The sequence below is a fragment of the Microbacterium sp. EF45047 genome, assembly GCF_028472845.1.
Lineage (GTDB): Bacteria > Actinomycetota > Actinomycetes > Actinomycetales > Microbacteriaceae > Microbacterium > Microbacterium neungamense.
Map to the genome: position 1 here is coordinate 1,809,349 of NZ_CP069429.1, position 225,233 is coordinate 2,034,581.

The window sequence follows — 225,233 nt, forward strand, 5'->3', positions numbered from 1 at the left end:
TCTGCCCGTTGCCCTGCACGCCCGCGATGGCCAGGACCTCCCCGCCGCGCACCTCGAAGGAGACGTCGTCGACGAGCACGGTGCCCGCCTGGTCGGTGACGGTGAGGCCCTCCACGACGAGGGACTCGTCGCGCAGCCGCGGGGGCTCCTTGTGCACGGTCAGCTCCACCGCGCGGCCGACCATCAGCGAGGCCAGCTCCGCGTTGGACGCCGTCGGCGAGGCCTCGCCGACGACCTTGCCCAGGCGCACGACGGTGATCCGGTCGGCGACCTCGCGGACCTCGCGCAGCTTGTGGGTGATGAACACGATCGAGGCGCCCTGTTCCTTGAGCTGCCGCATCGTCGCCATCAGCTCGTCGGTCTCCTGCGGGGTGAGCACGGCGGTCGGCTCGTCGAAGACCAGCACCTCCGCGTCGCGCGAGAGCGCCTTGATGATCTCCACCCGCTGCTGCACCCCCACCGGGAGGTCCTCGACGACGGCATCCGGGTCCACGTCGAAGCCGAAGCGCTCCGAGATCTCGCGCACCCGGGTCCGCGCCGCGGCGATGTCGAGGCGGCCGCCGAAGGTGGTCTGCTCGTGACCGAGCATGACGTTCTCGGCGACGGTGAAGACGGGGATGAGCATGAAGTGCTGGTGCACCATGCCGATGCCGGCGGCCATCGCGTCCCCGGGGCCGGTGAAGTGCTGCACGACGCCGTCGAGGAGGATCTCCCCCTCGTCGGCCTGATAGAGCCCGTAGAGGACGTTCATCAGCGTCGACTTCCCCGCGCCGTTCTCCCCGAGCAGGCAGTGGATCTCGCCCGGCTCGACGGTGAGATCGATGTGGTCGTTGGCCGTCAGCGCGCCGAACCTCTTCGTTATGCCGCGCAGTTCAAGCTTCATGTGGTCGATCCTATTCAGACGGATGCCGGCGCCTTTCGGGCGCCCCGGCGGAAACGAACCGAGGAGGCCGACATGAGCCGGCCTCCTCGGTGTCACGGGGTCGTCACTCGGCGAGGTACGAGGTGACGGTGACCTCGCCGTCGATGATCGCCTGCTTGAGCGCCTCGACCTCCTCCATCAGGGCCGGGTCGACCTTGTCCTCGAAGTTGTGCAGCGGCGCGATGCCGACGCCCTCGTTCTCCAGGGTGCCGATGTAGGCCTCCGGGTCGAACTCGTCCTTGCCGCTGGAGAGGACCGCCTGGTAGGTGGACAGGTCCATCGCCTTCAGCACCGACGTCAGCACGATGTCCTCCGTGCTGGGGTCGGTGACGAACAGGTCGGCGTCCGCGCCGATCAGGGCGATGTCCTTGCCGGACTCCTTGATCGCCTGCTGAGCGGACTGGTAGATCGGCCCGCCGACGGGGAGGATCACGTCGACGCCCTGGTCGAGGATGTTGACCGCGACCTGCTTGGCGTCCTGGTTGGCCTCGAAGCCGCCGGTGAACGAGCCGGTCGTGCCGTCCCAGCCGACGACCTGGACGTTCGCGCCCTTCTCCTTGTTGTAGTGGTCGACGCCCTGCTTGAAGCCGTCCATGAAGATGGTCACGGTCGGGAACTCGCGGCCGCCGAACGTGCCGACCTTGCCGGTCTTGGAGTAGCCCGCGGACAGGTAGCCCGCCAGGAACGCCGCCTGCGCGGTGTCGTAGAGCAGCGGCTTGACGTTCTCGGCGTCCTTCTCACCGTCGAAGTCGTTGTCGGCGGCGTCGTCGACGAGGATGAAGTCGACATCGGGGTTCGCCGAGGCCGCCTCGACCGTGGCCGCCGAGAGCGCGAAGCCCACCGAGACGATGGCGTCGCAGCCCTCGTCCACCAGATTGGTGATGTTCGGACCGTACTCGGTCTCGGCGTTGGACTGGACGTCCTTGAGCTCGACGCCGAGCTCCTCGGCCGCCTTCGACGCGCCCTCGAAGGAGAGCTGGTTGAACGACTTGTCGTCGAAGCCGCCCTCGTCGGACACGATGCACGGCAGGAAGTCGGGTGCGGCCTCGCCGCCGCCGTCGCCGCCGGACTCGGTCGGAGCCTGGCCGCAGCCGGTGAGCGAGAGGATGACGCCGGCGGCGATCGTCGCCCCCAGCAGCTTCTTGGTGGAAGAGATGGGCACTGTTGCCTCCCCTGAGACGGATGCCGCGGATGTCGCGGATCGCTCAAAGTTACCCAGTGTTTCAGCGCGCTCGCATCCTCTCCCGGAGTGTGCTGGCGAAAGGTTACAAACCTGCAATGCTGCCCGCGCGCTCCGGTTGGAGCGCGCCGACTAGAGGACGTCTCCGCGGCCGGTGAGCTTGAGCGATTCGACCACGCCCTTGACCCGCTGCGCGTGCTGCACGGTGGTCACCAGCAGAGCATCCTCGGTGTCGACGACGACGATGTCCTGCACGCCGACGAGGCTGATCACCCGGGAGGTCTGGCTCACGAGGATGCCGCTCGCGGCATCCGTCAGCACCCGCGCCTTGGGCCCGAGCACGGCGAGGTCGTTCTTGCGGCCGTGCGTGATGAGCTTCGTCAGGGACGCGAAGTCGCCGACGTCGTCCCAGTCGAAGTGGCCCGGGATGACGGCGAGCCGGCCCCGCTCGGCGGCAGGTTCGGCGACCGCGTAGTCGATCGCGATCTTCTTCAGCTTGGGCCACACCCGGTCGACGACGGGGCCGCGGCGGTCGCGGTCGTCCCACGCCTCGGCGAGCTCGAGGAGACCGGCGTGCAGCTCCGGCTCGGTCGCGGCGAGCTCGTCGAGCAGCACGCTCGCCTTCGCGATGAACATGCCCGCGTTCCACAGGTAGCTGCGGTCGGCGATGTACTCCTGCGCGGTCTCCAGGTCGGGCTTCTCCACGAAGCGCTCCACGAGCGCCGCCTCGGGGGCGCCCGGGACGACGATCTCGCCGGCCTTCTTGATGTAGCCGAACCCGACCGACGGCTCGGTGGGCGGGATGCCGATGGTGACGATGTAGCCCTCGCGGGCGACCTGGACCGCCTGCTGCACCGCCCATTCGAACACCTGCGTGCCGCGGATGACGTGGTCGGCGCTGAAGGACCCGATGATGACGTCCGGCTCGCGCCGGTGCAGGATCGCCGCGGCGAGCCCGATGGCGGCGGCCGACTCGCGCGGCTCGGACTCCAGGAACACGTTGCGATCCGGGATGCCGGGCAGCTCGGCCTCCACCGCGGCGCGGTGGGCGCGCCCGGTGACGACGGCGATGCGGTCGTGGCCGGCCAGCGGCTCGAGCCGGTCCCAGGTGTCCCGCAGCAGCGAGTGCCCCGATCCGGTCAGATCGTGCAGGAACTTCGGGGCGTCCGCGCGCGAGAGCGGCCACAGCCTGCTCCCGATGCCGCCCGCGGGGATGACGGCGTAGAAGTCCTCGATGATCGGCATGCCCCCAGGCTACCCAACCCGCTCCCCGTGCCCGCGGCGAGGGCGCGGTCCGCCCGACCTCACCTTCCTGCCCTTCCTGCCACATTGTGTCCCGTGGCGAGGGTGCCGGCCCCGCGCGCCCATCCGGCGCGCCACATTGTGTCCCGTGGCGAGGGTTCCAGCCTGCTCGACTGTCGGAACGCGCCACATTGTGTCTCCCAGATGCGCGGCGGGGTGAGAATCCACAGAACGGGGCCCGGGGCGGGTTATCCCCACAGCCCGGGATCTCCGGTCCGTACGGTGGGCAACCGGCGCGATGCTCGGGACATGACGAAGAGAAGGGCACTGCCAGAGGCGCTCGGTCCCGCATTCTCCGTGTCGGATGCCCGAGCGTTGGGCGTTCCTGCTGCGCGGCTGCGCGCGAAGGACCTCCGCCGGCGATTCCGGGGGACGCGCGAAAGGTCGGATGCCGAAGAGGCCATCGAATCCGACGATCGCCCCTTCGCGCGCGACCGAGCGCAGCGCCGACGCGTCGAGCGGATGGCGCGCAGCTTTCAGCCCATCATGTCCCCGCATGCGTTCGTCGCGGGACTCTCCGCGGCGGCGATCTATGAGCTGCCGGTCGAGCACGACGACGAACTGCACGTCTGCGTGTTCGCACCGCACCGCGCGCCGCGGCGGCCAGGAATCAAGGCACGCAAGGTCAACCCCGAGCTGGCGAGCATCCGGAATGTGCGCGGACTTCGCGTCGCCAGTCCAGCCTCGACCTGGGCGATGCTTGCACGGGAGCTGACGGTTCGCCAGCTCGTCGTGCTGGGGGATGCGATCGTAAGGATCCCTCGGGACGAGTTCGGCGAGCCGCATCCGGAGCTGGCTCTCGCCACCGTCGAGCAGCTGAGGGCCGCGGCGGGCGCCGGGCCACGGGCCGGCGTCTCGAGGCTGCGCGCGGCACTGGAGGCGATTCGGGTGGGCAGTGCCTCACCGCTGGAGACGGAGTACCGGCTGGATGCCGTGGCCGGTGGGCTCCCGGAGGCGGCGCTGGATGTCGAGATCCGTGATGGGGACGGCCGCCTGGTCGGAGTGTCCGAGGTCGTGTACCCGGAGTACGGGGTCGTCGTCGAGGTCGAAGGCGACCACCACCGCACGTCGCGCACCCAGTGGGTTCGCGACATCGACAAGTACACCGCATACGCGGCACTGGGGTATGAGGTGGTCAGGGTGACCTCGTCGCACATCCGCGGCGAGCATCCGCGTGCTGTCGCAATGGTCCGGGCAGCGCTGCAACGACACGGTTGGACCGCGTGCCCCTGACCTGCAGCGCGCCGTTCCGCGTCCCCGCGACCGCCCGACGCGACACAATGTGTCACCACAATCAACTCCGGAAGTGCCCGACCCGCCCGCAGCGACACTTCCTCCCCTCTCCTGACGGCTCCGGCGGCCCGAACCGCAACAAGTGACACATTGTGGCCGAAAGTGCGGGATGGATGCAGGACGACCTACACGGCGTGACACATTGCGGCCAGAAGGGGAGGCCGAAGGGGAGGGCTGGGGCTGGCTAAGGGTCGCCTTCGTCGCTCCCAGCGGTCTGACCGGAATAGGATGGCAGGGATCGGGCATGCCCCGGTGCATGCGCCCGATATCGCATCGATCAGGGAGGACGAACGTGTCCACGAGCACTCGCTTGACACCGTCGATTTCGGAAACCACCTCGAAGACGCCGCGCGGAACCCTCTATCGGGGCCGTGAAGGCATGTGGTCATGGGTGCTTCACCGCATCACCGGAGTCGCGATCTTCTTCTTCCTCCTGGTGCATGTGCTCGACACCGCGCTGATCCGCGTCTCCCCCGAGGCGTACAACGCCGTGATCGGCACCTACAAGAACCCGGTCATGGCGCTCGGCGAGGTGGTGCTGGTCGCCGGCATCGTGTTCCACGCGATGAACGGCCTGCGCATCATCCTCGTGGACTTCTGGTCGAAGGGTGCGCGCTACCAGCGCCAGCTGTTCTGGATCGTCCTCGGCGTGTGGGCCGTGCTGATGGCCGGCTTCGTGCCGCGTCACCTGGCGCTCGCCTTCGCCGGCATGGGAGGTGCCCACTGATGACCGCTCAGACCGCCGTCGCCCCGCCCGCCGTCCCCGCGGCTTCAACCTCGAGAAGTTGGGCTGGGTCTTCATGCGCGCCTCCGGCGTGCTGCTGGTCGTGCTGATCTTCGGCCACCTGTTCGTGAACCTCATGGTCGGCGAGGGCATCCACGCCCTGGACTTCGCCTTCATCGCCGGCAAGTTCGCCACCCCGTTCTGGCAGTGGTGGGACGTGCTGATGCTGTGGCTCGCGCTCATCCACGGCGGCAACGGCATGCGCACGATCGTGAACGACTACGTCACGCACGAGGGCGCCCGCAAGGCGCTGGTGGCGGCGATCGGTCTCGCGGTGGCCCTGCTGATCGTCCTCGGCACGCTCGTGGTGTTCACGTTCGACCCGTGCGCGGGAGTGTTCGGCACGTTCGAGAACCCGGACAGCGCGCTGTTCGAGGTGTGCCAGGCCGCGGCCAACTGAGTGGATTGACAGGAACAGAGAAGAAGTGACTACCCAGACCCAGGAGTCCGTCGTCCGCGACGGCGTGCACTACCACCAGTTCGACGTCGTCATCGTGGGGGCCGGCGGTGCCGGGATGCGCGCCGCCATCGAAGCGGGTCCCGGCGCGAAGACCGCCGTGATCACGAAGCTCTACCCGACCCGGTCGCACACCGGCGCGGCGCAGGGCGGCATGGCCGCGGCGCTCGCGAACGTCGAGGAGGACAGCTGGGAGTGGCACACCTTCGACACCGTCAAGGGCGGTGACTACCTGGTCGACCAGGACGCGGCGGAGATCCTCGCCAAGGAGGCCATCGACGCGGTCATCGACCTGGAGAACATGGGCCTGCCGTTCAACCGCACGCCCGAGGGCAAGATCGACCAGCGCCGCTTCGGCGGTCACACCGCCGAGCACGGCAAGACCCCGGTCCGCCGCGCCTGCTACGCCGCCGACCGCACCGGTCACATGATCCTGCAGACGCTGTTCCAGAACTGCGTCAAGCTCGGCATCAACTTCTTCAACGAGTTCTACGCGCTCGACCTGATCACTGTGAAGGATGCCGACGGCACCACCCGCGTGGCGGGCGTGGTCGCCTACGAGCTGGCCACCGGCGACCTCCATGTGTTCCAGGCCAAGGCGGTCATCTTCGCCACCGGCGGCTTCGGCAAGATCTTCAAGACCACCTCGAACGCGCACACCCTCACCGGCGACGGCGTCGGCATCGTCTGGCGCAAGGGCCTGCCGCTGGAGGACCTCGAGTTCTTCCAGTTCCACCCCACCGGTCTCGCCGGCCTCGGCATCCTGCTCACCGAGGGCGCGCGCGGTGAGGGCGCGATCCTGCGCAACGCCTCCGGCGAGCGGTTCATGGAGCGCTACGCCCCCACCATCAAGGACCTCGCACCGCGCGACATCGTCGCGCGCTGCATGGTGCAGGAGGTCGCGGAGGGCCGCGGCGCCGGCCCGCACAAGGACTACGTGCTGCTGGACTGCACCCACCTGGGCGCCGAGGTGCTCGAGACCAAGCTCCCCGACATCACCGAGTTCGCGCGCACCTATCTGGGCGTCGACCCGGTCGTCGAGCCGGTGCCGGTGATGCCGACCGCCCACTACGCGATGGGCGGCATCCCGACCAACAACGACGCCGAGGTGCTCGCCGACAACGACACCGTGGTGCCCGGCCTGTACGCCGCGGGCGAGTGCGCCTGCGTGTCGGTGCACGGCGCGAACCGCCTGGGCACGAACTCGCTGCTGGACATCAACGTGTTCGGCAAGCGCGCCGGCCGCAACGCCGTCGAGTACGCCCGCACCGCCGACTTCGTGCCGCTGCCGGAGGACCCGGCGAAGGACGTCCGCGAGATGCTCGAGGGGCTGCGGAACAACCCGGGCACCGAGCGCATCGCGGTGCTGCGCAAGAAGCTGCAGGAGGAGATGGACCGCGGCGCCCAGGTGTTCCGCACCGAGGAGTCCCTCACCCACGTCCTCGGCGTCATCCAGGAGCTGCGCGAGCGCTACCGCAACGTGCACGTCGACGACAAGGGCCACCGCTACAACACCGACCTGCTCGAAGCGATCGAGCTCGGCTTCCTGCTCGACATCGCCGAGGTCGTCGTCTACGCCGCCCGCAACCGCAAGGAGAGCCGCGGCGGCCACATGCGCGACGACTTCCCCCAGCGCGACGACGAGACCTACATGAAGCACACGATGGCCTACCTCGTCGGCGACCCGCACTCGTCGCATCCGGAGGACCACATCAAGCTGGACTGGAAGCCGATCGTCATCACGAACTACCAGCCGATGGAGAGGAAGTACTGACCATGTCGAACGCCGTCGCAGAGGCACCCGCCGACGCCGCGTCGGACAGCGGAGTGCAGTCGTTCCTGGTGACCTTCATCATCCGCCGGTTCGACCCGGAGGTGGACTCCGAGCCGCGCTGGGTGGACTACGACGTCGAGCTGTACTCGACCGACCGCGTGCTCGACGCGCTGCACAAGATCAAGTGGGAGGTCGACGGCTCGCTCACCTTCCGCCGCTCCTGCGCGCACGGCATCTGCGGCTCCGACGCGATGCGGATCAACGGCCGCAACCGGCTGGCGTGCAAGACGCTGATCAAGGATCTCGACATCTCCAAGCCGATCTACGTCGAGGCGATCAAGGGCCTGCCGCTGGAGAAGGACCTCGTCGTCGACATGGAGCCGTTCTTCGCGGCCTACCGCGACGTCAAGCCGTTCCTCATCGCGAACACCGAGCCCGAGAAGGGCAAGGAGCGCGTGCAGTCGATCGCTGACCGCGCGATCTTCGACGACACCACGAAGTGCATCCTGTGCGCGGCGTGCACCTCCTCCTGCCCGGTGTTCTGGACCGACGGCCAGTACTTCGGTCCGGCCGCGATCGTGAACGCGCACCGCTTCATCTTCGACTCCCGCGACGACGCCGGCGACGTGCGCCTGGACATCCTCAACGACAAGGAGGGCGTGTGGCGCTGCCGCACGACCTTCAACTGCACCGAGGCGTGCCCTCGCGGCATCGAGGTGACCAAGGCGATCGCCGAGGTCAAGCAGGCCGTGCTCAAGGGCGGTCGCTGACCTCCGCTCCCCCGCGTCGAACGGCGCTCTGCTCCTCCGGGGGCAGGGCGCCGTTCCCGTTCCGGCGACGCTGCCCGAGCGGACGGCGGCGCCCAGGCCGGGCGCACGGCGGTGTCTGAGGCTCCCCGTAGGCTGGGAGCATGCCTCATCTGCGTGTCGCCTCCATCAACGTGAACGGGATCCGGGCCGCCGTCCGCAACGGCATGAACGCGTGGCTGGACGCCGCCGACGTCGACGTCCTCACCGTGCAGGAGGTCCGCGGGCAGGACGAGCACCTCGAGGCCGCGTTCCCCGGCTGGTCCGTCGTGCACGACGAGTCCAGTGCGAAGGGACGCGCCGGTGTCGCCATCGTCAGCCGCAGGCCCGCGCTGGCCACCCGCACCGACTTCGGCGACGAGGACTTCGACTCCCGCGGGCGGTGGATCGAGGGGGACTTCCTGCTGGGCGACCGGCCGCTGACGATCGTGAGCGCCTACGTGCACACCGGCGAGGCGGACACTCCCCGCCAGGAGGAGAAGTGGCGCTTCCTCGACGCCATGACCGAACGGATGCGGGAACTGGGCGCCCCCGACGGCGCGCTCGCCCTCGTCACCGGCGACCTCAACGTGGGTCACCGGGATCTGGACATCAAGAACTGGCGCGGCAACCGCACCAAGGCCGGCTTCCTGCCCCGCGAGCGCGCGTACTTCGACCGGCTGCTCGGTCCCACCGGCGAGGAGGTCGTCTGCGTGGACGGCACGGTGGGCACCGGCATGGGGTGGGTGGACATCGGCCGCCGGCACCACGGCGAGATCGACGGCCCGTACACCTGGTGGTCGATGCGCGGCAAGGCGTTCGACAACGACAGCGGCTGGCGGATCGACTACCATCTGGCCACGCCGGCATTGGCCGAGCGTGCGACCGGGTACGCGATCGCCCGCGCGGCGACCTACGCCGAACGCTGGAGCGATCACGCCCCGGTCATCGTCGACTACGCCTACTGATCCCGGCGCCGCGCCCGGCACGGGTCCGTGCCCGACCCGTGCCCGACCCGTGTCCGGCCCCGCCCGGGCCCGCCGCGCCTCCTCAGCGCGCCAGCACCGTCTCGGACAGCACCCGGGAGAGCTTCTCGGGGTTGCGCACGTAGTACAGCCCGGAGACCCCGTCCGGCCCGATGCGCAGCGCGAGCGCGCCGTCCAGCTCGCCGTCCGCGTACAGCAGCAGGGCCGGCGTGCCGTTGATGGTCGTCTCCTCCGCCGACAGCGACAGGGCGTGCTTGGCGACGCCACCCGCCAGCAGGCGGACGATCCGATCGGCGCCGACGATCGGCCGCAACGCGGCGCGCTTGAGGCCGCCGCCGTCGGCGATCAGTTGCGGTGGGCGACGAACACCGCGGTGGCACGGTCGACGGCCGTCATCGCGCCGCGCTCTCCCGCACCGCGGCGGCCGGTTCCCCGGTCCCTGTCGAACGCGCCGCGAGCTTCGCCGCCCGGCTCCGGTCGCGGGCCGGCGACCGGTGCGATCCCGGCTTCCTGGCCTCCTTCGAGATCTGCTTGATCGGGCTGGCGCACGCCTCCTCCTTCAACATGGCGCCCACGCGGCCGCTGGCGAACACCGGCGTCGCGGTGTCGTCCAGGCGGGACAGCTGGAACACGGCATCCGCCCGTCCCAGGCTGATGCACATCGCGCCGATCGCGCGGTCCCACTCGGCCGGTTCGCGGCCTGCGATGCGGCTGAGCACCGTGTCTGCCGCGTGCGAGCCGAGCGGGAGCGCCGCCTGGCAGCTCATCCGCATCGGCAGGCCCGAGGGCGCCGCCGCGTCGCCGGTCGCCACGATCCGCTCGTCGTCCACACTCGTCAGTGTCTCATCCGTGAGCAGCCGGCCCTCGGCATCCGTGCGCAGCCCGCTGCGCCGCGCGAGCCCGCCCGCGGCGAAACCGACCGTCCACACGGTCGCCGCGCTGGGCAGCTCGCGTCCGTCGTCCAGCACGACGCGGTGCGGATGCACGGCGGCCGCCCCGGCGCCCTCGATGATCGCGACGCCGAGCTCGGTGAGACGACGCGCCACGCGGCGGCGGGCACGCGGATGCAGGTACGGGCCGAGCTGCGCCCCGCAGACGAGGGTGAGGGCCCGCCCGCGCTCGGCCAGCTCCGCGGCGACCTCGATGCCGAGCGGGCCTGCCCCCACGACGACCACGGGGGCGGTGTCCGGGGTGCCCGCGAGCACCGCGCGCAGCCGCTCGGCCTCCTCCAGCGTGGAGAGCGTCAGGGCGTGGTCCGCGGCGCCCGGGACGTGCGCGGTGTCGGTCGCGCTGCCGACGGCGTAGACGAGGTAGTCGTAGCCCAGCGTCGAGCCGTCCTCGAGGGAGAGCGTCCGTCGGGGTGCGTCGATCGCGGTGACCGTGCCGACGACCAGCCGCACGCGCGGGGCGAGCAGGTCCGAGAAGTCGGCGACCGCGGCGTGCGATCCGGCGACCAGCTGGTGCAGCCGGACCCGCTCCACGAACTGCGGGCGTGCGTTCACCAGCGTGACGCGGACCCGCGGGTCCTGCGTGAGCCGGTTCGCTGCGATCGTGCCGGCGTATCCGCCGCCGAGCACGACGACCTCGATGCTGCTGTTGTTCTGCATGGCGATGACCTCCTGTCGAGAGCCTGTGCACATGAGACGCCGCCCGGCGCCGATCTGTGACAGCCAGGGGCAGAATCGGCGACAGCCAGGGGCAGAATCGGCGACAGCCCGGGGAGGAACGGTGACAGCCCGGGGAGGATCGACAGCCGGAGGCGCCCTCGGCCGGCACGACCGCGGACGGGGCGGCTCCGCGGCCCCCATAGGATTGATGTCGTGACGAGATCCCGCCTCTATTCCGGAATGCAGCCCTCCGCCGACTCCCTCCAGGCCGGCAACTACATCGGGGCGCTCCTGCAGTGGCGGGATCTGCAGAACTCGTACGACGCCTTCTTCTCCGTGGTCGACCTGCATGCGCTCACCGTGCCGCAGGACCCGGCCGAGCTGCGGGAGAAGACCCGGCGCACCGCCGCGCAGTACATCGCCGCGGGCATCGAGCCGTCGCGGTCGACGTTGTACGTGCAGTCGCACGTACGCGCGCACGCCGAGCTGGCCTGGATCCTCAGCACGATCACCGGCTTCGGCGAGGCCGGTCGGATGACGCAGTTCAAGGACAAGTCCAGCCGCTACGGCGCGGAGGCGACCTCGGTGGGCCTGTTCACCTACCCGGTGCTGATGGCCGCCGACATCCTGCTCTACCAGGCCGACGTCGTGCCGGTCGGCGACGACCAGAAGCAGCACGTGGAGCTCACCCGCGACCTCGCGGAGCGGTTCAACGCCCGCTTCGGCGAGACGTTCACGGTGCCGATGCCGGTGATCCAGCAGGAGACAGCGCGCATCTACGACCTGCAGAACCCGACGTCGAAGATGTCCAAGTCCGCCGAGAGCGACGCCGGTGTGCTGTGGCTGCTCGACGAGCCGGCGAAGACCGCGAAGAAGATCATGCGCGCGGTCACCGACAACGAGGGCTCGGTGCGCTACGACCGCGAGAACAAGCCGGGGGTGTCGAACCTGCTCACGATCTACGCGGCGCTGACCGGCCGTCAGGTCGGGTCGATCGAGGACGAGTATGCCGGACGCGGCTACGGCGATTTCAAGAAGGGGCTCGCCGAGGTGGTGGTGAACGAGTTCGGCCCGGTGCGCGAGCGCGTTCTCGAGCTGCTCGACGATCCCGCCGAGCTCGACCGCATCCTCGCGGTGAACGCGGCGAAGGCGGATGCGGTCGCGGATGCCACGCTCGCGGAGGTCTACGACCGGGTCGGCCTGCTGCGCCGGGTCTGAGGGCCGGCGCCTAGGATGGTGGCGTGACCGATCCCGTCCCGCCCGTCCCGGGGCCGCCGCCGTCCGCGGTGCCGCCGGTTCCGGCGTACCAGGCCCCGCCCGGCGCGTACCGGGTGCCGGTGGGCGGGTACCCGGCTCCTGCGGGCTCGTACACGGTGCCGGACGCCGCGCCGCGCGCCTCCGCGACCATGGGGATCCTCGCTCTCGTCCTCGCCCTGCTGGCCGCGATCGGAGCCCCGCTCCTCGGCGGGGTGATGGGCTTCCAGATCGGGCGGATCCTGCCGGATGTCTTCGCGACGGGTGCGGCGAGCGGGATCACCAGCCCCGCTCTGCTCTCCCCCGCCCGCGATCAGGTGCTCTGGGCCGAGATCGCCTTCTGGGCGGGCACCGTGCTCGGCACCGCGGCGTTCGTGCTCGGCATCGTCGCGACGGTGAAGCGGCGGGGCCGCGGTCAGGGTATCGCCGCCATCGTCCTCGCCGCGCTCGGGCCGGTGCTGTTCGGCGTCACCGTGAGCGTGCTGATCGGGTTCGGGGCCGCCGCCGGCGCGGCGGCGACGCTCGGCGCGGCCTGAGCACGCGCCGACGCGGCCCGGCCGGCGTCAGTGGCGGGCCCGGTCGGCGGCGGGAGTGGTGTCAGCGGGAGTGGTGTCAGCGGGAGTGGTGCTTCTGCTGCGCGGCCAGCAGCCCGTCCTCGACGAGCTGCTCCACGGCATCCGCGACGTCTGACAGGAAGATCGGGAGCGTCTTGCGCTCCTCCGCGCCGAACGGCGCCAGCACCCAGTCGGCCGGGTCCTGCCTGCCGGGCGGCCGGCCGATCCCGGCGCGCACGCGCAGGAACTCCGGCGTCGCCAGCGCGCGTGCCACGTCGCGTACGCCGTTGTGCCCGCCGTGTCCGCCGCCGATCTTCATCCGGATGCTGTCGTAGGGGATGTCCAGCTCGTCGTGCACCACGACGACCCGCTCCGCGGGCACCGAATAGAAGCGGGCGAGAGCGGCCACCGGCGTGCCGGAGACGTTCATGAAGCTGTTGGGCTTGGCGAGCACCAGCCGTGCTGCGCCGGGGCGCAGGCGGGTCTCCACGACGCGCGCCCCGGCCTTGTGCTCGCGGAAGCGCTCACCGCGACGCCGGGCGAGCTCGTCGAGCACCATCTGCCCGATGTTGTGCCGCGTCGCCTCATAACGGGGGCCGGGGTTGCCGAGGCCCACGATCAGCCACGTGTCGTCCATCACGGTTCCCTTCGGTCGGCGGGCGAGCGGATGCCCGGCGCCGGGCCGGGAGACGGAGGAGGGGACGCGATGCGCTCGCGCCCCCTCCCCCCGCACGGGTGGTCAGCGGATCACTCCGCGGCGGACTCCTCGGCGGCCTCAGCGGCCTCGGCGCCCTCGGCGGCCTCCTCGTTCTCCTCGGCGACGGTGGCAGCCGGCACCGAGATCGCCACGACGAGGGTCTCGGGGTCGGCGACCAGGGTCACGCCCTTGGGGAGCTTCACGTCGGCGGCGGTGATGTGGGTGCCCTCCTCGAGCCCCTCGACATCGACCTCGACGTGCTCCGGGATGTGGGTCGCCTCCGCCTCGACAGCGAGGGTCGCGGCGTCCAGGTTGGCGATGGTGCCCGGGAAGGGCTCGCCCACGACGACGACCGGCAGGTCGACGGCGACCTTCTCGCCCTTCTTGACCACCAGCAGGTCGATGTGCTCGATGATCTGGTGCACCGGGTCCTTCTGCACGTCCTTGACCAGGGCGAGCTCGTTCCGGCCCTCGATGTCGAGGTCGAGCAGCGCGTTCGCGCGGCGGATGATGAGCGAGACCTGGTGGCCGGGCAGGGCGACGTGCACCGGCTCGGTGCCGTGGCCGTAGATGACGGCGGGGATCTTGCCGGCGGCGCGGAGGCGGCGGGCGAAGCCCTTGCCGAACTCGGTGCGCAGTTCGGCGTGGACCTTGGTGTCTTCGGACATGAGGGGTTCTCCTTCGGGACGTGCGGCGGGCCGCACGGTGGTCATGGGGTCTCGGCGCCTCGGACGCGGACACGAGGAGGCGAAGCCGTCACGCTCGAATTGACCAGGAGGCTCACATCGCCGCGTCGATAACGGATGAGCGCACACGGACGCCATCCCTCGCCGAGGAACGTCTCCATGCTACCCGAAGAGCCGATAGGCTGTTTCCCATGTTCGACGGCGCCTTCCTCTCCCACGTGGTCCTCTGGCTGATCGGCGCGATCACCGTCTGCGGCACGATCGGCGCCGCCGCGGCCATGTTCAGCATGGGCCGCTCCGGCTACCGCAAGGACTGAGCGACTCAGCGCTGGTCGAACGCGAGCAGCACCTTGCTGGACCGGGACGGGTCGGCCGCGACCTCGAACGCCTCAAGCGCCTGATCCACGCCGAGCTCCTGCGTGACGATCCCGCTCACGTCGAGCGATCCGTCGGCGAGAGCGGCGATGACGTCGGCGAACTCGGCGCCGAAGCGGAACGAGCCGAGCAGGGTCAGTTCGCGCGTGATCGCCATCGCCATCGGCACCGGCACGTCGCCCGCGCGCTGCAGGCCGAGCAGCACCACGGTCCCGCCGCGGACCGCCGCGGAGACCGCCGAGGCGAGCCCGGGCACGGTCCCGCTGGACTCCACGACGACATCCGCGTGCAGCGCCGCGATCGCCTCCGCGTCACGCGCATCCAGTGTCTCGGCTCCCCGCGATGACGCGATCTCGAGCGGCAGCGGATGCAGGTCGGTCGCGGTGATCCGTGCCGCGCCAGCGCGCCGGGCGACCGCGACGACCAGTTGGCCGATGGGGCCGGCGCCGATCACCGCGACGTGCTTGCCGCGCACGTCCCCGGCCCGCGCCAGGCCGTGCCAGGCCACCGCCGCGGGCTCGGCCAGCGCCGCGGTGCGCAGGTCCAGGCCGTCGGGCAGTGCGTAGAGCATCCGCGCCGGCAGCGCGACCCGGCGGGCGAACGCGCCCTGGGTATGCGGCAGGTGCATCGCCGAGCCGAGGTAGGTCGATGCCGGCGCCAGGTTGGGGCGGTCCTCCGGCCACGGCGTGACCCCGTCGCCGCGGGCGGTGAGCGGATGCACGGCGACGGGTGTCCCCGCGTCGGGGCCCGTGCCGTCGGCGGCCGGGCTCACCACGACGCCGGATGCCTCGTGGCCGAGGATCATCGGCTCGCGCAGGATCGAGGCCCCGGCCGCACCGCGCATCCAGTAGTGCAGGTCGGACCCGCAGACGCCGCCGTAGGCGATCTCGACGATCGCCTCGTCCGGGGCGGGGCGCGGCTCGCCGACGTCCTCGATGCGCAGGTCGTTGGCCGCGTACGCGACGACTCCGGGGTTGTCCATTTCTTTCGTCTCCTTCGGGAGGCTCGGCATCCGGCGGGCGCCCGGTCAGCGGGTCGGCGTGCTGAGCACCATACCCGCCACGCGGACGGTCATGCGCGCTCCGGGCCGGACCGGTGCCTGCGCGTACGGGGCGCCGGTCATCACGACGTCGCCGGGACCGAGCGGTGACCACCGCGTCACGTACGCCAGGCACTCGCGGATCGGCACCAGCAGGTCGCGGGAGCCGGTGGCGATGGGCTCGGCGCCGTCGACCGACAGCTCCAGAGGGACGTCGTCGATGCCGGCCTCCGTGTCGATCCAAGGGCCGAGCGGTGTGTATCCCGCGCCGGACTTCGATTCGAAGTTGCGGGGATCCCACTCTCCGCGCTCGGGGCTGGAGAGGTCGTTGACGGCGGTGACGCCCAGCACGTAGTCGTGGGCAGTGCCGGCGGTCAGCCCGTCGGTGTCCCGTCCGATGACGACCGCGATCTCGCCCTCCGCGACCGTGGTGCCCGCGTCCCGCCGAAGACGCACCGGCGCGCCGTCGGCGACGACCGTGCGCGGGCTCTTCAGCCACGCCTGTACGGGCGAGTCGTGACCCGGGCCGTTCTGCGCGATGCCGATGAGCACGCGCGGATCGCACGGCGCGAGCACGGCGCCGGTGATCGCCTCGCCGGCATCCCGCGGCACCCGGCCCGCGGCGAACGCGGTGTACGGGTCCTCGATGGGCTGGAGTCGCTCCCCGTCCAGACGCGCGTGACGGATGCCGGCGGTGGTGCGGACGCGGACGATCCTCATCAGACGACCGCCGTCATTCCGCCGTCGACGAAGATCGTCTGCCCGTTGACGAAGTCGCTCGCCGCGCTGGCGAGGAACACCGCCGCACCGACGAGGTCGCGGGTGTCGCCCCAGCGCCCGGCGGGCGTGCGGCCGCGTACCCAGGCGGAGAACTGCTCGTCCTCGACCAGCGGCTGGGTGAGCGCGGTGGCGAAGTAGCCGGGCGCGATGACGTTGGCCTGGATGCCGTGTGGCGCGAGATCCGCGCACAGCCCCTTCGTGAACATCACGATCGCGCCCTTGGTCGCCGAATAGGCCGAGATCGACGGGCGGGCGAGCTGCGACTGGACCGAGCCGATCTGGATGATCTTCCCCGCGCCACGCGGGATCATGCCGCGCGCGACACGGCGCGACAGGAGGAACACCGCCGACAGGTTCGTCGCCACGAGCTCCTCCCAGTCCTGATCGGCGAACTCGGCGATCGGCGCGCGGCGCTGGATCCCGGCGTTGTTGATGAGGATGTCGATGCCGCCGTACTCCTCCTCGATCGCCGTGATGCCACGATCGACGGCGGCGGCATCGGTCACATCGAAGGCCGCACCGCGCGCGGGCCGGCCGGTCGCCGCGGTGATGTCCGCGGCGACGCCGGCCGCGGTCGCGGCGTCCCGGCCGTGCACGACGACCGTCGCCCCGGCGGCGGACAGGCCCTCCGCCAGCACCCGCCCGATTCCCCGGGTGGACCCGGTGACGAGGGCGGTGCGGCCGGTGAGGTCGAACAGGGCGAGACCGGCGGGGAGGCTCATGCGCGCACCGACCGGATCGTGACGGTGGTGGCCGAGACGCCCTCGCCGTGCTCGTCGCGGGACACCTTGACGGCGTCGTCCACGCGGGTGAGGTCGCGGCGCAGCGTCTCGGGCACGAGGAACGTGGACGCGGTGGTGATCAGCGCGAGGATCGTCATGTAGATGGCCAGCAGCAGCCAGTTGTGGTCGCTGACGGCGATCAGGTAGGCGCCGAGGACACCGGCCATACCGCCGGCGAGCACGGCGGAGATCTCACGGGCCATGGCCACGCCGAGGTAGCGGTGCCGGTTGCCGAAGAGCGGCAACATCGCGCACTGCGCGCCGAGCATGGTGTTCACGGCCACGCCGATACCGATCGCGATCACGGCGATCGCGACGGCGTGGTTGCCCAGCGACATCAGCCACCAGGCCGGGAACGTGTACACGAGCATGAAGACGGCGCCGAAGCGGTAGACGGTGCGCCGTCCGAAGCGGTCGGACAGGTGCCCGGCGATCGGCACGGAGAAGATGCCGATCAGCGACCCGAGGGTCACGCCCCAGGTGAGCAGACCCTTGTCGGCGTTCTCGCCGGCCACGGCGACGAAGAACGCCAGGCCCAGGGTCGAGAACATGTAGGAGCCGCCGTTCTCCGCCATCCGCATGGCTCAGCGGATCCTCGCCGCACGCGGTGAGCTGACGGTGCACGCGCGACGCCCGCAGCCCGAGCTGATCGAGGCCGGAGCGGCGTGGGCGCAGACCCCACGTGAACTCGCCGGCCGCGTCGACGTGCTGCTCAGCATGCTGCCCGACCTTCCGCAGCTCGAGAGTCTGTTGCACGGCGACGACGGCCTGCTCGCCGGCGCCGGAGACCTGCTCATCCTGGTCGGCTCCACGTCCTCGGCGCCGGAGGTAAGGGCCCTTGACCAGCGGCTCCGAGCCCTCACCGACGACAGGGTGCGCCTCGTCGACTGCCCGGTCTCCGGCGGCGAGGACGGCGCGGAATCCGGCGCGCTGTCGATCATGCTCGGCGGAGACGACGAAGACGTCGCGGTGGCGGCCGGGGTGCTCGCCCCCTGCGGCACCGCGGTGCATCTCGGGCCCCTGGGCGCCGGCGAGGTGGCGAAGGCCTGCAACCAGCTCGTGGTGTCCGCCACCATCCTCGCCCTCGGTGAGGCGACCGTACTGGCGGAGCGCTCGGGTCTCGACCTGGACAGGATGTGGGGGCTGCTTTCCGGCGGGTACGCCGGATCCCGCTTGCTCGACAGCAGGCGCGAGAAGCTCGTGGCAGGCGACGACTCCCCCAGCGGCGTCGCCCGCTACATGGTGAAGGATCTGCGTTTCGCGGCGGACATCGCAGCGTCCACCGGCACGTCGGCGGTCATGCTGCCCGCGCTGCGCGCAGCATTCGACGATCTCGTCGCAGCCGGCCTCGGTGATCGCGACATCGCCGTCACCCGACGGTACGTCGCCGAGCGGTCGCAGGCCGGAGACGACACGGAGCGCTCCTGACCCTGACCTCAGCCGATACCCTGAAACCACCCGTCATCCACGATCGAGGAGCCATCTGTGCCCGAAGCCGCAGCCAACATCGGAGTCGTCGGACTCGCCGTCATGGGGTCGAACCTCGCCCGGAACCTCGCCAGCCGCGAGGGAAACACCGTGGCGATCTTCAATCGCAGCCGCGAGAAGACGGATGCGGTGATCGCCGAACACCCCGAGGCGGGTTTCATCCCGGCGTACTCCTACGAGGAGTTCGCCGCGAGCCTGCAGAAGCCGCGCACCGCGATCATCATGGTGAAGGCCGGCGCGGGCACGGATGCCGTGATCAACGAGCTGGTCAAGGTGTTCGAGCCGGGCGACATCATCGTCGACGGCGGCAACGCGTACTTCCCCGACACGATCCGCCGTGAGAAGGCGGTCCGCGAGACCGGCATCAACTTCGTCGGCGCCGGGATCTCCGGCGGCGAGGAGGGCGCCCTGCTCGGCCCGTCGATCATGCCGGGCGGCTCGGACGAGTCCTGGGTCACCCTCGGGCCGATCCTGAAGTCGATCGCCGCGGTGGCCGAGGGCGAGCCGTGTATCACCCACGTCGGGCACGACGGTGCCGGACACTTCGTGAAGATGGTGCACAACGGCATCGAGTACGCCGACATGCAGCTCATCGCCGAGGCGTACGATCTGATCCGCCGCGGCACCGGCAAGACGCCGGCCGAGATCGCCGACATCTTCGCCGAGTGGAACAAGGGCGAGCTGGAGTCGTACCTCATCGAGATCACCGCCGAGGTGCTGCGGCAGGTGGACGCGGAGACCGGCAAGCCGCTGGTGGACGTGATCCTGGACCAGGCCGGGGCGAAGGGCACGGGCGCATGGACGGTGCAGACCGCCCTCTCGCTCGGCGTGCCGGTATCGGGCATCGCCGAGGCCACGTTCGCCCGCTCGCTCTCCAGCCACCCCGAGCAGCGCGAGGCCGCCGCGTCGCTGCCGGGACCGGACGCCCCGTTCACGGTGGACGACCACGACGCCTTCATCGAGGACGTGCGCCTGGCGCTGTACGCCTCGAAGATCGTCGCGTACTCGCAGGGCTTCGACGAGATCCGCGCCGGCGCCGCCGAGTACGGCTGGAACATCGACCTCGGCGCGATCGCGAAGATCTGGCGCGGCGGCTGCATCATCCGCGCTCAGTTCCTCAACCGCATCGCGGACGCCTACGCGGAGAACCCGGAGCTGCCGGTGCTGATGACCGCCCCGTACTTCGCCGAGGCGCTCACCCGCGGTCAGGCCGCATGGCGGCGCGTGGTGGTCGCCGCGGCCACCGCCGGCACCCCCGCCCCCGCGTTCTCGTCCTCGCTGTCCTACTACGACGGCATCCGCGCCGACCGCCTGCCCGCGGCCCTCGTCCAGGGGCAGCGCGACTTCTTCGGCGCGCACACCTACCGCCGCATCGACAAGCCGGGCACCTTCCACACGCTCTGGTCCGGCGACCGCAGCGAGGTCGAGGCCGTGGACACCCACTGACCTCCGCGGAACACGGGGCCCGGATGCCGCTCGGCATCCGGGCCCCGTCGTTCGTTCGGGGTCGTGATCACGCCGGAATGTTGTGGTTGCGGCGGAACACGTTCTGCGGGTCCCACCGCGCCTTCGTCTCCCGCAGCCGCCGGTACGCCGCCTCGGTGAACATCCCCGGGACCGCATCCGGCCGCTCCGAGGGCGCGAAGTTGCCGTACTCGGCGAGCCTGCCGGCGGCGATGGCGTCCGCGTCGGCGAGGATCGCGGTGCGGGTCGCCTCATCGAGCATGCCCGGCACGTCGAAGCCGGCCGCCATCGCGAACCAGGTAGCCTCGCGCGCGGGGAACGGCGAGTCCTCCTGCGCGACGTCGCCGAACGCGCCGCCGAGGGATCGGAGGAAGATCACCGACGCCGGGTAGGTTGCGCGGAAGGCGACCAGCCGGTCGATGAGCGCGTCGTCCAGCTCACGGAACAGCCCGTTGCCGCCGAGGAAGCCCGGCGGGGCGGCATCCGGGTCGGGCGGCTGCGGCGCCTCCATCAGGATCTCCCGGTAGGCGGGCGTCGAGACGTCCCCGACGACACCGTCGAGGGAGGTCACCGGCGCGAGCACGCTCTCCAGGGCGCCGGGATCGGCATCCGCCCACACCGCGGCCAGGCGCGCGCCGGCGGGAGCGCTCGGGTCCATCGCCGGCACGTCCATGAAGGTGACGGTCAACTCGCGCGGGGCATCGCGAAGCACGTCGCGCAGGGCGCGCAGCACGGCGCCGCGGTCGGCCTCGTCCCCGATCAGGTACTCGCCGAAAGCGATCCCCGGCAGCCGGTGCGCCCGGAAGTCGAAGCGGGTGACGATGCCGAAGTTGCCACCGCCGCCGCGCAGCGCCCAGAACAGGTCCGGGTTCTCGTCCGCCGAGGCCTCGACGACGTCCCCGGCGGCGGTGACCACCTGGGCGCCCACGAGCTGGTCGGACGCGAGCCCCCAGGCGCGCACCATCCAGCCGATGCCGCCGCCCAGGGTGAGCCCGCCGACGCCGACGGAGCGGGTGTCGCCGGAGCTGATGGCGAGGCCGTGACCGGCGAGCGCATCGGCGACGGCGCCCCACGTCGCGCCGCCGCCGACGCGCACCAGGGTGTCCTCGACCTGCACGGCATCCATCGCGGACAGATCGATCCGCATGCCCTCGGCCGGGAGATGCGACCAGGGGCCATGGCCCCCGGCGATCACGGTGACGGGCTGCGAGCCCGCCCGCCGCACGAGCGCGGCGATGTCTGCTGCGGTTCGTGGCCGCAGTGTCTGCGTAGCATCCATGGCGCCAACCTAATCGGGGGGTCGGACATCGCGATACCCCCTCGGATATTCACAGACTTCGCATAGGCTTCTCGTAGGAAGTCCTCCTGCGCGCCGCCCACAATGGACGCATGAGCAACGACCACCCGGAACTGCGCCGTCCCGACGGCTCCCCGCTGCGGATCCTTGCCGTCGACGACGAGCCGATGCTGACCGACCTGCTCGCGATGGCCCTGCGGATGGAGGGCTGGGAGGTGCGCACGGCGGCCTCCGGCCTGGAGGCCCTGCAGATCGCCCGCGAGTTCGAGCCGGACGCGCTGGTGCTGGACGTGATGATGCCGGACCTGGACGGCATGAGCGTGCTGCGCCGGCTGCGCGAGTCCGGCAACCTCGTGCCCGTCGTCTTCCTCACCGCGAAGGACGCCGTGGCCGACCGCATCGCCGGGCTCACCGCCGGCGGCGACGACTACGTCACCAAGCCGTTCAGCCTGGAGGAGGTCATCGCCCGGCTGCGCGCCGTGATCCGCCGGGCCGGGCAGGTGCGCGCCGACGACGAGCAGGCGATCCTGCGGGTGGGCGATCTCAGCCTGAACGAGGACAGCCACGAGGTGATCCGCGGCGAGGACGAGATCGAGCTGACGGCGACCGAGTTCGAGCTGCTGCGCTACCTGATGCGCAACGAGCGGCGCGTGCTGTCCAAGGCCCAGATCCTGGACCGGGTGTGGAGCTACGACTTCGGCGGGAAGTCGTCGGTCGTGGAGCTGTACATCTCCTACCTCCGCAAGAAGATCGACGCCGGCCGCACCCCGCTGCTGCACACCGTGCGCGGCGTCGGCTACATGATCAAGGCTCCGCAGGCCTGACGTGCTCCATCGCCCCCTGACCCTGCAGTCGCGGCTGATGGCCGCGGTGATCGGCTTCGTGTCGCTGATCCTCGTCATCGTCGCCGTCATCACCAGCGCCACGCTGGGCACCACGCTCGAGTCGCGACTGGAGGAGCAGCTGCGCGACACCGCCGTCACCACGACCGGACTGGTCGCGCAGCGGGCGACCTTCGCATCGATCGCGCGCGAGGAGCTGACGATCGACTACGTGCTGGAGGGCCGGCAGCTGCAGGGCGGTCCGGACCTGCTGCTGGCCATCGCGCCCCCCGGCGGGCGCCCGAGCGGGGCGATCCTGACGCCGGACGACCAGCGCACGCTGAGCCAGTCCGACCTGTTCGCGCTCACCTCCGCCGTGAAGGACGCCGGCACCGCCACCGTCTCCCTCGAGCACGCGGGCTCGTTCCGGGTGCTGGTGACCAAGACCCAGGGCGGCACGCTGGTGATGACCGGGCTCTCCCGCGCGGAGATCCAGAACACGATGACCTCGCTGTTCACGGTGATCGCGCTGGCCACGCTGGGCGGGCTCATCCTGCTCGCGCTGACCACCGCGCTCACGATCAGCGTCAGCCTGCGCCCGCTGCGCGCGGCCGCCGCGACGGCGACCCGGGTGTCCACCCAGCCGCTGGACCGCGGCGAGGTGTCCATCACGGAGCGGGTGCCGGATGCCGAGGCGGATCCGCGCACCGAGATCGGGCGGGTGGGTGCGGCGCTGAACACGCTGCTCGATCACGTGGACGCGTCGCTGGCGGCACGGCAGCGCAACGAGGAGCGGATGCGGCGCTTCGTGGCGGATGCCAGTCACGAGCTGCGCACGCCGCTGGCATCCATCCGCGGGTACTCGGAGCTGTCGCTGCGGACCCTTCGACAGGCTCAGGGTCGACAGGCTCAGGCTCCGCAGGCTCAGGATCCGCAGGCTCAGGATCCGCAGGCTCAGGATCCGCAGGCTCAGGGTCCGCAGACCCGGGGTGCGGATACGGGCGGTGCGGATGCCGTGGAGAGCACGACATCGGCGCTGGAGCGGATCCAGGCGCAGTCGATCCGGATGACGCGGCTGGTGGAGGATCTGCTGCTGCTGGCCCGGCTGGACGAGGGCCGGGAGCTCGTGCACGGCACGGTCGATCTCACCCGGCTCGCCGTCGAGGGGCTGACGGATGCGCGCCCCACCGCGCCCGACCACGTCTGGCAGCTGGACGTGCCGGAGGAGCCGGTGCTCGTCACCGGCGACGCCGGCCGGCTGCACCAGGTGATCGCGAACCTGCTCGCCAACGCGCGCACGCACACCCCGGCCGGCACCACGATCACCCTCCGCGTCCACGCCGGACCGGATGCCGCCGAGCTGCGCGTGCACGACGACGGCCCTGGCATCGATCCGGGGGTGCGCGACGAACTGTTCTCCCGCTTCGCCCGCGGCGACGTGTCCCGCGCCCGGCAGACCGGCGGAACCGGTCTCGGGCTCGCGATCGCGAAGGCGATCGTGGAGGGGCACGGCGGCACGATCGCGGTGGAGAGCTCCCCCGGCGACACCACGTTCATCGTGCGGCTGCCGCTCGCGGCATCCGTCGAGGCATCCGGTCAGTAGCCGGCGAAGGCGTCCGTCGTCAGCGACCGCGCCTTCTGCAGGGCGGGGGCGAGGTCGGCGATGAGCCGCGGCGGGCCGGAGATGAAGGCGTGCCGCGACGCCAGATCCGGGACGACCCGCTCGAGTCCGGCGGCGTCCAGCCGCACGCCCTGCGCCCACGTCCAGTGCGGCGGGAGGTCCGCCGGCTCGTCGCGGGTGAACACGATCACGCGCGCCCCGGTCTGCTCCAGCTCGTCGCGGAAGGCGAGCTCAGCGGCCTCCGAGGCGACGTACACCAGCACCATGTCGCGCTGCCGGCCGGTCGCCTGCAGCTGCCGCAGCTGCGAGACGAAGGGCGTCACGCCGATCCCCGCCGCCACCATGAGCACCGGGGCGTCCCCGCGCGGCAGCACGAAGTCCCCCCAGGTGCCGGTGACGGCGAGCACGGCGCCCGGCTGCGCGGCCGCGAGCGCACGCTTGTAGCTGGACGGATGCTTGCGGTCGCCCTCCTTGTACGCGATGCGCAGGGTCGGCAGGTCGGCCGGCGCGGAGACGATGCTGAACTCGCGGCGCGTGCCGCGCACGTCCGGATGCCGGTGCGGGACGTCGAGCTCGAGATACTGCCCCGGCACGAACCGCAGCCGGCTGCGCGTCCGGAACGTCAGCTCCTGCGCGGTGGGGGTGACGAACCGCCGGCTCTCCAGCACCAGGCGCACCGAGCCCCGCAGCGCGAACGCGAAGGCGAGCAGGTTGCCGATGAGCAGGGCGCGCTCCTGACCGAGCGTGAACAGCCCGGCGACGGAGAGCGGCCAGCCGGCGAGGACCCCGACGAGGGCGGCGACGCAGAACTGCTGCCAGCGGCGCGGCGGCAGGGTGAGCGGCTCGGAGAGCATGAAGGCCCCGAGGTACAGCAGGGGCGACTGCGTCAGCGCGAAGAGCACGGCATCCGTCGCGGCGAACGACAGCTCGGCGGCCTGCGCCTGCACCGCCTGCCGCAGCACGGTGACGGCGACGGCGACCACGAGGAACACCAGCATGAGGCGCACCTTCTCGGTGCGCCACAGCACGGCCAGCCCGAGCAGCGCGACCGGAACGGCCATCGCGGGCGTGCCGACCCACCACGAGGAGAACGTGCCCAGCCAACCCGCGCCGAGCCCGCCGGCGATCGTGACCACGGCGGCGCCGAAGGCGGCCGGATTGAGGATGTGCCGGCCGCGCCACGCGATCAGGTACTTCGACAGGCTCGCGAGGGCTCCCGCGATCGCGAGGCCGACGAGGCCGCCCGGGCTGATCGAGGGCTGCAGCACGAACAGCAGGATGAGGGCGGTGACCAGCGACGACTCGATGCGCCAGGGCAGGTGCAGCAGCCGCTGCGCGGCGGCGTCGACCGCCGATGTCGCGGCGGCGAGCACCGCGAAGGAGACCAGCAGCTCCAGCGGGGAGGGGCCGACGAGACCGGCGAGCGAGAGCAGCACGGCGACGGCGGCGAGGGCGATCAGGGCGAACAGCACCAGCCGGTACATCGAGATGGCGCCAAGGACGGCCAGCACGCGCTGGCGGAGCGCGGTGAATGACGTGAGCACGGTTCTACTCTTCCTCATCTGCGGGGCGTTTCGCCCCGTCGCTGCGGTCCCTGAGCCTGCCGGAGGGCGCTCACCGACCGGGACCTGTCAGCGTGAAGAGCTCGCCCGGGAATCCGTGCGAGCGCTCGGCGCGGCCGTCGGTGCTCATCCGCACCCAGTGCACGCCCCAGCGGTCGGCGAGCCGCGGTCCGCCGTCGAAGAAGAGCGCCGTCGCCGCGGCATCCGCATGCATGGCGTCCGCGGCGAGCGCCCACGTCGCCACCCACGTCCGCACCGGCGCCCCGGTGCGGGCGTCGAGCACATGGTGCAGACCGGCGCCCCACGAGCGGCGGTTCGTCGCCGACGCGCACAGCGCGGCGTCGGCGACCTCCACGACCCCGATCGCGCGGGAGGGGTGGTACGGGTGCTCGAGCCCGACGCGGATGCCGCCGCCGCGCACAGCCAGGTCGCCGCTCGCGTCCACCACGAGACGTCCCGGCACGTCGTGCAGGACGGCGGCGACGAGGTCGACGAGGCGGCCCTTGCCGAGCGCGCCGACATCGATCGTCGCCGGTGCGCGCAGGGTCAGGACGGATGCCGTGCACTCCAGCATCCGCTCCCAGTCCGCCGGCGCCGGGACGGGCGCGCCGGGCCGCAGCGTCAGCGCGGCGTCGTAGCCGGCCGCCTCCAGGCTGCCACCGACCAGCGGGTTCACCGCTCCCCCGGTCGCGGCCGAGAGCTCCCGGTACACCGCGAGCATGTCGGCGGCATCCGCCGGCGCCGGGGCGCTGCCGCCGCGCGCGCCGAGCCGGCGCACGACGGAGTCGTCGCGGAAGCGGGACCACTCCGCGTCGAACCGGTCCACGACCGCGCGGACGCGCTCGCGCTGCCGCTCGGTGAGCGCGGTCGCGGACTCGATCTCCCAGCGTGTGCCGATCGCGTCGAAGCGCCAGACGCTCGCGGCGCCGCGGCTCACTCGGCCGCCTGCTCCTTGATCTTCTCCACCGCCTGATTGAACCCGCCGCTGGTGAGCGACGAGCCGGCGACGCGATCGACCTGCAGCTCGTCGACAGGGCGCCCCTCCACCTCGGCGGTGATGCCGTCGATGAACTGGCCCTGGAAGCGCTCCGTCTCCGGCGCCTGCGGGTCGCCGGTCATCTCGACGTCCGTGACGACGCCGTCCTTCAGGGTCAGGGTGACGGTGACCGTCTCCACGGTCTCCGGCGTCTGGTACGAGCCCTCGGCCGTGTACGTGCCGTCGGCGTAGCCCGCCGACCCCGCGGTGTCCGCGCCGGAGTCGGCGGGGGCCTCGGCGTCGGCGGCGCCGGAGCATCCGGCCAGGAGCAGGGCGCCGGCCAGGCCGGCGAGAGCGGTACCGGTGCGGGCCGCGGAGTGCGTCATGGCTCCAGCATCCGTGATCCGGCTATGAGCGCGCTCTACGCGTCGCCGCCGAACATGCTCGTCACCGAGCCGTCCTCGAACACCTGGCGGATCGCGGTGGCCAGCAGCGGCGCGATCGGCAGGATCGTCAGGGTGTCCCAGCGGCGCGACTCGGTGAGCGGGATGGTGTCGGTGACGACGACGTGGTCGATCGCCTCGTCCTGCAGGCGCTCGGATGCCGGGTCGCTGAAGATCGCGTGCGTGGCCGCCACGATCACCTTGCGGGCGCCGTTCGCCTTCAGCGCCTGGGCGGCCTTGACGATGGTGCCGCCGGTGTCGATCATGTCGTCCACGAGCAGGCAGGTGCGACCCTCCACGGTGCCGACGATCTCGTGCACGGTGACCTGGTTGGCCACCTTCGGGTCGCGGCGCTTGTGGATGATCGCCAGCGGCGCCCCGAGGCTGTCCGACCAGGTGTCGGCGACGCGCACGCGGCCCATGTCCGGGGAGACGATAGTGAGGGTCTCCCGGTCCTCGTCCGACAGCGACGTCTCGAAGTGCTCGAGCAGCACCGGCTTGGCGAACAGGTGGTCGACGGGTCCGTCGAAGAACCCCTGGATCTGCGCGGCGTGCAGGTCGACGCTCATCACCCGGTCGGCGCCGGCGGTCTTGAGCAGGTCGGCGACCAGGCGCGCGCTGATCGGCTCCCTGCCGCGGCCCTTCTTGTCCTGACGGGAGTACGGGTAGTACGGGGCGACGACGGTGATCCGCTTGGCCGAGGCGCGCTTGGCGGCGTCGAGCATGATCAGCGTCTCCATCAGCCACTCGTTCACCGGCTCGCCGAACGACTGCACGATGAACAGGTCGCAGCCGCGGATGGAGACCTCGAACCGGGCGTAGATCTCACCGGAGGCGAAGGTGCGGTGCTCGACGGGGGCGATCTCGGTGCCGAGCGCCTGGGCGACCGCCTTCGTCAGCTCCGGATGCGAACGCCCGCCGGCGACGACGAGACGCTTCTTCGTCTTGGCGATCAGGCCCGGCGCGATGCCGTTGTCCCGATCCAGTTCGGTGGTCTTCTTCTTGCGCCCCATCGGACCCGCCTATTCCGCCGATCGTTCCCGGGCCGCGGCATCCGCCGCACCCGTGCCTGCTCTGTTCTTCTCGACCCACCCCTCGATGTTGCGCTGGGGGGCCACGCTCATGGCCAGGGCTCCGGCGGGGACGTCCTTGCGGACGACGGCTCCAGCACCGGTCTTCGCACCAGCACCCAGCCTAACGGGAGCGACGAGCACCGTGTGCGAGCCGGTGTGCACCTCGTCGCCGATCTCGGTGCGGTGCTTGCGGACGTCGTCGTAGTTCGCGGTGATGGTGCTCGCGCCGAGGTTGACCCCGCGGCCGATGGTGGCGTCGCCGACGTAGGACAGGTGCGGCACCTTGCTGCCCTCGCCGATCTGCGCGTTCTTCGTCTCCACGTAGGCGCCGATCTTGCCGCCCGCGCCGAGGACGGTGCCGGGGCGGAGGTAGGAGAACGGCCCGACCGTGGCCCCCGCGCCGATGACCGCCAGCTGCGCGTCGGTGCGCCGGACGACGGCGTCCTCGCCGACCTCGCAGTCCACGAGGGTGGTGTCCGGGCCGATCGTGGCTCCCTCGGCGATGACGGTGGCGCGCAGGATGTGCGTGTTGGGGAGGACGGTCACGTCCGGCGCGAGCTTCGCGTCGTCGTCGATCCAAGTGGTCGCGGGGTCGACGATGGTGACCCCCTCGCGCTGCCAGCGGCGCACGATCCGGTCGTTGAGCACCCGGCCGGCCTCGGCCAGCTGCACGCGATCGTTCACGCCGAAGGTGCTGGCGACGTCGTCGGCGACCTGGGCGGCCACGGTCTCGGAGGCGGCGCGCAGCAGGCCGATCACGTCGGTCAGGTACAGCTCGCCCTGCGCGTTGTCGCGGTCGATGCGGGTGAGGTGGCTGCGCAGCGGCGCGGCGCGGAACACGTACACCCCGGCGTTGATCTCGGTGATCGCGGCCTCGTCGGGGGTGGCGTCCTTCTGCTCCACGATGCGCTCGACGACGCCGTCCGCGTTGCGGATCACGCGGCCGTAGCCGGTGGGGTCGTCCAGGTGGGCGCTCAGCAGCGTGGCCGCGGCGGCGGCCTCGCGATGCGCGGACACCAGCGCCTCAAGGGTGCGGGTCTCCAGCAGCGGCACGTCGCCGGAGAGCACGAGCACGTCGCCATCGAAGTCGCCGGGCAGCGCGTCGATGGCCACCTGGACGGCGCGTCCGGTGCCGGGGATGTCGTCCTGGTCGACGACCACGGCATCCGGGTACTGCTCGGCGAGCACGGCGACGACCTGGTCCCGCTCGTGCCGGACCACGACCTCGATGTGGTCGGCGCCGAGCGAGCGCGCCGTGGTGAGGACGTGCCCGACCAGCGGGCGTCCGCCGATCTCGTGCAGCACCTTGGGGCGCCGGGACTTCATCCGGGTGCCCTGGCCGGCGGCCAGGACGATGATGGCGAGGTTGTTCTGCGTCATGCTCCGCCGCCAGGACTCGAACCTGGACCTCACAGCTCCAAAGGCTGTCGTGCTGCCACTACACCACGGCGGACCGCGGCCGCCGCGCTCGTCCCCGCGGGTCGGTGCGTCGGGCCGCCTGACAAGTCTGCCATGCCGCGCCGGGCTGTCCGCTCCGGATCCTGGCCGTCAGCGGACCGCGGGCAGCGAGGGCGCGAGCCGCCGGAGCCGGTGGTAGGTGGGCAGCAGCGCGTCGTAGAGCTCGTCGAACACCGGCAGCAGTGAGGAGTACACCGCGGACTCCGCCGGACGCGGCCGCACCGTGCGCTCCACGGGCTGCAGCCGCGCGGCGACGTCGATCGACTCGATCAGCCCCAGCGCCTGCATCCCGAGCAGGGCGGCGCCGAAGCCGGAGCCCTCCTGCCCCTCCAGCAGCCCGATCGGCGCCCCGAAGGCGTCGGCCAGGGTCTGCTGCCAGAGCGGATGCCGCATCACCCCGCCGGTGGCTCGGATCTCCCCGATCTCCAGCCCGGCCGCGCGCATGGACTGCAGCACGAGGGCGAGCTGCAGCGCCACCCCCTCCACCGCCGCGCGGACCATGTGGTCCCTGGTGTGCGCGCGGGTGAGCCCGATGTAGGCGCCGCTGGCGATGCTGCTCCAGTGCGGCGCCCGCTCGCTGAGCAGGTAGGGCAGCAGGAGCAGTCCGCCCGACCCGGCCGGGATCCGCCCCGCCCGGTCGAGCATCTCCGCGGTGTCAAGGCCGGGCTCGGCGATCTCGTTGCGCGCCCACTCCAACGTCACTCCGCCGTTGTTGATGGCGCCGCCGATCACCCAGCGGTCCTCGGTGAGGGCGTAGCAGAACACGCCGCCGCGCGGGTCCACGGCCGGCCGGTCGACGGCCACCCGCAACGCGCCGCTGGTGCCGATCGAGCAGGCGGCCACCCCGGGCTGCACGGCGCCCACGCCGAGGTTCGCGAGCGGTCCGTCGCCGGCGCCGACGACCACGCGGGTGGACAGCGGCAGGCCGGTCGCGGCGGCGCCCTCCTCGGTGAGACCGTCGAGCACCGTGGTCGTCGACACCAGTTCGGGCAGCTGCTCCGCGCGGATGCCGGCCAGCGACAGGGCCTCCTCGTCCCACTCCAGCCGATGGATGTCCATCAGCCCGGAGCAGGAGGCGAGGGAGTGGTCGATCACCAGCGCGCCGCACATCCGCAACAGCACCCAGTCCTTCACGCTGGCCCAGATCGCCGACTCCTGACGGATGCGCGGCTCCTGCTCGCGGAACCAGATCAGCTTCGTCAGCGGCGACATCGGATGCACCGGGGTGCCGGTGCGGCGGTGCAGGGCGAGGCCGTGGGCGGACGCCCGCAGCCGCTCGGCCTGCACCGCCGCCCGGGTGTCCGCCCAGGTGATCACCGGCGTGAGCGGCATCAGCTCGGTGTCCAGCGCCATCAGGCTGTGCATGGCCGAGGAGAAGGCGAGCCCGGCGATCCGGGCCGCCCCCACCTCGGCGACGACCTCGCGCACCGCCTGGTACACCGCGCCGAGGATGCGCTGCGGATCCTGCACCGCGTGCCCCGGGTACGGCTCCTCCAGCGGGTAGCCGTGCGAGGCGGTCGCGAGCTGCTCCCCGGCGACCGAGAAGGCGACGGCCTTGGTGGCCGTGGTGCCCATGTCGATGCCGATGACGACGTCGCGTGCGGCGTCCATGTCAGAAGATCGCGTAGACGACGAGGACCATGGCGAAGCCGACGACGGACTCGATCGCCTGCTGGACGGTCCACGTCTTCAGCGTCGTCTTCACGTCCATGCCCATCAGGCGGCCGACCAGCCAGAAGCCGGAGTCGTTGACGTGGCTGGCGAAGACCGAGCCGGCGGCGGCGGCGAGGGTGATCGCGGCGACGTCGATGACGCCGAAGTCCCCCGCGGCGACGGCCGGCGCGAGCAGGCCCGCTGTGGTCACCAGGGCGACGGTCGCGGAGCCCTGCGCCACGCGCAGGGCGACGGCGATGAGGTAGGCGGCGAAGATGACCGGCATCCCGACATCCCCCAGCGTCGACGACAGCGCGTCGCCGATGCCGGAGGCGCGCAGCACGCCGCCGAACATGCCGCCGGCGCCGGTGATGAGGATGACGGATGCCACGGTGCCGAGCGTGCCCTCGACGAGCTTCTCCAGGGCGCTGCCGTTCTCGCCGCGGAACTTGCCGAGGACGAGCAGGGCGACCAGCGCGGTGATCAGCAGCGCCACCGGGGAGGTGCCGATCAGCATCAGCGCCTGCACCCAGGTGGCCTCGCGGTCGACGACCCTGATGCTGCCGAGGGAGTTCAGTCCGGTGTTGAGGAAGATCAGCAGCAGCGGCAGCAGCAGGATGGCCACGACGGTGCCGGCCTTGGGCGGGTTGGCGGGCTGGTCGTCGTCCTTCGCGCCGAACAGCTCCGGCACGATCATCGGGTAGCGCGAGTTGACGAAGCGGCCCCACAGGTAGCCGGAGAGGTACCAGGCCGGGAACGCGATCACGAGGCCGATCAGCATGACGACGCCGAGGTTGGCGCCGAAGAGCTCGGTGGCGGCCACCGGGCCGGGGTGCGGGGGCAGGAAGACGTGCATGACCGAGAAGGCCGCGGCGCCGCTCATCCCGTACAGCAGCAGGTTCGGGCCGCCGATCCGACGGGCGACGGCGAAGATGATCGGCAGCATCACGATCAGGCCGGCGTCGAAGAAGATCGGGAAGCCGAGGATGAGCGAGGTGACGCCGAGGGCGAAGGCGGCGCGCTTCTCGCCGAAGATGGACACCATCCTCTCCGCGATCACGCGGGCGCCGCCTGAGGACTCGATGAGGCGGCCGATGATGGCGCCGAGCCCGATCAGCAGGGCGACGGATCCGAGCGTGCTGCCGAATCCGGCGACGAGCACCTCATTGACCAGCACGCCCATGGGCAGTCCGGTGGCGATCGCCGTGAGCAGCGAGACCACGATGAGCACCAGGAACGCGTGCAGGCGCACCTTGATGACGAGGAACAGGATGAGGGCGACGGCGACAGCCGCGATGGCCAGCAGCGGGCCGGTCCCGAGAACGGGCGTCCAGTCTTCCATGACGTTCACTTTCTCCGTTGAAAAGGAAGGGGAGCGGTGAGACCGCAAAGGTACTACGAATAGATGGATAAGATAGTACCTATTCGTGGACGAGGGAGCAAGCGATGGCGGCGGATCTGCACGGCGACGTCCTGGACGACCTGGGCGCGCGCATCGCGAACGGCGATCTGCGGCCCGGCCACGTCCTCACCCTCGCGCAGCTGGAGCAGGAGTACTCCGCCTCGCGGACCGTCGTGCGCGAGGCGGTGCGGGTGCTGGAGAGCATCCGCATGCTGGCCTCCCGCCGCCGTGTGGGCATCACCGTGCTCCCCCGCGACCAGTGGCACGAGCTGGACCCGATGCTGATCCAGTGGCAGCTGCGCGGCCGGCACCGCCAGGAGCAGCTGGAGTCGCTCATGGAGCTGCGGGTCGCCGTCGAGCCGATGGCCGCGCGCCTGGCCGCCCGCCGGGCGACGCCGCAGCAGCGCGCCGAGCTGCGCCGGCTCGCCGAGGAGATGGGCGAGCTCGGCCGCCGGGGGCTCGCCGCGGACGACGCCTACCTGCAGGCCGACATCGCCTTCCACGAGCTGCTGCTCACCGCATCCGGCAACCCGCTGCTGGCGACGCTCCGGGTTCCGGTGCGGGAGGTGCTCGCCGGACGCACCCGCCTGGGCCTGCATCCGCCGGTGCCCGCGCCGGGGACCCTCGAGGACCACCTCCGGCTGGCGCTGGACATCGCGGCCGGGGATGCGGATGCCGCCGAGCGGCAGTCCCGCTCGCACCTGCTCGGGGTGCTCGGCGAGCTGGCGCCGCCTCCTGCGCCGCCGGTGGGATGATGGTCTGATGAGCGGAACGGAGACGGCGGGCGACGAGGTCGACCGCATCGTCGCCGCCTGGGGACGCCAGCGCCCCGACCTCGACTTCTCGCCGCTCGAGGTGCTCTCCCGCGTGGACCGGCTCTCCCGGCATCTCGACCGGGCCCGGAAGGACGTCTTCCGCCGCAGCGACCTCGAGCCCTGGGAGTGGGACGTGCTGTCGGCGCTGCGCCGCGCCGGCGCGCCGTTCCAGCTCTCCCCCAAGCAGCTGCTGCAGCAGACCCTGGTCTCCAGCGGCACCATGACCAACCGCATCGACCGGCTCGTCGGGCGGCGGCTGGTGCGCCGCGAGGCCGACCCGGACGACGGGCGCAGCGTGCTGGTCACCCTCACCGACGACGGCCGGATCCGCGTGGACGCCGCGATCACCCGCCTGGTGGATGCCGAGGCGGAGCTGCTGCGCGCACTCCCCCGCGCCGACCGCGAGCGCCTGGCAGGGCTGCTGCGCAATCTCAGCCTGGGCTTCGACGCCTGATGGGCATGCCCTCACCCCTGCCCGTCCGCGACGGCGTTGGCGCCACCCGGCTGCACCTGCCGATGTCGGGTCCGTGGCCGACGATCGGGGCGTACATGGCGGAGCGCTTCTTCCACCTGGATCCCGAACGGCTGCTGCGGCGGTTCGACCGCGGGGAGATCGTCGCGCGCGACGGCACGGCGCTGACCCGCGAGACGCCGCTCGGCGCGCACGAGTTCGTCTGGTACTACCGCGAGCCGCCGGTGGAGCGGGAGATCCCGTTCGAGGTCGAGGTGCTGCACGCCGACCGCGATCTCGTCGTCGCCGACAAGCCGCACTTCCTGCCGACCACGCCCGGCGGCAAGTTCCTGCAGAACTCGGCGCTGGTGCGGCTGCGCAACCGCCTCGGAAATCCGGACCTCACGCCCATCCACCGCCTGGACCGCGCCACGGCGGGACTGCTGATGTTCTCGGCGCGCCCGGAGACGCGCGGCGCGTATCAGCTGCTGTTCGAGCGCCGCGAGGTGGAGAAGGTGTACGAGGCGGTGTCCGCGCTCCCCACCGGATGGGATCCGGGCTCCCCCGCCCTGGACGGGCGGCCGTTTCCGATCGTGTACCGCAACCACATCGAGAAGCTGCGCGGCAACGTGTGCGTGCGGGTCGACCCGGAGCGGGAGCCGAACGCGGAGACGCTGATCGAGTTGATCGGCTTCGACGACCGGGTGCTGCACACCCGGCTGCGCCCGCACTCCGGCCGGATGCACCAGCTGCGCGTGCACCTGGCCGCCCTCGGCGCCGGCATCCGCAACGACGGGTTCTACCCGGAGCTGCTCCCGGAGACGCCCGACGACTTCACCCGGCCGCTGCAGCTGCTGGCCCGGGAGCTGCGCTTCACCGATCCGCTCAGCGGCGAGCCGCGCGCCTTCCGCTCCGAACGCACCCTCCAGGACGCTCCTCCTCCCGGTCGTTGAGCGAGCACCGCCGACGGCGCGGAGCCCTAACGCCGCATGATCGCCCGCGCCAGCCGGGTGCCGAGCGACTGCACCAGGTGCACGAACACCACGATGAGGATGATCGCCGCCCACATCACGACCGGCTCGAAGCGGCGGAATCCGTAGATCTGCGCGAACGCGCCGAGCCCGCCGCCGCCGATCATGCCCGCCATCGCCGTCATGTCGATCAGGGCGACGACGATGAACGTGTACCCCAGCACGAGCGGACCCAGCGACTCCGGGATCGCGACGGTGAACAGGATCCGCCACGGCCCCGCCCCCATCGCGCGGGCCGCCTCGATGACGCCCGGGGAGACCGAGACGAGGTGCTGCTCGACGATCCGCCCGATCGCGAAGGACGCGGCCACCCCGATCGCAAAGGCGCCCGCGTTGATGCCGATGCCGGTGCCGATCACGGCGCGAGTGACCGGCTGCAGCACGGCGAGGAAGATCACGAACGGAATCGGCCGGAAGAAGTTCACCAGCATCCCGATCACCGCGTTGAGCACCCGGTTCGGCATGATCCCGCCCGGCCGGGTGACGTACAGCCCGATGCCGATGATCGTGCCGAGCACGCCGCTGAGCAGCAGCGCGTACACCGTCATGTAGAGGGTCTCGACCGCGGCCGCCCAGAACTCGGGCCACAGCTCGTTGAGGCGTTCCATCAGCGGCCCCCCTCCGTCTCGACGGCATCCGCGATCTCGGTGACCTCGGCGTGCGTCCGGATCGTGTCCAGAGCCGCGTCGATCGCGGCATCCGCACCCCGGATCGCGAGCGTCAGGTGCCCGAAGGCGCGGCCGCGGATGTCGTTGATCCCGCCGTAGACGAGCTCGAACTCGAGACCGGCCTGTGCGAGGTCGAGGAACACCTGCCCCTGCGACGAGTCGCCGTCGCGGAACGAGAAGGTCACCAGGCGGCCGCGGTGCCGCTCGCGCAGCGCCGCCGTCTCCGCGGGCGAGGGGATGCCCTTGATCACCGTGCCGACGAATCGCTGCGAGGCGGGGTTCTGCGGGTTGGAGAACACCTCGAAGACGTCGCCCTGCTCGATCACCCGTCCGCGCTCCATCACCGCCACCTTCGTCGCGATGGTCTGGATGACGTCCATCTCGTGCGTGATCACCACGATCGTGACGCCCTGCTCCTCGTTCACGCGCTTGAGCAGCGCCAGCACCTCGTGCGTGGTCTGCGGGTCGAGCGCGCTGGTCGCCTCGTCGGCGAGCAGGATCGCGGGGCGGGTGGCGAGGGCGCGGGCGATGCCGACGCGCTGCTTCTGACCGCCGGAGAGCTGCTCGGGGTACGCCCTGGCCTTGTCGGCGAGGCCGACGAACTGCAGCAGCTCTGCCACCCGCGCGTCGATGTCTGCGCGGGACCACCCGGCGAGCTTGAGCGGGTAGGCGATGTTGGCGTGCACGCTCTTCGACGAGAACAGGTTGAACTGCTGGAAGATCATGCCGATGCCGCCGCGGACGGAGCGCAGCTCGCGCTCGGGCAGCCGGGTGATGTCGACGCCGTCGACGAGGATCGAGCCGCTCGTGGCGGGCTCGAGCGCGTTGATGAGCCGCACCAGGGTGGACTTGCCGGCCCCGGAGTACCCGATGATGCCGAACACGTCGCCCGGCTCGATGTCGAGGCTCACCCCGTCGACGGCCGTGATCGGCTCGCCGTGGCGGTCGGCGGGCGGGTACGTCTTCGTGACGTCGGTGAGACTCACGATGGCCATGGCGACTCCGGATGCTGGACGGCGGAACGGGCGGCGCGAAGATCCGCGCCGCCCGATTCTCTCATTGCGGACGCGTTCAGCCCTCGTGGGCCTTCGTGTCCTCCTCCACCTTCTTCAGCGACTCCTCCAGGTCGGCGACCGGCGTCTTCACCAGCACCGCCGTGTCACCGGATGCCTCGGCGAGGCCCTTCTGCACCTCGGGGTCGTTCTGGAAGATCTCGACGAGCTTGAGGTAGGTCTCGTTGTCCTTGTCCTCGGCGCGCGCGGCGAAGATGTTGATGTACGGGAGGGCGTTCGGGTCCTCCGGGTCGTCCTGCGCGATCGCGTCGTCGAAGCTCAGGCCGGCCTGGGCGACGAAGTCGTTGTTGATGATCGCGGCCGCGGCATCCGGAAGCGAGTTCGGGATGAGCGCCGCCTCGAGCGCGGTGACCTCGACCTTCGAGGCCTCCTTGTCGATGTCGGCGAGATCGGAGAAGATCGTGCCGCCGCTTTTGAGCTCGATCAGCCCGGCGGACTGCAGCACGAGCAGGGCGCGCGCCTGGTTGGAGGCGTCGTCCGGGACCAGGACGGTCTCGCCCTCCTTGATGTCCTTCACGTCGTCGTACTTCTGCGAGTACAGCCCGAGCGGGTAGATCGCGGTCGAGCCGATCGGCACCAGGTCCTCGCCGGAGGCGACGTTGAACCCGGCCAGGTACACGATGTGCTGGAACTGGTTGAGATCCAGCTCGCCCTCGACCAGGGCGGGGTTGGGCTGCTCGTAGGAGGCGAAGTCGACCAGCTCGACGGTGATGCCCTCCTCCTCGGCGGCCTCGACGAAGGCTGGCCACTGCGGATCGCTCTTGCCCACGACGCCGATCTTCACGACCGGGTTCTCCTCGGATCCGGAGCCCTCGGACGCCGGCGACGAGGCGCAGCCGGCGAGGGCGACGACGAGCGGCACCGCGGCGAGCGCGGCGACGGCGGACGTTGTGCGACGGGACATGCGTGGTTCCTCTCTTGGGGGACTCCGTCATGTTAGGCGGTGAACGGGCGCGGCCGGGAATCCCCTCGTCACAGAACGTCATCCGCCGCCGGTAACGTGAGCAGCGTGACTCTCGCGCAGACGACGGATGCCCTGACGGTCGAGCAGCTGCATGCCCGCGGCGGACTGAAATGGTCGGATCCGGAGGTGCCGATCGGCGCCTGGGTGGCCGAGATGGACTTCGGCGTGGCGCCGCCGGTCTCCGAGGCGCTGCACCGGGCCGTGGACGACGGCGCCTTCGGCTACGCACCGCCGCGGATGTGGGAGGAGCTGAAGGCGGTCACCGCCGACCGGCTGCGCGCGCGGGATGTGGATCGGGCACGGCACCGCGAACCTCGGCGTCGTCGCGAACACCGCCGCGTACCGCGACGGGCAGCCCTGGCTCGACGAGGTGGTGGCGTATCTGCAGGGCAACCGCGACGAGCTGGTGCGGCTGGTGGCCGAGCATCTGCCCGGCGTGACCGTCACCGTGCCGGAGGGCACCTACGTCGGCTGGCTGGACTTCACCGACACCGGCGTGGACGAGCCGGCCGCGTTCTTCCGCCGTCACGCCGGCGTCGGCCTCACCGACGGGGTCGCCTGCGGGGCGGCCGGCGCCGGGTGCGCGCGGTTCATCTTCGCGATGCCCCGGCCGGTGCTGCGCGAGGCGATCGCGCGGATGGGCGCCGCGATGCGTGCGCACGCGGCGGCCGGCGCCGCTGCGGTCAGCCGCTGAGCCGCCGTCAGCCCTGCCGCCCCTTGAACCGGGGGTTCAGCTTGTTGATCACGTACACCCGCCCGCGGCGGCGCACGACCTGAGCGCCGGGCTGGTTCTTCAGGGACTTGATCGAGGCTCGGACCTTCATGCCGCACTCCTTATTGAGAATGGTTATCATTGTTCGGTCAGGACATCGGCTTCATCGGCCTCGACCTCGACGCGCCGGCGCTGCTCGCCGCCCTCGACGGGGCCGCGCTCGACGATGCCGAGCTCGCGGCGGGACCGCGCGAGTGGTGCACCTATCCCGACCCGTTCCCGGCCTGGCACGTCGTGCCGGACCGAGCCGACTGATCCTGTCACCGCGCTCGGCGGCCGAGAGTCCATCCGGCGCGTCGCAGGTGCCCGTGATCGGGCTGACGGGGCCGCTGGGCGCTGGAAAGACGACCCTGCTCAACCGAGCTTCTCGGTGAGCTCGAACCAGCGCAGCTCGAGCTCCTCGACCTCGTCCTGCTGCGCCTGGATCGCCTTCATCTTCTCGCCGAGCCCCGCGTAGTCGGACTGGTCGTGGTCGGCGAGCGCGTGCTTGGCCCGGTCGATCTGGTCGTTCAGCTTCTGCATCCGCCGCTCCAGCGCGGCGAGCTCCTTTTCGGCCGCGCGTCGGGCGGCGCCCTCCAGTCCGGGGCGCGGCTGCGAATCGGCGCTCGTGATCTGGTCGCCGCGCTGCTCTCCCGAGGAGCGCACCTCCAGAGCCCGCAGACGCAGGTACTCGTCCACCCCACCCGGGAGGTGCCGCAGCCGCCCCACCCCGTCGGGGCCGGGGAGGATCGCGTACTGCTGGTCGGTGACGCGTTCCAGGAAGTAGCGGTCGTGGGACACCACGATCAGCGTGCCCGGCCAGGAGTCGAGCAGATCCTCGATCGCGGCGAGCATGTCGGTGTCCATGTCGTTCGTCGGCTCGTCCAGGATGAGCACGTTCGGCTGGTCGAGCAGCACCAGCAGCAGCTGCATCCGGCGCTGCTGCCCGCCGGAGAGGTCCTTCACCGGCGTGGACAGCTGCGCCGAGGAGAACCCGAGGCGCTCGAGGAGCTGGCCCGGGGTGAGCTCCTGCGCCTTCGAGCCGGCGCCGAAGGTGTAGGAGGTGCGCAGGCGGCCGACGACCGTGCGCACCGGCTCGTCCCACACCTCCTCCAGCTCGTCCAGGCGCTGCGTGAGCGTGCGCACCTGGACGGTCTTGCCGCGCTTGACCCGTCCGCTGGTGGGCTGCACGGTGCCGGTGACGAGGCCGAGCAGCGTCGACTTCCCGGCGCCGTTCACGCCGAGGATGCCGGTGCGCTCCCCCGGTGCGATCCGCCACTCGACGTCGCGCAGGACCTCCCGGTCCCCGTAGGCCACCCCGGCGTCGAGCAGATCGACGACGTCCTTGCCGAGTCGGGCGACCGCGAGCGACTGCAGCGACACGCTGTCGCGCACCGGCGGCACGTCGGCGATCAGCGCGTTCGCCGCGTCGATGCGGAACTTGGGCTTGCTGGTGCGGGCGGGCGCCCCGCGGCGCAGCCACGCGAGCTCCTTGCGGGCCAGGTTCTGCCGCTTCGCCTCGGTCGCCGCCGCCATCCGGTCGCGTTCGACACGCTGCAGGATGTAGGCCGCGTAGCCGCCTTCGAACGGCTCCACGATCCGGTCGTGCACCTCCCAGGTCGCCGTGCATACCTCGTCGAGGAACCAGCGGTCATGGGTGACGACCAGCAGCGCGCCCGCGTTACGCGCCCAGCGGGTCTTCAGATGCTCGGCCAGCCAGGTGATCGCCTCGACGTCGAGGTGGTTCGTCGGCTCGTCCAGGGCGATCACGTCCCAGTCGCCGGCCAGCAGCGCGGCGAGCGCCACGCGGCGACGCTGACCGCCGCTGAGCGCCGCCACCGGGGCATCCCAGTCCAGGTCGGAGAGGAGACCGGAGATGACGTCGCGCACGCGCGCGTCGCCGGCCCACTCGTGCTCCGGTGTGTCGCCGACGACGGCCGCGCCGACGGTGAGCTCATCGTGCAGGGTGTCCGCCTGGTCGAGAACGCCGATGGTCGTCCCACCGCGGACCGTGACGCGCCCGGCATCCGGCTCGAGACGTCCGGCCAGCATCGCGAGCAGGCTCGACTTGCCGTCGCCGTTGCGGCCGACGATGCCGATCCGGTCGCCCTCCTCGACGCCGACGGTCACGGAGTCGAAGACGACGCGGGTGGGGAACTCGAGGTGGAGCCCCTCGGCTCCCAGAAGATGTGCCATGTCCCCTCAAGGCTAGGCGACGGGAGGATGTGCGAAGGGCCCGCTCCCGCCCGGTCGGAGCGGAGGCGGGCCCTTCGCGCTGGGATCAGTCCTCGTGCGGGTCGCGTGCTCGTCCTCGTCGCGGACATGGTGATGGCTCACCTGTTCGTCATCCCGCTGCCGGCCGGGATCGGCACGGCGATCGTGGGCGTGCCCTACTTCATCTGGCTCATCATCCGCACCCGACGGAGGACGACGACATGACCCCGACCCGCCTGGAGGCCGTCGGCCTCTCCCTCGCCTACGACGGCCGCAGCGTGGTCGCGGATCTCGATCTCGCGATCCCGGCGGGCGACGTCACCGCGATCATCGGGCCGAACGGATGCGGCAAGTCCACGCTGCTGCGCGGGCTCGCCCGCCTGCTCCCGGCACGGGGCGGCGAGGTGCTCCTCGACGGTGCGCCGCTCGCCGGGTTCGGCCGCCGGGATCTGGCCCGCCGGGTGTCGCTGCTCCCCCAGGCGCCCAGCGCCCCGGGCGGGCTCACCGTGCTGGAGCTGGTGGCCCGCGGGCGGCATCCGCACCAGAACTGGTACGGGCGGTTCACGCCGCAGGACGAGCGCATCGTGCGGGAGGCGCTGGCCGCCACCGGCCTCGACGGGCAGGAGGACCGGCTGGTCGACGAGCTCTCCGGCGGTCAGCGCCAGCGCGCCTGGATCTCGATGACGCTCGCGCAGCAGACCGACACCATGCTGCTCGACGAGCCGACCACATACCTGGATGTGGCCCACCAGCTGGAGGTGCTCGAGCTGGTGCGCCGGCTGAACCGCGGTCACGGGCACACCGTGGTGATGGTGCTGCACGACATCTCCCTCGCCGCGCGGTACGCGGACCGGATCGTGGCAATGCGCGACGGCCGCGTGGTGCACGCCGGGCCCCCGTCCGAGGTCGTCACCCCTGCGATCCTGCACGAGGTGTTCGGCATCCGCGCCGCGCTCGTCGACGACCCCGACGGCGGAACGCCGCACGTGCTGCCGCTGGGACTGCCCGCTCAGGCCACGCCGGCGGCGGATGCCCGTGCCGCGGCATCGGTGACCTCGTCCAGCGAGATCACCTCGTAACCCGCCGGTGCGCTGATCGTGCCGCCGTCCGCGCACGAGGTCCGCCGCGGCTCCTGCACCACCCGCCGCAGCGACACCAGGAACTCGCGGTCACCGACGGCGAGCCGCACGCGGCTCTCGGCGTCCGTGCCCGCCTGCGCGGACACGCACCGCACGGCGTGGAGGCGGGTCTCGCCGAGCAGGTGCCGGACGGCGTAGTCGGCGGCCTGCTGCTCCCCCGGGATGCCGCACGCGCCGCGCCAGCGCTCCAGCAGCACCCTGCCGCCGTCGAGGGCGGGAACCAGGCGGTCGACATCCTCCGCCGTGAGCCCGCCGTGGTATCCGCCGCCGGGCAGGGTGACCGTGTTCGCCGCGAACCGGTCGCCGCCGACGTGGGTGGTCTCCCAGACCCGGCCGGGCAGCCGCGCGTCCAGGGCGACCGCGACCGGGCGGCCGAGGCGGGCGCAGCACACGTCCCGCCGTCCGTGCGTGCACACCAGCACGAGCGGCTCGTCAGGGTCGACGGGGGCGCCGAACCCGGGCGGGCGGCCGGCGGCCAGCGCGTCGAGGTCGAGAGCGCAGAGCTCCTCGAGCTCCCGCACGCGGCGCTGCTCGGCCCAGCATCCGTCCGCGCCCCGCCCCGCGACCACCACGGTGCGCAGGTCCGGCCGGCGGTCGCGGACCCGGCGGATCAGCTGCAGGCGCACCCCGCGGTCCTCGGCGCGCTCCAGCACACCCCGCACGGCCGGCGGGAGGTCGTCCGGCAGGCCGCGGATCGGCCACGGGCCCGGATGCTCGACGAGCAGCCAGTTCGCGATCAGTGCCGGCGCCGACGCCCAGATCGCCTCCGCGCGCGCGGCGCGGATCGAGGCGCACCAGTCGGCGCGCTCGGCGGGACCCTCTTCCATCCCTGCCAGGGTACGGCAGGCACCAGGGTACGGCAGGCACCAGGGTACGGCAGGCACCAGGGTACGGCAGGCACCGGGGTACGGCAGGCACCGGGGTACGGCAGGCACCGGGCCCCCGCGGACGCGGACGGGCCGCCCCGGAGCATCCGGAGCGGCCCGTGTGCGCGATCAGGCGCGATCAGGCGATGTGCGCGATCACTGGTAGGACTCGACGATCTCGAGCAGGCTCGGCACGTTCTTGTACGCCTCGGCGGCGTTCTCCTTCGTGACGATCACCGGCTCGAGCAGGTACGCCGGGACGACCTTGACGCCGTTGTCGTACTGCTCGGTGTCGTTGACGTCGACCTCCTCGCCCTTCTGCAGCTGGCCGACCATCTTGATGGTCTGCTCCACCAGCAGCTGGGTGTCCTTGTTGATGGTGGAGTACTGGACGCCCTCCATGATCGACTTCACCGACTCGACCTCGGAGTCCTGACCGGTGACGACCGGCACCTTCTTGCCCGCCTGCTGCGCCGCGGTGATGATGGCGCGCGCGAGGGTGTCGTTGGGCGAGAGGACGCCGTCCAGCTCGGCGGAGCCGTAGGCGGAGGTGAGGATCGAGTCCATCCGGCGCTGGGCGTTCTCCGCCTTCCAGCCCTCGGTCGCGGTCTGCGCGATCTCGGTCTGGCCCGACAGCACCTTCAGCGTGCCGTCGTCGATCTTCGGCTGCAGCACGTCCATCGCGCCGTTGAAGAAGACCGCCGAGTTGGCGTCGTCCGGCGAACCGGAGAACAGCTCGATGTTGTACGGCGCCTCGTGACCGGCGCGCTCGGCGAGGCCGTCGAGGAGCGCCTGGCCCTGCAGTTGGCCGACCTTGAAGTTGTCGAAGGCGACGTAGTAGTCCACCGCCTCGGTGTTCTCGATCAGCCGGTCGTACGCGATGACGTACGCGCCGGCGTCCCTGGCGGCCTGCACCTGCGTGGACAGCTGCTTGCCGTCCTTCGCGCCGATGACGATGACCTTGGCACCGCCGGTGACCATGGCCTGGATCTGGTTCTGCTGCTCGGCGACCGTGTTCGAGGCGGGCGCGTACTGGACGTTCGCCTTGAAGCCGGCATCCGCCAGGCCCTCCTCGAAGAGCTTGCCGGCGAGCACCCAGTTCTCGCTGGTCTTGTCGGGCAGGGCGACGCCGATGGTGGCGCCCTCCTCGAAGCCGGCCGGCTCCTCGCCGGACCCGCCGGCGGGCGCGCCGCCGCGCTCCGAGGAGCATCCGGTGAGGGTGAGGGCTGCCGCTGCGACAAGCGCTGTCGCCGTGACGATCATCTTCTTCATGCGATCTCTTTCTCTGGTGTCAGACGGATGCTCCGCGCGAGCGCTGTGCGCCGGCATCCGCTACTTGCCGCGCGCCTTGTCGACGGCGGGGGTCTCGAAGGGCTGGTTGGCCTTGAGCTTCTCGTCGGGCGAGAACAGCTCCGCGCCGGGGCCCTGCGGGCGGCGCATCCGCCGCGTGAGGAATCCGATGAGCGAGGGGCGGCCCTGCTGCTTGTTCCAGACGTCGACGCCGACCGCGAACAGCAGCACCAGGCCCTTGATCATCGAGACGACGTCGGCGCCGGCGCCCAGGAGCGCGAGGCCGTTGTTGAGGAACGCCATCACCAGGCCGCCGATGATCGACCCGATCACGGTGCCGATGCCGCCGGAGACCGCGGCGCCGCCGATGAAGACCGAGGCGATCGCGTCCAGCTCCCAGCCGTTGCCGTCCTGCGGGCCGGAGGCCGTGGCGCGGGCGACGTAGATCATGCCGGCGAGCGAGGCGAGCACGGACATGTTCATCATCACGAAGAAGTCGACCCAGCGGTCCTTGACACCCGACAGCCGGGCCGCCTGCCGGTTGCCGCCGACCGCGTAGATGTGCCGGCCGAACACGGTGTTGTTGGTGATGAACGAGTAGAGGATCACCAGCACGAGCAGGATCACGCCGGAGACCGGGAAGCTGGTGCCCGGGCGGCCGGTCGCGAACAGCCAGCCGGCGACGAGGATGACGATCGACAGGATCACGACCTTGGTCGCGCTCACCCAGACCGGGGCCCGCTCCGACCCCATCTTCTTCTGCGCGCGGCGGGTGCGCACCTCCCAGAACACGATCCAGGCGACGCCGAGCAGGGCGAGGATCATGGTCGGCACGTTGAAGTTCAGCGGCAGCGCCACCTCGGGCAGGTAGCCGGCGCCGATGTACTGGAACTCCCTCGGCACCGGCACCGTGGTGGACTGACCCACCCACTGGTTGGCGCCGCGGAAGAAGAGCATGCCGGCCAGGGTCACGATGAACGCCGGGACGCCGACGTACGCGACCCAGAAGCCCTGCCACGCCCCGACGAGGACGCCGACGCCGAGCCCGAGCAGGATCGCGAGCGGCCAGGGCAGGTTCCACTCGGCCATCGCCTTGGCGACCACGATGCCGGTGAAGGCGGCCACCGAGCCCACCGACAGGTCGATGTGGCCCATGATGATCACCATCACCATGCCGATCGCCAGGATCAGGATGTACGAGTACTGGTTGACGACGTTGATCAGGTTGCCGGACGACAGTGTCAGGCCCTGTCCCTTGATCACGAACGTCAGGATCTGGAAGACCAGCAGGATCACGATGAGGCTGCCGAGGATGCCGAACTGGCGCAGCTTCGACTGCCCGCCGCCGAACATCTTCTTGATGTCACCGAAGTGGAAGCCGCGCTTCGCGGTGGAGAGATCAGTGGTCACGTCGACTCGCTTTCGCTCGCTCGGTACGTCGCATGGCGGTTCATGCTTTCTGGGTGGCGGAGGTCATGCTGCGCATGAGGTCTTCCGGGGTGGCCTGGTCGGAGGGGATGCAGTCGGTGACCCGACCTTCGAAGACGGTGTAGATGCGGTCGGTGATGCCGAGCAGCTCCGGCAGCTCGCTGGAGATGACGATGACGCCCTTCCCCTGCGAGGCGAGCTCGTTGATGATCGAGTAGATCTCGTACTTGGCGCCGACGTCGATGCCGCGGGTGGGCTCGTCCAGGATGAGCAGGTCCGGGTCGGTGAACATCCACTTCGCCAGGACCACCTTCTGCTGGTTCCCGCCGGACAGCTTCGCCACGCCCTCCTCCACGGACGGCGTCTTGATGCGCAGCGCCTTGCGGTAGCGCTCGGCGACCGCGAACTCCTGACGGTCGTCGACGACGCCGCGGGTGGCGATCTTGGACAGCTTCGCCGCGACGACGGACCGCTTGATCGAGTCGAGCAGGTTCAGGCCGAGCACCTTGCGGTCCTCGCTGACGTAGGCGAGGCCGTGCTTGATGGCGCTGGCGACGTCGGGCAGCTCGATCTCCTGGCCGTCCTTGATGATCGTGCCGGAGCGGAAGATGCCGTAGGAGCGGCCGAAGATGCTCATGGCGAACTCGGTGCGCCCCGCGCCCATCAGGCCGGCGATGCCGACCACCTCGCCCCGGCGCACCTCGATGCCGGAGCCCTTGACGACCATGCGCTCGGACACCGTGGGGTGCTGCACCCACCAGTCCTTCACCTCGAAGAAGACCTCGCCGATCTCGGGCGTGCGGTCCGGGTAGCGGCTCTCCAGCGAGCGGCCGACCATGCCGCGGATGATGCGGTCCTCGTTGATCTCGCCGCGTGAGATGTCCAGGGTCTCGATGGTGCGGCCGTCGCGGATGATCGTGATCTCGTCCGCGATCTGCTCGATCTCGTTGAGCTTGTGGCTGATGATGATCGACGTGATGCCCTTGGCCTTCAGGCCCAGGATCAGGTCGAGCAGGTGCTGCGAGTCGTTCTCGTTCAGAGCCGCGGTCGGCTCGTCGAGGATGAGCAGCTTGACGTCCTTGTTCAGCGCCTTGGCGATCTCGATCAGCTGCTGCTTGCCGACGCCGAGGTGCTTGATGGCGATGTCGGGGTCCTCGTCCAGCCCGACGCGGGCGAGCAGCTCGACCGTGCGCTGCCGCTGCGCGGCCCAGTCGATGCGCCCGCCGCGGCGGATCTCGTTGCCGAGGAAGATGTTCTCGGTGACCGAGAGCTCGGGGATGAGCGCGAGCTCCTGGTGGATGATGACGATCCCGGCGGCCTCGCTGGCGGCGATGTCCTTGAAGCGCTGCTCCTCCCCGTACAGGAGGATGTCGCCGGTGTACGTGCCGTAGGGGTACACGCCCGAGAGCACCTTCATCAGGGTGGACTTGCCGGCGCCGTTCTCGCCGCAGATGGCGTGGACCTCACCGGGGTGGACGGTGATGGAGACGTCGGAGAGGGCCTTCACGCCCGGGAACTCCTTGGTGATGCTGCGCATCTCCAGGATGGGCCCCGACACGGTCGGCACGGTTGCTGTGGCGCTCACGGATCTTCCTCGATACAGACGGCACGGTGTCCTGCTCGCCGATGTGACCGTTCACATCGACTCACCACATGGTGCCCTGCCGAGGTCGGTCGTGTCAAGAGCCGTTCCGCGGTCGTTTCGCTACCGTGACACGACGGACTCGCGCTCGCGCAGCTCGGGGACGAGCGCGGCGAAGGCCGGCGGCTCCTCCCCGCGGATGCACGCGAGCAGGATACGGACCGCGCGCCGCCCCAGTTCCGGGAAGTCCTGGTGCACGGTCGTCAGGGTGGGCGCCACGTGCGCGGCCACCGGGATGTCGTCGAACCCGGCGACGCTGACCTGCTCGGGCACGCGGATGCCGGCGTCGCGGAAGCCGTGCATGAGCCCGATCGCCATCAGGTCGTTCGCGGCGAAGACGGCGGTGAAGTCGGGTCTGCGGGCCAGCTCTCCGGCGGCGAAGTAGCCGAAGTCCGCCGTCCAGTCGCCGCGGATCGGCGGGAAGGTCGGCAGGTCCGCATCCCGCAGCGCGTCCAGGTACCCGCGCATCCGGGATTCCGCCTCGATCCAGTCCTGCGGCCCCGCCAGATGCAGGATCTCGGTGTGGCCCAGCCCGATCAGGTGCTCCGTCACGATGCGGGCGCCGGCGACCTGATCGGCCGACAGGCCGACCCCGTCCGACCCGGACGCCGTCTGCAGCGTGACGAAGGGCACCGAGGAGTCCATGCCGCGCAGGACATGGAAGACGCGCACCTGCGGGGCGAGCACCACGATGCCGTCCACGTGCTCGCGAGCGAGCTGGCGGACCGCGGCGCCGATGGCCTCCGGCGTGGTGGTGGGCAGGTTGAGCGTGGAGACCGAGTACCCCTCGGCGCGCGCCGCCTCCTCGATCGCGGCGATCGAGGAGGTGGGGCCGAACTCGCCGATCGTGGCGGAGAGGATGCCGAGCGTGTTCGAGCGGCTGGTGACCAGGGCGCGGGCGGCGAGGTTCGGGCGGTAGTCGAGCACCGAGATCGCGTCCAGCACGCGCGCCTTCGTCTCGGGGCGGATGCTGGGGTGGTCGTTCAGCACGCGCGACACGGTCTGGTGCGACACCCCGGCCAGGCGCGCGACGTCGCGGATGCTGGGCGTGCGGGCGCGGTCGGCGGCGGACGTCATGGCACGCCTCCTTGCATGTGCACGGTCACATCGATGTGACACCATCATGGCACGCGCGACCGGGCGGCGCATCCGGCCGCCGCGCGGGGTCAGCCCATGATCGTCGCGCCGTGCACCGGCCCGTGCACGTGCAGCGCCTCGCGGCCCATCGCCACCAGCTCCTCCTGCACCACGCGCGCGGCCTCGGGCCCTGCGCACAGGAAGGCCACGGTGGGGCCCGAGCCGGAGACGATGCCGGTGAGCGCCCCCGCCCGGACGCCGTCGGTGAGCAGCAGGTCGAGTTCGGGGCGCTCGGCGACGGCCGCGGGCTCGAGGTCGTTCATCATCACCGGGGCCAGCTCCTGCGGATCCCCCGAGCGGAGGGCCTGCAGCACCCCCACCGGCACGTCGAGCGACAGCGGCGGATCGTCCGCGAGGGCGCCGCGCTCCTCCCGCATCCGGTCGAGCCGGCCGTACACGACCGGGGTGGACAGGCCCTGCGGGCTGGTGACCAGCACCCAGTCGAAGCGGCCGTGGGCCAGAGCGGGGGTGAGCCGGTCGCCCCGCCCGGTCCCCACCGCGGTGCCGCCGTGCAGCGCGAACGGCACGTCCGCACCGAGCCGGGAGGCCAGCTCGTGCAGCCGGGCGGAGCCGAGCTCGGTGCCCCACAGCGCGTCGCAGGCGACGAGCGCGGCCGCGGCATCCGCCGATCCGCCCCCCATGCCGCCGGCGACGGGGACGCCCTTGCGCAACTCCAGCGCCACGCCGTCCGTGACGCCCGCCGTCTGCGCCAGCAGCTTCGCGGCGCGCAGCGCGAGGTTGCGGTCGTCGGTGGGCACGCTGCCGGGCTCGGCCCCGTGGACGGTGACGGAGAAGTCGGCGGCGGGGTGCGCGTAGACGTCCTCGTACAGCGACACCGCCTGGAACACGGTGGCGAGCGCGTGGTAGCCGTCGTCGTGACGGGCGCCCACGCCGAGATAGACGTTGATCTTGCCGGGCGCGCGCACGTGCACGGCGCTGCGTCGCTGTGCCATGCTCATGCGCCGCTCACAGGTCCGAGGAGACGGCCCAGAGGTTCACGTCGATCCCGTGCGCCAGGGCGTCGATCGCCGTGAGCTCCTCGTCGGTGAGCGCCGGTCCGTCCAGCGCGGCGAGGTTCTCGTCGAGCTGCTCGGGACGGGATGCGCCGATCAGCGCCGAGGCGACGACGCCGTCGCGCAGCACCCACTGCAGCGCGAGCTGGGCGAGGGTCTGCCCGCGCTCCGCGGCGATGTCGTCGAGTCCGCGCAGCACCGCCAGCCCCTCCTCCGAGACCGGACGGTCGGGCAGGGATCCGCGCTTCTGCGCGCGCTCGGCGGTGCCGTCGGCGAGGTACTTGCCGGTGAGCAGGCCCTGCGCCAGCGGCGTGAACGCGATCGCGCCCATGCCTTCGGCGCGCAGGGTGTCGGTGAGGCCGTCCTCGATCCAGCGGTTCAGGATCGAGTACGAGGGCTGGTGGATCACCAGCGGCGTGCCGAGCTCGCGGGCCACCGCGACCGCCTCGACGGTGCGCTCGGCGCTGTACGAGGAGATGCCGACGTACAGCGCCTTGCCCTGGCGGACCAGGGTGTCCAGCGCCCCGATCGTCTCGGCGACGGGGGTGACCGGGTCCACCCGGTGCGAGTAGAAGATGTCGACGTAGTCGAGGCCCATCCGGGTGAGGGACTGGTCGGCGCTGGCGAGGATGTACTTGCGGCTGCCGAGGTCGCCATAGGGTCCCGGCCACATGTCCCAGCCGGCCTTGGACGAGATGATCAGCTCGTCGCGGTAGGGGCGCAGGTCCTCGGCGAGGATGCGGCCGAAGTTCTTCTCGGCGGAGCCGTGCGGCGGGCCGTAGTTGTTCGCGAGGTCGAAGTGGGTGATGCCGCAGTCGAAGGCGTGCCGCAGCAGCCGGCGCTGATCGTCGATCGGGATGTTGTCGCCGAAGTTCCACCACAGACCGAGGGAGATCGGCGGGAGGTACAGGCCGGAGGTGCCGACCTGGCGGTACTCGAAGCGCCCGTAGCGTTCGGGGGCGGCGGTGTAGGGCCGGTGGATGTCGGGGACGTCGGAGCGGTAGCGCGAGTCGGTCACCGTGCCAGGTTAGCCCGGGCGGGCGGATGCCGCAGATCGCCGGGTCACGGTGCGACGAGCGCGATCCGGTGATAGTCGTCGACGGTGAGGTCCTCGCCGCGCGCGGTCGGCGCGACGCCGGCCCGCTCGAGGGCCTCGGATGCCGCCGCGGAGCTGCCGAACAGCCCGGACAGCGCCTGACGCAGCATCTTCCGGCGCTGCCCGAACGCGGCATCGACGATCGCGAAGGTGCGTCGCCGTTCGTCCTCCGGGCCGCGCGGGGTCTCGTCGCGGACGAAGCCGACCAGGAGGCTGTCCACGTTCGGCACCGGCCAGAACACCTGCCGCGACACGGTCCCGGTGAGCCGCCACGGGCCGTACCAGGCGGCCTTGACGCTCGGGGCGCCGTAGATCTTCGAGCCAGGGGCGGCGGCGAGCCGCTCGGCGACCTCCGCCTGTACCATGACCACCCCGCGACGCAGCCCCGGGAAGGTCTCCAGGAAGTGCAGCAGCACCGGGACCGAGACGTTGTACGGCAGGTTCGCGACGAGCACCTCGGGGTCGCCGGGCAGATCGGTCACCTGCAGGGCATCCGCATCCACGACCGTGAGCGCGTCCTCGGGGACGCCGTGCTCGGCGGCGGTCCTGGGCAGCCGGGCGGCGAGGCGGTGGTCGATCTCGACGGCCGTGACGGAGGCGCCGGCCTCCAGGATCGCGAGCGTCAGCGAGCCGAGACCGGGGCCGATCTCGACGACCCGCTCCCCCGGTCGCACCCCGGCGGCCTGCACGATCTTGCGCACCGTGTTCGCGTCGACGACGAAGTTCTGGCCGAGCTTCTTCGTCGGGGTGACGTCGAGCTCGGCGGCGAGGCGGCGGATCTCGGTGGCGCCGAGCAGGGAGACGGTCATGTCCCCATTCTCCCCTAGGCTGGGCGGGTGCCCGGACTCGGTGAGCTGATCGCGCCGCGGACGGACTCGCCGCTGCTGGTGGCATCCGGCGCGATGATGCAGTACCTGCCGTGGCTGCTGTTCGGTCTGCACGCCGGAGCCATCGCCGATCGCGTCGACCGGCGACGCCTGATGATCCTCGCGCACGCCTCGCGGGCGCTGGTGGTGCTCGCGCTGTGCGTCTTCCTGCTCACCGGTACAGCGACGATCTGGATCGTGCTGGCCGTGTCGCTGCTGTACGGCACGGCGGAGGTGTTCGCCGACACGACCACCTCGACGGTGCTGCCGATGATCGTGCGGCCCGCCGACCTCGGCACCGGGAACGCCCGGCTGCAGGCCGGCTATCTCGTCGCGAACCAGTTCGGCGGCCCGCCGCTGGGCGCATTCCTCTTCGCCCTGGGCAGCGTGTGGCCGTTCCTGCTGCAGGTGCTCTGCGTCGCCCTGGCGGTGATCCTGGTCTCCCGGATCGCGCTGCCGGCGGTGCCGCTCGCCGCCGGTGACGGCGGGGCGCGGCGTCGCCCGGTGCACCACGACATCGCGGACGGACTGCGCTGGGTGCGGCACAACAGGCCGGTGCGGACGCTGGTGATCAGCTGGAGCGGCACGTGTCGTTCTCGACGCTGATGCGGATCTGCCTGACGCTGGAGGTGCTGATGCACCTGGCCTTCGCGCTGACGACGGCCGGGTGGGTGGCCCTCGGCATCATGTTCGGCTTCGGCGCGTACGCGTTCGTGTGGCACACGATCTCGACGACCGTCCGCCAGCGCCTCGTGCCGCATGCGCTGCAGGGCCGGGTGTCGTCGGTGACCATGGTCTGCGTGTTCGGCGGCATGGTGCTCGGTCAGGCGCTGGGCGGCGTGATCGCTCAGCTGTGGGGGCTCACCGCGCCGTGGTGGTTCGCCTTCGGCGGCGCGGCCGTGACGCTGCTGCTCGTGTGGCGCTCGCTCGGGCACATCGCCGCCGCGAAGCCGGCCGTCGACGAGGATGCCGGGGCGGCGGGCGCGTCCGGCGCTTCGGACGCCGCCGCGCCGCAGGCTCCGGACGAGCGGGTTCAGACGAACGAGCCGTAGACCGCGAGGGTGTTGGCCGCGAGCTGCGCGCACAGCTCGTCGACGTCGACCCCGAGCTCGGATGCCATGAAGCGGACGGTCACTGGCACCAGGTACGGCGCGTTCGGCCGGCCGCGCAGCGGCACCGGGGTGAGGAAGGGCGCGTCGGTCTCGACGAGGATGCGGTCGATCGGGGTGACCTGCAGGGCGTCGCGCAGGTTCTGCGCGTTCTTGAACGTGATGTTCCCCGCGAAGGACAGGTAGTGGCCGGCATCCGCGCACACCCGCGCCATCGCCTCGTCGCCGGAGAAGCAGTGGAAGACGGTGCGCTCCGGTGCGCCGACGCGGGCGAGGGTCTCGAGGACGTCGTCGTGCGCGTCGCGGTCGTGGATCTGCAGGGCGATGCCGTGCTTCTTCGCGAGCGCGATGTGCGCCTCGAACGACGCGTGCTGCGCCGTGCGAGCGGCAGATCCCGCCTCCGCCGCCTCCGGGGTGCGGAAGTAGTCCAGACCGGTCTCCCCGATCGCCCGGGTGCGCGGATGCCCGGCGAGCTCGTCGATCACGGCGAGCGCCTCCTCCAGGCGCCCGGCGGCGGCGTAGACCGGCGCGTCGTTGGGGTGGACGGCGACCGCGGCGAACACGCGCGGATCCTGCTCGGCCGCGGCGACCGCCCAGCGGGACGACTCGATGTCGCCGGAGGCCTGCACGACACCGGCGATGCCCACCGCGGAGGCCCGGTCGAGCTGCTCGCTCAGCGACAGCGGCTCATCGCCGTCGAGGATCTCGAGGTGCGCGTGGTTGTCGTACACCGGGACGGCCAGCGGCTCGGGGGCGGGCGGATAGCGGAGGTCCTTGCGTCCCTCCGCGGAGCGCGCCTGCACGTACGTGTTCGGCTCGGTCATCTCTCAGACGGTCTGCTCCACGCGGGGGAACAGGGGAGCGAGGGTCTGCACGCGGGTGCCGGCGGGGAGGAGACCCCACGCGCCGGCCTCGCGGATCGGCTGCTCCTGGAGTCCGCCGAGCGCGGCGTCCGCACCCAGCGCGGTCCACAGCTTCCCGGTGGCCTGCGGCATCACCGGGGAGAGCAGCACGGCGAGGGCGCGCAGCCCCTCGGCGCAGGTGTAGAGCACCGTGCCCAGGCGCGCCCGCTGCGCGTCGTCGCGGGCCAGCGCCCACGGCTCGTTGTCGGTGATGTAGCCGTTCAGCTCGTCCACGATCGTCCAGATGGAGGAGATCGCCTCGTCGATGCGGAAGTTCTCCACCGCGGCATCCGCCTTCGCCGCGGCATCCGCCACCACCTGCTGGATCGCGAGGTCCTGCTCGGCGTAGGCGGCGGGCTCGGGGACGACGCCGTCGAAGTACTTCTCGATCATCGCGATCGTGCGCGAGGCGAGGTTGCCGAACCCGTTCGCGAGCTCGGCCTGGTAGCGGGCGGACAGGTCCTCCCACGAGAACGAGCCGTCCTGGCCGAAGGCGATCGCGGAGAGGAAGTAGAACCGGTAGGCGTCCGAGCCGAACACGTCGGTGATCTCGGTCGGGGCGATGCCGGTGAGCTTCGACTTCGACATCTTCTCGCCGCCGACGAGCAGCCAGCCGTGGGCGAAGACGCCCTTGGGCACGTCGAGGCCGGCCGCCATGAGCATGGCGGGCCAGATCACGGCGTGGAAGCGGAGGATGTCCTTGCCGACGACGTGGTAGCCCGGCCAGCGGCGGTCGAACAGCTCCTGGTCGGCGCCGTACCCGATGGCGGTGGCGTAGTTCAGCAGGGCGTCCACCCACACGTAGATCACGTGCGACTCGTCCCAGGGCAGCGGGATGCCCCAGTCGAAGGTGGAGCGGGAGATGGAGAGGTCCTTGAGGCCCTGGCTGACGAACGAGACGACCTCGTTGCGCGCGGAGTCGGGGCGGACGAAGTCGGGCTCGCTGCGGTACAGCTCGAGCAGGCGGTCCTGGAACTCGCTCAGTTTGAAGAAGTAGTTCTTCTCCTGCAGCAGCTCCAGCGGCTTGGAGTGGATCGCGCAGACCTTGAGGCCCTCGAACGGGCCGGTGCCGTCGACGATCTCGGACTCGGGCTTGAACTCCTCGCAGCCCACGCAGTACAGCGCCTCGTACTCGCCGGCGTAGATGTAGCCGGCGTCGTACAGCTTCTGGAAGAAGACCTGCACGTTCTTCTCGTGCCGCTCCTGCGTGGTGCGGATGAAGTCGTCGTTGGCGACGTCGAGGGTGGTCAGCAGCGGGAACCAGCTCTCGCCGACGAGCTTGTCGACCCACTCCTGCGGGGTGACGTTGTTCGCAGCGGCGGCGCGCAGCATCTTCTGCCCGTGCTCGTCGGTGCCGGTGAGCATCCAGGTGTCGTCGCCGGCCTGGCGGTGCCAGCGGGCGAGGGTGTCGACCGCCACCGTCGTGTACCCGTGGCCGATGTGGGGCACATCGGACGGGTAGTAGATGGGCGTGGTGATGTAGAACGAGTCGCCAGCGGGCATGGCTTCGATTCTAGGCGGGAAGCGGGTGGCGTCCGGGATCCGTGACTTCGGGGACACCGGCTCCGGCAACACCGGCTCCGGGGTCGCGGCGTGCGCCTCGCGCGGGAATGTGCGCTTCGCGCGGACGGATTCCCGGAATCGGGCCGCGGGAAGCGCACATCTCCGCGGGAACGCCCGGAGAAGGACGCCGCCGCGATGGCGTCGACCCCGGTCACGGGGTCCGCGCGGCGAGGGCCGCCTGGTACAGGTCGCGGGAGGAGAGGCCGGTGGCGGCGGCGACTTCGGCGGCGGCGTCCTTGAGGCGGATGCCGGATGCGACCAGGGCCTGCACCTGGGCGAGCGCGTCCTCGGCGGAGACGGTGCGCGTCGGCGCTCCCTCCACGACCAGCACGATCTCGCCCTTCACCCCGTCGCCCGCCCAGGCAGCGAGCTGGGCGGCGGTGCCGCGGCGCACCTCCTCATAGAGCTTGGTCAGCTCGCGGCACACCGCGATCCGGCGGTCGGGGCCGAAGGCCTCCCCCATGTCGGTGAGTGCGGCGGACAGGCGGGCCGGGGACTCGAAGAACACCATCGTCCGCGGCTCGGCGGCCAGCATCCGCAGCGCCTGCCGCCGCTCCCCCGGCTTGCGCGGGAGGAATCCCTCGAAGCTGAACCGGTCGGTCGGCAGGCCCGACACGGCGAGCGCCGTGATGACCGCACTCGGTCCGGGAAGGGCGGTGACCGTCACACCCCGCTCCACAGCCGCTGCGACGAGACCGTACCCGGGGTCGCTGACCGTGGGCATCCCGGCGTCGCTGAGCACCACGAGGTCCTGCTCGGCGGCGAGCTCGGCCAGCTCGGCCGCCTTCTGCTTCTCGTTGTGGTCGTGCAGAGCGATCAGCCGCGGGCGGTTCGCGATGCTGAGCGCCTGCAGCAGCCGCTGCGTGGTGCGGGTGTCCTCGGCGGCGACGACCTCCGCGTTCTCGAGCACCTCGACCAGACGGCGCGAGGCGTCGCCGAGGTTGCCGATCGGGGTCGCGGCGAGGATGATCACCCGCCCAGCTTAGGCCGCGCGCCGGGGCGGGCCCGGGCGATTGCCTAGGCTTAGCGGGTGACCTCGCCCGCCCCGCTGCTGCCGTCCCTCGCGGCGGGCACGACCGTGTTCGAGCGGGTGCGCGCACGCGTCCTCGCCGACCCGGTGCGCGATCGGATGCTGTCCTGGCTGGCGCCGGCGCTGCTCGTCATGCTGTCGGGCGCGCTGCGGCTGTGGAACCTGGGTCATCCGCACGAGATCATGTTCGACGAGACGTACTACGTCAAGGATGCGTGGGCCGTGTGGAGCCTCGGCTACGAGGGCACCTGGCAGGACGGCGCGAACGAGGCGTTCGCCCGCGGCGACGACTCCGGGTTGCAGACCACCGGCAGCTTCGTGGTGCATCCGCCGCTCGGCAAGTGGATCATCGCGCTCGGGATGGCGCTGGGCGGCCCGTCGTCGAGCTTCGGCTGGCGGGTGACCACCGCGGTCCTCGGCACCCTGACGGTGCTCCTCGCCTATCTCGTCGCGCGCGAACTGACCCGCTCCCGTGTCGCGGCGTCGCTCGCCGGCTTCCTGCTCGCCATCGACGGCCTCGGCATCGTGATGAGCCGGATCGCCCTGCTGGACGGCGCGCTCACGTTCCTCCTGGTGCTCGGGCTGCTCTTCCTCCTGTACGACCGGCGGCGGACGCTGCCGCGTCTCGCGACGGAACGCGGCTCGCCGCAGCGTCTGACCGGCCCGGTCCTGTGGGCGCGGCCCTGGCTGGTCGCGGCCGGTGTCGCGCTCGGCGCGGCATCCGCGGTGAAGTGGTCGGGCCTGTACGCGCTCGCCGTGTGGGGTCTGTACACGGTGGTGACGGATGCCCTCGCGCGTCGCCGCGCGGGCGTCGTGCTGTGGCCGACGGATGCCGTGTTCCGGCAGGGCCCGCTGTCGTTCGTGCTGCTCGTCGTCCCGGCGGCCGCGACCTATCTGCTGAGCTGGACCGGCTGGCTGGTGACCACCGGCGGGTACGACCGCGGCAGCGACCCGAACCCTCTCGTCTCCCTGTGGAAGTATCACGAGGCGGTCTACGCGTTCCACGTCAGCCTCTCCAGCGGGCATCCGTACGCGAGCCCGGCCTGGCAGTGGCCGCTGCTGCTGCGCCCCACCGCGATCTGGGTGGGGGACGAGCAGGGCGGATGCGGCGCGAACCACTGCATCGCGGTGATCTCCTCGGTGCCGAACCCGCTCCTCTGGTACGCCGGCGTCGCAGCCGCGCTGTACCTGCTGTACCGGTGCGCACGCGGCCTGATCGAGCGGACCGCGGTGCCGGCGGCGGTCACGGTGCCGCTGGTCGGCCTCGCCGCGACGTATCTGCCGTGGCTGCTCTACCCGGCGCGGACGATCTTCCAGTTCTACACGGTCGCGATGCTGCCGTTCCTGCTGCTCGCGCTGGCGGTGGCGCTGCGCGACCTGGCCGGCTCGCCGGCCGCCCCGCTCCCCCGCCGGCAGGCCGGTCAGCGGACTGTCGCGGTCTTCCTCGTCCTCGCCGCCGCGGTGTCGGCGTTCTTCTACCCGGTGTGGACCGGCATGAGCGTGCCGTACCCGTTCTGGCTCATCCACAACTGGCTGCCGGGCTGGATCTGAGCACCTGGCGCCCCGCCGGACGCCAGCGCCGCTCCCGGTCCCACCATGCGGGCCCGCGGATCTCGGGCACGCCGTGCCGCATCCGGATCTGCCATTCGGACAGATGCAGCGTGCGATGGTGGTGCCAGCACAGCGCCACGCCGTTGTCGGTGTGGGTGGGACCGCCGCGGGCGGCGTCGCGGACATGATGGATCTCGCACCAGGTCGCCGGGACCGTGCATCCGGGGATGATGCACCCGCCGTCGCGGGTGAGGATCGCGCGCCGCTGCAGGGCGTTGAAGATGCGGGCCGAGGTGCCGATGCTGACGATCCGGCCGCGCTCGTCGAAGAGCACCCGCTGCACGCCGCCGGCGCACGCGGTCTGAGCGGCCACCCGCACCGGCACCAGCACGTCGGTGCCGTCGACGTGCGCCCAGCCCTCCCCGGTCGCGTAGGCGGATGCCGAGACCGTGACCACCAGCGTCGGCGGCGCCCCGCCCACATCGGGCATCTCCCCGGAGCGGGCGGCGGTCATCAGGATCGCGGCGAACGCGTCGTGCTGCTTCTGCGGGCGGGTGCGGTCGTCGACCGGCATCCACGCCTCGTCGTGCTGGGAGTCGATGAAGTGCACGCCGTCCGGCACCGGGACCTCGCCGACGCGCGGGCTGAGCAGGCTGTCGAGGAGCCGGTTCAACTGGGCCGCGACCTCGGGCAGCAGCTCGCCTCGGAGCGACACCCGCCCGTCACGCTCGCGCCCGAGCCGAAGGCTCCGTCCACGCGAGGCGAGCTCGTCCTTCGGCTCGGCGCCGTCCGGGTCGAGGTAGGCCGCCAGCACTCGCGCGAACTGGCCGAGTTCATCGGGAGTCGGCGCCGGAGCCGGATGCCCGGCGGCGGCCGCACCGGCCGCGTCGGCCATGCCGGCATCCTCGACGTCCTCGCCGCCCCCGTCACCGGCCCCACCCGCGATCCCCCGCGCGAAGGCGGCGAGCTGCCGGTCGGCCTCCACCCGCGCCTCGTCGAGGATCCGCTTGCGGCTGCGCTCGAGCGGGTCCGTGGCGGCGAGGAACCCGGCGAGGCCGATGACGCCGTCGTTGAGCGCGCGACGCAGAGCGTCGTAGCGGGCCGGCAGGAACTCGCCGTCGGTGATCCCGCGCACCCGCGCGGTCAGGCCCGCGGCGGCCACCAGCCGATGCGCCCCGGCCCGGTCGGTGTGCAGCACCATCCGCAGCAGATCGGCGGGGCGATCGCATCCGTACGCACTCGTCATCCGCTCGCCGCGCAGCCCCTCCGAGCGCTCCCGCACCTGCACCGTCGCCTCGACCTGCACCGCCTCGATGCGCCGCTGCAGGCGACCGGTGACCTCGAGCAGGACCATCACCTCGGCATCCGGCATCCCGGCGACGACCTCCGCCGCGAACGCGCCCGCGAGCACGGAGGCGATCTCGGCCTCCAGCCGCTCGAGCTGTTCGACGACGCTGTTCATACCCTCCATTCCACTGAGGGCCACCGACATTCGAACGCAGTTTCGAGGCGAAGTCTCAACCTCAGGTTGAGGCGAATTCCCTCCGTCAGTGCGCCGCCGCCTCCGGCGACGCGTGCCCCTCCTGGAAGTCCGGGCGCTTGCCGAACAGCCGCGCGATGCCCAGCACCACGCCGACGATCAGCAGCCCCGCCATGAATCCGACGACCGCGGAGATCGCGGTGTCGACGATCCACACCACCACCGGCCCCGCCGCCTCGATCGCGTGCTCCACGCCGTGCAGCAGGTCCTCGAGCAGGTGGAACCCGACCTCGCCGAGGTTGACGATCACGAGGTGCCCGCCCACCCAGAGCATGGCGACGGTGCCGATCACGCTGATCACCCGGAAGACCGCGGGCATCGACCGCACGATGGCCGCGCCGGTGCGGCGGACGCGCGCTGCGGGGCTCTGCTCCATCCGCAGGCCGATGTCGTCGATCTTCACCAGCAGAGCGACGGCGCCGTACACGAGCACGGTCATCAGCAGGGCGATCACGGCCAGCACGGCGAGCGTCTGCCACAGCCCCATCTCGGGGTCGAGGCTGGCGAGGGAGATGAGCATGATCTCGGTGGACAGGATGAGGTCGGTGCGGATCGCGCCGAACACCAGCCGCTTCTCGTCGCGTGCGCCCTCCTCAACGTGGCCGTGCCCGAACCCGAACCACTCCAGCACCTTCTCCGCGCCCTCGAAGCACAGGTACGAGCCGCCGATGATGAGCAGGTAGGGCAGCACCCACGGCGCGAACGCGGCGAGCAGCATCGCCACCGGGATGATGATGAGGAACTTGTTCGCGATCGACCCCAGCGCGATCTTCGCCACCACCGGCAGCTCGCGCGCGGGCGTGATGCCCTGCACGTACTGCGGGGTCACGGCGGCGTCGTCGATGACGACCCCGGCGGACTTGGAGGACGCCTTGATCGCGGCGGTGAGGATGTCGTCGACGACGGCGAGCAGACCGACGGACATGTGGTGCCTCCTGGATGCTGTGGGGAACTCCCACGCTACTAGGCGACGGACGCCCGGCCGGGCACCGCCGGCTCAGCCGGCGTGCGCACTCCAGGATCGGCAGCTGCGGCGACTCGGTCAGCAGCCGGATCAGCTCCGCATCGAGCCGATCGATCCGCACGGCTACTCCTTCACAACCCCGGGTCGGGACACCGTCCGGGTCAGCCGCGCCGCGACCACGAGCAGCACGGTCAGGCCCAGCGTGAGCAGCAGCTGCGTGCGCGCGGCCGGGTCGAACATCGCGAGCACGATCACCACCCCCAGCAGCACGAGGCACAGCCCGGAGAGCCAGGGGAAGCCCCACATCCGCATCGGCATGGGCTCGCCGGCGCGGTCGGCGCGGCCGCGCAGGATGATCTGCGAGACCGCGGTGGCGGTCCAGATGACCAGCAGCGTCGACCCGACGACGTTGAGCAGCGCGGGCAGCACCACGTCCGGGAAGGCCCAGTTCAGGCCCACGGTGACGAAGCCGAAGGCGACGGATGCCAGTACGGCGACGTACGGGACGCCCTTGTCGCTGGTGCGGGTGACCGCGAGAGGCGCGAGCCCGCGCTCGCCGAGCGAGAAGAACATGCGGGAGGCGCCGTAGATGTTGGCGTTCATCGCCGACAGCAGGGCGATCACGACGATGAGCGACATCACCAGGTCGACCCCGGGCACGCGCAGCGTCGCCAGCACGGCGGAGAAGGGCCCCTCGAGCACGGCCGGGGAGTTCCACGGCAGCACCGCGACGATCACGAAGATCGAGCCGAGGTAGAACACCAGGATCCGGACGACGACCTCGCGCACGATGCGGCGGATGTTGCGGGACGGATCGTCGGACTCGGCGGCGGCGATGGCGACGACCTCGGTGCCGCCGAAGGCGAAGATCACCATGAGCAGGGCGCCGGCGACGCCGACGAGACCGTTCGGTGCGAACCCGCCGTGGGCGAAGAGGTTGCCGATGCCGGTGGCCGGCACGCCGGGGACGAACCCGAGGATGGCGCACACGCCGACGACGAGGAACGCGATGATCGCGAAGACCTTGATCGCGGCGAACCAGAACTCGAACATGCCGTAGTTGCGCACGCCGAACAGGTTCACCGTCATCAGCGTCACGACGAAGACGAGCACCCACAGCCAGGCCGGGATGCCGGGCACCCAGCCGGCGACGATGCCGGCGGCCCCGGTGGCCTCGGCCGCGATGACGACGACGAGCTGGATCCAGTACAGCCAGCCGACCGCGCTGCCGGCGCTGCGGCCCATCGCCTTCTGGGCGTAGGAGCTGAACGCGCCGGAGCTCGGCCGCGCGGCGACCATCTCGGCGAGCATGGCCATCACCAGGATGACGATCGCTCCGGCGACGAGGTAGGACACCAGGACGGCGGGCCCGGCGATGCCGATCGCCTGCCCGGATCCGACGAACAGTCCGGCGCCGATCGCCCCGCCGAGGCCCATCATCGAGATCTGCCGGCGGGTGAGACCGGGATGCAGCCCCTTGGTCGTGGTGGTGGTGACGGGAACAGCGCTCATGCGCGGACCTCCTTGTCCTGTGCGTCGGAAGCGTCGGGAAGCATCGGGAGGAGGACACCGGATCGGCCCGGGACTCCGGTGCGCAAGACTAGGACGGCGGCGGCCGGATGGGCAAACGGCCCAGCGATCACTGCGCATGGCGCGCAATGGCGTCGCGGCTCCGGGCGCATCACTGGACGATCTGCACAGTCCCGCCCCCGCAGGGCCGCCCCTCGCGGACCGGCCCGGACGCCGGGCTCAGCGCTCCCGAGGGATCGCCCCCGGGTCGTTCACCGGCAGCCGGCACACGAACGCGCGGCAGTCGTAGGCCACGCCGTCCGCGGCGTCCTTGCCCTCGAAGAGCGCGAACCCGGCATCCGCGAACGCGCGGGCCTGCGCGGGCGAGACCACCGCGACCACGTCCGCGTCGGCGTCCCGCGCCGCGGCTGCGAGGGGCCCGCCGGGATCGGAGTCGACCACGACCAGCTGCCGCGGCGGCTCGGCGAGACCGGCCGTGACGCGCAGCAGCGCCCCGTACGCGAACGGCTGCGCGAGCGCCCGGCCGGCCGTGCGCGTCACCAGCTCCTCGGCCCGCTCGCGGTGCCGCTCGCCGGCTCCCAGCCGCCAGGCGGTCAGCGACGCGGCTGCCAGGGCCGCCGTCCCCGAGGGGAGGTCGCCGTCGCTGTCATCGGACGAGCCCGGGATGCCGTGCGCGGCCAGCACCGGATCCGCCGCCGGCTCCACCTCCAGCAGCTCCCGCGCCGTCACCGCCCAGGTCGCGTCCCCGGTCGCGAGAGCCAGGGCGAACAGCCCCTCCGCGAGCAGGCCGATGTCGGCGGCGGTCGCGACGGCATCCGAGGCCGCACCGTCGACGGATGCCCGCACCAGACGCCCGTCGGGCGCGCGGTTCACCGCCAGCACGTGCCGGGCCGCGTCGGCCGCGGCGCGCTCCCATTCCGGCTCTCCGAGCACGCTCCTGGCGCGGGCGAGGGCGCCGATCGCGAGGCCGTTCCATCCCGTGATCACCTTGGCGTCCACGGCGGGCGGCTCCAGCCCGGCGCGCTCCGCGGCGGAGCGGCGGTAGTAGCCGCCCTCGTCACGCCGGCCGTCGATCCACGATTCGGAGTCCTGCGCAGCGCCGAAGGCTCCCGAGGGGCGGCGCAGCACGCCGAGCAGGAACCCGGCGATCCCGCGGGCGACCTCCTCCTCCCCCGCGTCGAGCGCCACCTCGAGCAGCTGCGCGTTGTCGGTCAGCATCCGCTCGTAGTGCGGCACGCTCCAGTCCCGCTGCGTGGCGTACCGGAAGAACCCGCCCTCCACGGCATCCCGCAGCTCCGAGCGGGCCATCGCGGCGAGCGCGCGGTCGACGACGTCCGGCTCGAAGCGCTGCAGGAACCGGAGCGTGGTGGCCATCGGGAACTTCGGCGCCCCGCCGAAGCCGCCGTGCACGCGGTCCTCGCGCTGGGCGGCGAGGCGGGCGGCGGCGCGCAGCGCGGGAAGATCGGGCAGGTCCGACGGGGCGGCTTCTGCGGATGCCGCGGCGAGCGCGTCCGCGACGGCATCCGCCGACTCGTGCACCCGCCCGCGCCGCTCGGTCCACGCCTCGCGCACGGCGGCGAGCACGTCGCGGAAGCCCGGCATGCCGCCGCGCGCGACCGGCGGCCAGTAGGTCCCGGCGTAGAACGCCCGTCCCTCCGGGGTGGTGAAGACCGTGAGCGGCCAGCCCAGGTTCTGCGTGAACGCGGACGCGGCGGCCATGTACGCCGCGTCGACGTCCGGGTGCTCCTCGCGGTCGACCTTCACGGCGACGAACCCGTCGTTGATGTCCGCGGCGGTGGCGTCGTCGTCGAAAGACTCCCGCACCATCACGTGGCACCAGTGGCAGGTGGAGTAGCCGATCGAGATCAGCAGCGGCACGTCCCGGCGACGCGCCTCGGCGAAGGCGTCCGCGCCCCACGGCCACCAGTCGACCGGGTTCCCCGCGTGCGCGCGGAGGTACGGGCTGAGGGCGTCGGCGAGGCGGTTCATCCCTCCACGCTACGCCGAGCCCTCAGCCCGGGGGCCGTCAGTTCAGGTCGTTCGGGTGGCTGCCGACGCGGCCGGTGCCGTCGAGCGGGTCGAGGGCGTCGATCCGCTCCATCTGCACCGGGGTGAGCTCGAAGTCGAACACGTCGAGGTTCTCGCGCATGCGCTCGGGGCGCGAGGACTTCGGGAAGACGATGAAGCCCTTCTGCAGGTGCCAGCGCAGCACCACCTGGGCCGGGGTCTTGCCGGTCTCCGCGGCCGCCTCGGCGATCGCGGGCGTGCCGAACAGGTCGTACTTGCCCTGGCCGAGCGGGCCCCACGACTCGATGCGCACGCTGTTGCGGTCGGCCCACTCGGTGATGTCGCGCTGCTGGTACGCCGGGTGCAGCTCGATCTGGTTCACCGCGGGCACCACGCCCGTCTCTGCCACAATGCGCTCGAGGTGCGGGACGAGGAAGTTGGACACGCCGATCGAGCGGGCGAGGCCCCGCTCGCGGATGCCGATGAGCTTCTCCCAGGCGTGCACGTAGTTGTCGCGGGCGGGGGTCGGCCAGTGCACCAGGTACAGGTCGACCTGCTCGAGCCCGAGGCGCTCCAGGCTCTCGGCGATCGCGGCATCGGGCTCGTCGCCGTCGTGCCGGTCGTTCCACAGCTTGGTGGTGATGAACAGCTCCTCGCGCGGGATGCCGCTCTTGGCGATCGCGGCGCCCACGCCCTCCTCGTTGCCGTAGATGGCCGCGGTGTCGATGTGCCGGTAACCGGCCTCGAGCGCCTCGCTGACCGCGCGTTCGGCCTCGTCGGCGGGCACGAGGAACACGCCGTAGCCGAGCTGGGGGATGCTGTTGCCGTCGTTGAGTTCGAGGGTGGGGATCGTCATGCCCCCTCAGCCTAGAGCCTGTGATGACAGGCTGTCACCGCCGGAGAGCCCGGGCGCCGAGATCGCGGGTTCATCGCGTGGGGACGGATGCCGCGGCTCGCGCGACCGCGGCGGTGAGGCGCTCCAGCGGACCGCGGCCGGAGAGGATCGACCACAGGGTCGCGCCGAGCAGCAGCACCAGCGCGCTGACCAGCCAGATGCCGTTGTCGCGGAGGAACCCGCCCGGCCCCGCCATCAGCACGTAGGAGATCACGTGCAGGGTGTATGCGCTCAGCGGCATGGATCCCAGCGCCGCGAACGGCAGCAGCAGCAGCCGGAGCGGCTGCGCCGCCCGCAGGCACAGCCCGATCACGGCGGCGGCGATGCCCGCCGCGGCGAGGATGTCGGCGGTGCCGCCGCTGTGCGGGTCGACGGAGAGGAGCGCGGCGAGCGCGACCCGGCCCGGGTCCGCCGCCTGGACGGCGTCGAGCCAACCCTCCCAGCCGGAGGCCCGGAACGCAGCGTCGACCGGCGGCCGCGCGTCGTCCTCGGCCACCCCGAGCATCCGGCCGATCGCGCCCAGCCCGTGCCCGGCCAGCGCGAAGAGGACGCCGCCCGCCAGCATCCACCACGCCGTGGCGGCGCGGTCCATCCCCAGCCGGCCCAGCGCCATCCCGGCCAGGGCGTACGCCAGCCACACCGTGAGCGGGTACGACCCGTACAGCACGAACCCGGCCGCCTGCCCGGACGGGCCCAGCGCGAGCACCCCGATCAGGGCCGTGACGACGGGACCGGCGAGGGCGAGCACCGCGGCCGCGGCGAACAGCGACCCGGTCCGCCATCGCAGCACCGGGATGAGGGCGACGTACAGCACCCCGTACAGGGTGAGGATCACCGCGATCGGGGTGTTCAGCAGCTCCAGCAGCAGGCCGATCGTGAAGATGGTGGCGCCGCGGCCCACGAGTCCGAGCCGCAGCGACGGCAGCCGCTCGGGTGCGGGCCCGGCCGGTCCGCCGGTCATCAGCGCGACGGACACGCCGGCCAGCACTGCGAAGAGCACGGACGGATGCCCGTGCACCACGCTTCCCCAGCTGTCCGGGTCGTCCGGCCGGAAGGCATCCGGCACGTCCCCCAGGTGCGCGCCGATCATGCCGAGGATGGCGACCGCGCGGGCCACGTCGAGTCCCATGATCCGCGGCGGCCGGCCGAAGGTGCGCAACCAGGAGGCCGCCGCGTCGGCACGGCCCGGCTCCCCGGTGCTCGTCATGAGGCAATCCTAGGAGGCGACGGCATACGATGGAGGGCTATGTCCGCGCCTGCGATCTCGTACCCGCCCGAGCTGCCGGTCAGCGCCGCGCGCGACGAGATCGCCGCCGCGATCCGCGACCACCAGGTGGTGATCGTCGCCGGCGCGACCGGCTCGGGCAAGACCACCCAGCTGCCGAAGATCTGCCTGGAGCTGGGGCGGGAGCGGATCGCGCACACCCAGCCGCGCCGGCTCGCCGCACGCACCATCGCCGAGCGCGTGGCCGAAGAGCTGCAGGTGCCGCTGGGCGGCCTCGTCGGCTACAAGGTGCGGTTCACGGATCAGGTGTCGGATGCCACGCGCATCGCGCTGATGACCGACGGCATCCTGCTGAACGAGATCCACCGCGACCGGCTGCTGCGCCGCTACGACACCATCATCATCGACGAGGCGCACGAGCGGTCCTTGAACGTCGACTTCCTGCTCGGCTACCTCAAGCGCGTCCTCCCCGAGCGGCCGGACCTGAAGGTGATCATCACCTCCGCCACCATCGACCCGGAGAGCTTTGCTGCGCACTTCGCCGCCCCGGGCGGCGCACCGGCGCCGATCATCGAGGTCTCCGGCCGCACCTACCCGGTGGAGATCCGCTACCGGCCGCCGGCTGCAGGAGACGATGACGCTTCGACGGGCCCAGCGTCCGCGACGGGCCCAGCGTCCGCGAGGGGCCCAGCGTCCGCTTCTGCATCCGCCGGGGAACCGGAGGACGAGGTGTCGGCGATCGTCGCGGCGCTGCGTGAGCTCGACCGCGAGGCGCCCGGCGACGTCCTCGTCTTCCTGCCCGGCGAGGCCGAGATCCGCGATGCCGCGGACGCCGTGCGCGGCGCGTACCGCTCGCAGACCGCGCCGGTCGAGGTGCTGCCCCTGTACGGCCGGCTGTCCGCCGCCGAGCAGCACCGGGTGTTCGAGAGGTCGACGGTGGCGGGACTGCGCCGCCGGGTGGTGCTGGCTACGAACGTCGCCGAGACCAGCCTCACCGTTCCGGGGATCAAATACGTCATCGACACCGGCACCGCGCGCATCTCGCGGTACAGCAGCCGCTCCAAGGTGCAGCGCCTGCCCATCGAGCCGGTGTCGCAGGCATCCGCGAACCAGCGCTCCGGACGCGCCGGCCGCACCAGCGCCGGCATCGCCATCCGGCTGTACAGCGAGGAGGACTACGCGAAGCGGCCGGAGTTCACCGAACCGGAGATCCTGCGCACCTCGCTCGCCTCGGTGGTGCTGCAGATGCTGTCGCTGGGATTCGGGGACATCGCCGACTTCCCGTTCCTCACTCCGCCGGATTCGCGGGGAATCAAGGCGGCGCTGGACCTGCTCACCGAGATCGGGGCGGCCGACCTCTCCCGGGGCGAGCCGCGCCTCACCCGGATCGGCCGGGAGATCGCGCGCATGCCGATCGACCCGCGGTTCGCCCGGATGCTGGTGGAGGCGGCGAAGAGCTCGCCCGAGGTGCTCCGCGACGTGCTCGCGATCGTCGCCGGGCTGTCCATCCAGGACGTCCGCGAGCGCCCGTCCGCCGACGCCCCGCAGGCGGTGCGCGACGAGGCCGAGCGCGCGCACGCCCGCTTCACCGACCCGGGCAGCGACTTCCTGACCCTGCTGAATCTGTGGAACCATCTGCGCGCGCAGCAGCGGGAGCTCGGGTCGAGCGCCTTCCGCCGGCTGTGCCGCGCCGAGCACCTGAACTACGTCCGCGTGCGGGAGTGGTTCGACGTGCACCGTCAGCTGCGCACCCTGGTGCCCTCCCGGTCGCCCAGTGAGACGGCCACCGCCGACCCGGATGCCCTGCACCGGGCGATCCTCGCCGGTCTGCTCTCCCAGATCGGCATCCTCGACGAGCGCACCGCGGCGAAGGGCCAGGGCGCCCGCACCGATCCGCGCCGTCGCGGCGCCGAGTACCGCGGTGCGCGCGGCATCCGCTTCTCGATCTTCCCGGGCTCCGCGCTGCGGAAGAAGAGCCCGCGCGCGGTGATGTCCGCCGAGATCGTGGAGACCTCGCGCACCTTCGCGCGCACGGTCGCGGCCATCGATCCGGCCTGGGCGGAGGCGCTGGCCGGCGACCTGGCGAAGCGGCAGGTGTCCGAGCCGCACTGGTCGAAGGACGCCGGCGCCGCGGTCGCCTTCGAGAAGGTGCTGCTGTTCGGACTGGAGATCGTGCCGCGCCGGCGCGTGCAGTTCGCCCGGATCGACCGACCCGGCGCGCGCGAGCTGTTCCTGCGGCACGCGCTGGTGGAGGGCGAGTGGGATCCGTCCCGGCTGGACAAGCGGGTCGGCGCGTTCTGGCGCAGCAACGCCGAGCTGCGCCGGCGGCTGGAGAAGCGCGAGGAGCGGGAGCGCCGTCGCGACATCCTCGCCGGCGACGAGGCCGTGTACCGCTTCTACGACGAGCGCATCCCGCCCGAGGTGTTCGATGTGCGCTCCTTCGAGAAGTGGTGGCGCGACACGCTCCCCACCGCCCCGAAGCTGCTCGTGATGCGCGAGAGCGACCTGCTCGAGGACGCCGACCGCGGCGAGCGCGGCGAGTTCCCCACGCGCTGGCCGCAGGGCGACCAGGTGCTCGGCCTCGCCTACCGCTTCGAACCGGGGGCGCCCGACGACGGCGTGAGCGTCGTCGTCCCGCTCGCGCTGCTGCAGCAGGTCCGGGACACCGGCTTCGACTGGCAGGTGCCCGGCCTGCGCGCCGAGCTCATCACCGGGCTGCTGCGGGCGCTGCCCAAGGCGATCCGCCGGCACGTCGTGCCCGCGGCAGACTGGGCGGAGCGCTTCGGCGAGGACGTCGCCCCGGACGCGCCCGAGCGGCATGACGGGCTGCCGCCCCGATCGCTGCGCGAGGCGCTCGCCAAGCTCATCCAGCCGCTCGCGAACCAGCCCGTCTCGGCCGCCGACTTCGACATGGAGCGGGTGCCGGGGCACCTGCGGATGAACTTCCGCGCGGTGGACGAACGCGGCCGCGTGGTCGGCTCGGACCGCGACCTCACCGCGCTGCAGCAGCGGCTCGCCGACCGCTCCCGCGCGAGCGTCGCGCGCACGGTCGCGAAGGGCGACAACAGCACCCCGAGCTCGTCGAAGGGTCCGGGTGACGGAGGAACCCTTCGACAGGCTCAGGGTCCGGGACAGGCTCAGGGTCAGGGACAGGCTCAGGGTCCGGGACGACCGACGGTCGAGCGCGACGGGATCACCACCTGGGACTTCGGCGACCTGCCGCCGGTGCTGGACACCCGGGTGGCCGGAGGCGTGGTCCGCGGCTACCCGGCCCTGATCGACGCCGGGAAGTCCGTCTCGCTGCGCGTGGAGGCGACGGCGGATGCCGCGGCCGCCGCCACCCGCGACGGCGTGCTGCGGCTCGTGCTGCTGAACGTCCCCTCGCCGGCCTCGTACGTGCAGGAGCACCTGACCGCGCAGGAGAAGCTCGCGCTCGCCGCCTCGCCGTATCCGAACGTCGCGGCGCTGATCGAGGACTGCCGTGCCGCGGTCGCCCACCGGATCATCGACGAGGCGAGCCCGGACGGCGGCGGCATCCGCACCGCGGAGGCCTTCGCACGCGTGCGGGATGCCGTCTCGGCCTCCCTCGTCGACGAGCTGTTCGCGTGCGTCTCGCTCGTGGCGCGCATCCTCACCCGTGCGCGCGAGGTCGAGCGCGGCATCCGCGCCCAGAACTCGCTCGCGCTGCTCGGCCCGCTGAACGACATCCGCTCGCAGCTGTCCGGGCTGCTGCATCCCGGCTTCGTCTCGGCCACCGGCATCGCCCGGCTTGCGCATCTCCCCCGCTACCTGGACGGCATGCTCGAGCGCCTGCGCGTGCTGGCCGAGGCTCCCGGGAAGGACCGCGCCCGGATGAGCGAGTTCGAGCGGATGGCGCAGCTGTTCGCGGATGCCGGCGGCACGATCCCCCTCCCCGCCGCCGCGCCGGCGCCGCTCGTGGAGGTCCGCTGGCTGCTCGAGGAATACCGGATCAGCCTGTTCGCGCAGCGGCTCGGCACCGCGCAGCCGGTCTCGCCGCAGCGCATCCAGAAGGCCCTGGCCGGAGCCGCCTGATGCCCGGCACCGTCTGATGCACCAGCACCGTCTGCCGCACCGTCTGCTCGCGATCCTCGCCATCACCGCCGCCTCGGTGCTGTGGGGCACGACCGGGACGGCGGCGACGTTCGCCTCGGATGCGGGGCCGCTCGCGATCGCCGCGGCCGCGCTCGGCGTCGGCCGCGTACTGCAGGCCGCCGTGGCGATCCGGCCGCTGCGCGAGGCGCGCGTCCGGCTGCACGAGCACCGCGCTCTCGTGGCGGCCGGCGCCCTGTCCGTGACGATCTACCCCCTCGCCTTCTACAGCTCGATGCACCTCGCGGGCGTCGCGATCGGGACCGGGGTCTCGCTGGCATCCGCGCCGCTGGCCTCCGGTGTGCTGGAGCGGGTCGTCGACGGCGCGCGGCTGGGACGCTGGTGGGTGGCGGCGGCCGCGGCCGGCATCCTCGGCAGCGCGCTGCTGTGCCTGTCCACCCTCGACGGCGACGCCGGTCGCGCGCTGTGGGGCACGTTCGCCGGCATCCTGCTCGGCCTGGTCGCCGGAGCGACATACGCGATCTACTCGTGGGCCGCGACCCGCCTGATGGGCGCGGGCGTGAGCCGTGCGGCGTCGATGGGAGCGGTGTTCGGGATCGCCGCCACCACGCTCACCCTGACCGAGCCCGCGGTCGCCGCCGTGCTCGCGGTGCTCATCGTCGGCGAGCGGCTGAGCCTCATCGGCTGGGTCGGCCTGGGGCTGATCGGGCTCGTGCTGGTGCTGCTCGTGCTCGCGCCGCCGCCGGGGCAGGAGACGCGCGGGGTCGCCCCGGCGGTGATCCCGGCCGACTAGCCTGGGACCATGGCTCGAGCGATCGTGTACACGGAAATCGGTGCCCCTGACGTCCTGCGCCTCGAGGAGGTGCCCGATCCCGTCGCCGGTCCGGGCGAGGTCGTGGTGCGGATCGAGGCCGCCGGGGTGAACCCCCTCGACGCGAAGCTGCGCGGCGGCCGCCGGCCGTCGCCGCCGATCACCCGGCCGCGCCGGGTCGGCTTCGACGGCGCCGGGGTGATCACGGCGATCGGCGAGGGCGTGCGGGGCTTCGGGGTCGGCGACCGGGTCGCGATCCGCGACACCGTCGGCACCTACGCCACGGCTCTGGCCGTGCCGGCCGCGCACCTGGCGCGCCTGTCGGACGGCGTGACCACCGCCGAGGGCGCCGCCCTCGGCATCCCGGCCGGCACCGCCTACCAGACCCTGCGCTCGCTGGGCGTGCGCAAGGGCGACACCGTGCTGGTGCATGCCGCCTCCGGCGCCGTCGGTCAGGCGATCGTCCAGTACGCCACGCTGTGGGGCGCCACCGTGATCGGCACGGCCAGCCCGGAGCGCTTCGAGCAGGTGCGCGCCCTCGGCGGCATCCCGGTCGCCTACGGCGAGGGGCTCGCCGAGCGGGTCCGCGAGGCGGCGCCCGGCGGCATCACGGTCGCGATCGACGTGGTCGGCACGGACGAGGCCATCCAGACCTCGCTCGCACTCGTCCCCGACCGGGACCGGATCGCGACGCTCGTGCGCGGCCCGGAGGCGGCGGACTTCGGCATCCGCGCGTTCTCCGGCGGCAGCCCGGTGCCGCTCACCGACGAGGAGAAGGCCTGGCGGGCGGAGGCGCTGCCGCTGACCATCAACCTCATCGAGGCCGGCGACTTCCAGGTGGAGCTGGGGCCGGAGCTGCCGCTGGCCGAGGCGGCGCGGGCGCACGAGCTGATCGAGGAGCACGCGGCGCGCGGCAAGATCATCCTGGTGCCGTGACGCCGCGGCGGTAACCGGCGGTAACAGACCGGGCGCGGGCGGGGCCCCTGCCCGGATGATGGACGGCATGAGCGCGTTCGCGACCCTTCAGATCCAGGCCGGCTACGTCCCCGGCACGCCGCAGAACGGCGCGATCCCGCCCATCCACCAGACGGCGGCGTACCAGTTCGCCTCGCTCGCGGATGCCACGGAGCTGTTCGCGCTGCGCAAGTCCGGGAACCTGTACAGCCGCAACGCCAGCCCGACCCAGCAGGTGCTGGAGGAGCGCGTCGCCGCTCTCGAAGGCGGCGCCTCCGCCGCCGCCGTGGCCTCCGGGCAGGCCGCCGTCGCGGTGACGCTGCTCGCCCTGGCGGGCCGCGGCGGGCACATCGTGGCCGCGAACCAGCTCTACGGCGGCACGGTCGACCTGCTGCACGACACGTTCGCCGACTTCGGCATCCCGGTGACCTTCGTCGACCAGGACGACCCGGACGCCTGGCGGGACGCGATCCGGCCCGAGACCCGCGCGGTGTTCGCCGAGTCGGTGGCGAACCCGATCGCGCAGGTGCTGGACATCCGCCTCGTCGCCGACATCGCGCACGAGGCCGGCGTGCCCCTCGTGATCGACAACACCGTCGGCACCCCTTACCTGGTGCGGCCGGGCGAGCACGGCGCGGACTTCGTGGTGCACTCGGCGACGAAGTTCCTCTCCGGTCACGGCACCTCCCTCGGCGGGGTGGTGGTCGACCAGGGCAGCTTCGACTTCGGCGCCGAGCCGGAGCGGTGGCCGCAGTTCACCGCTCCGTACCCGCGGTTCGGCGACTTGGTGCTGTGGGAGCGCTTCGGCATCGGCCAGTCCTTCGTGCCGCTGGTGAAGTCGAAGTACGTGCACGACCTGGGCCCGTCGCTGTCGCCGTTCAACGCGTGGCAGATCCTGCAGGGCATCGAGACGCTCGACCTTCGGGTGACCCGCCAGAGCGCCACGGCGCTCGCCGTGGCGCAGCATCTGCAGCGGCATCCGGCGGTCGCGGCGGTGAACCACCCGGGGCTGCCCGGCAACCCGTGGCACGACCTCGCCGCGCGGTACCTGCCGCGCGGGGTGCCCTCGGTGTTCTCGTTCGATCTCGCAGCCCCCGCCGACCGGGCCGCGCAGGAGGCGGTCGCGCGGGTGATCGACGCCCTCCGGGTGTGGCGCCTGGTTGCGAACATCGGCGACGCGCGCAGCCTGGTCGCGCACCCGGCGTCGATGACGCACTCGCATCTCACGGCCGAGCAGCTCGCCGCGGCGGGCATCTCGCCGACGACGATCCGGCTGTCGGCGGGTCTGGAGGACCCGGACGACCTCATCGCGGATCTCGACCGGGCGCTCGCCGGGATCTGAGGTCCGGGGCGCGGGGTGCCGTCCGCTCGCCCGCCGGGCCGCGCCCGCGCGGGCTAGTCTGAGTGCATGACCGGTCTTCGCTGGGGAATCCTCGCCACCGGGGGCATCGCCTCCGCCTTCGCCTCCGACCTCCGCACCGCCGGCCTCGACCTGGTGGCGGTCGGCTCTCGCACGCAGCAGGCGGCGGATGCCTTCGCCGAGCGCTTCGGCATCCCGCACGCGCACGGGTCGTACGAGGCGCTCGTGTCCGACCCGGACGTCGACATCGTGTACGTGTCCACGCCGCATCCGATGCACCACGCCAACGCACGGCTCGCGCTGGAGCACGGCAAGCACGCCCTGGTCGAGAAGGCGTTCACGATCAACCGGGCGCAGGCGGAGGATCTGCAGCGGCTGGCGGAGGAGAAGGGCCTCCTGGTGATGGAGGCGATGTGGACCCGCTACCTGCCGCACATGGTGCGGCTGCGCGAGATCCTCGCGGCGGGGACGCTCGGCGAGCTGCGCGCGGTGACGGCGGATCACACCCAGCTGCTGCCCTCCGACCCCGCGCACCGGCTGAACGCGCTCGAGCTCGGCGGCGGCGCCCTGCTCGACCTCGCCATCTACTCGATCTCGTTCATCTGGGACGTGCTGGGCGCGCCGACCTCGGTCAAGGCGTCGGGCCGGCTCGTCGAGACGGGCGCCGACAGCGAGGTCGCCACCGTGATGACGCACGAGGGCGGCGCGGTGTCGACCAGCATCTCGTCGTCGCGCGCGGCGGGGCCGAACACGGCGGTGGTCGTGGGAACGGATGCCCGGATCGAGATCGACCGGGTCTGGTACACCCCGACGTCGTTCCGGGTGGTCGCGCCGGCCGGCGAGGTCCTCGAGGAGTACGTGTCGAGGGTGGACGGGCGCGGCATGCAGTTCCAGGCGTTCGCGGCGGAGCGCCTCGTCGCCGACGGCACCCTCGCCGGGGACATCCTCCCGGTGGCCGAGAGCGTCGCCATCATGGGCACCCTCGACGAGATCCGGCGCCAGATCGGCGTCACCTACCCGGGTGAGTGAGGAACGACCTGATGGCCCACGGAGGAACGACCTGATGGCCCACGGAGGAACGACCTGATGGCAGAGAGCACGGACGCCCGCGTCGCGGTCTACCTGGACTTCGACAACATCGTCATCTCCTGGTACGACCGCGTGCACGGCCGCAACGCCTACGGCAAGGACCGGCAGCGCATCGCCGACGACCCGAACGACGCCGAGGTCGCCGACCGGCTCAGCCGCGCCATGATCGAGGTCGGCGCGATCATCGACTACGCCGCCTCCTTCGGCACGCTCGTCCTCACCCGCGCGTACGCCGACTGGTCCTCGCCCGTGAACGCCGAGTACCGCACGCAGCTGGTGGCGCGCGCGGTGGACCTGGTGCAGCTGTTCCCGGCGGCCGCGTACGCCAAGAACGGCGCCGACATCCGCCTCGCCGTGGATGCGGTCGAGGACATGTTCCGCCTGCCCGACCTCACGCACGTGGTGATCGTCGCCGGCGACAGCGACTATGTGCCGCTGGCGCAGCGCTGCAAGCGGCTGGGCCGCTACGTCATCGGCGTGGGGGTGGCCGGTTCCACCGCGAAGTCGCTCGCCGCGGCGTGCGACGAGTTCGAGGCGTACGACTCGCTGCCCGGCGTGGTCCGCCCGACGCCGCGTGCCGAGGTCGTCGCGACGGCATCCGCGCCCGCCAAGGAGCGAGCCGAGGGGAAGACGGGAGGCAGTACCCGCAAGGCGATGGCCGCGCCGAAGCTCGATGAGCAGGGCGAGGCGACGCAGCTGCTCGAGCGTGCACTGCGTCTCGGGCATGACAAGGCGGATGCCGACGAGTGGCTGCACAGCTCGGCGGTGAAGACGCACATGCGGCGCATGGACCCGTCCTTCAGCGAGAAGGCGCTCGGCTACCGGTCGTTCTCCGACTTCCTGAAGTCGCGGGACGACATCGCCGAGCTCGAGGAGACCGGGCACGAGCGCCTGGTGCGCCTGCGCGAGCGCTGAGGAGGACAGCCGCCGCGTTCGAGACCGAGGGAGGAACCATGACCGAGGAGCTGCGCACCCGGATCGCCGAGATCCGGGCCCAGGAGGAGCGCCTGGTGCTCCCCCGCTTCACCTTCGACGAGGCCTGGGAGATCGGGAGCTGGCTCGTCCGGGCCGCCCGCGAACGCGGCCTGGCGATCACGATCCGCATCGTCCGCGGCGAGCAGGTGCTGTTCCACGCCGCGCTTCCCGGCACCTCCGCCGACAACGACGGCTGGGCGACCCGCAAGGCGAACACGGTCTCCCGGTTCGGGCAGAGCTCGTATCTGGTCGGCCTCAGCCACAAGGCATCCGGGGCCGACTTCCTCGACAAGCCGTGGAACGACCCGGCCCGCTACGCCGCGCACGGCGGCGCCTTCCCGGTGACCGTCGCCGGCGTCGGCGTGGTCGGCAGCGTCACGGTGTCGGGCCTGGCGCAGGCGGACGACCACGCGCTGGTCGTCGAGGCACTGGAGCAGCACCTGGCGACCGCGCGCGACTGAGCCCCGGCTACTGGTTGCTGAACGCGGCGTCGAACGACGCCTCCGGCGGCGGCCACAGCAGCGACCGCACGAATCCGACCGCTTGCGCGGCCCCGTGCAGGCGGTCCATCCCCGCGTCCTCCCACTCGATGGAGATGGGCCCGGTGTAGCCGATCGCGTCCAGCGCGCGGAACGCGTCCTCCCAGGGCACGTCGCCGTGACCCGTGGACACGAAGTCCCAGCCGCGACGCGGGTCGCCCCAAGGCAGGTGCGAGCCGAGCACGCCGGCGCGGCCGTTGCGAGGCCGCATCCGGGTGTCCTTGCAGTCGACGTGGTAGATGCGGTCCCGGAAGTCCCAGATGAAGCCGACCGGATCGATGTTCTGCCACATCATGTGGGACGGATCCCAGTTGAAGCCGAAGGCGGGACGGCGGTCGATCGCCTCCAGCGCCCGCACGGACGTCCAGTAATCGTAGGCGATCTCGCCCGGATGAACCGTCGATCCCGGAGTGGTCGCGGAGGAATCGCACCGCCCCCACGACGTCGTCGAGGTGGATCCAGCTGAACTTCTGCCGGCCGCGAGAGCGGATGCCGAGGGGCTGCCGCGGCTGCGTCGGATGCTGCCCGATCCCCCGGTATCGGCGGTGCGGGAACCACCAGCCGTCGTACTGCGGTCCGCCCAGGCCCCACCGTGCGAGCCGGAAGAGCAGGTCGGTGGCGGGGCCGTCCCCGAGCACGATGGTGATGCGGAGAGCGACCCGCCGCGTGGCCGGCAGCGCGCCGCGGAAGAACTCCTCCTCCCAGGCCAGCGCGACGTCCGGGGAGAATCCCGTGTCGAACTCGGTGTCCGCCTCGGTCTGCGGCCGATCGAGCGCGTAGCGGTACACCGTGGCGCTGCTCGCGTTCATCCACACCGCGGGCGGATGCGCGGACTGCGCCACGGCCTCGCGCAGCACCCGGGTGGTGTCGAGGCGGGAGTGCAGGATCTCCTCGCGGTTGCGGTCGGTGAAGCGGCAGTTCACGCTCCGGCCGGCCAGGCCGATCAGCAGGTCGGCGCCGTCGACGAGTCCGCGCACGGCGTCCGGGTCGTCCCACCGGGCATCCGGGCCGTCGCGGCCGATCACCGCGATCTCGTACCCGTCCTCCTCAAGCGCGCGGCGCAGGGCGCGGCCGAGGAAGCCGCTGCCGCCGCCGAGGACCGCCCGCATCAGCCGTCCTGTTCTTCGCCGCGCTCCTTCTTGCGCTTCGCGATCTCCTCGCGCAGCCGCCACTCCTCGATCTCGCGCTCCAGGTCGGCGATCTGCTCCTCGGTGGTGCGGGTGTCGGCGGGCGCCGGCGGCGCCGCCGGCGGCGCCGGAGGGGCGGCCGTGACTGCTCGCGGTGCCCGCGCGGGCCCGCCGAGACGGATGCCGCCGTCGGGGTACTCCCGGCCGATGGCGAACCACAGGATGCTGCCGATGAGGGGCAGCAGGATGACCAGAAGCAGCCAGACGAACTTCGGCATGTACCGCACCTGCGCGTCCTCCCGCCGGATGATGTCGACGAGGGCGAACACCATCAGCGCGATGGTCAGCAGGGTGAACAGGAACGGCATGGTCTCAGGGTAGACGACCGGCGACTCCCGGTCGTCGGACGATGCCCGCGAGCGGACCGACTCGCTCAACGACCGGGAGGAAGGCGATCGAGAGCCCCGGTCGCCACCGGGCGGCCGGGCGTGTTGGACCACGCGCTCCACGACCCCGGATACACCGTCACGTCGCGGCCGGCGATGGCCCCGGCGAGGGCGAACTGGGCCGCGGTGATCCCGGACCCGCAGTACGCCGCGACCGGGGTGTCGACGCCGGCGCCGATGCCGTCCAGCGCAGCGGCGATGTCGGACGCCGGGCGGAACCGGCCGTCCGCGGTGAGCAGCTCCCCGATCGGGAGGTTCCGCGCGCCCGGGATGTGACCGGCGACCGGGTCGATCGGCTCGATCTCGCCGCGGTAGCGCTCCCGCGCGCGGACGTCGATGAGCACCCCGTGCTCCGGCCAGCGCGCGGCGCCCTCGGTGTCGATCGTGCCGGCATCCCCGGGCGCTGCGAGCTCGACGTCGCCCTCGGGCACGACGACCTCCCCGGTCTGGATCTCCCCGCCCGCAGCGAGCCACGCCGGCCATCCGCCGTCCAGCACACGCACATCCGCCACGCCGGCCCGGCGCAGCGCCCACCAGGCGCGGGAGGCGGCCAGCATCCGGTGGTCGTCGTACACCACGACCGGCACCCCGCGGCGGATGCCCCAGCGCCGCGCCGCGGCGGCGAGGTCGGCGTCCCGCGGCAGCGGGTGCCTGCCCTCGTGCGGCTCGCCGTGCCGCGCGAGCTCCCGCTCCACGTCGACGAACACGGCACCGGGGATGTGGCCGGCGAGGTACTGCTCCCGGCCGTCGTCGCGGCCGAGCTGCCAGCGGGCGTCCAGCACGTGCACCTCGCCGAGGCGCCGCTGCAGCTCCTCGGCCTGGATCAGGGGGTTCACCATGGCTCCTCCGCTCTCAGGAACGATCAGGGGGGACGATCAGGGGACGATGTGCCCGGCGGCGCGGAACAGCTCGTACCATTCCGCGCGGCTGAGCTCGACGTCGGCGCCGGCCGCGGCATCCGTCACCCGCTCCGGCGTCGTCGTGCCGAGCACGACCTGCATTTTCGCGGGATGCCGGGTGATCCACGCGGTCGCGATCGCGATGGGCTCGACGCCGTAGGACGCCGCGAGCCGGTCGATCACGGCGTTGAGCTCCGGGTACTCGGGATTGCCGAGGAAGACGCCGGTGAAGAAGCCGCCCTGGAACGGCGACCACGCCTGGATCGTGATGCCGTTGATGCGGCAGTACTCGACGATGCCGCCGCCGTCGCGGACGATGCTCTGGTCCGCGGCCAGCATGTTCGCCGCGAGCGGCTGCGCGAGGATGGGCGCGTGCGTGATCGACAGCTGCAGCTGGTTCGCGATCAGCGGCTGGCGGACCGCGGTGCGGAGCAGGTCGATCTGCCGGGGCGTGTGGTTCGAGACGCCGAACGCCCGCACCTTGCCCGAGGACTCGAGCTCGTCGAACGCCCGGGCGACCTCGTCCGGCTCCACCAGGGCGTCCGGCCGGTGCAGCAGCAGCACATCGAGATAGTCCGTGCGCAGCGCCCGCAGCGACCCCTCGACCTGGGCCACGATGTGCTCGTAGGAGAAGTCGAACATGCCCTGCGCGGGGACGATGCCGCACTTCGTCTGCAGCACGATCTCCTCTCGCTCCGACGCGGTCAGCTGCAGAGCGGCGGCGAACCGGTCCTCGCACACGTGCATGTCACCGCCGTAGATGTCCGCGTGGTCGAAGAAGTCCACGCCCGCGTCGCGCGCGGTGTCGTAGAGGGTGCGGATCTCGGCATCCGTCTTCTCCGTGATCCGCATCATGCCGGCGATCACGGCCGGCGCGGTCCCGGCGCCGAAGGGGACGTGCTTCATGGGGGCTCCTCCCGTGTCGGGACCACGCTATCGCGCTGGTTGAATGGCGGAATGGCATTCGCGATCGACCCCATCACCCTCACCGGCCGCCTCGTCGAGCTGCGTCCGCTCACCCGAGAGCACCGGGACGACCTCATCGAAGCGGTCTCCGAGGGGGACCTGTGGCGGCGGGCCTGGTACACCTCGGTGCCGGCGCCGGACGGCATCGAGGCCGAGATCGAGCGCCGGCTGGCGCTCCAGGAGAAGGGCGAGATGGTGCCGTTCACCGCGGTGGATGCCGCCGGACGCGTCCTCGGGATGACGACGTACTACGACATCGTCGCCGACGTGCCGCGGCTGCACATCGGCTACACCTGGAACCGCCCGTCCGCGCACGGCACCGGCACGAACGCCGAGTCGAAGCTGCTGCTGCTGCGGCACGCCTTCGAGACGCTGGGCGTGTACCGGGTCGGCTTCACCACGCAGTGGGTGAACTTCCAGTCCCGGGCCGCCATCGAGCGACTGGGCGCGAAGCAGGACGGCGTGATGCGGGCGATCGGCCGCTACCGCAACGGCGCTCTCCGCGACAGCGTGGAGTACTCGATCATCGAGCCCGAGTGGCCGGCCGTGGAGGCGAACCTGGAGGCGCGACTCGCGAAACACGCCTGACACGGCGCGACGCTAACGTTGGTCGCATGAGCGCACCGATCGACCCCACTCGCACCTCGGCCTGGGCCGACCTCTCCACCCTCCGTGACGGCTTCTCCCCCGACCTGCGGCGCTGGTTCGCCGAGGATTCGCAGCGCGCCGAGCGGCTCACGTTCCCGCTCGCCGACCTGCACGTCGACCTGTCGAAGAACCTGGTGACCGACGACGTCCTCGCCGCGCTGCTGCGCCTCGCCGAGGAGACCCACGTCACGGAGCGGTTCGCCGCGATGCTCGAGGGCGCGCACATCAACACCACCGAAGACCGGGCGGTGCTGCACACCGCGCTGCGTCGCCCGGCGGGCGCCTCCCCCGCCCTCGTGGTCGACGGTCAGGACGTGGACCGCGACGTGCACGAGGTGCTCGACGCCCTCACCGCCTTCGCGGAGCGCGTGCGCTCCGGCGAGTGGCGCGGCGTCACCGGCAAGAAGGTCACGCACGTGGTGAACATCGGCATCGGCGGGTCGGATCTCGGGCCGGCGATGGTGTACGAGGCGCTGCGCCCGTTCGCGGATGCGGGGCGGATCGAGGCCCGTTTCGTGTCGAACATCGACCCCACCGACATCGCCCAGAAGACGGCGGACCTCGACCCGGAGACGACGCTGTTCGTCGTGGCGTCCAAGACCTTCACCACGCTCGAGACGCTCACCAACGCGCGGCTGGCCCGGGACTGGCTGTGGCAGCGGCTGGCGGCATCCGGCGCCGTGGGCGAGGACGACGCGAGCCGGGCGGATGCCGTGGCGCACCACTTCGTCGCCGTCTCGACCGCCCTCGACAAGGTCGCCGAGTTCGGCATCGACCCGGCCAACGCGTTCGGGTTCTGGGACTGGGTGGGCGGCCGGTACTCGGTGGACTCGGCGATCGGCCTCTCGCTGGCGATCACGCTCGGGCCGGCGGCGTTCCGGGACCTGCTGGCCGGCTTCCACGCCGTGGACGAGCACGTCCGCACCACGCCGCTCGAGCGCAACGTGCCGGTGCTGATGGGCCTGCTCAACGTCTGGTACGTGAACTTCCTGGGCGCGCAGTCGCACGCCGTGCTGCCGTACGCGCAGCAGCTGAGCCGTTTCCCGGCGTACCTGCAGCAGCTGACGATGGAGTCCAACGGCAAGTCGGTCCGCTGGGACGGCACCCCGGTCACCACCGACACCGGCGAGGTGTTCTGGGGCGAGCCGGGCACGAACGGCCAGCACGCCTTCTACCAGCTGATCCATCAGGGCACCCGGCTGATCCCGGCCGACTTCATCGCCGTGGTCAACCCGGCCTACCCGCTGAGCGACGGCGGACGCGACGTGCACGGGCTGTTCCTGGCGAACTTCCTCGCACAGACCAAGGCGCTCGCCTTCGGCAAGACCGCCGCCGAGGTGGAGGCGGAGGGCACCACCGGCGCCCTCGTCGCCGCGCGGACGTTCCCCGGCAACCGGCCGACGACCTCGATCTTCGCCCCGGCGCTCACCCCGCAGGTGCTCGGCCAGCTGATCGCGCTGTACGAGCACATCACCTTCACGCAGGGCGTGGTGTGGGGCATCAACTCGTTCGACCAGTGGGGTGTCGAGCTCGGCAAGCAGCTGGCCCTGCAGATCGCCCCTGCCCTCGAGGGCGACGACGCCGCCATCGACGCGCAGGACCCCTCCACCCGCGCGCTGCTGGCCTACTACCACCAGCACCGCAGCCGCTGAGCGGTGTCTCTCGCCGCGAGCTCACCGGGCCGCCGTGCGCGGCGTCAGACGCGGCGGAAGGATGCCGCGGCGGGGCAGTCGAACGGGTCGCGCGCCGCCAGGCCGACCCGGTTCAGGTAGGCGATGACGATGCCGTAGGAGCGCAGCAGCGTCGTCTCGGTGTACGGCACCTGGTGGGTCGCGCAGTACTCGCGGACGATCTCGCGCGCCCGCGCCAGATGCGGCCGCGGCATGCTGGGGAACAGGTGGTGCTCCACCTGGTAGTTCAGCCCGCCCATCAGCCAGGTCGCCCACCAGCCGCCGCTGATGTTGCGGGAGGTGCGCACCTGCTTGGAGAAGAAGTCGAGCTTCGCGTCCGGCGCGATGATCGGCATCCCCTTGTGGTTCGGCGCGAAGGACGCGCCCATGTACACGCCGAAGACGGCCAGCTGCACACCGAGGAAGGCGAAGGCCATGCCCAGCGGCAGCAGCAGGAAGATCGGGGTGAGCAGGAGCGCGAAGCGCGCGGCGATGAGGCCGAGCTCGGTCCAGCGGCCCTTCACCGGGCCCCGCGAGACGAGGTGCTTGAGGCCGAGGACGTGCAGGTTCAGCCCCTCGAGGGTGAGCAGCGGGAAGAACAGCCAGCCCTGTCTGCGGGTGATCAGCCGGGTGAGACCGCGCGAGCGCGCGGCATCCGTGTCGAGGAACGAGATGGTGTCGACCTCGATGTCCGGATCCTTGCCGACCCGGTTCGGGTTGCCATGGTGCCGGGTGTGCTTGGAGTCCCACCAGGAGTAGCTCATGCCGACGATGCCGGCGAGGATGCGCGCGAGCCGGAAGTTCGCGGGCCCGCTGGAGAGGATCTGACGGTGTGCCGCCTCATGCGCGAGGAACGCGACCTGCGTGAACAGGATGCCCAGGGCCCCCGCGATCAGCAGCTGGAACCAGCTGTCGCCGAGCAGGAGGAACCCGGCGATGCATCCGGCGAAGCCCAGCAGGATGCCGGCGGCGACGAGACCGTAGAACACCGGGGTGCGGCGCAGCAGGCCGGTCTCGCGCACCACCTGCGAGACCTGGTTGTACGCCTTCGCCATCGGCGGGAAGTCCGCGGTGCCGGCGTACGTCTGCCGGACGGGGCCGAGAGTGGCGGTGGGGGGAGCGGTCTGGGTGAGAGAGATGGCCTTCTCCTGCCGATCGGAAGCCCTTGAGCTGTGGAAGCCAAAGGCGGATGCCGATCGCTGATGCCAGGCTACGCGCCTGCGTATGCAGGCATGGGCATACGCGCCGGGGCCGCTCAGGCCGTTGCGAGACTCTGGTCCGGATCGATCACCTCGTCGACGAGCATGATGCCGCCGGTCGTGTTCGCGAGGTGCATCAGCCGCTCGATCCACTCACGGTTCAGCTGGGGCGGTTCCGACTCCTCGAATTCGAACCGCAGCGGGATGGACGGGTGCATCCAGATCGTCGACCGGCCGGGTGCGTCCCCGTCCGAATGCCGCCAGGACAGCGTGAAGCTCTCCTGGCGGCGGAGCTTCGTTGCGATGACCACCTTCAGGTGCGCCAGCGCGCGATCATCGATGTGTATCGGGTCGTCGGACTGACCGTAGAAAAGTGCGCCCATATGCCGACCGTAGCGCACCAGGAGCGTTTCGGCGGCATCATGTAACGCGCCCGACACAGTCGCGACAGATCGGGTTCGCTCACACGGCTTCGGACACGTTCTCGGGGACGTTCTCCTCCAGCAAGGTGATACCGCCGCTCGAGTTCGCGGAGTGCATGAGCCGCTCGATCCACTCGCGATTGAGTGCGGGCGGCTTCGGATCCTCGAAGACGAAGCGCAGCGGGATGGACGGATGCAGCCAGATCGTCGACCTGCCGCCGTTGTCGCTGTCCGGATGCACCCACGAGAACGTGAACGCCTCGTTCCGGCGCAGCTTGGTCGCGATCACGACCTTGAGGTGCGCAAGGGTCCGATCGTCGATTTCGATCGGGTATTCGGACCCGTCATAGATGATTCTCCCCATGTCAGGACGACACTCCTCGCGGGGCGCCGGCACCATGCGTGCCGGACGTTTCTTGACACCGGCGGGCTCAAGATACCTGTCGCTGCTGACACACCCGCCGAAGGGATGCAACCCCTTACGTGTCCGCGGCGCAGGAGCGTACCGTCGCCGCCCGCTTTCGGGGAGCTCGGCACCACGCTCTTCGAACGCGGTCACGGTGCGCTCCGGCTCACCCACGCCGGCAGACGCTTCCTCGCGATCGTTCGGGATCTCGTCCGCCGGGAGGAGATGGCACGGACCGCGCTGGGCGCCGATCGCCTCCGTGAGACGCAGTTCACCGTGGTCGCTCCGTTCGCGACGATTCTGCGCACCCTCGCCCCGTTCACCGCCGAGCGCGGGTCGTCCCATCCGATCATCGACGCGGTCGAGGCGAGCCCCGCGGTGGTGTTCGAACGCGCCGTCGAGATCGGAGCCGACCTCGGCGTCTCCACCGTCCCTCCGCCTGCCCGCTGGTCGGATCGCCTGCTGTGCGAAGTCGGCCTGAGCGCCCACGTTCCCCCCGATCATCCGCTCGGCGGACGCGGCGAGGTCGAGATGTCCGAGCTGGTGCGGCATCCGCTCGTGCTCATGGATCGCACCAACGCCGCACGGACGGTGTTCGACGACGCGCTGGCCGCCGAGCGGCTGGAGCCCGCGAGCGCCATAGAGATGGCCTCGTCGTTCATGGCACAGGGCGTGGCGGCCACCGGTCGCGGGGCGGCGATCCTGACCAACGCGGCCGTCTTCGGGCTGAGGCCGGTGCGGATCATGCAGCGGGGGAAGCGGGTTCGGATGCGCCTGTATGCGGGATGGGATCCGTCGCACTACGCGGTCAGGGCGATCGAGCGCTGGGTGGACGATTTCGCCGACTGGCTCCCCACGATCCCCGACATCGGCGAGGTCGACGACGCGAGCGCGTGACAGGTCATGGTGCCGGCCGGTCATGAGAAGAGGCCCGGCCCCGCAGCATCCTGCGGGCCGGGCCTCTGTCAGCCGTGCTGACTGCGACTCAGAAGTCCCAGTCGTCGTCCTCGGTCGCGACCGCCTTGCCGATCACGTACGAGGAGCCCGACCCGGAGAAGAAGTCGTGGTTTTCGTCGGCGTTCGGCGACAGGGCCGAGAGGATCGCCGGGTTCACGTTCGTCACCGATGACGGGAACATCGCCTCGTAGCCGAGGTTCATCAGCGCCTTGTTGGCGTTGTAGTGCAGGAACTTCTTCACGTCCTCGGTGAGGCCGACGGCGTCGTAGAGGTCCTGCGTGTACTGCACCTCGTTGTCGTAGAGCTCGTACAGCAGCGAGAAGGTGTAGTCCTTCAGCTCGTCGCGCTTGGCCTGGTCGACCTGCTCCAGCCCGCGCTGGTACTTGTAGCCGATGTAGTAGCCGTGCACGGCCTCGTCGCGGATGATGAGGCGGATCAGGTCGGCGGTGTTGGTGAGCTTGGCGCGGCTCGACCAGTGCATGGGCAGGTAGAAGCCGGAGTAGAACAGGAATGACTCCAGCAGGGTGGAGGCGATCTTGCGCTTCAGCGGCTCGTCGCCGCGGTAGTCGTGCAGGACGATCTGCGCCTTCTTCTGCAGGTTCGGGTTCTCTACCGACCAGCGGAACGCCTCGTCGATCTCCTTCGTCGAGCACAGCGTCGAGAAGATGGACGAGTAGCTCTTCGCGTGCACCGACTCCATGAACGCGATGTTGGTGTACACCGCCTCCTCGTGCGGCGTCAGCGCATCCGGCAGCAGCGAGACCGCACCCACCGTTCCCTGGATGGTGTCCAGCAGCGTGAGCCCGGTGAACACCCGCATCGTGAGGGTCTGCTCCTCGGGGGTGAGCGTGTTCCACGACTGGATGTCGTTGGACAGCGGCACCTTCTCCGGCAGCCAGAAGTTCCCGGTGAGGCGGTTCCAGACCTCGAGGTCCTTGTCGTCCTCGATCCGGTTCCAGTTGATCGCCTGCACCTCGGTGGCCAGCTTGATCTGTTCAGGGGTCATGGTGTTCCTTGAAGTGTCTGAGTGTGCGTTTCGTCTCGGGCCTGCGGCCCTCGCTCAACGGCCGGTGGTCTCCGGGCCTGCGGCCCTCGCTCGACGACCGGGAAGGGTCACAGCATGCAGGAGACGCATTCGGTCATGTCGGTGCCCTCCAGCGCCAGCTGACGGAGCCGCACGTAGTAGATCGTCTTGATTCCCTTCTTCCAGGCGTAGATCTGGGCCTTGTTGATGTCGCGAGTGGTGGCGGTGTCCTTGAAGAACAGCGTCAGCGACAGACCCTGATCGACGTGCTGGGTGGCGGCGGCGTAGGTGTCGATCACCTTCTCGTAGCCGATCTCGTACGCGTCCTGGTAGTACTCCAGGTTGTCGTTCGTCATGAACGGCGCCGGATAGTAGACGCGGCCGAGCTTGCCCTCCTTGCGGATCTCGATCTTCGAGGCGATCGGGTGGATCGAGCTCGTCGAGTTGTTGATGTACGAGATCGACCCGGTCGGCGGGACGGCCTGCAGGTTCTGGTTGTAGATGCCGTGCTTCTGGATGGACTCCTTCAGCTCGATCCAGTCCTGCTGGGTCGGGATGTGGTGCCGGGCGAACAGCTCCTTGACCTTGTCGGTCTGCGGCACCCACTCCCGCTCGATGTACTTGTCGAAGAACTCCCCCGACGCGTACGTCGAGTCCTCGAAGCCGTCGAACGTCTCCCCGCGCTCGATCGCGATCCGGTTGGAGGCGCGCAGCGCGTGGTAGAGCACGGTGTAGAAGTAGATGTTCGTGAAGTCCAGGCCCTCTTCCGAGCCGTAGAACACGCGCTCGCGCGCCAGGTAGCCGTGCAGGTTCATCTGGCCGAGGCCGATCGCGTGGGAGCGGTCGTTGCCGTCCTCGATCGAGCGCACCGAGCGGATGTGGCTCTGGTCGCTGACCGCGGTCAGCGCACGGATCGCGGTCTCGACGGTCTGCCCGAGGTCGTCGGCGTCCATCGACAGGGCGATGTTCATCGAGCCGAGGTTGCAGGAGATGTCCTTGCCGATGTCCTTGTACGACAGGTCGTCGTTGTAGGTGGTCGGCGTGTTCACCTGCAGGATCTCGCTGCAGAGGTTGGACATGTTGATCCGGCCCTTGATCGGGTTGGCCCGGTTCACCGTGTCCTCGAACATGATGTACGGGTAGCCCGACTCGAACTGGATCTCGGCGAGCGTCTGGAAGAACTCGCGGGCGTTGATCTTCGTCTTCTTGATCCGCGCATCGTCCACCATCTCGCGGTACTTCTCGGTGACCGAGATGTCGCCGAACGGCACGCCGTAGACGCGCTCGACGTCGTACGGCGAGAACAGGTACATGTCCTCGTCGTTCTTGGCGAGCTCGAAGGTGATGTCGGGCACGACGACGCCGAGGGAGAGCGTCTTGATGCGGATCTTCTCGTCGGCGTTCTCGCGCTTGGTGTCCAGGAACCGCATGATGTCGGGGTGGTGCGCCGAGAGGTAGACGGCGCCGGCGCCCTGACGCGCACCCAGCTGGTTAGCGTAGCTGAAGCTGTCCTCGAGGAGCTTCATCACCGGGATGATCCCGGAGGACTGGTTCTCGATCTGCTTGATCGGCGCACCGGCCTCGCGGATGTTCGACAGCAGCAACGCCACGCCGCCGCCGCGCTTGGACAGCTGCAGCGCGGAGTTGATGCCGCGGGCGATCGACTCCATGTTGTCCTCGATGCGCAGCAGGAAGCAGCTGACGAGCTCGCCGCGCTGCGCCTTGCCGGCGTTGAGGAAGGTCGGGGTGGCCGGCTGGAACCGGCCGGAGATGATCTCCTCGACGAGGTTCACGGCGAGCTGCTCGTCGCCGTCGGCGAGCGCCAGGGCGGTCATCACGACGCGGTCCTCGAAGCGCTCGAGGTAGCGCTTGCCGTCGAAGGTCTTCAGCGTGTAGCTGGTGTAGTACTTGAACGCGCCGAGGAAGGTCTCGAAGCGGAACTTCTTCGAGTGGGCGAGGTCGTTGAGCTTCTGGATGAACTCGAACGAGTACTTCTCGATGACCGCGGCCTCGTAGTACTCCTTCTCGACCAGGTAGTCCAGCCGCTCCTTGAGCGAGTGGAAGAAGACGGTGTTCTGGTTCACGTGCTGCAGGAAGTACTCCCGCGCCGCCCGCTTGTCGGCGTCGAACTGGATCTTCCCGTTCGCGTCGTACAGGTTCAGCATCGCGTTCAGGGCGTGATAGTCCAGGCCCTCGTACGCGGGGTTGACCTTGAAGGCCTCCTCGGTCCGCTCGGTCATTGCGTCCTGCTCTGCATGCTCGATTGCGCTGCCCACCATCGTTCCAATCCGTCGCTCACGCGATCGACGTCGTCCTGTGTGCCGAAGACTTCGAGCCGGTACAAGTGCGGCACGTGGCACTTGCGGCTGATGATCTCCCCGGCGAGGCAGAAGGCCTCGCCGAAGTTGGTGTTGCCCGCGGAGATGACTCCGCGGATGTGTCTCCGGTTGCGCTCGTCGTTGAGGAACCGGATCACCTGCTTGGGGACCGCACCCTTCTCCTCGCCGCGCCCCTGCCCGCCCCCGTAGGTGGGGGTGATCAGCACGAACGGCTCGTCCACGACGAGCGGTTCATCCGTGCTGTGCAGGGGGATGCGGCGGGCTCGCAGCCCGAGCTTCTCGACGAAGCGGGCTGTGTTGCCGGAGACGCTCGAGAAGAAGACCACGAGCGGCGCGGCGGTGGCGACGACGCTCATGGTCACTCCTCACGCGAGGCGAGCGGCCAGCTCGTCGATCTTGTCCGGGCGGAAGCCCGACCAGTGGTCCTCGTCGGTGACGACGACCGGCGCCTGCATGTAGCCGAGTGCCTTGACCTGCTCGAGCGCGTCCGCGTCCTGCGAGAGGTCGTGGATCTCGTACTCGATGCCCTTGGCGTCGAGGGCGCGGTAGGTGGCGTTGCACTGCACGCACGAAGGCTTGGTGTAGACCGTGATCGACATGATGTTGGCTCTTCTTCCCCTCAGATTCCGGCTGTTGCCCCGGCAGACCCCCGCCGGGAACTCAATACTACATATGGGGACGGACATTGGAAGCGACCACAAGGGGTAGTAGTTACATCCGTGTAGTTTTCCACCGTTCTCCCTGGTTTCAACACAGGTTCTCCCCCGTTTCTTCCACAGGCGCGGATGCCGGCGGAGGGCTCTCGAAGCGCGGTTTCCCGCGGCTCGCGACGGCCGGTCCGCGATCCATCCACAGGGCGGACGCTACGCCACCCCTCGGACATCGGTTTTCCTGTGGAGAGCCGCCTTCGGCGTGTCGCGGCGTGTCGCACCGCCGGCGGCTTCGCGCGGTGTCGCGTCCCGCCGATATCGTTGCTCTGGTGGCGGGATATCGTGACCTTCTTCGCACGCCCGGCGTGGCGCGCATCATCGCCGCGCAGCTGACGGCGCGCTTCCCCAACGGGATGATGAGCCTGGCGATCCTCATGCATGTCGAGCAGCAGACCGGCTCCTACGGCGCGGCCGGCATCGTGCTCGCCGCGGCATCCGTCGGCCAGGCCGTCGCCGGCCCCGTGACCAGCCGCTGGATGGGCGCCTGGGGCATGCGCCGCGTGCTGCTGCTCACCCTCGTCGTGTGCGTCCTCTCGGTGCTCGGCCTGGCGCTGCTGCCGCTCGGGCTGCCCGGCTACATGGCGCTGGCGCTGCTCGCCGGCCTCTCCACGCCCCCGGTGCAGGCGGCGGTGCGCACCATCTACCCCAAGCTCGTCAACGCCGGGCATCTGACGCCGCTGTTCTCACTGGACGCGTCGCTGCAGGAGATCATCTGGATCGTCGCCCCGGTGGTGATCACCGTCGTCTCCACGCAGGCGGGCACGGTGCCCGGTCTGCTCCTGGTGGCGGTGATCCTCGCCGGCGGCGGCGCGTGGTTCATCCTCTCCCCCGAGGTGGGCCGGGTGCGCATCCCGCGCAGCCGCCGCGCCTTCGGACTCGTCGTGCTCAAGCCCCCGGTGCTGCTGGCCACGGTGCTCGGCTTCCTCCTCATCGGCGCCTGCGCCGCGGTCGAGGTCGGGGTGGTCGCCACCTTCGGGCACGGCGGACTGGAGGCCGGCCTCGTCCTGGCCGTGTTCTCGGTGGGCAGCCTGGCCGGCGGTCTCGCCTTCGGCCACGTGCCGATCGGCCCGTGGGCGATGGCGCGGCGCCTGCTCATCGTGACGGTCGGCCTGGCGCTGACGATGGTGTCGCTGAACGTGTTCTGGCTCGGCGGCACGCTCCTGCTCGCCGGGGTCGGCATCGCACCCGCGCTGGCGGTGCTCTTCGCGATCACCAGCGCGAGCGTGAAGTTCAGCGAGACCGCCGAGGCCTTCGGCTGGGCGGGAACCGGTCAGCTGATCGGCGCCGCGGCCGGCTCCGCGGTGGCGGGCGTGCTCATCGACCAGCGCGGACCGGCCGGCGCCTACCTCGCCGCGGTGCTCTTCGTGGCGGTGGGGCTGATCGTGTCGGTGCTCGCCGTCCGCGCCTTCCCCGACCTGCGTCATCGCGACGCCAGCCCGCACCCGGATACCGAGCCGGTGGCGGTCACGCCGTCCTGATCTGTCCCGGTCCTCAGCCGCTGGAACCAGGTGGTCTTCCAGTCGGTGTAGTTGTCCAGGGCGTGCCGGGAGAGGTCGCGGCCGAAGCCGGACTGCCGGAAGCCTCCGAACGGCGTGGTCAGTCCCAGCGCGTCGACGGTGTTCACCGACACGGTTCCGGCGACGAGCCGCTCGGACACCCTGTGCGCGCGCGACAGGTCGGACGTCCACAGCGACGCCGCGAGCCCGTACTCGGTCGCGTTCGCCAGCGCCACGGCCTCCTCCTCCGTGTCGAACGGATGCACCACCACGAGAGGTCCGAACACCTCGCTGCGGTGCAGGTCGTGACCGGCGTCCAGCCCGGTGACGATCGCGGGCCGGAGGTACGCGTCGGACCCGGTGATCGTGACCCGCTCGCCGCCGCTGACGAGGCCCCCGTCGCGTGCGCCGGCCTCGATCGCCGGGCTGACGTCGTCGGCGTGCGCGGTGCTGATCAGGCTGCCGTTGCCGGGCCCGCCGGAGAGCGGGTCGGCGGGCTCGTACGCGCGGGAGGCCGCCACGAGAAGCTCCAGGAACTCGTCGTGCACCGCCCTTTCGACGAGCACGCGGGAGTTCGCCGAGCAGACCTGGCCCTGGTTGTAGAAGGCCCCGAAGGCGGCCTTCTCCGCGGCGGTGCCGAGGTCCGCGTCGGCGAAGACGAGGTTGGCGCTCTTGCCGCCGGCCTCCAGCGCGACGCGCTTCATGTTCGAGGACCCCGCGTCGATCAGCAGCCGCTTCGCGACGGCCGTGGACCCGGTGAACGCCAGCACGTCGACGTCCGGATGCCGGGCGATCCTGCTCCCGACATCCGAGCCCCGTCCGGGCACGACGTTCAGCACCCCGGCCGGCACCCCGGCCTCGAGCGCCAGGTCCGCGAGCCGCAGCGCGGTCAGCGACGTCTCCGTCGCCGGCTTGTGGACGACGCTGTTGCCCGCGGCGAGGGCCGGGGCGAGCTTCCAGGCGGCGATCTCGAGCGGGTAGTTCCACGGGGTGATCGCACCGACCACGCCCAGCGGCACGCGGCGCACCAGCGCGGTGGATCCGGGCGGCGTCGCCGGGATCTCGTCGGTGCGCTTGTCGGCGAGCTCCCCGTACCAGCGGAACGTCTCCGCCGCGCCCGGCACGTCCACGGTGAGCGTCTGCGCGATCGGCTTGCCCGAGTCGAGCGTCTCCAGCAGCGCCAGCTCCTCCAGGTTCTCCTGGATGAGATCCGCCAGCGCGATCAGCACCCGCCCGCGGTCGGCGGCGCCGATCCGGCTCCAGGCGCCCCCGTCGAACGCGCGGCCGTCGATCCGGAGGTCGCGGGCGCGGGTCTGCCAGTCGATGGTGGTCATGCGGTTCTTCCTTCGATCATGGTGTCGATCGCCGTCCAGGCCATCAGGACGGCGGCGTCCAGGAGTGCGCGCTCCGCGGTCGGCCCGACGCAGGCGGCGGCGAACTCCTTCTGGTGGTTGCCGTGCGGCAGCGAGTCGACGCCGATGTACGGGTGGATGGCGGGGACGAGCAGCGACACGTTCCCCATGTCCGTGGAGGCGCGGTTCATCCGGCCGGCCACCGCCGGATCGGCGAAGACGCGGCCCCGCTCGCGCGCCGCGCGCCGGTACGCGGCGAGCGCGCGCTCGTCGGTGCGGAACTCGGCGTACGGCTTCGACTCGGGGGTGATCGTCAGCGCCGCCCCGGTGGCGAGGGCGCCCGCCTCGAAGCAGCGGCGCACGCGCTCCTCCAGTTCGGCGAGCTCCTCGAGCGTGTTCGCCCGCCAGTACCAGCGCCCCTCGGTGCGCTCCGGGATCGCGTTCGGCGCGTCGCCGCCGAGGGTCTGGATGCCGTGCACCCGGGTGTCCGCGGGCAGCTGCTGGCGCAGCAGGCCGATCGCGACCTGCGCGATCAGGAAGGCGTCGTTGGCGTTCACGCCCTGGTCCGGATAGGCGGCGGCGTGCGCCGACACGCCCTGGTACGCGACGTGGCTGTGCGCCACGGCGAACGGACGCGCCTCGGCCACATCGACCGGCGCCGGATGCACCATCATCGCGAGGTCCAGATCCGCGAACGCGCCGTGCTCGATCATCTCGATCTTGCCGCCGCCGCCCTCCTCGGCCGGCGTCCCGTAGACGCGGACGGTGATGCCGAGCTCGTCGGCGACGCGGGCCAGCGCGAGTCCCGCGCCGACGGCGCTGGCGGCGATGAGGTTGTGCCCGCAGGCGTGACCGAGCCCGGGCAGCGCGTCGTACTGTACCAGCGGGACGGCGGGCGCTACGGGAAGTGGAACGCCGTGGGCCTGGGCACCTACGCGGTGGGCCTGCTCGTGCAGCTGCCGTTCATGGTCACCCCGCTCTACACCGGCCCACTCGGCGTCGCCCTGGCCGACGTGGACGTCGCCTGGATCGTCGGCTTCCTGGCCAGCGGCGCGCTCTACCTCGTCCTCACCCGGCTGGTGCCGCGCCCCGAGCCGGTCACCGCGGCGACCGGATCCGTCGCGCGGGGCTGATCCGCTGCAGACGCCACGGAGGGCCGGCGCGATCGCGCCGGCCCTCCGCCGTAGGCTGGGACGGTGCCCGCACCGCTCACGCTCCCCCGGATCGTCTGGGGCGCCGGCCCGAGCCGCGCCCTGCTCGTCCACGGCCTCGGCTCCTCCGCGGCCCTGATGTGGCGCATCGGCGTCGCGCTCGCGGATGCCGGATGGCAGGCCACGGCCGTCGATCTGCGCGGCCACGGCGACGCCCCGCGCGCCCTGGACTACACCGTCGGCGCCTACGCGGCCGATCTCGCCGCGACCGCGCCGGACGGCGGCGGCGCGTGGGACGCCGTGATCGGGCACTCCCTGGGCGGCGCCGCCGGCGTGGTCGCGGCGGCCGGGCATCCGCACTGGACCCGGCGCCTGGTGCTCATCGACCCGGCGATCCACGTCGCCGGCCGGGACGCCGGGATCATCCGCCGCAGCCAGGAGCGGGCCTTCGCCGACCCGTCCGAGGCCACGGTGCGCGCCGAACATCCGCACTGGCATCCGCAGGACGTCGAGCTCAAGGTGGACGCCGTCCGCCGCGCCAGCGCGTGGGCCGTCGCGGAGACCAGCGCCCAGAACCGGCCATGGGACGTGCGCGAGCAGGCCGCGCGCCTCACCGTGCCCACGCACATCATCGGCGCCGATCCGGAGGTGTACAGCCTGTTCACCGGGGAGCTGGCGGCATCCGTCCTGGAGAACCCGCGCATCACCATGTCGATCGTGGCGGGCGCCGGCCACTCCCCGCACCGCGACAAGCCCGACGAGACCGTCCACGAGATCCTGGAGGCCCTGCGATGACCGCCTCAGACCCCGCCGCCTCAGACCCCGCCGCGCACCTGCCCGACGACCTGCTCGCGCGGATCCGCGAGCGCGCCCCGATCCACGACCGGGAGAACACCTTCCCCCAGCAGGACCTCGACGAGCTGCGGGATGCCGGATACCTGCGCATCCTCGTCCCGGAGGCACGGGGCGGCGCCGGGCTCGGGCTGGAGCAGGCGGCGCTGCTGCAGCAGCGCCTGGCGACGGCCTCCCCCGCCACCGCCCTCGCGGTCAACATGCACCTGGTGTGGACCGGGGTCGCGAAAGTGTTCGGCGACCGCGGCGTCCCGGGCCTGGAGTTCGTGCAGGACGGCGCCGCCGCCGGCGAGGTATACGCGTTCGGCATCAGCGAGGCCGGCAACGACCTGGTGCTGTTCGGCAGCAGCGCCGAGGCCGCGCCGCGTCCGGACGGCGGCTACGCGTTCACCGGCACCAAGATCTTCACCTCCCTCGCACCGGTCTGGACGAGGCTCGGCCTGCACGGGCTGGACACCGCGAGCGAGGACGCGCCGAAGCTCGTCTTCGCGTTCGTGGATCGCACGGATGCCGTCGCCACGAGCGGCGACTGGGACACCCTCGGCATGCGGGGCACCCAGAGCCGCACTACGCGCCTGAACGGCGCCGTCGCCGCGCCGGAGCACGTCGTGCGGCGGATCGATCCCGGCCCGAACCCGGATCCGATCGTGTTCGGCATCTTCAGCGTGTTCGAGATCCTGCTCGCCTCCGTGTACACCGGCATCGCCCGGCGGGCCCTCGACCTGGCGGTGGCGACCGCGCAGACCCGGCGCTCCACCCTTCGGCACGCTCAGGGCGCGGTTCAGCGGCCGTACAGCCAGGACCCGGACATCCGCTGGCGCATCGCCGACATGGCCCTCGCCTACGACGCCCTGCCGCCGCAGATCGCCGCCCTCGCACGCGACGTGGACGAACAGGCCGACCACGGGGCCCGATGGTTCACGCTGCTGTCCGGCGTCAAGCACCGCGCGGTCACGATGTCCAAGCGGGTCGTTGACGAGGCGATGCTCGTCGCCGGCGGCGGCTCCTACTTCACCGGCAACGAGCTCTCCCGGCTGTACCGGGACGTGCTCGCCGGGATGTTCCACCCCTCCGACCCCGAGTCGGCGCACGCCACCGCCGCCACCGCGTGGCTGGGGCCGCTCGAGTCCTGAATCCGAAGCTCCAGGCGGACTGAGGCTTCGCTTTCGGTTGTCAAGCTCGCTCGCGACCTGAACCGGGTGTTCTTCACCACGGGCGGCGGCGAGGCGGTGGAGACGGCGTTCAAGCTGGCCAAACAGTACTGGCGCCTGGGCCGGGAAGCCTGGCAAGCACAAGGTGATCTCCCGCGCGGTCGCCTATCACGGCACGCCCCACGGAGCGCTGGCGATCACCGGCATCCCGGCGATGAAGGAGATGTTCGAGCCCGTCGCCCCCGGAGGGTTCCGGGTGCCGAACACGAACTTCTACCGCGCGGCGGAGGCGGGCGGGCCCGCCGACGACGAGGAGGCGTTCGGGAGGTGGGCGGCGGACCGGATCGAGGAGATGATCCTGTTCGAGGGACCGGACACCGTCGCGGCCGTGTTCCTGGAGCCGGTGCAGAACTCGGGCGGATGCTTTCCGCCGCCTCCGGGCTACTTCGCCCGGGTGCGCGAGAACTGCGACCGTCACGATGTCCTTCTGGTCTCCGACGAGGTGATCTGCGCGTTCGGCCGGCTGGGGCACACGTTCGCCTGCGAGGGCTACGGCTACGTCCCGGACATGATCACGTGCGCCAAGGCGATGACGAGCGGGTACGCGCCGATCGGCGCGACCATCGTGTCGGATCGGATCTACGAGCCGTTCTCCACGGGGCAGACCTTCTTCCCGCACGGGTACACCTTCGGCGGGCACCCGGTGTCGGCGGCGGTCGCCCTGGAGAACCTCGACATCTTCGACGAGGAGAGGCTGAACGCGCACGTTTCTGTCGAAGGCGCTGTTCGAGGCCGGGCTGTACTGCCGCGCCGACGACCGGGGCGACCCGGTGATCCAGCTCGCCCCGCCGCTCACGGTCGGCGCCGCGGAGTTCCGCGAGATCGCGGACATCCTCCGCGGGGTCCTCGGCGAGGCGGCCCGCATCCTCTGAGAGCCCGTCCGTCGAGCGGACGTCGACAGGCTCAGGGGCGTCCTCGCTCAGCGACCGGGCTCCGCGTCGTAGACCTGCTCCCCTTCCACCCACGTGCCGAGCACCCGCGTGCTGCCGATCTCGTCGGCCGGTCCGTCGGACGGGTCCCGGTCGAGCAGTGCGAGGCGCCGCCCGCGCGCACCTCGTCGTGTGGATTCGCGGCAGTGCCCGGCATGAGACCTCCCCATCGAGTTCCGACTGCCGGTAGTCAATCACAAGAGCCGACCGAGGTACAGCGAAAAACGAAGCATACGGAGCACTTTGCGACGATATCCGTTGCATTCGCCGAATCGAGCAACGGATATCCGGGATCAGCGTCCGTCGAAGTTGAACGCCTTCAGCAGCTCGCCGACCGCCTTGTCGCGCTGCTCCCCGCCGTGCTCGAACATGTGCGTGACGTGGGTGCGCAGGTGGTTCTCCAGCAGCAGCCGGTTCAGGGATTCGAGGGACCGCTGGATCGCACGGGACTGCGTGATGATGTCCATGCAGTACTCCTCGTTCTCGATCATCCGCGCGATCCCGCGCAGCTGACCCTCGAGGATGCTGGTGCGGTGCAGGGCGCGCTTCTTGATGTCGTCGATCACCCTTCGAGCGTAGTCCGCACGAGCCCGGCGGGATCCGCCGGCACGTCCATGAAAGGATGGCGGCATGTCGCGTACGCCGATGGCGCTGCTGTCCCCCGCCGATCAGGAGCGGCTGCGCGGCCTGCGGCGGATGAAGGCGGTCGCGCTGGGCGCGCTGCTGGCCATGGCGATCGCCTTCGTGTTCGCGTTCTGGCTGCAGGAGCGGCATCCGTGGCTGGCCTATCTGCGCGCCGCGGCCGAAGGCGGCATGGTCGGGGCGCTGGCGGACTGGTTCGCGGTCACCGCCCTGTTCCGCCGCCCGCTCGGCCTGCCGATCCCGCACACCGCGATCATCCCGACCCGCAAGGACGAGATCGGCCGCTCCCTGGGCGAGTTCGTGGAGGCGAACTTCCTGTCCGCGGAGGTCGTGCGCGCCAAGCTCGCGACGACGTCCGTGGCGCGCCGCTTCGGCGACTGGCTGCGCCGGCCCGCGCACGCCGAGCGGGTCGCCGCCGAGGGCGCGACCGTCGCCACCGCCGTGCTGCACGCGCTCAGCGACGACGACGTGCGCGACCTGATCGCCGATCTCGCCCGCGAGCACCTTGTCGCGCCGGAGTGGGGACCGCCGGCGGGCGCCTGGCTGCAGCGGATCGTCGAGGCCGACGCGCACCGCGGCGCGGTGGATCTCGCCGTGGACAGCATCGCCACCTGGCTGGACGGCAACGCGGAGGCGTTCTCCGGCCTGGTGTCGCGCCGCCTGCCGGCCTGGGTGCCGCGGATCGCGCAGCGGCTGGTCGACGAGACCGTGTACAACGAGGCGGTGAAGTTCGTCCGCGCCGTGCAGGCGGATGCCGGGCATCCGGCCCGCCGCGCTCTCGACGGCTACCTCGCCCGCCTCGCCGACGGCCTGCAGCACGACCCGGCGGTGCGCGCCCGCTTCGAGGGCGCCAAGGCGGCCATGTTCGACAGTCCCCGCGTCGCGGCGCTGGCCGCGGAGGCGTGGAACACCGCGAAGAACGGGCTGCTCACGGCTCTCGCCGACCCGGAGAGCGGGCTGCGGCGGCGCGCCGCCACGGCCCTGACCGAGGTGGGCGAGCGGCTGGCCACGGATGCCGCCCTGCAGGCCCGCGTGGACGGCTGGGCCACCGAGGCGGCGGTGTTCCTCGTCGACCGCTACCGGCACGACATCGCCTCGATCATCACCGATACCGTGGAGCGGTGGGACGCCGCCGAGACCACCGAGAAGATCGAGCTCATGGTCGGTCGCGACCTGCAGTACATCCGCCTGAACGGCACGGTCGTGGGCGCCCTCGCGGGCCTGGCGATCTTCGCCGTCGCCCACAACCTGATCCCCGGAGCATGACATGGCACTCTCGCACGACCCCCTCTGGCCCCGCGCGGGCTCCTGGCCGGCCTTCGACGACGCGGCGGATGCCGTGCTGCTCGGCGTCCCCGCCTGGCGCAGCTCGCTGTCGCCGACCGGCGCGCACGCGACCCCGGCGGCCGTGCGCGAGGCGCTGGCCCGGTACAGCCCGACCCTGATGGGCCCGCCCGCGGTGGACCTGAACGCGGTGCTGCGGATCGCGGATGCCGGGGACGTGTCCGAACCGGACGGCGAGGAGGGCATCGCGGCGGTCGTGCAGCGGGTGCGCGAGTTCGGCCCGGCCTTCACGATCGCGCTCGGCGGCGACAACTCGGTGACCTACCCCGTCGCGCGCGGGGCCCGGGCGACCGGTCTGATCACCTTCGACGCGCACTTCGACCTGCGCGACGGCGTCTCCAACGGCTCCCCGGTGCGCCGACTCGTGGAGGACGCCCCCGACGAGGAGCGGATCGACCCGCGGCGGATCGTGCAGATCGGCATCGCCGACTTCACGAACTCGGTCGCCTACGCGCAGCGCGCCGCCGACTGGGGCATCCGAGTGATCGCTCTCGACGAGCTGCGCCGCCGCGGCATCCCGGACGTCCTCGCTGAGGCCCTCGAGATCGCCGGGGCCGGGGACGGCGCCCGCGTGCACCTCGACATCGACGTGGACGTGTGCGACCGGTCGGTCGCACCCGGCTGCCCGGCCAGCGCGCCCGGCGGGCTCGCCGCGTGGGAGCTGCGCGCCCTCACCCGCGGTGTCGCCTCGGACGCCCGCGTCGTCAGCGCCGACCTCGTCGAGGTGGACGCGACGGCGGATGCCGAGGACGCGCGCACCGTGCGCCTGACCGCGCTGTGTGTGCTGGAGCTGCTCGCAGGGCTTGCCTCGCGCTGAGACCGCGCCTCCTCCGGAGGTCGGCGGGCCGACCCTAGGATGAGGGCTGTGACCGCCGCATCCGTGACACCGCACACCTGGACCGAACGCCTCCGCTACGTCAGCGACCCCACCGCCCAGAGGTCCCTCGCCGGCAAGAGCCTCGGGGTGGCCATCGCCTGCGTCCTCGGGATCGGCGTCGGGATCGGGTTCATCCTGCTCGGCGTGCCGCTGGTCGGCTGGATCGTGATCGGCCTGGCGATCGCGGCGATCCTGGTCTGGCTCGCGATCGCGGCGAACGCGGTCGGGAAGGGGATCGCCGACGCCGGCATCGACGCCTCGATGAAGGTGATCACGCTGTCCCTGAAGGACTACGAGGCCGTGAAGGCCCGGGCCACGACCAAGGCGCGCAGGATGGTGCTCTTCGCCCCGATGCTCGGCAGCGCGGCCACCGTGCACGTCGGACTCAACGGCCGCACCGGCGAAGAGGTCCACCGCGCCCTGCAGCTCCTCGGCGCGGCCGCCGCACAGCACGGCATCACGTTCACCCGCAACACCTGAGTCCGGCGTCAGCGCACCGGAACGCCGTCCTTCCAGACCCGCGCCACCAGCGGCACGCCGGGGCGGTAGGCCAGGTGCACGCGGGTCGGGGCGTCCAGCAGCACCAGGTCGGCGCGCCTGCCCGGCGCGATGACGCCGATGTCATCGCGCCGGAGCGCGGCGGCCCCGCCGGCGGTCGCGGCCCAGACCGCCTCCGCCGTGGTCATGCCCATGTCGCGCACGGCGACGGCGATGCAGAACGGCATCGACGAGGTGAAGCTCGACCCGGGGTTGGTGTCGCATGCCAGCGCCACGGTCACCCCGGCGTCGATGAGGCGCCGCGCGTCCGGATAGGGCTGGCGCGTGGAGAACTCCACGCCCGGCAGCAGGGTGAGCACGGTGTCGGATGCGGCGAGCGCGGCGACGTCCGCGTCGGTGAGGTAGGTGCCGTGGTCGACGGATGCCGCGCCGAGCTCGACCGCCAGCTGCACGCCCTCACCGGGGCCGAGCTGGCTGGCGTGCAGGCGCGGCTGCAGCCCGCGCGCGATGCCGGCCTGGAGCACCCGCCGCGACTGCGGCACCGTGAAGGCCCCGGTCTCGCAGAACACGTCGATCCACTTCGCGTGCGGCGCGCACGCGTCCAGCATCTCCCCGACGACGAGGTCGACGTACTCGTCGGCGCGGCCGGCGTACTCGGCCGGCACGACGTGCGCGCCCAGGAACGTCACCTCCTCGGTGACCTCGGCGGCGAGCCGCACCAGCCGCTCCTCGGTGGCGACGTCGAGCCCGTATCCGCTCTTGATCTCCACCGTCGTCGTGCCCTGGGCGTGCATCTCGTCGAGGAAGCCGCGCAGCCGCTCGCGCAGCTGGTCGTCGCTCGCGCCGCGAGTGGCGGTCACGGTCGAGCGGATGCCGCCCGCGGCGTACTTCTCGCCGGCCATGCGCGCTTCGAATTCGGCGGCGCGATCGCCGCCGAAGACGAGGTGGCTGTGGCTGTCCACGAACCCGGGGATGACCGCCCGGCCGCCGGCGTCGACGACCTCGGCGGCGCCGCGGCCGCTCTCCCCGGATGCCCGGACCGGGGCATCCGGGGCGGCGCCGACCCATGCGATCCGGCCATCCTCGATGAGCACGGCGGCATCGTGCAGCGTGCCGCAGCGGTCGCCGGCGGCGCCGGGGTCGTTGGTGGTCAGCTCCCCGATGTTCGTGATCAGCGTGGCGCTCACAGCATCGGCACCTTCAGGCCGCGCTCGCGGGCGACCTCGCGCGCGTGCTCGTAGCCGGCGTCCACATGCCGCATCACGCCGGTGCCGGGGTCGTTGGTGAGCACCCGCTCCAGCTTCTGCGCGGCGAGCTCGGTGCCGTCGGCCACGGTGACCTGGCCGGCGTGGATGCTGCGGCCGATGCCGACACCGCCGCCGTGGTGGATGGACACCCACGCCGCGCCGGAGGCGGTGTTCAGCAGCGCGTTCAGCAGCGGCCAGTCGGCGATCGCGTCGGAGCCGTCCTTCATGGCTTCGGTCTCGCGGTACGGCGAGGCCACCGAGCCGGAGTCGAGGTGGTCTCGGCCGATCACGATCGGCGCCTTCAGCTCGCCCGAGGCGACCATCTCGTTGAACTTCAGGCCGGCGAGGTGGCGCTCCTTGTAGCCGAGCCAGCAGATGCGCGCGGGCAGGCCCTCGAAGTGCACCTTCTCCCCCGCCTTCTTCAGCCAGCGGTGCAGGGCGGCGTCCTCCGGGAACAGCTCGGCGATGGCGCGGTCGGTCTTGTAGATGTCCTCCGGGTCGCCCGAGAGAGCGGCCCAGCGGAACGGGCCGCGGCCCTCCTCGAACTGCGGGCGGATGTAGGCCGGCACGAAGCCGGGGAACGCGAACGCGCGGTCGAAGCCGCCGAGCTGCGCCTCGGCCCGGATCGAGTTGCCATAGTCGAACACCGCGGCGCCGGCGTCCTGGAAGTCGACCATGGCCCGCACGTGCGCGGCCATCGACTCCCGCGAGCGGCGGGTGAACTCCTCCGGGTCGCGCTCGGCCTCGGCCTTCCAGTCCTCGACCGAGATGCCGATCGGGAGGTATGCGAGCGGGTCGTGCGCGCTGGTCTGGTCGGTGACGATGTCGATCGGCACGCCGCGGCGGAACAGTTCCGGGAACACCTCGGCGGCGTTGCCGACGATGCCGACCGAGAGGGCCTCGCCGGCCTGCTTGGCGGCCACGGCACGGGCCACCGCGGTGTCGAGGTCGGTGTGGTACTCGTCCAGGTAGCCGTGGTCCACGCGGCGGGCCAGGCGGGTCTCGTCGACGTCGACGATGAGGCAGGCGCCCTCGTTCAGCGTGACCGCGAGCGGCTGCGCGCCGCCCATGCCGCCGGCGCCGCCGGTGAGGGACAGCGTGCCCTTGAGCGAGTCGCGGCCGAGCGAGCGGGCGACGGCGGCGAAGGTCTCGTAGGTGCCCTGCAGGATGCCCTGCGAGCCGATGTAGATCCACGAGCCGGCGGTCATCTGGCCGTACATGGTCAGGCCCAGCGACTCGAGCCGACGGAACTCGGGCCAGGTGGCCCAGTCGCCGACGAGGTTCGAGTTCGCGATGAGCACGCGCGGCGCCCACTCGTGGGTGCGGAACACGCCGACCGGCTTGCCGGACTGCACCAGCAGGGTCTCGTCGGGCTCCAGCTCGTCGAGGGTGCGCACGATCGCGTCGTACGCCTCCCAGTTGCGGGCGGCGCGGCCGGTGCCGCCGTAGACGACGAGGTCCTCGGGGTGCTCGGCGACCTCGGGGTCGAGGTTGTTCATCAGCATCCGCTTGGCGGCCTCGGCGCCCCAGCTCTTCGCGGTGCGCTCGTTGCCGCGCGGGGCGCGGACGCTCCGCCCCTGGTGGCCGATCCCGTTGGCGGCGGTCGCAGTGGTGGTCGCGGTGGTGGTGTCAGACATTCGCGTGCTCCTTCGCAGTGCGGAGGACCTCGCCCGAGCGCACGAGCTCGGTGACGGCCTCCATGTCGGGTGAGAGGAAATGGTCGGGTCCGGGGCCTTCGGTCACGGTGCGGACGAGGTCGCGCACCGCGCCGGTGGCGGGTCCGGCCTCGAGCGGCGCGCGCAGGTCGAGCGCGCGGGCGCCCGTGAGGATCTCGATGGCGAGGACGCGGGCGAGTCCGTCGATCGCGCGCCGCAGCTTGCGGGCTGCGGCCCAGCCCATCGAGACGTGGTCCTCCTGCATCGCCGAGGACGGGATGGAGTCGACGGATGCCGGGGCGGCGAGCCGCTTCAGCTCCGATACGATGCCGGCGGCGGCGTACTGGGCGATCATGAGCCCGGAGTCCACGCCCACCTCGTGGGCGAGGAAGGGCGGCAGGCCGTGGCTGCGCGCCGGGTCGAGGGCGCGGTCCGTGCGGCGCTCGGAGACGGATGCCACGTCGGCGACCGAGATCGCGAGGAAGTCGAGGACCGCGGCGACAGGGGCGCCGTGGAAGTTGCCGTTCGATTCGATGCGTCCGTCGGCGGTGACCACGGGGTTGTCGACGACGGAGGCCAGCTCGCGCTCCGCGATCGTCGCGGCGTGCGCCATGGTGTCGCGGGCGGCGCCGTGCACCTGCGGAGAGCAGCGCAGCGAGTAGGCGTCCTGCACGCGCCCGTCCTCCGGGCCCTTGTGGCTGGCCACCATGGGCGAGTCGCCGAGGAAGGCGCGCAGGTTCGCGGCCGAGGCGGCCTGGCCGACCTGGGGGCGCAGCGCCATCAGATCGGCGGCGAACACGGCATCCGTGCCCAGCTGCGACTCGATCGACATCGCGGCGGCGAGGTCGGCGGTGGTGACCAGCGTCTCCAGGTCGTGCAGCGCGAGCACGAGCATCCCGAGCATGCCGTCGGTGCCGTTGATGAGGGCGAGCCCCTCCTTCTCCACGAGCACCAGCGGCTCGATGCCCGCGGCGGCGAGCGCCTGGGCCGCCGGCATCAGCTCGCCGTGGGCGTCGCGCACCTCGCCTTCGCCCATCGCGGCGAGCGCGATGTGGGCGAGCGGGGCGAGGTCGCCGGAGCAGCCGAGCGAGCCGTACTCGCGCACGATCGGGGTGATCCCCGCATTCAGCATGGCCGCGTAGGCGTCGACGACCGCCGGGCGCACGCCCGTGTGGCCGGAGGCGAGCGTCTGCAGGCGCAGCAGCTGCAGCGCGCGGACGACCTCGGTCTCCACCTCGGAGCCGGTGCCGGCGGCGTGCGAGCGGATCAGGCTGACCTGCAGCTGACGGCGGCGCTCCGGGGCGATGAAGGTGGTGGCGAGGGCGCCGAACCCGGTGGAGACGCCGTAGTGCGGCTTGGGATCGGCCGCCATGCCGTCGATGACGGCGCGGGCCGCGGCGACGCGGTCACGGGCGCTGTCGGCGATGGTGACGGGGGCGTGGTGGCGGGCGACGGCGACGACGTCCGCGGGAGTGAGCGGCGTCGCGCCGATGACGATCGGGGAGGTTTCCTGCATGCTTCGATTCCACACCCTGGGGGTGCCGGGCGGAGGGGCGGAATGACAGACTGTGTCTGTGATCCCAGACGAACTCGCCCGCCCCGAGGCGCGCCCGCAGGTTCCCGCGGCGGACCAGACCCTGCGCATCCTCCGCCATCTCGCGCGGCGGCCGGCGCCGGTGGCGGCATCCGCGCTCTCCCGGGACCTCGGCATCCCGAGGTCGACGGTCTACCACCTGCTGGCGACGCTCGAGGCGCACGGCTTCGTGGTGCGGCTGCCGCAGGAGCGGCGCTGGGGTCTGGGCACCAGCGCCTTCGAGCTCGCCGGCGGCTACGCCCGACAGGAGCCCCTGGCACGTCTCGGCCGGCCCCTGGTCGCAGGCCTCGCCGACCGCCTGGGCGAGAGCGCTCACCTCGCGGTGATGAGCGGACGAGACGTGCTGTACATCGTGGAGGAGCGGGCGCTGCGCCGCCCGGCGCTGGTGACCGAGGTCGGGGTGCGCCTGCCCGCGCACCTCACCGCCACCGGCCGCGCGATGCTCGCCGCGCTGCCGGCCTCGCAGGTGCGCGCGCTGTATCCGGACGTCTCGGCGTTCACCGAGCGCACCGGGCGCGGCCCGTCGAAGCCGTCTGAGCTGAGGGAGCTGCTGCGCCAGGTGCGGCGCACCGGGGTGGCGACCGAGGACGGCGAGGTGACCGAGGGCTTCCGCTCGGTCGCCGTGGCCGTGCGCGATCACGCCGGGTGGCCGACCGCCGCAGTCGCGGTGACCTGGGCGGCGGACGCCGGCGTCGACCTGGGGGCGGTGACGGATGCCGTGGCCGGTGCCGCCCGCACGCTGGAGCGACGCACCGGACGGCGCGACCGGCCGGGCGCGTCACCGTGACCGAATCATCGTGGCGCCGCGCACGGGAGGTGAGCGCCCCGGGACAGGGGCGTTAAACGCGAAAGAGCCACCCAGCACTGGGTGGCTCTTTCACAGAAGAAGTCCGGCGGTGTCCTACTCTCCCACAGGGTCCCCCCTGCAGTACCATCGGCGCTGTGAGGCTTAGCTTCCGGGTTCGGAATGTGTCCGGGCGTTTCCCTCACGCTATGGCCGCCGAAACACTGTTGACATGTTCATCGGCAACACACTCGTGTGGTGTGTTGTTTGGTTCCGACCGTACGTCGAGAACCACAAAGTGGACGCGAGCTTTCTCAAGGGAAAGTGTTATCAAGTCGTCGGCTTATTAGTACCAGTCAGCTGCACCCATTGCTGGGCTTCCACATCTGGCCTATCAACCCAGTCGTCTGGCTGGGAGCCTCTCCACCCGAGGGTGATGGAAGTCTCATCTTGAGGCCGGCTTCCCGCTTAGATGCTTTCAGCGGTTATCCATCCCGAACGTAGCTAACCAGCGGTGCTCCTGGCGGAACAACTGGCACACCAGAGGTTCGTCCAACCCGGTCCTCTCGTACTAGGGTCAGATCCTCTCAAACTTCCTACGCGCGCAGCGGATAGGGACCGAACTGTCTCACGACGTTCTAAACCCAGCTCGCGTACCGCTTTAATGGGCGAACAGCCCAACCCTTGGGACCTACTCCAGCCCCAGGATGCGACGAGCCGACATCGAGGTGCCAAACCATGCCGTCGATATGGACTCTTGGGCAAGATCAGCCTGTTATCCCCGAGGTACCTTTTATCCGTTGAGCGACAGCGCTTCCACAAGCCACTGCCGGATCACTAGTCCCGACTTTCGTCCCTGCTCGACCTGTCAGTCTCACAGTCAAGCTCCCTTGTGCACTTACACTCGACACCTGATTGCCAACCAGGTTGAGGGAACCTTTGGGCGCCTCCGTTACTCTTTGGGAGGCAACCGCCCCAGTTAAACTACCCACCAGGCACTGTCCCTGAACCGGATCACGGTTTGAAGTTAGATATCCAGAGTGACCAGAGTGGTATTTCAACAATGACTCCACCCGAACTGGCGTCCGAGCTTCACCGTCTCCCACCTATCCTACACAAGCCACACCGAACACCAATACCAAGCTGTAGTAAAGGTCACGGGGTCTTTCCGTCCTGCTGCGCGTAACGAGCATCTTTACTCGTAATGCAATTTCGCCGAGTTCGCGGTTGAGACAGTTGGGAAGTCGTTACGCCATTCGTGCAGGTCGGAACTTACCCGACAAGGAATTTCGCTACCTTAGGATGGTTATAGTTACCACCGCCGTTTACTGGGGCTTAAATTCTCAGCTTCGCCTTGCGGCTAACCGGTCCTCTTAACCTTCCAGCACCGGGCAGGCGTCAGTCCGTATACATCGTCTTGCGACTTCGCACGGACCTGTGTTTTTAGTAAACAGTCGCTACCCACTAGTCTCTGCGGCCCCCACGCCCTTTCGGAGCAAGTCCTAATAAGCGGAGGGCCCCCTTCTCCCGAAGTTACGGGGGCATTTTGCCGAGTTCCTTAACCACGATTCTCTCGATCTCCTTGGTATTCTCTACCTGACCACCTGAGTCGGTTTGGGGTACGGGCGGCTAGAACCTCGCGTCGATGCTTTTCTCGGCAGCATAGGATCACCCACTTTTCATCCGCATCGTGTCTCAGCCTGTATGAGCCGCGGATTTGCCTACGACTCGGCCTACGCACTTGCACCAGGACAACCATCGCCTGGCTTGGGCTACCTTCCTGCGTCACACCTGTTAATACGCTAGCCGCACCAGCATGGGGTCGCGCGCTCCCCACCACGATGCCACCCGAAGGCGGCGGTGTGATGGTTCGGGCGCTTAGCACCACTGGATTGACTGGGGCGGTTCTTCGCCGGTACGGGAATATCAACCCGTTGTCCATCGACTACGCCTGTCGGCCTCGCCTTAGGTCCCGACTTACCCAGGGAAGATTAGCTTGACCCTGGAACCCTTGGTCTTCCGGAGGACGTGTTTCTCACACGTCTTTCGCTACTCATGCCTGCATTCTCACTCGTGTGGCCTCCACGGCTAGATCACTCTGCCGCTTCACCGCCCACACGACGCTCTCCTACCCATCAACACGGCTGGACCACGAAGGCCTACCAAAAATGTCAATGCCACAACTTCGGTGGCGTGCTTGAGCCCCGTTACATTGTCGGCGCGGAATCACTTGACCAGTGAGCTATTACGCACTCTTTCAAGGGTGGCTGCTTCTAAGCCAACCTCCTGGTTGTCTGAGCAACTCCACATCCTTTTCCACTTAGCACGCGCTTTGGGACCTTAGATGGTGGTCTGGGTTGTTTCCCTCTCGACTATGAAGCTTATCCCCCACAGTCTCACTGCTGCGCTCTCACTTACCGGCATTCGGAGTTTGGCTGACGTCAGTAACCTGGTGGGGCCCATCGGCCATCCAGTAGCTCTACCTCCGGCAAGAAACACGCAACGCTGCACCTAAATGCATTTCGGAGAGAACCAGCTATCACGAAGTTTGATTGGCCTTTCACCCCTATCCACAGCTCATCCCCTCAGTTTTCAACCTAAGTGGGTTCGGCCCTCCACGACGTCTTACCGTCGCTTCAGCCTGGCCATGGATAGATCACTTCGCTTCGGGTCTAGGACATGCGACTCAAACGCCCTATTCAGACTCGCTTTCGCTACGGCTACCCCACACGGGTTAACCTCGCCACATATCACTAACTCGCAGGCTCATTCTTCAAAAGGCACGCTGTCACACCTACCAGGGGTGCTCCAACGGTTTGTAAGCAAACGGTTTCAGGTACTATTTCACTCCCCTCCCGGGGTACTTTTCACCTTTCCCTCACGGTACTTGTCCGCTATCGGTCATCTGGGAGTATTTAGGCTTATCAGGTGGTCCTGACAGATTCACACGGGATTTCTCGGGCCCCGTGCTACTTGGGATACACTCCACGCTGCGAACCGCATTTCGACTACGGGGCTGGCACCCACTACGGCTGGCCTTTCAAGACCATTCGTCTATACGATCGCATCACGTCGGCCACTCGGCAGAACGACCAGGAGAGTCCCGCAACCCCGGATATGCAACGCCTGCCGGCTCTCACACACACCCGGTTTAGCCTCATCCGCTTTCGCTCGCCACTACTCACGGAATCACGGTTGTTTTCTCTTCCTGTGGGTACTGAGATGTTTCACTTCCCCACGTTCCCTCTACCCGCCCTATATATTCAGACGGGAGTCACCAGGTCGGCACGCCGCCCGGCGGGGTTTCCCCATTCGGAGATCCTCGGATCAAAACTCGCTTATCAGTTCCCCGAGGCTTATCGCAGATTGCTACGTCCTTCTTCGGCTCCAGATGCCAAGGCATCCACCGTTTGCTCTTAAAGACTTGAAATCACATGAGCACGACCAACCCCAAAAGGGCCGGTCGAAGTTTTCTTTAAGATGCTCGCGTCCACTGTGTAGTTCTCAAAGTACGGGCGGTCCCCCTCCCCCACCACCACCACGGCGACAGAAGAAAGGGCCACGAGGTCCAGTCCAACCCGAAAGCCGGCCCGGTCCCTCAGGACCCAACAGCGTGCAGACGCCCCGCTCACCACCCCCCACCTTCCAACCACCGAAGCGGCGTACTAGCAGAAGACAGCTGCGCTGACGTCATGTCAAATGTTCCACCCATGAGCTGACCGGCGGGAACGTTCGCCCCGAACCGGCGCCTGGACACCAACAGGTGCCAGATGCTCCTTAGAAAGGAGGTGATCCAGCCGCACCTTCCGGTACGGCTACCTTGTTACGACTTAGTCCTAATCACCGATCCCACCTTCGACGGCTCCCTCCACAAGGGTTAGGCCACCGGCTTCAGGTGTTACCGACTTTCATGACTTGACGGGCGGTGTGTACAAGACCCGGGAACGTATTCACCGCAGCGTTGCTGATCTGCGATTACTAGCGACTCCGACTTCATGAGGTCGAGTTGCAGACCTCAATCCGAACTGGGACCGGCTTTTTGGGATTCGCTCCACCTCGCGGTATCGCAGCCCTTTGTACCGGCCATTGTAGCATGCGTGAAGCCCAAGACATAAGGGGCATGATGATTTGACGTCATCCCCACCTTCCTCCGAGTTGACCCCGGCAGTATCCCATGAGTTCCCACCATAACGTGCTGGCAACATAGAACGAGGGTTGCGCTCGTTGCGGGACTTAACCCAACATCTCACGACACGAGCTGACGACAACCATGCACCACCTGTTCACGAGTGTCCAAAGAGTTCCCTATTTCTAGGGCGTTCTCGTGTATGTCAAGCCTTGGTAAGGTTCTTCGCGTTGCATCGAATTAATCCGCATGCTCCGCCGCTTGTGCGGGTCCCCGTCAATTCCTTTGAGTTTTAGCCTTGCGGCCGTACTCCCCAGGCGGGGAACTTAATGCGTTAGCTGCGTCACGGAATCCGTGGAAAGGACCCCACAACTAGTTCCCAACGTTTACGGGGTGGACTACCAGGGTATCTAAGCCTGTTTGCTCCCCACCCTTTCGCTCCTCAGCGTCAGTTACGGCCCAGAGATCTGCCTTCGCCATCGGTGTTCCTCCTGATATCTGCGCATTCCACCGCTACACCAGGAATTCCAATCTCCCCTACCGCACTCCAGTCTGCCCGTACCCACTGCAGGCCCGAGGTTGAGCCTCGGGTTTTCACAGCAGACGCGACAGACCGCCTACGAGCTCTTTACGCCCAATAATTCCGGATAACGCTTGCGCCCTACGTATTACCGCGGCTGCTGGCACGTAGTTAGCCGGCGCTTTTTCTGCAGGTACCGTCACTCACGCTTCTTCCCTGCTAAAAGAGGTTTACAACCCGAAGGCCGTCATCCCTCACGCGGCGTTGCTGCATCAGGCTTGCGCCCATTGTGCAATATTCCCCACTGCTGCCTCCCGTAGGAGTCTGGGCCGTGTCTCAGTCCCAGTGTGGCCGGTCACCCTCTCAGGCCGGCTACCCGTCGACGCCTTGGTGAGCCATTACCTCACCAACAAGCTGATAGGCCGCGAGCCCATCCCCAACCGAAAAAATCTTTCCAACCACAGACCATGCGGCCATGGCACATATCCAGTATTAGACGCCGTTTCCAGCGCTTATCCCAGAGTCAGGGGCAGGTTGCTCACGTGTTACTCACCCGTTCGCCACTAATCCACCCAGCAAGCTGGGCTTCATCGTTCGACTTGCATGTGTTAAGCACGCCGCCAGCGTTCATCCTGAGCCAGGATCAAACTCTCCGTAAAAAAACAGAAGCCAACCAACAACCGGGAAAACAGTCGAAGGCCAGCGAGTTCAATCATGACCAAAACGAATGTCACTGACATCCGCAAATTGATCCAAAGGAATTCTCAACGACTCCGAAAAGCCGACGAGGATAATTTGGCATTTGACAAGTGCACGCTGTTGAGTTCTCAAGGATCGGACGCACCCACACACCCACCAACCAAGGCAGGACGCGCAGGGCAACTTCGCAATCTGTCCGGGCACCGTTGAGGCTGTGCAGCCTTCCGGACCCGGGCCCTCCATCCTACACCAACGTGACCACTGATGTGAAGTAGGAGGTGTGTCCGCCGCTTGGAGGGGAGCTGGACCTTCCGGCCTTCCGCTCAACCGCTTGGGGCGAACAGGTAACAACTTACGCGGATCCCGCCGACCCGGCAAATCCGGATCGCGCTCCGGGCGTGTCGCGCCGTCGGCCGGGCCGCGCTCAGGGATCGGTCTCGCCCTGGACGACGGCGAGCCGTCCGGCGACGCCGCGACCGATCCCGCGCTCACCGGGGCGATCATCACCACCCGCACCGGCACCAGCCGGGTCCGCACCTCCACCCGCACGCTCACCGTCGCCGGCTTCGCCCTGCTGGTGATGTTCGCCGTCTGGGCGGTCGGCGAGGACTCGCTGTGGGCGATGTCCGGCGCGATCGGCATCGCCCAGGCCGGCATGGACGACGGAGGCCTCGGGCTCGTGCTGAGCGCGTCCACGGCCGGAGGCCTGGTCGCCGCGATCGCGCTCATCGTCCTCGGCGCCCGGCTCGGGCGGGCCCTGCCGCTCGGCATCCTGATCGCGCTCGGCGGCGCGCTCAAACTGCTCGCCTGCACGACCACCGACCCCACCGTGTATCTCGTCAGCATGATCGCGTGGAACACCGTGTACGCCGTCGCCTTCATGTACATCGTGGCCACCGCCGCCGCCCTGGACGCGAGCGGGCGATGGTCCGGTCCGGTGCTCGGCGTGTACCTCATCGGCTCGAGCTTCTCGCCGCTGTTCGGGGCGTGGATCGCCGAGATGTCCGGGTTCCTCGGCCTCGGGATCGTGCTCGCCGGCATCAGCGCGGTCCTGCTGATCCCGCTCATCCTGGTCGCCCGCCTCTCCACACGCGTGGAGAAGGAGCAGCTGCTCCCGGGTGAGGCCTCCCCCGATATCGACCTCATCCGCACGGCAGGAGTCTGAATTCATGGCAACGATCTATCGAGGTGCCCGGGTGTTCACCGCCGCGGAGGCCCCCTGGGCCGAGGCGCTCGTCGTCGACGGCGATCGCCTCGCGTTCGTGGGCGACGAGCACTCCGCGCGCGCCGCGGCCGGCCCGGACGCGGAGATCGTCGACCTGGACGGCGGGGTCGTGCTGCCCGGCTTCCTCGACGTGCACACGCACCTGCTGATGATGGGGGAAGCGCTCGGCGCCGTCCCGCTCACGGAGGAGCGCACGCTGGAGGCGATCCAGGCGCGTCTGCGCGAGGCCCGGGCGGCGGATCCCGCGGCCCCGCGCCTGCACGGCCGCGGCTGGCTGTTCGACTCGGTGCCCGGCGGTCGTCCCACGGCAGCCATGATCGACGCGGCCGTGCCGGATGTGCCGGTGTACCTGCAGGCCAACGACTACCACTCCGTGTGGGTGAACTCGGCGGCGCTGGCCGAGCTCGGCGTCACCCGGGACACGCCGGACCCGCTCGGCGGCGAGATCGGCCGTGACGCGGACGGTGCGCCGGACGGGATGTTCTACGAGACGGCCGCGCAGCAGATCGTCTGGCCGTTCCTCGACGAGGTCCGCACGGATGCCGAGCGGGACGAGGCCCTGGAGCGCGCCTTCGCCGCGTACCTCGCCGCCGGCGTGACCGGCGCCGTGGCATGGCGCTCGATCCGGTCGCCCTCGCCGCCCTCGACCGGATCGCCGGGCGCCGCGGCGGGCTCCCGCTCGCGGTGCGCGCGCACTGGTTCGTCCACAACACCGGCGACGACGAGGAGAACCTCGCCCAGGTGCGCCGTGCGGTGGAGCTGTCGCAGCGGACGGATGCCCCGTGGCTGCGCGTGGTCGGCATCAAGCTGATCCTGGACGGCGTGATCGACGCCTGCACCGCGGCGCTGCGGGCGCCGTACACGAACGGCGCGAACGCCGACCCGATCTGGCCCCTCGATCGGCTGATCCCGGTGGTGACCGCCGCGGACGCGGCGGGGCTGCAGATCGCGATGCACGCGATCGGCGATCGGGCCAGCGACATCGCCCTGGACACCCTAGAGGCCGCGGTCGCCCGCAACGGCGCCCGCGAGCGCCGGCACCGCATCGAGCACCTCGAGTACGCCGCGCCGGAGACCCCGGCGCGGATGGCGAAGCTCGGCGTCACCGCATCCATGCAGCCGGTGCACGCCGACCCGTCGATCTGGGAGAACTGGGCCGCCATGCTCGGGCCTGAGCGCGCCGCCCGCGGCTTCGCCTGGCCGGAGTACGTCGACGCCGGGGTGCGGCTCGCGTTCTCGACCGACGCGCCGACCGCGCCGCACCCGGCGCTGGCGAACATGTTCATCGCGGCCACCCGCCGTTCCGCCGCCGACCCCTCCCTGCCCCCGGTGCTGCCGCACTTCGCGCTCCCCCTCGAGCAGGCGATCGTGCACGGCACGCGCGACGCCGCGGCGTCCCTCGGCGAGGAGCACCTCCGCGGCAGCCTCGCCGCCGGCATGCGGGCGGACTTCGCCGTCCTCGACCGGGACCCGTTCGCCCTCGGCCCGGACGCACTGCTGGCGGCATCCGTCGTCCGCACCGTCGTCGGCGGCCGCACCGTCCACGTCATCGGCACCTGACCCCGGCCCCGTTTCACTACCATCGCTCTAGACCGTCGCCCGAGAGATCAGGCGGCGGCGAATCGAAGGAGATCCCATGTCCTGGCGCATGCCGTCCGAGACCGCACCGCACACCCGCACCTGGATGGCGTTCCCCGCCGAGGGGATCACCCTCGGCGAGAGCGACACCGAGCGCGAGGAGGGATACGCCGCCTGGACCGCGGTCGCGCACGCGGTCGCCGAGTTCGAGCCGGTCACCATGCTCGTCGACCCGAGCGAGCTCGGCCGCGCGCGCCGGATGCTGTCGGAGCAGATCGAGATCGTCGAGGCTCCGGTGGACGAGTTCTGGATGCGCGACTCCGGCCCCACCTTCGTCGTCGACGACGAGCGCCCCGGGGTGCTCGGCGCCGTCGACTGGGTGTTCAACGGCTGGGGCGCCCCGGCCTGGGCGCAGTGGCGGAAGTCCGCGGAGCACGCCCGGATCATCGCGGCGGCCACCGGCGCCGAGCTGGTCAGCTCCACGCTCGTGAACGAGGGCGGCGGCATCCACGTCGACGGCGAGGGCACCGTGCTGCTCACCGACACCGTACAGCTCGACCCGCGCCGCAACCCGTACCTGGACCGCACGCGCGTGGAGGCGGAGATGCTCCGCACGATCGGCGCCACCACCGCGGTCTGGCTGCCCCGCGGCCTCACCCGCGACTACGACGAGTTCGGCACGAACGGCCACGTCGACATCGTGGCGACCCTGCCCTCCCCGGGCGTGCTGCTGATGCACGCGCAGGAGGACCCGGCGCACCCCGATCACCAGGTGATGGCCGAGCTGCGCGCACACCTGGAGACCCAGACGGACGCCGCCGGCCGCACCTTCGAGATCGTCGACCTGCCGGCGCCGTCCACCCTCCGCGACGACGAGGGCTTCGTGGACTGGAGCTACGTCAACCACCTCGTCACGAACGACGGCGTGGTCGCGTGCGGCTTCGGCGACGAGAAGGCGGATGCCCGCGCCCGCGCCATCCTGTCCGACGTGTACCCCGGTCGCCGCGTCGTCACGGTGGACGCGCGCCCGCTGTTCGACCGCGGCGGCGGCATCCACTGCATCACGCAGCAGCAGCCCGCCCTGCCCGACACCACCCGCTGAACGCCCGCCGAGACACAGCCGCCGGCCGCGGCCGGAAAGCCGCCCCAGACGACCCCGGCAACCCGAGACGAACCCTGCAAGGAGTCACCCCATGTTCGACGTGTACGAACGCTCCATCGCCGACCTGCGCCGTGCGCTGGAGACCGGCGCGACGACCGCCGTGGAGCTGGTCGACGCCTATCTCGCCCGCATCGACGCCTACGACGCCCCCGACACGCCCACCGCGCTGAACGCGGTCGTCGTGCGCAACCCGGAGGCGCGCGCGGAGGCCGCCGCATCCGACGCCCGGCGCGCCCGCGGCGAGACGCTCGGCCCGCTGGACGGCATCCCGTACACCGCGAAGGACAGCTACCTGGTGAAGGGGCTCACCGCGGCATCCGGCAGCCCGGCGTTCAAGGACCTCGTCGCCCAGCGCGACGCGTTCACGATCGAGCGGCTGCGCGCCGGCGGGGCGATCTGCCTGGGCCTGACGAACATGCCGCCGATGGCCAACGGGGGCATGCAGCGCGGCGTGTACGGCCGCGCCGAGAGCCCGTACAACGCCGACTACCTCACCGCGCCGTTCGCCTCCGGGTCCTCGAACGGATCCGGCACGGCGACGGCGGCGAGCTTCGGCGCCTTCGGCCTGGGCGAGGAGACGTGGTCGAGCGGGCGGGGACCGGCGACGAACAACGCCCTGTGCGCGTACACGCCGTCCCGCGGCGTGATCTCGGTGCGCGGCAACTGGCCGCTGGTGCCGACCATGGACGTCGTCGTGCCGCACACCCGCAGCATGGCGGATCTGCTCGAGGTGCTCGACGTCATCGTCGGCGACGACGCCGAGACGCGGGGCGACTTCTGGCGCGTGCAGCCGTGGGTGCAGCTGCCCGCGGCATCCGCGGTGCGCCCGGCCTCGTACCCCGCGCTCGCGGTGACGGATGCCGAGCAGGGCGCGGCGGTCCTGGCGGGAAAGCGCATCGGCATCCCGAAGATGTACATCAACGCCGACCCCGAGGCCGGCACCGCGGAGAACCCCGGCATCGGCGGCCCCACCGGGCGGCGCATCGAGACCCGCCCGTCCGTGATCGCCCGCTGGGAGGTCGCGCGCCGCGACCTGGAGGCCGCCGGCGCCACGGTGGTCGAGGTGGACTTCCCGGTCGTGTCGAACTACGAGGGCGACCGGCCTGGGGCGCCCACGATCGCCACCCGCGGCCTGGTCAGCCCGGAGTACCTGCGCCGGGAGATCGTCGACCTCTCCGCGTGGGGCTGGGAGGACTTCCTGCAGGCGAACGGTGACCCGGCTCTGCGCTCGCTCGCGGATGTGGACGGGGCGACGATCTTCCCGCATCCGGAGGGTGCGCTGCCGGACCGGTACGACGGGTTCGACGACGACATCGCGGAGTACCCGGCCTGGGTGCGCGAGCACCCGGGAGCGACGTTCGACGACATGCCGGAGCTCGCCGACGGGCTGCGCGGGCTGGAGGAGACCCGCCGCCGCGACCTCGAGGAGTGGATGGACGGGCTGCGCCTGGATGCGGTGGTGTTCCCCGCGGTCGCGGACGTGGGACCGGCGGACATGGATGTGAACCCGGCATCCGCGGACCTGGGCTGGCGCAACGGCGTCTGGATCGCGAACGGCAACCTGGCGATGCGTCACCTCGGCATCCCGAGCGTGACGGTGCCGATGGGCCTGATGGAGGACATCGGCATGCCGATCGGGCTCACCTTCATCGGCCGGGCGTACGACGACACCGAGCTGCTGCGCGTCGCCTCCGCGTTCGAGGCGATCGGGACCCCCGGCACGCGGCGCACGCCTCCGCCGCGCACGCCGCGGCTCTGACGCCGGGCGCGCGGCGTCGCGGCGTCACACCCGGGCGGCCTCGACCCGGATGCGCTCCGCCCCGGTGTACACGTTCATGGAGCGCCCGCGGAGGAAACCGACGAGCGTGAGTCCGGACGCCGCGGCGAGCTCGACCGCGAGCGACGACGGCGCCGAGACCGCCGCGAGGATGGGGATCAGAATGCGCCGCGAAGAACTCCGGGCCCACGCGGCGCACCGTGGCCTCCTCGGCGACCGCCTTGGCGCCGTTCTCGCAGAACTCCGCGATGTGCCGTCTGTCCTCCTCCGGCCAGGCGCAGCCGGGACAGTCGAACCCGTCCTTCTGGTTGACTCGCGTCAGGGTCTGCACCGAGCGCACGATCCCCATCTGCTCGTGCGCGATCTGCAGGGCGTGCAGCACGGCCGGCACGCCCACGGCCACCTCCTTCGGAGCCGTCACGCGCAGACGCGTCTCGTCGATGTCCTCTGTCGGGGGGTTCCGGGCCATGGGGCGAGAATAGACCACGATCGCCGCTGCGCGGCGCCCCGCGTCACAGGCGCCCGGCGCCGGGCCTCGCGGCCTCAGGCCGCGAACCCCGCGGACCTCACGTCGCGAGACCGCCCAGGCCGACCCAGGACGCCCCGCCGTCGGCCTCCACCTGCTTCTTCCACACCGGCAGCTCCGCCTTCACGCTCTCGACCAGCGCGCGGCACACCTCGAAGGCGTCGGCGCGATGCGCGGACGACACCGCGCACACGATGGCCGTCTCACCCACGCCGAGCGCCCCGACGCGGTGGCTGATCGCGATCCTCAGCCCCGCCGCATCCGCATCGGCGGCGAGCGCGGCGAGGAAGCGCCCGGCATCCGGGTGCGCGCTGTACTCCAGCCGCACCACGCGCCCCTCGGCATCCGGGTCGTGGTCGCGCACAGTGCCGACGAAGAGCGCGGTGGCGCCGGCCGCGGCATCCGCCACCGCGGTCAGGTGCGCGGCGACGTCCAGCGGCTGCGCGGAGATCTCACTGCGCACGATCACGGGTGATCACCCCCGTCGAGCTGCGAGAGCGCGTGCGCGGCGACGGAGAGGACGACCGGGATGCCGTCGCGCACCGCGCCCGGCGAGCCGGGGAGGTTCACCACGAGCGCGCGCCCCGCGATCCCCGCCCGCCCGCGCGAGAGCAGCGCCTGCGGGAGGACGGCGGCGCCGCGGCGGCGCAGCTCCTCGGCGATCCCCGGCAGCTCGCGGTCGAACAGCTCGTCCATCGCGTCGGGCGTCACGTCCCGCGGGGAGACGCCGGTGCCGCCGGTCGTCACGACCAGACGCGCCCCGGCATCCGCGGCCTCTCGCACCGCGGCGACGATCTCCGCGACCTCGTCGGGAACCACCCGGACGTCGGCCCGCCAGCCACCGCCCGCGAGGAGTTCGGCGGCGAGCGGACCGGAGACGTCCTCGCGCAGCCCCGCCGCGGAGCGATCCGAGACCGTCACCACGACGGCCTGCCTGGTCGGAGCGTTCATCCGCTCAGTCTAGATTCCGCCGGGCACCCGCTCCCGGCCCGGGCACAGGCCGTCGGGGTAGCCTGACCCGACCGGCCCGTGCCCGACGGCGCCGAGTCCGAGAACGTGGAGGACGCACGCCGCCCGTGGTCGACATCGTCATCGTGTTGCTGCTGTTCGCCGCGTTCGTGGCGGGGCTGCGCGCCGGCCTGTTCTCCGCGCTCGGCATGGTCTGCGGGCTCATCGCCGGAGGGCTCGCCGCGCCGTGGGCGCTGCCCGCCGTGGCGGGCCTCGTGACCGACGAGGCCTGGCGCGGTCCCGCCGTCGTCGCCGCGGCCGTGCTGCTGCTCGCGGCGGGCGCGGGGATCGGCGCCGCGATGGGCTCGCTGCTGCGCCGCGGCGCCGACCGGCTGCGGATACGGGTCGCCGAGCGCCTGCTCGGCGGGGCGTTCAGCCTGCTCGCCGCGGTCCTCGCCGTCGTCCTCGCCGGCGCCGGCGTGGCCTCCGCGGGCATCCCCGTGGTCTCCTCGGCGGTGGCGTCGTCGACCGTGCTGCGCACGATCGACGGGATGACGCCCGAGCCCCTGGACGAGGCGATGGCGCGCCTGCACGAGGCCGTGCTCGGCGACACCGTGCTCCCCACCATCGACGGCCTCCTGGACGACAGCGACCTGTCCATCGCCCCCGACGCCGGTGAGATCGACACCGACAATCCCCAGCTCGCCCGGGCCGCGGCCTCGGTGGCCCGGCTCACCGGCGTCGCCCGGGAGTGCCAGGCGATGCTGTCCGGCACCGGGTTCGTCGCCGCCGAGGACCGCATCGTGACGAACGCCCACGTCGTCGCCGGCGTCCAGACCCTGCGCGTCGAGCTGCCCGGCGAGCCCGCCCGCGACGGCCACGTGGTGTACTTCGACCCCGTGGACGACCTCGCGGTGGTCGCCGCGGATGTGGATGCGGCCCCGCTCCCCCTCGGCCAGGCCCTCTCCCCGGGTGCGGGCGGCGTCATCCAGGGCTACCCGCACGGCGGGCCGTTCCGCACCGTACCGGCCGGCGTCGCGGCATCCGACCCGATGACGGTCGCCGACATCTACGGCGGGACGGGCGCCGAGCGCGACGTGTACGCCCTGCGGGCGCAGGTCGAGCCCGGCAACTCCGGCGGACCCCTGCTCACCGAGACCGGCGAGGTGGCCGGCGTCGTGTTCGCTCGCGACGAGGCCCGCGCCGACGTCGGCTACGCCATGACGAACGCCGAGCTGATGCCGGCGCTCGAGGCGGCCCAGGGCGCGGATCAGCCGGTGGCGACGGGACGCTGCCTGGGGTGACAGCCGCCCCGCCGATGCCCGGATGACCGCACGGGGATCATGACCGCGCCGGGTTGCCGTCCGCGACCTCGACCTCGAACGCTAGGCTCCCGTCCCTCGCGCGCGGCGCCATGGGACACTGACTTCCATGCCGCAGCCGACCCCCGATGCCCGCCAGAGCCGACGTCTGCCGGAGACGCTGGATGAGTTCCAGGGCGCCGAAGGGCACCCGCACTTCCGCGTGGACGTCGAGCGTATCCGGTTCTCCCCGTTCTACTCGCGGCTGTCGGCCGTGACGCAGGTGATCTCGCAGGCCGGTGCCGGGCTGGCGGTGCACAACCGGCTCACGCACTCCATCAAAGTCGCCGCCGTCGCCAGGGCGATCGCGACGCACCTGTCGGCGCGGACGGACGAACCCGGCCGGATCGCGGCGGAGCTGGGCGGGGCGCACCCGGTTGTCGTGCAGGCGGCCGCCGCGGCGCACGACCTCGGGCATCCGCCGTTCGGCCACCTCGGCGAGCAGACGCTGGACCGCCTGGCCCGCAGCCGGTTCGGTCTGACCGAGGGCTTCGAGGGCAACGCGCAGACCTACCGCATCCTCACCCGCCTCGACGAGTACGACCGGCCTGGCGTCGGCCTCAACCTCACGGCCGCCGTCCGCGCCGCGGTGCTGAAGTATCCGTGGCGCCGCGGCCATGGCGGGCAGCGCCGCGGAGGGGCGAGCAAGTTCAGCTTCTACGCGATCGACGAGCAGGACGCCCGGCAGGCGCTCGACGCCTACCCCCTGATCGAGCCGGGTCAGCAGACCGTCGAATGCTCCATCATGGACATCTCCGACGACATCGCCTATTCGCTGCACGACCTCGACGACTTCTACCGCGCCGACCTGCTGAATCCCGCGACGCTGTCCGCAGAGTTCCGGGCCTGGCGCCGGGATCTCGCGAAGCTGCGCGCCGCCGACGAGGCGGAGCTGGCCTCGGGCAGCAGGAGCCCTGGGCACTCCCTGGAACTGCTGTGGCGGCGGCTGCGGAGCAAAGACGGCTGGATCGCCGACGAGGACGCCTTCGGCGAGGCGGTCGCGAAGGTGCGGGCCGAGGTGGTCGACGGACTCATCGCCGAGCCCTTCGACGGATCTCTGGCGAGTGAGCGGTCGCTCGCGCGGTTCACCACGGCCTGGATCCGGCGCCTGCAGTCGTCGATCGAGGTGCACCGGCATCCGGACATCCGCTCGGGGCACGTCAGCCTGAGCCGCCAGACCTGGCACGAGGTGGCGGTGCTGAAGTTCCTGCATGAGCGGTTCATCCTCGAGCGGCCCGACCTGACGGTGTATCAACGCGGGCAGGCGAGCGTGCTGGAGCGGCTCGTGGACGGCTTCGCCGCGTGGCTCGACGATCCGCGCGACGCGCGCCGAGCGCCGCGCCGTCTGCTCGACCTCGTCGAGCTCGCCACCGACGACTACCGTCGGCTCCGGGAGGATGCGCCGCTGCTGGTCGCCTCTCGGAGCGACGCCGACATCGAGGCCCTGGGCCGAGGGCGCGGGATCATCGACTACGTCGCCTCGCTCACCGACGCCCAGGCACTCTCACTCGATGCGCTGCTCACCGGACGGACCGAGCGCCTGTGGGATGCCGGCCAGGGTCTGTGATCAGCCCGGCGGCGTCACGCGGATCCTCGCGCTGAAGTTGCTCATGATAATCATTATCGATACGGTCATCGTGTGTCCCCTTCCGCTTTCACGGCTTCGATGCGCCCGGAGGCGCCTGCGGTCTTCGCCGGCCGGTCCCGCCGCCGGGTTCGCGCTCGCACGTGGCTGCTGTGCGCCTTCTTGACCGTCGCCGTGGGCGTGCTCGCGGTGGTCTCCGCCGCGACCGGATCGGTGCCGGTCAGCCCGCGTGAAGCCGCACAGCTCGTCGTGGGTCATGTGCTCCCTGGCATGCCCTGGATGTCGGACGGGTCGCTGTCTCCGCTCCAGGACCAGGCGGTGTGGCACTTCCGACTCCCGCGCGCACTGCTCGCGGGACTGGCAGGAGCCGGGCTGGCACTGGCCGGCGCCCTGATGCAGGTCACGGTGCGCAACCCCCTCGCCGAGCCGTACGTCCTCGGCGTCTCGTCCGGGGCCGGCGTCGGCGCCGTGACGGTGATCGTGCTGGGCTCCGCGACGCTCGGCGGCCTGTCACTGAACGTCGCGGCGTTCGCGGGAGCGCTCACGGCCTGTGTCGCGGTGGCGCGGCCGAGCGCATCACCGAGGTCCTCGACTGTCCACCGGCTCTGCACACGCCCACCGGCCCGCACCGTCCGGCTCGTGCGTCCGAGGCCGGGCTCGTCTTCGACCGTGTGGGGTTCGCCTACGACGATTCCGGACGCATCCTCGACGACTTCTCTCTGCACATCCGGCCGGGAGAGACCGTGGCGCTGGTGGGGACCTTCGGGCGCCGGGAAGACGACAGCGGCACGGCTGGCGCTGCGCTTGTGGGATCCGGACACGGGAAGCGTCCGGATCGACGGCACGGATCTCCGCGACATCCCCGATGACGAGCTCCGCCGGCTCGTCTCCGCGGTTCCTCAGTCCTCGCCGCTTCAACGCGGCACGATCCGCTCCAACATCACGCTGGGCGATCCGGAGGCGTGCGACACCGTCATCCGCGCAACGGCCGGCGCCGCCGGACTCCTCGACCCCGGGATCGGGCTTCCCGAAGGACTCGACACCCCGATCGGAGAACACGGAACGGGTCTCTCCGGCGGGCAACGCGCCCGTGTCGCCATCGCCCGCGCACTCCTCAACGATCCCCGGGTACTGATCCTCGACGAGCCGACCGCTTCGCTCGACCCGGCAGCCGATGCGGTGGTGATGGAGTTCCTCAACCGGTCACAGGACCGCGCGGTGCTTCTGATCGCGCACAGACCCGAGACGATCGCCACGGCAGACCGCATCGTCCGGCTCGCCGCGGCGGACACGGAGGCGTCTTCCCCCGCCAGGCCGAATTTTCGTTTACTGATGAACATGAGTACAAATAGCTGTTTGTGCTAGAGTGGCAGCCACCGAGCAAGGAGATTCACGATGGGTGCCCCGGCTGCAGTCGACCTCGATCTGGCATTGCGTGCGCTGGCCGATGGCAACCGGCGAGCGATCCTGCGGCTGATCCGTTCCGCTCCGCAACCGGTGGGGATGATCGCGGAGGACCTCGGGCTCTCGCAGCAGACGACCTCGCACCATCTCGGGGTGCTCCGCAAGGCGGGGCTCGTGGTCGGCACCCGCGAGGGCACCCGCCATCTGTTCGCGGTCGATACCGATGGGCTTGCGGCGGTGCGTTCGTACCTGGATGATTTCTGGCCACGGAAACTGGCCGACCTCAAGACCGCCATCGAGTCGCGGCAGGAGGATTCCCGTGGCTGAGTTCCGCGCCTCCATCGATATCGAGGCTTCGCCGGAGACGGTGTTCGAGTACCTGACCACCAACGACGGCATGACGGCCTGGATGGGGCAATACGCAGACCTCGACCCGACGCCGGGCGGCACGTTCGCCGTCGACATAGCCGGCCATCCCGTGCGGGGCGAGTATCTTCACGTCGAGCCACCGAGCCGCGTCGTGATGAGTTGGGGTTTCGCGGGGAGCGACGACCTTCCGGCAGGAGCATCGACGGTCGAGTTCCGCCTCACCCCGATCAGCGGCGGGACCAGAGTCGATCTGCTCCATTCCGACCTGCCCGACACCGAGGTGCGCGGCCACGCCGACGGCTGGGCGAACTTCCTGCCCCGTCTCGCCATCGCCGGAACCGGCGCAGACGCCGGGCCCGACGGCTGGCAGCCGCTCCCGGACCGACCGATCACGCCGCAACCGCGGCACGAACCAAGGAGAACCTCGTGACCCACCACAACGCCTACGACACCGTGCAGAAGTATCACCGCGCTTGGACGAGCGGCGACATCGACACAGCGATGAGCTACGTCGCCGACGACATCACGTGCCGTGCTCCCGGCGTCGACCTGGACGGCAAGGACGCTTACCGCGGGTACATCGGCGGCTTCGCCCCGATGCTCACCGGCATCGGCGACATCGCCGAGTTCGCTGACGAAGACCGCGTGGCGCTGTTCTATTACCCGCAGACCGCGACGACCTCCACCGCGCCGGCGGCCGAGTTCTTCACCGTCAAGGACGCGAAGATCACCGAGAGCGTACTCATCTTCGATCGACTCTCCTACGGTCCGCCCACGCAGCCCTGAACCGGGCGCAACCCGTCTCTGGTGAGTCGCGTCATAGGTCACTGTCGGAGGTGTGTCGAAGAACCGTGTCATCGTGCTCAGGATCGGCATCCGCGCCACCCACCGCGGCAAGGCGTCATGGGCTGACCCCATTTCCTAGGCCGTGTTGCTAAATGCTGGTTCGGGGCCTTCGGGTGATTCTTGAGGCGTGTCGCGAGATGTCATCACGGACGAGGTCTGGGAGCTGATCCGGGACGTGTTCCCGCCGGTGAGGACACGGGGCCGTCCTCCGGTGGATCGGCGCACGGTGGTCGAGGCGACCGCGTGGCGGTTCCGCACGGGATCGGCGTGGCGAGACCTGCCCGACCGGTTCGGGAGCTGGAACACGATCTACAAGAACTTCCGCCGGTGGGCGAGCGACGGCGTCTGGGAGGACCTGCTCACCCACGTGCAGAAGCGGGCGTCGCTTCAGGGTGAGATCGACTGGGTCGTGTCGGTGGATTCCTCGATCGCGCGTGTCCATCAGCATGGCGCGACCTTGCCCCGGGTCACAGGGGGATCCGTCGAACTACAAGAAGTCCGGGCCGGAGCCTCCTGACCACGCGATCGGCCGGTCACGGGGTGGTTTGACGACGAAGATCCATCTCGTCTGCGACGGGCAGGCCCGGGCGCTGGTGTTCGTCCTCACTGGCGGGCAGGTCGCAGACACGAGCATGTTCACCTGCGTACTCGACGAGATCCACATCCCCGGCCGAGGGCCCGCGCGCACGAGACCGGACCGGGTGCTCGCGGACAAGGGCTACCCGTCGAAGAAGAACCGGGCCTGGCTGCGCGAGCGCGGCGTCAAGGCCACGATCCCCGAACGCGACGACCAGATCGCGCACCGTCGCAAGCGGCCGGGCCGTCCGATCGACTTCGGCGATGAGCAACGGGAGCGCTACAAGGGCCGCAACGTCGTCGAGCGGTGCTTCAACTTCGTGAAGCAGTGGCGCGGACTCGCTTCCCGCTACGACAAGACCGCCCGGTCATACGCGGCAGGGCTCTGCCTCTCCGCCGCCTTGCAATGGATTTAGCAACACGTCCTAGGGAAATTCGGATCTGGTGCGCGGGGTAGGATCATCGGGTGATGAAGGGGACGAGGGTCATTTCGGTGGCGCTGCTGGCGCTGCTGGTGCTGTGCGTGGCCGTCGTCGGGATGCTGATCTTCGCGAAGGGGGAGGACGTGGACGACGAACCGGGCCGAAGGATCACCCTGCCGCCGCTCGGTGGCATCGCGGACTACCAGATCGGTGGGGCCTACCCGCCCGACCCCGAGGTGGAGATCGTCACCAGGGACCGGTCGCAGGATCCAGTCGACGGGGTGTACTCGATCTGCTACGTCAACGCCTTCCAGGTCCAGCCCGACGAGCTCGCTCAGTGGGAGCGGGACCGTCCGGATCTGGTGCTGCGCGGCCGCGACGGCGCGGTGGTCATCGACGCCGACTGGGACGAGGCGCTTGTCGACACCTCGAGCGCCGCAGCCCGAGAGCGGCTCATGAGTGAGGTGATCGGACCGTGGCTCACGGACTGCGCGAGCCGCGGGTTCGACGCCGTTGAGCCGGACAACCTCGACACCTTCACCCGTAGCGGCGGCGCGCTCACTCGTAGCGACAACCTGGCGCTCGCCACGCTCATCACCTCCCAGGCCCATGACCTCGGGCTGGCCGTGGCGCAGAAGAACACTGCTGAGCTCACCGCAGCCGAGGTACGAGCGGTCGGCTTCGACTTCGCGGTCGCCGAGGACTGCGGCCGCTACTCCTGGGGCGAGGGCACCGAGTGCGACCGCTACCGCGCGATCCATGGCGGGCGCGTGATCGAGATCGAGTATGCGGACGGCGGGGTGGACGCCTTCGAGCGCGCGTGCGCCCGCGCAGACGGGCCCGCCTCGATCATGCTCAGGGACCGCGCCGTCGTGCCGCGAGGTGCTCCCGGGTACGTCTACCGGACGTGCTGAGCGCGCCGCGACGTGGGTCCGAACCAGCCTACCTCACCCCACGGGTGAGGTAGGGCGCCGGGACTGACCCCGAGCAGCGTCGCGCCCAGCTCGCGGCTCCGGCGGACCACTGCGGCCACCTGGTCGGGTCGGCACCCGTGGATCAGGTGCCAGACGTCGCCGGCATCCCCGTCACTGAGCCAACCGGGCGGATCGAGCCGCAGGTGGGTTTCGACGTCGCACTCGCGCACGCAGACCGCATCGCAGAGGTCGAGCAGTGCCGGGTGGCACAGCGTGCCGGGATTGGCGGAGACCCGCGATGCGCCAGCGGAGCGGACTGCGCCGACAACCCGCTCGAACGACGCTGCTGCCGGATGGTCCAGCACACCGGTGCCGGTCACCGCGGACGGCGCGCAGTCGAGGAAGATCGACTCGACCCCATAGAGGTCCTGCCACCGGCGCACATCGGCGACGATCTCGGCGATGGCTCGGCGCCCGTAGTCCATCGGGACGTACCCGTGCACGCGGCTGCCCGGAACCCGCCCGTCCTCACGGTCGAGGAGGGCATCACGATAGGCAGCGTCGGGGGTCGAGCCAGGCCCCGAGTCGACGTTGACGACGAGGACCGACACATCGGGGCTCTGCAGGCAGCGTCGCCAGAGGCCCGGGTCCTCGACGGGATGCCGGTACAGCGGGATGCCGGCACGCATCTCGACCATTTCGGACCTACCAGCTACGGGGGTGGCAGGTGGTGTCGATGGCGCGTGCCGCCGTGAGGACAACGCAGGCCGTGAGCACTGCTGCGCCCAGGGCCGTGGAGAGGTGGGTGACGGCGAGGATACCGATGAGACACAGACCCGCGAGATGCACCGCTCCCATCGCGCGTCCAGCGCGCAGCGTCATCGCCGTCGCCATGGTGAACAGCCCGAGCGCAGGGGCGATGACGAAGAAGGCGACGTCGTCGCTGACCCGTCCGGCGTCGGCGACCGACCGATGGTCGAGCGCAACGGCAACCGTGACGGTGGTGGCGCCGGCGATGAGGCCAGCGAGGGCTAGGTAGGTCAGGGTTCGCGCGATCACCCCGGCCCGCACGGTAGACCAGGCCGAGCCGCGCCGGGTGAGAGCGCGCAGCCGGACCGCGAAGTCAACCATGAGCGGGTCGCACAGAGCGGCGGCGAGGACCCGGCCGAGCGAGAGCGGGATCCGCGCCCCGAGGCCGACTGAGTAGAGCGCGACGACCACTGCAGCGGAGAACAGCGCGGCCTGGACCGCGGCGACGGCGCTCGCACCGAGGTCCCGCCGGTCCGGCAGCCTCGGAGCCCGTCGACCCACGCTCGTCGTTCGCCGATAGCTCGCCGTCGCGAGGACGCAGGTTCCCACCGCGAGGGCGACCAGTGCGGCGCCGGGCAGCCAGCGTGCGCCGGCCAGGTGGCCCGTCCCGGCCGCGACGAGGCAGGCGGCGGCCAGGGCGGCCAGGACCCGCAATCGGCCGAAGACCGTGGTCATGGCCTGGGCGGCGACGAAGGGCAGCCACAGCAGGGCGATGAGGCCGACGACTACTCGGTGGTCGCCCGCCATCGCTAACACGAGGAGGATCGCTGCCGGGACAGCGAGGATCGCCAACGCAGCGCTGCGCCTCGCTCCGTCGGCCGGCTGAGCGAGCCCGACGCGACGCCAGGCCACCGCGCCGACGAGGCTGCCGGTGATCCAGCCGGTAAGGCCGAGCGGGACGACCGCTCGCGCGACCGCCTCGATCTGCACGAGGTTGGCCGCGGCGAGGGCGACGATGAGGGCGCCGGAGAGCAGGACCACCGCCCGCAGCCAGCCTTCCGCCCGAGGGCTGGCATCACTCCGGACCGCTCGCCGGTGGGACGTGCTGCCGGTGGGGAGGGTTCGCGCGTAGTGGTAGACGTCGGCGAAGCCGTACTCGCGCGCCATGGCATCGCTGAAGCCGGCGGCCTCGAGGCGCGCAGTGGCGTCCAGGCTGTCCACCGCACCGGCGACGAGGCTGGCGTGCCGCGCGGACGGGTCCACCACCGGGTCCGCATACTTCATGATGACCTGGGTGCCGATAGCACCCGCCCCTTCGGTGGCTGGTCGGCCAGGCGGCTCGCGACGGGTCCGCCGAGTCGCTCGGAGAGGGAGGCGCTCACGAGCTCGACCCTCGCGGACCGACCAGAACGGGAGCGACCCACGCTCTCGTCATGCTCGAGCGGAGGGTCCAGGCGGACGAACGACCGGACCGGCTGGTCGGGAGCATCCGCGGTGGGCGCCACGGAGGCCGGCAGGAACGCCGCGGGCGTCGTTTCCCCTTCGCCGGCGAGCTCGGCATACCAGCGGCGGAACGAACCGACGCAGCTCTGCAGGGTGAGGTGCTCTTGGGCGTACCGACGGGCTGCCGCGCCGACGCGCGCCCGGTGGGCCCGGTCGGTCAGGAGGCGGATGCACTCGGTGGCGAAGGCTTCCGGGTCCTTCGGCGGCACGAGGGCGCCGCGGTCGCCGGATCGCCCGACGAGCTCGACGACGCCGCCGACATCGGTGCTCACGGTGGCCTTGCCGCTCATCATCGCCTCGATGAGGGTCAGCGGCAGCCCTTCGGAGACGGAGGACAGGGCGACGACGTGGCCGGCGAGGAGCGCCGGGCGTGAGCCCTCGCTCGGGCCCTCCCAGGTCACGGCGTCCTCGATGCCCAGGCTGGCACTCTCGGCGAGCAGGTCAGCCTGGTATGCCGCCGCGGAGTCAGAGCAGGGTCCGAAGATGCGCAACCGCGCCTGGGGGACCTTTGTCCGGACGAGGGCGAAGGCGCGCAGCAGGGTATGCAGGTCCTTCAGCGGGTCGATACGGCCGACGAAGCTGATCGTCGGGACGTCCGGCTCGGTCTCGATCGGCGGGTACGCCGTTGGGTCGACGCCGTTGAGCACCGGGCTAGAGCGGTCAGCCTCGGCGCCCAGGCGGATCGCCCACCGCGAGTTGAAGTCGCTCACCGGCAGGAGTCGGTCAGCCTCTGCGTAGGCGAGCTCGCAGAGCGCGCGCAGGGCCGTCGCGACGGCATACCGGCTCTCCCATTCGAGGTCGGTTCCGCCGAGAGCAAGATAGCGCTCGCGCAGGTACACTCCGTGCTCGGTAAGGGCGAAGGGGGTGCCGTCGCGCCACTTGCGCGCGACGGCGATGAGCGCTGCCGCGCCGTTCGAGGACGCGTGCACCACGTCGACCTCGGGGAAGTCGACGTCAGTGGCGCTGAGGATGCGGTCGACGTGTGCCGCAGCGTCGGCGGCAGCCCCGACGGTCAGGCAAGACTCGCCGTCAAGCCCGGGTGCGTGGTGTTCCCACGCAGCGAGCAGGGCCTCGGCCGACCCGGGGGAGACTAGCAGCGTGCGCAGTCGCCCGTTGCCTGCGGCGACGAGGGCGCGGACCGCCGCACCGACCGCGGCAGAGTCGTGCCGGACCGGACCGGTGAACCCGCCCGCTGGCGCTGGCGGCAGCACGGCCGACCAGAACGCGTGCATCGCGTGGGAGATCCACCGACGCCGGCTGCGGGAGAACGGCCGGACGTCGGTCCAAGAGCTCGCTGCTCGTCCCCAGACGGGGTGCAGCGTGGTTGAGGCGACACTCGGCGGGGTCGGCCAGACGATCGGGGTGTCATCAGGACCGGTGACCGTCACCACGTGGAAGCGGTGCTCCGGCATCCCTTCGAGCAGCTGGTGGCACCAGGTGCTCACCCCGCCCGTCGTGATCGGGTAGGTGCCTTCGTTGACGAGCGCGATCTCCATCGGGGCCCCTACCGCGGCTCGTGCGCGCCGTGGCCGTGGTCGGTGACCGCAGACGTCGCCTCGTTGTCCTCGGCGATCTCGACCGTCGCGTCCTGCGCGTCGACGGGCGGTTCGCTCACCTCGGGCAGTTGGGCCGGGTCATCGCTCGTCGGGAGCTCGGCCTCGGGTGCAGGGTCACCGAGTCCGGCGTCGCGGCCCAGATCGACCGTGACGCTTTCCCCGGCGCCGAGCTCGACCCATGAGGAGCGTGAGCCGGCGTAGGAGGTGCCGAAGGGCTGACCCGCGATCGTCGCCGACGAAGGAGCGGTGACCGGGACCCAGAGAGCGGCCGACCCGGTGTTGGTCACCGTGAGCATGTCGCCGGTGACCGAGGCCTCGACCTGGCTCTTAGAGCTCTCCCATTGGTCTCGGCGACGCAGCTCCTCGCCGGACTCGGCGAGCGAGCTGTTCACGACGGGTGCGGAGTCCGCGAAGAGGTCACGGTATGTGCCCAGCACGCCGTCGAGGACGGGGTAGAGGATCCGGTCGCCGGTGAGGTTGGACTGGTGGGCGTAGTGCGGCCGTGGGTCCATCCCGAGCAGGTGACCGAGAGCGATGCGAGTCTCGGTGGGGACGATATAGTCCGCGAACCCGCTGGAGACGTCGAGCGGCTCGATGCAGGTTGAGCGTCGGTCCGTCTCGCAGATCCCGGACCCGCCGTCCGCGGCAGAGGTGTAGACCCAGTTGTACTCGTCGACCGCGGTACTCGTCAGGGAGGTGTTGTAGTAGATGTTCATCGGGTGGCGCGGCACCGTCAGCGCCTTGCCGATACTGCGCTGCTCGGCCTCACGAGAGGCATCTGAGGCGATCCAGGAGATCCCGGTCTGGTTCAGCGCCCCTGCGAGGTTGGGGTTGTCGGCCGGCATCTGCGGGAGGCTCTTCAGACCCGAGTGCTCGCCGGTGACGAGCTCTGTGCGGTCGAGCGCGACGCCGTTCCTCTGGGCCCAGCGGATGTTGCGGTTGATCTCGCGGCTGATGTCCCCCTTCGGGTACCACTTCACCTGACCGGTCACCGGGTCGGACTGGCACTGCCACGGCGTCACCGACTTGTCCTTGAAGCACCCGATGTAGGGGTGCTCCCAGGTGTGGCTCAGCCAGCGCATCTCACCGGCGTTGGCGAGGAGGGACGTGGTGAGCGCATCGCCTCGGCGGGCGCCGGCGGCGTTGAAGGTCATGTCGAGCTTGAAGTCGTTCGCCCGCTGCCAGTCCACGAGGTGACTGACGTCGCTGGCGTCCATCCGGGACGTCGCCCCGGGTGCGGTGTCGGGGTAGCGGGCCGGGTCGCACTCGTCACCCGGGGTGCAGTTGCCCTCGGCGTTCCACTCGCCGTTGGAGAGGAAGACGTCGTCGATGTGAACGCTGAAGATGTTGCGGTAGAGCGAGGTCGAGACGCCCTGGGTGAGCCAGGAGACGATGCCGTGGGAGAGCACCTTGAAGTGGCTCTGGTAGCCGTTGGAGGCGAAGGTGAGGATCAGCCGCTCCCGGCCGCCGACCTCGTGGACCCCCATGAGGGTGCCGCTACGGCCGTCGCTCCCGGTCGCGGTGAGAATCGGCGTGAAGGAGGAGTCGTCCGTCGCGGGGAGGGGGTCGGCAAGGTAGCCGTAGGACTCGGAGACCGCCGGGTCCACGTCGTCGAGGTCGACCTGGCCGTCGAGGTAGGACCAGTCGCCGCCCAGGGCGTCGGAGGTCAGGGTGGCCTCCAGACCATCGACCGGACCCGAGTAGGTCGGGTAGCCGGTCCCGACCCCGGGGTGGGCCCAGTTGTACGCGTCAACCTCGCGGACGCCGAACTCTGCCTGGTAGCTGGCCAGGGTGCTCTTCTCGTCCTCGCCGAGCCCGGTGAGGGCAGCAGACGGGGCGACGACGCCCAGGTAGTGGGCGATGCCGGCCTCGTGGTCGGCGAGGAACTCGGCGGTGATCCGCGCGCGAGAGGGGTCGCCGAGCGCGAGACGGCGGGTGGCCACCCCTTCGTCCTCGAGGCGATCGGCGATCGCTCCGACCGTCGGTGACCCGTCGTCGAGGACGAGGACGGTCAGCTCGATGGTCGGCTCCGCGGTCGTCTCGGCGGCCGCGGCCGCCAGCCCCGAGGGAGCGGCGGCCAGGACCAGCGCCCCGCCGACGGCGAGGGAGGCGAAGCGTCGCCCAGCCACCCGGCGTCGCTGGTCGGAGCGCGCGCCCGCACGGCCCGTCGCAAGGCCGGGCTGTGCGCATGGTGAGTTGATGGGCCGATCGAACGATCGAGACATGGTTCTTCTGACCTATTCCCCGTAGACATGAAGAACGCTGATCGTGATCGTGTGCTGCGCACGGGATGCGGTCACGAGCTCACTCGTGATCGGCTGCCTGCGTGCCCCCCGGCGATCGGATCGTCCGCCCGATCGTCAGACGTGCTCTGCACGATAGCGTCCATTCCCCGTTGTGTGAACTGTTGAATTGTACACAACAGGTGCAGCCGTTTCCCCCCGTTACTTTCTTCGTGACCCGTTCGGCGGCCATGCTGGGCGGTGACGGCCTGCTGGGCCCGGCATGATTGCTGCCCCCTGTCCTCGATGATCCGGGGGGTGTTGTCACCGGGCCTGGTTGGCGGTGTGTGATCGCTGATAGGGGCTGGACCCGAGCATGCTCGAGGCCGTTCGTAACGTGGATGCCGAGACGCGCCGCCGCGGACGCCGTCACGAGTGAAGCGGAGGACGAAGTGGTCACCAGCATCGACAGATACGACGAGGTCGACGTGTTCGTTGGGCTCGACGTCGGCAAGGGCGAGCATCACGCGGTCGCGCTCGACCGGGAAGCCAAGCGACTATTCGACCGAGCACTCCCGAACGACGAGCGCCAATTGCGGGCGGTGATCGACCAGCTCGCCTCGCATGGCGTGGTGCTGCTGGTCGTAGATCAACCCGCGACGATCGGTGCACTCCCGGTCGCGGTCGCGCAAGCCGCAGGTGCTCTCGTTGGTTACCTGCCGGGGTTGGCGATGCGGCGCATCGCGGATCTGCATCCCGGTGAGGCGAAGACCGACGCGAGAGACGCGGCGATCATCGCCGAAACGGCCCGCACCATGCCGCACACGCTCCGGTCGATCCAGGTCGCCGACGAGAAGGTCGCGGAGCTGAGCATGCTCTGCGGGTTCGACGACGACCTCGCCGGTCAGATCGTCCAGGTCTCCAACCGGATCAGGGGTCTGCTCACCCAAATCCACCCGGCGCTGGAACGCGTGCTCGGGCCGCGGCTGGATCACCCCGCGATCCTGGACCTGCTGCAGCGCTACCCGTCGCCGGCGGCGATGAAGACTGCGGGTGAGAAGCGGCTAGGGAACCGGCTGCTGAAGAACGCGCCCCGCAAAGGTCGTGTCTGGGCGGCAGAGATCATGACCGCGCTCGGCGAGCAGACCGTCGTGGTGACCGGCACCGACGCCGCCGCGCTGGTGCTCCCCAGGCTCGCAGAGCAGCTCCAGGCGTTGCGACGGCAGCGTGATGAGATCGCCATCGAGGTCGAGAAGATCGTCGACGCTCACCCTCTTCAACCGGTCCTGACGAGCATGCCCGGAGTCGGCGTCAGGACCGCAGCCCGGCTCCTCACCGAAGTCACCACCAAGACCTTCGCCACTGCCGGGCACCTCGCCGCCTACGCCGGCCTCGCACCCGTGACCCGACGATCCGGCACCTCGATCCGCGGCGAGCATCCCTCCCGGCGCGGGAACAAGATCCTGAAACGGACCATGTTCCTCTCCGCGTTCGCCGCACTCCGAGACCCCGAATCACGCGCCTACTACGACCGCAAGATCGCCCAAGGCAAACGCCACAACCAGGCCCTCATCGCCCTAGCTCGACGCCGCTCCGACGTCCTCTACGCCATGCTCCGCGACGGCACCCTCTACCAACCGCGACCAGCCCAACCCGCCCTCGCCGCTTGACAGAGGACATAGGGGCACGTGATGGCCAGCACGGCCGCCATCCGCTCCTCCGCGTTGAGCGGCGTGCCCTCGAGCGACGTCAACCCCGTCTCGATCCACTCGGAGCTGTTCGGCGTGACGGGCGAGCCCGTGATCGGCAATCGTCGCGGCGTACGACGGGATCACCCCGAGGAACGTCAGCGGCGTGCCCGCGATCAGCAGCGCGAACGCGAGAAACGGGATGAGCCCGGCCTGGCGGATGAGCACCATCGGGTTGCGAGCGTGCACGAGCGAGGTCTGCATGTAGCCCTTGATCCAGCGGCTGCGCTGACGGATGAAGTTCGGGATCGAGGTGTTCGCCTCCTCATAGGTGACCGAGTCGATCACGCCGAGCGGCCCCTCCCCGCAACCGACCCGGCCGCGCCCCTCGGTTGCCGCACGACCCGGCCGCAGCCATCGGTTGCTGAACGAAGCGGCGCGCCGCGAAGATGAAGCGACCACCGCAAGCGGGCGTGCCCGGCAACCGACCCGGTGAACCGCCTCAGAGCCAGCCGCGCTCCTGGGCGATGCGGGCGGCGGCGACGCGGCCGGAGGCGCCCGTCTTCGCGATCGCGGCGCTGAGGTAGTTGCGCACCGTGCCGGGCGAGAGATGCACACGCTCGGCGATCGCGGCGACGGGCTGGCCGTCGAGGCAGTGCCGGAGGATCTCGCGCTCCCGCTCACCGAGCGGGTTCGCACCTCCGATGAGCGACTCGGTCGCGAGTGCCGGATCGACGATCCGCTCCCCCGCCTGCACGCGCCGCACGACGTCGGCGAGCTCGCCCGCTGGGGTGTCCTTCACGACGAACCCGGCCGCACCCGCCTCGAGCGCGCGGCGCACGTAGCCGGGTCGGCCGAACGTCGTCACGATGAGCGAGCGCACGCCGGGCAGCTCGCGGCGCAGCGCGGCGGCGGCCTCGATGCCGTCGGCGCCCGGCATCTCGACGTCGAGCAGACAGACATCCGCCCCCGATGCCCGCGCCGCGTCGACGACGACGTCACCCCGATCGACCTGCGCGACGACCTCGAGGTCGGGCTCGAGGCTCAGTAGCGCGGCGAGCGCGCCGCGCACGAGCGCCTGATCGTCGGCGAGCAGCAGCCGGATCACCATGTCACCTCCACGCGCGTGCCGGGGCGATCTCCACCGGCCGCGAGCTCTCGCGCGGGCCCGACCGTGAGCCTGGCGCCCGCCGTCGCCGCGCGCTCCCGGATGCCGCGCAGGCCGGTCGCCGCGACGTCCGCGGGCGTGCCGATCCCGTCGTCCTCCACGACGATCCCGGCCGACGCGAGGCGCACGACGCAGCGCCGCGCCCGCGCGTGCCGCACGACGTTCGTCACCGCCTCGCGCAGCGCCCATGCCACGACGATGCGGTGCCGCGGATCGACGACCTCCGGATCGGCGGGCACGTCCGCCTCGACGCCGGCGTCCGCGAGCGCGCGCCTGGCGCTCTCGAGCTCGTCGCCGAGCCGCGCCACGCGCAGCCCTGCGACGGTCGCACGCACCTCGGCGAGCGCCTCGCGCGTGAGGCTGCGGATCTGCGCGAGCTCCGCCTTCGCCGCGTCGGGATCCCGGTCCACCAGCCGCTCGGCGAGCTCGGCCTTTACCGTCAGGAGCGTCAGGCAGTGCCCGAGCGTGTCGTGTACGTCGCGGGCGACGCGCTCCCGCTCGGCGACGACGGCGAGCTGCCGTTCGAGCTCGTTGTGGTCGTCCTGTGCGCCGTCGATGATCCGCACGATCGCGCACGTGACGAGCACGAACGCCGTCGGCAGCAGGAGCCCCCAGTGGTCGCCCAGCTGTCCGCTCGCCGCGAGCGCGATGACGAGCGCCACGGAGATCGCGACCGCGAGCGCGAGCGACCCCGTGCGGGGGCCGGAGAACATCGCAATGGCCACGAGGAACGGCGCCGCCCCGAGCGCGCCGACGCCGACAAGGGCGGTCGCGATGAGCATGAGCACCGTCATGACGGCGAGCGCCGGCAGGCCCCGCCGGGCGGCCTGCTCCCAGGACGCCGACATCGTCAGCCACACGAACGTCGCGACGTACAGCACGCCGAAGATGACGAGCAGCACGACCGCCGTCGTCCGCGCGGCCGGGGCGGCCCCGGACTCGAGCGCCGACGCGATGGGGAAGAACATGCAGACGACCCAGACGACGCCGAGGGTCCACGAGAAGCGGGCCCAGGGGCCCACATCCGCTCGTCTCGCCTGCGCCATGCCCTCCATGCTGACAGGCGCGGGTGCGGGGCCCAGCATCCGCGCGGGACCCGTCGCGAGCGGATCCGTCACTGGCGGGACCGGCCGCGCCGGGCGACGAGCATCGTGGCGACGATGAAGATCGCGGCCCACACGCCCAGGTTGAGCGCCGGCACCCACAGCGCCTCCTGCACCGAGTCGTCCGCCGGGCTCTGGCGCACCGTCCATCCGTCGGTCAGCGGGTACCGCGCGAGCGCGACGTAGCCGTAGAGCGGGGTGAAGCGCGCGATGTCGAGCAGTGCACCGGTAAGCGGGAAGTAGAGGTTGCCGAGGAAGGCGAAGATCACGAGCGATCCGCTCGCCGCGCTCACCGCGGCCTCGCTGCGGAACAGGAGGCCGGCGAGCAGCCCGAAGAACGAGAACACGGCGGATCCGAGCAGCACGACGAGCGCGCTGATCGCCCACACGTGCGGATCCGCCTCGGCGCCGGTCATGGCGCCCAGCGCGTAGATGAGCGCCACGGGAACGATCGCGACGACGAACCCGACCGCCGCGCGCGTCACCACCCGCTCGGCATCGCTCATCGGTGTGAGCGCGAGCTGCCGACCCCATCCCTGCATCTGCTCGACCGCAGCCGTGCCGCCGACGCCGACCGTGGCCGTCACGGCGCCATACGCCGCCATGCCGATCATGACGTAGAACGCGACGTTGCCGTTGCCGACGCTGTTCTCGCCGTACGACTGGCTCGCGCCGAAGATGACGTAGAGGAGCGCGGGCAGAACCGCGACGAAGAACATCGTCACGACGTCGCGCACGATGCGCCGCAGCTCGATGCCGAAGTACGTGAGGTTCATCACGCCGCTCCCATCGGTGCCGCGGCCGCCGGAGCGGCACCTGCCGTGAGCGCCTCGAACGCATCGTCGAGGCTGCCCGTGGCGATCTCGAGGTCGCGCGCGCCGAGCTCGTTCAACAGCACGCGCGCGACCGCGTCGGAGTCGGCGGTCCGCACGAGCAGCCGCCCGGCGTCGACCTCGACCTCCCCGAGCTCCCGCAGCCGCTCGAGCGCCGCCTGCTGCGATCCGGCATCGACGTAGGCAGACACCCGTCGGCCCGTCGCGGTCGCGCGGATCTCCGCGGTCGTGCCGTCGGCGACCACCCGGCCGCCGGCGACCATCACGATCCGCTGCGCGAACGCGTCGGCCTCCTCGAGGTAGTGCGTCGCGAAGATCACGGTGCGCCCACTTCTGGCATCCGCGCGCATCGTGTCCCAGAACTCCCGGCGAGCGCGCACGTCCATGCCGGCCGTCGGCTCGTCGAGGATGAGCAGATCCGGATCGGGCAGCAGCGCGAGCGCGAACCGCAGCCGCTGCTGCTCTCCTCCCGAGCACTTCGATACTCGTCTGCGCGCAATGCCCTCGAGACCCGCCCGCGCGATCACCTCGTCGACGGAGAGCGGATCGGCGAAGGTCGAGGCGATGAGGGTGATGGTCTCGCGCACGGTGAGGTCGCGCAGCAGTCCGCCGGTCTGCAGCACGGCGGACACCCGGCCGGCGCGCACCGCCCGGCGCGGCGCCTGGCCGAAGACCGCGACGTCGCCGTCGGTGGGATTCGTCAGGCCCAGCACCATGTCGAGCGTCGTCGTCTTCCCGGCACCGTTGGGCCCGAGCAACGCCACGATCTCGCCTCGGCCGATCTCGAGGTCGATCCCGTCGACCGCGCGGACGGCGCCCGGTCCCGTTCCGAACTGCTTCACCACGCCGCGCAGCGCGACCGCGGCGGCATCCCGTGTGTCCATGCCTCCACACTCGCCGAACGCTCCGCGCGCGCACGATCCGCGCCCGTCACGAGTTAGGCATGACAACTGTCACGCCCCGTCGGGCCGCGCAGATGAAGCGATCCCAGCACCCTCGCCCGACGGCGGGTGTGGAGCCTTCGGGTGATCCTTGAGGCGTGTCGCGAGATGTCATCACGGACGAGGTCTGGGAGCTGATCCGGGACGTGTTCCCGCCGGTGAGGACACGGGGCCGTCCTCCGGTGGATCGGCGCACGGTGGTCGAGGCGACCGCGTGGCGGTTCCGCACGGGATCGGCGTGGCGAGACCTGCCCGACCGGTTCGGGAGCTGGAACACGATCTACAAGAACTTCCGCCGGTGGGCGAGCGACGGCGTCTGGGAGGACCTGCTCACCCACGTGCAGAAGCGGGCGTCGCTTCAGGGTGAGATCGACTGGGTCGTGTCGGTGGATTCCTCGATCGCGCGTGTCCATCAGCATGGCGCGACCTTGCCCCGGGTCACAGGGGGATCCGTCGAACTACAAGAAGTCCGGGCCAGAGCCTCCTGACCACGCGATCGGCCGGTCACGGGGTGGTTTGACGACGAAGATCCATCTCGTCTGCGACGGGAAGGCCCGGGCGCTGGTGTTCGTCCTCACTGGCGGGCAGGTCGCAGACACGAGCATGTTCACCTGCGTACTCGACGAGATCCACATCCCCGGCCGAGGGCCCGCGCGCACGAGACCGGACCGGGTGCTCGCGGACAAGGGCTACCCGTCGAAGAAGAACCGGGCCTGGCTGCGCGAGCGCGGCGTCAAGGCCACGATCCCCGAACGCGACGACCAGATCGCGCACCGCCGCAAGCGGCCGGGCCGTCCGATCGACTTCGGCGATGAGCAACGGGAGCGCTACAAGGGCCGCAACGTCGTCGAGCGGTGCTTCAACTTCGTGAAGCAGTGGCGCGGACTCGCTTCCCGCTACGACAAGACCGCCCGGTCATACGCGGCAGGGATCTGCCTCTCCGCCGCCTTGCAATGGATTTAGCAACACGGCCTAGTTCACCGCATCGACCACCGGTAGGCTCGAGACATGCGCGTGCTTCTTACCGGCGGCGCCGGCTTCATCGGTGCTCACACCGCGATCGCACTTGCTGAGGCCGGGCACGAGCCACTCATCATCGATGACCTCTCGAACGCCCACGCAGACGTCGTCGCGCGAGTCGAGTCGATCATCAGCCGGCCGGTGCCGTTCGAACAGGTTGATTGCAGGTCAGCGGCGGCGGTGCAAGCCTTCATCGAAGCTCACGCGCCCATTGACGCGGTCATCCACCTCGCGGGTCTCAAAGCCGTCGCGGAGTCGACGGCCGATCCGGTTCGCTACTACGACGTGAACATTAGCTCGGCGATCGCAGTGCTTAAGGCGATGGCCGCCACGGCGATTGACACGATGATCTTCTCGAGCTCCGCCACTGTCTACGGCTTCCCGGAGAAGTTGCCCGTCACCGAAGAGACCCCGACGTCCCTCGCGCTCGCTAATCCCTACGGCAAGACCAAGCGCATGATCGAAGAGATCATTGCGGATGCTGCAGCCGCTCACGCCTCGCTCAGGGCTGTGAGTCTCCGCTACTTCAATCCCGTCGGAGCGCACCCATCCGGCCTGATCGGCGAGAGCCCTCGCCTCGCCCCTACAAATCTCATGCCTATTGTCGTCGATGCTGCGGCAGGACGTCGCGAAGCGGTGCAAGTCTTCGGGAGCGATTACGACACCGTCGATGGTACGGGAGTTCGTGACTTTATCCATGTTCAAGATCTCGCCTGGGGGCACGTCAAGGCCCTAGAGACTGCGCGTCCCGGTTACGAGGTGTTCAATCTCGGCACGGGCGAGCCTGTAAGCGTTCTGCAGCTCATCCGCACGTTCGAGAAGGTTACGGGGGTGGAGGTACCCTACGTGTTCTGCGAACGACGGCCGGGAGACGTCGCGGTGTCGTACGCCGATCCGTCAAAGGCGGAACGCGTGATGGGCTGGAAGGCCCGGCTCGGGATTGCCGACGCATGCGCGGACGCTTGGAATTGGGAGCAGAAGCGCACCTCATCGAGCAAGTCGATGACCGCATAATGCTCAATAATCTAAAGCACATCGCTCGCGCCCGACGGGCCGGAGCGATCGTAAGTTGGCGGTCGGTGACCCTCGACGATTCGAGACTTGCACTGCACGCCCGTGTTGCGCATCACGCCAGCCTGCGATCCTGCAGCGTTGGCACCTTCACATCGATCGGGCGCTTCTCCAAGATCGCTTTTGCGGATCTGGGATCATTCGGCTCGGTCTCATGGGACGTCACCATCGGCGCGATCTCGCATCCGATGACACACCTCACCACCCATGCATTCCCCTACGTACCCGAACTGGGCATCTCGCGCGATCCCCGTAGCCAGCAGGTGGATCGCGTCGCCATCGGGCATGACGTTTGGATCGGCACGCAGGCGATTGTCATGCCCGGAGTCTCGATCGGTAATGGTGCGGTGATCGATACGGTCATCGTGTGTCCCGATGTCGAGCCCTACAGCGTGGTCGCGGGCGCACCCGCACGCAAGCTGCGGATGCGATTCAGCGACGACGTCATCGCTGACTTGGAGGAGCTCAGATGGTGGGAGCTACCGGTAGAAACCCTCCGCAGCAACATTGATGTTTTCCGCACGGACGACATCCGATCTGCGATCGAGCGGCTGCGCGCGGTAGCCCATTACCCAGTCCAGTAGTTCCACCTCGCGCGTTAACACCTGCCACGCACGTCGCTAAAGGGGCTCTTCACGAACGAGGGTGTAGCGCGGGTCTGAACCCTCCGGCTTCGAGCAGCGACCGAGCGATGTAGTGGGTGAGGTTGCGGAAGCCGAGGGCGGAGCCGCGGAGGTGTTCGAGCCGCCCGTTGAATCTCCTATGTATGTCAAGCAGCCGCCGCAGGTGTGATCGTGGCGTTGAGTTGCCTGTAGATCTGACGGGCGAGGTAGCGCTTGAGCGAGCGGCGAATCTCGCGCGGGGTGCGCCCCTGGAGGATCAGCATCAGAGCCAGCTCCGTGCGATCGACACGCCCCGCCCCACGAACTGCGTCGGCGCTCCCCTGTGCGTCAGGATGGGGTGAGACACCAGCACTGCTGACCTTCGCACTGCACGGGGCGAGAACGGACCAATACTGAGATGACGATGACGGTTGCTGACGTCGGCACCGATGATGGGGCTATGGCTCCTCGTGCTGACCGGCCCAAGAGGCGGACGTTCACCGCCGAGTTCAAAGCGGCGATCCTGGCCGAGTACGACGCCGCGGACCGCTCTGGGCGTGGGGAGATCCTGCGCCGGGAGGGCCTGTACACCTCCCACATCATCGAGTGGCGCAAGGCCGCGGCCGCCGGCTCGCTGTCCGGGCTGGGCAGCAAGCCGCGGGACCGGCGCGAGCGGGAGCTGCAGGCGCTACGGGCCCGGGCGGAGAAGGCCGAGGCCGAGCTGGCCAAGACCAGGGCGGCGCTGGACCTGATGGGAAAAGCACACGCGCTCTTGGAGACGCTCTCCGAGAGCGCGGACAAGCCGCCGCGGTCGCCGCGGTGATCAACCCGGCCGTCGACGGGCTGGCCGAGCACGTCGGCACCGCGGCTGCGTGCGCGCTGCTGGGTCGCTCCCGCGCCAGTCACTACCGGGCCAAGAACCCGCCACCGCCACGTCCACGGACACCGCGGCCGGCACCGGCGAACAAGCTGTCCGCCGCCGAGCGGGCCCACGTGCTGGCCGTGTTGACCAGCCAGCGGTTCGCGGACAAGTCGGTCGCCCAGGTCTGGGCCACGCTGCTGGACGAGGGCACCTACCTGTGCTCGATGTCCACGATGCACCGGATCCTGCGCGAGCACGACATGGCCGGGGAACGGCGCCGGCAGGCGAGCCACCCGCCCCGGACCCGGCCCGAGCTCGTCGCGACGGCGCCGGGGCAGGTGTGGAGTTGGGACATCACAAAGCTCAAGGGGCCGGAGCGGGGCGTGTACTACGACCTGTACGTCGTGCTCGACATCTTCTCCAGGTTCGTCGTGGGCTGGACCATCGCGGCCCGCGAGGACGCCGAGATCGCCAAGAACCTGCTCGAGCACGCCATGGGCATCCATGGCGTGCCGGAGGCGATCCACGCCGACCGCGGGACCTCGATGACCTCCAAACCGGTCGCTCAGCTGCTCGTCGACCTCGGGGTGGCCAGGTCGCACTCCCGCCCGCACGTGTCGAACGACAACCCTTACAGCGAGGCGGCGTTCAAGACGCTGAAGTACGCCCCGGTCTTCCCCGAGCGCTTCGGGTCCCTGGCCGACGCCGGCGCGTTCGCCGAGCAGTTCTTCGCCTACTACAACCACGAGCACCGCCACTGCGGGATCGGGCTGCACACCCCCGCCAGCGTCCACTTCGGCACCGCCGGGCAGGTCCGCGCCCAGCGCCAGGCCACCCTGGACGCGGCCTACGCCGCCCGTCCCGAGCGCTTCGGCCACCGCCGACCCCAGGCGCCCAAGCTGCCCGAGGCCGCCTGGATCAACCAGCCCTCACAGGAGGCCCTCATACAGACCGCCTGACGGAATCTGTCTCACCCGCCTTGACACTTTCCGCTCCTCTCGAGATCGTCGACTGTCTCTCGTGAGGGGAACGCGTGCTCGAGGCCGTGCCGCCGAAGGAGCCTGAAGTGATCGGCCGTGGGATGACATCCCGCCTGCGCCCACCGCACCACGTCCCGGGCTACGCTCCCGACGGCACGACCTGTCGCCCGCGCGATCTGCTGCGGATGAAGCGGATCAAGCCCACTTTCGGCTCTTCGGACATCCGGTGGGGTGAGGGTGGCCGGGCGGTGATTCGGCGGTAGGGGTCGAGGTCCCCGAGGATCAGAAGCGCTAACTCTCTGATTCCGACCGAGGACCTCGACGTGCTTCACCCTACTTCGGGGTGCGCTGACGCGCGCCCCGCCGACTGTCCGTGTGCCCGCTGCGACCTGCTTCTCGGCCTCGACGGTGTCCATGTCGAGCACGTCGAGCGTCGCGACGGACTTCTTGTGGTGACCGTTTCGACTCCGGCGTCCCCGACGGGCTGCCCGGGGTGCGGCGTGCTCGTGACGAGCCGTGGTCGGCGCCTTCGGGTGCTGCATGACGTGCCGGGTGTGACGCGGGTGAGGGTGGTGTGGCGGCAGCGGATGTGGCGGTGCGGCGAGTCCGGCTGTCCGCGGAAGACGTTCGTGGAACAGGTCCCGTCGCTGGTCGCGCCGCGCGGGTCGATCACGAAGCGCGCCGTCGCGTGGGCGATCGGGCAGCTGCGTCGCGAGCACGCCACCATCCAAGGACTCGCCCGGCAGCTCGGGACGTCGTGGAAGACGGTGTGGCGGGCCGTCGAACCCGAACTGGTCAAGCTCGCGGCGGACGAGTCCCGGTTCGAGAATGTCACCAGCCTCGGCGTCGACGAGCACGTCTGGCATCACGTCGACCCGCGCCGACGGGGGCCGAAGGAGCTGACCGGGATGGTCGACCTCACCCGCGACAGCCAAGGGAAGACGCTCCTCGCTGCCGAGCACGGCTGGAACGCCCGCACAGGCGGCGCAGGCCCCGACACCGCCCGCCACGCCACCCAGGCCGCCGCAGCACGCCACACAGGGCCGGAAACGCCGAAAGCCGCCCCGGGGGGCGGCTTGGCGGAACTAAAACATCTCTGGAGTGAGGTACCGAACGGCATTTACGAAGATGCCGATTGCAGTAAGCCTCTTGTGGTGGACCCAGGGGGATTCGAACCCCCGACCTTCTCATTGCGAACGAGACGCGCTACCAACTGCGCCATGGGCCCGTGGACTCAGCTACATTACCATGCGCTCAGCCCGCCGCGCGTCGCGCCAGCAGCCGGCGGACGTGCGCCTCGATCTCGGCGTCGTCGACGAAGCCCATCCGCGCGTACGGCGAGTCGCCGGCATCCGTCGTCGCCGTCTCGGCGGCGGCCGGAAGACGAACGGGAGCCGGCGGCGCGAGCTCCTCCGCGCGGCGGCGCAGCTCTGCCAGCCGGGCCGCCTGACGGCGGTCCTCCTGCGCCTGCTGCTGCGCCCGCGCGGCCTGCGCGCGGGATCCGGCCACCGAGACCATGGGCTGCGGCAGCGGGCGCGGCGTCCACGATGCCGGTCCCTGGTCGTGCAGCGGGGGCGAGACGCGCGGAGCCGCGGCATCCGTCATCACCGGCGCGGCCGCGCGACGCGCGCTGCGGCGGGCGACCCGCGACATCTGCAGGAGCACGGCGACTCCCGCGACGAGCAGCACGGCTCCGATCGCGAGCAGCACCCACCCGCCGGAGACCGCGAACTGCCAGACGCCGAGACCGGCCAGCACCGCTCCGGCCAGGCCCGCGACGGTGGCGCTCAGGCGCACTCGCCGGCGCGCCCGCGCCTGCCGCACGAGCGGATCGCGACGCGTCGCCGCCAGCTCCTCGCGCAGGCGCTCCAGCTCGGCGTTCGCCTTCTCGGCCTGCACGCGCTTGGCGAGCCGCTGCTGCGCGAGCGCGGTGCGCATGTTCAACTCGAGGCGGACCTCGGCGGGCGTCTCGCTCGTCTCCGCGAGCACCCGGAGCGCCTGGTTCAGCCGCACGGCGTTGCGCTCCGCGGCGTAGTACTGATGACGGCCGCGCCAGCTGGGCATCAGATAGAGAGCCCACAGCAGCACGGCGACGACGACGATCACGCCGCCACTCAGCACCGGCCCATCCATGTCCCCCACGGTAGGCGACGACGGGCGGACGCGCCCGGCACGGCGGGCGCGTGTCGTGGCGTGCACCGGCGTGTCGCCGCGACCAGCGGAACCCGCACGGGCTGTGGACGCTCAGCCGGGCAGCCGGTCGCCCGGCGGGATGCTCGCGGCGTCCTCCGGCGCCATCCCCTCCAGCCAGCGCTGCAGCACCCCGTCGGGCACCTCCTCGCGGATGAGCGCGAAGGCGTAGTGGTCGCGCCAGTCGCCGTCGATGTGGATGTAGCGGCGGCGCAGTCCCTCGTAGCGGAAGCCGAGCTTCTGCACCACCCGCAGGCTGGCGCTGTTCTCCGGGCGGATGCAGATCTCGATCCGGTGCAGCCCGTACTGGGTGAAGCTGGCGTCGGTGGCGAGCGCGACGGCCGTCGGGGTGATGCCCCGGCCGGCGAACCGCTCGCTCACCCAGTACCCGATCGTGGCGGAGCACAGCGAGCCGCGGGCCACGCCCCAGATGTTGAGCTGGCCGGCGATCTCGCCGTCGTACTCCATCACGAACGGGTACCCGCCTCCGTCGCGGTGCTGCTGCAGCAGGCGGCGGATGCTGAGACGCATGTCGAAGGACGTGGCCGCGCCCGGCAGCGTGGCCTCCCAGGGCTGCAGCCAGCGGCGGTTGGTCAGCAGCTCGTTCTGCAGCGGCCTCGCGTCGCGGGCGCGGACGAGGCGGAGCGCCACCGGCCCGTGCTGCAGCGGGGCCAGCGCATCGAGCTGCATGACCTGACCGCCCTCCCGTTCAGAGACGTTCCGCGAACTCCTTCAGCCACGGACGAAGGTCCGCGCCGAGGTCGTCCCGGTCGGCGGCGAGCTGCACGATCGCCTTGATGTAGTCGACCCGGTCGCCGGTGTCGTAGCGGCGTCCGCGGAACACCACGCCGACGACGCCCGGCCCGCCCTCGGCGGTGGCGAGCTCCTGCAGGGCGTCGGTGAGCTGGATCTCCCCGCCCTTGCCGGGCTCGGTCCGCTCCAGGATCTCGAACACGCTGGCGGGCAGCACGTACCGGCCGATGACGGCGAGGTTGGACGGCGCGTCCTCCCGCGCGGGCTTCTCGACCAGGTCGGTGACGCGGACGACGTCGGCGTCGTCGGTGGTCTCCACCGCGGCGGCGCCGTACATGTGGATCATCGAGGGTTCGACCTCCATCAGGGCGATGACGGCGGCGCCGGTGCGCTCGTGCTCCTCGATCATCTTCGTCAGCAGCGGGTCGCGCTCGTCGATGAGGTCGTCGCCCAGCAGCACGGCGAAGGAGCTGTCGCCGACGTGGGTGCGGGCGCGCAGCACGGCGTGGCCGAGCCCCTTCGGCTCGCCCTGGCGGACGAAGTGGATGTCGGCGAGGTCGCTCGACTTCATCACCCGCTCCAGGCGGCCGGTGTCGCCTTTCTCCATCAGCTTGACCTCGAGCTCGGGCACGGAGTCGAAGTGGTTCGAGATGGCGTTCTTGTTGCGGCCGATGATCACCAGGATGTCGTCGATCCCGGCGGAGGCCGCCTCTTCGACGACGTACTGGATCGCCGGCTTGTCGACGACGGGCAGCATCTCCTTCGGCATCGCCTTCGTCGCCGGGAGGAACCGGGTCCCCAGTCCCGCCGCGGGGATGACCGCCTTCATTCTCTTCTTCGCCATGCCCGTCAGCTTACCGGTGGCCCGCTCGGCGCCCGCCCCGCGCCGCGTATGATCGGAGGATGCCGACCGAGCCGGAGCAGCAGAAGCGGGCACTGCGCGCCGAGCTGCGGGAACGCCGCCAGCTGCTCTCGCCCGCGCAGCGCGAGAGCGCCGAGGCGGGTATCGCCCGGCAGCTGGACGAGCTGGTCGACCGCCTCGGAGCGCGCTCGGTGTCCTGCTTCCTGTCCACGACCTCCGAGCCGGGGACCCGCGAGTTCGTGCGGAACGCGGTGCGACGCGGCATCCGTGTCCTGCTCCCGATCACGCGGACCGACGGCCTGCTGGACTGGGCCGTCGCCGACGACCCGGACGACGTCGCGGAGGGGATGTTCGGTCTGCCCGAGCCGACCGGGGAGGTCCTCGGCCCCATCGCGGTGGACGATGTGGACCTCATGATCATCCCCGCCGCGGCGGTGGACCGCACCGGAACACGCCTGGGCTGGGGCCGCGGCTACTTCGACAAGACCATCGGCTCGATGCAGAAGTGCCCCCCGGTGTACGCGGTGATCTATGATTCCGAGGTACTCGACACCCTGCCGCGCGAGGTGCACGACCAGCCGGTCGACGGCATCGTCACGCCGACGCAGACCATCGTGCTCTCCCCGGAGCGGCACTGACAACGGAGATTGCGCATGCCCACCTACGCCTACGCCTGCACGGCCTGCGACCACCGGTTCGACGCCGTGCAGAGCTTCACCGACGACGCGCTCACGCTGTGCCCCGAATGCGGCGGCCGGCTGCGCAAGCAGTACGGCTCCGTCGGCGTGACGTTCAACGGCTCCGGCTTCTACCGCACCGACTCGCGCGGCGATGCTGGTGCGAAGGCTGCCTCCCCGGCATCATCGAAGACGGATTCTTCGTCGAGCGCCGCACCGGCGCCCGCGAAGGCCGCGGCCTCGGCCTGAGGTCGCCCGTCTCTGAATAGGGGAGGACCCATGCTCAAGGGATTCAAGGAATTCATCGCCCAGGGCAACGTGATCGACCTGGCCGTCGCGGTCGTCATCGGCGCCGCGTTCTCGGCCATCGTCACCGCGATCGTCGACAACCTGATCAACCCGATCATCGGGCTGCTGTTCAACGCCGAGGACCTCAGCAACGTGAAGCTGGGCGTCATCGGCATCGGCGCGATCATCGGGGCGGTCATCAACTTCCTCGCCGTCGCTCTCATCGTGTACCTCGTGTTCGTCATGCCGATGAACAAGTACCGTGAGCGCCAGGCGGCGAAGAACCCGGCCGTCGAGGAGGAGACCCTCCCGACCGAGCAGGAGCTGCTGATCGAGATCCGCGACGAGCTGCGCAGGAGCGCTGCCCGCTGATCCGGTCACCGACGCCCCCGGCCGCCCTCCGCCGCCGGGGGCGTCGTCGTGTCCGCCGGCTCAGTAGTGCGGCGGGACCTCGCGGAGCATCCGCTCGTCGTTGGGCCCGGATGCCGGGGCGGCGCCGGTGCGCGAACGGGCGACCCGCGGCGGGGCCGCATCCGGCGCGGCAGGATCCGGCGCCGCGTCGGACACCGCTTCGGAGCCCGGCCGCGACTCGGGGTCCGGGTCCGTGCCGGGGGCCGGGGTCAGCCGGGCGCGGCGCGCGCCCGGAACGCGCTCGATCCGCTGGCGGCGGCTCTCAGGCATCCGCGTCCCCAAGGTCGATCGGCTCGGTGTCGTGCTCGGCGCGGACCGCGTCCTCCTGGATGCCGAGCACCGAGGCGATGCGGGTGGCGACCGAGGCCGGGTCGCTGTACAGGTCGAAGGCGTGCACCCGCACGTAGTGCCAGCCGAGCCGGCGCAGCACCTGGGGGCGCAGGCGCAGGCTCTCGCGCAGCGATTCGCCGCGGGACTCCGGGTCGGATTCGATCACCACGGCCCGGCCGGCGTGCTGGGCGACCAGCGGCAGCAGCCCGCGGTAGTCGACGTCCACCGAGGCGCCCAGGCGGCGCAGCTCGCGGGCGAGCGCGAGCGTGAGCGGGTCGGCGAGGTCCTCCAGCCGCGCGTCGCGCCCGCGGGCGGCGAGCCCGCCGAGAATCGACATCAGCGTGGCGGCGCCATGCTCGAGGCGGCCCTCGTCGAAGGCGGAGGGGCGGATGCACGACACGATCACCATCGACCGGCGGGCGCGCGTCATGCCGACCGTGAGCAGGCGCTCTCCGTCGGGCTGGGACAGGTCGCCGAAGTCGCTGAGCACGCGGCCGTGCTTGGTGAGACCGTAGCCCAGCGAGAAGATCACCCGGTCGCGGCTCTCCGCGACGGACTCCTCGAGGGTCAGCACCGCGAACGGCTCCGCGGAGTCGCGACCGACGAAGTCGGCCACGTCGGACCGGCCCGCGAACGCGCTGGTGACTGCGGCCCGCACGCGCTCGGCGTGCCGCCGGCTGGCGGTGACCACCATCAGCGACTCGGTCGGCCGGTGCACCGCGTGCTCGACGACGAGCGTCACCACGCGGGCGACCTCCGCGTCGGGACTCTCCACCGCACCGGTGACCGGGTCGGGCGTGCCCACCCCGCCCTCGACGTAGTCGACGGTGAGGCTGCCGCGGCCGAGGTACGAGCCCGCCCACGGCAGCGACACGATCTCCCCGCCATAGAACGCGTCGTTGATGAGCTCCGCGAGATCCTCGCCGCCGGCGCGGTAGCTGCGGGTGAGGGTCATCACCGGGAACAGCTCGGCGAGCCGCTCGAACACCGACACGTCGTCGAACGGCACCTCCGGCTCCCACTCCGACGCAGGGTCGGTCGCCAGCTGGAACGGGGTCGGCTTCTGCGTGACCGGGTCGCCGAAGGCGACCACCTGCCGCGCGCGGCGGATGGCCGGCGCCGCCTCGGTGAGGTTGATCGCGGCCGCGTCGACCAGCAGCACCAGGTCGAACTCGACGGATTCCGGGATCGCCGGCACCTCGTACGGGGACGCGATCCACACCGGCGCGAGCACCCGCATCAGCGTCGGGGCGACTGCCGCGATCTCGGCGGGCGTCGCCTCCCCGGTCTTCAGCGCCGAGCGCAGGTGCCGCGCCTCCTCGGGCTCGTCGACGATCGCGATCCGCCACTGGCTGGCCAGGTTCCACGCCAGCAGAGGGCCGGCGAGCCCGGTGTGCGCCTCGTCCACGAGCCGGAAGTCGCGTTCGAGCCGGTCCACGACGGCGGTGTTCGCGCCGAGCAGCGCCCGGTCGTCCTGCAGGGCGCGCTCCAGCAGCGACTGCCACCAGGCGAACTCGAGCTCGTCAGCCACGCGGTCCTCGGGGACGTGCCGGATCGAGAGGTCCGCCAGCAGCGGCCCCAGGCCGAGCTCGGCGAGCGAGTCGCGGATGCGGGTGCGCTCCACCAGGTTGTCGAAGACGTCCGATTTCGCGGCCAGGCCGGACAGCGTCCGCAGCAGCCGGGCCACGGGCAGCGAGGCCAGCGGCTCCCGGCGGCCGAGCGCGGCGTCCAGCTCCGAGAGCTCGGCGTTCACGCGCTGCCACGCCACCGCGACGTCCGCCAGTCCCAGCGGCACCTGCGGGGCGACGCCCGCCTCGACGTAGCGCTGCCACTGCGTGCGCTGCTGCTGGATGCGCAGCAGCGCCTCGTGCATCTCGCTGACGTGCGCGCCGGGGCGGACGTATTCGCGGGCCAGCCGCTTCAGGCGCCGGCGGTTCGCCGCCGACATGCCGGGGGCGTCCCGGCGGGAGCCGTGCGCCTGGATGAGCTCGCCGAGGGGGCGCTCGAAGACGGTGGGGCTGAACCGGTCGAGGGAGTCGCGGATGCCCTGCAGCAGGCGCAGGTACTCCCCCAGCTCCTCGACCGTGGAGAACGGGCGCATGCTGGTCTGCGCGATGAGCTCGTAGCCGCGTTCCAGCAGAGACGGCACGGCGCTGGCGTGCAGCCGCCCGGCGAGGGCGTGCGCCGCCCGCGCCGCCTCGGTGGTCTCGAAGCTGACGCCGTACCAGGGCGAGTCGTCGGGGCCGAAGCGGAACTCGCCGAGCCGCGCGGCCGTGGTGAGCGCCTCGGCGGCCGGTCCCCGGTCGGATGCCAGGCGCTCCAGCGCGTCCATGCTCAGCCGTGCCGTCGTGGACGGCGGGACGGGCAGGGAGGCGAGCCGGGTGAGGTGCCGGGTGGCGTCCAGGACGGAGGCGCCGGTGCGCCCCACCGGTGAGGTGAGCGCGGTGCGGTAGTCGCGCAGCACGGCGCGCAGCCGCACCAGCGCATCGTCCACCTCGGCCACCTTGGGCTGCGTCGCCTTCTCGCAGCGTCCGATCGCGCGGATGAGGTCGCGGCGCAGGTTCGCCGGCGAGACGGCCAGGCCGTCCAGGCCGATGCCCGCGAGCCGGTGCCGGACGCCGTCGAGTGTGGAGCGGCGGGCTGAGACGACGAGCACCCGGCGGCCGGCGCGGACCGCCGCACCGAGCGCGTTGATCACGGTCTGCGTGCCGCCGGTGCCGGGGAGCGTGGAGACGACGAGCGAGTGGCCGGCCGCGATCCGCGCCAGCACCTGCTCCTGCTCGGCATCCGCATCCAGGAGCAGGTTGTCGGATGCCGGTGCCCGCTCGTCCGGCCCGACGATCTCCGGCTCCGGGCGCGGGGCGGTGACCTGCTCGCGGTCGGCGCGGTGCCCGGCGAGGGCGTTCAGCACGGGATGGTCGAGGGAGGCCAGGTCGCGCACCATCGGAGCGGCGACGTCGGCGAAGGTGGACACCACCAGGCGCGGCTGCACGGCGAAGGTGTCGATGGACTGGGTGAGCGCGCGCAGCTGATCGATCACCGGCTGCGGTTTGAAGATGCCGCCGTCGTAGGCGAGGGCGGCGAGGCCGACCGGGTCGAGGCTGAGGCCGAAGTGCTCGCGCGCCACCCGCACGAGCTCCGGGTTGACCTCGAAGGCGCCCTGCAGCTTCAGTTCGAAATCGGCGTGGTGCCGGCGGATCGCGAGCGGGCGCAGCAGCACCGGGGCGGAGAACTCGGCGCCGCCGAGCCGCCAGCGGGCGAGACCGACGGCCAGGCGCACCGCGTCGATGCCGCGGACCGTGCGCAGCTCGGTGTTGCGGGCGGTGATGCGCTCGGCGGCCATGCGCGCGGTGCGCAGCCCGACCTCGTCGCGGAACAGGTTGGAGAGCAGGGTGGAGCGTCCGGTGATGAACTGCGGCAGGCTCCCGGGATGGGCCTTGGAGATGTCGATCCCGGCCTCGGGCGTGTCCCGGTAGGTCACCAGCGGGGAGGGTCCGCCGAGATCGGCCGCCTCGGCGCGGCGGCGGGTGCGCTCCGCCTCGGCGGCGTGGGCGATGCCGACGCCGGTCGATGAGTCGCTGAGCTCACCGAGGGTCACCGCGGCATCCGTTCCTGCGCTCTCCGCAGACTTCGCCTCTCGTCGCCACACACGGAAAGCCTAGGCGCGACACGCCGGTCCGTGCGGTATCCCCGCCGGATCGGGCCGAATTCCCGGACGTTCTGCACAGCCGCATCCTCGTCGCGGGTTCTCCCCCGTTCCCGGCCGGCGGCGCGCCGGAGCGGGAGCGCCGGGGCCAGGATGGGTGCATGAGGTACCGCTACGACTTCGTGCCGACGCCGTTCGGCGACGGGCTGGCCGTGTTCTCGGACGACGGCATCGTCGGGTTCGACCTGTCCGAGGCGGAGGATCCCACCGTCCCGTGGCTGCTGGAGGGGTTCAGCCGCCGGCTCGGCTCGGCGCCCGAGCACGATCCCGGGGCGGCGGACGAACTGGCGCACCTGCTGGATGCGTACTTCGACGGCGCGCCGATCCGCTTCGACGATCATCTCCGCTTCGACTGGCGCCTGGTCGACGGCTTCGCCCGCGCGGCGCTGCAGGCCGTGTGCGAGATCCCGTGGGGCGAGACGATGAGCTACGGCGAGGTCGCGGTGCGCGCGGGCAGCCCCGGGGCCGCGCGCGCGGTGGGCACCGCCTGCCGGGAGACGCCGTTCTCGGTCATCGTGCCGGTGCACCGCGTCATCCGCGCCGACGGGACGCCGGGGCACTACGGCGCGTATCCGGAGCGGAAGCGCTTCCTGCTCGACCTCGAACGCGAAGCCGGTCCGAGGCGTGACCCGACGGACCCCGGCGTGTAGGCCGCCGGGGTCCGTCGGGTGCGGGCGTCCGCCGGATCGGGACCGGCGTCAGCATCCGTCATCGGCTACGATCAGTGCTCCACCGCCTTCTCCGCGCCGAAGCCGGTCAGGGAGCGCACGTCCATCTCGGCAGCGAGCGCGCGCGACTCGGTGTGCCGGGCGGTGACCGTGCCGATCCAGCCCAGCAGGAAGCCGAGCGGGATGGAGATGATGCCCGGGTTGTTCAGCGGGAAGATCGCGATGTCGATGCCGGGGATCATCGACTTCTCCCCGCCGGAGAACACCGGGGAGATGACGATCAGGCCGACCGCGGAGATCAGGCCGCCGTACATGCTCCACACCGCACCGCGGGTGTTGAACCGGCGCCAGAACAGCGAGTAGAGGATGGTCGGCAGGTTCGCGGATGCCGCGACCGCGAACGCCAGTGCCACCAGGAACGCGATGTTCTGGCCCTGCGCCGCGATGCCGCCGAGGATCGCAAGGATGCCGATCACGACCACCGTGCGGCGGGCGACCCGCACCTCCCCGTTCGGGTCGGCGGTGTGGTTGCCGTCCTTGTCGCGCTTGATCACGTTGGCGTAGATGTCGTGCGCGAAGGACGCCGCCGCGGTGATCGTGAGCCCGGCGACGACCGCGAGGATCGTCGCGAACGCCACGGCCGAGATGAAGCCGAGCAGGATCGGGCCGCCGAGGGCCTGGGCCAGCAGCGGCGCCGCGGAGTTCACGCCGCCGGGGGCGGCCAGGATGTTCTCCGGTCCGACCAGCGCCCCGGCGCCGTAGCCGAGCACCAGGGTGAGCAGGTAGAACAGACCGATCAGCCAGATCGCCCACACCACCGACCGCCGCGCCTCCTTGGCCGTCGGCACGGTGTAGAAGCGCATCAGCACGTGCGGCAGGCCGGCGGTGCCGAGCACGAGCGCCATCCCCAGGGAGAGGAAGTCGAGCGGGTTCGCGCCGTACTGCAGGCCAGGGCCGAGCACCTTCTCGCCCTGCGGCGAGGCCTCGACGGCCGCGCCGAGCAGCGCGTTCAGGCTGAAGCCGTGCAGCGCGAGCACCCACAGCGTCATCGCGATGGCGCCCGCGATGAGCAGCACCGCCTTCACGATCTGCACCCACGTGGTGCCCTTCATCCCGCCGATGAGGACGTACAGGATCATCAGCACGCCGACCACGGCGATCACCAGGGACTGCCCGATCTGGGTGTCGATGCCGAGCAGCAGGGACACCAGGCCGCCGGCGCCGGACATCTGCGCGAGCAGGTAGAAGAAGCACACCGCGAGGGTCGTGATCGCGGCGGCCAGGCGGACCGGGCGCTGCTGCAGCCGGAACGACAGCACGTCGGCCATGGTGAACTTGCCGGTGTTGCGCATCAGCTCCGCGACGAGCAGCAGCGCCACCAGCCACGCGACCAGGAACCCGATGGAGTACAGGAACCCGTCGTAGCCGTTCACGGCGATCGCCCCGCAGATGCCGAGGAAGGATGCCGCGGACAGGTAGTCGCCGGCGATCGCGAAGCCGTTCTGCGGTCCGCTGAAGGAGCGGCCTGCGGCATAGTAGTCGGCCGCGGTCTTGTTGTTGCGGCTGGCGCGGATGACGATGAACAGCGTCACCGCCACGAATGCGCCGAAGATCGCGATGTTGAGGACGGGGTCGTTCTGGACCGTCTCCGCGGCGATGATCGTGGTGCTCATGCCTTCGCCTCCGCATTCTCGAGTTCTTCACGGATCTCCTGCGCGACGGGATCCAGCCGACGATTCGCGAACGAGACGTACGCCATCGTGATGGCGAATGTGGTGACGAACTGCCCGAGCCCGAAGAGCAGCCCGACGGTGATATCCCCCCAGACCCGCTGGCTCATGAATTCGGTGGCGAATGCCGCCAGCAGGACGTATGCGAAATACCACAGCAGGAAGAACACCGCCAGCGGAAACACGAATGAGCGCTGCATCCGCTTCAGGTGCTGGAACTTCGGCGATTCCTCCACGGCGATGTAATCGATCGCTCCCGGGGAATCGCCCATGACCCGATCCTTCATGAGGCCTCCTTGCCACATGTCCGTGTCTCGCGCGGCGGCGCCGCGCGGGTGATAAGGTCGACGCTACGAAAAGGGGAACGGCGCCGTCACCCCCGAAAGTTGGTATCCGTTGACCACGATGATCCGACCCGACCCCGAGGAGCAGCTCCTCGCCGACGCGGTGCGTGAGCTGGCGCGTCGCACGCGCTTCCCCGTCACGTTCGGCGGACTGGTCGAGGACGGCGTCGTCGCGGTGACCGCGATCGTCGGCAACCGCACGCCCAGCCTGCACGGCCTCCGGGTGCGGCCGGAGCGCGGCCTCGGCGGCCGGGCGATGATGGAGCTGCGGCCGCGGATGACCAGCGACTACCGGACCTCCCAGCAGATCACCCACGACTACGACATGTTCGTGCTCGGCGAGGGGCTGCGCACGCTGCTCGCGATCCCCGTCGTGGTGGGCGGACGGCCGCGCGGGGTGCTCTACGCCGGGGCGTGGGAGGAGTGGCAGGTGGGCGGCGTCGCGACGGCCCCGGCCATGCAGGTCGCGGCCTCGGTGGCGACCGAGCTCGGCATCCGCGACGAGGTCGACCGGCGCCTGCACGCGCTGCCCAGCCCCGCGCAGCTGCCCCCCGCGCAGCGCGAGGAGCTGCGCGAGAGCTACGCCGAGCTGCGCAGCATCGCCGCGGACATCGCGGACGAGTCGCTTCGGGAGCGGCTCGCAGCGGTCGAGCGGCGCCTGCTGGGCCTGGCCGGCGAACCCGTCGTCCCGGCGACGACCGGTCCGGTGCCGACGGTGCGGCTGTCCCCGCGGGAGACCGACGTGCTCGCCTGCGTGGCGCTGGGCGCCACCAATGCGGAGATCGCCGTGCGGCTCGGGCTGCGCGAGGGGACGATCAAGGCATATCTCGGCTCGGCGATGTCGAAGCTGGACGCGTCCACTCGTCACGCCGCGGTGGCGCGGGCGCGGCGGCTCGGCCTGCTCCCCTGACCGGCCGACCCCGCCCGGATAATCTGGGATGCGGCCGCCGGCAGCGGCCCCGGACGAGGCAGGCCAGTACCCGGTGAGCGAAAGGACTGGTCCTGGAGGGTCGCAATCATGGCATGGGTCGTGCTCATCATCTCCGGAGTTCTCGAGGCCGTGTGGGCCACAGCGCTGGGGAAATCCGAGGGCCTTTCCCGGCTGTGGCCGAGCGTGGTGTTCTTCGCGGGGCTCATTCTCTCGATGCTCGGGCTCGCCTGGGCGATGCGCGACATTCCGACCGGGACGGCGTACGCGGTCTGGGTGGGAATCGGCGCCTCGCTCACGGTGATCTGGGCGATGATCACGGGCGAGACGGATATCTCGTGGGTGCGGATTCTGCTGCTGACCGGATTGATCGGATGCATCGTGGGATTGAAACTCGTCGACACCGGTCACGCCTGAATGTTGCCGTCGGAGCCGTTTGCGCAATAGCGTTGTGCCATGGCTCGCAAAATCGTTCATCAGCTCGTCGACGACATCGATGGAACTCTTCTGGAAAGCGGTGAGGGCGAGACGGTGCATTTCTCGCTCAACGGCGCCGCTTACGAGATCGACCTGACCACCGCGCACGCGGACGAGCTGCGTGAGGCGCTCGCCCCGTATATCAAGGCCGGACGGCGTGCGACGACGGCCGGCGCGGTCCGCGGCGGGACGTCCCGCCGCCGTGCGGGCGGCAATGCGGAGGCCGGGGCCATCCGCGAGTGGGCGAAGCAGAACGGCTACAAGGTCTCGGAGCGCGGTCGCGTCTCCAGCGAGATCGTGGACGCCTACCGCGCCGCGCACTGAGCACGCTCCCCCTGCGGCGCTCCGGCGGCGCTCCGGCGGCTTCCGGCGCACGACTAGACTTGACGCGCGCCTTCGTAGCTCAGCTGGATAGAGCAGCCCTCTCCTAAAGGGCAGGTCGCAGGTTCGAATCCTGTCGGGGGCACGATGTTGAAAGGGCCGCCCACGGGCGGCCCTTCCATCGTCTAAGCCCTCGACAGCGGGCCCCCATCGGCCGGAGGCTCCGCGCGCCGCCTTCCCTCCCCACGCGACATCCGCCTCCGACGAGCGGCGCGCGGAGGGGCCGATGGAGGACTCGAGGGCACCATCGCGGGAGGCTCAGGCCGCGAGGGCCAGGTACGGCTCCCAGCGGGGGTCGCTGCGCTCGACGCCGCGGACCGTCCAGGCGGTGCCGTGCGGCGGGCGCGGCGTGACGCGCAGCTCCCAGCCCATCTCCTGCGGAGTGCGGTCGCTCTTGATGTTGTTGCAGCGCAGGCAGCAGGCGACGAGGTTCTCCCAAGTGTCGCGGCCTCCGCGCGACCGCGGCAGCACGTGATCGATCGTCGACGCCGACTTGCCGCAGTAGCCGCAGCGGTGGTCGTCGCGGCGCAGCACGCCGCGGCGGGTGACCGGCATCCGGCGCGCATTCGGCACCCGGACGTAGCGCGAGAGGATGATCACCACGGGGCGCTCGTAGGCGCCGCGGGCGGCCCAGACGGGGTCGTCCTCCATGTGCTCGATCACCGTGGCCTTGTCGTTCATGACCAGGACCAGGGCTCTCTTGAACGACACGACCGCGAGCGGCTCGTATCCGGCGTTCAGGACCAGTGTGCGCATCGTCATCCTCTCGATCCGCCGGGATGGCTTCCCGGCACTCTCGACTCACACGACGCCGTGCGGATGAGGAGCGCTCGCAGGTACGGAAAAGGCGCTGTCTACGGACAGCGCCTTTCACACTCGGCGGAACCGAGGCAGCCCTGCGGGCGATGCCGGAGCACCAGACGACCGAGTGCATCCATGGTGCGGATGCTCGGTATCGGATACATCGGCTTCTCCCACTCGTACGACGACGCGTTCAGGCTAACCCATCCCGGGGCATCCGGGACGGGAACAGCCGGTGAACAGCGCTGGGCGTGTCGACGAGGGCTCAGCCGGCGTTGGCGCTGAGCCAGCCCATCGGCTCGACGAGGGAGCCGTTGACCTGCACCTCGAAGTGGAGGTGGTCGCCGTAGGAGCGGCCGGTGTTGCCCACCTTGCCGATGAACTGGCCGGGCTGGACGACCTGCCCGGCGCTGACGGCGCGGGTGCCGTTGGTCATGTGCGCGTACACGGTGGAGACGCGCTGACCGCCGATCACGTGGTCGATCACGACGGCGACGCCGTAGCCGTAGTAGCTCTCGGAGGAGATCCGGACCACGCCGCCGGCGGCGGCGAAGATCGGGGTGCCGCCGTCGGCGACCATGTCGGCGCCGTCGTGGCCGCTGCTGAGCGTGCGGCTGACGTAGTACGAGCCGGCCGGCAGCGGGTAGCGGACCTCGCCGGAGCCGGCGGCCACCAGGCGGAGGTCGGCGTCGCTGACCCGTCCGCCGTCAGCGCCCGCGGCGGCGAGCTGGGCCGCGGCGGCGGCGCGGGCGGCCGCGGCCTCCTCGGCCTTCTTCTTCTCGATCTCCTCGGGCGTGGTCGCCGAGTAGCTGCCGCGGTTCAGCGGCGCGGCGGTGGCCTCGGAGGCGACGACGAGGGACTGGGCGTCGTCGACGGCCAGCTGCTGCAGCGTGGTCGCCTCCGTACCGGTCGGCTTCGTGGCCGCGTAGGCGGGGAGCGCCACGGCGGCGACGAGCGCGCTGACGGCCGCGAAGATCGCGACGGTCCGCATCGGCTTCACACTCCGGCCGGCCGAGGATGCTCGGCGCCGTGCCGGGGAACTCTGTTCTGCTGTCGTCGCGGTCTTGTCGATGTCTGCGGCCAAAAGGGTTTCCTCCTGCGCCTCGGCGCTCGGGCAGCGCTGGCTCGTCGGCACTGTCGTTTCTCGGGCACGTAGTCACACGGGCACGTTGTGCGAACTTCTCGCGAAGACGACGAGCCAGGGAGGCGATCTTCGCGTGCATCACCGGCGGGCTTCTTCGCCGGCGACCCGTCCGAGGTTACCGGAAGATAACGATTCTGTCACCCTGCGAACCTGGCAATCCCCCGGATGCGGCCCGCAGCCGCGGAATCACGCGGGTTCGCCGACGAGGAAGATGTGCGAGGCGAGCTCGACCGGGAGCTCCAGCCCCTCGTCCTTGCCCTCCATCTGGATGAGCACGTAGCCCTCGTTGTAGCGGTAGTCGCCGCGCGCGCCGGGGACCACGCCGGCGTCTCGCAGCTGCTCCAGAAGCTCCGGGTCCACCTGGGCCGGCTCGGCGAGCCGGCGCACGGTGCCCTCGATCGGGCCGCCCGCCTCGTTCAGCTTCTGCACCAGGCCGACGACGCCCTCGTCGAAGGTGCGGGCCGGCAGGTCGCCGAGCTGATCCAGCCCGGGGATCGGGTTGCCGTACGGCGACTCCGTGGGGTGGCCGAGCAGCTCGACGAGTCGGCGCTCGACCTGCTCGCTCATCACGTGCTCCCAGCGGCAGGCCTCGTCGTGCACGTACGCCCAGTCCAGCCCGATGACGTCGGACAGCAGGCGCTCCGCGAGACGGTGCTTGCGCATCACGTCGACGGCCTTGCGCCGTCCGGTCTCGGTGAGCTCGAGACGGCGGTCCTCGGAGACGACGACGAGACCGTCGCGCTCCATGCGTCCGACGGTCTGCGACACCGTCGGGCCGGAGTGCCCGAGACGCTCCGAGATACGCGCGCGCAGCGGCACGATGTTCTCCTCCTCCAGTTCGAGGATCGTGCGGAGATACATCTCGGTGGTGTCGATCAGGTCGGTCATGCAAGGCCTCCGGTGGTTCTTAGGCAAGCCTACATTCCCGCGATGACGCGGGGCGTCATGCGGGCGGGGCGGCCCAGCCCCTCCCCCTAGAATCGACCCATGGCGATCGAGATCCCCCGAGAACTCCTGCCCGTCGACGGACGCTTCGGATGCGGTCCGTCCAAGGTGCGCCCCGCGCAGCTGGAGGCCCTCGTCGCCGCGGGCGCCGGCCTCCTGGGCACCTCGCACCGTCAGGCCCCGGTGAAGAACCTGGTCGGCAGCGTGCGCGAGCGCCTCGCGAAGCTGTTCCGGCTGCCGGACGGCTACGAGATCCTGCTCGGCAACGGCGGCTCGACCGCGTTCTGGGACGCCGCCGCGTTCGGCCTCATCGAGCGCCGCAGCCAGAACCTGGTGTTCGGCGAGTTCGGCGGCAAGTTCGCCAAGGCCGCCGCGGCTCCGTGGCTGGAGGCGCCGGACGTGCGCAACGCCGAGCCCGGCTCGCGCACCGACGCGGAGGCCGTGGAGGGCGTGGACGTGTACGCCTGGCCGCACAACGAGACCTCCACCGGTGTCGCCGCCCCGGTCCGCCGGGTGGCGGCCGACGGCGCGCTCACGGTGATCGACGCGACCAGCGCCGCCGGCGGGATCGACCTCGACATCGCCGAGGCGGACGTGTACTACTTCGCCCCGCAGAAGAACCTCGGCTCGGACGGCGGCCTGTGGTTCGCCGCCGCCTCCCCGGCCGCCATCGAGCGGATCGAGCGGATCGCGGCATCCGACCGCTACATCCCTGAGTTCCTCAGCCTGAAGAACGCGGTGGACAACTCCCGGCTCAACCAGACCCTGAACACGCCCGCGCTGGCGACGCTGCACCTGCTCGACAGCCAGCTCGGCTGGATCCTCGACAACGGCGGGCTCGGCTGGGCCGCCGCGCGGACCGCGGAGTCCTCCGGCATCCTCTACGACTGGGCGGACGCCTCGGAGGTGGCGACCCCGTTCGTGACGGATGCCGCGCACCGCTCCCCCGTCGTCGTCACGATCGACTTCGACGAGCGCGTGGACGCCGCGGCCGTCGCGAAGGAGCTGCGCGCGAACGGCATCGTGGACACCGAGCCCTATCGCAAGCTCGGCCGCAACCAGCTGCGCATCGCGACGTTCGTCTCGATCGAGCCGGACGACGTGCGCACGCTCACGCGCGCTCTCGACTACGTGCTCGAGCGCACCGCCGGCTGACGAACGGATGCCCGGGCGCGGGCGCCGCGGTCACCGCGCGCCCGTGCGGCGGTCACTCCTCCTCGTCGGGGAACGCCTCGCCGTCGTCCTCGGACTCCTCGTCGTCGGCGTCGCCCTCGGGCTCGTCGTCTTCCTCGTCGTCCTCATCCGAGTCGTCGCCCTCATCGGACCCGTCCTCATCGGACTCATCGTCGTCGGCGTCGTCGGACTCGTCGTCGTCCGCCTCGTCCTCGTCGGCGTCGTCGTCCTCGCCGGACTCGTCCAGCTCGTCGATGTCGACCCCGTCCAGGTCGCCGGCGTGCAGGATGTCCTGCTCCTGGTCGTCGTCCTCGTCGAGCCCGTCCGCCTCGAGGGCGGCGTCCAGCAGCGCGTCGGCATCCCCCTCCCCGGCATCCGCCGAGGCCGCGGCCGCCTGCTCGGCGAGCTCGGCCTGGTGCGCGCGGTACTCCGCGAGGCGCTCCGCCCACGGCACCCACTCGGGGGCGAGCAGCGCGCCGTCGCCGGGCAGCAGCTCCACCTCGAGCACGGTCGGCTCGGCGCCCTCCACCTGCGCGACGGTGACCGTCCAGAACCATCCCGGGTAGCCGGGCAGGCGGTTCTGGAACCGCAGGGACACCGCGCCGTCCGCCTCCACCACGTGACCGGCCGCCGGGCCGATCGTCGAGGCCGGGGTGATCTCCTGCAGGGCGGCGAGGGCGAGGTCGCGGGTGGCGGCCGCCAGCTCGTCAGGCGTCGAGCTCATCGGCGACCTTGCGGAGCACGGCCGCGACCTTGCGGCCGTGGCTGGGCGACGGGTAGCGACCGCGGCGCAGATCGCCGCCGATGCTGTCGAGGAGCTTCACGAGGTCCTCGACGATGACGGCCATGTCGTCCGCCGGCTTGCGATGCGCCTTGGCCAGGCTGGGCGGCGCGTCGAGCACGCGCACGGAGAGCGCCTGCGGGCCGCGGCGGCCGTCGGCGAGTCCGAACTCCACGCGGGTGTTCTTCTTCACGGTGACACCCGCGGGAAGGGCAGAGGCGTGCAGGAAGACGTCCTGGCCGTCATCGCTGGCGATGAAGCCGAACCCCTTCTCCTCGTCGTAGAACCTGACCTTGCCGGTGGGCATGGGAGAACCTCGCTGTGAACGGTATGGAAGAACGTCGCGCGGCGGCGCGACCCCTCCAGCCTACCGGTCCGGCCCCGGCGCGCAGGCGATACGCTGAGACGGATGAGCACTGAGCATGACGGCCCCGACGCCGACCGCGACGTCCCGGTCCGCGGGATCGACCGCTTCCTCGCGTTCGGGGCACTGGGCGTCGCCGCGCTGTCGATCGTCTGCTTCTTCGCGATCATCATCGGCACGGCCGCCGGGATGGACCAGCAGGCGTTCGGCACCGGCGCCTGGCCCGTGGTCGCGGCCGTGCCCATGTACGGGCTGCCGCTCGCCTTCGTGATGATCATCGCCCTGCTCGTCATGAGCTTCATCCGGAAGGGGCGCGCGTCCTCGCGCTCCTGAGCGGCCGATGAGCACCTACGCGCGTCCGCTCGCCGTCCGGCTCGCCGCAGCCGACGACGCGTGGCTCGCAGAGCTGTTCCACGCTCGCGGCGTGCGGGCGGATGCCCCATGGCAGGACTTCTTCGATGCCGCCGAAGCGCTGCTCGACACCGCCTCGGTGGAGCGGGCGCTGTGCACGCTCACCCGCGACGAGGCGGAGGCCCTGGTGCGCGCCGCGCGCGACGGCAGCGCGGGCGATCCCTCGCCGGGCCTGCACGCCCTCGCGCTGATGGACGACGACGGCCGCGTCCCGCCCCCTGTCGCCGCGATCGCGGAGCAGCGGGACGTGCCGCCGGCGCCGGTCGCCGCGGAGGCCGCGCCCGCGTCCGCCGAGGCGGCGGCACGCGCGGCCGAGCGCGCCTTCCAGACCGTGCGGGGCCTCGCCGACCTGCTGCTGAGCGCCCGCACCGCCCCGCTCACCCTCGTCGCATCCGGCGCCCTCGGCGCCGGTGAGCGACGCCGGCTCGCCGAAGGCGGGATGGATGCCGAGGTGCTCGACGAGCTGCGCGCCCTGGCCGTGACCGCGGACCTCGCCCGCCCCGTCGACCGGGAGCTGCGCATCACCCCCGCCGCCGGCGACTGGCTGGACTCCCCGTTCCGGCGCCGCTGGGCCCTGCTCGCCGAGGCGTTCCGGGAGAGCCTGCCGCGCGGCATCCGCACCGGCGCCGGCTGGATTCCGGTCGCGGCCTGGGACGACGCCCACCCCTGGGATCCGGGATGGCCCGCGGCGGTCGCGGCGCTGCGCAACCGGGCCGCCCTGCTGGGGCTCTCGGCCGACGACGGCGGCGAACCGGCCTGGGCGACACCCCTGCGGCGCGGCGAGCCGGCCGATGCCGAGCCGCTCGCCACCCTGCTGCCCTCGGAGGTGGACCGGGTCTTCCTGCAGAACGACCTCACCGCGATCGCGCCCGGACCGCTGCTGCCGGCGCTGGACAACCGGCTGCGGGCGATGACCGAGCACGACGCCGCGCAGGCCTCCTCCTACCGGTTCACCGCCGAGTCGATCGCCCGCGCCCTCGCGGACGGTGAGACCGGGCAGAGCATCCTGGACTTCCTCACCGGACTGTCGCTGACCGGCCTGCCGCAGCCGCTGTCCTACCTGGTGGCGCAGACGGCGCAGCGGCACGGCCTGGTCCGCGTGACGGCCGACCCGGCCCGCGGCACCGTGGTCTCCAGCACCGACGCGCACCTGCTGCAGGCGATCGAGGTCGACCGCGCGCTGCGACCGCTCGGCCTGGTCCGCGACGGCGAGGTGCTCGTCTCCCGGGTGGGCGCCGACACCGTCGCCTGGGCGCTCGCCGACGCGCGCTACCCCGCCACTCTCGTCGGCGGGGACGGGGCCGCGATCCCCCCGGCGCGCCGGCGCATGGCGGACGAGCATCCGGCCGCCGCCGCGTCCTATGCGCCGCTGATCGCCCGGCTGCGCGCGCATCAGGGTCCGGATGCCGATGCGGCGTGGCTCGACCGGGAGCTCGAGGCGGCCGTCCGTGCCCGGGCGGTCGTGCTCGTCGAGGTCGCCATGCCGGACGGCTCCAGCCGGGAGCTGGCGCTCGAGGCATCCGGCCTCGGCGGCGGCCGCCTGCGCGGCCGCGACCGCACCGCCGACGTCGAGCGCACCCTGCCGGTGCGCAGCATCCGCTCGGTGCGCGTGCTGGAGGGCTGAACGGTCCGGCCGGCGGGGGCGGCGGTAGACTGGTCTGCTATGTCTGATGGCCCTTTGATCGTGCAGAGCGATCGCACCGTCCTGCTCGAGGTGGCGCACGCCGACGCCGAGACGGCCCGGCACGAGCTGGCGATCTTCGCGGAGCTGGAGCGCGCACCCGAGCACATCCACACCTACCGGATCACGCGTCTGGGCCTGTGGAACGCACGGGCCGCCGGGCACACCGCGGAGGACATGCTGGAGACCCTGGAGCGCTGGTCGCGCTTCCCGGTCCCGCCGTCGGTGGCGGTCGATCTGCGCGAGACCGTGAACCGCTACGGCCGGCTCGTGATCGAGCGCGACGAGGAGGGCCGGCTGATCCTGCGCTCCAGCGACCCGGCCGTGCTCACGCAGGTGGCCGGCAACAAGCGCATCCAGCCGCTGCTGATCGGGCACCCCTCGCCGGATGCCTACGTGGTGGACGCCTGGGCCCGGGGCCAGATCAAGCAGGAGCTGCTGAAGATCGGCTGGCCGGCGGAGGACCTGGCCGGCTACACGCCGGGCACGCCGCACGAGATCGAGCTGGCCGAGGACGGCTGGCAGATGCGTCCGTACCAGCGCGAGGCGGTGGAGGCGTTCGCGAAGGACGGCTCCGGGGTCGTGGTGCTGCCGTGCGGTGCGGGGAAGACCATCGTCGGCGCCGGCGCCATGGCGAACACGAAGACGACCACGCTGATCCTGGTGACGAACACCGTCTCGGCCCGGCAGTGGCGCGACGAGCTGCTCAAGCGGACCTCGCTCACGCCCGAGGAGATCGGCGAGTACTCCGGCCAGGCCAAGGAGGTCAAGCCGGTCACCATCGCGACGTACCAGATCCTCACCGCCAAGCGGAAGGGCCAGTACGCGCACCTCGCCCTGCTGGACGCCATGGACTGGGGCCTCATCGTGTACGACGAGGTGCACCTGCTGCCGGCGCCGGTGTTCAAGCTCACCGCCGACCTGCAGGCGCGGCGCCGGATCGGGCTGACCGCGACCCTGGTGCGGGAGGACGGCCGGGAGGGTGACGTGTTCAGCCTGATCGGGCCCAAGCGGTTCGACGCGCCGTGGAAGCAGATCGAGGCGCAGGGGTTCATCTCCCCCGCCGCCTGCTACGAGGTGCGCGTCGACCTGCCGCCGGGCGACCGGCTCGAGTACGCGGCGGCGACCGACGAGGAGCGGTACCGGCTCGCGGCATCCGCCCCTGCCAAGATCAAGGCCGTGCGCGACCTGATCGCGAAGCACCCCGGCGAGCGCATCCTCGTGATCGGCCAGTACCTCGACCAGCTGGACACCCTGTCCGAGTCGCTGAATGCGCCGCAGATCACCGGGGCGACGCCGGTGGACGAGCGGGAGGAGCTGTACCGGCAGTTCCGCGAGGGCGAGATCTCGCTGCTGGTGGTGTCGAAGGTCGCGAACTTCTCGATCGACCTGCCGGAGGCGTCCGTCGCGATCCAGGTGTCCGGCTCGTTCGGGTCGCGGCAGGAGGAGGCGCAGCGGCTGGGGCGGCTGCTGCGGCCGAAGCAGTCCGGACACACCGCGAGCTTCTACACGCTGATCGCCCGCGACACCGTCGACCAGGACTACGCCCAGAACCGGCAGCGCTTCCTCGCCGAGCAGGGCTACAGCTACACCATCATGGACGCCGACGCCCTCGCCGCCTGACCACCCACCCGGAACGCCACATTGTGTCACCAGGTGCCAGTCCCCCAGGCCTCAACCCGCAGATCGCGACACAATGTGCCGGGAAGTGAGGGAGGTCAGCTGCGACGGAACCAGTCCAGGATCAATTCGGCCACCTCGTCGGGGGCGTCGTCGGTCATGAAGTGCGCGGCCCCCTCGACGAAAGCCAGCTCGAAGCGGTCGGCACGACGGTCGGCCTCGCGGCAGATCCGCCGGACGATCTCCTCCCGGAACGGCCCGTCCTCACGGCCGAAGGCGGCGAGAGTGGGCGGATGCAGCCGCATCCGCTTGTAGTCGCCACGGGAGAGCCGCATGACCTCCGGGATGACCATTCCGCGGTACAGCGCTCTCACGGCGCGGCTGACCTCGGGCCGGCTGTGCACCCGGAGGTACCCGTCGATCGTCTCGTCGGTCATCGGCGTCGCGGTCCACGGACCTCCGAACACCCAGCGCAGGGAGGCGCCCTCGCGGTGCCGCAACATCCGCGGCATGTGACGGAAGGCGGGAAGCAGCTTCGGGGTGAAGATCATGAATCCCGGCGGCACGGACAGCTGCACCGCCGAGCGCACCCGCTCCGCGTGCGCGTACGCGAGCTGCCCCGCGACCACGGACCCCAGGTCGTGGCTGACCACGCGGACGCGCGGCAGGCCGAGCGCGTCGAGCAGGGCGACGACGTCGTGCAGCATCGTCTCGCGCCGGTAGCCCTGCTCGTCGGCCTCGGTCCATCCGGAGCCGCGCAGGTCCGGGCAGATCACGCGGTACCCCGCGGCGGCGAGCCGCGGCCCGATCCGCCGCCACTGCCACCAGTGCTGCGGGAAGCCGTGCAGCATCAGCACCGGGTCGCCGGTGCCGATCGTCGCGATGTGGGTCCGCAGACCGGGTGTGTCCACCATCCGGTGCTCGAAACCCGGGGCATCCGGCAGCGGCGGCGACCACGTCGTCGTGCCGGCGGTGTGCGATGCGGGCGTGTCCATGATGAGCCTCTCCCTCGATGCGAGCAGGCCGCCCCAGCCATGCGCCCAATCTACTACGTTCATAGTAGTTTGTCACTACGTCTGTAGTATGACGTCATGAGCACCACCCGCGACCGCGCCCTGGATGCCGCCGTCGACCTTGTCGGCACCGAGGGCGTCCGCGCCCTCACCCACGCCCGAGTGGACGCCGCCGCCGGACTCCCCCCGGGGTCCACGTCGAACCACTTCCGCACGCGCGCCGCCCTGCTCGCCGGCGTGATCGACTGGATCGCGGAGAGCGAGCGGGCCGAGGGCGGCTTCCCCGCCCCGATCGAGACCGAGCAGGCGCTGGTCGACATGCTCGTCACCGCGATGGAGATCGAGTCCGGGCCGAGAGCCGCCCGCACCCGCGCCCGGTACGCACTGTTCCTCGAGGCCGTCGACGACGAGGCCGTCACACCCCTGCGCCGTCAGCGGCGCATCTTCGAGGAGTGGACGCGGTCGCTTCTCGGCGCGATCGGCGGCCCCGCCGCGGCCGAGCGCGCGCCGATGCTGATGGCCGCGTGCGACGGGCTGCTCCTGCACCGGCTCACGGTCGACCCCGACGCGCCCATCGCGGCATCCGTCACCCTCGCCGTCGCCGCCGCCGTGCACGGGCCCGCGGCCTGACCGCCGATCCGCGCACAATCAGCCGCCGCATGGCCCGGATCACCATAATGGGGACATGACTGATGCGCGCATCCTGGTCGTCGATGACGAACCCAACATCCGCGACCTGCTGTCCACGGGTCTCAGCTTCGCCGGATTCCAGGTGAAGACGGTCGCGAACGGCGCGGCCACCATCTCGGCCGTGCTCGAGGAGGAGCCCGACCTCATCATCCTCGACGTGATGCTGCCCGACATGAACGGCTTCAGCGTGACCAAGCGCCTGCGCGGCGCCGGCTTCACGGCGCCGATCCTCTTCCTCACCGCCAAGGACGACACCCAGGACAAGATCGAGGGCCTGAACGCCGGCGGCGACGACTACGTCACCAAGCCGTTCGCGCTCGACGAGATCGTCGCCCGCGCGCAGGCGATCCTGCGCCGCACCATGCAGGCCGACGAGGAGTCGGTGATCCGCGCCGGCGAGCTGTCGATGGACCAGGACACGCACGACGTGTACGTCGGCAAGACGCCGATCGAGCTCAGCCCGACCGAGTTCAAGCTGCTCAAGTACCTCATGCTGAACCCCAACCGGGTGCTGTCGAAGGCGCAGATCCTCGACCACGTCTGGGAGTACGACTTCAACGGCGACGCCGGCATCGTGGAGAGCTACATCTCCTACCTGCGCCGCAAGATCGACCCGCACACCGAGGAGTCGGTGATCCAGACCAAGCGCGGCTTCGGCTACATGCTCAAGGTCGGCAAGTAGCCGGCGAGGGGGCCGCATGGCGCACAAGCCCGACGCGGTCACCAGCTGGTGGCGGCGGATCAGCCTGAGGGCGAAGGTCACCGGCGTCACCGTCGCCGTCCTGGCTCTGGGGCTGGTCGTCGCCGGCATCGGCACGGTCCCCATCCTGCGCAACGCGCTGATCAGCAACATCGACGCGCAGCTGCCGGATCTCGCCAAGAGCGGCATCGCCGAGCGGTGGTTCGACATCGCGTCGGAGGGCGGCACCCTCGTCTTCACGCCGAAGGAGACCGCGCCCCGATCCTCCGACTACGTGTTCGCCGTGTACGGGGCGAACGGCACGCTGCTGGCGCGGGGCGGCGGGTCCGGGGCATCCGACGGCCCGGTGTTCCCGCGCACGCTCACCCTCGAAGCCGCGCACGCCCTCGAGGACCGCGCCCCGATCCCGCTGGAGAGCGAGGACGGCGCCGCGTACCACGGGGCGGTCTTCGTGGACGAGGGCCCCGGCGCGTACTACATCCAGTTCGTCGCCCTCCCCCTCGAGGAGGCCGACCGGATCATCGCCACCTACTTCGGGGTGTACACGACCGTCGCGCTGGTCACCATCCTCCTCGCGGCCCTGCTCATCCGCGGACTGGTCACCCTCACCTTCCGGAGGCTCGGGCACGTCGAGGCGACCGCCATGGCCATCGCCGCCGGCGACTTCAGCCAGCGCCTCACCGACCTGGAGCCGAGCACCGAGGTCGGCCGACTGAACGCCGCGATCAACACCATGCTGGATCGCGTCGACCGCTCCCTCGCGCAGCGCGACCGCACCGTCCAGAACATGCGGCGCTTCATCGGCGACGCCAGCCACGAACTGCGCACCCCGCTGGTGAGCGTGCGCGGCTACGCCGAGCTGTACCGGATGGGCGCGATCCGCGGCGAGGAGGACACCGCCCGGGCGATGGAGCGGATCGAGAAGGAGGCGATCCGGATGGGCGTGCTCGTCGAGGACCTCCTCGCCCTGGCGCGCCTCGACGAGGAGCGCGAACGCGAGATCCGGATCGAGCCGCTGGATCTGCGGCCGATCGCCCGGGACGCCGCGCTCGACGTGCGGGTGGCATCCCCCGGGCGCACCGTCACCGTGATCGACACCACCGCCGGGGATGCGCCGCCGGCGACCACGGCCCCGATCCCGATCCAGGACGCGCCGCCGGCGCCGCGCCCCCGTCCCGGCGTGGCGCTGTCGCGGCTGCGGCGCCGCCCGCGCCCCGCGCCGGAGGTGCCGTCGATCGATTTCACGGAGACGACGGATGCCCCGGTGCGCACACCCCCGATCGTGCTCGGCGAGGACAACAAGGTGCGCCAGGTGGTGACGAACCTGCTCGGCAACGCCCGCCGGTTCTCGCCGGACGACAGCCCGATCGAGATCGTCGTGGGCGCGGATCGACGGCGCGGCGTGGGCACGATCGCGGTGGTGGATCACGGCGAGGGCATCCCGCCGCAGATCCGGGAGCACATCTTCGAGCGCTTCTGGCGCGCCGACACCTCGCGGGCGCGGGAGACCGGGGGCGCGGGTCTGGGGCTCGCGATCGTGGCCTCGATCGTGGATGCCCTGAACGGGTCGGTCACGGTGGACGAGACGCCCGGCGGCGGCGCGACGTTCACGGTGGCGCTGCCGCTGGCCCCGCCGCAGGCGACGCCCGAGCATCTTCTCGAGGAGACGCAGCCGCTCGACCGGCTGGAGCTCTGACGGCGGCGGGCTCAGGCGGGAACTCTCGGCTCCTCCTCCACAGCGGATGCCTTTCGGCGAGTTCTGCACAGCGGCCGGGAACACGCCCTCGCGGCGCGGGCTCGCCGCGTAGCGTCGGAGACCCGTCGAGAGGAGTCCCCAATGACCGTCTTCACCGTCGACACCGACGCCGTCGATGCCGCGCACGGCGCCGTCCTCGGCACGATGTCCCGCCTGCAGACCGAATCCGGCACGCTGATGTCGCAGCTCACCCAGCTGCAGTCCGCGTGGACCGGCCCGGCCTCCGCCGCGTTCCAGGAGTGCAGCGAGCAGTGGCGCGCGGCGCAGCTGCACGTCGAGCAGGTGCTCGGGTCCATCGGCGGCGCCCTCGCCACGGCGGCGATGCAGTACGCCGAAGCCGACCAGTACTCGGCCAGCCTGTTCCGCTGACCCCCCTGGCGGAACGCAAAGCGCCCCCGGCCGGAGCCGGGGGCGCTGTGTCGCAGACGGACGTCAGATCGTCAGATCGTGGGTTTCGGCTCGTTCCGGCCCTCCGGACCGGAACTCGCTCAACCTTGACCCGATGTGGGCTCAACGCCGCTGCGCGGCATTGAGCCCACCCGCGTCAAAAGTCCATGCCGCCGGACGGGTCGGCCGGAGCGGCGGACGCCTTCTCGGGCTTGTCGGCCACGACCGCCTCGGTGGTGAGGAACAGGCCGGCGATCGACGCGGCGTTCTGCAGCGCCGAGCGGGTGACCTTGGCCGGGTCGATGATGCCCTGGGCGAACAGGTCGCCGTACTCGCCGGTCGCGGCGTTGAGGCCGTGGCCCGCGGGGAGCTCGGCGACCTTCGCGGCGACGACGCCCGGCTCGAGGCCGGCGTTGAGGGCGATCTGCTTCAGCGGAGCTTCGATGGCGACCTTGACGATGTTCGCACCGGTCGCCTCGTCGCCCTCCAGCGAGAGGCCCTCGAAGGCCTTCGTGCCGGACTGGATGAGCGCGACGCCACCACCGGGGACGATGCCCTCCTCGACCGCGGCCTTCGCGTTGCGGACGGCGTCCTCGATGCGGTGCTTGCGCTCCTTGAGCTCGACCTCGGTCGCCGCACCCGCCTTGATGACGGCGACGCCGCCGGCGAGCTTGGCGAGGCGCTCCTGGAGCTTCTCGCGGTCGTAGTCGCTGTCGGTGTTCTCGATCTCGCGGCGGATCTGGGTCACGCGGCCCTCGATCTGCGCGGAGTCACCGGCGCCCTCGACGATCGTGGTCTCGTCCTTGGTGACGATGACCTTGCGCGCACGGCCGAGCAGGTCGAGGGTGGTGTTCTCGAGCTTGAGACCCACCTCCTCGGTGATGACCTGGCCGCCGGTGAGGATCGCGATGTCCTGCAGCTGAGCCTTGCGGCGGTCGCCGAAGCCCGGGGCCTTGACGGCGACGGACTTGAAGATGCCGCGGATCTTGTTCAGCACGAGGGTCGCGAGAGCCTCGCCCTCGACGTCCTCGGCGATGATGACGAGCTCCTTGCCGTCCTGGATCACCTTGTCGACGATGGGCAGAAGGTCCTTGATGTTGGAGATCTTCTGGTTCGCGATGAGGATGTACGGGTCCTCGAAGACGGCCTCCTGGCGCTCCGGGTCCGTGACGAAGTAGGGGTTCAGGTAGCCCTTGTCGAAGCGCATGCCCTCGGTGAGCTCGAGCTCGGTGCCGAAGGTCTGCGACTCCTCGACCGTGACCACGCCCTCCTTGCCGACCTTGTCGATCGCCTCGGCGATGAGCTCGCCGATCGCGGTGTCGGCCGCGGAGATGGACGCCGTCGCGGCGATCTGCTCCTTGGACTCGATCTCCTTGGCGCCCTTGAGGAGCTCCTCGGTGATGGCGGCGACGGCCTTCTCGATGCCGCGCTTGAGCGAGATCGGGTCGGCGCCGGCTGCGACGTTGCGCAGCCCCTCGCGGACCAGCGCCTGAGCCAGGACGGTCGCGGTGGTGGTTCCGTCACCCGCGACGTCGTCGGTCTTCTTGGCGACCTCCTTGACCAGCTCAGCGCCGATCTTCTCGTACGGGTCGTCGAGCTCGATCTCCTTGGCGATCGACACGCCGTCGTTCGTGATGGTGGGGGCGCCCCACTTCTTCTCGAGCACGACGTTGCGACCGCGGGGGCCGAGGGTCACCTTGACGGCGTCGGCCAGGATGTTCAGGCCGCGCTCGAGGCCGCGGCGGGCCTCCTCATCGAAAGCGATGATCTTTGCCATGAGTTTTGTCGTCCCTCCCGGACGTAGGCGTTGGGTTTAGCACTCAGAGTCGATGAGTGCTAACGCCATTCTGGCACTCGCCCCCAGAGAGTGCAAGCCGCGGCGGAGGCGCGTCTACTCGGCGGGAGTCTCGGGCGCGGCGGCCGCCTTGTCCAGGCCGAGCACCACGGTCAGCTGCGGCGAATCGGAGTCGTTCAGCCCCGCGTAGAAGTCGCTCTTCTCGACCTCGGCACCGCCGATGAGCTCGGCCAGGCCGAGCGCGGCGGACACGTCGGCGTCGTCGACGAAGTACACGGTCGTCTGCGGGAAGTCCTCGCTGGCGCCGTCGCTGGCGAACACCGTCTCGGCGGTCCAGCCGTTGTCGAGCAGGGTCTGCCGCAGCTCCTCCCCGAGCCCTTCGTCGGGGGTCGCGTTCAGGATCATCACCCGGTACGAAGTGTCGATCTCCCCCTTCACTCCCGGGGTCGACGTCGTCACCGGGGCGGCCTCGGGGAAGAGGTCGATGCGGCCCATCACGACGAGCGAGGCGAAGATGCCGCCGACGATCAGCACGAGCGCGGCGGCCGCCGACCACAGCAGCACGATCCACCCGTTCATGCCGGGTGCTTCGGCGCGGTGCGCGCCGACACGCCCCGTCGAGCGGGGCACCTCATCGAATCGATCGCGGGGAGGGGTGGACACCACTCGATGCTATCGGCCCGTGGCCGGGAATCCGGTGCGGGCGGTCAGCCGACGAACCCGCGCATGCGGGCGGCGCGCTGCGCGGAGCGGGTGTCGCGGATGCGGCGCAGCCGGCGCACCAGCAGCGGGTCGTGCTCGAGCGCGGCCTCGCTGTCGATCAGCCGGCCGAGCAGCTGGTAGTAGCGCGCCGGGCTCATCCCCAGCTGCGCCCGGATCGTCTCCTCCTTCATGCCGCCGTGCCGCGGCCAGGCGGCTTCCAGCGCCAGGATCGCGCGGTCGCGATCGGTGAGCTCTCCGGACATGGCACCAGGCTATGCGGCATCCGCGCGGTTGCCCGTGCGCCACTCCCACCATCGGCCCAACGGATCCGCCGCGACCATCACCCGCCCGTCGAGCGCCACCGCCGAGCCCCGCCACGCGCCGGCGTCGAGCGGAGGGTCCCAGGCGTCGTGGAGACCGGGGGCGTCGATCGTGATCCACCGCGCGGGCAGGGCACGGATGCGGGAGATGAGCGCGAGCCGCGCCGCGCGCGGCAGGTACACGAGCACGCCCGGCGTCGTGATCACGAGCGTCGCATCGGCCGGTGCGCGGGCGGCGAGCTCGTCGATCCGCTCGGCGGCGTCCCCTGCGACCAGCAGCGGCGGGTCGGCGGCGGCGATGTCGAGAGCGGCCGTGATCCGCTCCTCCCGCTCCGTCTCCCCCGGCCACACCAGGCTGCGCATCCAGTCGCGGTCGGCCGATGACCGGGCGTCCAGCGGTGCGAGATCGATGCCGGCGCGCCAGACCACCTCCGGCATCCGCAGCGGCGGGAGCGGCCCGGTGACGGTGCTGGTGAGCACGACCGGCGACGCGCCGCCGCGCGGGTCGAGAGCCAGGCGCAGCGCGCCGTCGGCATCGCGCAACCGGTAGGAGTACCGGTCCGGGTACAGGCACAGCCCCGCCGCCGCACCGATCTCCAGCAGCGCGACCGGTCCCTCGATCCGGCTGAGGACCGGCAGCAGCGGCGCCAGCCGCAGCGGCTCGTTGGTCTGCACCCGGCGGCGGGTGCATTCGGCGACGACCGCGTCGGCGTGGGCGAGCACGAAGCGGCGCCATTGCGGATACGGGCCGGCCGTCGCGCCCTGCATCCGCGTCACCGCGAACACCAGCGGCGGCTGCCGGTGCGTCTCGGGGATGCGCGCGAGCACCTCCTGCACGTCGGCGTCCGCCGCGATCCCGGCCGCCCACTCCGCGTACACGTCGCTGCGCCCCGGCGCTTCCTCTGCGGCGAACCGCTCGAAGCGCGCGCGCACGGCATCCGTCATCCTCCCATTCTCGCCTTCCCGCCTCCGCCGGCCCGCGAACGCGATAGAATGGAGCGGAACCCCTGGAGGAGACATGTCGTACAGCGTGAACAAGACCGAGGACGAGTGGCGCGCGGAGCTCGGCGAGCAGGAGTACGCGGTGCTGCGGCAGGCGGCGACGGAGCGCCCGTGGACGGGCGAGCTGCTGGATGAGAAGCGCGAGGGCCTGTACACGTGCGGCGCCTGCGGCGCGGAGCTCTTCAAGAGCGGCACGAAGTTCGACTCCGGATGCGGCTGGCCGAGCTTCTACGAGTCGATCCGCCCCGAGGCCGTGGAGCTGCGGGAGGACAACAGCCTGGGCATGCAGCGCACCGAGGTGCTCTGCGCGACCTGCGGCTCCCACCTCGGGCACGTCTTCCCGGACGGCTTCGGCACCCCCACCGGCGACCGGTACTGCATGAACTCGGTCGCGCTGAAATTCACCCCCGACCCGTCGTGAGCGCGCTCGAGGCCGTCCGGGCGCGGCGGTCGTGGTCAAAGGTCACCCAGGATGCGCCCAGCCGCGAGGAGCTGCTCCCGCTGATCGCCGCCGCCGGGCGGGTCGCCGACCACTCCTCGCTCAAACCATGGCGCCTGATCGAGCTGCGCGTGCAGGACCGCGAACGGCTCGGCGCCGCCATCGCGAAGGCGGAGGGGGACAAGAAGCCCTCCAGCAAGCCGTTGCGCGCGCCGCTGCTGATCGCGGTCGTGGCCAGCTACCGCAAGAGCGACAAGGTGCCGCACTGGGAGCAGGAGGCGGTGGCGTCCGGGGTCGCGCACATGCTGAGCCTGCTCCTGGACGAGGCCGGCTGGGGCGTGATCTGGCGCACGGGTCACTACACCCGCGCCAAGGCGGTCGCGAAGGCGCACGGGCTGAAGAAGGACGAGGAGCTGCTCGGCTGGCTGTACGTCGGCGGGAAGCCGTCGCGGAAGCGGCCGGGACGGCGCAAGCCCGTGGACGCCGAATCCTTCCTCAGCCGGATGCCGGCGAAGGCCAAGACACCGAAGAAGTCCGACAAGCCGGAGAAGTCCGACAAGCCGGAGAAGTCCGAGAAGCCGGAGAAGTCCGAGAAGCCGGCCTGACGCTCAGGCCCGGCGCCGCCGCGGCAGGGCCACGAGCACGGACGCCGCGGCCACGACGACCATCGCGAGCAGCTGCCACAGCGCGGGGCCTCCGGTCGCCGGCCAGAGCAGGTCGATGACCACGGAGGTGGTCAGCTGCCCGAGCACGGACCCGAGGCCCATCAGCAGGACGCCGGTATGCGCCACCAGGAACGCCCCGAGCAGGATGTAGGCGAAGCCGAGGAAGCCGCCCAGGTACAGCCACGGGTCGGACGGCAGGCGCTCCGGCATGCCCCGCACCGCCACGCTCGTGCTCGCGGCCAGGACCAGCACGATCGTGCCGGCGAGGAAGCTCATCAGCGTCGCCGCCAGCGGCGATCCGGTGCGCTGCGCGAGCCGGCCGTTCGCCCCGGCCTGCCAGGCGATCCCGGCGCCGGTGAGGAAGGGCAGCAGGAGCAGCCAGAGCGGGGCGGATGACAGTACGTCGCCGCTCAGCGAGATGCCGACCGCGGCGAGCGCGAGCAGCCCGCCGATGAGGCGCCCGGGGGTGACCGCGACGACCCCGGCGGGGCCGAAGCCGATCCGGTCGAGGAGCAGCCCGTGCAGGGTCTGCCCGGCGACGACGCCGACCGTGAAGAGGGAGACGCCGAGCACACCGGCGACGAGCCCCTGAGTGGAGACGGTCAGTGCGCCGCAGCATCCGCCGAGCAGCATCCAGAACGGGATGCTGCGGGCCCGGATGCCGGATGCCAGGCGGGCGACGCCCGCACGGGCCGAGGGCAGGAACGGCGTGACGATCAGGATCGCGACCAGGCCGACGAAGAAGGAGATGAATCCGGCGACGATGCCGTCGTCGATGCGCACCCCGAGCACGCCGTTGATGCGCGCCTGGGCCGCCGTCATGGCGCCGATCGCCACCGCGCCGCCGAGCGCCGCGAAGGCGGGCAGCGGTCGGGACTCGGTCATTTCTGGAACCCTACCCGAGCCGGATGTCGCCGCCGGTCGCTAGCCTGTCAGCATGTGCGCGAGCTACGGGCTGGATCCCCGGTTCTCCGAGGCGGAGCTGCTGGCGGAGGCCGACGCGGCGGTGCTCGAGGGGCTGCGCTCCTGGGCCGAGGAGAACGCCGGCGAGACGCTGCGTCCGACCGGGCGGAACCTGCGGAACCTGAACCCGATCGTGCGCTTCGAGGCGGAGCCGGTGCTCGAGCCGGCGTGGTGGGGCTTCCTCGTCAACGGCGCGCCCGCCCGGTTCCCGTCCATCAACACGAGATCGGAGCGGATGCAGGAGAAGCCCGGCGCGCTGCGCGGGCGCGCCATCGTGCCGACGACCGGGTGGTACGAGATGCAGAAGCCGCAGCGCCGCTGGCACGAGTTCGGGCTCGGCAAGGGCGTGCTGTTCGGCATGGCGGCGACGACGCAGCGCGGCCGCACGCCGGACGGCGAGTGGGTCACCTGCTACTCGATCCTGATGCGTCCGGCACCCGAGCACCTCGCGGCACTGCACGATCGCGTGCCGGTGCTGGTGCCTGCCTCGTTCGCCCAGGAGTGGCTGACAGAAGAGGCGTCCCGTGAGCTCATCGACGGTGCGCTGCAGGCCGCGGCGACGCTCGACGAGCGGATCACGGCGACACCGAGGACCGACGACAAGGGCGAGCCGGAACGGCTGTTCTGACGGCGCGGAATTCATACTTCCCCGACCCGTCTACGCGGGTAGAGTGCCGTCACTGATCCAGAGAATCCGCTGGGGACAGGACGACCGGAGGGGGCTTCACCGTGTCTGAACAATTGCCTGCGCCCGGGTGGTACCCGGCTGCGCACGCCAACAACGAGCTGCGAATACGACATCGCCACGCGTCGGATGCAGGGTCACGTATACACCGAGCTGAAGAAGTACGGCTTCATCAGCATGGACCGCTACAGCGTCGGCGGGCCGCGCGAGATCGACATCAAGGGCGGGGTCTCCTCCGCCGTGATGCTCGGTCTGGACTACAACGGCCTCAACCCGACCGGGCACAGCCACCCCATGGTGTTCTTCGAGACCTACGGCGGCTCGATCGGCCAGAAGAGCCGCGGCAAGGCGATCCGGCAGAACGTCCTCGGCATCGAGGCGCCGCTCGGCGGGCTGACCACCGGCCAGGTGTGGAGCACGGACCCGATGATCTGGCACGGCATCCCGCACGCCGACGACATCGGGTACCTGACCGACACCGGGCCCATCGACGGCTGGCCCACGCAGGGGCCGGTCGGCTGAATGCGCGAGAAGGGCGCCGGGGCGGTGGATCCGGCGCCCTTCGTCTGCGCGAGCCGACTGCGGGGTTCGAACCCGCGACATCCTGTTTACAAGACAGGTGCTCTACCAGCTGAGCTAAGTCGGCGGACGGCGTGCTCAAGCTCGCCGCGGTGCATCCTCGAGTCTAGGACCTCACTGCGCGGACGTCGTCCCCGGTGCCGGCGTCGTCGCGCCCGGCGTCGGAGTCGGCGTGGACTCGCCCTCGCCGTAGTAGGCGTCGCTGGCGATGGTCAGCACGAACTGCGAGAACTCCGCCGGGTCGTCCATCGCGCCGACATACGCCTCGCCCTCGACCACGATCATCGGGGCGCCGCTGAGCTTCAGGTCGTCGGAACCGGCCAGCGGACCCTCGAGGGCGCGCGCCGTGGCATCCTTCGCCCACGACACGAAGTCCTGCTTCTCGATGCACGAACGCACCCGCTTGACGTTCTCCGCCCCCACGGCCACGGCCAGGTCGGCGAGCTGCGCGTCGGTGCGGCCGTCGGTGCCCTCCTCGGGCTGGTCGGTGAGCAGCTCGTGGTTGTAGTCGTAGAACTGCGGGGCCGAGTGCGTCGCGACGCAGGCGGCCGCCGCCGCTGCGCGCAGGGAGTACTTCGTGCCGTTCGAGTTGGCGGTCAGCAGCGCCACCGGGTGATACGTGACGGTGACGGCGCCCTCGCTGATCCAGCCGGACAGCTGGCGGGCGTTGGCGCGCTCGAAGTCGGCGGCGCCGGGCGACATGTAGTCGACGTAGATGTGGATGTCGACCGGCTCGGCCGCCGCGGTCTCCTCCGGCGCCGGCGTCGCGGACCCGGCCTCGCTGGGCTCGGCGGACGGCGTCGCCGCGGCGCCCTCCTGGGGCGCGGAGACGTTCACGTCGCGGACGGTGACCCCGTCATCGGCCATGCCCGAGGGGGTGAGGTTCGGCCTCGAGATCGACGAGGTGACGGCCAGCGCGACCGCCGTGCCGATGGATCCGACGGCGACGATCGCGACGAGACCGATGATCACCCGTCGCATGAGCCTCGCCCTCGACTGCTGGGCGTACACCTGCTGGGCCTTCTCCCGCACCGCCTGACGCGAATCGCGAGCGGCAGGGACGTTCGGCGTTTCGTCGCTCGACATCGTTCCTCTTGAAAGTCCGGCGGGGAATCGGCGTCCCCACGGCCGCGAGAAGCGCGGCACCGGGTTCGATGCTAGTCAGGCAGGCTGAGAAATCCCCAGGTGCCGCACGTGGCGCGGATGCCCAGGAGAATCCCGTCATACCCGGATCGGGGACTCCCATGCCATACTGAACTCGGCCCGACGAGGGGCCGCGGCGGGGCAACCCACCGTTTCCATCACTACGGATCGTCCGGCACGTACCTGCCGGTGAAGGAGAAACGCCATGGCATCTGTCACTTTCGACGACGCGACCCGCCTCTATCCCGGAGCAACCCGGCCTGCCGTCGACAAGCTCAACCTCGAGATCGGCGACGGGGAGTTCCTCGTCCTGGTCGGCCCCTCCGGCTGCGGAAAGTCCACCTCGCTGCGCATGCTCGCCGGCCTCGAAGAGGTCAACTCCGGCCGCATCCTGATCGGCGACCGCGACGTCACCGACGTTCCGCCGAAGGACCGCGACATCGCCATGGTGTTCCAGAACTACGCCCTGTACCCGCACATGACCGTCGCGGAGAACATGGGCTTCGCGCTCAAGATCGCCGGCGTCGGCAAGGAGGAGCGCGCCGCGCGCGTGCTGGAGGCCGCGAAGCTGCTCGACCTCGAGCAGTACCTGAACCGCAAGCCGAAGGCGCTCTCCGGCGGTCAGCGTCAGCGCGTCGCGATGGGCCGCGCGATCGTCCGTCAGCCCCAGGTCTTCCTCATGGACGAGCCGCTGTCGAACCTCGACGCCAAGCTGCGCGTGCAGACCCGCACCCAGATCGCCTCGCTGCAGCGCCGCCTCGGCGTCACCACCGTCTACGTCACGCACGACCAGACCGAGGCGCTCACCATGGGCGACCGGATCGCCGTGCTCAAGGACGGTCTGCTGCAGCAGGTCGGCACGCCGCGCGACCTGTACGAGAAGCCGAACAACGTGTTCGTCGCCGGCTTCATCGGCTCGCCCGCGATGAACCTGTTCCCGGCCGACCTGGCCGAGGGCGGCGTCCGCTTCGGCTCCGAGGTCGTGCCGCTCGACCGCGATGTGACCGGCCGCGCCCACGGCAGCCAGGTCACCGTCGGCGTCCGCCCGGAGGACATCACGGTCGGCCCGGCCGACGGCAAGGGTCTCTCTGTCGTCGTGGATCTCGTCGAGGAGCTCGGCGCGGACGGCTACCTGTACGGCCACACCGAGATCAACGGCAAGCGGACCGACATCGTCGCCCGCGTCGACGGCCGCAACCACCCGAACGCCGGCGAGACGGTCACGCTCGCCGCGAACCCGGGTCACGTGCACGCCTTCGACGTGGAGACCGGCGACCGCCTGAACGACAAGCCGATCGTCTCGGCCTGATCACCTTCCGTCGCGCGGCGCGGGTCGACCATGGGGTCGCCCGCGCCGCGTCGTCTTCCCGGAGAGGATGCCGATGCAGGACGCGCTGCGCATCACCGCCAGCACGGTCGATCCCGGGCTGCTGGAGCTGCCCTGGTCCACCCCCCTCGCGAAATGGCCCTCCGAGCACATCGTCTCGCTGCCGAAGGGCCTCTCCCGTCACCTCGTGCGCTTCGCGGACCTCTCCGGTCGAGTGGTCGCCGTCAAGGAGACGACCGAGGAGATGGCGCGCCGCGAATACGAGATGCTGGGGAACCTGGCGCGCCTCGACGTGCCGTGCGTGAGCCGCGTGGCCGTCATCTCGGGTCGCACCGAGCGCGACGGCACGCCGCTGCCGGCGGTGCTGGTCACCTCGCACCTGCGGTTCTCGATGCCGTACCGGGCGCTGTTCACCCGCGTGCTGCGCCCGGACACGGCCACCCGCCTGGTCGACGCGCTCGCGCTGCTGCTGGTCCGGCTGCATAACGTCGGCTTCTACTGGGGCGACGTGTCGCTCTCCAACACGCTGTTCCGGCGCGACGCCGGCGCCTTCGCCGCCTACCTCGTCGACGCCGAGACCGGAGAGCTGCACGAGGAGGGCCTGACCGACGGTCAGCGCGCGTACGACCTCGACATCGCCCGGACCAACATCGCCGGCGAGATCATGGACCTCGCCGCGGGCGGGCGTCTGGAGCGCGGCGTGGACGCGCTGCAGGTCGCCGACGGGATCGTCTCCTCGTACCGGTCGCTGTGGGCGGCGCTCACCGACGAGGAGTCCTTCGACGTCACCGAGTCGTGGCGGATCACCGAACGCGTGGAGAAGCTCAACGCCCTCGGCTTCGACATCGACGAGATGTCGATGCAGACGACCGCGGACGGCACGGTGGTGCGGATCCAGCCTAAGGTGGTGGATGCCGGGCACCACCAGCGCCGCCTCATCCGGCTCACCGGCCTGGACGTCGAGGAGAACCAGGCGCGGCGGCTGCTGAACGACCTGGACGAGTTCCGCGCCCGGTCGACCAAGCAGTACGCGGATGAGGAGATGTACGCGCACGAGTGGCTGACGCGCGTGTTCGAGCCGGTGGTCCGGGCGATCCCGTACGACCTGCGGGCCAAGCTCGAGCCCGCCGAGGTGTTCCACCAGGTGCTCGAGCACCGCTGGTACCTGTCGCAGGCGCAGGGCCGCTCGGTGCCGCTCGCCGAGGTGCTCACCAGCTACATCAACGACGTGCTGCGGCACCGCCGCGACGAGGCGACCATCATGGGCCCGCCGACGGAGACGATGGGCCTGCCCGTGATCACCGGCGAGCTCCCCGTCTCCGACGAGACCGGCGCGATCGACTGGCGCGACCTCGTCTGAGTCCCCGGACGCGCCCGGACCCCTGGCGGGGTGGGGATGGGAGACCCCGTGACCCGAAGGGGCGCGGGGATCAGTAGCCGACGGTGAAGCGGGCGCGGCGGTGGGCGGGGCGCTCGATCTCGTCGACGACGGCCACGGCGAAGTCCGCGCCGGAGATGTACGACGTGCCGTCCTCGGCCTCGACGACGACCTCGCCCCCGGTGCGGTACCGTCCGGTGCGCTCGCCCGGCTCCCACGAGCCGAACACCTTCGGCGGGTGCACCAGGAACCAGTCCAGCCCCGGCTCGGACTGCTGCAGCAGCTCCAGCGTGTCGATGCCGACCTGCGCCTCGTGGCGGTACTCCTCCGGCACGCCGAGGTCCCACAGCCGCGGGCCGCCGGGGGCGGCGAGGCTGCCCATCGCGCCGCCGACGACGCCGAGGCGCGTGGACGTGCCGGTCAGCTTTGTGGCAAGCGCGCGGACCGCGTCCAGACCCTTGTCCGCCATGTCGCCGCGCGGGGACACGGCCGAGATCACGGCATCCGCCCCGTCGAAGACGTCGCCGAGCGCGTCGATGTCGAGCACCGAGCCCTGCACGTACTCCACGCCCTCGATCGGCTCGTCGGGCACCGTGCGGGAGACCGACACCACCTCGTGCCCTCGACTCACCGCCTCGCGGACGATGTGCGATCCGGCGTACCCGGTTCCTCCGACGACGACGATGCGGGCCATGGGGCTTCCTTCCATTCGGGATGTGCTGACAAAGACAATCGCCGACGAGGCGGCGCTATTCCGCCGCGGCGCGCAGGGTGGCGACCTGGTACAGCGCGACGGATGCCGCGATGCCGGCGTTCAACGACTCCGTCGCGGCGGAGATCGGGATCGAGACGACCTGGTCGCAGGTCTCCGTCACCAGGCGCGACAGCCCCTTGCCCTCGGAGCCGACGACGATGACGACCGGCCGGTCCGCCAGCTCCAGGGCGGGCAGCGCGACGTCGCCGCCGCCGTCCAGGCCGAGCACGAACACGCCCTGCTTCTTGAACTCCTTCAGCTGCGTGGTCAGGTTCGCGGCGAGGGCCACCGGGATCCGCGCGGCGGCGCCGGCGCTGGTCTTCCACGCCGCGGAGTTCACGCTCGCGGAGCGACGCTGCGGCAGGATCACGCCCTGCCCGCCGAACGCGGCGGTCGAGCGGATGATCGCGCCGAGGTTGCGCGGGTCGGTGATGCCGTCCAGGGCCACGAGCAGCGGCGTCTCGCCGCGGTCGATGATCTGCTCCAGCAGGTCCTGCGGGTGCGCGTACTCGTACGGCGGCACCTTGAGGCCGACGCCCTGGTGCACGCCGTCGAAGCCGGCCATGCGGTCGAGCTCCTGACGGGTGACCTCCAGCACCGGGATGTCGCGGTTGCGGGCGATCGCGAGCATCTCCTTGACGCGGTCGTCCATCTCGACGCGCTGGGCGATGTACAGCGTCACCGCGGGGATCTTCGCCCGCAGCGCCTCCAGCACCGAGTTGCGCCCGGTGACGATCTCGGTGTCGTTGGTGCTCTTCCCCGCCCCGGATGCCGGGCGCCGGGACGCACCGCTCTGGCCCTTCTGACCCGGCTTGCCCTTGCCGCCGGCGGCGGCGTAGCGCTCCTGCGCCGCCTTCCGCTTGCCGGCGACGTGCCAGGACCGGTCCTCGGCCTTGGGGGTCGGGCCCTTGCCTTCGAGCGCCTTGCGCCCGTGCCCGCCGGTGCCCTTCAGGGCGCCCTTCTTCTTGCTGTTGCCCGCTCCCGGGCGACCTGGCTTAGCCATCGATGCTCCAATGCGTTCCGTCCGGAGTGTCCTCCAGAGTGATCCCCGCCGCGCCGATCGCATCACGGATGCGGTCGGCGGCGGGCCAGTCCTTGTCGGCGCGCGCCTGCGCGCGCTGCGCGATGAGTGTGCGGATGAGGGCGTCGAGAGCGGATGCCGTCGCCCCGCCCTCCGCCGCGACGGCGTCGCCCTCGTCCAGCCCGAGCACACCGGTCATCGCGGCCACGGCGCGTGCGGCGTCCGTGGCGGTGTCGAGATCGCCCCGGTCGAGCGCTCCGTTCGCCGTGCGCGCGGTCTCGTGCAGCACGGCGAGAGCCTGCGGCACGCCGAGGTCGTCGTCCATGGCATCCGCGAACGCCGTCGGCAGCGTTCCCGGGACGAGCGCCGCGGGGTCCGCGTTCGTGGCGCGCAGGATGCGCTGCCGGAGCGTCCGGATCCGCCCCAACGCCGCCTCCGCCTCCGCCCAGGACGACTCGGTGAGGTCGAGACTGGAACGGTAGTGCGCGGCCGCGAGCGCGTACCGCACCACGAGCGGGTCGTGCGCGGCGAGCACGTCGGCGGCGAGGGTGAAGTTGCCCAGCGACTTCGACATCTTCTGCCCGTCGACGGTGACCAGGCCGTTGTGCACCCAGTACCGCGCGAAGCCGTCGCCGGCCGCGGTGGACTGGGCGAGCTCGTTCTCGTGGTGCGGGAAGCGCAGGTCGAGCCCGCCGCCGTGGATGTCGAACTCGGCGCCGAGGTAGCGCTTGGCCATCGCGGAGCACTCGATGTGCCAGCCGGGGCGGCCCGGGCCCCAGGGCGAGGCCCACACGGCATCCGCGGGCTCCTCGGGCTTGGCACCCTTCCACAGCGCGAAGTCCTGCGGGGTGCGCTTGCCGCGCGGGTCGGCGTCCGCCGCGGCCTCCATGGCGTCGACGGACTGGTTCGTCAGCTCGCCGTAGGACGGCCAGGAGCGCACGTCGAAGTACACGTCGCCGGAGCCGTCCGGCGCCGGATAGGCGTGGCCCCGCTCGATGAGCGCCGCGATGATCTCCTGCATCTGCGGGATCGACGCGGTCGCCCTCGGCTCGTACGTCGGGGGAAGGATGCCGACGGCGGCATACGCCCGGGAGAACTCCTGCTCCATGCGGTAGGCGAGCGCCCACCACGGCTCGGCGTCGGTGGCGTTCGCGAGCACCTTGTCGTCGATGTCGGTGACGTTGCGGACGAAGGTCACCCGGCCGTACCGATGCGTCAGCCAGCGGCGGAGCAGATCGAAGCTCAGCGCGGCGCGGACGTGCCCGATGTGCGGTCCGGACTGCACGGTCGGCCCGCAGACGTACATCGTCACGTTCGAGGCGTCGAGCGGAACGAAGTCGCGCAGCTGCTGAGCGCGGGTGTCGTACAGGCGGAGGGTCACCGCTCAAGACTACCGGGGCCGCTGTGCCGCAGCCGGGCGGTGACATCGCACGACGCCCGCGGATGCGCGCGGGTCATCCCGCCGGAACGACCAGCGCGACGGCGGTGACCGCGACGCCCTCGCCCCGGCCGGTGAACCCCAGCCCGTCGGTGGTGGTGGCCGTCACCGACACCGGGGCGCCGCCGAGGGCGGCGGAGAGCACCCGCTCGGCCTCCGCCCGCCGGGCGCTGAACCGCGGCCGGTTGGCCTGGAACTGCACCGAGACGCTGCCGATGCCGAACCCGGCCTCGGCGAGCAGCTGCGCCGTCCGCCGCAGGAAGACGTCGGCGTGGGCGCCGGCGTACTCGGGATGGTCGGTGCCGAAGTGCGTGCCGATGTCGCCCAGCCCTGCCGCCGAGAGCAGCGCGTCGACGATCGCGTGCGCGACCGCGTCGCCGTCGGAGTGGCCGGACAGCGCCCGCTCCCCCGGCCAGCGCAGACCCGCCAGCCACAGGTCGCCCTCCCCGCCGTACGCGTGCGCGTCGGTGCCGATGCCGATGCGCGGCAGCGCGGGCGTCGCCGGCGCTGCGGCGTGCCCGAGCAGGTGCCGGGCCCGCTCCAGGTCCGCGAGCGTGGTGATCTTGAAGGCCCGCTCGGATCCCGGAATGCGGCGCACCGGGTGTCCGGCGGCGGCGTACAGGGCGGCGTCGTCGGTGTGGTCGGTGCCGGATGCGGCCGCCTGCGCGTACGCCTCCTCGAGGGCGCGCCGGGGGAAGCCCTGGGGAGTCTGCGCGGCGGCGAGCTCGGACCGGTCCACCGCGGCGACGACCTCCGCCCCGTCCACCCGCTTCAGGGTGTCCACGACCGGCAGCGCCGGGATCACGCCGGCCTGCCCGGTGACCGCCTCGGCCACCGCGTCGATCTGGGCGGGCGGCGTGAGCGCGCGGGCGGCGTCGTGCACGAGCACGGTGGTCACATCGCCCCACAGGGCGCGCAGCCCTGCGGCGACGGACTGCTGCCGGGTCGCACCGCCGGTGACGACGCGGCCGAGGTCGGCGCGGTCGCCGGCGGCCGCGCGCAGCTCCGCCTCGGCCTCGCCCTCGTAGCCGGCCGGGGCGACGACGACGACCTGCATGGGCGCGGCGGCGAACACGCCGTCCAGGGCGTGCCGCAGGATCGACCGGCTGTCGATGCCGACGAACGCCTTCGGCGCGTCGGCGCCCAGCCGGGTGCCGGAGCCGGCCGCGACGACGATGATCGCGGTGGTGGGGACGGGAAGCAGGGTCACGGTCTCACGTTACCGATCACGCGACGCCGAGCAGCCCCACCACGAGCGACACGGTCATCGCGACGACCAGGGAGTTGAAGCCGAAGCCGATCACCGTCTGGGTCCGGACGGCGGACAGGCCCGCTCTCGTCCGCGGCGTCGCCGCCGACAGCGCCCCGGCGGCGGCGATCATCACCGCCAGCGACACGAAGTCCGGGAACGCGGGCTCCTCGTCGATGTCGAACTCGATCCGCTCCCCGGCGGCGTGCAGCCGGAAGTACTTCAGCGCGAACGCGTAGGCCATCAGCACCCAGGAGAGGGCGGCCGTGCCGAGGGCGATCAGCGGCAGCCACAGCATCCGATCCGTGTACCAGACGACCGCGGTCGCGATGGCGACCACGAGCGCGGTGACCGCGGCCGACATCGCCCAGTTCTCCGGGCCGCCGAACCCGACCACGCGGGACATCCGGCTCGGCCCGCCGCGATGCTGCTCCGCCGCGATCCGCAGGGCCTCCCCCTCGGGGGTCGCCGCGTACAGGCGGTGCGTCCACACCACGTAGACGAGGGAGAACACGGTGAGCGAGACGCCGACGGATGCCACGAGCACGCTCACCGGCACGTCGGCCCCGACGAGTCGCGCGACGATCGGCACGACCACGAACACGGCGGAGACCACCATCGCGATCGCCCCGCGGAACCCGTCGTCGTAGCGGAGCGGGATCGTGCGTCGTCGTGCCGGCCGGGGCATCCCGTCAGTGTAACGATCCGTCCGGACAGACGAAGAAGGCGGATGCCGGAGCATCCGCCTTCTGTCACGCGTCAAGAAGCGAGCACCTCGTCGAGGAGTTCGCCGGCCTTCTCCTCGTCGATCTTCTCCGCCAGAGCCAGCTCGGAGACCAGGATCTGCCGGGCCTTCGCCAGCATCCGCTTCTCACCGGCCGACAGGCCGCGGTCCTGATCGCGGCGCCACAGGTCGCGGACGACCTCGCTCACCTTGATGACGTCGCCCGAGGCGAGCTTCTCCAGGTTCGCCTTGTAACGACGCGACCAGTTGGTCGGCTCCTCGGTGAACGGGGCGCGCAGCACCTCGAACACGTGGTCGAGGCCCTCCTTGCCGATGACGTCGCGGACGCCGACGAGATCGACGTTCTCTGCCGGCACCTCGATGATCAGATCGCCCTGGGTGACGTTGAGCTTCAGGTACTTCTTCGTCTCGCCCTTGATGATCCGGTCCTTGACCTCGATGATCGTGGCGGCTCCGTGGTGCGGATAGACGACTGTTTCGCCAACCTCAAAAAGCATAAAAACGTGTCCTTTCGGCAACCTCCAGAATACCACAGCCGGTATGCAGTAAGGTTCGCGCCTGCGGGCCTCCCGGGCGTGCGGCGCGGACCCACTACACTGAAGCAGGACACCCGTCGCACCTCAGGAGGATCCGTGAAATCGCGCCTTGCTGCGTCCGTCGCTCCGCGCCTTGCCGCCACCGCCGTGCTCGGCGCCGCCGTCGCGTTCGGCGCCACCGGATGCGCGTTCCTGACGCACCAGGCCACCACCATCCAGTATCCCGCCTCCGACGGCGTGAACATCGAGACCACGGGCGGCCCGGTCGAGGTCCGCAACGCGATGGTCGTCGCCGACGCCGAGGGCGAGGTCGGGAACCTGGTCGCGGCGCTCGTGAACACCTCGGAGGACGACGCCACCCTCACGGTCGAGGTGAACGGCGAGACGCTGACCGTGGACGTCCCCGGCGGCGAGCGCATCAGCCTGGGCGCCGACGAGGACCCGCTGGAGATCGACGGCCTGGACGCCGTGCCCGGGTCGACGGTGGAGATCTACTTCGCCTCCGGCGGCGACGCCGGCTCGGCCGCCGAGGTGCCGGTGCTCGACGGCACCCTGCCGTACTACCGCGACCTGGTGCCCGGCGGCTTCACGCCGGCTCCGGAGCCGACCGAGAGCGAGAGCGACCACGAGGAGTCCTCGCACTGACCGACTCCCGGTACTGACCGATGTGAAGAGGCCGGCCCCGCGGGGCCGGCCTCTTCACGTCCCCGGCGGGGCTCAGCCCTCGAAGCGGTATCCCAGCCCGCGGACGGTGACCAGCATCACCGGCTCGGACGGGTTCTCCTCGATCCGGGAGCGGATGCGCTTGATGTGCACGTCCAGCGTCTTCGTGTCGCCGAAGTAGTCGCTCCCCCACACCCGGTCGATGAGCTGCCCGCGGGTGAGCACCCGGCCGGCGTTGCGCATCAGCACCTCGAGCAGCTCGAACTCCTTCAGCGGCATGTTGATCTGCTCGCCGGCCACCGACACGGTGTGCCGGTCGATGTCCAGCGTGACCCGGCCGCCCTCCAGCACCCGCTCGTCGAGCTCGCTCTCGGCCTGCACCACGCGGCGCAGCACCGCCCGCATCCGGGCGAGCAGCTCGCGCGAGGAGTAGGGCTTCGTGACGTAGTCGTCCGCGCCGAGCTCCAGCCCGACGACGATGTCCACCTCGGAGTCCTTCGCGGTGAGCATGATGATCGGCACCGCGGAGGACTGCCGGATCTGCCGGCACACCTCGGTCCCGGGCATCCCGGGCAGCATGAGATCCAGCAGGACGATGTCGGCACCGCGCTCGCGGAACGCGTTCAGCGCGCCCGGTCCGTCCTCGGCGATCTCGACCTCGTAGCCCTCGCGGCGCAGCAGGTACGCCAGCGGGTCGGCCAGGTCGGGTTCGTCCTCGACGAGCAGGATGCGGGTCATGCGTTCTCTCCGTTCCGTACGCGCAGCCGCCCGTTGCCGGCCTTGCGTGCGCGCTTCTTCTTGGTCTTCTTCGCGGTGAGGTCGTCCTCGGTGGGGGCGTCGATCCGCGGCAGCCGCATGGTGAAGGTGGAGCCGCGCCCGGGACGCGACCACAGCCGCACCTCGCCGCCGTGGCGCTGGGTGGCGTGCTTCACGATCGACAGGCCGAGCCCGGTGCCGCCGGTGCGGCGGGAACGGGCCTCGTCGGCGCGGTAGAACCGCTCGAAGATGCGCTCGCGATCGGCCTCCGAGATGCCGATGCCCTGATCGGTGACGGCGATCTCGACCACCTCGGCATCCGCCTTGACGCCGATCCCGACGCGGGAGCCCTTCGGCGAGTACGCGATCGCGTTGGCGATGAGGTTGCCGACCGCCTCGATGAGGATCTGCGCGTCGCCGCGCACCCAGACGCCGCGGTCGCCGCCGCGGGTGAGCTCGACCCCGGCCGAGTCGGCCTGCACCGCGTGCGCCTCGATCGACGCCGCGATCACCTCGTCGATCGCCACCGGCCCCACCTCGGTCAGCCCCTCCGCGGCCTGCAGCCGGGACAGGCTCATGATCCGGCCGGTGAGCTGCCCGAGCCGGGCGGCCTCGGCGGAGATGCGGGCGGCGAAGATGCGCACCTGCTCGGGGTCGTCGGCCGCGGATTCGATGGCCTCGGCGAGGAGGCTCACGGCCCCCACCGGCGTCTTCAGCTCGTGGCTGGTGTTGGCCACGAAGTCGTTGCGCATCTGATCGAGCCGCTCGCGCTCGGTCACGTCCCGGATGATGAGCAGCGTCAGCCGCGAGCCGACCGCGCTGGCACGCGCCGAGACGAGCCGCGGGTCGAGCCCGGCTCCGCCGCGGGTCAGCCGCAGCGTCTCGGTGGCGGTGCCGCCGCTGCCGCGCACCCCGCGGACCAGCTGGCGCAGCTCCGGGTTCTCCAGCACCGATCCCGCCTCGATCCCGAACCGGGTGGCCGCCTGCGAGGTTGCGACCACGAGACCGGAGGCGTCCAGCACGCACGCGGCGTCGTCCATCCCCGCCAGCACGTCGGTGATCCCGGTCGGGATCGCGTTCGAGGTCTCCTCGGCGACGCGCGCCCGGGTGCGGTACGCCCAGACGAGCAGGAGGGTGACACCGACGCCGATCATCACTCCGATGGCGAGTGCGATCAGCGCGAGCTGCGGTGAGGGCATGCCTCCAGAGTAGGGCCCGTTCACCCGTCGTCCCGTGGCTCAGCGGCCCCTGCGCGGGCGGTGCGGGCTAGTATTCACGTTCTGGGCACCGTTCGTTAACCTTCGACGAACACAATCGGCTCTGGTCCGCGCCGCCGTGCGCGTCCGATTCGGCCCGAGCCCCGCCGAGCCCACGACGAAAGGTTGCGCCGACATGCGCGAAGTCTTCCACCAGTCCCTCGAGGACCTCCAGTCCCGCCTGGTCGAGATCTCCGATCTGGTGACGATTGCGATCGAGAAGGCGACCCGTGCATTCGCGCAGAGCGACGTGGCCCTGGCCGAGGAGGTCATCGCCGACGACGCGAAGATCGACCACCTCGCCGTCGCCCTGGACGAGCAGGCCATCGAGATCCTCGCCCGCCAGCAGCCGGTCGCCCGCGACCTGCGGATCGTCATCACCGCGCTGCGCGTGAGCGCCTCGCTCGAGCGGATGGGCGACATGGCCGAGCACATCGCCCAGCTCGCGCGGCTGCGGTTCCCCGAGCGCGCGATCCCGAAGGGGCTGAAGAGCACCTTCAAGCGGATGGGCGAGCTGGACGTGGAGATCTCCCGCACCCTGAGCGACCTGCTGCGCACCCAGGATCTGCGCCACGCCGACGCGATCCGCAACGCGGACGACGACGTGGACGAGCTGCACCTCAGCGTGTTCGAGAAGGTGCTCAGCGACAACTGGAAGGGCGAGGCGACCGCGACCGTGGACGCCACCCTGGCCAGCCGGTACCACGAGCGCTTCGCCGACCACGCCGTGGCCGTGGCGAAGAAGGTCGTCTACCTGTCCACCGGCGACTGGACCGTGGACGAGCAGGACATCGCCCTCGCCGCCGAGGCGCAGGAGGAGCGCAACTAGCTCCCCGGCCCCCGCGCGATCCCGGACCCCGGCGCGCTCCGCGCCCCCGGCCGGGCGCGGCCGAAGTCCGACGCCAGCCACGCCTCCACCGACGCCTCGGGGAACGGACGCTCTCGAGCCGTGCCCGGCGCGGGCTCGGCATCCGTCACCCGATCCAGGCGGAACAGCCGCCAGTCGTCGCGGTCCACGTCGAAGGCGACCAGGTACCAGACGTCGCCGCGCAGCACATGACGGTACGGCTCGGTGAGCCGCCGCGTGGCGCGGCCCTCCCCGTCGGTGTAGGAGAACCGCACCCGGGTGCCGGCGGCCACGGCATCCGCGATCGTGCCGATCACCGCCACGTCCACGGCGGGACGGATGCCGGTGCGGAGCACCTGGGTCGACAGCGCCACCGCGCGGGCCCGCCGGGCGAGCCGCGGCGGCAGCACCTGCGCGAGCTTCCCGGCGGCGGCGACGGCGGCCTCGTCCTCCGGCGCCCAGGCCGCGAGCACACCGAGCCCGGCGGCGACGGCCGCGACCTCGTCCTCGGTGAACAGCAGCGGCGGGATGCGCACACCCGGATGCAGCCGGTATCCCGATCCCGGCCCCGGACGCGACCGGACGTCGTATCCGAGGTCGCGCAGCCGACGGGCATCCCGCCGCACCGTGCGCTCGCTCACGCCGAGCCGCCGCGCCAGCAGCCCCGCGGGCAGATCCCCGCCGGCCTGCAGCAGGGACAGCAGGCGCAGAGCGCGGTCGGTCGGCGTCACGCTGCGAGTCTCGCACGGGATGCGGACAGAAGTCGTCCTCATCCGCCCGTAGCGTGACAGCCGGAGAGGAGAACACATGAGGATCGCTGTCACCACGCCGAACGGGCACGTCGGCCGCCACCTCACCCGCGCCCTGATCAGGGCGGGGGTGCGTCCCCGGGTCCTGCTCCGGGATGCCGGCCGGCTGGACGCGGAGCTGCGGGACGTCGTCGACGTCGCCGAGGCCGATTCCCGCGTCGCGGAGGACGTCGTGGCCGCCACCCGCGGCGTCGACGCACTGCACTGGATCAGCCCGCCCGCCGCGGGCGACGACCCGCTCGCGGAGTACGCCCGCGCCCGCGAGGCGCTCGTGCGGGCGGTCACCGCCAACGGCATCCGCCGGGTGGTGTTCCAGAGCAGCGTCGGGGCGGAGAAGCGGCACGGCGCCGGCGAGATCGACGGACTCGCGGCCACCGAGGTCGCGCTGGACGAGCTCGGCATCGACGTCGTGCATCTGCGCTGCGGCTACTTCTTCACCAACCTCGCGTTCCAGGTGGACGCCATCCGCGCCGGGACGATCCCGGTGCTGCTGCCGCCGGATGCCCGGATGCCGTGGGTCGCCCCGCGGGACATCGCAGAGGTCGCGGCCGGACTGCTGCTGAACACCGGGTGGTCGGGCCGGCGGGTGCAGGCGGCGCACGGCCCCGCCGACCTCAGCTGGAACGACGTCGCGGCGCTGCTGACCGCGGAGATCGGACGCCGCGTCACGGCCGAGCGGATCGCCGACGAGGAGATGCGCGAGGCCTACCTGTCGATGGGGATGTCCCCGGCATGGGCGGACGCCATGATCGGCATGTCGGCCGGTCTGCGCGACGGGTTCGTGCCGGAGCAGCCGCGGACCGTGGCATCCACCACGCCCACCACGCTGCGGTCGTGGATCCGCGACGAGCTGGCCGCGATCGTGTGACGGATGCGGGGAGGGGCGGATGCCGCGCGGCATCCGCCCCTCCCCGTGGACCTGCGGGCTACTTCTTGCCCTGCGCGGCGACGGCCGCGGCGCCCGCGGCGGCCGCCTCGGGGTCGAGGTAGCGGCCAGGGCCGGTGGGCCGGTTCTGCTCGTCGAGCTCGTAGACGAGCGGGATGCCGGTGGGGATGTTCAGCTCCGCGATGTCGGCGTCGCTGATGCCCTCCAGGTGCTTGACCAGACCGCGCAGCGAGTTGCCGTGCGCGGTGACGAGCACGGTCTTCCCGGCGGCGAGGTCGGGGACGATCGCGCTCTCCCAGTACGGCAGGAGGCGGTCGATGACGAGCTTGAGCGACTCGGTGCGCGGCACCTCGCCGTCGATGCCGGCGTAGCGCGGGTCGTTCACCTGGCTGAACTCGCTGTGGTCGTCCAGCGGCGGCGGCGGAACGTCGAAGGAGCGGCGCCACAGCTGGAACTGCTCGGGACCGAACTCCTCCAGCGTCTGCGCCTTGTCCTTGCCCTGCAGGGCGCCGTAGTGGCGCTCGTTCAGGCGCCACGAGCGCTGCACCGGGATCCAGAGGCGATCCGCGGCGTCGAGCGCGATGTCGGCGGTCTGGATCGCGCGGCTGAGCAGCGAGGTGTGCAGCACATCGGGCAGGATGCCGGACTCCGCGAGCAGCTCGCCGCCGCGGCGCGCCTCGGCCTTGCCCTTCTCGGTGAGCCGGACGTCCACCCAGCCGGTGAAGAGGTTGAGCTCGTTCCATTCGCTCTGGCCGTGACGGAGGAGGATCAGGGTGCGCGTCATGCGTCCCAGCTTAGCGATGCACCGATGACGGGACTGTTTCGTGTCGGGCCGGGTTCGGCGGCTCTGGGGGTTCCGCGGGGATGTCCTCCCTTCGCTCGCAGAGCGGGTTCCCTCCCCGCTCTGCGAGCGGGGCCCCTCCCGATGCTCGCTCCGGGAAGGCCGCCGAACCCTCTCCGGTGACGGGGACGCAGGACGGGCGCCCTGGGGTGGGGCGGTAGGTGGGTGCGCTTCTTCCGGTCGTTGAGCGAGGACGCGCGGAGCGCGGACGAGACGAAACGCCCCGGGCGGGCAGGGTGCTCACTCCGCCGGCGCCACCGCGTCCCACGGCACGGTGAGCTCGCCGAGGCGCCAGCGGGCCGGGCGCCCGAGCACCGGCCAGCCCTCCGCCTTCACGGCGGCGACGGCTGCGGCGAACCGCTGCGTGGCGCCGAACACCGACAGACCGGCCGCGCGGTCCCACGCCTGGTCGAGAGCGGCGAGCAGCTCGTGCACGCGCTCCCCGGGGACGTTCCGGTGGATCAGCGCCTTCGGCAGCCGTTCCGCCACGACGCCCGGCCGCTCCAGCTCCGCCAGCCGGAGCGAGATCGTGAAGCGGACAGGACTCCCGTCCGGGGCGACGTCGACCCACGACGCGATCCGGCCGATCTCGTCGCAGGTGCCCTCGCACAGCATCCCGCGGGTCGCCAGGCGCGACGCCATCGCCCGCCACGCCTCCCCCACGTCGCCCTCGTCGTACTGCCGGAGCACGTTCATGGCGCGGATGACCGCCGGCCGGCGATCGTCCGGGAGCGGCACCTCGAAACCCCCGCGCGCGAACGACACCGGCAGGTCGGGCGGGAACGGGGTGCGCCCCGCGCGCACCTCGGCGAGCTGCGCGCGCGCCGTCTCGACCCGCTCCGGGTCGAGCTCCAGGCCGAGCACCTCGGCGTCGGCGCGGTGCCGTCGCAGCCGCGCGGCCAGTTCGAAGGCCGTCACCCCGCTGGCCCCGAACCCGAGGTCGACGACGAGAGGGTCGGATGCCGCGCGGAACGCCGGGCTCGCCGCGATCCACCGGTCGTTCCGCCGCAGCCGGTTCGTCCCCGTCGTCCCCCGTGTGGGCCGACCGAGCGGAGAACGCGCCATCCCCCCATTCTCCCCCGCCGGCGCGGGCATTTCGTCTCGGGCGCCCTCCGGGCGCCCTCGCTCAACGACCGGAAGGACTCAACGACCGGAGGGCGTCAGCGACCGGAAGGCGTCAGCGACGGGAGGGGCTCAAAGACCGGAAGGACTGCCGGGGGCGGCCTCCGGGCGGCGGGAGAGCCTGGTGAGGCGGGGGACGTCGGCGGTGGCCCCGGCATCCGCGGGCACGATCACCTGCTGCGCGGCGGCGATGTCCACGCCGTCGCTGCGGACGACGAGGTCGCCCTCGGGGGCGCGCCGCGACAGGATCGCGAGCGCGATCGGGCCGTCCTCGTGGTGCCGCGCGGCCGAGGTGATCCGGCCGACCTCGGCGTCGCCGGCCAGCACGGGGTCGCCGGGCGACGGCAGCACCGCGTCGCTGCCGTCCAGGTGCAGGGCGGCGAGCCGGCGCGGCGGATGCCCGAGGTTGTGCACCTTCGCGACCGTCTCCTGCCCGCGGTAGCAGCCCTTGTTCAGGTGCACCGCGCTGCGGATCCAGTCGGTCTCGTGCGGCAGGGACTTCTCGTCGACCTCGGTCGCCCAGCGCGGCCGCCACGCGGCGATGCGCAGCGCCTCCGCGGCGAGCGCCCCCGCGAACGGCACCGCGGACGGCCCCGTGAGCTCGGCATCCTCCGCGACCACGGCGACGCACCATGCGAACCCGGCGGACGGATGCCCGGCCGCCTGCGCGTACTGGTGCCCGCCGGGCTGGACCTGCGGCCACGGGTCGCGCCAGACGAGCGGCACCCCGTTCGGGGCGTACGCCGGCACCGCCGCCTCGGCCTCCCCGCCGGCGTGGAAGCCGACCAGCGCGAGCTCCGGACGCGGCGTGACGGTCACCCGCGACCGGAACACCATCCGCTGCAGCCAGGCGGCCAGTCCGTCCGCGTCCCCGGCATCCGCGATCAGCCACGTGGACACCCCGTCGTCGATGATGCCGGCGGCGTGCTCGATGTGGCCGTGCGGGTCGAGCACCAGCAGCTCCGTGCTCTCCCCCGGTCGCAGCCCGGCGACGGCCTGGGACGTGATGGAGTCCAGCCAGGTCAGCCGGTCCTCGCCGGCGACCTCGATCAGCCGGCGATCGCCGAGCGGCACCACGGCCGCACCGGCCGCCAGCCGGCGCTGCTCCGTCATCGGGTCGCCGAAGTGCGCGATGGTCTCGCCGTCTCGGACGGCCCCGGGGATGCTGCCGAGGTCCACGGTCACACCTTCGCCAGCCGGGCCGAGGCGTGCGAGGCGAGCGGGGATCCCTCGGCGGCGATGTCCCACGCCCACAGCAGGTGCCCGTCGACGAGACCGTACATGCGCGAGGCGGCGGTGTACGCCTTCGCCCCGGCGGTGCGCACCACGGCATCCGTGGCGATGTCGATGCGGGGACCGGCGATCCGCCCCAGGTACAGCTCGAGGGTGCCGTCCGAGTGCGCGAGCGACACCTCGATCGGGAAGCCGTCGGAGGTGCGCAGCTCCTCGACGTCCTCCGCGGTGCGCGCGGCGGACCTCTCGCTCGGCGGCAGCAGCGCCGGGCCCGGATCCGCCGCGGTCTGCCGGCGCGACACCCGCCAGAAGCCGGTCTCGGCCAGCAGCGGCACCGGCGGCTCGTCGCCCGTGGCGCCCAGGAACGAGGCCGTCGCGGCGTAGTTCAGGAACGGACCGCCGTCGTGGCTGAAGCTGACGCGGTGCGTGAACTCGCCCTGATGGTGATGGTCACCGGCGGTGTAGTCGATCACGCCGGTGCCCTCCCACACGCCCAGCAGCCACGACAGCGGGACGATGTCGGCGGGCAGGTCGGTCGGCAGATCGCGCACGACGTCCTCGGATCAGCGCTGGCCGCGGAACAGGTTCAGCAGCACGACGCCGGAGACGAAGGCGATCGCGAGGCTCGCCAGGCCGAGGAGGCCGAGGAAGAAGATTTCGAGCGCGACGAGGTCCATGCCTCCACTCTAGTCACTCGCCGCCACGCGCGGGCCGCGGATGCCGGGCGCGACGGGGCGCCGGATGCTCAGGCGCCGCCCAGCGCGGCCAGGGCGAAGCCGATCGAGACGATGCCCATCAGCGCCAGGGCGCCCATCACGCTGCCCGCAGTGCGCACGATGAAGCCCTGCACCCGCCCGTAGGCGAGCTGCACCGCGAAGGACAGCAGGATGATCGCGCCGAACGCGATGAGCACCCACCGCACCCGCTCGGCCTCGGGCACGAGGAACCCGAGGAGGATCGCGGTGACGAACGACACGATCCACACGGCGACGACGCCGTGGAACGCGTTGCGCGGGGCGAGGGCCGGTTCGGACATGCCCCCATTGTCACCCATGCACTGCCCCTAGCATGGTGGCGTGGCCCAGCTGCTGGTTCTCTCCGCCGACGCGGACGGCGTCCTGCCCGCGCTCGAGCTGCTCTCGCACGGGGTGCGGCAGCATCCCGCGGATGCCGCGCGCCTGGCCTCCGCGCCCGACGCCGACGTGATCGTGGTGGACGGGCGCACCCAGCTCGCGCAGGCGAAGTCGCTGTGCCGGCTGCTGGAGACCGCCGGCAACGACACCCCGGTGCTGCTGGTGGTGGGCGAGGGCGGGATGAGCGCGGTCGCGGCCGAGTGGGGATTCGACGACGTCATCCTGAGCACCGCGGGTCCGGCGGAGACGGATGCCCGCATCCGCCTGCTCCTGGCCAGGGCGGAGGCCTCCGAGCCCACCGGCGTGCACGTCTCGGGGATCACCATCGACGAGCAGTCGTACTCCGCCAAGCTGCACGGCAAGCCGCTGGACCTCACCTACAAGGAGTTCCAGCTGCTGCACTTCCTCGCCACGCATCCGTCCCGCGTGTTCACGCGCGAGCAGCTGCTCAGCGACGTGTGGGGCTACGACTACTTCGGCGGCACCCGCACCGTGGACGTGCACGTGCGGCGGCTGCGCGCGAAGCTCGGCGAGGCGGAGCACGTCATCGGGACGGTCCGCAACGTCGGCTACCGTTTCAACCTCTTCGACGACGACCACCCGCGCGCGGAATAGTTCACACGGGCGTCACCGCGCGGTGCAAGGATGTACCCCATGATGGAACCGGCACTGGCAGATGCAGGGCTCGGCGACGCCGAGGACGACGACTTCGACGCGGTCGAAGCCCCGGACGTGCTGCTCCCGGACCACCGCTACCTCGACCGCGAGCTGAGCTGGCTCGCGTTCAACCAGCGGGTGCTGGAGCTCGCCGAGGACCCGTCGCTGCCGGAGCTGGAGCGCGCGAACTTCCTCGCCATCTTCGCCAGCAACCTCGACGAGTTCTTCATGGTGCGCGTCGCCGGCCTCAAGCGCCGCATCGTCACCGGGCTGGCGGTGCCCACGAACGTCGGACGCTCCCCCAGCGACGTGCTCGCCGACATCTCCCGCGAGGCGCACAAGCTGCAGCTGCGCCACGCGGACGTGTGGACCGAGCAGGTGCGGCCCGCGCTGGCGGATGCCGGCATCGAGATCGCCGACTGGGAGGACCTCACCGACGCCGAGCGGTCCACGCTCAGCGACTACTTCCAGGCGCAGGTGTTCCCGGTGCTGATGCCGCTGGCCGTGGACCCCGCGCATCCGTTCCCGTACATCTCCGGGCTCTCGCTGAACCTCGCCATCCGCATCCGCAACGCCCGCACCGGGCGGCAGGAGTTCGCCCGCCTGAAGGTGCCGCCCATGCTGCCGCGCTTCGTCGAGGTGCCCAGCGCCGGCGAGATCACCCGGTTCATCCGGCTCGAGGAGCTCATCGCCAACCACCTCGACGACCTCTTCCCCGGCATGGAGGTGCTCGACCACCACGCGTTCCGGCTCACCCGCAACGAGGACGTGGAGATCGAGGAGGACGAGACCGAGAACCTCATCCAGGCCCTCGAGGCCGAGCTGCTCCGGCGCCGCTTCGGGCCGCCGATCCGGCTCGAGATCACCGACGACATGGACGACGTCACCCTCGAGCTGCTGCTGAAGGAGCTCGACATCACCGACCAGGAGGTGTACCGGCTGCCGGGGCCGCTGGACCTGCGCGGCCTGTTCGACCTGGCCCGCGTCGACCGCCCGGACCTGCGCTACCCGCCGCACGTGCCGACCACGGCCCTCGCCTTCCAGCCCGGCGACAGCAACGAGCGCCCCGACATCTTCAAGGCGATCGGCAAGGCGGACGTGCTCGTGCACCACCCCTACGAGTCGTTCGCGACCAGCGTCCAGGCGTTCCTGGAGCAGGCCGCCCGCGACCCGCACGTGCTCGCCATCAAGCAGACCCTGTACCGCACCTCGGGCGACAGCCCGGTCGTGCAGGCTCTCATCGACGCCGCCGAGGCGGGCAAGCAGGTGCTCGCCCTGGTCGAGGTGAAGGCCCGCTTCGACGAGGCCAACAACATCGTGTGGGCCCGCAAGCTGGAGAAGGCCGGCGTGCACGTGGTCTACGGACTGGTCGGGCTGAAGACGCACTGCAAGCTCGCGCTCGTCATCCGCGAGGAGGACGGCGTGCTGCGGCACTACTCGCACGTCGGCACCGGCAACTACAACCCGAAGACCAGCCGCATCTACGAGGACTTCGGCCTGTTCACCGCCGACCCGCAGGTGGGCAAGGACCTCACCCGCCTGTTCAACGAGCTCAGCGGCTACGCGATCGAGAAGAAGTTCAAGCGCCTGCTGGTCGCTCCGCTGCACCTGCGCAAGGGCCTGCTGCGGCACATCGACAACGAGCGCAAGAACGCCGAGGCCGGCCGGCCCGCGCACATCCGGATCAAGGTCAACTCGATGGTCGACGAGCAGATCATCGACGCGCTGTACCGCGCCAGCCAGGCCGGCGTCCGGGTGGACGTGTGGGTGCGCGGCATCTGCAGCCTGCGCGTGGACCTGCCCGGCATCAGCGACAACATCACGGTGCGCAGCATCCTCGGCCGCTACCTGGAGCACTCCCGGATCTTCGCCTTCCACAACGACGGCGACCCCCAGGTGTTCATCGGCAGCGCCGACATGATGCACCGCAACCTCGACCGGCGGGTGGAGGCGCTGGTGCGGGTGGGCGACCCGGCGCACGTGCACGAGCTGGTGTCGCTGTTCGACGCCGCGATGGACGACGGCATCGCCTCCTGGCACCTCGGCGCCGGCGGCGTGTGGACCCGACACGCCGAGGATGCCGCCGGCGAGCCGCTCGCGGATCTGCAGGATCGGACCATGTCCGAGATCCAGCGTCGCCGTCGCAAGCGAACGGCCCGATGACCGACACGGCCGTGTACGCGGCGGGCGCCGTGGTGTGGCGCCTGGTCGAGGGCAAGCTGAGGGTCCTGCTCATCCACCGCACCAAGTACCGCGACGTGACGCTGCCCAAGGGCAAGGTCGACCCGGGCGAGACGCTCGCCGAGACGGCGGTGCGCGAGGTGCGCGAGGAGACCGGCATCCGCGTCAGCCTCGGCGTGCCGGTCGGGGTCAGCCGCTACCACCTGCGCCCCCGGCGGCAGAAGGTGGTGCACTACTGGGCCGCGGAGGCCACCGAGGAGGCGATCCGCGCCTCCAGCTTCGTGCCGAACGGCGAGATCTCCGGGATCGAGTGGGTGAGCCTGAAGAAGGCGCGGGCGCGTCTGAGCTACCCGGTGGACGTGGAGATCCTCGAGGCGTTCGCGCACCTCGTCGACGACGGCGTGCTGCACACCTTCCCGGTGATCGCGCTGCGGCACGCGAAGGCCCTGCCGCGCTCGGAATGGGACGGGCCGGATGCCGAGCGCCCGCTCACCGAGCGCGGGATGCGCCAGGCGAAGGCGATCGTCGGGCCGCTGCGCGCGTTCGGCGTGCGCCGCATCGTCACCAGCGACGCCGTGCGCTGCGTGCAGAGCGTCGCGCCGCTGGCCAAGAAGATCGGCCGCACGCCGGTGCGGACCGCGAAGATCAGCCAGGACGCGTGGGAGGCCGGCACCGCCGACATCCGCTCCGTGATCGGCAAGCGGGTGCGTGCGCGCAAGCCCGCCGTGGTGTGCAGCCACGGGCCGGTGCTGCCGGCGATCATGTCCGAGATCGCCCTGGCCACCGGGACGCTGCAGGGGTCGTACGTGGGCAGCGCGAGCGCCCTGGACGTCGCGGCCTTCTCGGTCGTGCACCTGTCGCTGACGAATCCGGGATCCGGCATCATCTCGATCGAGACGCACGAGCCGCGGGTCTGAGCGCGAAGCGGGGCGCCCACGCACCGTGGGTCTGGGCTCGAACGGCCGGTCCGCGGGCGACGTTCCCCGTCCCCGAGCCGTTCACCTGCTGTTCACCTGCGTGGGTGAGTCTCGTTAACCGTCCCTCCTAACGTCACTGTGTGCCCTGCACCGGGCCTCTACCCATCCACGATCGAACGGATCCACAGTGAAGATCACCCGAATCGCTCGAATCGGCGCCATCGGCGCCGTCGCCGCCCTCGCCCTCGCCGGCTGCGCCGCGAACGAGGGCACCGCGCCGGAGGGCTCCGAGGCTCCGGCCGCCTCGAACCTCGAGGGCACGCTCAAGGCCACCGGCGCATCGTCGCAGGGTTCGGCGCAGGAGGCGTGGGTCGCCGCGTTCCAGACCGCCAACCCGAACGTCACCATCAACTACGAGCCGACCGGCTCGGGCACCGGCCGTGAGAACTTCCTCGCCGGCGCGAGCGACTTCATCGGCTCCGACCGCGCGTTCAAGGACGACGAGGTCGCCGCGGGCGGCTTCGGCACCTGCGCCTCGGACGCGATCGTCGAGGTCCCGCTGTACATCTCCCCCGTCGCCGTCGCGTTCAACCTCGAGGGCATCGAGTCGCTGAACCTGGACGCGAAGACCATCGCGGGCATCTTCGCCGGCACCATCACGAAGTGGAACGACCCGGCCATCGCCGCGCAGAACGACGGCGTCGAGCTGCCCGACCTGGCCATCTCGCCGGTGCACCGCTCCGACGACTCGGGCACCACCGAGACCTTCACCGGCTACCTCGCCGCGACCGCCCCCGACGTGTGGACCCACGAGCCCGACGGCGAGTGGCCGGTCCAGGGCGGCGAGGCCGCGCAGGGCACCTCCGGCGTGGTGCAGGCGATCAAGTCCGGCAACGGCGCGATCGGCTACGCCGACGCCTCGCAGACCGAGGGCCTGGGCCAGGTGCACGTCGAGGTGGCCGGCGAGTACGTCGAGTACTCCGCCGAGGCCGCCGCGGCGCTGGTGGAGAGCTCGCCGCTGGTCGAGGGCCGCGGCGCCGGCGACCTGGTCTTCGACGTCGACCCCGCCGCCGCCGAGAAGGGCTCCTACCCGATCGCCCTGGTCAGCTACCTGATCGCGTGCGAGGAGTACGAGGACAACAACACCGCCGCGCTGGTGAAGGCGTACTTCGAGTACATCGCCAGCGAGGAGGGCCAGCAGGCCGCCGCCGACAACGCCGGCAGCGCCCCGATCTCGGAGGGCCTCCGCGAGAAGGTCCTCGCCGCGATCGACACGATCAAGGTCGACTGACCGCCGCATGACGGTCCGCTGACGCCGGTGCCCTCGCGCTCCCCGGAGCGCGAGGGCCCTGGGCCGTCAGGGAACGACCCGCCGGCATCCCGCATCCCCGCCCGACAGCCGGCATCCGCATCCCAGCCCGAAACAGGAGACCATGAGCACGACGACCACGAAGGCGCCGCCCGCCTCGCCGGGCACGCCCGCCGCGCGACCGGCGCCTGCGCCGATCAAGGCCAAGCAGCGCCTGGGCGACCGGGTCTTCTCGGGCACGGCGCTGGGCGCCGGCATCATCATCCTCATCGTCCTCGCGGCGGTCGCGACGTTCCTCGTCGTGCAGAGCCTGCCCGCGTTCGCGCCGGACACGAGCGACAACCACATCCTCCAGGGCGAGTCGTTCTGGGAGTACGTGGGCCCCCTCGCGTTCGGCACCGTGTGGGCGTCGTTCCTGGCGCTGCTGATCGCCACGCCGATCTCGATCGGCATCGCCCTGTTCATCTCGCACTACGCGCCGCGCCGCCTGGCCGGCGTGCTCGGCTACATCATCGACCTGCTCGCCGCGGTCCCCTCGGTCGTCTTCGGCCTCTGGGGCGGCCTGGTGCTGGCCCCGCTGCTGCAGCCGGTGTACGCGTGGCTGAACGAGAACGCCGCCTGGGTGCCGATCTTCGGCGGCCAGGTCTCCTCGACCGGCCGCACGATCATGACCGCCGCGCTCGTGCTCGCGGTCATGGTGATCCCGATCATGACCGCCATCTGCCGCGAGGTGTTCCTGCAGACCCCGAAGCTGCACGAGGAGGCCGCCCTCGCCCTCGGCGCCACCCGCTGGGAGATGGTCCGGATGGCGGTGCTGCCCTTCGCCCGCGGCGGCATGGTCTCGGCCGTGATGCTCGCCCTGGGCCGCGCCCTCGGCGAGACGATGGCGGTGACCATGGTGCTCTCCCCCTCGGCGGTGGTCAGCTTCCTGGTGCTCACCTCCACCAACCCGACGCCCATCCCGGCGAACATCGCCCTCGCCTTCCCGGAGGCGCACGACACCGGCGTGAACACGCTGATCGCCACCGGCCTGATCCTGTTCGTCGTCACCTTCGCGGTGAACGCCGTGGCGCGCTGGATCGTCGCGCGCCGGGCCGAGTTCTCGGGAGCGAACTGACATGACCGTCCTCACCGCACCCGTCGTCTCCGGCGGCTCGCTCACCTCCGGCCGGCTCCCGCGCTGGGCGCCGTGGGCGCTGCTCGGGGCGTGCCTGGCCGTGTCCTTCGTCGTGTTCGGCGTCGCGTCCATCGGCGCCGACCTGGCCGACTTCAACATCGCCGGGGCCGTGATCGTCGGCGTCCTGCTGTACATGGTGCTCATCACGGTGCTCTCGTCGATCGTCGAGAGCCGCCGCAAGGCCGTCGACCGGCTGATGACGGCGCTCGTGGCGACCGCGTTCACGATCGCCCTGCTACCGCTGATCTCGCTGCTGTGGACGGTCGTCGCGAACGGCCTGCAGCGCTTCGACGCCGAGTTCTTCAGCTTCTCGATGCGCAACATCGTCGGCGACGGCGGCGGCATCGTGCACGCCATCTGGGGCACCGTCCTGGTCACCCTGACCGCCGCCGTGATCTCGGTCCCGATCGGGCTGATGACCTCCATCTACCTCGTCGAGTACGGCCGCGGCCGCATCGCGAAGGGCATCACCTTCCTGGTGGACGTGATGACCGGCATCCCGTCGATCGTCGCCGGTCTGTTCATCTACTCGGTGTTCGCCCTCTTCGTCCGCCCCGGCATCTCGATGGGCTTCATGGGCGCGCTGGCCCTCGCCGTGCTGATGGTGCCGGTGGTGGTGCGCGGCAGCGAGGAGCTGCTGCGGATCGTGCCGAACGAGCTGCGCGAGGCCGCCTACGCGCTGGGCGTGCCGAAGTGGCTGACCATCCTCAAGGTCGTGCTGCCCACCTCGATGGCCGGCATCACCACCTCGGTCATGCTGGCCATCGCCCGCGTCATCGGCGAGACCGCGCCGCTGCTGCTGACCGCCGGATTCACCGCGAGCCTGAACACGAACATGTTCAACGGCCAGATGATGACCCTGCCGGTGTTCGCCTACAGCCAGTACATGAACCAGGGCGCGCACGCGGATGCATCCGTCGCCCGCGCCTGGGCGTCCGCGCTCACCCTCATCCTCATCGTCATGCTGCTGAACCTGCTCGCGCGCCTGATCGCCAAGTGGTTCGCCCCGAAGACCAACGGCCGCTGAGCCGCAACCCGAAGGAACCCCCGTGTCCAAGAGCATCGAAGTCAACGACCTGAACGTCTACTACGGCGACTTCCTCGCCGTCGAGGGCGTCTCGCTCGACATCCAGCCGCGCAGCGTCACCGCGTTCATCGGCCCGTCCGGGTGCGGCAAGTCCACGTTCCTGCGCACCCTGAACCGGATGCACGAGGTCATCCCGGGCGCCCGCGTCGAGGGCGAGGTGCTGCTGGACGGCAAGGACCTCTACGGCCCCGGCGTCGACCCGGTGCTGGTGCGCCGCCAGGTGGGCATGGTGTTCCAGCGTCCGAACCCGTTCCCGACGATGTCGATCCGCGAGAACGTGCTGGCCGGCGTGAAGCTGAACAACAAGCGCATGTCCCGCTCGGACGAGGACGCCCTCGTCGAGAAGTCGCTGATGGGCGCGAACCTGTGGAACGAGGTCAAGGACCGGCTCGACAAGCCCGGTTCGGGTCTCTCCGGCGGTCAGCAGCAGCGTCTGTGCATCGCGCGGGCGATCGCGGTCGCCCCGGAGGTGCTGCTGATGGACGAGCCGTGCTCGGCCCTCGACCCGATCTCGACCTACGCGATCGAGGAACTCATCGAGGAGCTGAAGAACGAGTACACCATCGTCATCGTGACGCACAACATGCAGCAGGCGAGCCGCGTGTCGGACAAGACCGCGTTCTTCAACATCGCCGGCACGGGCAAGCCCGGCAAGCTGATCGAGTACGACGACACCCGGACGATCTTCACCACCCCGTCCGTGCAGGCGACCGAGGACTACGTCTCCGGCCGCTTCGGGTGAATTCTCGTGATGGCGCCGGTCGCGTCCCCGGCGCCCGGGTTCAGCGCGGGGAGAGCAGGTAGGCGTTCAGCGACGCCGTGAGGTCGGGGTCGGTGGGCAGCGGTGCGCCGTCGACGGCCGTGATCGGCGCGGCGAGACGGATGCTGGAGACCAGCCACGCGGCATCCGCTTTCGCCAGGTCGGATGCCGTGAGCGTGGCGTACTCGGCCTGGAAGCCCTGCTTCTCGAGCCATTCGTACACGCTCAGCTGGGTCGTGCCGTGCAGGATGCCGCCGGACGGCGCCGGGGTGAGGAACCGGTCGCCGGTGCGGATGATGAGCGACGCCGTGGGCGCCTCGAGCACGTAGCCGTCGCTGGTGACGAACACGGCGTCGTCGGCGCCGCGGCGGCGGGCCTCGCGCAGCGCCGCCATGTTCACCGCGTAGGACAGGGTCTTCGCGCCGAGCAGCAGCCAGGGCGCGCGCTCGGCGGCGCCGAGGTCGTAGCCGCGGTCGAGGGTGACCACCCGGACGCCGTCCCGCCGCACCGCGCTGAAGTCGGGCGCGGGTGCGGCCGTCGCCCAGGCGGTGGGGGCCGGGCCGTGCTCCACGCCGCGGCTGAGGATGAGCTTGATCACGGCCTCGCCCGGCGGGCAGGCGGATGCCGCGCGCTGCACGGCCTGACGCCACTGCTCCAGGTTCGGGGCCGGCAGGTCGCACAGCTTCGCGGAGTGCGCGAGGCGCTGCACGTGGGGCTCGACCTCCTGCGCGTGCCGGTCGATCACGCCGATCGACTCGAACACACCGTCGCCCCGCTGGGTGCTGAGCTCGCCGACGCTGAGCGCCGGCGCGGACGGATCCACCTCGGTGAAGGTGTCGGAGAAGTCGGCGCGGTCGTCCGCGGCGTCGGCGGGGGTGATCATGAGGGCGAACCGGGCTGCCATGGGAACGAGCTTAGGGCTCCGGGGAATACCCCGCCGCCGGACGCGTTACACTTGATCGGCCGGGCCGCATAACCCCGGGCTCCAACTTCTGCCGCTGCGAGCGGCCTTCCGCCGAGAGGCGTTCTTGCGGCCCGGCCCTTTCATGTCCGGGCGGGTCTGCGCCGGGCGTGGGCCGGGGGCATCCCGCCGTCGCGTCCGTCGTCGCTTCCGCCGCCGCATCCGTCCGTGCATCCGCCCCCACCGCATCCGCCGCCCCATCCCCGCCGGGAGAATCCCGCACCTCCCGCGGCCGTCCGCCATGCGGAAAGCTCCTCGCGACAGCGCACTCCTCCGCCGCCGGGAGAATCCCGCACCTCCCACGCCCGTCCCCCATGCGGAAAGCTCCTCGCGACGGCGCACTCCTCCACTGCCGGGAGAATCCCGCACGCCCGAGGGCCCTCGCGGATGCAAGAACCTCCCGACGGCGCTGTCCCGACCCCGCCGGGAGAAACCCGCACCTCCCGAGGGCCCTCGGATGCAAGAACCTCCCAGCGCCGGCGCTCCGATCCCGCCGGGAGAAACCCGCACCTCCCGGGACCGACTCCCGTGCCGAAAGCTCCCGACGACGCCGCGCCCCTTCACTGCCGGGAGAAACCCGCACCTCGCGGCTCCGTTTCCCATGCGGAAAGCTCCCGACGACCGGGGCACCCTTCAACGCCGGGAGAATCCCGCACCCCCGAGGGGCCTCCTGGATGCGAGAAGCTCCCGGCGACCGCGAAGGCGGACCGGCCGGGCGGAGGCAGGCCCGTCAGGTCAGGGCGCCACGGCGCCAGGCGGAGGCGGAGGCGGTGAGGTCGTCGGCGTACGTGCTCAGCCGCAGGGCGCGGCGCGTGAGGTCGCTGGCGCGCCCGGGCTCGGTGGCCTCGTAGTCGTCTGCGGTGTGCGTGGCCCCGGATGCCTGCACCCGGCAGTACGCCGCGGCGCGATCCAGGGCGACCGCGAAGTCGCCGCGGAAGACGCCGCGCAGGATCGTGTCCACCAGGGCGACGAGCTCGCCGGGGCCGGCGGGTGCAGGAGCGCCGGCGATCACGGCATCCGCCGAACGAAGCTCCACGCGCCCGCGCTCGTACAGCATCGCCGTGGTCGTGGCATCCGAGCGGATCGCGATCTGCAGCAGATAGAGCCGCCACAGTGCGCCCGGAAGCGACCGCGCAGGTGCGTGCGACCACAGCTCGGCAATCTCATCGATGCCGTGCTCCGACGCGAAGGCGATCAGCCGTTCCGCAGTCTCCCCCGTCTCGTCCCGACGCGTGCGCTCCAGCAGCGCCGCCGCCGTCGCGTGCGCGACGCGCGCCTGCTCGGCCGGGTCCGCGGCTCCGACGATGTTGTCGAAGGATTCCGGCGGCCGGCGAACGGGGCGATGGAACTGCTCTGGCACCCGATCCAGGGTACGCCGGTCGGCCGCGAAGCTCATCGATGTCCCCGGCTCAGCGTAGCGTGGCGATGACCGAATTGAGGAGACGAGATGACCGACGGAGAGGTGCCCCCGGGGAATTCCGACATCCCGACCCACCGGTTAAAAGCCGGTTGCTCTGCCTCTGAGCTACGGGGGCAGACGCCTGCACAGAAGAGGTGCGGCACCTGCCAGAAGTTTAGACCACTCACAGATTTCAACCGGAAGTCCTCCCGCCCGGACGGGCTGCAAGAGGTCTGTCGCGAATGCAACCGCGAGTCGTCTCGTGCGTACTACCGACGCAATCGCGAGCATCACATCTCTGTCATCCGGGCTCGCACGGTTGCCCAGAGGGAAAGGAGCATCGCCTTTATCGCCGAGTACTTGAGCCAGCACCCTTGCGTGGATTGCGGAATTGCCGATGTTCGTGTGCTCGACTTCGACCACCGCCCAGGTACGGCGAAGCGTGACGGCGTCATGCAGCTGGTTCGCAACGGCTTCAGCATCCCGATCCTCACCGCCGAGATCGCCAAGTGCGATGTCCGGTGTCGCAACTGCCATGCGATCGTCACATATGAACGCATGGGGGACAACTGGCGATCGTCCGCGGCCGCGGCGGGCGCTCCTGCCGAAGACACCAAGGAACCGAACCCATCGCGTCCTCTCCCAGCCGCGCCGCGCACCGTCGATCACCGGCCTCGATAACACGATCCCGGGTCGACGACCACCCCCTCGCTCGCGCCCGGCCGCCGTTGCATGCTGTTCCTCGTCCCCACTCTGAGGACGTCACCACGGAACACAGGGAAAGGATGAACCATGGCGAACGTGTCGGACGCGAAGGTCGCATTCCTGGCCACGAACGGGTACGAGGACAGCGAGCTCACCTCCCCCTGGCAGGCGCTCACCGGCGCCGGTGCGACGGCGACCATGGTGTCGCCGACGGCGGACGAGATCACCGGCAAGAACGGGCACGTGCAGACCGTGGACCTGCACGTCGCGGACGCGTCGGCCGACGACTTCGACGCGCTCGTCCTCCCTGGCGGCGTCGTGAACGCCGACCACCTGCGCATGGACGAGGACGCCGTGGCGTTCGTGCGGGCCTTCTTCGAGCAGCACAAGCCCGTGGGCGTGATCTGCCACGGCGCGTGGATCCTCATCGAGGCCGGCGTCGTGGACGGCCGCACCCTGACCAGCTACCCCAGCCTGGCCACCGACCTGCGCAACGCGGGCGCCGCGTGGGTCGACCGGGAGGTGGTCGTCGACCAGGGCCTCGTCTCCAGCCGCACCCCGGACGACCTGCCCGCCTTCAACGCGAAGGTCCTGGAGGAGGTCGCCGAGGGCGCGCATCGCGGCCAGACCGCCTGAGCGCCGCGAGCAGCCGCACGTCCGCCGGCCGGATGCCGCTGCCGCGAGCCGACGCACGTCCGACAGACGGATGCCGCGGCCGCGAGCCGACGCACGTCCGCCGGCCGGATGCCGCGCGCAGACCGGCCTAGGGACGCGGCACGTCGACGATGCGCTCGATGCCGGTGAGCTCCGCCGCCACGGCGCCGCCGCTCGCCGCCGACACCTCCGCGGAGAGCGCGGCGGCCGCGTCCCCGGGCGACCACACCTCGAGCACGGCCTGCGCGCCGTAGCGCGTCTCGCCCAGCACGACCTCGCGCCGAGCGGCCCAGTCGCGGAGCAGGTGGTCGTAGCGTCCGGCATCCGCATGCCGCACTGCGATGCGCACCTGCTGCAACGTCCGTCGGTCGACGAGCCGGGCGCCGTCGAGCGCCTCGGACACCGCCGAGGAGTAGGCCCGCACGAGCCCGCCCGCGCCGAGCTTGACCCCGCCGAAGTAGCGCGTGACCACCGCGACGACGTCGGTGAGGCGGCGCCGGCGCAGCACCTCGAGCATCGGCATCCCCGCCGTCCCCGACGGCTCGCCGTCGTCCGAGGAGCGTGCGCGGTCGCCGTACAGCCCGAGGACCTGCGCGCTGCAGTGGTGCCGCGCATCCCACGCCCGGCGGCGGGCGCCGGCGATCACGGCATCCGCCTCCTCGACGGATGCCACGGGTGCGACGTGCGCGAGGAAGCGGGACTTCCGGATCACGAGCTCGTGGTCCACCGGCTCCGCGATCGTGGCAGGGAGATCGGCGGAGTCGGCGTGCACCCTCCCAGGCTACGGCCCGCTTCAGTTGCGCTTCAGCCGCGACCGGCCAGACTGGCAGGATGCGGATACTGCTCGTGGACGACGAGGTGCGCCTCGCCGACGGCATCCGTCGCGGTCTGGAGGCGGAGGGCATGGTCGTCGACGTCGCGCATACCGGGCCCGACGGCCTGCGGATGGCGAGCGACCACGACTACGACGCCATCGTCCTCGACGTGATGATGCCCGGCATGAGCGGCTACCGCGTGTGCCAGGCGCTGCGCGCGGCCGGGATCTGGACCCCGGTGCTGTTCCTCACCGCGAAGGACGGCGAGTGGGACGAGGTGGAGGGCCTGGACACCGGAGGCGACGACTGGCTGACCAAGCCGTTCTCCTATCCGGTGCTCGTCGCCCGGCTGCGTGCCCTCGTGCGTCGCGGCGGACGGGAGCGCCCGGCGGTGCTGGAGGCCGGCGACCTGCGCCTGGACCCGGCCGCCCGACGCGTCTTCCGCGGCGGGACCGAGGTCTCCCTCACCGCGCGCGAGCTGGCGGTGCTGGACTTCCTGATGCGGCGCCGCGGCGAGGTCGTCACCAAGCCCGAGGTCATCGCGAACGTGTGGGGCTCGGACTTCGACGGGGACGCCAACATCGTCGAGGTGTACATCGGGCATCTGCGCGGCAAGATCGACCGCCCGTTCGGGCGCGAGGCCATCGAGACGGTGCGGGGCGCCGGCTACCGGCTCGCCGCCGGGGGCGGCTGAGATGGCCGGCCGGCGGCGCGTGCTCCGGTCCATCCGCGGCCGGGTGACGGTCGGCGCCCTGCTCATCGTGGCGATCGCCCTCGGCCTGGGCGCGGTGGCCGCGGTGCAGCTTTTGCGCACCTCCCTGACCGACGGCGTGGCGGTCGCGCTCGAGCAGGATCTGGATGCGATCGACGACGGCCCGGATCGCGGGCCGGGCCCGATCGACCAGGTCGACGACGACGTGCTCGTCCGCGTGCACGGCCCGCAGGGCGCTGAGAACGACCCCGGCAAGGACGACCCCGGCGGGGACGACCCCGGCGAGGGAGAGGGCGACGGCGGCTCCGGCGACGGCGCGGTGAACGACGAGGACGCCGCCGCGCTGCCGATCGTCCCCGAGGGGCGCACGGCCCGCGTGGTCGTCGACGACGAGCCGTACCTCGCCGCCTCGCACGAGACCGACCGCGGCACGGTGACCGTCGCCCGATCGCTGGAGGCGGTCGACGAGGCGGTCGCGGCGACCGCGGGCCTGCTCGCGGTCGCGGTGCCGCTCGTGCTGGCGCTGGTCGGCGTGGTGCTGTGGGTGGTGGCGACGCGTGCGCTCGCCCCCGTCGAGCGCCTGCGCAGCCAGGTGGATGCCATCGGCGCCACGGAGCTGGATCGCCGGGTGGATGCCGGCGGGGACGACGAGCTCGGCGCGCTCGCGGTGACGATGAACCGGATGCTGGAGCGCATCGAGCACGCGCAGAAGACGCAGCGGCGGTTCGTCAGCGACGCCTCGCACGAGCTGCGGTCCCCTCTGGCGACGATCCGGCAGCACGCCGAGGTCGCCGCCGCGCATCCGGAGGCGATGCCGGTGGCGGAGCTCAGCCGCGTGGTGCTGGACGAGGGCGCGCGGATGCAGGAGCTCGTGGAGGCGCTGCTGCTGCTGGCGCGGCTGGACGAGCACCGGGTGCCGCATCCGGCGCCGGTGGACCTCGACGATCTCGCGTTCGCGGAGGCGCAGCGGCTGCGCCGCATGGATGTGGACGTGGACGCCTCCGGAATCGGGCCGGCCCGGGCACTCGGCGCGCAGCAGCTGCTCGCCCGGGCGATCCGCAACCTCGCCGACAACGCCGTCCGGCACGCCCGCACCCGGGTGGTGCTGCGCTCCGGGACGCGGGACGGACGCGCGTTCGTGCAGGTGGAGGACGACGGCTCGGGCATCCCTCCGGCGGAGCGGGAGCGCGTCTTCGAGAGGTTCACCCGCCTGGACGAGGCCCGGGCGCGGGACGACGGCGGCAGCGGGCTCGGACTCGCGATCGTCCGCGAGGTCGCCCTCGCGCACGGCGGGCGGATCCTGCTCGACGAGGGCGAGGCCGGCGGCGCCCGCTTCACGCTGGAGCTGCCGGCGGCATCCTGAAGAGCCCTTCAGGTTCCTTCAGCAGCGGTTCACCGCCCGGTGGGCACAGTGGAGACATGGATACCAACGAGCCCCGCACCCCCGACCAGCCCGAGACCCCGGACCAGTCTCAGACCCCGGACCAGCCGCAGACCCCGGGTCGGCCCGAGACCGGCCCCGGCGCGACCGAAGCGCCCGCCCGCCCCGGCACGGCCGACCCGGCCGACGAGGCCCCCGCCGCCGCGGCCGCCGCCGCGGCCGCCACCGAGACGCAGCGCCTTTCCGAGCAGCCGGCGGGTGCGACCGCCGCCGGTTCCGCATCCACGCCCGGCGACGCGGCGGCACCGGCCGGCGACGCGGCGGCACCCGCAGCCGACGCCGACCGCAAGCGCCGTCGCCGCCGGACGCTCCTGATCGGCGCCGCAGCGGCGGCCGCGCTGCTCCTCGTGGGCGGTGGCGCCTACGCGATCGGCAACGCCGTCGGCGACGAGGATGACGACGACCGCCCCGGCATCCACCAGGAGGGCGGACCCGGCGCCCCCGGCGGCGACCGCCCCGACGGCCCGCGCGGCGACGACCGCGAGGATCAGGACGATCGGGACGACGAGGACGGCCGCCCCGCGACCGAGGACGACGCCGGTGCCGCCGCGGCGGGCCTGCCGGACGCGGATGCCGCCGCGCTGCGCGCCGCCGCCGAGGCCGCGATCGCCGCGGTCGACGGCGAGGGCGTCACCTCCATCGACGTCGAACGGGGCGGATACGAGGTCGAGGTGCGGCTCGCGGACGGCAGCGAGCCGGACGTCTTCGTCGACATCGAGGGCACCGCCACGCGACGCGACGATGACGACGTGGAGGGCAGCGCCGACCCCGTCCTCGATCTCGACCGCCTGGCTGAGGTCATCGAGGCCGCCCTCGCCGCCGCCGAGGCCGAGGGCACCGTCGACGCGGTCGCCGCGAGCGACGACCCCGGCATCGCCTATGAGGTCGGCATCCGGCTCGCCGACGGCGGCGACGCCGACGTGGATCTCGCCGAGGACCTCAGCCCGGTGAACGTCGACATCGACTGACCGGTGCAGCCGGGGCGCGGGCCGGCCGCCTGCTGCGGGGCCGACCTCCCGCGGCGAGAGCCGTCCCGGCCCCGGGTCCGGCTCCGTGTTCCGCCCCGGCGACGGCCGCGCCGCGTCAGGCAACGGGCGCGGGCCGTGTGACGCGTGGAGCCAGGTCAACCATCGAGCCGGCCCCGGGCCTGGCTGGGTGTCCGCCCCGGGCGGCGAGCCGCGTCAGGCGGTGAGCTCCGCGAGCTTGCGCACTGTGAGGACGTTGCGCGCGGTCCCGGCGACCCCGAGCGCGCGGTCGAGCACGGGCCTCGTGAGCCGTGTCGAGTGCACGCCGCCGGCGGCGTAGTCGATCCACAGGTCGCGTCCGTGCAGGGCGATCCGCTCCCCCGGCACCAGGCGCGGCGTGAGCGCTGCGACGGCGTCGCCCGGCGGCTCGTCCTCGAGGAACATCACGTGCACGAGCTTCTCCGCCGCGGCATCCGCGAACGGGTTGCGCGCCAGCGCCGCGACCAGCTCGTCGTGACGGCGCGGGATCACCGGGGTGTCGACGCCGAAGGCATCCGCGATCAGCGCGCGGACCTCGGCGCACGCCGCCGCCGTGTCGTCCGGGGTGCGGCACAGCACGTTCCCGCTCGCGATGTAGGTCGAGACGTCCTGCAGCGTCGTGCGCTCGGCGAGCAGAGCGCGCAGTTCGGCCATCGGCACCCGGTTGCGGGCGCCGAGGTTCACGGCGCGCAGCAGCAGGACGCTGCGCCCCGTCACCGGGCGGTGCTCTCGACCAGCTCGGCGCCCGCGTGCGCGAGCTCGGCGAGGGCCGCGGCGCTGGACTCCTCGCCGACGCCGGCGATGAGGTCGGTGAAGATCCGCACCCGCAGGCCGTGCGCGACGGCATCCAGGGCGGATGCCCGCACGCAGTGATCCGTGGCGATGCCGACGACGTCGGCGCTGACCACGCCGTGCTCGGTGAGGATCGCGCCGACCGTCTCGCCGTCCTCGGTGGTGCCCTCGAACATCGAGTACGCCGGCTTCCCCTGTCCCTTCCGGACGTGATGGGTGATCGCCTCGGTCTCCAGCAGCGGGTCGTAGTCGGCGCCCTCGGTGCCGGCCACGCAGTGCACCGGCCACGAGTCGACGTAGTCGGGGTCGTCGGAGAAGTGACCGCCGTTGTCGCCGTCCGCGTCGTGCCAGTCGCGCGAGGCGATGATCACCTCGTAGTCCCCGGCCCGCTCGGCGAGCAGCCGGGAGACCGCCGAGGCGACCGCGTCGCCGCCGGTCACGGCGAGCGCGCCGCCCTCGGTGAAGTCGTTCTGCACATCGACGATGAGGAGTGCTCTGGTCATACCTCGAGGGTACGCCGCGAGGAACGCGAAGGCCCCGGGATGCAGGCATCCCGGGGCCGATGGAGCCGCCTAAGGGAATCGAACCCTTGACCTATTCATTACGAGTGAATCGCTCTGCCGACTGAGCTAAGGCGGCGTGCGCGGCGCACCGCGGCACGATCATCGATCTTACCCTGTCCCGGGGCGCACCGCGAAATGCGCGACTGGTCACCCGCAGCGCAGTCCGTCCTGCGGGACTGTGCCCTCGATGAGGAACTCCTCGACCGCGCGATCGACGCATGTGTTGCCCTTGTTGTAGCCGGTGTGCCCCTCCCCGACGCGGGTGATCAGCACGCCCTGCTCCAGCTGCGCGGCCAGCGACTCGGACCACTCGTAGGGGGTGGCCGGGTCGTTCGTCGTGCCGACGACGAGGATCGGGCCGGATCCCGGCGCGGCGATCTCGCCGCGGGTGCCGGTCGGCGGATGCGGCCACACCTCGCACGGGTCGGGGCCCTCCCAGTACGGGGCGAAGGTCGGGGCGCCCTCGCGGATCCGCGCCATGGTGGCCTCCTCCGCCGCGGGGTCGTCCTCCACGGGGTAGTCCATGCAGTTGTAGGCGCGGAACGCCTCGGTCGAGTTGTCCAGGTACTGGCCGTGCTCGTCGCGCCCGTTGTAGTTGTCGGCGAGGAAGAACATCTCGGACGGCTCGCCCTCGAGCACGCCGGTGAGGGCGCTGCTGAGGTAGGGCCAGTACTCCTCGCTGTACAGCGCCTGGATCACCCCGGTCACCATGGTGTCGACGCCCAGCATCCGTCCGTCCCCGTTCGGCAGCGGCACGCGCGCGACGGCGGCGAGCAGGGCGCGGAAGTCGGTGAGCGCCTGGTCGACGGTGCCGTTGAACGGGCACTCCGCCGTGTCCAGGCAGCTCTCCAGGTAGGCGCGGAGCGCCTTCTCGAACCCGAGCGCCTGCGTCGCGCCGACCTCGAGGCCGGGGATGGACGGGTCGATCGCCCCGTCGAGCACCAGGCCGGTGGCCCGCTCCGGGTGCAGCTTGGCGTAGGTGGCGCCGAGGAACGTGCCGTAGGAGTAGCCGAGGTAGTTCAGCTCGGTGTCGCCGAGCACGGCGCGGAGCAGGTCGAGATCGCGTGCCGCGTTCTCGGTGGTGATGTGGGGAAGGATGCCGGCGCTGTTGGCCTCGCACGCCTCGGCGAACTCCGCGTTGCGCGCGGTCAGCTCGGCCTCCCACTCCGGGGTGCCGCGTTCGACCTCCGGGATGCCGTAGAGGTAGGCGTCCATGGCCTCGGCGTCCAGGCAGGTCACCGCCGTGGACCGGCCGACGCCGCGCGGATCGAAGCCGACGACGTCGAAGCTCTCGATCAGGTCGGGACCGACCGCGTAGCCGAGGCTCTCCGCGACGAAGTCGAATCCGCTCGCACCGGGACCGCCCGGGTTGATCAGCAGCGACCCCTGCGGCTCGCCGGCGGACTGGTGCCGCACCACCGCGAGCTCGATCTCACCGGCATCCGGGTCGTCCCAGTCCAGCGGGGCGGTGACCGTGGTGCAGTCGAACGACGGGCCGGCCGTCGGGCACGCCTTCCACTCCAGGGTCTGCCCGTAGAACGGCAGCAGCTCCGCGGGCACGCCGCTGGTGTCGGGCGCCTTGGTGCGGGACGGCCGGGACTCCGGGATCATCGCGTACAGGCATCCGGACAGCGCGACGGCCAGCGCGGCAGCGCCGGCGACGACGGCGAGGAGACGACGCGCACCTCTGCGGGCGGCATTGCGCGTCGCGGCACCGTGCGCGGCCGCACCGTGCGCGGCGGCACCGTGCGCGGCCGCACCGCGGGCCGCATCTGGGGCGGGCGGGGTTCGGGGGGTGAGGCTTCCGCGGATCACGGCGTCCTTCCGCTGGCGATCGTGATGAGCAGGCTCTCCAGGGCGAGCAGCGGGGCGACGTTGCGCTCCAGGGACTCACGGGTGTCGGCGATCGCGTCGAGGGCGACGATGGTCCGCTCGACCGGCCAGGCCGCGGCGAGCGCGGCCAGCTCCGCGCCGAGCTCGCGGTTGATCAGCGCCTCGCCGCGCCCGTACTGCAGCATCACGACGTCGCGGTAGAGCGACTGCAGGTCGGTGAGCACCCGGTCGATGCCGTCGCGCAGACTGCGGGTGGCCCGCTTCTTCTGCTCGTCCTCGAGGGCGGAGACCTGGGCGCGCAGCGCCGGCGGCACCGGCTGCCCCTCCGCGACGCCGACGGTGCGCAGCAGCGCCCGGCGCTCGGCCTCGTCGCGCTCGGCGGTCAGCGCCTTGGCGTCGTCCGTCGCGGTCTGGATGATGCGGCCGGCGACCTCGACGGCATCCGCCACCCCGCGCACGCCGAGCACCGCCCGCAGCGACTCGTCACGCCGGCGCCGGGCCGCCTCGTCGGTGGCGAGGCGCTGCGCCATGCCGATGTGGCGCTGCGCGTGCCGGGCCGCCTGCTCCGCGGTCGCCTCGTCCGCGCCGGTGCGCAGCGTGATCAGCCGTGCCACGTCGGCGACATCCGGCTCGCGCAGCCGCAGGGGCCGCACCCGCGAGCGGATGGTGGGCAGCAGATCGGCCTCGCTCGGCGCGCACAGCACCCACACCGTCTGCTCCGGGGGCTCCTCGAGCGCCTTGAGCAGCACGTTCGAGGTGCGCTCGACCATCCGGTCGGCGTCCTCCACCACGATCACCCGGTAGCGTCCGGCGGAGGGGGCGAAGTAGGAGCGCTCGACGAGCGCGCGCGCCTCGGCGATCGTGATGATGACCTTGTCGGTGCGCAGCGCCGTGACGTCCGGATGCGTGCCGGCGAGCACCTGCCGCATCGTCGCCTCGTCCTCGGGGCCGTCGGCGATCAGCGCGGCGGCGAACGCGTAGGCGAGGGTGGACCGGCCGGAGCCCGGCGGCCCCGTGATCAGCCAGGCGTGCGACAGGGATGCCGGGTCGGATGCCGCGGCGCGCAGCGTCTGGACGGCCTCGTCCTGCCCCCACACATCGGACCACGGGAACGGGGCGGTCGCGACGGTGGTCATGCGCTCCAGCCTAGCCGCGGGCACGGACGCCGGCCGGGTCAGGCGCCGAGCAGCGCCTGCACGCGGCCGCGAATCCGCTCGGCGATGACCTCGGGGGCGAGGGCGGCGTCCACGACGAGGAAGCGCTCGGGCTCGGCATCCGCGAGCCGCAGGTAGGCGTCGCGCACCCGGCCGTGGAACTCGTCCTTCTCCGCCTCGAGCCGGTCGAACGGCTTGTCGTCGGCGTCGAGCCGGCGACGGGCGTCGGCGGGGTCGAGGTCGAGCAGCACGGTGAGGTCGGGCAGCGCGCCCTCGGTCGCCCACAGCGACAGGTCGCGCACCTCGCCGGCATCCAGGATCCGCCCGGCACCCTGGTAGGCGACGGAGGAGTCGAGGTAGCGGTCCTGGATGACCACGTCCCCGCGCAGCAGGGCGGGCCGCACCACGGCGGCGATGTGGTGCGCCCGGTCGGCGGCGTACAGCAGCGCCTCGGCGCGCGGTGCGATGTCGCCGCGGTGGTGCAGCACGATCTCGCGGATGAGACGGCCGACCTCGGAACCGCCCGGCTCGCGGGTGTGCACGACCGTGCGACCCTGCGACTGCAGCCATTCGGCGAGCAGGGCGGCCTGGGTGGTCTTGCCCGAACCGTCGCCGCCCTCGAGGGTGATCCAGAGACCGGGGTGCGCGGAGGCGCCACGGCTCGCGGAGTCGCGGTCCGCGGTCACGAATCCGCCTTCGTCACGCCGGTTCACTCCGCCTGCTCGGCCCGGCGCTTCGCGTTCGCGGCGCGCGTCGCGGCGGCCTTCTTCGCCGCAGCCGAACGCGCCGCCGCCTTCGCGCTGTCGGTCGCGGCCGCCGTCTTGGCCGGCGCCTTGGCACCCGTCTTCGCCGCCGCCTTCGACGCCGGAGCCTTCTTCGCGGCCGTCGTCTTCGCGGCCGTCGTCTTCGCGGTGGTCTTCTTCGCCGCCGCACGACCGCGCTTGGGCGCCGGGCCCTTCGCGCGCTTGTCGGCGAGCATCTGCACCGCGATCTCGTACGTGATGTCGCTGGGCTGCTGCCCGCGCGGGATGGTCACGTTCGTCTCGCCGTCGGTGACGTACGGCCCGAAGCGGCCGTCGCGGATGCGGATCGGCTTGCCGCTGACCGGGTCGGCGTCGAACTCGGCGAGCGCGCTGGAGGCACGGCGGGCGCCGTACTTCGGCTGCGCGTAGATCTCCAGCGCCTGCTCGAGGGTGATGTCGAAGATCTGCTGCTCGTTCTCCAGCGACCGCGAGTCGGCGCCCTTCTTCAGGTACGGGCCGAACCGGCCGTTCTGGGCCGTGATCTCCTCGCCGGTGGCGGGGTCGGTGCCGACCACGCGCGGCAGGCTCAGCAGCCTCAGCGCGGTGTCGAGGTCGATGGTGTCCACCGACATCGACCGGAACAGCGAGGCCGTGCGGGGCTTGGGCGCGGCCTCCTTCTTCGCACCGCGGCCCTTCGCCTTCGGCGCCTCGACGACCTCGCCGGTGGCCTCGTCCACGGCGGCGGCGGTCTCGTCGACCGGGTCCTCCTCCTGCACGTACGGTCCGAAGCGGCCGTCCTTGACGACGATGATCTTGCCGTTCTCCGGGTTCTCGCCGAGCACGCGGTCCCCGGCGACGGGGGCGTCGATGAGCTCCTGCGCTTTCTCCGGGGTCAGCTCGTCGGGGGCGAGGTCCTCGGGCACGTTCACGATCCGCGGCTTCGCGTCCGGGTGGGCGGGGTCGACGACCTCGAGGTAGGGGCCGTACTTGCCGAACCGGAGGGTCGCGGTGTCGGTGATCCGCGTGGAGTTCAGCGCCCGGGCGTCGATCTCGCCGAGGTTGTCGACCACCTGGCGCAGGCCGACGTGGTCCTTCGAGCCGTAGTAGAAGGAGCGGAGCCACTCCACCCGGTTCTGCTCTCCGCGGGCGATGGCGTCCAGGTCGTCTTCGAGCGCGGCGGTGAAGTCGTAGTCGATGAGGTCGGCGAAGTGCTGCTCGAGCAGGCGCACGACGCTGAAGGCGAGCCAGGTCGGCACGAGCGCCTGTCCCCGCTTGATCGCGTAGCCGCGGTCGATGACCGTGCCGATGATGCTCGCGAAGGTGGACGGCCGGCCGATGCCGTGCTCCTCCAGGGCCTTCACCAGCGACGCCTCCGTGTACCGGGGCTTCGGAGTGGTGCGGTGGCCCTTGGCCTCGGCATCCGTCACGGCGAGCTCGTCGCCGACCGCGACCTGCGGCAGGGACTGGTCCGCCGCGGTGTCCTGGTCGCCGCGCTTCTCGTCGCGGCCCTCCTCGTACGCCTCCAGGAAGCCCTTGAAGGTGTACACGGTGCCGGATGCCGTGAACTCGGCGCGGCGGCCCGCGGCATCCGTCTCGAGCGTGACCGTCGTCGTCTCGTACTTCGCGTCGGCCATCTGGCTGGCGACCGTGCGCTTCCAGATCAGGTCGTAGAGCCGCAGCTCCTCGCGATCGAGTTCCCCGGAGACGGATGCCGGGGTCCGGAAGTTCTCCCCGGAGGGCCGGATGGCCTCGTGCGCCTCCTGGGCGTTCTTGCTCTTCGACTTGTACACGCGCGGCTTCAGCGGCACGGCGGCGTCGCCGTACAGCGCGACGGCCTGGTTGCGCGCGGCCTGGACGGCCTGCGTGCTGAGCGCCGTCGAGTCGGTGCGCATATAGGTGATGTACCCCTTCTCGTACAGGCGCTGGGCGACGCTCATCGCCTGCTTCGCGCTCATCGAGAGCTTGCGCCCCGCCTCCTGCTGCATGGTGGAGGTCGTGAAGGGTGCGTAGGGGCTGCGGGTGCCGGGCTTGGCCTCGACCTTGGTGACGGTGGCGGAGCCGGCGGCGTTCACGGCAGCGGCGAGGTCGGCCGCCTCCTTCTCGGTGAGGACGACCACGGCCTTCTTCAGCGCGCCGGTGTCGTCGAAGTCGGTGCCGCGGGCGAGCTGGCCGCCGTCGACGCGGACTAGACGCACGGTGAAGCCGGAGCGCGCCGCGGTGCGGGCGGATGCCGTGGCCTCGACGTCCCAGTACTCGGCCGAGACGAAGGCCATCCGCTCCCGCTCGCGGTCGACGATCATCCGGGTCGCGGCCGACTGCACACGGCCGGCGGACAGGCCGGTCTTGACCTTGTACCAGAGCACGGGCGAGACGTCCCACCCGTACAGGCGGTCGAGGATGCGGCGGGTCTCCTGCGCGTCGACGAGCGCGTGGTCCAGTTCGCGGGTGTTGCGCACCGCCTCCTGGATGGCGTCCTTGGTGATCTCGTGGAACACCATGCGCTTGACGGGGACCTTCGGCTTCAGGGTCTCCAGCAGGTGCCACGCGATGGCCTCGCCCTCGCGGTCCTCATCGGTGGCGAGCAGGAGCTCGTCGGCCTGCTTCAGGGCGCGCTTGAGCTCGGCGACGGTCTTCGCCTTGCGGTCGCTGACGACGTAGTACGGGTCGAAGTCGTTCTCGACGTCGATCGAGTACTTCCCGTAGGCCGGCTTGTCGGCGGCGGGGATGTCCTTCTTGTCGGCCAGATCGCGGATGTGACCCACCGAGCTGAGGACCTCGTACTCGTCGCCGAGGTAGCCCTGAATCGAGCGCATCTTCGTCGGCGACTCGACGATGACGAGCTTCTTGCCTGCAGCCAAGGGTGCGTCCTTTCTTCGAAGCACACCATACACACCGCTGTCGTGACGCCGGCCCAGGGTCGGGTGCGGCCGGGCGGCGGATGCAGCGGCGGAGGTCCGGAGCCGTCATGGTCCCTCGGGTGGCCCGGCGCGGGCACGGGAGACGGCGCTCATCCCAGCGTACGCCGCTTCGACCTGCACGGTCGCCATGAGTCCCTCCAGCGCACAGCCGGTGAGCGCCGCCCCGGAGGCCGCGGCGACGCGTGCGGCGACGGCGCACGGATCCTCCGCGGACGGCACCGCGCCGGAGGCGACGTCCGCCGCCGCGAGGGCCGCCGCGTCCGCGGCCCCGGCGGCGCGCTGCGCGGTGACCGCCGCGCCGCCGACGGCCGCGAACCCCAGCGACAGGGTCGCCGCGACCGTCAGGACGCCGGCGGCCATCGCGGTTCCCGCCATGGGCTTCTCCTCTCTCTTTCGGTGTTCCGGCTCTCGGTGCAGGTTCGGTGTTCCACTCTCGGTGCCGACCCCCGGTCTTCTGTCCCTCCAGGTCACAGCCCGCCGGCGAGCGCGCAGCTCTCGGCGCCGAGGGGGATCCGCACCAGGGCGCCGACCTGGAACGACGTCGACGCCGTGACGCAGACCAGATCCCCGCGCTGCTCCGAGCGAGCCGTGGCGCCGCCGACGGCGGTGGAGACGACCGCGAACGCGCGGCCGGCGTCCTCGCCGCGACCGAGCAGTCGCGCCGCGTCGGCGGCGGCATCCTGCAGCGACACCTGGCAGGCGGCGGCGCTCAGCGCGCCGACGCCCATCAGGAGTGCGAGCACCACGGCGGGCACCGCGAGCGCCAGCTCCGCGGCCACGGATCCGTCCTCGCGCCCCGGGCTCGCACGTCCCCGCGGCGCGGGCCCGGGTCCCGCTCGCCTGCGCGAGTACCCCGTCACGACACCGTGAGGGCTCGCCGCACCAGATCGGTGAGGATGCCGCGCACCTCATCCGATCGCATGATCACCACGAGGAGTCCCGCGAAGGCGACCGCGGCCATCGTGGTGATGGCGTACTCCGCAGTGGCCGCGCCCGTCTCGTCGGTGAACAGGTTCGCCGCCCGGCGCCTGGTCAGGGTCGGCAGTTCCATCCGGTTCATCTTCTTCTCTTCCTTTCCTCGGGAGGCACCGTGCCTCTCGTTCCGTGGTCCACAGCCCACAGGGCTCATCCCGGCAGCGGCGTCGAACTCAGCACGCTGAGCATCAGCGGTGCCACGCCGAGCAGGAGGAACGCCGGCAGCGTGCACGCGCCCAGCGGCAGCAGCAGCTTCGCTCCGAGACGCGCGGCGCGCAGACGTCCCTGGACCCGGGCATCCTGCCGTTGCTGCGCGGCGGATGCCCGGAGCAGCTCGACGGCGGGAACGCCGGCGGCGCGGGAGAGCTCGAGCACGGCATCCGTGGCATGACGCTCGTCGCGCAGCTGCGCCGCGCTCGTCTCCACCAGCCGCACCGCCCGGGCGATGGCCGCCCCGCCGGACAGGGCGACGGCGACGAGTTCGGCGTGCATGCCCGGCGTGCCCGGCTCCGGCTGCGCGCGGCGCACCAGCCGGCGGGTCCACCACCGCGCCAGGAGCACCAGGAGCAGGCCGGCGGCCACGCAGGCGATCCCGAACGGGTTCGTGGTGAGCACCGTGACGGTGTCGAAGCCGAGCGCGTACCCGAGCAGCAGGCCCGCCACCGGCAGCCAGAGCAGCAGCCGGGCGGTCCCGGCGGGTTCGGCGAGGGCGATCCTGACGTCATCGGCGGCGGCCGCGGCGTCCTGCAGCGACTCGGCGAGCGCGCGGAGGACCTCCGCGAGCGGGGCGCCCACCGTGGTGGCCACGTCCCACGCCGCCGCCACATCGACCCAGGTGCCGCCTTCGGCCTCGATCGCCGAGACGAGGTCGAGGCCGTCCGCGCAGCGCGCCACGACGCGTTCGGCGGAGGCGTTCCCGGAGTCGGCGAGATGCCGCCAGGCCGTCATCGGCCGCGCTCCGGCCTGCAGCAGCACCGCGAGCGTGCGCACCGCGACCGCTGCGTCCCCGGCGTCGTTCTCGTGTCCCTCGCGACGGCGCGGAAGGCGGATCCGGCGAAGCGGGCTCAGCACGGCGACATCTCCTCGATCCCCAGGCGGTCGCCGTGCAGCACGAACCTCCCGGCGCGCCGGATGCGGCGGGTGCCGTCCGGATCCCGGCCGAGATGCAGCACGACGCTGAACGCGCTGACCACCTGCCGTGCGAGCGCCGTCGCGTCCATGCCGGCGAGCGCCCCGAGGGCTTCCATACGGGCCGGCACATCCGCGAGGCCACTCGCGTGCAGGGTGCCGGCGCCGCCGTCGTGCCCGGTGTTCAGCGCGGTCAGCAGCTCGCGCACCTCCTCGCCGCGGCACTCGCCGACCACGAGGCGATCGGGCCGCATCCGCAGCGACTCGCGCACGAGCATGGCGAGCGTGATCCGTCCCGCGCCCTCGAGGTTGGCCTGACGCGCCTCGAGGGAGACGTGGTGCGGATGCCGCGGCCGCAGCTCCGCCACGTCCTCGATGGTGACGATGCGCTCGGTCGGCGGCACTTCGGACAGCAGGGCGGTCAGCAGGGTGGTCTTGCCGCTGCCGGTGCCGCCGGTGATGAGGACGTTCGCGCGCTCCGCGACGAGCCGCCCCAGCCACTCGCGCTCCCCCGGCGCGAACGTGCCGTATCCAGCGAGCGCGTCCAGATCGGCCGCGAGCACGCGGGGGATGCGGATGGACAGCGCGGTGCCCGAGGTGGAGACCGGGGCGAGCACCGCGTGCACCCGGATGCCGGAGTCCAGGCGCACGTCGACGCACGGCGACTGATCGTCGAGATGACGGCCGCCGGCCGCCACGAGCGCCACGGCCAGGTCGCGCACCTCCCGTTCGGATGCCCGCCAGCCCTCCTCACGCTCCGCGCCCCGTCCGCGGTCGACGAAGAGTCCGCCCGCGCCGTTGACGAAGAGGTCGGTGACCCGGTCATCGGCGCAGAACTCGGCGAGCGCGCCGAAGGCGGGATCAAGCGGCATCCGTCCCGCGGACGGACCGGACCCCGCGTGTGCGGTGCGGGGGCGGAGGACGAAGGGTTCGGCCATGCCCCGACGGTAGGCGGAGCGACGGACGTGCCCGGCCCTCGAACCCGGCCGCTGTGCACAACCCGGCAGAATTGGCCGCCGTGCAGAACGGGCGGGCAGGGGCATCCGGCGCGATCGCCCGCGGCCGCCCCCGCCGCCGCCGGGAGGAGAACGCACCGCACACGCGACTCCGCGATGCCAGAACCTCCCGACGGCACGGGCATCCGCCACCGCCAGGAGAAAACCGCACGGCACACGCCGCCCCGCGATGCGGAAAGCTCCCGGCGGCGCGGCATCCGCCACCGCCAGGAGAAGAACGCACCGCACACGCCGCCCCGCGATGCGGAAAGCTCCCGGCGGGCCGGGGTCGGCGACGTCCCGCGGTCCACGGCGCACCACCCGGAGACGTGAAAGGGCGGCACCTCACGGGGGGAATGAGATGCCGCCCACGCATGCCCGTGATCGGGGGGTATCGGGCACGCGGAAGCCGGAATACGATTCGGCTGAGGTCAGTGTACGCAACGAGCGGACCCGCACAAAACCCGCCGCGGGTACCGACTTCCGGCAGTATCCCGCGTCGGTGGCCCGCATTAGATTCGCCGTGTCACGGTCGTGCCCCGCCACGACCTCGGTACCCACGCAAAGGAGCGAGCGACATGAGCAGCCAGATCGACCATCTCCTCGACGAGTCCCGGCAGTTCCCGCCCTCGCCCGAATTCGTCTCCCAGTCGATCGACGATCCTGCGCTCTACGAGCGGGCCGCGGCCGACCGCGAGGGCTTCTGGGGCGAGCAGGCGCGTGAGCTGCTGCACTGGAGCACGCCGTTCACGCAGGTGCTGGACTGGTCGAATCCGCCCTTCGCGAAGTGGTTCGCGGACGGCGAGCTGAACGTCGCCTACAACTGCCTCGACCGGCACGTCGAAGCGGGCAACGGCGACCGGGTCGCGATCCTGTGGGAGGGCGAACCCGGCGACGAGCGGCGCATCACGTACGCCGAGCTCACCGACGAGGTCAAGCGCCTCGCCCGCGTGCTCGAGGATCTCGGCATCGGCCAGGGCGACCGCGTGGCCATCTACCTGCCGATGATCCCCGAGGCGATCGTGTCCATGCTCGCGGTCGCCCGCCTCGGCGCGATCCACTCCGTGGTCTTCGGCGGGTTCAGCGCCGACAGCCTGCGTTCGCGCATCGACGACGCCGGCGCCCGGCTCGTCATCACCGCCGACGGCGGATATCGCAAGGGCCGGGTGTCGCCGCTCAAGCCCGCCGTCGACCAGGCGCTCAGCGACCGCGGCGACGGCGAGCAGGCCACCGTCGAGCACGTGCTGGTCGTGAAGCGGACCGAGAACGAGGTGGAGTGGCAGCACGGCCGCGACATCTGGTGGCACGACGTCGTCCCGGCGGCCGAGGCCGACCACGAGGCGCAGCCGTTCCCCGCGGAGAATCCGCTCTTCATCCTCTACACCTCCGGCACCACCGGGAAGCCGAAGGGCATCCTGCACACCTCCGGCGGCTACCTCACCCAGGCGTCGTTCACCCACAAGTACGTCTTCGACCTGCACCCCGAGACCGACGTCTTCTGGTGCACGGCCGACATCGGCTGGGTGACCGGCCACTCCTACGTCACCTACGGACCGCTCGCCAACGGCGCCACCCAGGTGCTCTACGAGGGGACGCCGGACACCCCGCATCCGGGCCGCTGGTGGGAGATCATCCAGAAGTACGGCGTGACCATCTTCTACACCGCGCCCACCGCCATCCGCTCCTTCATGAAGATCGGCCGCAGCGTCCCGAAGAAGTTCGACCTGTCGAGCCTGCGCGTGCTCGGTTCGGTGGGCGAGCCGATCAACCCCGAGGCGTGGATGTGGTACCGCGAGGTGATCGGCGGCGAGCGCACGCCGATCGTCGACACCTGGTGGCAGACCGAGACCGGGGCGATCATGGTGTCGCCGCTGCCCGGCATCACCGCGACGAAGCCCGGGTCCGCGCAGGTGCCGCTCCCGGGCATCTCCATCGACGTGGTCGACGACGCCGGCGAGCGGGTGGGCAACGGCAACGGCGGTCTGCTCGTGATCACCGAGCCCTGGCCGAGCATGCTGCGCGGCATCTGGGGAGACCCGGAGCGGTTCAAGGAGACGTACTGGGACAAGTTCGCCGACCGCGGCTACTACTTCGCCGGGGACGGCGCGCGGCTCGACGAGGACGGCGACCTGTGGCTGCTCGGCCGTGTGGACGACGTCATGAACGTGTCCGGCCACCGTCTCTCCACGGCGGAGATCGAGTCGGCGCTGGTGGCGCACGAGGCGACGGCCGAGGCGGCGGTCGTCGGGGCCTCCGACGAGACCACCGGCCAGGCGGTCGTGGCCTTCGTGATCATCAAGGAGAGCTACCTCGCCGAGCACTCCCCCGAGGGGCTCGCCGCACAGCTGCGGCAGTGGGTCGGCGAGCAGATCGGCCCGATCGCCCGCCCGCGGGACGTGTACATCGTGGGCGAGCTGCCCAAGACGCGGTCGGGCAAGATCATGCGCCGTCTGCTGCGGGACGTCGCCGAGGGCCGCGAGGTCGGGGACACCACCACTCTCGCCGACACCGCGGTGATGAGCATCATCTCGGCGCAGGTGAAGTAGCCGCCCGCGCCGAGACCCCGTCGAAACACCGAGACCCCCTGCTGTGGACGTCCGCAGCAGGGGGTCTCGGCGACAGGACGGGGTGTCGGCCGCGCACCGGGGCGTCCGCCGCGGCGTCCGCCGGCGACCTCAGGCGAGCAGGAAGCTGACCTCGACCTCGACCGGGCTGTCCAGTGGCAGCACCGGAACGCCCACGGCGGCGCGCGCGTGCTTCCCGGCATCCCCGAAGATCTCGCCGAGCACCTCGCTGGCGCCGTTGATGACGCCGGGCTGGCCGGTGAAGGAGGGGTCGGATGCCACGAAGCCGCCGACCCGCAGCACGCCGGCGAGCCGGTCCACGCCGCCCGCGGCATCCGCGGCCGCGGCGAGCGCGTTCAGCGCGCAGGTGCGGGCGTACTCCTTGGCATCCGCCGGGTCGACGCCCCCGCCCACCTTGCCGGTGGCGGGCAGCGCGCCGTCCACGAACGGCAGCTGACCCGACGTGTGCACCAGACCGCCGTGGACGACGGCGGGGACGTAGGCCGCCACCGGCGCGGCGACGGCGGGCAGCTCGATGCCGAGCTCCTGGAGGCGTGCGGCGATGCTCACGCGGCACCGCCCTCGAACTGGCGCGACGCCTCGGCGGCGGCCGCGAGGCCGGCGTTCGCCGTGGCGTCCTGCGTCACCGGACGCTTGAAGTAGGCGACCAGACCGCCCTCGGGTCCCTGCACCACCTGCACCAGCTCCCAGCCCTGCTTGCCCCAGTTGTTGAGGATCGCGGCGGTGTTGTGGATCAGCAGCGGCGTGGTCAGATACTCCCACGTGGTCATGGCACTCCTGCGCGTCGGCGACGGCCAGTTCCGGATGCTGGCGTCGAGGCTCTTATTCAGGGAACTCCCCTACGATCAAGCGTATGCCTGAAACGAAACGCACGCTGAAGGGTGTGCTCGGCGGACTTCTCGGGCTGGTCGGCCTGAGCGCGGTCGCCGGCGTCCTCGTGACCGCGAGTGTCACCCCCGCGATCGCCATGGCCGGTTTCTCCGGCTCCCAGGCCCTGACGCTGTTCGAGGAGCTGCCGAGCTATCTGAAGATCGGCGCTCCGATGGAGCCGACGACGATCTACGGCACTGGCACGGACGGCAACCCGGTGCAGCTGGCGAAGTTCTACGACCAGAACCGCGTGCCGGTCACCTTCGACCAGGTCTCCCCCGTCCTCTACGACGCGATCCTCTCCAGCGAGGACAAGAGCTTCTACGAGCACGGCGGCGTCAACCTCGGCGCCACGATCAAGGCCGTCGTGGACAACCTGCGCAAGACCTCGTCCCGGGGCGCCTCGACGATCAGCCAGCAGTTCGTGAAGAACGTGCTGATCCAGGAGTGCGAGAAGAACGCCTCGCCGAGCGAGGAGGGCTATCTCGACGAGCTCCGCGCCTGCTGGACCGAGGCCACCCAGGCCACCGGCGCGGCCGGCATCGAGCGCAAGCTGCAGGAGATGCGCTACGCGATCCAGATCGAGAAGGACTATTCGAAGAACGACATCCTGCTCGGCTACCTGAACATCGCCAACTTCGGCGGCCAGACCTACGGCATCGAGGCCGCGGCGAACTACTACTTCAACACGACGTCCGCGAACCTCACAGTCTCGCAGGCGGCCACGCTGGCCGGCATCGTGCAGAACCCGAACCGCTACCGGATCGACATGCCGGGCGGCTCGACGACGGATGCCGACGGAAACCCGCTCAACGGCGCCCACGACGGCTACAAGGAGACCAAGGATCGCCGCGACTACGTGCTCGGCCGCATGCACACCGACGGCAAGATCACGGACGAGCAGTACGAGCAGGCGCTCGCCGAGCCGATCACCCCGGTGATCACGCCGACGCAGCAGGGCTGCGGCGCCGCCGGCGACAACGCCTACTTCTGCCAGTACGTGAAGGCGGTCATCGAGAACGACGAGGCCTTCGGCGAGACGCTCGAGGAGCGGCGCGAGAAGCTCAGCCGCGGCGGCATGGAGATCTACACCTCCCTCGACATGCGCGTCCAGCAGCCCGCGATCGACGCCATGAACGAGTGGGTGCCGGAGTCCGACCCCAACATGGCCCTCGGCGCATCCGCGGTGTCGCTCGAGGCGGACACCGGCCGCGTGCTGTCGATCGTGCAGAACACGCGCTTCTCCGAGTCCGCAGGGGATGCCGGCACTCCCGGCGTGTCCAGCCTCGTCTTCGCCGCCGACAAGAGGCTCGGCGGCGGGAGCGGCTTCCAGGTCGGATCGACGTACAAGCTCTTCACGCTTCTGAAGTGGCTCGAGGACGGGCATTCCATCAACGAGACGCTGAACGGCGTGAACCGCACGTTCCGCGAGTTCACCTCCTGCGGGCGCCCGTACAACAACAACAGCTTCATCGGCAATTACGAGCAGAACCGGGGCTACACGGGCTCCGTGCGCAGGTTCACCGAGCAGTCGCTCAACTCGG

General features: G+C 71.2%; 210 protein-coding genes, 6 tRNA genes, 3 rRNA genes, 10 pseudogenes and 1 riboswitch (2 of these 230 only partly in view). Of the genes and pseudogenes, 98 read left to right on the forward strand and 131 right to left on the reverse strand.

Annotated features, from left to right (window positions below; genetic code table 11):
• The 3 genes from JRG78_RS08780 to JRG78_RS08790 all read right to left on the reverse strand — a co-directional run.
• A protein-coding gene (locus JRG78_RS08780) for an ABC transporter ATP-binding protein (RefSeq protein WP_259606323.1) crosses the window boundary here: on the reverse strand, window positions 1-883 show its 5' portion. It extends 626 nt beyond the left edge of the window; 883 of the gene's 1,509 nt are visible here — the first part of the coding sequence; it begins with the start codon at window positions 881-883; its stop codon lies off the left edge, out of view.
• 103 nt (window positions 884-986) lie between these two features.
• Entirely contained in the window at window positions 987-2,084 is a 1,098-nt protein-coding gene (locus JRG78_RS08785) for a BMP family lipoprotein (protein ID WP_259606324.1), read from the reverse strand.
• A 150-nt stretch (window positions 2,085-2,234) separates the two neighbouring features.
• Window positions 2,235-3,347, reverse strand: a complete 1,113-nt coding sequence (locus tag JRG78_RS08790; RefSeq protein WP_259606325.1) for a mannose-1-phosphate guanylyltransferase — start codon at window positions 3,345-3,347, stop codon at window positions 2,235-2,237.
• A gap of 306 nt (window positions 3,348-3,653) precedes the next feature.
• Between JRG78_RS08790 and JRG78_RS08795 the strand changes: the two genes are divergently transcribed.
• The 6 genes from JRG78_RS08795 (at window position 3,654) to JRG78_RS08820 (ending at window position 9,465) form a co-directional block, all read left to right on the forward strand.
• Window positions 3,654-4,637 carry a hypothetical protein gene (locus JRG78_RS08795; RefSeq protein WP_259606326.1) on the forward strand — a complete coding sequence of 328 codons (984 nt, stop codon included), beginning with the start codon at window positions 3,654-3,656 and terminating at the stop codon, window positions 4,635-4,637.
• A 352-nt stretch (window positions 4,638-4,989) separates the two neighbouring features.
• The gene (gene sdhC / locus JRG78_RS08800) at window positions 4,990-5,424 is read left to right on the forward strand and encodes a succinate dehydrogenase, cytochrome b556 subunit (protein ID WP_259606327.1); all 435 of its coding nucleotides are present in this window, start codon (window positions 4,990-4,992) and stop codon (window positions 5,422-5,424) included.
• Window positions 5,414-5,881, forward strand: a complete 468-nt coding sequence (locus tag JRG78_RS08805; RefSeq protein WP_272653302.1) for a succinate dehydrogenase hydrophobic membrane anchor subunit — start codon at window positions 5,414-5,416, stop codon at window positions 5,879-5,881. The genes sdhC and JRG78_RS08805 overlap by 11 nt, the downstream gene beginning before the upstream one ends.
• Before the next feature lie 25 nt (window positions 5,882-5,906).
• Complete coding sequence (gene sdhA / locus JRG78_RS08810; protein ID WP_272653303.1) at window positions 5,907-7,712, forward strand: succinate dehydrogenase flavoprotein subunit; 1,806 nt, start codon at window positions 5,907-5,909, stop codon at window positions 7,710-7,712.
• Window positions 7,713-7,714: 2 nt separating this feature from the next.
• Window positions 7,715-8,482 carry a succinate dehydrogenase iron-sulfur subunit gene (locus JRG78_RS08815; protein ID WP_259606330.1) on the forward strand — a complete coding sequence of 256 codons (768 nt, stop codon included), beginning with the start codon at window positions 7,715-7,717 and terminating at the stop codon, window positions 8,480-8,482.
• Window positions 8,483-8,622: 140 nt separating this feature from the next.
• Window positions 8,623-9,465 (forward strand): exodeoxyribonuclease III, encoded by an 843-nt coding sequence (locus JRG78_RS08820; protein ID WP_272653304.1) that lies wholly within the window; start codon window positions 8,623-8,625, stop codon window positions 9,463-9,465.
• 82 nt (window positions 9,466-9,547) lie between these two features.
• On the opposite strand, the gene JRG78_RS08825 is transcribed toward JRG78_RS08820, so the two are convergent.
• Both JRG78_RS08825 and JRG78_RS08830 read right to left on the reverse strand, forming a co-directional pair.
• Window positions 9,548-9,796 carry a hypothetical protein gene (locus tag JRG78_RS08825; protein ID WP_259606332.1) on the reverse strand — a complete coding sequence of 83 codons (249 nt, stop codon included), beginning with the start codon at window positions 9,794-9,796 and terminating at the stop codon, window positions 9,548-9,550.
• Window positions 9,797-9,875: 79 nt separating this feature from the next.
• Window positions 9,876-11,090, reverse strand: coding sequence for an NAD(P)/FAD-dependent oxidoreductase (locus JRG78_RS08830; RefSeq protein ID WP_272653305.1), 1,215 nt, complete (start codon window positions 11,088-11,090; stop codon window positions 9,876-9,878).
• Window positions 11,091-11,303: 213 nt separating this feature from the next.
• Between JRG78_RS08830 and trpS the strand changes: the two genes are divergently transcribed.
• Window positions 11,304-12,308 (forward strand): tryptophan--tRNA ligase, encoded by a 1,005-nt coding sequence (gene trpS, locus JRG78_RS08835; protein ID WP_272653306.1) that lies wholly within the window; start codon window positions 11,304-11,306, stop codon window positions 12,306-12,308.
• Window positions 12,309-12,331: 23 nt separating this feature from the next.
• The gene (locus tag JRG78_RS08840; protein WP_272653307.1) at window positions 12,332-12,880 is read left to right on the forward strand and encodes a hypothetical protein; all 549 of its coding nucleotides are present in this window, start codon (window positions 12,332-12,334) and stop codon (window positions 12,878-12,880) included.
• 76 nt (window positions 12,881-12,956) lie between these two features.
• Here JRG78_RS08840 and pth read toward each other — a convergent pair whose 3' ends face one another.
• Together pth and JRG78_RS08850 are read right to left on the reverse strand one after the other, a co-directional pair.
• Window positions 12,957-13,535 (reverse strand): aminoacyl-tRNA hydrolase, encoded by a 579-nt coding sequence (gene pth, locus JRG78_RS08845; protein ID WP_259606336.1) that lies wholly within the window; start codon window positions 13,533-13,535, stop codon window positions 12,957-12,959.
• Window positions 13,536-13,645: 110 nt separating this feature from the next.
• Complete coding sequence (locus tag JRG78_RS08850; protein WP_259606337.1) at window positions 13,646-14,263, reverse strand: 50S ribosomal protein L25/general stress protein Ctc; 618 nt, start codon at window positions 14,261-14,263, stop codon at window positions 13,646-13,648.
• 209 nt (window positions 14,264-14,472) lie between these two features.
• Here JRG78_RS08850 and JRG78_RS08855 point away from each other — a divergent pair, with 209 nt between their 5' ends.
• Window positions 14,473-14,598: a hypothetical protein gene (locus tag JRG78_RS08855; protein WP_259606338.1), complete on the forward strand. Its 126-nt coding sequence runs from the start codon at window positions 14,473-14,475 to the stop codon at window positions 14,596-14,598.
• A gap of 5 nt (window positions 14,599-14,603) precedes the next feature.
• Here the strand turns inward: JRG78_RS08855 and JRG78_RS08860 are convergent, their stop codons facing one another.
• Genes JRG78_RS08860 through JRG78_RS08875 form a run of 4 tightly spaced genes read right to left on the reverse strand, consistent with a single transcriptional unit; the run spans window position 14,604 to window position 17,838 of the window.
• Window positions 14,604-15,638 (reverse strand): zinc-binding dehydrogenase, encoded by a 1,035-nt coding sequence (locus tag JRG78_RS08860; protein ID WP_272653308.1) that lies wholly within the window; start codon window positions 15,636-15,638, stop codon window positions 14,604-14,606.
• A gap of 45 nt (window positions 15,639-15,683) precedes the next feature.
• A complete protein-coding gene (locus JRG78_RS08865; protein ID WP_272653309.1) occupies window positions 15,684-16,415 on the reverse strand; it encodes a fumarylacetoacetate hydrolase family protein in 732 nt (243 codons plus the stop codon).
• Window positions 16,415-17,197 carry an SDR family NAD(P)-dependent oxidoreductase gene (locus JRG78_RS08870; protein WP_272653310.1) on the reverse strand — a complete coding sequence of 261 codons (783 nt, stop codon included), beginning with the start codon at window positions 17,195-17,197 and terminating at the stop codon, window positions 16,415-16,417. Before JRG78_RS08870 ends, JRG78_RS08865 begins: the two co-directional genes overlap by 1 nt.
• Window positions 17,194-17,838, reverse strand: coding sequence for an MFS transporter (locus tag JRG78_RS08875; protein WP_272653311.1), 645 nt, complete (start codon window positions 17,836-17,838; stop codon window positions 17,194-17,196). The genes JRG78_RS08870 and JRG78_RS08875 overlap by 4 nt, the downstream gene beginning before the upstream one ends.
• Between JRG78_RS08875 and JRG78_RS08880 the strand changes: the two genes are divergently transcribed.
• Window positions 17,837-18,685, forward strand: coding sequence for an NAD(P)-dependent oxidoreductase (locus JRG78_RS08880; protein ID WP_272653312.1), 849 nt, complete (start codon window positions 17,837-17,839; stop codon window positions 18,683-18,685). The genes JRG78_RS08875 and JRG78_RS08880 overlap by 2 nt on opposite strands.
• Window positions 18,686-18,742: 57 nt before the next feature.
• Window positions 18,743-20,191: an NADP-dependent phosphogluconate dehydrogenase gene (gene gndA, locus JRG78_RS08885; protein ID WP_272653313.1), complete on the forward strand. Its 1,449-nt coding sequence runs from the start codon at window positions 18,743-18,745 to the stop codon at window positions 20,189-20,191.
• Window positions 20,192-20,258: 67 nt separating this feature from the next.
• On the opposite strand, the gene JRG78_RS08890 is transcribed toward gndA, so the two are convergent.
• The gene (locus tag JRG78_RS08890; RefSeq protein WP_272653314.1) at window positions 20,259-21,488 is read right to left on the reverse strand and encodes an FAD-binding oxidoreductase; all 1,230 of its coding nucleotides are present in this window, start codon (window positions 21,486-21,488) and stop codon (window positions 20,259-20,261) included.
• A 110-nt stretch (window positions 21,489-21,598) separates the two neighbouring features.
• On the opposite strand from JRG78_RS08890, the gene JRG78_RS08895 reads away from it, so the two are divergent.
• Both JRG78_RS08895 and JRG78_RS08900 read left to right on the forward strand, forming a co-directional pair.
• Window positions 21,599-22,330: a response regulator transcription factor gene (locus tag JRG78_RS08895; protein WP_272653315.1), complete on the forward strand. Its 732-nt coding sequence runs from the start codon at window positions 21,599-21,601 to the stop codon at window positions 22,328-22,330.
• Between the two features lie 37 nt (window positions 22,331-22,367).
• Window positions 22,368-23,930, forward strand: coding sequence for a sensor histidine kinase (locus JRG78_RS08900; protein ID WP_272653806.1), 1,563 nt, complete (start codon window positions 22,368-22,370; stop codon window positions 23,928-23,930).
• Here JRG78_RS08900 and JRG78_RS08905 read toward each other — a convergent pair.
• From JRG78_RS08905 to JRG78_RS08940, 8 genes are all read right to left on the reverse strand, one after another.
• Window positions 23,924-25,492 carry an FAD-dependent oxidoreductase gene (locus tag JRG78_RS08905; RefSeq protein ID WP_442927193.1) on the reverse strand — a complete coding sequence of 523 codons (1,569 nt, stop codon included), beginning with the start codon at window positions 25,490-25,492 and terminating at the stop codon, window positions 23,924-23,926. The genes JRG78_RS08900 and JRG78_RS08905 overlap by 7 nt on opposite strands.
• A 70-nt stretch (window positions 25,493-25,562) precedes the next feature.
• Entirely contained in the window at window positions 25,563-26,447 is an 885-nt protein-coding gene (locus JRG78_RS08910; protein WP_272653317.1) for an FAD:protein FMN transferase, read from the reverse strand.
• On the reverse strand, window positions 26,444-26,872 hold the full coding sequence (locus JRG78_RS08915; RefSeq protein ID WP_272653318.1) for an FMN-binding protein: 429 nt from the start codon (window positions 26,870-26,872) through the stop codon (window positions 26,444-26,446). Before JRG78_RS08915 ends, JRG78_RS08910 begins: the two co-directional genes overlap by 4 nt.
• Window positions 26,873-26,907: 35 nt before the next feature.
• Window positions 26,908-27,942, reverse strand: a complete 1,035-nt coding sequence (locus JRG78_RS08920) for a ribose-phosphate diphosphokinase (protein ID WP_259606349.1) — start codon at window positions 27,940-27,942, stop codon at window positions 26,908-26,910.
• A gap of 9 nt (window positions 27,943-27,951) precedes the next feature.
• Window positions 27,952-29,382 (reverse strand): bifunctional UDP-N-acetylglucosamine diphosphorylase/glucosamine-1-phosphate N-acetyltransferase GlmU, encoded by a 1,431-nt coding sequence (glmU, locus tag JRG78_RS08925; RefSeq protein ID WP_259606350.1) that lies wholly within the window; start codon window positions 29,380-29,382, stop codon window positions 27,952-27,954.
• Window position 29,383: 1 nt separating this feature from the next.
• Window positions 29,384-29,455: transfer RNA gene (locus JRG78_RS08930), tRNA-Gln, on the reverse strand.
• A gap of 95 nt (window positions 29,456-29,550) precedes the next feature.
• Window positions 29,551-31,071, reverse strand: coding sequence for a gluconokinase (locus JRG78_RS08935; RefSeq protein WP_272653319.1), 1,521 nt, complete (start codon window positions 31,069-31,071; stop codon window positions 29,551-29,553).
• Between the two features lies 1 nt (window position 31,072).
• Window positions 31,073-32,455 (reverse strand): GntP family permease, encoded by a 1,383-nt coding sequence (locus JRG78_RS08940; protein ID WP_272653320.1) that lies wholly within the window; start codon window positions 32,453-32,455, stop codon window positions 31,073-31,075.
• A 104-nt stretch (window positions 32,456-32,559) separates the two neighbouring features.
• On the opposite strand from JRG78_RS08940, the gene JRG78_RS08945 reads away from it, so the two are divergent.
• The 3 genes from JRG78_RS08945 to JRG78_RS08955 are packed head-to-tail and all read left to right on the forward strand — an operon-like array spanning window position 32,560 to window position 34,734.
• Window positions 32,560-33,270: a FadR/GntR family transcriptional regulator gene (locus tag JRG78_RS08945; RefSeq protein ID WP_272653321.1), complete on the forward strand. Its 711-nt coding sequence runs from the start codon at window positions 32,560-32,562 to the stop codon at window positions 33,268-33,270.
• 7 nt (window positions 33,271-33,277) lie between these two features.
• Window positions 33,278-33,784: a MarR family winged helix-turn-helix transcriptional regulator gene (locus JRG78_RS08950; RefSeq protein ID WP_272653322.1), complete on the forward strand. Its 507-nt coding sequence runs from the start codon at window positions 33,278-33,280 to the stop codon at window positions 33,782-33,784.
• Window positions 33,785-33,789: 5 nt separating this feature from the next.
• The gene (locus tag JRG78_RS08955) at window positions 33,790-34,734 is read left to right on the forward strand and encodes a pseudouridine synthase (protein ID WP_272653323.1); all 945 of its coding nucleotides are present in this window, start codon (window positions 33,790-33,792) and stop codon (window positions 34,732-34,734) included.
• Between the two features lie 26 nt (window positions 34,735-34,760).
• On the opposite strand, the gene JRG78_RS08960 is transcribed toward JRG78_RS08955, so the two are convergent.
• The 3 genes from JRG78_RS08960 to JRG78_RS08970 form a co-directional block, all read right to left on the reverse strand.
• Window positions 34,761-35,420 (reverse strand): methionine ABC transporter permease, encoded by a 660-nt coding sequence (locus tag JRG78_RS08960; protein WP_259606355.1) that lies wholly within the window; start codon window positions 35,418-35,420, stop codon window positions 34,761-34,763.
• Window positions 35,420-36,475, reverse strand: coding sequence for a methionine ABC transporter ATP-binding protein (locus tag JRG78_RS08965; protein WP_272653324.1), 1,056 nt, complete (start codon window positions 36,473-36,475; stop codon window positions 35,420-35,422). Before JRG78_RS08965 ends, JRG78_RS08960 begins: the two co-directional genes overlap by 1 nt.
• A 76-nt stretch (window positions 36,476-36,551) precedes the next feature.
• Entirely contained in the window at window positions 36,552-37,457 is a 906-nt protein-coding gene (locus tag JRG78_RS08970) for a MetQ/NlpA family ABC transporter substrate-binding protein (protein WP_272653325.1), read from the reverse strand.
• A gap of 346 nt (window positions 37,458-37,803) precedes the next feature.
• Between JRG78_RS08970 and JRG78_RS08975 the strand changes: the two genes are divergently transcribed.
• Complete coding sequence (locus JRG78_RS08975) at window positions 37,804-38,211, forward strand: hypothetical protein (protein WP_259606358.1); 408 nt, start codon at window positions 37,804-37,806, stop codon at window positions 38,209-38,211.
• Window positions 38,212-38,218: 7 nt separating this feature from the next.
• On the opposite strand, the gene ykgO is transcribed toward JRG78_RS08975, so the two are convergent.
• A complete protein-coding gene (gene ykgO, locus JRG78_RS08980; protein WP_023951906.1) occupies window positions 38,219-38,341 on the reverse strand; it encodes a type B 50S ribosomal protein L36 in 123 nt (40 codons plus the stop codon).
• 29 nt (window positions 38,342-38,370) lie between these two features.
• On the opposite strand from ykgO, the gene JRG78_RS08985 reads away from it, so the two are divergent.
• Both JRG78_RS08985 and JRG78_RS12750 read left to right on the forward strand, forming a co-directional pair.
• On the forward strand, window positions 38,371-38,544 hold the full coding sequence (locus tag JRG78_RS08985; protein ID WP_272653326.1) for a hypothetical protein: 174 nt from the start codon (window positions 38,371-38,373) through the stop codon (window positions 38,542-38,544).
• Between the two features lie 53 nt (window positions 38,545-38,597).
• The gene (locus JRG78_RS12750) at window positions 38,598-38,663 is read left to right on the forward strand and encodes a GTP-binding protein (protein ID WP_442927377.1); all 66 of its coding nucleotides are present in this window, start codon (window positions 38,598-38,600) and stop codon (window positions 38,661-38,663) included.
• Here JRG78_RS12750 and JRG78_RS08990 read toward each other — a convergent pair.
• Window positions 38,644-40,464 (reverse strand): ABC-F family ATP-binding cassette domain-containing protein, encoded by a 1,821-nt coding sequence (locus JRG78_RS08990; protein WP_272653327.1) that lies wholly within the window; start codon window positions 40,462-40,464, stop codon window positions 38,644-38,646. The two genes, JRG78_RS12750 and JRG78_RS08990, sit on opposite strands and share 20 nt — an antisense overlap.
• Before the next feature lie 105 nt (window positions 40,465-40,569).
• On the opposite strand from JRG78_RS08990, the gene JRG78_RS08995 reads away from it, so the two are divergent.
• Window positions 40,570-40,707, forward strand: coding sequence for a hypothetical protein (locus JRG78_RS08995; protein ID WP_259606362.1), 138 nt, complete (start codon window positions 40,570-40,572; stop codon window positions 40,705-40,707).
• Window positions 40,704-41,561 carry an ABC transporter ATP-binding protein gene (locus tag JRG78_RS09000; RefSeq protein ID WP_259606363.1) on the forward strand — a complete coding sequence of 286 codons (858 nt, stop codon included), beginning with the start codon at window positions 40,704-40,706 and terminating at the stop codon, window positions 41,559-41,561. The genes JRG78_RS08995 and JRG78_RS09000 overlap by 4 nt, the downstream gene beginning before the upstream one ends.
• Here the strand turns inward: JRG78_RS09000 and JRG78_RS09005 are convergent.
• The 8 genes from JRG78_RS09005 to rsmA form a co-directional block, all read right to left on the reverse strand.
• Entirely contained in the window at window positions 41,492-42,448 is a 957-nt protein-coding gene (locus JRG78_RS09005; RefSeq protein WP_259606364.1) for a sucrase ferredoxin, read from the reverse strand. The two genes, JRG78_RS09000 and JRG78_RS09005, sit on opposite strands and share 70 nt — an antisense overlap.
• Before the next feature lie 195 nt (window positions 42,449-42,643).
• The gene (locus tag JRG78_RS09010) at window positions 42,644-43,759 is read right to left on the reverse strand and encodes a substrate-binding domain-containing protein (RefSeq protein WP_259606365.1); all 1,116 of its coding nucleotides are present in this window, start codon (window positions 43,757-43,759) and stop codon (window positions 42,644-42,646) included.
• A 60-nt stretch (window positions 43,760-43,819) separates the two neighbouring features.
• Window positions 43,820-45,187, reverse strand: a complete 1,368-nt coding sequence (mmsB, locus tag JRG78_RS09015; protein ID WP_432806407.1) for a multiple monosaccharide ABC transporter permease — start codon at window positions 45,185-45,187, stop codon at window positions 43,820-43,822.
• 40 nt (window positions 45,188-45,227) lie between these two features.
• Entirely contained in the window at window positions 45,228-46,742 is a 1,515-nt protein-coding gene (mmsA, locus tag JRG78_RS09020; protein WP_272653807.1) for a multiple monosaccharide ABC transporter ATP-binding protein, read from the reverse strand.
• A 168-nt stretch (window positions 46,743-46,910) separates the two neighbouring features.
• Window positions 46,911-47,924 (reverse strand): LacI family DNA-binding transcriptional regulator, encoded by a 1,014-nt coding sequence (locus JRG78_RS09025; RefSeq protein WP_259606366.1) that lies wholly within the window; start codon window positions 47,922-47,924, stop codon window positions 46,911-46,913.
• Window positions 47,925-48,013: 89 nt separating this feature from the next.
• On the reverse strand, window positions 48,014-48,943 hold the full coding sequence (locus tag JRG78_RS09030) for a 4-(cytidine 5'-diphospho)-2-C-methyl-D-erythritol kinase (RefSeq protein ID WP_259606367.1): 930 nt from the start codon (window positions 48,941-48,943) through the stop codon (window positions 48,014-48,016).
• Window positions 48,944-48,950: 7 nt separating this feature from the next.
• Window positions 48,951-50,015 carry an L-glyceraldehyde 3-phosphate reductase gene (mgrA, locus tag JRG78_RS09035; protein WP_259606368.1) on the reverse strand — a complete coding sequence of 355 codons (1,065 nt, stop codon included), beginning with the start codon at window positions 50,013-50,015 and terminating at the stop codon, window positions 48,951-48,953.
• Between the two features lie 44 nt (window positions 50,016-50,059).
• Complete coding sequence (gene rsmA, locus JRG78_RS09040; RefSeq protein ID WP_259606369.1) at window positions 50,060-50,902, reverse strand: 16S rRNA (adenine(1518)-N(6)/adenine(1519)-N(6))-dimethyltransferase RsmA; 843 nt, start codon at window positions 50,900-50,902, stop codon at window positions 50,060-50,062.
• A gap of 45 nt (window positions 50,903-50,947) precedes the next feature.
• Between rsmA and JRG78_RS09045 the strand changes: the two are divergent.
• Window positions 50,948-52,011, forward strand: a pseudogene (locus JRG78_RS09045) (MFS transporter); the annotation flags it as partial.
• Here JRG78_RS09045 and JRG78_RS09050 read toward each other — a convergent pair.
• The 3 genes from JRG78_RS09050 to rsmI form a co-directional block, all read right to left on the reverse strand.
• Window positions 51,993-52,892, reverse strand: coding sequence for a TatD family hydrolase (locus JRG78_RS09050; protein WP_259606370.1), 900 nt, complete (start codon window positions 52,890-52,892; stop codon window positions 51,993-51,995). The pseudogene JRG78_RS09045 and the gene JRG78_RS09050 overlap by 19 nt on opposite strands.
• Window positions 52,893-52,895: 3 nt before the next feature.
• Window positions 52,896-54,473, reverse strand: a complete 1,578-nt coding sequence (gene metG / locus JRG78_RS09055; protein ID WP_259606371.1) for a methionine--tRNA ligase — start codon at window positions 54,471-54,473, stop codon at window positions 52,896-52,898.
• A 211-nt stretch (window positions 54,474-54,684) separates the two neighbouring features.
• Entirely contained in the window at window positions 54,685-55,506 is an 822-nt protein-coding gene (rsmI, locus tag JRG78_RS09060) for a 16S rRNA (cytidine(1402)-2'-O)-methyltransferase (protein WP_259606372.1), read from the reverse strand.
• Window positions 55,507-55,563: 57 nt separating this feature from the next.
• On the opposite strand from rsmI, the gene JRG78_RS09065 reads away from it, so the two are divergent.
• Entirely contained in the window at window positions 55,564-57,114 is a 1,551-nt protein-coding gene (locus JRG78_RS09065) for a dolichyl-phosphate-mannose--protein mannosyltransferase (protein ID WP_259606373.1), read from the forward strand.
• Here JRG78_RS09065 and JRG78_RS09070 read toward each other — a convergent pair.
• The 6 genes from JRG78_RS09070 to JRG78_RS09095 all read right to left on the reverse strand — a co-directional run bounded on the left by JRG78_RS09070 (window position 57,083) and on the right by JRG78_RS09095 (window position 65,257).
• Window positions 57,083-58,576, reverse strand: coding sequence for an HNH endonuclease signature motif containing protein (locus tag JRG78_RS09070; RefSeq protein WP_272653328.1), 1,494 nt, complete (start codon window positions 58,574-58,576; stop codon window positions 57,083-57,085). The two genes, JRG78_RS09065 and JRG78_RS09070, sit on opposite strands and share 32 nt — an antisense overlap.
• A gap of 85 nt (window positions 58,577-58,661) precedes the next feature.
• The gene (locus tag JRG78_RS09075) at window positions 58,662-59,579 is read right to left on the reverse strand and encodes a DUF808 domain-containing protein (RefSeq protein WP_272653329.1); all 918 of its coding nucleotides are present in this window, start codon (window positions 59,577-59,579) and stop codon (window positions 58,662-58,664) included.
• 162 nt (window positions 59,580-59,741) lie between these two features.
• Window positions 59,742-61,130, reverse strand: a complete 1,389-nt coding sequence (locus JRG78_RS09080) for an amino acid permease (protein WP_259606376.1) — start codon at window positions 61,128-61,130, stop codon at window positions 59,742-59,744.
• Between the two features lie 237 nt (window positions 61,131-61,367).
• Window positions 61,368-63,137 carry a thioredoxin domain-containing protein gene (locus tag JRG78_RS09085; RefSeq protein WP_259606377.1) on the reverse strand — a complete coding sequence of 590 codons (1,770 nt, stop codon included), beginning with the start codon at window positions 63,135-63,137 and terminating at the stop codon, window positions 61,368-61,370.
• A gap of 37 nt (window positions 63,138-63,174) precedes the next feature.
• Entirely contained in the window at window positions 63,175-64,011 is an 837-nt protein-coding gene (locus JRG78_RS09090; protein ID WP_259606378.1) for an aldo/keto reductase, read from the reverse strand.
• A 70-nt stretch (window positions 64,012-64,081) separates the two neighbouring features.
• Window positions 64,082-65,257: a heparan-alpha-glucosaminide N-acetyltransferase domain-containing protein gene (locus JRG78_RS09095; RefSeq protein WP_272653330.1), complete on the reverse strand. Its 1,176-nt coding sequence runs from the start codon at window positions 65,255-65,257 to the stop codon at window positions 64,082-64,084.
• A 39-nt stretch (window positions 65,258-65,296) separates the two neighbouring features.
• Between JRG78_RS09095 and hrpA the strand changes: the two genes are divergently transcribed.
• From hrpA to JRG78_RS09130, 7 genes are all read left to right on the forward strand, one after another.
• Window positions 65,297-69,328: an ATP-dependent RNA helicase HrpA gene (gene hrpA / locus JRG78_RS09100; protein WP_432806408.1), complete on the forward strand. Its 4,032-nt coding sequence runs from the start codon at window positions 65,297-65,299 to the stop codon at window positions 69,326-69,328.
• Window positions 69,329-69,344: 16 nt separating this feature from the next.
• Window positions 69,345-70,139 (forward strand): EamA family transporter, encoded by a 795-nt coding sequence (locus tag JRG78_RS09105; protein WP_259606380.1) that lies wholly within the window; start codon window positions 69,345-69,347, stop codon window positions 70,137-70,139.
• Between the two features lie 9 nt (window positions 70,140-70,148).
• Window positions 70,149-71,093, forward strand: a complete 945-nt coding sequence (locus tag JRG78_RS09110; protein ID WP_259606381.1) for a quinone oxidoreductase family protein — start codon at window positions 70,149-70,151, stop codon at window positions 71,091-71,093.
• A 67-nt stretch (window positions 71,094-71,160) separates the two neighbouring features.
• Window positions 71,161-72,453 carry an O-acetylhomoserine aminocarboxypropyltransferase/cysteine synthase family protein gene (locus JRG78_RS09115; protein ID WP_259606382.1) on the forward strand — a complete coding sequence of 431 codons (1,293 nt, stop codon included), beginning with the start codon at window positions 71,161-71,163 and terminating at the stop codon, window positions 72,451-72,453.
• Window positions 72,454-72,519: 66 nt separating this feature from the next.
• Window positions 72,520-73,500, forward strand: a complete 981-nt coding sequence (locus JRG78_RS09120) for a Gfo/Idh/MocA family protein (RefSeq protein ID WP_259606383.1) — start codon at window positions 72,520-72,522, stop codon at window positions 73,498-73,500.
• A gap of 57 nt (window positions 73,501-73,557) precedes the next feature.
• Window positions 73,558-74,475, forward strand: a complete 918-nt coding sequence (locus tag JRG78_RS09125) for an NYN domain-containing protein (RefSeq protein WP_259606384.1) — start codon at window positions 73,558-73,560, stop codon at window positions 74,473-74,475.
• A gap of 38 nt (window positions 74,476-74,513) precedes the next feature.
• Window positions 74,514-74,996, forward strand: a complete 483-nt coding sequence (locus JRG78_RS09130) for a heme-degrading domain-containing protein (protein WP_259606385.1) — start codon at window positions 74,514-74,516, stop codon at window positions 74,994-74,996.
• Window positions 74,997-75,003: 7 nt separating this feature from the next.
• Here the strand turns inward: JRG78_RS09130 and JRG78_RS09135 are convergent.
• The 5 genes and pseudogenes from JRG78_RS09135 to JRG78_RS09155 form a co-directional block, all read right to left on the reverse strand.
• Window positions 75,004-75,471, reverse strand: a pseudogene (locus tag JRG78_RS09135) (sugar phosphate isomerase/epimerase family protein); the annotation flags it as partial.
• A gap of 361 nt (window positions 75,472-75,832) precedes the next feature.
• Window positions 75,833-76,183, reverse strand: a pseudogene (locus JRG78_RS09140) (NAD-dependent epimerase/dehydratase family protein); the annotation flags it as partial.
• Entirely contained in the window at window positions 76,183-76,569 is a 387-nt protein-coding gene (locus tag JRG78_RS09145; protein ID WP_259606386.1) for a PLDc N-terminal domain-containing protein, read from the reverse strand. The gene JRG78_RS09145 and the pseudogene JRG78_RS09140, both read right to left, overlap by 1 nt.
• Before the next feature lie 65 nt (window positions 76,570-76,634).
• Window positions 76,635-77,486 (reverse strand): sulfurtransferase, encoded by an 852-nt coding sequence (locus JRG78_RS09150; protein WP_259606387.1) that lies wholly within the window; start codon window positions 77,484-77,486, stop codon window positions 76,635-76,637.
• A 36-nt stretch (window positions 77,487-77,522) separates the two neighbouring features.
• Window positions 77,523-78,452: an aldo/keto reductase gene (locus tag JRG78_RS09155; protein WP_259606388.1), complete on the reverse strand. Its 930-nt coding sequence runs from the start codon at window positions 78,450-78,452 to the stop codon at window positions 77,523-77,525.
• 51 nt (window positions 78,453-78,503) lie between these two features.
• Here JRG78_RS09155 and JRG78_RS09160 point away from each other — a divergent pair, with 51 nt between their 5' ends.
• Window positions 78,504-79,100, forward strand: coding sequence for a GNAT family N-acetyltransferase (locus JRG78_RS09160; protein ID WP_259606389.1), 597 nt, complete (start codon window positions 78,504-78,506; stop codon window positions 79,098-79,100).
• A 26-nt stretch (window positions 79,101-79,126) separates the two neighbouring features.
• Window positions 79,127-80,812, forward strand: a complete 1,686-nt coding sequence (gene pgi / locus JRG78_RS09165) for a glucose-6-phosphate isomerase (protein WP_259606390.1) — start codon at window positions 79,127-79,129, stop codon at window positions 80,810-80,812.
• A gap of 44 nt (window positions 80,813-80,856) precedes the next feature.
• Here the strand turns inward: pgi and JRG78_RS09170 are convergent, their stop codons facing one another.
• From JRG78_RS09170 to JRG78_RS09180, 3 genes are all read right to left on the reverse strand, one after another.
• Entirely contained in the window at window positions 80,857-81,969 is a 1,113-nt protein-coding gene (locus JRG78_RS09170) for a fatty acid desaturase family protein (RefSeq protein WP_259608189.1), read from the reverse strand.
• A 116-nt stretch (window positions 81,970-82,085) separates the two neighbouring features.
• The gene (locus JRG78_RS09175) at window positions 82,086-82,412 is read right to left on the reverse strand and encodes a DUF7882 family protein (protein WP_259608190.1); all 327 of its coding nucleotides are present in this window, start codon (window positions 82,410-82,412) and stop codon (window positions 82,086-82,088) included.
• A 79-nt stretch (window positions 82,413-82,491) separates the two neighbouring features.
• Window positions 82,492-82,815 (reverse strand): DUF7882 family protein, encoded by a 324-nt coding sequence (locus JRG78_RS09180; RefSeq protein ID WP_259608191.1) that lies wholly within the window; start codon window positions 82,813-82,815, stop codon window positions 82,492-82,494.
• Between the two features lie 267 nt (window positions 82,816-83,082).
• On the opposite strand from JRG78_RS09180, the gene JRG78_RS09185 reads away from it, so the two are divergent.
• Window positions 83,083-83,754 (forward strand): LysR family transcriptional regulator substrate-binding protein, encoded by a 672-nt coding sequence (locus JRG78_RS09185; RefSeq protein WP_259606391.1) that lies wholly within the window; start codon window positions 83,083-83,085, stop codon window positions 83,752-83,754.
• Window positions 83,755-83,842: 88 nt separating this feature from the next.
• Here JRG78_RS09185 and nrdF read toward each other — a convergent pair whose 3' ends face one another.
• The 4 genes from nrdF to nrdH all read right to left on the reverse strand — a co-directional run bounded on the left by nrdF (window position 83,843) and on the right by nrdH (window position 87,776).
• Complete coding sequence (gene nrdF, locus JRG78_RS09190; RefSeq protein ID WP_259606392.1) at window positions 83,843-84,820, reverse strand: class 1b ribonucleoside-diphosphate reductase subunit beta; 978 nt, start codon at window positions 84,818-84,820, stop codon at window positions 83,843-83,845.
• Between the two features lie 107 nt (window positions 84,821-84,927).
• The gene (nrdE, locus tag JRG78_RS09195; RefSeq protein ID WP_272653331.1) at window positions 84,928-87,078 is read right to left on the reverse strand and encodes a class 1b ribonucleoside-diphosphate reductase subunit alpha; all 2,151 of its coding nucleotides are present in this window, start codon (window positions 87,076-87,078) and stop codon (window positions 84,928-84,930) included.
• Window positions 87,075-87,533 (reverse strand): class Ib ribonucleoside-diphosphate reductase assembly flavoprotein NrdI, encoded by a 459-nt coding sequence (gene nrdI / locus JRG78_RS09200; protein ID WP_259606394.1) that lies wholly within the window; start codon window positions 87,531-87,533, stop codon window positions 87,075-87,077. The genes nrdE and nrdI overlap by 4 nt, the downstream gene beginning before the upstream one ends.
• Window positions 87,534-87,542: 9 nt before the next feature.
• The gene (nrdH, locus tag JRG78_RS09205; RefSeq protein WP_259606395.1) at window positions 87,543-87,776 is read right to left on the reverse strand and encodes a glutaredoxin-like protein NrdH; all 234 of its coding nucleotides are present in this window, start codon (window positions 87,774-87,776) and stop codon (window positions 87,543-87,545) included.
• A gap of 380 nt (window positions 87,777-88,156) precedes the next feature.
• Between nrdH and JRG78_RS09210 the strand changes: the two genes are divergently transcribed.
• Window positions 88,157-89,365 carry an MFS transporter gene (locus JRG78_RS09210; RefSeq protein ID WP_259606396.1) on the forward strand — a complete coding sequence of 403 codons (1,209 nt, stop codon included), beginning with the start codon at window positions 88,157-88,159 and terminating at the stop codon, window positions 89,363-89,365.
• Here the strand turns inward: JRG78_RS09210 and JRG78_RS09215 are convergent.
• Both JRG78_RS09215 and JRG78_RS09220 read right to left on the reverse strand, forming a co-directional pair.
• A complete protein-coding gene (locus tag JRG78_RS09215) occupies window positions 89,308-90,717 on the reverse strand; it encodes an aldehyde dehydrogenase family protein (RefSeq protein ID WP_272653332.1) in 1,410 nt (469 codons plus the stop codon). The two genes, JRG78_RS09210 and JRG78_RS09215, sit on opposite strands and share 58 nt — an antisense overlap.
• Complete coding sequence (locus JRG78_RS09220) at window positions 90,714-92,000, reverse strand: M20/M25/M40 family metallo-hydrolase (protein WP_336297681.1); 1,287 nt, start codon at window positions 91,998-92,000, stop codon at window positions 90,714-90,716. The genes JRG78_RS09215 and JRG78_RS09220 overlap by 4 nt, the downstream gene beginning before the upstream one ends.
• On the opposite strand from JRG78_RS09220, the gene JRG78_RS09225 reads away from it, so the two are divergent.
• The 3 genes and pseudogenes from JRG78_RS09225 to JRG78_RS09235 form a co-directional block, all read left to right on the forward strand.
• The gene (locus JRG78_RS09225) at window positions 91,932-92,681 is read left to right on the forward strand and encodes an alpha/beta fold hydrolase (RefSeq protein ID WP_259606398.1); all 750 of its coding nucleotides are present in this window, start codon (window positions 91,932-91,934) and stop codon (window positions 92,679-92,681) included. The genes JRG78_RS09220 and JRG78_RS09225 overlap by 69 nt on opposite strands.
• Entirely contained in the window at window positions 92,678-93,871 is a 1,194-nt protein-coding gene (locus JRG78_RS09230; protein WP_259606399.1) for an acyl-CoA dehydrogenase family protein, read from the forward strand. Before JRG78_RS09225 ends, JRG78_RS09230 begins: the two co-directional genes overlap by 4 nt.
• 54 nt (window positions 93,872-93,925) lie before the next feature.
• A pseudogene (locus JRG78_RS09235) lies at window positions 93,926-94,821 on the forward strand (aminotransferase class III-fold pyridoxal phosphate-dependent enzyme); the annotation flags it as partial.
• Between the two features lie 47 nt (window positions 94,822-94,868).
• Here the strand turns inward: JRG78_RS09235 and JRG78_RS09240 are convergent.
• Together JRG78_RS09240 and JRG78_RS09245 are read right to left on the reverse strand one after the other, a co-directional pair.
• A complete protein-coding gene (locus JRG78_RS09240; RefSeq protein ID WP_259606400.1) occupies window positions 94,869-95,048 on the reverse strand; it encodes a hypothetical protein in 180 nt (59 codons plus the stop codon).
• Between the two features lie 123 nt (window positions 95,049-95,171).
• On the reverse strand, window positions 95,172-95,444 hold the full coding sequence (locus tag JRG78_RS09245; RefSeq protein WP_259606401.1) for a metal-sensitive transcriptional regulator: 273 nt from the start codon (window positions 95,442-95,444) through the stop codon (window positions 95,172-95,174).
• Window positions 95,445-95,508: 64 nt separating this feature from the next.
• Between JRG78_RS09245 and JRG78_RS09250 the strand changes: the two genes are divergently transcribed.
• From JRG78_RS09250 to JRG78_RS09260, 3 genes are read left to right on the forward strand one after another with little or no spacing between them, the layout of a single operon-like run.
• Window positions 95,509-96,786 carry a DUF445 domain-containing protein gene (locus tag JRG78_RS09250; protein WP_259606402.1) on the forward strand — a complete coding sequence of 426 codons (1,278 nt, stop codon included), beginning with the start codon at window positions 95,509-95,511 and terminating at the stop codon, window positions 96,784-96,786.
• 1 nt (window position 96,787) lies between these two features.
• Window positions 96,788-97,681, forward strand: coding sequence for an arginase family protein (locus JRG78_RS09255; RefSeq protein ID WP_259606403.1), 894 nt, complete (start codon window positions 96,788-96,790; stop codon window positions 97,679-97,681).
• 48 nt (window positions 97,682-97,729) lie between these two features.
• Window positions 97,730-98,221: a hypothetical protein gene (locus JRG78_RS09260; protein ID WP_259606404.1), complete on the forward strand. Its 492-nt coding sequence runs from the start codon at window positions 97,730-97,732 to the stop codon at window positions 98,219-98,221.
• An 8-nt stretch (window positions 98,222-98,229) separates the two neighbouring features.
• Here JRG78_RS09260 and hutI read toward each other — a convergent pair whose 3' ends face one another.
• From hutI to hutH, 3 genes are read right to left on the reverse strand one after another with little or no spacing between them, the layout of a single operon-like run.
• A complete protein-coding gene (gene hutI, locus JRG78_RS09265) occupies window positions 98,230-99,426 on the reverse strand; it encodes an imidazolonepropionase (protein ID WP_259606405.1) in 1,197 nt (398 codons plus the stop codon).
• Window positions 99,423-101,123 (reverse strand): urocanate hydratase, encoded by a 1,701-nt coding sequence (gene hutU, locus JRG78_RS09270; protein ID WP_272653333.1) that lies wholly within the window; start codon window positions 101,121-101,123, stop codon window positions 99,423-99,425. Before hutU ends, hutI begins: the two co-directional genes overlap by 4 nt.
• Window positions 101,116-102,657 carry a histidine ammonia-lyase gene (gene hutH, locus JRG78_RS09275; RefSeq protein ID WP_272653334.1) on the reverse strand — a complete coding sequence of 514 codons (1,542 nt, stop codon included), beginning with the start codon at window positions 102,655-102,657 and terminating at the stop codon, window positions 101,116-101,118. The genes hutU and hutH overlap by 8 nt, the downstream gene beginning before the upstream one ends.
• Window positions 102,658-102,709: 52 nt before the next feature.
• Between hutH and JRG78_RS09280 the strand changes: the two genes are divergently transcribed.
• Window positions 102,710-103,522, forward strand: coding sequence for an IclR family transcriptional regulator (locus JRG78_RS09280; RefSeq protein ID WP_272653335.1), 813 nt, complete (start codon window positions 102,710-102,712; stop codon window positions 103,520-103,522).
• Between the two features lie 101 nt (window positions 103,523-103,623).
• Here the strand turns inward: JRG78_RS09280 and rrf are convergent.
• From rrf to JRG78_RS09295, 3 genes are all read right to left on the reverse strand, one after another.
• Window positions 103,624-103,740: ribosomal RNA gene (rrf, locus tag JRG78_RS09285) — 5S ribosomal RNA — on the reverse strand.
• A gap of 105 nt (window positions 103,741-103,845) precedes the next feature.
• Window positions 103,846-106,949: ribosomal RNA gene (locus tag JRG78_RS09290) — 23S ribosomal RNA — on the reverse strand.
• 351 nt (window positions 106,950-107,300) lie between these two features.
• A 16S ribosomal RNA gene (locus JRG78_RS09295) occupies window positions 107,301-108,824 on the reverse strand.
• Together the 16S, 23S and 5S rRNA genes form the textbook arrangement of a ribosomal RNA operon.
• A 371-nt stretch (window positions 108,825-109,195) precedes the next feature.
• On the opposite strand from JRG78_RS09295, the gene JRG78_RS09300 reads away from it, so the two are divergent.
• From JRG78_RS09300 to JRG78_RS09315, 5 genes and pseudogenes are all read left to right on the forward strand, one after another.
• Complete coding sequence (locus JRG78_RS09300) at window positions 109,196-110,029, forward strand: hypothetical protein (protein ID WP_272653336.1); 834 nt, start codon at window positions 109,196-109,198, stop codon at window positions 110,027-110,029.
• A 4-nt stretch (window positions 110,030-110,033) separates the two neighbouring features.
• Window positions 110,034-110,645: pseudogene (locus JRG78_RS12590) on the forward strand (amidohydrolase family protein); the annotation flags it as partial.
• Between the two features lie 56 nt (window positions 110,646-110,701).
• Window positions 110,702-111,649 (forward strand): amidohydrolase, encoded by a 948-nt coding sequence (locus tag JRG78_RS12595; protein WP_336297682.1) that lies wholly within the window; start codon window positions 110,702-110,704, stop codon window positions 111,647-111,649.
• 76 nt (window positions 111,650-111,725) lie between these two features.
• The gene (locus JRG78_RS09310) at window positions 111,726-112,769 is read left to right on the forward strand and encodes an agmatine deiminase family protein (protein ID WP_259606410.1); all 1,044 of its coding nucleotides are present in this window, start codon (window positions 111,726-111,728) and stop codon (window positions 112,767-112,769) included.
• Between the two features lie 91 nt (window positions 112,770-112,860).
• Complete coding sequence (locus tag JRG78_RS09315; protein WP_259606411.1) at window positions 112,861-114,588, forward strand: amidase; 1,728 nt, start codon at window positions 112,861-112,863, stop codon at window positions 114,586-114,588.
• 24 nt (window positions 114,589-114,612) lie between these two features.
• Here JRG78_RS09315 and JRG78_RS09320 read toward each other — a convergent pair.
• The 4 genes and pseudogenes from JRG78_RS09320 to JRG78_RS09335 all read right to left on the reverse strand — a co-directional run.
• Window positions 114,613-114,765: pseudogene (locus JRG78_RS09320) on the reverse strand (formate dehydrogenase accessory sulfurtransferase FdhD); the annotation flags it as partial.
• 1 nt (window position 114,766) lies between these two features.
• Window positions 114,767-115,075, reverse strand: a pseudogene (locus JRG78_RS09325) (hypothetical protein); the annotation flags it as partial.
• Window positions 115,076-115,172: 97 nt separating this feature from the next.
• Window positions 115,173-115,601 carry a molybdenum cofactor biosynthesis protein MoaE gene (locus JRG78_RS09330; protein WP_259606412.1) on the reverse strand — a complete coding sequence of 143 codons (429 nt, stop codon included), beginning with the start codon at window positions 115,599-115,601 and terminating at the stop codon, window positions 115,173-115,175.
• The gene (locus JRG78_RS09335) at window positions 115,598-116,083 is read right to left on the reverse strand and encodes a MogA/MoaB family molybdenum cofactor biosynthesis protein (protein ID WP_259606413.1); all 486 of its coding nucleotides are present in this window, start codon (window positions 116,081-116,083) and stop codon (window positions 115,598-115,600) included. Before JRG78_RS09335 ends, JRG78_RS09330 begins: the two co-directional genes overlap by 4 nt.
• 125 nt (window positions 116,084-116,208) lie before the next feature.
• Here JRG78_RS09335 and JRG78_RS09340 point away from each other — a divergent pair, with 125 nt between their 5' ends.
• The 8 genes and pseudogenes from JRG78_RS09340 to JRG78_RS09380 all read left to right on the forward strand — a co-directional run bounded on the left by JRG78_RS09340 (window position 116,209) and on the right by JRG78_RS09380 (window position 123,557).
• On the forward strand, window positions 116,209-117,384 hold the full coding sequence (locus JRG78_RS09340; RefSeq protein WP_259606414.1) for a MarP family serine protease: 1,176 nt from the start codon (window positions 116,209-116,211) through the stop codon (window positions 117,382-117,384).
• 127 nt (window positions 117,385-117,511) lie between these two features.
• Entirely contained in the window at window positions 117,512-119,008 is a 1,497-nt protein-coding gene (locus JRG78_RS09345; protein WP_259606415.1) for a deoxyguanosinetriphosphate triphosphohydrolase family protein, read from the forward strand.
• 180 nt (window positions 119,009-119,188) lie between these two features.
• Window positions 119,189-120,391, forward strand: coding sequence for an iron chelate uptake ABC transporter family permease subunit (locus JRG78_RS09350; protein ID WP_259606416.1), 1,203 nt, complete (start codon window positions 119,189-119,191; stop codon window positions 120,389-120,391).
• A 30-nt stretch (window positions 120,392-120,421) separates the two neighbouring features.
• Window positions 120,422-120,757 (forward strand): ArsR/SmtB family transcription factor, encoded by a 336-nt coding sequence (locus JRG78_RS09355; RefSeq protein ID WP_259606417.1) that lies wholly within the window; start codon window positions 120,422-120,424, stop codon window positions 120,755-120,757.
• Complete coding sequence (locus JRG78_RS09360; RefSeq protein WP_259606418.1) at window positions 120,750-121,229, forward strand: SRPBCC family protein; 480 nt, start codon at window positions 120,750-120,752, stop codon at window positions 121,227-121,229. The genes JRG78_RS09355 and JRG78_RS09360 overlap by 8 nt, the downstream gene beginning before the upstream one ends.
• Complete coding sequence (locus tag JRG78_RS09365; RefSeq protein ID WP_259606419.1) at window positions 121,226-121,585, forward strand: nuclear transport factor 2 family protein; 360 nt, start codon at window positions 121,226-121,228, stop codon at window positions 121,583-121,585. Before JRG78_RS09360 ends, JRG78_RS09365 begins: the two co-directional genes overlap by 4 nt.
• Window positions 121,586-121,772: 187 nt before the next feature.
• A pseudogene (locus JRG78_RS12755) lies at window positions 121,773-122,637 on the forward strand (IS5 family transposase).
• Window positions 122,638-122,690: 53 nt separating this feature from the next.
• Window positions 122,691-123,557, forward strand: coding sequence for an endo alpha-1,4 polygalactosaminidase (locus JRG78_RS09380; protein ID WP_259606421.1), 867 nt, complete (start codon window positions 122,691-122,693; stop codon window positions 123,555-123,557).
• On the opposite strand, the gene JRG78_RS09385 is transcribed toward JRG78_RS09380, so the two are convergent.
• The 4 genes from JRG78_RS09385 to JRG78_RS09400 are packed head-to-tail and all read right to left on the reverse strand — an operon-like array spanning window position 123,542 to window position 129,495.
• Entirely contained in the window at window positions 123,542-124,255 is a 714-nt protein-coding gene (locus tag JRG78_RS09385) for a spherulation-specific family 4 protein (protein WP_259606422.1), read from the reverse strand. The genes JRG78_RS09380 and JRG78_RS09385 overlap by 16 nt on opposite strands.
• 7 nt (window positions 124,256-124,262) lie before the next feature.
• Window positions 124,263-125,591 (reverse strand): hypothetical protein, encoded by a 1,329-nt coding sequence (locus JRG78_RS09390; protein ID WP_272653337.1) that lies wholly within the window; start codon window positions 125,589-125,591, stop codon window positions 124,263-124,265.
• Window positions 125,588-127,306, reverse strand: a complete 1,719-nt coding sequence (gene pelF / locus JRG78_RS09395) for a GT4 family glycosyltransferase PelF (protein ID WP_259606424.1) — start codon at window positions 127,304-127,306, stop codon at window positions 125,588-125,590. Before pelF ends, JRG78_RS09390 begins: the two co-directional genes overlap by 4 nt.
• A gap of 8 nt (window positions 127,307-127,314) precedes the next feature.
• A complete protein-coding gene (locus JRG78_RS09400) occupies window positions 127,315-129,495 on the reverse strand; it encodes a hypothetical protein (RefSeq protein ID WP_259606425.1) in 2,181 nt (726 codons plus the stop codon).
• Between the two features lie 494 nt (window positions 129,496-129,989).
• Between JRG78_RS09400 and JRG78_RS09405 the strand changes: the two genes are divergently transcribed.
• Window positions 129,990-131,258 (forward strand): IS110 family transposase, encoded by a 1,269-nt coding sequence (locus JRG78_RS09405; RefSeq protein ID WP_239541894.1) that lies wholly within the window; start codon window positions 129,990-129,992, stop codon window positions 131,256-131,258.
• Here JRG78_RS09405 and JRG78_RS09410 read toward each other — a convergent pair.
• The 5 genes from JRG78_RS09410 to JRG78_RS09430 form a co-directional block, all read right to left on the reverse strand.
• Entirely contained in the window at window positions 131,166-131,624 is a 459-nt protein-coding gene (locus tag JRG78_RS09410) for a glycosyltransferase (protein WP_259606426.1), read from the reverse strand. The two genes, JRG78_RS09405 and JRG78_RS09410, sit on opposite strands and share 93 nt — an antisense overlap.
• A 154-nt stretch (window positions 131,625-131,778) precedes the next feature.
• Window positions 131,779-132,387 carry a response regulator transcription factor gene (locus JRG78_RS09415; protein ID WP_259606427.1) on the reverse strand — a complete coding sequence of 203 codons (609 nt, stop codon included), beginning with the start codon at window positions 132,385-132,387 and terminating at the stop codon, window positions 131,779-131,781.
• Window positions 132,381-133,490, reverse strand: coding sequence for a sensor histidine kinase (locus JRG78_RS09420; RefSeq protein WP_259606428.1), 1,110 nt, complete (start codon window positions 133,488-133,490; stop codon window positions 132,381-132,383). The genes JRG78_RS09415 and JRG78_RS09420 overlap by 7 nt, the downstream gene beginning before the upstream one ends.
• Before the next feature lie 68 nt (window positions 133,491-133,558).
• Window positions 133,559-134,323, reverse strand: a complete 765-nt coding sequence (locus JRG78_RS09425; protein ID WP_259606429.1) for an ABC transporter permease — start codon at window positions 134,321-134,323, stop codon at window positions 133,559-133,561.
• Complete coding sequence (locus tag JRG78_RS09430; protein ID WP_259606430.1) at window positions 134,323-135,264, reverse strand: ABC transporter ATP-binding protein; 942 nt, start codon at window positions 135,262-135,264, stop codon at window positions 134,323-134,325. The genes JRG78_RS09425 and JRG78_RS09430 overlap by 1 nt, the downstream gene beginning before the upstream one ends.
• 155 nt (window positions 135,265-135,419) lie before the next feature.
• Between JRG78_RS09430 and JRG78_RS12760 the strand changes: the two are divergent.
• The 5 genes and pseudogenes from JRG78_RS12760 to JRG78_RS12765 all read left to right on the forward strand — a co-directional run.
• Window positions 135,420-136,284: pseudogene (locus JRG78_RS12760) on the forward strand (IS5 family transposase).
• 45 nt (window positions 136,285-136,329) lie between these two features.
• A complete protein-coding gene (galE, locus tag JRG78_RS09445; RefSeq protein ID WP_259606432.1) occupies window positions 136,330-137,355 on the forward strand; it encodes a UDP-glucose 4-epimerase GalE in 1,026 nt (341 codons plus the stop codon).
• Between the two features lie 65 nt (window positions 137,356-137,420).
• A complete protein-coding gene (locus tag JRG78_RS09450) occupies window positions 137,421-137,996 on the forward strand; it encodes a CatB-related O-acetyltransferase (protein ID WP_259606433.1) in 576 nt (191 codons plus the stop codon).
• Window positions 137,997-138,438: 442 nt separating this feature from the next.
• Window positions 138,439-139,835, forward strand: a protein-coding gene (locus JRG78_RS09455; protein ID WP_370428832.1) for an IS3 family transposase whose coding sequence is annotated in 2 segments (ribosomal slippage) — window positions 138,439-138,775 and window positions 138,775-139,835 — 1,398 coding nt in all. Because the reading frame shifts where the segments join, the coding sequence is not laid out codon by codon here.
• A 344-nt stretch (window positions 139,836-140,179) separates the two neighbouring features.
• Window positions 140,180-140,797: pseudogene (locus tag JRG78_RS12765) on the forward strand (helix-turn-helix domain-containing protein); the annotation flags it as partial.
• 211 nt (window positions 140,798-141,008) lie between these two features.
• On the opposite strand, the gene JRG78_RS09465 reads toward JRG78_RS12765, so the two are convergent.
• From JRG78_RS09465 to galU, 4 genes are all read right to left on the reverse strand, one after another.
• Window positions 141,009-141,084: transfer RNA gene (locus JRG78_RS09465), tRNA-Ala, on the reverse strand.
• Between the two features lie 26 nt (window positions 141,085-141,110).
• Window positions 141,111-141,989 (reverse strand): hypothetical protein, encoded by an 879-nt coding sequence (locus JRG78_RS09470; protein WP_259606434.1) that lies wholly within the window; start codon window positions 141,987-141,989, stop codon window positions 141,111-141,113.
• 111 nt (window positions 141,990-142,100) lie between these two features.
• Window positions 142,101-142,736 (reverse strand): GNAT family N-acetyltransferase, encoded by a 636-nt coding sequence (locus JRG78_RS09475; RefSeq protein ID WP_259606435.1) that lies wholly within the window; start codon window positions 142,734-142,736, stop codon window positions 142,101-142,103.
• 19 nt (window positions 142,737-142,755) lie between these two features.
• The gene (gene galU, locus JRG78_RS09480; protein ID WP_259606436.1) at window positions 142,756-143,643 is read right to left on the reverse strand and encodes a UTP--glucose-1-phosphate uridylyltransferase GalU; all 888 of its coding nucleotides are present in this window, start codon (window positions 143,641-143,643) and stop codon (window positions 142,756-142,758) included.
• A 59-nt stretch (window positions 143,644-143,702) separates the two neighbouring features.
• Here galU and JRG78_RS09485 point away from each other — a divergent pair, with 59 nt between their 5' ends.
• The 3 genes from JRG78_RS09485 to mscL are packed head-to-tail and all read left to right on the forward strand — an operon-like array spanning window position 143,703 to window position 144,998.
• Window positions 143,703-144,299 carry a 5-formyltetrahydrofolate cyclo-ligase gene (locus JRG78_RS09485; protein WP_259606437.1) on the forward strand — a complete coding sequence of 199 codons (597 nt, stop codon included), beginning with the start codon at window positions 143,703-143,705 and terminating at the stop codon, window positions 144,297-144,299.
• Window positions 144,300-144,314: 15 nt separating this feature from the next.
• Window positions 144,315-144,587, forward strand: a complete 273-nt coding sequence (locus tag JRG78_RS09490; protein WP_259606438.1) for an FmdB family zinc ribbon protein — start codon at window positions 144,315-144,317, stop codon at window positions 144,585-144,587.
• A 30-nt stretch (window positions 144,588-144,617) separates the two neighbouring features.
• Window positions 144,618-144,998 carry a large conductance mechanosensitive channel protein MscL gene (mscL, locus tag JRG78_RS09495; RefSeq protein ID WP_259606439.1) on the forward strand — a complete coding sequence of 127 codons (381 nt, stop codon included), beginning with the start codon at window positions 144,618-144,620 and terminating at the stop codon, window positions 144,996-144,998.
• A gap of 60 nt (window positions 144,999-145,058) precedes the next feature.
• Here the strand turns inward: mscL and JRG78_RS09500 are convergent, their stop codons facing one another.
• Entirely contained in the window at window positions 145,059-145,307 is a 249-nt protein-coding gene (locus tag JRG78_RS09500; protein WP_259606440.1) for a hypothetical protein, read from the reverse strand.
• On the reverse strand, window positions 145,300-149,016 hold the full coding sequence (locus JRG78_RS09505) for an AAA family ATPase (protein WP_259606441.1): 3,717 nt from the start codon (window positions 149,014-149,016) through the stop codon (window positions 145,300-145,302). Before JRG78_RS09505 ends, JRG78_RS09500 begins: the two co-directional genes overlap by 8 nt.
• Window positions 149,017-149,174: 158 nt before the next feature.
• Here JRG78_RS09505 and JRG78_RS09510 point away from each other — a divergent pair, with 158 nt between their 5' ends.
• Window positions 149,175-149,723: a methylated-DNA--[protein]-cysteine S-methyltransferase gene (locus JRG78_RS09510; RefSeq protein ID WP_259606442.1), complete on the forward strand. Its 549-nt coding sequence runs from the start codon at window positions 149,175-149,177 to the stop codon at window positions 149,721-149,723.
• A 71-nt stretch (window positions 149,724-149,794) separates the two neighbouring features.
• On the opposite strand, the gene JRG78_RS09515 is transcribed toward JRG78_RS09510, so the two are convergent.
• Entirely contained in the window at window positions 149,795-151,414 is a 1,620-nt protein-coding gene (locus JRG78_RS09515) for a solute symporter family protein (protein ID WP_259606443.1), read from the reverse strand.
• The gene (locus JRG78_RS09520; protein ID WP_259606444.1) at window positions 151,411-151,743 is read right to left on the reverse strand and encodes a DUF485 domain-containing protein; all 333 of its coding nucleotides are present in this window, start codon (window positions 151,741-151,743) and stop codon (window positions 151,411-151,413) included. The genes JRG78_RS09515 and JRG78_RS09520 overlap by 4 nt, the downstream gene beginning before the upstream one ends.
• Before the next feature lie 133 nt (window positions 151,744-151,876).
• Between JRG78_RS09520 and JRG78_RS09525 the strand changes: the two genes are divergently transcribed.
• The 4 genes from JRG78_RS09525 to JRG78_RS09540 all read left to right on the forward strand — a co-directional run bounded on the left by JRG78_RS09525 (window position 151,877) and on the right by JRG78_RS09540 (window position 153,686).
• Window positions 151,877-152,725, forward strand: a complete 849-nt coding sequence (locus tag JRG78_RS09525; RefSeq protein ID WP_259606445.1) for a LuxR C-terminal-related transcriptional regulator — start codon at window positions 151,877-151,879, stop codon at window positions 152,723-152,725.
• A 28-nt stretch (window positions 152,726-152,753) separates the two neighbouring features.
• Window positions 152,754-152,820, forward strand: a riboswitch (guanidine-III (ykkC-III) riboswitch).
• A 13-nt stretch (window positions 152,821-152,833) separates the two neighbouring features.
• Window positions 152,834-153,160 carry a DMT family transporter gene (locus JRG78_RS09530; RefSeq protein ID WP_259606446.1) on the forward strand — a complete coding sequence of 109 codons (327 nt, stop codon included), beginning with the start codon at window positions 152,834-152,836 and terminating at the stop codon, window positions 153,158-153,160.
• 39 nt (window positions 153,161-153,199) lie between these two features.
• Window positions 153,200-153,544, forward strand: coding sequence for a histone-like nucleoid-structuring protein Lsr2 (locus JRG78_RS09535; RefSeq protein WP_259606447.1), 345 nt, complete (start codon window positions 153,200-153,202; stop codon window positions 153,542-153,544).
• A 68-nt stretch (window positions 153,545-153,612) separates the two neighbouring features.
• Window positions 153,613-153,686 (forward strand) — tRNA-Arg (locus JRG78_RS09540).
• 173 nt (window positions 153,687-153,859) lie between these two features.
• Here JRG78_RS09540 and JRG78_RS09545 read toward each other — a convergent pair.
• From JRG78_RS09545 to JRG78_RS09555, 3 genes are all read right to left on the reverse strand, one after another.
• A complete protein-coding gene (locus JRG78_RS09545; protein ID WP_259606448.1) occupies window positions 153,860-154,357 on the reverse strand; it encodes an HNH endonuclease in 498 nt (165 codons plus the stop codon).
• Between the two features lie 310 nt (window positions 154,358-154,667).
• Window positions 154,668-155,393, reverse strand: a complete 726-nt coding sequence (locus JRG78_RS09550; RefSeq protein ID WP_259606449.1) for a M23 family metallopeptidase — start codon at window positions 155,391-155,393, stop codon at window positions 154,668-154,670.
• 339 nt (window positions 155,394-155,732) lie between these two features.
• Window positions 155,733-156,434 carry a metal-dependent transcriptional regulator gene (locus JRG78_RS09555; protein WP_259606450.1) on the reverse strand — a complete coding sequence of 234 codons (702 nt, stop codon included), beginning with the start codon at window positions 156,432-156,434 and terminating at the stop codon, window positions 155,733-155,735.
• Window positions 156,435-156,533: 99 nt separating this feature from the next.
• Here JRG78_RS09555 and serC point away from each other — a divergent pair, with 99 nt between their 5' ends.
• Window positions 156,534-157,646 carry a phosphoserine transaminase gene (gene serC / locus JRG78_RS09560; protein WP_272653338.1) on the forward strand — a complete coding sequence of 371 codons (1,113 nt, stop codon included), beginning with the start codon at window positions 156,534-156,536 and terminating at the stop codon, window positions 157,644-157,646.
• A 52-nt stretch (window positions 157,647-157,698) separates the two neighbouring features.
• On the opposite strand, the gene JRG78_RS09565 is transcribed toward serC, so the two are convergent.
• On the reverse strand, window positions 157,699-158,388 hold the full coding sequence (locus tag JRG78_RS09565) for a DUF3027 domain-containing protein (protein WP_272653339.1): 690 nt from the start codon (window positions 158,386-158,388) through the stop codon (window positions 157,699-157,701).
• A complete protein-coding gene (locus tag JRG78_RS09570; RefSeq protein ID WP_272653340.1) occupies window positions 158,372-158,752 on the reverse strand; it encodes a cold-shock protein in 381 nt (126 codons plus the stop codon). Before JRG78_RS09570 ends, JRG78_RS09565 begins: the two co-directional genes overlap by 17 nt.
• Before the next feature lie 102 nt (window positions 158,753-158,854).
• On the opposite strand from JRG78_RS09570, the gene JRG78_RS09575 reads away from it, so the two are divergent.
• Genes JRG78_RS09575 through JRG78_RS09585 form a run of 3 tightly spaced genes read left to right on the forward strand, consistent with a single transcriptional unit; the run spans window position 158,855 to window position 162,524 of the window.
• Window positions 158,855-159,142 (forward strand): multidrug ABC transporter ATPase, encoded by a 288-nt coding sequence (locus JRG78_RS09575; protein ID WP_259606454.1) that lies wholly within the window; start codon window positions 158,855-158,857, stop codon window positions 159,140-159,142.
• A gap of 7 nt (window positions 159,143-159,149) precedes the next feature.
• Window positions 159,150-160,844, forward strand: coding sequence for a helicase-associated domain-containing protein (locus JRG78_RS09580; RefSeq protein WP_272653341.1), 1,695 nt, complete (start codon window positions 159,150-159,152; stop codon window positions 160,842-160,844).
• A 39-nt stretch (window positions 160,845-160,883) separates the two neighbouring features.
• Entirely contained in the window at window positions 160,884-162,524 is a 1,641-nt protein-coding gene (locus tag JRG78_RS09585; protein ID WP_259606456.1) for a DNA repair helicase XPB, read from the forward strand.
• Window positions 162,525-162,619: 95 nt separating this feature from the next.
• Here JRG78_RS09585 and JRG78_RS09590 read toward each other — a convergent pair whose 3' ends face one another.
• On the reverse strand, window positions 162,620-163,516 hold the full coding sequence (locus JRG78_RS09590) for an alpha/beta fold hydrolase (protein ID WP_259606457.1): 897 nt from the start codon (window positions 163,514-163,516) through the stop codon (window positions 162,620-162,622).
• Window positions 163,517-163,612: 96 nt separating this feature from the next.
• Between JRG78_RS09590 and JRG78_RS09595 the strand changes: the two genes are divergently transcribed.
• The 4 genes from JRG78_RS09595 (at window position 163,613) to JRG78_RS09610 (ending at window position 167,049) form a co-directional block, all read left to right on the forward strand.
• Window positions 163,613-164,164, forward strand: a complete 552-nt coding sequence (locus JRG78_RS09595) for a TetR/AcrR family transcriptional regulator (protein WP_259606458.1) — start codon at window positions 163,613-163,615, stop codon at window positions 164,162-164,164.
• Window positions 164,165-164,219: 55 nt separating this feature from the next.
• Window positions 164,220-164,906, forward strand: coding sequence for a response regulator transcription factor (locus JRG78_RS09600; RefSeq protein ID WP_259606459.1), 687 nt, complete (start codon window positions 164,220-164,222; stop codon window positions 164,904-164,906).
• A gap of 16 nt (window positions 164,907-164,922) precedes the next feature.
• Complete coding sequence (locus JRG78_RS09605; protein WP_259606460.1) at window positions 164,923-166,620, forward strand: sensor histidine kinase; 1,698 nt, start codon at window positions 164,923-164,925, stop codon at window positions 166,618-166,620.
• 141 nt (window positions 166,621-166,761) lie between these two features.
• Entirely contained in the window at window positions 166,762-167,049 is a 288-nt protein-coding gene (locus JRG78_RS09610; RefSeq protein ID WP_259606461.1) for a WXG100 family type VII secretion target, read from the forward strand.
• Between the two features lie 175 nt (window positions 167,050-167,224).
• Here JRG78_RS09610 and groL read toward each other — a convergent pair whose 3' ends face one another.
• From groL to JRG78_RS09630, 4 genes are all read right to left on the reverse strand, one after another.
• The gene (gene groL, locus JRG78_RS09615) at window positions 167,225-168,844 is read right to left on the reverse strand and encodes a chaperonin GroEL (protein WP_259606462.1); all 1,620 of its coding nucleotides are present in this window, start codon (window positions 168,842-168,844) and stop codon (window positions 167,225-167,227) included.
• Between the two features lie 114 nt (window positions 168,845-168,958).
• Window positions 168,959-169,525 (reverse strand): LytR C-terminal domain-containing protein, encoded by a 567-nt coding sequence (locus JRG78_RS09620; RefSeq protein ID WP_336297683.1) that lies wholly within the window; start codon window positions 169,523-169,525, stop codon window positions 168,959-168,961.
• 44 nt (window positions 169,526-169,569) lie between these two features.
• Window positions 169,570-169,827, reverse strand: coding sequence for a DUF3263 domain-containing protein (locus tag JRG78_RS09625; RefSeq protein WP_259606464.1), 258 nt, complete (start codon window positions 169,825-169,827; stop codon window positions 169,570-169,572).
• Between the two features lie 9 nt (window positions 169,828-169,836).
• On the reverse strand, window positions 169,837-170,829 hold the full coding sequence (locus JRG78_RS09630) for a DUF2332 domain-containing protein (protein WP_272653343.1): 993 nt from the start codon (window positions 170,827-170,829) through the stop codon (window positions 169,837-169,839).
• A 73-nt stretch (window positions 170,830-170,902) separates the two neighbouring features.
• On the opposite strand from JRG78_RS09630, the gene msrB reads away from it, so the two are divergent.
• A complete protein-coding gene (gene msrB, locus JRG78_RS09635; RefSeq protein WP_259606466.1) occupies window positions 170,903-171,307 on the forward strand; it encodes a peptide-methionine (R)-S-oxide reductase MsrB in 405 nt (134 codons plus the stop codon).
• Window positions 171,304-171,930, forward strand: a complete 627-nt coding sequence (locus JRG78_RS09640; RefSeq protein ID WP_259606467.1) for a nitroreductase family protein — start codon at window positions 171,304-171,306, stop codon at window positions 171,928-171,930. Before msrB ends, JRG78_RS09640 begins: the two co-directional genes overlap by 4 nt.
• A gap of 3 nt (window positions 171,931-171,933) precedes the next feature.
• Here JRG78_RS09640 and JRG78_RS09645 read toward each other — a convergent pair whose 3' ends face one another.
• Entirely contained in the window at window positions 171,934-172,875 is a 942-nt protein-coding gene (locus tag JRG78_RS09645) for a DMT family transporter (RefSeq protein WP_259606468.1), read from the reverse strand.
• 52 nt (window positions 172,876-172,927) lie between these two features.
• Between JRG78_RS09645 and JRG78_RS09650 the strand changes: the two genes are divergently transcribed.
• Together JRG78_RS09650 and JRG78_RS09655 are read left to right on the forward strand one after the other, a co-directional pair.
• Entirely contained in the window at window positions 172,928-173,581 is a 654-nt protein-coding gene (locus JRG78_RS09650) for an SOS response-associated peptidase family protein (protein ID WP_272653344.1), read from the forward strand.
• Window positions 173,582-173,767: 186 nt separating this feature from the next.
• A complete protein-coding gene (locus JRG78_RS09655) occupies window positions 173,768-174,160 on the forward strand; it encodes a hypothetical protein (protein ID WP_259606470.1) in 393 nt (130 codons plus the stop codon).
• 51 nt (window positions 174,161-174,211) lie between these two features.
• On the opposite strand, the gene JRG78_RS09660 is transcribed toward JRG78_RS09655, so the two are convergent.
• Window positions 174,212-174,284: transfer RNA gene (locus JRG78_RS09660), tRNA-Thr, on the reverse strand.
• Window positions 174,285-174,331: 47 nt separating this feature from the next.
• Window positions 174,332-175,303 carry a DsbA family protein gene (locus JRG78_RS09665; RefSeq protein WP_259606471.1) on the reverse strand — a complete coding sequence of 324 codons (972 nt, stop codon included), beginning with the start codon at window positions 175,301-175,303 and terminating at the stop codon, window positions 174,332-174,334.
• A gap of 262 nt (window positions 175,304-175,565) precedes the next feature.
• Between JRG78_RS09665 and JRG78_RS09670 the strand changes: the two genes are divergently transcribed.
• Together JRG78_RS09670 and JRG78_RS09675 are read left to right on the forward strand one after the other, a co-directional pair.
• Window positions 175,566-176,669 carry an ABC transporter ATP-binding protein gene (locus JRG78_RS09670; protein ID WP_259606472.1) on the forward strand — a complete coding sequence of 368 codons (1,104 nt, stop codon included), beginning with the start codon at window positions 175,566-175,568 and terminating at the stop codon, window positions 176,667-176,669.
• Window positions 176,670-176,742: 73 nt separating this feature from the next.
• On the forward strand, window positions 176,743-178,047 hold the full coding sequence (locus JRG78_RS09675; RefSeq protein ID WP_259606473.1) for a DUF4032 domain-containing protein: 1,305 nt from the start codon (window positions 176,743-176,745) through the stop codon (window positions 178,045-178,047).
• Between the two features lie 70 nt (window positions 178,048-178,117).
• Here JRG78_RS09675 and JRG78_RS09680 read toward each other — a convergent pair whose 3' ends face one another.
• The 6 genes from JRG78_RS09680 to JRG78_RS09705 form a co-directional block, all read right to left on the reverse strand.
• On the reverse strand, window positions 178,118-178,759 hold the full coding sequence (locus tag JRG78_RS09680) for an NAD(P)-dependent oxidoreductase (RefSeq protein ID WP_259606474.1): 642 nt from the start codon (window positions 178,757-178,759) through the stop codon (window positions 178,118-178,120).
• Window positions 178,760-178,814: 55 nt separating this feature from the next.
• Window positions 178,815-179,822 (reverse strand): 23S rRNA (guanosine(2251)-2'-O)-methyltransferase RlmB, encoded by a 1,008-nt coding sequence (gene rlmB / locus JRG78_RS09685; RefSeq protein WP_259606475.1) that lies wholly within the window; start codon window positions 179,820-179,822, stop codon window positions 178,815-178,817.
• The gene (cysS, locus tag JRG78_RS09690; RefSeq protein ID WP_259606476.1) at window positions 179,815-181,221 is read right to left on the reverse strand and encodes a cysteine--tRNA ligase; all 1,407 of its coding nucleotides are present in this window, start codon (window positions 181,219-181,221) and stop codon (window positions 179,815-179,817) included. The genes rlmB and cysS overlap by 8 nt, the downstream gene beginning before the upstream one ends.
• A 73-nt stretch (window positions 181,222-181,294) precedes the next feature.
• The gene (gene ispD / locus JRG78_RS09695; protein WP_272653345.1) at window positions 181,295-182,488 is read right to left on the reverse strand and encodes a 2-C-methyl-D-erythritol 4-phosphate cytidylyltransferase; all 1,194 of its coding nucleotides are present in this window, start codon (window positions 182,486-182,488) and stop codon (window positions 181,295-181,297) included.
• A 16-nt stretch (window positions 182,489-182,504) separates the two neighbouring features.
• Window positions 182,505-183,215: a DUF1345 domain-containing protein gene (locus JRG78_RS09700; RefSeq protein ID WP_272653346.1), complete on the reverse strand. Its 711-nt coding sequence runs from the start codon at window positions 183,213-183,215 to the stop codon at window positions 182,505-182,507.
• A gap of 71 nt (window positions 183,216-183,286) precedes the next feature.
• The gene (locus tag JRG78_RS09705) at window positions 183,287-183,769 is read right to left on the reverse strand and encodes a CarD family transcriptional regulator (RefSeq protein ID WP_272653347.1); all 483 of its coding nucleotides are present in this window, start codon (window positions 183,767-183,769) and stop codon (window positions 183,287-183,289) included.
• 135 nt (window positions 183,770-183,904) lie between these two features.
• On the opposite strand from JRG78_RS09705, the gene JRG78_RS09710 reads away from it, so the two are divergent.
• Complete coding sequence (locus tag JRG78_RS09710; protein ID WP_272653348.1) at window positions 183,905-184,453, forward strand: DNA modification methylase; 549 nt, start codon at window positions 183,905-183,907, stop codon at window positions 184,451-184,453.
• A 72-nt stretch (window positions 184,454-184,525) separates the two neighbouring features.
• Here JRG78_RS09710 and JRG78_RS09715 read toward each other — a convergent pair whose 3' ends face one another.
• Window positions 184,526-185,209 (reverse strand): response regulator transcription factor, encoded by a 684-nt coding sequence (locus tag JRG78_RS09715; protein WP_259606481.1) that lies wholly within the window; start codon window positions 185,207-185,209, stop codon window positions 184,526-184,528.
• The gene (locus tag JRG78_RS09720) at window positions 185,206-186,426 is read right to left on the reverse strand and encodes a sensor histidine kinase (protein WP_259606482.1); all 1,221 of its coding nucleotides are present in this window, start codon (window positions 186,424-186,426) and stop codon (window positions 185,206-185,208) included. The genes JRG78_RS09715 and JRG78_RS09720 overlap by 4 nt, the downstream gene beginning before the upstream one ends.
• 193 nt (window positions 186,427-186,619) lie before the next feature.
• On the opposite strand from JRG78_RS09720, the gene phoU reads away from it, so the two are divergent.
• Window positions 186,620-187,312 carry a phosphate signaling complex protein PhoU gene (phoU, locus tag JRG78_RS09725; protein ID WP_259606483.1) on the forward strand — a complete coding sequence of 231 codons (693 nt, stop codon included), beginning with the start codon at window positions 186,620-186,622 and terminating at the stop codon, window positions 187,310-187,312.
• Here the strand turns inward: phoU and JRG78_RS09730 are convergent.
• Window positions 187,309-188,061 (reverse strand): helix-turn-helix transcriptional regulator, encoded by a 753-nt coding sequence (locus JRG78_RS09730; RefSeq protein WP_272653349.1) that lies wholly within the window; start codon window positions 188,059-188,061, stop codon window positions 187,309-187,311. The two genes, phoU and JRG78_RS09730, sit on opposite strands and share 4 nt — an antisense overlap.
• Before the next feature lie 76 nt (window positions 188,062-188,137).
• On the opposite strand from JRG78_RS09730, the gene JRG78_RS09735 reads away from it, so the two are divergent.
• A complete protein-coding gene (locus tag JRG78_RS09735) occupies window positions 188,138-189,007 on the forward strand; it encodes an NmrA family NAD(P)-binding protein (protein ID WP_259606485.1) in 870 nt (289 codons plus the stop codon).
• A 58-nt stretch (window positions 189,008-189,065) separates the two neighbouring features.
• Here the strand turns inward: JRG78_RS09735 and JRG78_RS09740 are convergent, their stop codons facing one another.
• From JRG78_RS09740 to JRG78_RS09760, 5 genes are all read right to left on the reverse strand, one after another.
• A complete protein-coding gene (locus tag JRG78_RS09740) occupies window positions 189,066-189,809 on the reverse strand; it encodes a phosphoglyceromutase (protein ID WP_259606486.1) in 744 nt (247 codons plus the stop codon).
• Between the two features lie 297 nt (window positions 189,810-190,106).
• Window positions 190,107-190,931, reverse strand: coding sequence for a class I SAM-dependent methyltransferase (locus JRG78_RS09745; protein ID WP_259606487.1), 825 nt, complete (start codon window positions 190,929-190,931; stop codon window positions 190,107-190,109).
• 129 nt (window positions 190,932-191,060) lie between these two features.
• A complete protein-coding gene (gene ygfZ / locus JRG78_RS09750; RefSeq protein WP_259606488.1) occupies window positions 191,061-192,167 on the reverse strand; it encodes a CAF17-like 4Fe-4S cluster assembly/insertion protein YgfZ in 1,107 nt (368 codons plus the stop codon).
• 2 nt (window positions 192,168-192,169) lie between these two features.
• Entirely contained in the window at window positions 192,170-192,772 is a 603-nt protein-coding gene (locus JRG78_RS09755) for an FABP family protein (protein WP_259606489.1), read from the reverse strand.
• Between the two features lie 194 nt (window positions 192,773-192,966).
• Window positions 192,967-193,257, reverse strand: coding sequence for a hypothetical protein (locus JRG78_RS09760; RefSeq protein ID WP_259606490.1), 291 nt, complete (start codon window positions 193,255-193,257; stop codon window positions 192,967-192,969).
• Between the two features lie 40 nt (window positions 193,258-193,297).
• On the opposite strand from JRG78_RS09760, the gene JRG78_RS09765 reads away from it, so the two are divergent.
• From JRG78_RS09765 to pstB, 7 genes are all read left to right on the forward strand, one after another.
• Window positions 193,298-193,969, forward strand: coding sequence for a response regulator transcription factor (locus tag JRG78_RS09765; protein ID WP_259606491.1), 672 nt, complete (start codon window positions 193,298-193,300; stop codon window positions 193,967-193,969).
• A 39-nt stretch (window positions 193,970-194,008) separates the two neighbouring features.
• A complete protein-coding gene (locus JRG78_RS09770) occupies window positions 194,009-196,174 on the forward strand; it encodes an RNA degradosome polyphosphate kinase (protein WP_259606492.1) in 2,166 nt (721 codons plus the stop codon).
• Entirely contained in the window at window positions 196,171-197,109 is a 939-nt protein-coding gene (locus JRG78_RS09775; RefSeq protein WP_259606493.1) for an NUDIX hydrolase, read from the forward strand. The genes JRG78_RS09770 and JRG78_RS09775 overlap by 4 nt, the downstream gene beginning before the upstream one ends.
• 187 nt (window positions 197,110-197,296) lie before the next feature.
• Window positions 197,297-198,400: a phosphate ABC transporter substrate-binding protein PstS gene (pstS, locus tag JRG78_RS09780; protein WP_259606494.1), complete on the forward strand. Its 1,104-nt coding sequence runs from the start codon at window positions 197,297-197,299 to the stop codon at window positions 198,398-198,400.
• A gap of 142 nt (window positions 198,401-198,542) precedes the next feature.
• Window positions 198,543-199,535 carry a phosphate ABC transporter permease subunit PstC gene (gene pstC, locus JRG78_RS09785; protein ID WP_259606495.1) on the forward strand — a complete coding sequence of 331 codons (993 nt, stop codon included), beginning with the start codon at window positions 198,543-198,545 and terminating at the stop codon, window positions 199,533-199,535.
• A 1-nt stretch (window position 199,536) separates the two neighbouring features.
• Window positions 199,537-200,622 (forward strand): phosphate ABC transporter permease PstA, encoded by a 1,086-nt coding sequence (pstA, locus tag JRG78_RS09790; protein ID WP_259606496.1) that lies wholly within the window; start codon window positions 199,537-199,539, stop codon window positions 200,620-200,622.
• Window positions 200,623-200,644: 22 nt separating this feature from the next.
• Window positions 200,645-201,424 carry a phosphate ABC transporter ATP-binding protein PstB gene (pstB, locus tag JRG78_RS09795; RefSeq protein ID WP_259606497.1) on the forward strand — a complete coding sequence of 260 codons (780 nt, stop codon included), beginning with the start codon at window positions 200,645-200,647 and terminating at the stop codon, window positions 201,422-201,424.
• A gap of 40 nt (window positions 201,425-201,464) precedes the next feature.
• On the opposite strand, the gene JRG78_RS09800 is transcribed toward pstB, so the two are convergent.
• The 4 genes from JRG78_RS09800 to JRG78_RS09815 all read right to left on the reverse strand — a co-directional run bounded on the left by JRG78_RS09800 (window position 201,465) and on the right by JRG78_RS09815 (window position 204,339).
• Window positions 201,465-202,346 carry an aminodeoxychorismate lyase gene (locus JRG78_RS09800; protein ID WP_259606498.1) on the reverse strand — a complete coding sequence of 294 codons (882 nt, stop codon included), beginning with the start codon at window positions 202,344-202,346 and terminating at the stop codon, window positions 201,465-201,467.
• 787 nt (window positions 202,347-203,133) lie between these two features.
• Window positions 203,134-203,763, reverse strand: coding sequence for a DNA-directed RNA polymerase subunit beta (locus JRG78_RS09805; protein ID WP_259606499.1), 630 nt, complete (start codon window positions 203,761-203,763; stop codon window positions 203,134-203,136).
• Between the two features lie 103 nt (window positions 203,764-203,866).
• Window positions 203,867-203,938 (reverse strand) — tRNA-Lys (locus JRG78_RS09810).
• Complete coding sequence (locus JRG78_RS09815) at window positions 203,929-204,339, reverse strand: hypothetical protein (RefSeq protein WP_259606500.1); 411 nt, start codon at window positions 204,337-204,339, stop codon at window positions 203,929-203,931. Before JRG78_RS09815 ends, JRG78_RS09810 begins: the two co-directional genes overlap by 10 nt.
• A 255-nt stretch (window positions 204,340-204,594) precedes the next feature.
• Here JRG78_RS09815 and JRG78_RS09820 point away from each other — a divergent pair, with 255 nt between their 5' ends.
• A complete protein-coding gene (locus JRG78_RS09820) occupies window positions 204,595-205,143 on the forward strand; it encodes a type 1 glutamine amidotransferase domain-containing protein (RefSeq protein WP_259606501.1) in 549 nt (182 codons plus the stop codon).
• Window positions 205,144-205,270: 127 nt separating this feature from the next.
• Here the strand turns inward: JRG78_RS09820 and JRG78_RS09825 are convergent, their stop codons facing one another.
• Complete coding sequence (locus JRG78_RS09825) at window positions 205,271-205,933, reverse strand: IMPACT family protein (RefSeq protein WP_259606502.1); 663 nt, start codon at window positions 205,931-205,933, stop codon at window positions 205,271-205,273.
• 59 nt (window positions 205,934-205,992) lie between these two features.
• Between JRG78_RS09825 and JRG78_RS09830 the strand changes: the two genes are divergently transcribed.
• Genes JRG78_RS09830 through JRG78_RS09840 form a run of 3 tightly spaced genes read left to right on the forward strand, consistent with a single transcriptional unit; the run spans window position 205,993 to window position 209,097 of the window.
• Window positions 205,993-206,670: a response regulator transcription factor gene (locus tag JRG78_RS09830; RefSeq protein ID WP_259606503.1), complete on the forward strand. Its 678-nt coding sequence runs from the start codon at window positions 205,993-205,995 to the stop codon at window positions 206,668-206,670.
• Between the two features lie 19 nt (window positions 206,671-206,689).
• Entirely contained in the window at window positions 206,690-208,051 is a 1,362-nt protein-coding gene (locus tag JRG78_RS09835; protein WP_259606504.1) for a sensor histidine kinase, read from the forward strand.
• A gap of 56 nt (window positions 208,052-208,107) precedes the next feature.
• Window positions 208,108-209,097: a hypothetical protein gene (locus JRG78_RS09840; RefSeq protein ID WP_259606505.1), complete on the forward strand. Its 990-nt coding sequence runs from the start codon at window positions 208,108-208,110 to the stop codon at window positions 209,095-209,097.
• Between the two features lie 213 nt (window positions 209,098-209,310).
• Here JRG78_RS09840 and JRG78_RS09845 read toward each other — a convergent pair whose 3' ends face one another.
• The 12 genes from JRG78_RS09845 to JRG78_RS09900 form a co-directional block, all read right to left on the reverse strand.
• Window positions 209,311-209,850: a DUF1697 domain-containing protein gene (locus tag JRG78_RS09845; RefSeq protein ID WP_259606506.1), complete on the reverse strand. Its 540-nt coding sequence runs from the start codon at window positions 209,848-209,850 to the stop codon at window positions 209,311-209,313.
• On the reverse strand, window positions 209,847-210,428 hold the full coding sequence (locus JRG78_RS09850) for an isochorismatase family protein (protein ID WP_259606507.1): 582 nt from the start codon (window positions 210,426-210,428) through the stop codon (window positions 209,847-209,849). Before JRG78_RS09850 ends, JRG78_RS09845 begins: the two co-directional genes overlap by 4 nt.
• Window positions 210,429-210,488: 60 nt before the next feature.
• Window positions 210,489-210,564 (reverse strand) — tRNA-Thr (locus tag JRG78_RS09855).
• Window positions 210,565-210,635: 71 nt separating this feature from the next.
• A complete protein-coding gene (locus tag JRG78_RS09860) occupies window positions 210,636-212,132 on the reverse strand; it encodes an alpha/beta hydrolase (RefSeq protein ID WP_259608194.1) in 1,497 nt (498 codons plus the stop codon).
• Between the two features lie 167 nt (window positions 212,133-212,299).
• Complete coding sequence (locus JRG78_RS09865; protein WP_259606508.1) at window positions 212,300-213,457, reverse strand: DNA polymerase III subunit delta'; 1,158 nt, start codon at window positions 213,455-213,457, stop codon at window positions 212,300-212,302.
• Between the two features lie 38 nt (window positions 213,458-213,495).
• Complete coding sequence (tmk, locus tag JRG78_RS09870; protein ID WP_259606509.1) at window positions 213,496-214,161, reverse strand: dTMP kinase; 666 nt, start codon at window positions 214,159-214,161, stop codon at window positions 213,496-213,498.
• A 23-nt stretch (window positions 214,162-214,184) separates the two neighbouring features.
• Entirely contained in the window at window positions 214,185-217,076 is a 2,892-nt protein-coding gene (topA, locus tag JRG78_RS09875) for a type I DNA topoisomerase (protein ID WP_259606510.1), read from the reverse strand.
• Between the two features lie 105 nt (window positions 217,077-217,181).
• Window positions 217,182-217,511: an Rv3654c family TadE-like protein gene (locus JRG78_RS09880; protein ID WP_259606511.1), complete on the reverse strand. Its 330-nt coding sequence runs from the start codon at window positions 217,509-217,511 to the stop codon at window positions 217,182-217,184.
• A gap of 92 nt (window positions 217,512-217,603) precedes the next feature.
• Window positions 217,604-217,915: a TadE family type IV pilus minor pilin gene (locus tag JRG78_RS09885; RefSeq protein WP_259606512.1), complete on the reverse strand. Its 312-nt coding sequence runs from the start codon at window positions 217,913-217,915 to the stop codon at window positions 217,604-217,606.
• Window positions 217,916-217,992: 77 nt separating this feature from the next.
• A complete protein-coding gene (locus tag JRG78_RS09890) occupies window positions 217,993-218,196 on the reverse strand; it encodes a DUF4244 domain-containing protein (protein WP_259606513.1) in 204 nt (67 codons plus the stop codon).
• Window positions 218,197-218,261: 65 nt separating this feature from the next.
• A complete protein-coding gene (locus JRG78_RS09895; RefSeq protein WP_259606514.1) occupies window positions 218,262-219,182 on the reverse strand; it encodes a type II secretion system F family protein in 921 nt (306 codons plus the stop codon).
• A complete protein-coding gene (locus JRG78_RS09900; RefSeq protein ID WP_259606515.1) occupies window positions 219,176-220,177 on the reverse strand; it encodes a TadA family conjugal transfer-associated ATPase in 1,002 nt (333 codons plus the stop codon). Before JRG78_RS09900 ends, JRG78_RS09895 begins: the two co-directional genes overlap by 7 nt.
• 635 nt (window positions 220,178-220,812) lie before the next feature.
• On the opposite strand from JRG78_RS09900, the gene acs reads away from it, so the two are divergent.
• Window positions 220,813-222,780 carry an acetate--CoA ligase gene (acs, locus tag JRG78_RS09905; RefSeq protein WP_259606516.1) on the forward strand — a complete coding sequence of 656 codons (1,968 nt, stop codon included), beginning with the start codon at window positions 220,813-220,815 and terminating at the stop codon, window positions 222,778-222,780.
• Window positions 222,781-222,909: 129 nt separating this feature from the next.
• On the opposite strand, the gene JRG78_RS09910 is transcribed toward acs, so the two are convergent.
• Both JRG78_RS09910 and JRG78_RS09915 read right to left on the reverse strand, forming a co-directional pair.
• Window positions 222,910-223,368 carry a RidA family protein gene (locus tag JRG78_RS09910; RefSeq protein WP_259606517.1) on the reverse strand — a complete coding sequence of 153 codons (459 nt, stop codon included), beginning with the start codon at window positions 223,366-223,368 and terminating at the stop codon, window positions 222,910-222,912.
• Entirely contained in the window at window positions 223,365-223,589 is a 225-nt protein-coding gene (locus JRG78_RS09915) for a DUF4177 domain-containing protein (RefSeq protein ID WP_259606518.1), read from the reverse strand. The genes JRG78_RS09910 and JRG78_RS09915 overlap by 4 nt, the downstream gene beginning before the upstream one ends.
• A gap of 83 nt (window positions 223,590-223,672) precedes the next feature.
• On the opposite strand from JRG78_RS09915, the gene JRG78_RS09920 reads away from it, so the two are divergent.
• On the forward strand, window positions 223,673-225,233 hold the 5' portion of the coding sequence (locus JRG78_RS09920; RefSeq protein ID WP_259606519.1) for a transglycosylase domain-containing protein. The gene runs 1,010 nt beyond the window's last position; 1,561 of the gene's 2,571 nt are visible here — the first part of the coding sequence; its start codon is at window positions 223,673-223,675; its stop codon lies beyond the right edge, outside the window.

Coding starts and splice junctions, on each gene's coding strand:
- JRG78_RS08790 (WP_259606325.1), bottom strand. CDS start 3,347: ATGCCGATCATCGAGGACTTCTACGCCGTCATCCCCGCGGGCGGCATC.
- JRG78_RS08795 (WP_259606326.1), top strand. CDS start 3,654: ATGACGAAGAGAAGGGCACTGCCAGAGGCGCTCGGTCCCGCATTCTCC.
- JRG78_RS08815 (WP_259606330.1), top strand. CDS start 7,715: ATGTCGAACGCCGTCGCAGAGGCACCCGCCGACGCCGCGTCGGACAGC.
- JRG78_RS08820 (WP_272653304.1), top strand. CDS start 8,623: ATGCCTCATCTGCGTGTCGCCTCCATCAACGTGAACGGGATCCGGGCC.
- JRG78_RS08830 (WP_272653305.1), bottom strand. CDS start 11,090: ATGCAGAACAACAGCAGCATCGAGGTCGTCGTGCTCGGCGGCGGATAC.
- pth (WP_259606336.1), bottom strand. CDS start 13,535: ATGGACGACACGTGGCTGATCGTGGGCCTCGGCAACCCCGGCCCCCGT.
- JRG78_RS08850 (WP_259606337.1), bottom strand. CDS start 14,263: ATGTCCGAAGACACCAAGGTCCACGCCGAACTGCGCACCGAGTTCGGC.
- JRG78_RS08855 (WP_259606338.1), top strand. CDS start 14,473: ATGTTCGACGGCGCCTTCCTCTCCCACGTGGTCCTCTGGCTGATCGGC.
- JRG78_RS08860 (WP_272653308.1), bottom strand. CDS start 15,638: ATGGACAACCCCGGAGTCGTCGCGTACGCGGCCAACGACCTGCGCATC.
- JRG78_RS08865 (WP_272653309.1), bottom strand. CDS start 16,415: ATGAGGATCGTCCGCGTCCGCACCACCGCCGGCATCCGTCACGCGCGT.
- JRG78_RS08870 (WP_272653310.1), bottom strand. CDS start 17,197: ATGAGCCTCCCCGCCGGTCTCGCCCTGTTCGACCTCACCGGCCGCACC.
- JRG78_RS08880 (WP_272653312.1), top strand. CDS start 17,837: ATGGCTCAGCGGATCCTCGCCGCACGCGGTGAGCTGACGGTGCACGCG.
- JRG78_RS08875 (WP_272653311.1), bottom strand. CDS start 17,838: ATGCGGATGGCGGAGAACGGCGGCTCCTACATGTTCTCGACCCTGGGC.
- JRG78_RS08890 (WP_272653314.1), bottom strand. CDS start 21,488: ATGGATGCTACGCAGACACTGCGGCCACGAACCGCAGCAGACATCGCC.
- JRG78_RS08895 (WP_272653315.1), top strand. CDS start 21,599: ATGAGCAACGACCACCCGGAACTGCGCCGTCCCGACGGCTCCCCGCTG.
- JRG78_RS08900 (WP_272653806.1), top strand. CDS start 22,368: ATGGCCGCGGTGATCGGCTTCGTGTCGCTGATCCTCGTCATCGTCGCC.
- JRG78_RS08915 (WP_272653318.1), bottom strand. CDS start 26,872: ATGACGCACTCCGCGGCCCGCACCGGTACCGCTCTCGCCGGCCTGGCC.
- JRG78_RS08920 (WP_259606349.1), bottom strand. CDS start 27,942: ATGGGGCGCAAGAAGAAGACCACCGAACTGGATCGGGACAACGGCATC.
- glmU (WP_259606350.1), bottom strand. CDS start 29,382: ATGACGCAGAACAACCTCGCCATCATCGTCCTGGCCGCCGGCCAGGGC.
- JRG78_RS08935 (WP_272653319.1), bottom strand. CDS start 31,071: ATGGACGCCGCACGCGACGTCGTCATCGGCATCGACATGGGCACCACG.
- JRG78_RS08940 (WP_272653320.1), bottom strand. CDS start 32,455: ATGGAAGACTGGACGCCCGTTCTCGGGACCGGCCCGCTGCTGGCCATC.
- JRG78_RS08945 (WP_272653321.1), top strand. CDS start 32,560: ATGGCGGCGGATCTGCACGGCGACGTCCTGGACGACCTGGGCGCGCGC.
- JRG78_RS08950 (WP_272653322.1), top strand. CDS start 33,278: ATGAGCGGAACGGAGACGGCGGGCGACGAGGTCGACCGCATCGTCGCC.
- JRG78_RS08955 (WP_272653323.1), top strand. CDS start 33,790: ATGCCCTCACCCCTGCCCGTCCGCGACGGCGTTGGCGCCACCCGGCTG.
- JRG78_RS08960 (WP_259606355.1), bottom strand. CDS start 35,420: ATGGAACGCCTCAACGAGCTGTGGCCCGAGTTCTGGGCGGCCGCGGTC.
- JRG78_RS08965 (WP_272653324.1), bottom strand. CDS start 36,475: ATGGCCATCGTGAGTCTCACCGACGTCACGAAGACGTACCCGCCCGCC.
- JRG78_RS08970 (WP_272653325.1), bottom strand. CDS start 37,457: ATGTCCCGTCGCACAACGTCCGCCGTCGCCGCGCTCGCCGCGGTGCCG.
- JRG78_RS08975 (WP_259606358.1), top strand. CDS start 37,804: ATGTGGATCGGGCACGGCACCGCGAACCTCGGCGTCGTCGCGAACACC.
- ykgO (WP_023951906.1), bottom strand. CDS start 38,341: ATGAAGGTCCGAGCCTCGATCAAGTCCCTGAAGAACCAGCCCGGCGCT.
- JRG78_RS08990 (WP_272653327.1), bottom strand. CDS start 40,464: ATGGCACATCTTCTGGGAGCCGAGGGGCTCCACCTCGAGTTCCCCACC.
- JRG78_RS09000 (WP_259606363.1), top strand. CDS start 40,704: ATGACCCCGACCCGCCTGGAGGCCGTCGGCCTCTCCCTCGCCTACGAC.
- JRG78_RS09005 (WP_259606364.1), bottom strand. CDS start 42,448: ATGGAAGAGGGTCCCGCCGAGCGCGCCGACTGGTGCGCCTCGATCCGC.
- JRG78_RS09010 (WP_259606365.1), bottom strand. CDS start 43,759: ATGAAGAAGATGATCGTCACGGCGACAGCGCTTGTCGCAGCGGCAGCC.
- mmsA (WP_272653807.1), bottom strand. CDS start 46,742: ATGCGCAGCATCACCAAGGAGTTCCCGGGCGTGAAGGCCCTCTCCGAC.
- JRG78_RS09025 (WP_259606366.1), bottom strand. CDS start 47,924: ATGACGTCCGCCGCCGACCGCGCCCGCACGCCCAGCATCCGCGACGTC.
- JRG78_RS09030 (WP_259606367.1), bottom strand. CDS start 48,943: ATGAGCATGGCACAGCGACGCAGCGCCGTGCACGTGCGCGCGCCCGGC.
- rsmA (WP_259606369.1), bottom strand. CDS start 50,902: ATGACCGTCTCCCTGCTCGGCGCCACCGAGATCCGCCGCCTCGCCGCC.
- JRG78_RS09050 (WP_259606370.1), bottom strand. CDS start 52,892: ATGACCGAGCCGAACACGTACGTGCAGGCGCGCTCCGCGGAGGGACGC.
- metG (WP_259606371.1), bottom strand. CDS start 54,473: ATGCCCGCTGGCGACTCGTTCTACATCACCACGCCCATCTACTACCCG.
- JRG78_RS09070 (WP_272653328.1), bottom strand. CDS start 58,576: ATGAACAGCGTCGTCGAACAGCTCGAGCGGCTGGAGGCCGAGATCGCC.
- JRG78_RS09075 (WP_272653329.1), bottom strand. CDS start 59,579: ATGTCCGTCGGTCTGCTCGCCGTCGTCGACGACATCCTCACCGCCGCG.
- JRG78_RS09080 (WP_259606376.1), bottom strand. CDS start 61,130: ATGAGCGCTGTTCCCGTCACCACCACCACGACCAAGGGGCTGCATCCC.
- JRG78_RS09085 (WP_259606377.1), bottom strand. CDS start 63,137: ATGAACCGCCTCGCCGACGCCCTCAGCCCGTACCTCCGCGCGCACGCG.
- JRG78_RS09090 (WP_259606378.1), bottom strand. CDS start 64,011: ATGACGATCCCCACCCTCGAACTCAACGACGGCAACAGCATCCCCCAG.
- JRG78_RS09095 (WP_272653330.1), bottom strand. CDS start 65,257: ATGACGAGCACCGGGGAGCCGGGCCGTGCCGACGCGGCGGCCTCCTGG.
- hrpA (WP_432806408.1), top strand. CDS start 65,297: ATGTCCGCGCCTGCGATCTCGTACCCGCCCGAGCTGCCGGTCAGCGCC.
- JRG78_RS09105 (WP_259606380.1), top strand. CDS start 69,345: ATGCACCAGCACCGTCTGCCGCACCGTCTGCTCGCGATCCTCGCCATC.
- JRG78_RS09110 (WP_259606381.1), top strand. CDS start 70,149: ATGGCTCGAGCGATCGTGTACACGGAAATCGGTGCCCCTGACGTCCTG.
- JRG78_RS09115 (WP_259606382.1), top strand. CDS start 71,161: ATGAGCGCGTTCGCGACCCTTCAGATCCAGGCCGGCTACGTCCCCGGC.
- JRG78_RS09120 (WP_259606383.1), top strand. CDS start 72,520: ATGACCGGTCTTCGCTGGGGAATCCTCGCCACCGGGGGCATCGCCTCC.
- JRG78_RS09125 (WP_259606384.1), top strand. CDS start 73,558: ATGGCAGAGAGCACGGACGCCCGCGTCGCGGTCTACCTGGACTTCGAC.
- JRG78_RS09130 (WP_259606385.1), top strand. CDS start 74,514: ATGACCGAGGAGCTGCGCACCCGGATCGCCGAGATCCGGGCCCAGGAG.
- JRG78_RS09145 (WP_259606386.1), bottom strand. CDS start 76,569: ATGCCGTTCCTGTTCACCCTGCTGACCATCGCGCTGATGGTGTTCGCC.
- JRG78_RS09150 (WP_259606387.1), bottom strand. CDS start 77,486: ATGGTGAACCCCCTGATCCAGGCCGAGGAGCTGCAGCGGCGCCTCGGC.
- JRG78_RS09155 (WP_259606388.1), bottom strand. CDS start 78,452: ATGAAGCACGTCCCCTTCGGCGCCGGGACCGCGCCGGCCGTGATCGCC.
- JRG78_RS09160 (WP_259606389.1), top strand. CDS start 78,504: ATGGCATTCGCGATCGACCCCATCACCCTCACCGGCCGCCTCGTCGAG.
- pgi (WP_259606390.1), top strand. CDS start 79,127: ATGAGCGCACCGATCGACCCCACTCGCACCTCGGCCTGGGCCGACCTC.
- JRG78_RS09175 (WP_259608190.1), bottom strand. CDS start 82,412: ATGGGCGCACTTTTCTACGGTCAGTCCGACGACCCGATACACATCGAT.
- JRG78_RS09180 (WP_259608191.1), bottom strand. CDS start 82,815: ATGGGGAGAATCATCTATGACGGGTCCGAATACCCGATCGAAATCGAC.
- JRG78_RS09185 (WP_259606391.1), top strand. CDS start 83,083: ATGGCACGGACCGCGCTGGGCGCCGATCGCCTCCGTGAGACGCAGTTC.
- nrdF (WP_259606392.1), bottom strand. CDS start 84,820: ATGACCCCTGAACAGATCAAGCTGGCCACCGAGGTGCAGGCGATCAAC.
- nrdE (WP_272653331.1), bottom strand. CDS start 87,078: ATGACCGAGCGGACCGAGGAGGCCTTCAAGGTCAACCCCGCGTACGAG.
- nrdI (WP_259606394.1), bottom strand. CDS start 87,533: ATGAGCGTCGTCGCCACCGCCGCGCCGCTCGTGGTCTTCTTCTCGAGC.
- nrdH (WP_259606395.1), bottom strand. CDS start 87,776: ATGTCGATCACGGTCTACACCAAGCCTTCGTGCGTGCAGTGCAACGCC.
- JRG78_RS09215 (WP_272653332.1), bottom strand. CDS start 90,717: ATGACCACCATCGACTGGCAGACCCGCGCCCGCGACCTCCGGATCGAC.
- JRG78_RS09230 (WP_259606399.1), top strand. CDS start 92,678: ATGACCGCCTCAGACCCCGCCGCCTCAGACCCCGCCGCGCACCTGCCC.
- JRG78_RS09240 (WP_259606400.1), bottom strand. CDS start 95,048: ATGGGGAGGTCTCATGCCGGGCACTGCCGCGAATCCACACGACGAGGT.
- JRG78_RS09250 (WP_259606402.1), top strand. CDS start 95,509: ATGTCGCGTACGCCGATGGCGCTGCTGTCCCCCGCCGATCAGGAGCGG.
- JRG78_RS09255 (WP_259606403.1), top strand. CDS start 96,788: ATGGCACTCTCGCACGACCCCCTCTGGCCCCGCGCGGGCTCCTGGCCG.
- hutU (WP_272653333.1), bottom strand. CDS start 101,123: ATGTCTGACACCACCACCGCGACCACCACTGCGACCGCCGCCAACGGG.
- hutH (WP_272653334.1), bottom strand. CDS start 102,657: ATGCAGGAAACCTCCCCGATCGTCATCGGCGCGACGCCGCTCACTCCC.
- JRG78_RS12595 (WP_336297682.1), top strand. CDS start 110,702: ATGGCGCTCGATCCGGTCGCCCTCGCCGCCCTCGACCGGATCGCCGGG.
- JRG78_RS09310 (WP_259606410.1), top strand. CDS start 111,726: ATGTCCTGGCGCATGCCGTCCGAGACCGCACCGCACACCCGCACCTGG.
- JRG78_RS09315 (WP_259606411.1), top strand. CDS start 112,861: ATGTTCGACGTGTACGAACGCTCCATCGCCGACCTGCGCCGTGCGCTG.
- JRG78_RS09335 (WP_259606413.1), bottom strand. CDS start 116,083: ATGAACGCTCCGACCAGGCAGGCCGTCGTGGTGACGGTCTCGGATCGC.
- JRG78_RS09345 (WP_259606415.1), top strand. CDS start 117,512: ATGCCGCAGCCGACCCCCGATGCCCGCCAGAGCCGACGTCTGCCGGAG.
- JRG78_RS09355 (WP_259606417.1), top strand. CDS start 120,422: ATGGGTGCCCCGGCTGCAGTCGACCTCGATCTGGCATTGCGTGCGCTG.
- JRG78_RS09380 (WP_259606421.1), top strand. CDS start 122,691: ATGAAGGGGACGAGGGTCATTTCGGTGGCGCTGCTGGCGCTGCTGGTG.
- JRG78_RS09385 (WP_259606422.1), bottom strand. CDS start 124,255: ATGGTCGAGATGCGTGCCGGCATCCCGCTGTACCGGCATCCCGTCGAG.
- JRG78_RS09390 (WP_272653337.1), bottom strand. CDS start 125,591: ATGAAGTATGCGGACCCGGTGGTGGACCCGTCCGCGCGGCACGCCAGC.
- pelF (WP_259606424.1), bottom strand. CDS start 127,306: ATGGAGATCGCGCTCGTCAACGAAGGCACCTACCCGATCACGACGGGC.
- JRG78_RS09405 (WP_239541894.1), top strand. CDS start 129,990: ATGCCGAGACGCGCCGCCGCGGACGCCGTCACGAGTGAAGCGGAGGAC.
- JRG78_RS09415 (WP_259606427.1), bottom strand. CDS start 132,387: ATGGTGATCCGGCTGCTGCTCGCCGACGATCAGGCGCTCGTGCGCGGC.
- JRG78_RS09420 (WP_259606428.1), bottom strand. CDS start 133,490: ATGGCGCAGGCGAGACGAGCGGATGTGGGCCCCTGGGCCCGCTTCTCG.
- JRG78_RS09425 (WP_259606429.1), bottom strand. CDS start 134,323: ATGAACCTCACGTACTTCGGCATCGAGCTGCGGCGCATCGTGCGCGAC.
- JRG78_RS09430 (WP_259606430.1), bottom strand. CDS start 135,264: ATGGACACACGGGATGCCGCCGCGGTCGCGCTGCGCGGCGTGGTGAAG.
- galE (WP_259606432.1), top strand. CDS start 136,330: ATGCGCGTGCTTCTTACCGGCGGCGCCGGCTTCATCGGTGCTCACACC.
- JRG78_RS09470 (WP_259606434.1), bottom strand. CDS start 141,989: ATGGATGGGCCGGTGCTGAGTGGCGGCGTGATCGTCGTCGTCGCCGTG.
- JRG78_RS09475 (WP_259606435.1), bottom strand. CDS start 142,736: ATGCAGCTCGATGCGCTGGCCCCGCTGCAGCACGGGCCGGTGGCGCTC.
- galU (WP_259606436.1), bottom strand. CDS start 143,643: ATGGCGAAGAAGAGAATGAAGGCGGTCATCCCCGCGGCGGGACTGGGG.
- JRG78_RS09485 (WP_259606437.1), top strand. CDS start 143,703: ATGCCGACCGAGCCGGAGCAGCAGAAGCGGGCACTGCGCGCCGAGCTG.
- JRG78_RS09490 (WP_259606438.1), top strand. CDS start 144,315: ATGCCCACCTACGCCTACGCCTGCACGGCCTGCGACCACCGGTTCGAC.
- mscL (WP_259606439.1), top strand. CDS start 144,618: ATGCTCAAGGGATTCAAGGAATTCATCGCCCAGGGCAACGTGATCGAC.
- JRG78_RS09500 (WP_259606440.1), bottom strand. CDS start 145,307: ATGCCTGAGAGCCGCCGCCAGCGGATCGAGCGCGTTCCGGGCGCGCGC.
- JRG78_RS09510 (WP_259606442.1), top strand. CDS start 149,175: ATGAGGTACCGCTACGACTTCGTGCCGACGCCGTTCGGCGACGGGCTG.
- JRG78_RS09515 (WP_259606443.1), bottom strand. CDS start 151,414: ATGAGCACCACGATCATCGCCGCGGAGACGGTCCAGAACGACCCCGTC.
- JRG78_RS09520 (WP_259606444.1), bottom strand. CDS start 151,743: ATGGGCGATTCCCCGGGAGCGATCGATTACATCGCCGTGGAGGAATCG.
- JRG78_RS09525 (WP_259606445.1), top strand. CDS start 151,877: ATGATCCGACCCGACCCCGAGGAGCAGCTCCTCGCCGACGCGGTGCGT.
- JRG78_RS09530 (WP_259606446.1), top strand. CDS start 152,834: ATGGCATGGGTCGTGCTCATCATCTCCGGAGTTCTCGAGGCCGTGTGG.
- JRG78_RS09535 (WP_259606447.1), top strand. CDS start 153,200: ATGGCTCGCAAAATCGTTCATCAGCTCGTCGACGACATCGATGGAACT.
- JRG78_RS09545 (WP_259606448.1), bottom strand. CDS start 154,357: ATGCGCACACTGGTCCTGAACGCCGGATACGAGCCGCTCGCGGTCGTG.
- JRG78_RS09550 (WP_259606449.1), bottom strand. CDS start 155,393: ATGCGGACCGTCGCGATCTTCGCGGCCGTCAGCGCGCTCGTCGCCGCC.
- JRG78_RS09555 (WP_259606450.1), bottom strand. CDS start 156,434: ATGACCGACCTGATCGACACCACCGAGATGTATCTCCGCACGATCCTC.
- serC (WP_272653338.1), top strand. CDS start 156,534: ATGGCGATCGAGATCCCCCGAGAACTCCTGCCCGTCGACGGACGCTTC.
- JRG78_RS09565 (WP_272653339.1), bottom strand. CDS start 158,388: ATGAGCTCGACGCCTGACGAGCTGGCGGCCGCCACCCGCGACCTCGCC.
- JRG78_RS09570 (WP_272653340.1), bottom strand. CDS start 158,752: ATGCCCACCGGCAAGGTCAGGTTCTACGACGAGGAGAAGGGGTTCGGC.
- JRG78_RS09575 (WP_259606454.1), top strand. CDS start 158,855: ATGAGCACTGAGCATGACGGCCCCGACGCCGACCGCGACGTCCCGGTC.
- JRG78_RS09580 (WP_272653341.1), top strand. CDS start 159,150: ATGAGCACCTACGCGCGTCCGCTCGCCGTCCGGCTCGCCGCAGCCGAC.
- JRG78_RS09585 (WP_259606456.1), top strand. CDS start 160,884: ATGTCTGATGGCCCTTTGATCGTGCAGAGCGATCGCACCGTCCTGCTC.
- JRG78_RS09590 (WP_259606457.1), bottom strand. CDS start 163,516: ATGGACACGCCCGCATCGCACACCGCCGGCACGACGACGTGGTCGCCG.
- JRG78_RS09595 (WP_259606458.1), top strand. CDS start 163,613: ATGAGCACCACCCGCGACCGCGCCCTGGATGCCGCCGTCGACCTTGTC.
- JRG78_RS09600 (WP_259606459.1), top strand. CDS start 164,220: ATGACTGATGCGCGCATCCTGGTCGTCGATGACGAACCCAACATCCGC.
- JRG78_RS09605 (WP_259606460.1), top strand. CDS start 164,923: ATGGCGCACAAGCCCGACGCGGTCACCAGCTGGTGGCGGCGGATCAGC.
- JRG78_RS09610 (WP_259606461.1), top strand. CDS start 166,762: ATGACCGTCTTCACCGTCGACACCGACGCCGTCGATGCCGCGCACGGC.
- groL (WP_259606462.1), bottom strand. CDS start 168,844: ATGGCAAAGATCATCGCTTTCGATGAGGAGGCCCGCCGCGGCCTCGAG.
- JRG78_RS09625 (WP_259606464.1), bottom strand. CDS start 169,827: ATGTCCGGAGAGCTCACCGATCGCGACCGCGCGATCCTGGCGCTGGAA.
- JRG78_RS09630 (WP_272653343.1), bottom strand. CDS start 170,829: ATGACGGATGCCGTGCGCGCGCGCTTCGAGCGGTTCGCCGCAGAGGAA.
- msrB (WP_259606466.1), top strand. CDS start 170,903: ATGTCGTACAGCGTGAACAAGACCGAGGACGAGTGGCGCGCGGAGCTC.
- JRG78_RS09645 (WP_259606468.1), bottom strand. CDS start 172,875: ATGACCGAGTCCCGACCGCTGCCCGCCTTCGCGGCGCTCGGCGGCGCG.
- JRG78_RS09650 (WP_272653344.1), top strand. CDS start 172,928: ATGTGCGCGAGCTACGGGCTGGATCCCCGGTTCTCCGAGGCGGAGCTG.
- JRG78_RS09655 (WP_259606470.1), top strand. CDS start 173,768: ATGCAGGGTCACGTATACACCGAGCTGAAGAAGTACGGCTTCATCAGC.
- JRG78_RS09665 (WP_259606471.1), bottom strand. CDS start 175,303: ATGTCGAGCGACGAAACGCCGAACGTCCCTGCCGCTCGCGATTCGCGT.
- JRG78_RS09670 (WP_259606472.1), top strand. CDS start 175,566: ATGGCATCTGTCACTTTCGACGACGCGACCCGCCTCTATCCCGGAGCA.
- JRG78_RS09675 (WP_259606473.1), top strand. CDS start 176,743: ATGCAGGACGCGCTGCGCATCACCGCCAGCACGGTCGATCCCGGGCTG.
- JRG78_RS09680 (WP_259606474.1), bottom strand. CDS start 178,759: ATGGCCCGCATCGTCGTCGTCGGAGGAACCGGGTACGCCGGATCGCAC.
- rlmB (WP_259606475.1), bottom strand. CDS start 179,822: ATGGCTAAGCCAGGTCGCCCGGGAGCGGGCAACAGCAAGAAGAAGGGC.
- JRG78_RS09700 (WP_272653346.1), bottom strand. CDS start 183,215: ATGCCCCGGCCGGCACGACGACGCACGATCCCGCTCCGCTACGACGAC.
- JRG78_RS09705 (WP_272653347.1), bottom strand. CDS start 183,769: ATGCTTTTTGAGGTTGGCGAAACAGTCGTCTATCCGCACCACGGAGCC.
- JRG78_RS09715 (WP_259606481.1), bottom strand. CDS start 185,209: ATGACCCGCATCCTGCTCGTCGAGGACGAACCCGACCTGGCCGACCCG.
- JRG78_RS09720 (WP_259606482.1), bottom strand. CDS start 186,426: ATGCCCTCACCGCAGCTCGCGCTGATCGCACTCGCCATCGGAGTGATG.
- phoU (WP_259606483.1), top strand. CDS start 186,620: ATGCGCGAAGTCTTCCACCAGTCCCTCGAGGACCTCCAGTCCCGCCTG.
- JRG78_RS09735 (WP_259606485.1), top strand. CDS start 188,138: ATGAGGATCGCTGTCACCACGCCGAACGGGCACGTCGGCCGCCACCTC.
- JRG78_RS09740 (WP_259606486.1), bottom strand. CDS start 189,809: ATGACGCGCACCCTGATCCTCCTCCGTCACGGCCAGAGCGAATGGAAC.
- JRG78_RS09745 (WP_259606487.1), bottom strand. CDS start 190,931: ATGGCGCGTTCTCCGCTCGGTCGGCCCACACGGGGGACGACGGGGACG.
- JRG78_RS09760 (WP_259606490.1), bottom strand. CDS start 193,257: ATGTCCGAACCGGCCCTCGCCCCGCGCAACGCGTTCCACGGCGTCGTC.
- JRG78_RS09770 (WP_259606492.1), top strand. CDS start 194,009: ATGATGGAACCGGCACTGGCAGATGCAGGGCTCGGCGACGCCGAGGAC.
- JRG78_RS09775 (WP_259606493.1), top strand. CDS start 196,171: ATGACCGACACGGCCGTGTACGCGGCGGGCGCCGTGGTGTGGCGCCTG.
- pstC (WP_259606495.1), top strand. CDS start 198,543: ATGAGCACGACGACCACGAAGGCGCCGCCCGCCTCGCCGGGCACGCCC.
- pstA (WP_259606496.1), top strand. CDS start 199,537: ATGACCGTCCTCACCGCACCCGTCGTCTCCGGCGGCTCGCTCACCTCC.
- JRG78_RS09800 (WP_259606498.1), bottom strand. CDS start 202,346: ATGGCAGCCCGGTTCGCCCTCATGATCACCCCCGCCGACGCCGCGGAC.
- JRG78_RS09815 (WP_259606500.1), bottom strand. CDS start 204,339: ATGGCAGTTGCGACACCGGACATCGCACTTGGCGATCTCGGCGGTGAG.
- JRG78_RS09820 (WP_259606501.1), top strand. CDS start 204,595: ATGGCGAACGTGTCGGACGCGAAGGTCGCATTCCTGGCCACGAACGGG.
- JRG78_RS09830 (WP_259606503.1), top strand. CDS start 205,993: ATGCGGATACTGCTCGTGGACGACGAGGTGCGCCTCGCCGACGGCATC.
- JRG78_RS09840 (WP_259606505.1), top strand. CDS start 208,108: ATGGATACCAACGAGCCCCGCACCCCCGACCAGCCCGAGACCCCGGAC.
- JRG78_RS09850 (WP_259606507.1), bottom strand. CDS start 210,428: ATGACCAGAGCACTCCTCATCGTCGATGTGCAGAACGACTTCACCGAG.
- JRG78_RS09865 (WP_259606508.1), bottom strand. CDS start 213,457: ATGACCACCGTCGCGACCGCCCCGTTCCCGTGGTCCGATGTGTGGGGG.
- JRG78_RS09880 (WP_259606511.1), bottom strand. CDS start 217,511: ATGGCGGGAACCGCGATGGCCGCCGGCGTCCTGACGGTCGCGGCGACC.
- JRG78_RS09890 (WP_259606513.1), bottom strand. CDS start 218,196: ATGAACCGGATGGAACTGCCGACCCTGACCAGGCGCCGGGCGGCGAAC.
- JRG78_RS09900 (WP_259606515.1), bottom strand. CDS start 220,177: ATGGCCGAACCCTTCGTCCTCCGCCCCCGCACCGCACACGCGGGGTCC.
- acs (WP_259606516.1), top strand. CDS start 220,813: ATGAGCAGCCAGATCGACCATCTCCTCGACGAGTCCCGGCAGTTCCCG.
- JRG78_RS09915 (WP_259606518.1), bottom strand. CDS start 223,589: ATGACCACGTGGGAGTATCTGACCACGCCGCTGCTGATCCACAACACC.